This is a genomic window from Micromonospora sp. NPDC047756 (assembly GCF_055587245.1).
Map to the genome: position 1 here is coordinate 1 of NZ_JBVJGQ010000007.1, position 230686 is coordinate 230686.

General features: G+C 70.7%; 194 protein-coding genes, 1 tRNA gene, 1 rRNA gene and 1 pseudogene (1 of these 197 cut by a window edge). 108 read left to right on the forward strand and 89 right to left on the reverse strand.

Going from position 1 to position 230686, the window contains the following annotated elements:
* Positions 1–86 (forward strand): 5S ribosomal RNA (gene rrf / locus ACZ6NZ_RS23250); the annotation flags it as partial.
* Positions 87–176: 90 nt separating this feature from the next.
* Here rrf and ACZ6NZ_RS23255 read toward each other — a convergent pair.
* Complete coding sequence (locus ACZ6NZ_RS23255) at positions 177–2099, reverse strand: hypothetical protein (protein WP_465860135.1); 1923 nt, start codon at positions 2097–2099, stop codon at positions 177–179.
* On the opposite strand from ACZ6NZ_RS23255, the gene ACZ6NZ_RS23260 reads away from it, so the two are divergent.
* The gene (locus ACZ6NZ_RS23260; protein WP_465860136.1) at positions 2088–3056 is read left to right on the forward strand and encodes a tetratricopeptide repeat protein; all 969 of its coding nucleotides are present in this window, start codon (positions 2088–2090) and stop codon (positions 3054–3056) included. The two genes, ACZ6NZ_RS23255 and ACZ6NZ_RS23260, sit on opposite strands and share 12 nt — an antisense overlap.
* Entirely contained in the window at positions 3053–4084 is a 1032-nt protein-coding gene (locus ACZ6NZ_RS23265) for an HAD-IIA family hydrolase (protein WP_465860137.1), read from the forward strand. Before ACZ6NZ_RS23260 ends, ACZ6NZ_RS23265 begins: the two co-directional genes overlap by 4 nt.
* Positions 4085–4096: 12 nt before the next feature.
* Here the strand turns inward: ACZ6NZ_RS23265 and ACZ6NZ_RS23270 are convergent, their stop codons facing one another.
* On the reverse strand, positions 4097–4435 hold the full coding sequence (locus tag ACZ6NZ_RS23270; RefSeq protein ID WP_030334914.1) for an SCP2 sterol-binding domain-containing protein: 339 nt from the start codon (positions 4433–4435) through the stop codon (positions 4097–4099).
* Positions 4436–4546: 111 nt separating this feature from the next.
* Here ACZ6NZ_RS23270 and ACZ6NZ_RS23275 point away from each other — a divergent pair, with 111 nt between their 5' ends.
* The 5 genes from ACZ6NZ_RS23275 (at position 4547) to ACZ6NZ_RS23295 (ending at position 11177) form a co-directional block, all read left to right on the forward strand.
* A complete protein-coding gene (locus ACZ6NZ_RS23275) occupies positions 4547–5137 on the forward strand; it encodes a phasin family protein (RefSeq protein ID WP_465860138.1) in 591 nt (196 codons plus the stop codon).
* Positions 5134–5409 (forward strand): hypothetical protein, encoded by a 276-nt coding sequence (locus tag ACZ6NZ_RS23280; protein ID WP_366609837.1) that lies wholly within the window; start codon positions 5134–5136, stop codon positions 5407–5409. The genes ACZ6NZ_RS23275 and ACZ6NZ_RS23280 overlap by 4 nt, the downstream gene beginning before the upstream one ends.
* Before the next feature lie 38 nt (positions 5410–5447).
* On the forward strand, positions 5448–6308 hold the full coding sequence (locus ACZ6NZ_RS23285; protein ID WP_465860139.1) for a TlyA family RNA methyltransferase: 861 nt from the start codon (positions 5448–5450) through the stop codon (positions 6306–6308).
* A 106-nt stretch (positions 6309–6414) separates the two neighbouring features.
* Positions 6415–7299 (forward strand): NAD kinase, encoded by an 885-nt coding sequence (locus ACZ6NZ_RS23290; RefSeq protein ID WP_357206865.1) that lies wholly within the window; start codon positions 6415–6417, stop codon positions 7297–7299.
* 158 nt (positions 7300–7457) lie between these two features.
* Entirely contained in the window at positions 7458–11177 is a 3720-nt protein-coding gene (locus ACZ6NZ_RS23295) for a S8 family serine peptidase (RefSeq protein ID WP_465860141.1), read from the forward strand.
* 81 nt (positions 11178–11258) lie between these two features.
* Here ACZ6NZ_RS23295 and ACZ6NZ_RS23300 read toward each other — a convergent pair whose 3' ends face one another.
* On the reverse strand, positions 11259–12278 hold the full coding sequence (locus ACZ6NZ_RS23300) for a helix-turn-helix domain-containing protein (protein WP_465860142.1): 1020 nt from the start codon (positions 12276–12278) through the stop codon (positions 11259–11261).
* A gap of 89 nt (positions 12279–12367) precedes the next feature.
* On the opposite strand from ACZ6NZ_RS23300, the gene recN reads away from it, so the two are divergent.
* The 9 genes from recN (at position 12368) to ACZ6NZ_RS23345 (ending at position 25193) form a co-directional block, all read left to right on the forward strand.
* Positions 12368–14125 carry a DNA repair protein RecN gene (gene recN / locus ACZ6NZ_RS23305; protein ID WP_465860486.1) on the forward strand — a complete coding sequence of 586 codons (1758 nt, stop codon included), beginning with the start codon at positions 12368–12370 and terminating at the stop codon, positions 14123–14125.
* A gap of 119 nt (positions 14126–14244) precedes the next feature.
* On the forward strand, positions 14245–15423 hold the full coding sequence (gene steA / locus ACZ6NZ_RS23310) for a putative cytokinetic ring protein SteA (protein ID WP_357235155.1): 1179 nt from the start codon (positions 14245–14247) through the stop codon (positions 15421–15423).
* Between the two features lie 27 nt (positions 15424–15450).
* Positions 15451–16395, forward strand: coding sequence for a copper transporter (locus tag ACZ6NZ_RS23315; protein WP_366609831.1), 945 nt, complete (start codon positions 15451–15453; stop codon positions 16393–16395).
* A 67-nt stretch (positions 16396–16462) separates the two neighbouring features.
* Complete coding sequence (locus ACZ6NZ_RS23320) at positions 16463–17329, forward strand: hypothetical protein (RefSeq protein WP_366609829.1); 867 nt, start codon at positions 16463–16465, stop codon at positions 17327–17329.
* Position 17330: 1 nt separating this feature from the next.
* The gene (gene murJ / locus ACZ6NZ_RS23325) at positions 17331–19019 is read left to right on the forward strand and encodes a murein biosynthesis integral membrane protein MurJ (protein ID WP_465860143.1); all 1689 of its coding nucleotides are present in this window, start codon (positions 17331–17333) and stop codon (positions 19017–19019) included.
* Complete coding sequence (locus ACZ6NZ_RS23330) at positions 19016–20185, forward strand: glycosyltransferase family 4 protein (RefSeq protein WP_465860144.1); 1170 nt, start codon at positions 19016–19018, stop codon at positions 20183–20185. Before murJ ends, ACZ6NZ_RS23330 begins: the two co-directional genes overlap by 4 nt.
* The gene (locus ACZ6NZ_RS23335) at positions 20185–22599 is read left to right on the forward strand and encodes a hypothetical protein (RefSeq protein WP_465860145.1); all 2415 of its coding nucleotides are present in this window, start codon (positions 20185–20187) and stop codon (positions 22597–22599) included. Before ACZ6NZ_RS23330 ends, ACZ6NZ_RS23335 begins: the two co-directional genes overlap by 1 nt.
* Before the next feature lie 163 nt (positions 22600–22762).
* Positions 22763–24514, forward strand: a complete 1752-nt coding sequence (locus ACZ6NZ_RS23340) for a CTP synthase (protein WP_465860146.1) — start codon at positions 22763–22765, stop codon at positions 24512–24514.
* Positions 24515–24587: 73 nt separating this feature from the next.
* Positions 24588–25193, forward strand: a complete 606-nt coding sequence (locus ACZ6NZ_RS23345; RefSeq protein WP_366609824.1) for an NUDIX hydrolase — start codon at positions 24588–24590, stop codon at positions 25191–25193.
* Between the two features lie 84 nt (positions 25194–25277).
* On the opposite strand, the gene ACZ6NZ_RS23350 is transcribed toward ACZ6NZ_RS23345, so the two are convergent.
* Positions 25278–25619, reverse strand: a complete 342-nt coding sequence (locus tag ACZ6NZ_RS23350) for a TM2 domain-containing protein (protein ID WP_465860487.1) — start codon at positions 25617–25619, stop codon at positions 25278–25280.
* 226 nt (positions 25620–25845) lie between these two features.
* Between ACZ6NZ_RS23350 and ald the strand changes: the two genes are divergently transcribed.
* The 9 genes from ald to ACZ6NZ_RS23395 all read left to right on the forward strand — a co-directional run bounded on the left by ald (position 25846) and on the right by ACZ6NZ_RS23395 (position 34673).
* Positions 25846–26961, forward strand: coding sequence for an alanine dehydrogenase (gene ald, locus ACZ6NZ_RS23355; protein WP_465860147.1), 1116 nt, complete (start codon positions 25846–25848; stop codon positions 26959–26961).
* A 38-nt stretch (positions 26962–26999) separates the two neighbouring features.
* On the forward strand, positions 27000–27965 hold the full coding sequence (locus ACZ6NZ_RS23360) for a site-specific tyrosine recombinase XerD (RefSeq protein ID WP_357231163.1): 966 nt from the start codon (positions 27000–27002) through the stop codon (positions 27963–27965).
* A 179-nt stretch (positions 27966–28144) separates the two neighbouring features.
* Positions 28145–29068, forward strand: a complete 924-nt coding sequence (locus ACZ6NZ_RS23365) for a ParA family protein (protein ID WP_124862901.1) — start codon at positions 28145–28147, stop codon at positions 29066–29068.
* A 41-nt stretch (positions 29069–29109) separates the two neighbouring features.
* Complete coding sequence (locus ACZ6NZ_RS23370) at positions 29110–30246, forward strand: segregation and condensation protein A (RefSeq protein WP_465860148.1); 1137 nt, start codon at positions 29110–29112, stop codon at positions 30244–30246.
* Positions 30239–31303 carry an SMC-Scp complex subunit ScpB gene (scpB, locus tag ACZ6NZ_RS23375; RefSeq protein ID WP_465860149.1) on the forward strand — a complete coding sequence of 355 codons (1065 nt, stop codon included), beginning with the start codon at positions 30239–30241 and terminating at the stop codon, positions 31301–31303. The genes ACZ6NZ_RS23370 and scpB overlap by 8 nt, the downstream gene beginning before the upstream one ends.
* Positions 31290–32060 carry a pseudouridine synthase gene (locus ACZ6NZ_RS23380; RefSeq protein ID WP_465860150.1) on the forward strand — a complete coding sequence of 257 codons (771 nt, stop codon included), beginning with the start codon at positions 31290–31292 and terminating at the stop codon, positions 32058–32060. Before scpB ends, ACZ6NZ_RS23380 begins: the two co-directional genes overlap by 14 nt.
* A 195-nt stretch (positions 32061–32255) precedes the next feature.
* Positions 32256–32936, forward strand: coding sequence for a (d)CMP kinase (gene cmk / locus ACZ6NZ_RS23385; protein WP_396796681.1), 681 nt, complete (start codon positions 32256–32258; stop codon positions 32934–32936).
* Between the two features lie 49 nt (positions 32937–32985).
* On the forward strand, positions 32986–34389 hold the full coding sequence (gene der, locus ACZ6NZ_RS23390) for a ribosome biogenesis GTPase Der (RefSeq protein ID WP_366609811.1): 1404 nt from the start codon (positions 32986–32988) through the stop codon (positions 34387–34389).
* 210 nt (positions 34390–34599) lie between these two features.
* Positions 34600–34673 (forward strand) — tRNA-Pro (locus ACZ6NZ_RS23395).
* Between the two features lie 106 nt (positions 34674–34779).
* Here the strand turns inward: ACZ6NZ_RS23395 and ACZ6NZ_RS23400 are convergent.
* The 6 genes from ACZ6NZ_RS23400 to ACZ6NZ_RS23425 form a co-directional block, all read right to left on the reverse strand.
* The gene (locus tag ACZ6NZ_RS23400; protein ID WP_465860152.1) at positions 34780–35988 is read right to left on the reverse strand and encodes a tyrosine-type recombinase/integrase; all 1209 of its coding nucleotides are present in this window, start codon (positions 35986–35988) and stop codon (positions 34780–34782) included.
* Positions 35989–36509: 521 nt separating this feature from the next.
* Positions 36510–37349, reverse strand: coding sequence for a hypothetical protein (locus tag ACZ6NZ_RS23405; protein WP_465860153.1), 840 nt, complete (start codon positions 37347–37349; stop codon positions 36510–36512).
* Positions 37325–39163 carry a hypothetical protein gene (locus ACZ6NZ_RS23410; protein ID WP_465860154.1) on the reverse strand — a complete coding sequence of 613 codons (1839 nt, stop codon included), beginning with the start codon at positions 39161–39163 and terminating at the stop codon, positions 37325–37327. The genes ACZ6NZ_RS23405 and ACZ6NZ_RS23410 overlap by 25 nt, the downstream gene beginning before the upstream one ends.
* A 56-nt stretch (positions 39164–39219) precedes the next feature.
* The gene (locus tag ACZ6NZ_RS23415; protein ID WP_465860155.1) at positions 39220–42705 is read right to left on the reverse strand and encodes a hypothetical protein; all 3486 of its coding nucleotides are present in this window, start codon (positions 42703–42705) and stop codon (positions 39220–39222) included.
* Between the two features lie 222 nt (positions 42706–42927).
* Positions 42928–45090 carry an MBL fold metallo-hydrolase gene (locus ACZ6NZ_RS23420; protein WP_465860156.1) on the reverse strand — a complete coding sequence of 721 codons (2163 nt, stop codon included), beginning with the start codon at positions 45088–45090 and terminating at the stop codon, positions 42928–42930.
* On the reverse strand, positions 45087–51479 hold the full coding sequence (locus ACZ6NZ_RS23425) for a hypothetical protein (protein ID WP_465860157.1): 6393 nt from the start codon (positions 51477–51479) through the stop codon (positions 45087–45089). Before ACZ6NZ_RS23425 ends, ACZ6NZ_RS23420 begins: the two co-directional genes overlap by 4 nt.
* Positions 51480–51640: 161 nt before the next feature.
* On the opposite strand from ACZ6NZ_RS23425, the gene ACZ6NZ_RS23430 reads away from it, so the two are divergent.
* Positions 51641–54004, forward strand: coding sequence for a DISARM anti-phage system protein DrmE domain-containing protein (locus ACZ6NZ_RS23430; protein WP_465860158.1), 2364 nt, complete (start codon positions 51641–51643; stop codon positions 54002–54004).
* A gap of 39 nt (positions 54005–54043) precedes the next feature.
* Here ACZ6NZ_RS23430 and ACZ6NZ_RS23435 read toward each other — a convergent pair whose 3' ends face one another.
* Together ACZ6NZ_RS23435 and ACZ6NZ_RS23440 are read right to left on the reverse strand one after the other, a co-directional pair.
* Positions 54044–54229 carry a hypothetical protein gene (locus tag ACZ6NZ_RS23435; protein ID WP_465860159.1) on the reverse strand — a complete coding sequence of 62 codons (186 nt, stop codon included), beginning with the start codon at positions 54227–54229 and terminating at the stop codon, positions 54044–54046.
* Between the two features lie 158 nt (positions 54230–54387).
* On the reverse strand, positions 54388–54786 hold the full coding sequence (locus ACZ6NZ_RS23440) for a hypothetical protein (RefSeq protein WP_465860160.1): 399 nt from the start codon (positions 54784–54786) through the stop codon (positions 54388–54390).
* A 1263-nt stretch (positions 54787–56049) separates the two neighbouring features.
* Between ACZ6NZ_RS23440 and ACZ6NZ_RS23445 the strand changes: the two genes are divergently transcribed.
* Positions 56050–56427: a hypothetical protein gene (locus ACZ6NZ_RS23445; protein ID WP_465860161.1), complete on the forward strand. Its 378-nt coding sequence runs from the start codon at positions 56050–56052 to the stop codon at positions 56425–56427.
* Here ACZ6NZ_RS23445 and fxsT read toward each other — a convergent pair.
* Positions 56424–58934 (reverse strand): FxSxx-COOH system tetratricopeptide repeat protein, encoded by a 2511-nt coding sequence (gene fxsT, locus ACZ6NZ_RS23450; protein ID WP_465860162.1) that lies wholly within the window; start codon positions 58932–58934, stop codon positions 56424–56426. The two genes, ACZ6NZ_RS23445 and fxsT, sit on opposite strands and share 4 nt — an antisense overlap.
* A 742-nt stretch (positions 58935–59676) precedes the next feature.
* A complete protein-coding gene (locus ACZ6NZ_RS23455; RefSeq protein ID WP_334510015.1) occupies positions 59677–60171 on the reverse strand; it encodes a GNAT family N-acetyltransferase in 495 nt (164 codons plus the stop codon).
* A gap of 574 nt (positions 60172–60745) precedes the next feature.
* On the opposite strand from ACZ6NZ_RS23455, the gene ACZ6NZ_RS23460 reads away from it, so the two are divergent.
* A complete protein-coding gene (locus tag ACZ6NZ_RS23460; RefSeq protein ID WP_465860164.1) occupies positions 60746–60913 on the forward strand; it encodes a hypothetical protein in 168 nt (55 codons plus the stop codon).
* A 421-nt stretch (positions 60914–61334) separates the two neighbouring features.
* Here ACZ6NZ_RS23460 and ACZ6NZ_RS23465 read toward each other — a convergent pair whose 3' ends face one another.
* The 6 genes from ACZ6NZ_RS23465 to ACZ6NZ_RS23490 all read right to left on the reverse strand — a co-directional run bounded on the left by ACZ6NZ_RS23465 (position 61335) and on the right by ACZ6NZ_RS23490 (position 68598).
* Entirely contained in the window at positions 61335–62546 is a 1212-nt protein-coding gene (locus tag ACZ6NZ_RS23465; RefSeq protein ID WP_465860165.1) for a hypothetical protein, read from the reverse strand.
* A 614-nt stretch (positions 62547–63160) separates the two neighbouring features.
* Positions 63161–64843, reverse strand: coding sequence for a hypothetical protein (locus ACZ6NZ_RS23470; protein WP_465860167.1), 1683 nt, complete (start codon positions 64841–64843; stop codon positions 63161–63163).
* 397 nt (positions 64844–65240) lie between these two features.
* Positions 65241–66041 carry an ABC transporter ATP-binding protein gene (locus tag ACZ6NZ_RS23475; RefSeq protein WP_465860168.1) on the reverse strand — a complete coding sequence of 267 codons (801 nt, stop codon included), beginning with the start codon at positions 66039–66041 and terminating at the stop codon, positions 65241–65243.
* A complete protein-coding gene (locus ACZ6NZ_RS23480) occupies positions 66034–66849 on the reverse strand; it encodes an ABC transporter permease (RefSeq protein WP_465860169.1) in 816 nt (271 codons plus the stop codon). Before ACZ6NZ_RS23480 ends, ACZ6NZ_RS23475 begins: the two co-directional genes overlap by 8 nt.
* On the reverse strand, positions 66846–67616 hold the full coding sequence (locus ACZ6NZ_RS23485) for an ABC transporter permease (protein WP_465860170.1): 771 nt from the start codon (positions 67614–67616) through the stop codon (positions 66846–66848). The genes ACZ6NZ_RS23480 and ACZ6NZ_RS23485 overlap by 4 nt, the downstream gene beginning before the upstream one ends.
* Before the next feature lie 7 nt (positions 67617–67623).
* On the reverse strand, positions 67624–68598 hold the full coding sequence (locus ACZ6NZ_RS23490; protein ID WP_465860171.1) for an ABC transporter substrate-binding protein: 975 nt from the start codon (positions 68596–68598) through the stop codon (positions 67624–67626).
* Between the two features lie 236 nt (positions 68599–68834).
* Here ACZ6NZ_RS23490 and ACZ6NZ_RS23495 point away from each other — a divergent pair, with 236 nt between their 5' ends.
* The 5 genes from ACZ6NZ_RS23495 (at position 68835) to ACZ6NZ_RS23515 (ending at position 72236) form a co-directional block, all read left to right on the forward strand.
* Entirely contained in the window at positions 68835–70073 is a 1239-nt protein-coding gene (locus tag ACZ6NZ_RS23495; RefSeq protein ID WP_465860172.1) for a flavin-dependent oxidoreductase, read from the forward strand.
* A complete protein-coding gene (locus tag ACZ6NZ_RS23500) occupies positions 70070–70537 on the forward strand; it encodes a MarR family winged helix-turn-helix transcriptional regulator (protein WP_465860173.1) in 468 nt (155 codons plus the stop codon). Before ACZ6NZ_RS23495 ends, ACZ6NZ_RS23500 begins: the two co-directional genes overlap by 4 nt.
* Positions 70534–71031, forward strand: coding sequence for a DUF3237 family protein (locus tag ACZ6NZ_RS23505; protein WP_465860174.1), 498 nt, complete (start codon positions 70534–70536; stop codon positions 71029–71031). The genes ACZ6NZ_RS23500 and ACZ6NZ_RS23505 overlap by 4 nt, the downstream gene beginning before the upstream one ends.
* A gap of 285 nt (positions 71032–71316) precedes the next feature.
* A complete protein-coding gene (locus ACZ6NZ_RS23510; RefSeq protein ID WP_465860175.1) occupies positions 71317–71595 on the forward strand; it encodes a hypothetical protein in 279 nt (92 codons plus the stop codon).
* Between the two features lie 263 nt (positions 71596–71858).
* Complete coding sequence (locus ACZ6NZ_RS23515) at positions 71859–72236, forward strand: hypothetical protein (protein ID WP_465860176.1); 378 nt, start codon at positions 71859–71861, stop codon at positions 72234–72236.
* A gap of 176 nt (positions 72237–72412) precedes the next feature.
* Here the strand turns inward: ACZ6NZ_RS23515 and ACZ6NZ_RS23520 are convergent, their stop codons facing one another.
* The 9 genes from ACZ6NZ_RS23520 to ACZ6NZ_RS23560 form a co-directional block, all read right to left on the reverse strand.
* Complete coding sequence (locus ACZ6NZ_RS23520; protein ID WP_366609791.1) at positions 72413–72781, reverse strand: hypothetical protein; 369 nt, start codon at positions 72779–72781, stop codon at positions 72413–72415.
* Positions 72782–72870: 89 nt separating this feature from the next.
* Positions 72871–75177, reverse strand: coding sequence for an ATP-binding cassette domain-containing protein (locus ACZ6NZ_RS23525; protein WP_465860177.1), 2307 nt, complete (start codon positions 75175–75177; stop codon positions 72871–72873).
* A gap of 1 nt (position 75178) precedes the next feature.
* Positions 75179–76261 (reverse strand): hypothetical protein, encoded by a 1083-nt coding sequence (locus ACZ6NZ_RS23530; protein WP_465860179.1) that lies wholly within the window; start codon positions 76259–76261, stop codon positions 75179–75181.
* Between the two features lie 19 nt (positions 76262–76280).
* Complete coding sequence (locus tag ACZ6NZ_RS23535; RefSeq protein ID WP_465860180.1) at positions 76281–77435, reverse strand: protein phosphatase 2C domain-containing protein; 1155 nt, start codon at positions 77433–77435, stop codon at positions 76281–76283.
* On the reverse strand, positions 77428–78150 hold the full coding sequence (locus tag ACZ6NZ_RS23540) for a vWA domain-containing protein (protein WP_366609784.1): 723 nt from the start codon (positions 78148–78150) through the stop codon (positions 77428–77430). Before ACZ6NZ_RS23540 ends, ACZ6NZ_RS23535 begins: the two co-directional genes overlap by 8 nt.
* Entirely contained in the window at positions 78147–79514 is a 1368-nt protein-coding gene (locus ACZ6NZ_RS23545; protein WP_465860182.1) for a DUF4407 domain-containing protein, read from the reverse strand. The genes ACZ6NZ_RS23540 and ACZ6NZ_RS23545 overlap by 4 nt, the downstream gene beginning before the upstream one ends.
* The gene (locus tag ACZ6NZ_RS23550; RefSeq protein WP_366609783.1) at positions 79511–80281 is read right to left on the reverse strand and encodes a hypothetical protein; all 771 of its coding nucleotides are present in this window, start codon (positions 80279–80281) and stop codon (positions 79511–79513) included. Before ACZ6NZ_RS23550 ends, ACZ6NZ_RS23545 begins: the two co-directional genes overlap by 4 nt.
* A 41-nt stretch (positions 80282–80322) precedes the next feature.
* Positions 80323–82341 (reverse strand): phosphorylase family protein, encoded by a 2019-nt coding sequence (locus ACZ6NZ_RS23555; protein ID WP_465860183.1) that lies wholly within the window; start codon positions 82339–82341, stop codon positions 80323–80325.
* Positions 82329–83018, reverse strand: a complete 690-nt coding sequence (locus ACZ6NZ_RS23560) for a PASTA domain-containing protein (protein WP_465860184.1) — start codon at positions 83016–83018, stop codon at positions 82329–82331. The genes ACZ6NZ_RS23555 and ACZ6NZ_RS23560 overlap by 13 nt, the downstream gene beginning before the upstream one ends.
* Before the next feature lie 343 nt (positions 83019–83361).
* Here ACZ6NZ_RS23560 and ACZ6NZ_RS23565 point away from each other — a divergent pair, with 343 nt between their 5' ends.
* Entirely contained in the window at positions 83362–84075 is a 714-nt protein-coding gene (locus ACZ6NZ_RS23565) for an NUDIX hydrolase (protein WP_465860185.1), read from the forward strand.
* Positions 84076–84081: 6 nt separating this feature from the next.
* Here the strand turns inward: ACZ6NZ_RS23565 and ACZ6NZ_RS23570 are convergent, their stop codons facing one another.
* Positions 84082–84861: a hypothetical protein gene (locus ACZ6NZ_RS23570; protein WP_465860186.1), complete on the reverse strand. Its 780-nt coding sequence runs from the start codon at positions 84859–84861 to the stop codon at positions 84082–84084.
* 330 nt (positions 84862–85191) lie between these two features.
* On the opposite strand from ACZ6NZ_RS23570, the gene ACZ6NZ_RS23575 reads away from it, so the two are divergent.
* Positions 85192–85722, forward strand: coding sequence for a hypothetical protein (locus ACZ6NZ_RS23575; RefSeq protein ID WP_366609776.1), 531 nt, complete (start codon positions 85192–85194; stop codon positions 85720–85722).
* Between the two features lie 120 nt (positions 85723–85842).
* Here the strand turns inward: ACZ6NZ_RS23575 and ACZ6NZ_RS23580 are convergent, their stop codons facing one another.
* The 5 genes from ACZ6NZ_RS23580 to ACZ6NZ_RS23600 form a co-directional block, all read right to left on the reverse strand.
* Positions 85843–86496 (reverse strand): response regulator, encoded by a 654-nt coding sequence (locus ACZ6NZ_RS23580; protein ID WP_465860187.1) that lies wholly within the window; start codon positions 86494–86496, stop codon positions 85843–85845.
* Positions 86493–87647, reverse strand: a complete 1155-nt coding sequence (locus tag ACZ6NZ_RS23585; protein ID WP_465860189.1) for a sensor histidine kinase — start codon at positions 87645–87647, stop codon at positions 86493–86495. Before ACZ6NZ_RS23585 ends, ACZ6NZ_RS23580 begins: the two co-directional genes overlap by 4 nt.
* Before the next feature lie 14 nt (positions 87648–87661).
* Positions 87662–88411, reverse strand: coding sequence for an ABC transporter permease (locus ACZ6NZ_RS23590; protein ID WP_366609771.1), 750 nt, complete (start codon positions 88409–88411; stop codon positions 87662–87664).
* The gene (locus ACZ6NZ_RS23595; protein ID WP_465860488.1) at positions 88408–89304 is read right to left on the reverse strand and encodes an ABC transporter ATP-binding protein; all 897 of its coding nucleotides are present in this window, start codon (positions 89302–89304) and stop codon (positions 88408–88410) included. Before ACZ6NZ_RS23595 ends, ACZ6NZ_RS23590 begins: the two co-directional genes overlap by 4 nt.
* Before the next feature lie 98 nt (positions 89305–89402).
* Positions 89403–90377 (reverse strand): DUF418 domain-containing protein, encoded by a 975-nt coding sequence (locus tag ACZ6NZ_RS23600; RefSeq protein ID WP_465860190.1) that lies wholly within the window; start codon positions 90375–90377, stop codon positions 89403–89405.
* Positions 90378–90544: 167 nt separating this feature from the next.
* Between ACZ6NZ_RS23600 and ACZ6NZ_RS23605 the strand changes: the two genes are divergently transcribed.
* Entirely contained in the window at positions 90545–91690 is a 1146-nt protein-coding gene (locus ACZ6NZ_RS23605) for a sensor histidine kinase (RefSeq protein WP_465860192.1), read from the forward strand.
* Positions 91687–92325 (forward strand): response regulator, encoded by a 639-nt coding sequence (locus tag ACZ6NZ_RS23610; protein WP_465860193.1) that lies wholly within the window; start codon positions 91687–91689, stop codon positions 92323–92325. The genes ACZ6NZ_RS23605 and ACZ6NZ_RS23610 overlap by 4 nt, the downstream gene beginning before the upstream one ends.
* A 143-nt stretch (positions 92326–92468) precedes the next feature.
* Here ACZ6NZ_RS23610 and ACZ6NZ_RS23615 read toward each other — a convergent pair whose 3' ends face one another.
* From ACZ6NZ_RS23615 to ACZ6NZ_RS23640, 6 genes are all read right to left on the reverse strand, one after another.
* Positions 92469–93176, reverse strand: a complete 708-nt coding sequence (locus ACZ6NZ_RS23615) for an SDR family oxidoreductase (RefSeq protein WP_465860195.1) — start codon at positions 93174–93176, stop codon at positions 92469–92471.
* A 110-nt stretch (positions 93177–93286) separates the two neighbouring features.
* The gene (locus ACZ6NZ_RS23620; protein ID WP_465860196.1) at positions 93287–93622 is read right to left on the reverse strand and encodes a DUF4387 domain-containing protein; all 336 of its coding nucleotides are present in this window, start codon (positions 93620–93622) and stop codon (positions 93287–93289) included.
* Entirely contained in the window at positions 93612–94985 is a 1374-nt protein-coding gene (locus ACZ6NZ_RS23625; protein WP_465860197.1) for an acyclic terpene utilization AtuA family protein, read from the reverse strand. Before ACZ6NZ_RS23625 ends, ACZ6NZ_RS23620 begins: the two co-directional genes overlap by 11 nt.
* Before the next feature lie 29 nt (positions 94986–95014).
* Positions 95015–96679, reverse strand: a complete 1665-nt coding sequence (locus tag ACZ6NZ_RS23630; RefSeq protein WP_465860199.1) for an FAD-binding dehydrogenase — start codon at positions 96677–96679, stop codon at positions 95015–95017.
* Positions 96676–97620 carry a phosphoglycerate dehydrogenase gene (locus tag ACZ6NZ_RS23635; RefSeq protein ID WP_465860200.1) on the reverse strand — a complete coding sequence of 315 codons (945 nt, stop codon included), beginning with the start codon at positions 97618–97620 and terminating at the stop codon, positions 96676–96678. The genes ACZ6NZ_RS23630 and ACZ6NZ_RS23635 overlap by 4 nt, the downstream gene beginning before the upstream one ends.
* Positions 97620–98879 (reverse strand): MFS transporter, encoded by a 1260-nt coding sequence (locus ACZ6NZ_RS23640; RefSeq protein ID WP_465860201.1) that lies wholly within the window; start codon positions 98877–98879, stop codon positions 97620–97622. The genes ACZ6NZ_RS23635 and ACZ6NZ_RS23640 overlap by 1 nt, the downstream gene beginning before the upstream one ends.
* Before the next feature lie 98 nt (positions 98880–98977).
* On the opposite strand from ACZ6NZ_RS23640, the gene ACZ6NZ_RS23645 reads away from it, so the two are divergent.
* Together ACZ6NZ_RS23645 and ACZ6NZ_RS23650 are read left to right on the forward strand one after the other, a co-directional pair.
* Positions 98978–99667, forward strand: a complete 690-nt coding sequence (locus tag ACZ6NZ_RS23645) for a GntR family transcriptional regulator (RefSeq protein ID WP_465860203.1) — start codon at positions 98978–98980, stop codon at positions 99665–99667.
* Entirely contained in the window at positions 99664–100761 is a 1098-nt protein-coding gene (locus ACZ6NZ_RS23650) for a tartrate dehydrogenase (RefSeq protein ID WP_465860204.1), read from the forward strand. The genes ACZ6NZ_RS23645 and ACZ6NZ_RS23650 overlap by 4 nt, the downstream gene beginning before the upstream one ends.
* Positions 100762–100876: 115 nt before the next feature.
* Here ACZ6NZ_RS23650 and ACZ6NZ_RS23655 read toward each other — a convergent pair whose 3' ends face one another.
* The 5 genes and pseudogenes from ACZ6NZ_RS23655 to ACZ6NZ_RS23675 all read right to left on the reverse strand — a co-directional run bounded on the left by ACZ6NZ_RS23655 (position 100877) and on the right by ACZ6NZ_RS23675 (position 104428).
* The gene (locus ACZ6NZ_RS23655; protein WP_465860205.1) at positions 100877–101755 is read right to left on the reverse strand and encodes an LLM class flavin-dependent oxidoreductase; all 879 of its coding nucleotides are present in this window, start codon (positions 101753–101755) and stop codon (positions 100877–100879) included.
* Between the two features lie 118 nt (positions 101756–101873).
* A complete protein-coding gene (locus ACZ6NZ_RS23660) occupies positions 101874–102893 on the reverse strand; it encodes an aldo/keto reductase (protein WP_465860206.1) in 1020 nt (339 codons plus the stop codon).
* Positions 102894–103266: 373 nt separating this feature from the next.
* Positions 103267–103668 carry a DUF4260 family protein gene (locus tag ACZ6NZ_RS23665; RefSeq protein WP_465860207.1) on the reverse strand — a complete coding sequence of 134 codons (402 nt, stop codon included), beginning with the start codon at positions 103666–103668 and terminating at the stop codon, positions 103267–103269.
* 153 nt (positions 103669–103821) lie between these two features.
* Positions 103822–104088, reverse strand: a pseudogene (locus ACZ6NZ_RS23670) ((4Fe-4S)-binding protein).
* A gap of 31 nt (positions 104089–104119) precedes the next feature.
* The gene (locus ACZ6NZ_RS23675) at positions 104120–104428 is read right to left on the reverse strand and encodes a GNAT family N-acetyltransferase (RefSeq protein WP_366609756.1); all 309 of its coding nucleotides are present in this window, start codon (positions 104426–104428) and stop codon (positions 104120–104122) included.
* Between the two features lie 333 nt (positions 104429–104761).
* Between ACZ6NZ_RS23675 and ACZ6NZ_RS23680 the strand changes: the two genes are divergently transcribed.
* Genes ACZ6NZ_RS23680 through ACZ6NZ_RS23690 form a run of 3 tightly spaced genes read left to right on the forward strand, consistent with a single transcriptional unit; the run spans position 104762 to position 105985 of the window.
* Positions 104762–105073, forward strand: a complete 312-nt coding sequence (locus tag ACZ6NZ_RS23680) for a MoaF-related domain-containing protein (protein WP_465860208.1) — start codon at positions 104762–104764, stop codon at positions 105071–105073.
* A 3-nt stretch (positions 105074–105076) separates the two neighbouring features.
* The gene (locus tag ACZ6NZ_RS23685; RefSeq protein WP_465860209.1) at positions 105077–105472 is read left to right on the forward strand and encodes a nuclear transport factor 2 family protein; all 396 of its coding nucleotides are present in this window, start codon (positions 105077–105079) and stop codon (positions 105470–105472) included.
* A gap of 48 nt (positions 105473–105520) precedes the next feature.
* Positions 105521–105985 carry a MarR family winged helix-turn-helix transcriptional regulator gene (locus tag ACZ6NZ_RS23690; RefSeq protein WP_465860210.1) on the forward strand — a complete coding sequence of 155 codons (465 nt, stop codon included), beginning with the start codon at positions 105521–105523 and terminating at the stop codon, positions 105983–105985.
* Between the two features lie 182 nt (positions 105986–106167).
* Here the strand turns inward: ACZ6NZ_RS23690 and ACZ6NZ_RS23695 are convergent, their stop codons facing one another.
* Entirely contained in the window at positions 106168–106470 is a 303-nt protein-coding gene (locus tag ACZ6NZ_RS23695) for an FtsX-like permease family protein (RefSeq protein ID WP_465860211.1), read from the reverse strand.
* Positions 106471–106756: 286 nt separating this feature from the next.
* Here ACZ6NZ_RS23695 and ACZ6NZ_RS23700 point away from each other — a divergent pair, with 286 nt between their 5' ends.
* From ACZ6NZ_RS23700 to ptsP, 8 genes are read left to right on the forward strand one after another with little or no spacing between them, the layout of a single operon-like run.
* Positions 106757–107518: a DeoR/GlpR family DNA-binding transcription regulator gene (locus ACZ6NZ_RS23700; protein ID WP_465860212.1), complete on the forward strand. Its 762-nt coding sequence runs from the start codon at positions 106757–106759 to the stop codon at positions 107516–107518.
* Between the two features lie 13 nt (positions 107519–107531).
* Positions 107532–108440, forward strand: coding sequence for a 1-phosphofructokinase (gene pfkB, locus ACZ6NZ_RS23705; protein WP_465860213.1), 909 nt, complete (start codon positions 107532–107534; stop codon positions 108438–108440).
* Positions 108441–108500: 60 nt separating this feature from the next.
* Positions 108501–109661 carry a mannitol-specific PTS transporter subunit IIC gene (gene mtlA / locus ACZ6NZ_RS23710; RefSeq protein ID WP_465860214.1) on the forward strand — a complete coding sequence of 387 codons (1161 nt, stop codon included), beginning with the start codon at positions 108501–108503 and terminating at the stop codon, positions 109659–109661.
* Positions 109662–109665: 4 nt separating this feature from the next.
* A complete protein-coding gene (locus ACZ6NZ_RS23715) occupies positions 109666–109974 on the forward strand; it encodes a PTS sugar transporter subunit IIBC family protein (protein WP_357203568.1) in 309 nt (102 codons plus the stop codon).
* Positions 109967–110401: a PTS mannitol transporter subunit IIA gene (locus ACZ6NZ_RS23720; RefSeq protein WP_465860215.1), complete on the forward strand. Its 435-nt coding sequence runs from the start codon at positions 109967–109969 to the stop codon at positions 110399–110401. Before ACZ6NZ_RS23715 ends, ACZ6NZ_RS23720 begins: the two co-directional genes overlap by 8 nt.
* A complete protein-coding gene (locus ACZ6NZ_RS23725; RefSeq protein ID WP_465860216.1) occupies positions 110398–111438 on the forward strand; it encodes a zinc-dependent dehydrogenase in 1041 nt (346 codons plus the stop codon). Before ACZ6NZ_RS23720 ends, ACZ6NZ_RS23725 begins: the two co-directional genes overlap by 4 nt.
* Positions 111439–111447: 9 nt before the next feature.
* Complete coding sequence (locus ACZ6NZ_RS23730; protein ID WP_357203559.1) at positions 111448–111714, forward strand: HPr family phosphocarrier protein; 267 nt, start codon at positions 111448–111450, stop codon at positions 111712–111714.
* On the forward strand, positions 111707–113380 hold the full coding sequence (gene ptsP / locus ACZ6NZ_RS23735) for a phosphoenolpyruvate--protein phosphotransferase (RefSeq protein WP_465860217.1): 1674 nt from the start codon (positions 111707–111709) through the stop codon (positions 113378–113380). Before ACZ6NZ_RS23730 ends, ptsP begins: the two co-directional genes overlap by 8 nt.
* A gap of 150 nt (positions 113381–113530) precedes the next feature.
* Here the strand turns inward: ptsP and zwf are convergent, their stop codons facing one another.
* From zwf to ACZ6NZ_RS23785, 10 genes are all read right to left on the reverse strand, one after another.
* On the reverse strand, positions 113531–115024 hold the full coding sequence (gene zwf, locus ACZ6NZ_RS23740; RefSeq protein WP_366609736.1) for a glucose-6-phosphate dehydrogenase: 1494 nt from the start codon (positions 115022–115024) through the stop codon (positions 113531–113533).
* Positions 115025–115354: 330 nt separating this feature from the next.
* Positions 115355–116440 (reverse strand): hypothetical protein, encoded by a 1086-nt coding sequence (locus ACZ6NZ_RS23745; protein WP_465860218.1) that lies wholly within the window; start codon positions 116438–116440, stop codon positions 115355–115357.
* 91 nt (positions 116441–116531) lie between these two features.
* Positions 116532–117767 (reverse strand): iron-containing alcohol dehydrogenase, encoded by a 1236-nt coding sequence (locus tag ACZ6NZ_RS23750; protein WP_465860219.1) that lies wholly within the window; start codon positions 117765–117767, stop codon positions 116532–116534.
* Positions 117760–117909 carry a hypothetical protein gene (locus ACZ6NZ_RS23755; protein WP_465860220.1) on the reverse strand — a complete coding sequence of 50 codons (150 nt, stop codon included), beginning with the start codon at positions 117907–117909 and terminating at the stop codon, positions 117760–117762. The genes ACZ6NZ_RS23750 and ACZ6NZ_RS23755 overlap by 8 nt, the downstream gene beginning before the upstream one ends.
* Complete coding sequence (locus ACZ6NZ_RS23760) at positions 117906–119366, reverse strand: NAD-dependent succinate-semialdehyde dehydrogenase (protein ID WP_465860221.1); 1461 nt, start codon at positions 119364–119366, stop codon at positions 117906–117908. Before ACZ6NZ_RS23760 ends, ACZ6NZ_RS23755 begins: the two co-directional genes overlap by 4 nt.
* A gap of 152 nt (positions 119367–119518) precedes the next feature.
* On the reverse strand, positions 119519–120595 hold the full coding sequence (locus ACZ6NZ_RS23765) for an ABC transporter ATP-binding protein (protein WP_366609727.1): 1077 nt from the start codon (positions 120593–120595) through the stop codon (positions 119519–119521).
* Positions 120595–121662 carry an ABC transporter ATP-binding protein gene (locus tag ACZ6NZ_RS23770; protein ID WP_465860222.1) on the reverse strand — a complete coding sequence of 356 codons (1068 nt, stop codon included), beginning with the start codon at positions 121660–121662 and terminating at the stop codon, positions 120595–120597. Before ACZ6NZ_RS23770 ends, ACZ6NZ_RS23765 begins: the two co-directional genes overlap by 1 nt.
* On the reverse strand, positions 121662–122573 hold the full coding sequence (locus ACZ6NZ_RS23775; protein WP_465860223.1) for a carbohydrate ABC transporter permease: 912 nt from the start codon (positions 122571–122573) through the stop codon (positions 121662–121664). Before ACZ6NZ_RS23775 ends, ACZ6NZ_RS23770 begins: the two co-directional genes overlap by 1 nt.
* Positions 122573–123418: a carbohydrate ABC transporter permease gene (locus ACZ6NZ_RS23780; RefSeq protein WP_465860224.1), complete on the reverse strand. Its 846-nt coding sequence runs from the start codon at positions 123416–123418 to the stop codon at positions 122573–122575. Before ACZ6NZ_RS23780 ends, ACZ6NZ_RS23775 begins: the two co-directional genes overlap by 1 nt.
* A gap of 101 nt (positions 123419–123519) precedes the next feature.
* Complete coding sequence (locus ACZ6NZ_RS23785) at positions 123520–124893, reverse strand: extracellular solute-binding protein (protein WP_465860225.1); 1374 nt, start codon at positions 124891–124893, stop codon at positions 123520–123522.
* Between the two features lie 451 nt (positions 124894–125344).
* On the opposite strand from ACZ6NZ_RS23785, the gene ACZ6NZ_RS23790 reads away from it, so the two are divergent.
* From ACZ6NZ_RS23790 to ACZ6NZ_RS23800, 3 genes are all read left to right on the forward strand, one after another.
* The gene (locus ACZ6NZ_RS23790; RefSeq protein ID WP_366609717.1) at positions 125345–126088 is read left to right on the forward strand and encodes a GntR family transcriptional regulator; all 744 of its coding nucleotides are present in this window, start codon (positions 125345–125347) and stop codon (positions 126086–126088) included.
* Positions 126089–126177: 89 nt separating this feature from the next.
* Complete coding sequence (locus ACZ6NZ_RS23795) at positions 126178–126747, forward strand: DJ-1/PfpI family protein (RefSeq protein WP_366609715.1); 570 nt, start codon at positions 126178–126180, stop codon at positions 126745–126747.
* A gap of 19 nt (positions 126748–126766) precedes the next feature.
* A complete protein-coding gene (locus tag ACZ6NZ_RS23800) occupies positions 126767–127588 on the forward strand; it encodes an alpha/beta fold hydrolase (protein WP_465860226.1) in 822 nt (273 codons plus the stop codon).
* A 129-nt stretch (positions 127589–127717) separates the two neighbouring features.
* On the opposite strand, the gene ACZ6NZ_RS23805 is transcribed toward ACZ6NZ_RS23800, so the two are convergent.
* Positions 127718–129319, reverse strand: coding sequence for an LPXTG cell wall anchor domain-containing protein (locus tag ACZ6NZ_RS23805; protein WP_465860227.1), 1602 nt, complete (start codon positions 129317–129319; stop codon positions 127718–127720).
* Positions 129320–129591: 272 nt separating this feature from the next.
* On the opposite strand from ACZ6NZ_RS23805, the gene ACZ6NZ_RS23810 reads away from it, so the two are divergent.
* On the forward strand, positions 129592–130140 hold the full coding sequence (locus ACZ6NZ_RS23810) for a GNAT family N-acetyltransferase (RefSeq protein WP_465860228.1): 549 nt from the start codon (positions 129592–129594) through the stop codon (positions 130138–130140).
* Between the two features lie 105 nt (positions 130141–130245).
* Here the strand turns inward: ACZ6NZ_RS23810 and ACZ6NZ_RS23815 are convergent, their stop codons facing one another.
* Entirely contained in the window at positions 130246–131490 is a 1245-nt protein-coding gene (locus ACZ6NZ_RS23815; RefSeq protein ID WP_465860229.1) for a PQQ-dependent sugar dehydrogenase, read from the reverse strand.
* Positions 131491–131654: 164 nt separating this feature from the next.
* Between ACZ6NZ_RS23815 and ACZ6NZ_RS23820 the strand changes: the two genes are divergently transcribed.
* The 4 genes from ACZ6NZ_RS23820 (at position 131655) to ACZ6NZ_RS23835 (ending at position 135497) form a co-directional block, all read left to right on the forward strand.
* The gene (locus ACZ6NZ_RS23820; protein ID WP_465860230.1) at positions 131655–132890 is read left to right on the forward strand and encodes a low temperature requirement protein A; all 1236 of its coding nucleotides are present in this window, start codon (positions 131655–131657) and stop codon (positions 132888–132890) included.
* Between the two features lie 231 nt (positions 132891–133121).
* Positions 133122–133421, forward strand: a complete 300-nt coding sequence (locus ACZ6NZ_RS23825) for a hypothetical protein (RefSeq protein ID WP_366609708.1) — start codon at positions 133122–133124, stop codon at positions 133419–133421.
* A gap of 77 nt (positions 133422–133498) precedes the next feature.
* A complete protein-coding gene (locus tag ACZ6NZ_RS23830; protein ID WP_465860231.1) occupies positions 133499–134056 on the forward strand; it encodes a hypothetical protein in 558 nt (185 codons plus the stop codon).
* A gap of 1 nt (position 134057) precedes the next feature.
* Positions 134058–135497 (forward strand): dihydrolipoyl dehydrogenase family protein, encoded by a 1440-nt coding sequence (locus tag ACZ6NZ_RS23835; protein WP_465860232.1) that lies wholly within the window; start codon positions 134058–134060, stop codon positions 135495–135497.
* 84 nt (positions 135498–135581) lie between these two features.
* Here ACZ6NZ_RS23835 and ACZ6NZ_RS23840 read toward each other — a convergent pair whose 3' ends face one another.
* Positions 135582–136190: a TetR/AcrR family transcriptional regulator gene (locus tag ACZ6NZ_RS23840; RefSeq protein WP_465860233.1), complete on the reverse strand. Its 609-nt coding sequence runs from the start codon at positions 136188–136190 to the stop codon at positions 135582–135584.
* 259 nt (positions 136191–136449) lie between these two features.
* Here ACZ6NZ_RS23840 and ACZ6NZ_RS23845 point away from each other — a divergent pair, with 259 nt between their 5' ends.
* On the forward strand, positions 136450–137190 hold the full coding sequence (locus ACZ6NZ_RS23845; RefSeq protein ID WP_465860234.1) for an alpha/beta fold hydrolase: 741 nt from the start codon (positions 136450–136452) through the stop codon (positions 137188–137190).
* A 119-nt stretch (positions 137191–137309) separates the two neighbouring features.
* Here the strand turns inward: ACZ6NZ_RS23845 and ACZ6NZ_RS23850 are convergent, their stop codons facing one another.
* Positions 137310–137633, reverse strand: coding sequence for a nuclear transport factor 2 family protein (locus tag ACZ6NZ_RS23850; RefSeq protein ID WP_465860235.1), 324 nt, complete (start codon positions 137631–137633; stop codon positions 137310–137312).
* Positions 137634–137780: 147 nt separating this feature from the next.
* Complete coding sequence (locus ACZ6NZ_RS23855; RefSeq protein WP_465860236.1) at positions 137781–138611, reverse strand: SDR family NAD(P)-dependent oxidoreductase; 831 nt, start codon at positions 138609–138611, stop codon at positions 137781–137783.
* A gap of 57 nt (positions 138612–138668) precedes the next feature.
* Here ACZ6NZ_RS23855 and ACZ6NZ_RS23860 point away from each other — a divergent pair, with 57 nt between their 5' ends.
* Positions 138669–139319 (forward strand): TetR/AcrR family transcriptional regulator, encoded by a 651-nt coding sequence (locus tag ACZ6NZ_RS23860; protein ID WP_465860237.1) that lies wholly within the window; start codon positions 138669–138671, stop codon positions 139317–139319.
* 195 nt (positions 139320–139514) lie between these two features.
* Here ACZ6NZ_RS23860 and ACZ6NZ_RS23865 read toward each other — a convergent pair whose 3' ends face one another.
* The 4 genes from ACZ6NZ_RS23865 to ACZ6NZ_RS23880 form a co-directional block, all read right to left on the reverse strand.
* A complete protein-coding gene (locus ACZ6NZ_RS23865; protein WP_465860238.1) occupies positions 139515–141728 on the reverse strand; it encodes a HelD family protein in 2214 nt (737 codons plus the stop codon).
* 285 nt (positions 141729–142013) lie between these two features.
* Entirely contained in the window at positions 142014–142568 is a 555-nt protein-coding gene (locus ACZ6NZ_RS23870; protein ID WP_465860239.1) for a hypothetical protein, read from the reverse strand.
* A 120-nt stretch (positions 142569–142688) separates the two neighbouring features.
* Positions 142689–144536, reverse strand: a complete 1848-nt coding sequence (locus ACZ6NZ_RS23875) for a glycoside hydrolase family 15 protein (RefSeq protein WP_366609692.1) — start codon at positions 144534–144536, stop codon at positions 142689–142691.
* A gap of 147 nt (positions 144537–144683) precedes the next feature.
* Positions 144684–145688, reverse strand: a complete 1005-nt coding sequence (locus ACZ6NZ_RS23880; RefSeq protein ID WP_465860240.1) for a LacI family DNA-binding transcriptional regulator — start codon at positions 145686–145688, stop codon at positions 144684–144686.
* Positions 145689–145826: 138 nt separating this feature from the next.
* On the opposite strand from ACZ6NZ_RS23880, the gene ACZ6NZ_RS23885 reads away from it, so the two are divergent.
* From ACZ6NZ_RS23885 to ACZ6NZ_RS23900, 4 genes are read left to right on the forward strand one after another with little or no spacing between them, the layout of a single operon-like run.
* The gene (locus ACZ6NZ_RS23885) at positions 145827–147134 is read left to right on the forward strand and encodes an ABC transporter substrate-binding protein (protein ID WP_465860241.1); all 1308 of its coding nucleotides are present in this window, start codon (positions 145827–145829) and stop codon (positions 147132–147134) included.
* A complete protein-coding gene (locus tag ACZ6NZ_RS23890) occupies positions 147131–148129 on the forward strand; it encodes a carbohydrate ABC transporter permease (RefSeq protein ID WP_366609686.1) in 999 nt (332 codons plus the stop codon). Before ACZ6NZ_RS23885 ends, ACZ6NZ_RS23890 begins: the two co-directional genes overlap by 4 nt.
* The gene (locus ACZ6NZ_RS23895; RefSeq protein ID WP_465860242.1) at positions 148126–148992 is read left to right on the forward strand and encodes a carbohydrate ABC transporter permease; all 867 of its coding nucleotides are present in this window, start codon (positions 148126–148128) and stop codon (positions 148990–148992) included. The genes ACZ6NZ_RS23890 and ACZ6NZ_RS23895 overlap by 4 nt, the downstream gene beginning before the upstream one ends.
* 38 nt (positions 148993–149030) lie before the next feature.
* Positions 149031–151355, forward strand: coding sequence for a beta-xylosidase/alpha-l-arabinosidase (locus tag ACZ6NZ_RS23900; RefSeq protein ID WP_465860243.1), 2325 nt, complete (start codon positions 149031–149033; stop codon positions 151353–151355).
* 114 nt (positions 151356–151469) lie between these two features.
* Here the strand turns inward: ACZ6NZ_RS23900 and ACZ6NZ_RS23905 are convergent, their stop codons facing one another.
* Together ACZ6NZ_RS23905 and ACZ6NZ_RS23910 are read right to left on the reverse strand one after the other, a co-directional pair.
* Complete coding sequence (locus tag ACZ6NZ_RS23905) at positions 151470–152330, reverse strand: oxygenase MpaB family protein (RefSeq protein ID WP_465860489.1); 861 nt, start codon at positions 152328–152330, stop codon at positions 151470–151472.
* 296 nt (positions 152331–152626) lie between these two features.
* Positions 152627–156709: a tetratricopeptide repeat protein gene (locus ACZ6NZ_RS23910; RefSeq protein ID WP_465860245.1), complete on the reverse strand. Its 4083-nt coding sequence runs from the start codon at positions 156707–156709 to the stop codon at positions 152627–152629.
* Positions 156710–156784: 75 nt separating this feature from the next.
* Here ACZ6NZ_RS23910 and ACZ6NZ_RS23915 point away from each other — a divergent pair, with 75 nt between their 5' ends.
* Entirely contained in the window at positions 156785–156946 is a 162-nt protein-coding gene (locus ACZ6NZ_RS23915) for a hypothetical protein (protein WP_465860247.1), read from the forward strand.
* A complete protein-coding gene (locus ACZ6NZ_RS23920) occupies positions 156943–157581 on the forward strand; it encodes a hypothetical protein (protein ID WP_465860248.1) in 639 nt (212 codons plus the stop codon). The genes ACZ6NZ_RS23915 and ACZ6NZ_RS23920 overlap by 4 nt, the downstream gene beginning before the upstream one ends.
* Positions 157582–157632: 51 nt before the next feature.
* Here the strand turns inward: ACZ6NZ_RS23920 and ACZ6NZ_RS23925 are convergent, their stop codons facing one another.
* Complete coding sequence (locus ACZ6NZ_RS23925) at positions 157633–158679, reverse strand: SMP-30/gluconolactonase/LRE family protein (protein WP_366609676.1); 1047 nt, start codon at positions 158677–158679, stop codon at positions 157633–157635.
* Between the two features lie 283 nt (positions 158680–158962).
* On the opposite strand from ACZ6NZ_RS23925, the gene ACZ6NZ_RS23930 reads away from it, so the two are divergent.
* The 4 genes from ACZ6NZ_RS23930 to ACZ6NZ_RS23945 all read left to right on the forward strand — a co-directional run bounded on the left by ACZ6NZ_RS23930 (position 158963) and on the right by ACZ6NZ_RS23945 (position 164532).
* Positions 158963–160141, forward strand: a complete 1179-nt coding sequence (locus ACZ6NZ_RS23930; RefSeq protein ID WP_465860249.1) for a MalY/PatB family protein — start codon at positions 158963–158965, stop codon at positions 160139–160141.
* 40 nt (positions 160142–160181) lie between these two features.
* Positions 160182–161507, forward strand: a complete 1326-nt coding sequence (locus tag ACZ6NZ_RS23935) for an SWIM zinc finger family protein (protein ID WP_366609673.1) — start codon at positions 160182–160184, stop codon at positions 161505–161507.
* The gene (locus tag ACZ6NZ_RS23940; protein ID WP_465860250.1) at positions 161507–164050 is read left to right on the forward strand and encodes a hypothetical protein; all 2544 of its coding nucleotides are present in this window, start codon (positions 161507–161509) and stop codon (positions 164048–164050) included. The genes ACZ6NZ_RS23935 and ACZ6NZ_RS23940 overlap by 1 nt, the downstream gene beginning before the upstream one ends.
* Positions 164051–164148: 98 nt before the next feature.
* Positions 164149–164532, forward strand: a complete 384-nt coding sequence (locus tag ACZ6NZ_RS23945; protein WP_465860490.1) for a hypothetical protein — start codon at positions 164149–164151, stop codon at positions 164530–164532.
* 15 nt (positions 164533–164547) lie between these two features.
* Here the strand turns inward: ACZ6NZ_RS23945 and ACZ6NZ_RS23950 are convergent, their stop codons facing one another.
* Complete coding sequence (locus ACZ6NZ_RS23950; RefSeq protein ID WP_465860251.1) at positions 164548–164943, reverse strand: hypothetical protein; 396 nt, start codon at positions 164941–164943, stop codon at positions 164548–164550.
* 126 nt (positions 164944–165069) lie between these two features.
* Between ACZ6NZ_RS23950 and ACZ6NZ_RS23955 the strand changes: the two genes are divergently transcribed.
* Complete coding sequence (locus ACZ6NZ_RS23955; RefSeq protein ID WP_465860252.1) at positions 165070–165300, forward strand: hypothetical protein; 231 nt, start codon at positions 165070–165072, stop codon at positions 165298–165300.
* Positions 165301–165307: 7 nt separating this feature from the next.
* Here the strand turns inward: ACZ6NZ_RS23955 and ACZ6NZ_RS23960 are convergent, their stop codons facing one another.
* Positions 165308–166183 carry an alpha/beta fold hydrolase gene (locus ACZ6NZ_RS23960; RefSeq protein WP_366609665.1) on the reverse strand — a complete coding sequence of 292 codons (876 nt, stop codon included), beginning with the start codon at positions 166181–166183 and terminating at the stop codon, positions 165308–165310.
* 9 nt (positions 166184–166192) lie between these two features.
* Entirely contained in the window at positions 166193–167245 is a 1053-nt protein-coding gene (locus ACZ6NZ_RS23965) for a DUF3800 domain-containing protein (protein WP_465860253.1), read from the reverse strand.
* A 482-nt stretch (positions 167246–167727) separates the two neighbouring features.
* Here ACZ6NZ_RS23965 and ACZ6NZ_RS23970 point away from each other — a divergent pair, with 482 nt between their 5' ends.
* Positions 167728–170730, forward strand: coding sequence for a glycoside hydrolase family 95 protein (locus ACZ6NZ_RS23970; RefSeq protein WP_465860254.1), 3003 nt, complete (start codon positions 167728–167730; stop codon positions 170728–170730).
* 110 nt (positions 170731–170840) lie between these two features.
* Here ACZ6NZ_RS23970 and ACZ6NZ_RS23975 read toward each other — a convergent pair whose 3' ends face one another.
* Together ACZ6NZ_RS23975 and ACZ6NZ_RS23980 are read right to left on the reverse strand one after the other, a co-directional pair.
* Entirely contained in the window at positions 170841–171371 is a 531-nt protein-coding gene (locus ACZ6NZ_RS23975) for a hypothetical protein (protein WP_465860255.1), read from the reverse strand.
* Between the two features lie 101 nt (positions 171372–171472).
* Positions 171473–174934: an alpha-glucuronidase family glycosyl hydrolase gene (locus tag ACZ6NZ_RS23980; protein WP_465860256.1), complete on the reverse strand. Its 3462-nt coding sequence runs from the start codon at positions 174932–174934 to the stop codon at positions 171473–171475.
* A gap of 255 nt (positions 174935–175189) precedes the next feature.
* On the opposite strand from ACZ6NZ_RS23980, the gene ACZ6NZ_RS23985 reads away from it, so the two are divergent.
* A complete protein-coding gene (locus ACZ6NZ_RS23985; protein WP_465860491.1) occupies positions 175190–175714 on the forward strand; it encodes a YfbM family protein in 525 nt (174 codons plus the stop codon).
* 17 nt (positions 175715–175731) lie between these two features.
* Here the strand turns inward: ACZ6NZ_RS23985 and ACZ6NZ_RS23990 are convergent, their stop codons facing one another.
* A complete protein-coding gene (locus ACZ6NZ_RS23990; protein WP_465860257.1) occupies positions 175732–176820 on the reverse strand; it encodes a LacI family DNA-binding transcriptional regulator in 1089 nt (362 codons plus the stop codon).
* A gap of 185 nt (positions 176821–177005) precedes the next feature.
* Here ACZ6NZ_RS23990 and ACZ6NZ_RS23995 point away from each other — a divergent pair, with 185 nt between their 5' ends.
* Genes ACZ6NZ_RS23995 through ACZ6NZ_RS24010 form a run of 4 tightly spaced genes read left to right on the forward strand, consistent with a single transcriptional unit; the run spans position 177006 to position 181121 of the window.
* Positions 177006–178226, forward strand: a complete 1221-nt coding sequence (locus ACZ6NZ_RS23995) for an ABC transporter substrate-binding protein (RefSeq protein ID WP_465860258.1) — start codon at positions 177006–177008, stop codon at positions 178224–178226.
* The gene (locus ACZ6NZ_RS24000; protein ID WP_465860260.1) at positions 178223–179335 is read left to right on the forward strand and encodes an ABC transporter ATP-binding protein; all 1113 of its coding nucleotides are present in this window, start codon (positions 178223–178225) and stop codon (positions 179333–179335) included. Before ACZ6NZ_RS23995 ends, ACZ6NZ_RS24000 begins: the two co-directional genes overlap by 4 nt.
* A complete protein-coding gene (locus ACZ6NZ_RS24005; protein WP_465860261.1) occupies positions 179332–180231 on the forward strand; it encodes an ABC transporter permease in 900 nt (299 codons plus the stop codon). The genes ACZ6NZ_RS24000 and ACZ6NZ_RS24005 overlap by 4 nt, the downstream gene beginning before the upstream one ends.
* The gene (locus tag ACZ6NZ_RS24010; RefSeq protein WP_465860262.1) at positions 180231–181121 is read left to right on the forward strand and encodes an ABC transporter permease; all 891 of its coding nucleotides are present in this window, start codon (positions 180231–180233) and stop codon (positions 181119–181121) included. Before ACZ6NZ_RS24005 ends, ACZ6NZ_RS24010 begins: the two co-directional genes overlap by 1 nt.
* On the opposite strand, the gene ACZ6NZ_RS24015 is transcribed toward ACZ6NZ_RS24010, so the two are convergent.
* From ACZ6NZ_RS24015 to ACZ6NZ_RS24030, 4 genes are all read right to left on the reverse strand, one after another.
* Entirely contained in the window at positions 181099–182628 is a 1530-nt protein-coding gene (locus ACZ6NZ_RS24015) for a gluconokinase (RefSeq protein ID WP_465860263.1), read from the reverse strand. The two genes, ACZ6NZ_RS24010 and ACZ6NZ_RS24015, sit on opposite strands and share 23 nt — an antisense overlap.
* Before the next feature lie 76 nt (positions 182629–182704).
* Entirely contained in the window at positions 182705–183418 is a 714-nt protein-coding gene (locus tag ACZ6NZ_RS24020) for a hypothetical protein (protein WP_366609644.1), read from the reverse strand.
* A 106-nt stretch (positions 183419–183524) separates the two neighbouring features.
* Positions 183525–184187, reverse strand: a complete 663-nt coding sequence (locus ACZ6NZ_RS24025) for a response regulator (protein WP_465860492.1) — start codon at positions 184185–184187, stop codon at positions 183525–183527.
* A 26-nt stretch (positions 184188–184213) separates the two neighbouring features.
* Positions 184214–185344 (reverse strand): sensor histidine kinase, encoded by a 1131-nt coding sequence (locus tag ACZ6NZ_RS24030; protein ID WP_465860264.1) that lies wholly within the window; start codon positions 185342–185344, stop codon positions 184214–184216.
* Between the two features lie 144 nt (positions 185345–185488).
* Between ACZ6NZ_RS24030 and ACZ6NZ_RS24035 the strand changes: the two genes are divergently transcribed.
* The 10 genes from ACZ6NZ_RS24035 to ACZ6NZ_RS24080 all read left to right on the forward strand — a co-directional run bounded on the left by ACZ6NZ_RS24035 (position 185489) and on the right by ACZ6NZ_RS24080 (position 196094).
* A complete protein-coding gene (locus tag ACZ6NZ_RS24035) occupies positions 185489–186481 on the forward strand; it encodes a carboxymuconolactone decarboxylase family protein (RefSeq protein ID WP_465860265.1) in 993 nt (330 codons plus the stop codon).
* Positions 186482–186491: 10 nt separating this feature from the next.
* Positions 186492–186944 carry a DUF6220 domain-containing protein gene (locus ACZ6NZ_RS24040; RefSeq protein ID WP_366609639.1) on the forward strand — a complete coding sequence of 151 codons (453 nt, stop codon included), beginning with the start codon at positions 186492–186494 and terminating at the stop codon, positions 186942–186944.
* On the forward strand, positions 186941–188680 hold the full coding sequence (locus tag ACZ6NZ_RS24045) for a multicopper oxidase family protein (RefSeq protein WP_465860266.1): 1740 nt from the start codon (positions 186941–186943) through the stop codon (positions 188678–188680). Before ACZ6NZ_RS24040 ends, ACZ6NZ_RS24045 begins: the two co-directional genes overlap by 4 nt.
* 25 nt (positions 188681–188705) lie before the next feature.
* On the forward strand, positions 188706–189158 hold the full coding sequence (locus ACZ6NZ_RS24050; protein WP_366609635.1) for an OsmC family protein: 453 nt from the start codon (positions 188706–188708) through the stop codon (positions 189156–189158).
* A 47-nt stretch (positions 189159–189205) separates the two neighbouring features.
* Entirely contained in the window at positions 189206–190291 is a 1086-nt protein-coding gene (locus tag ACZ6NZ_RS24055) for a hypothetical protein (RefSeq protein WP_465860267.1), read from the forward strand.
* A 186-nt stretch (positions 190292–190477) separates the two neighbouring features.
* Positions 190478–191878, forward strand: a complete 1401-nt coding sequence (locus ACZ6NZ_RS24060) for a glycoside hydrolase family 62 protein (protein WP_465860269.1) — start codon at positions 190478–190480, stop codon at positions 191876–191878.
* A gap of 286 nt (positions 191879–192164) precedes the next feature.
* Positions 192165–192779 (forward strand): dihydrofolate reductase family protein, encoded by a 615-nt coding sequence (locus ACZ6NZ_RS24065; RefSeq protein WP_465860270.1) that lies wholly within the window; start codon positions 192165–192167, stop codon positions 192777–192779.
* Positions 192780–192858: 79 nt separating this feature from the next.
* Positions 192859–193533: a DUF6891 domain-containing protein gene (locus ACZ6NZ_RS24070; RefSeq protein WP_465860271.1), complete on the forward strand. Its 675-nt coding sequence runs from the start codon at positions 192859–192861 to the stop codon at positions 193531–193533.
* A 122-nt stretch (positions 193534–193655) separates the two neighbouring features.
* Positions 193656–194549, forward strand: a complete 894-nt coding sequence (locus tag ACZ6NZ_RS24075) for an SGNH/GDSL hydrolase family protein (protein WP_465860272.1) — start codon at positions 193656–193658, stop codon at positions 194547–194549.
* Between the two features lie 120 nt (positions 194550–194669).
* The gene (locus ACZ6NZ_RS24080; RefSeq protein WP_465860273.1) at positions 194670–196094 is read left to right on the forward strand and encodes a serine/threonine-protein kinase; all 1425 of its coding nucleotides are present in this window, start codon (positions 194670–194672) and stop codon (positions 196092–196094) included.
* 65 nt (positions 196095–196159) lie between these two features.
* Here ACZ6NZ_RS24080 and ACZ6NZ_RS24085 read toward each other — a convergent pair whose 3' ends face one another.
* The 3 genes from ACZ6NZ_RS24085 to ACZ6NZ_RS24095 form a co-directional block, all read right to left on the reverse strand.
* Positions 196160–197182: a glycoside hydrolase family 11 protein gene (locus ACZ6NZ_RS24085; RefSeq protein WP_465860274.1), complete on the reverse strand. Its 1023-nt coding sequence runs from the start codon at positions 197180–197182 to the stop codon at positions 196160–196162.
* A 430-nt stretch (positions 197183–197612) separates the two neighbouring features.
* Positions 197613–198758: an RNA polymerase sigma factor gene (locus ACZ6NZ_RS24090; RefSeq protein ID WP_465860493.1), complete on the reverse strand. Its 1146-nt coding sequence runs from the start codon at positions 198756–198758 to the stop codon at positions 197613–197615.
* 8 nt (positions 198759–198766) lie between these two features.
* On the reverse strand, positions 198767–199174 hold the full coding sequence (locus ACZ6NZ_RS24095) for a YciI family protein (RefSeq protein WP_366609623.1): 408 nt from the start codon (positions 199172–199174) through the stop codon (positions 198767–198769).
* 198 nt (positions 199175–199372) lie between these two features.
* Here ACZ6NZ_RS24095 and ACZ6NZ_RS24100 point away from each other — a divergent pair, with 198 nt between their 5' ends.
* From ACZ6NZ_RS24100 to ACZ6NZ_RS24135, 8 genes are all read left to right on the forward strand, one after another.
* On the forward strand, positions 199373–199828 hold the full coding sequence (locus ACZ6NZ_RS24100; RefSeq protein WP_366609858.1) for a Fur family transcriptional regulator: 456 nt from the start codon (positions 199373–199375) through the stop codon (positions 199826–199828).
* Positions 199825–202101 (forward strand): catalase/peroxidase HPI, encoded by a 2277-nt coding sequence (katG, locus tag ACZ6NZ_RS24105; protein ID WP_465860276.1) that lies wholly within the window; start codon positions 199825–199827, stop codon positions 202099–202101. The genes ACZ6NZ_RS24100 and katG overlap by 4 nt, the downstream gene beginning before the upstream one ends.
* A 247-nt stretch (positions 202102–202348) precedes the next feature.
* The gene (locus ACZ6NZ_RS24110; protein ID WP_465860277.1) at positions 202349–203638 is read left to right on the forward strand and encodes a glycosyltransferase family 4 protein; all 1290 of its coding nucleotides are present in this window, start codon (positions 202349–202351) and stop codon (positions 203636–203638) included.
* Between the two features lie 181 nt (positions 203639–203819).
* Complete coding sequence (locus ACZ6NZ_RS24115; RefSeq protein WP_465860278.1) at positions 203820–205277, forward strand: O-antigen ligase family protein; 1458 nt, start codon at positions 203820–203822, stop codon at positions 205275–205277.
* A 24-nt stretch (positions 205278–205301) separates the two neighbouring features.
* A complete protein-coding gene (locus ACZ6NZ_RS24120; protein ID WP_465860279.1) occupies positions 205302–206315 on the forward strand; it encodes a Wzz/FepE/Etk N-terminal domain-containing protein in 1014 nt (337 codons plus the stop codon).
* Between the two features lie 31 nt (positions 206316–206346).
* Entirely contained in the window at positions 206347–207903 is a 1557-nt protein-coding gene (locus ACZ6NZ_RS24125; RefSeq protein ID WP_465860280.1) for an oligosaccharide flippase family protein, read from the forward strand.
* Entirely contained in the window at positions 207900–208751 is an 852-nt protein-coding gene (locus ACZ6NZ_RS24130) for a sulfotransferase family protein (RefSeq protein ID WP_465860281.1), read from the forward strand. The genes ACZ6NZ_RS24125 and ACZ6NZ_RS24130 overlap by 4 nt, the downstream gene beginning before the upstream one ends.
* Positions 208752–208801: 50 nt before the next feature.
* Positions 208802–209026: a hypothetical protein gene (locus ACZ6NZ_RS24135; RefSeq protein WP_465860282.1), complete on the forward strand. Its 225-nt coding sequence runs from the start codon at positions 208802–208804 to the stop codon at positions 209024–209026.
* A 98-nt stretch (positions 209027–209124) separates the two neighbouring features.
* Here ACZ6NZ_RS24135 and ACZ6NZ_RS24140 read toward each other — a convergent pair whose 3' ends face one another.
* From ACZ6NZ_RS24140 to ACZ6NZ_RS24150, 3 genes are read right to left on the reverse strand one after another with little or no spacing between them, the layout of a single operon-like run.
* Positions 209125–210606 carry a hypothetical protein gene (locus tag ACZ6NZ_RS24140; protein WP_465860283.1) on the reverse strand — a complete coding sequence of 494 codons (1482 nt, stop codon included), beginning with the start codon at positions 210604–210606 and terminating at the stop codon, positions 209125–209127.
* Complete coding sequence (locus ACZ6NZ_RS24145; protein WP_465860285.1) at positions 210603–211382, reverse strand: sulfotransferase family protein; 780 nt, start codon at positions 211380–211382, stop codon at positions 210603–210605. The genes ACZ6NZ_RS24140 and ACZ6NZ_RS24145 overlap by 4 nt, the downstream gene beginning before the upstream one ends.
* Complete coding sequence (locus tag ACZ6NZ_RS24150) at positions 211375–212337, reverse strand: hypothetical protein (RefSeq protein WP_465860286.1); 963 nt, start codon at positions 212335–212337, stop codon at positions 211375–211377. Before ACZ6NZ_RS24150 ends, ACZ6NZ_RS24145 begins: the two co-directional genes overlap by 8 nt.
* A gap of 253 nt (positions 212338–212590) precedes the next feature.
* Here ACZ6NZ_RS24150 and ACZ6NZ_RS24155 point away from each other — a divergent pair, with 253 nt between their 5' ends.
* From ACZ6NZ_RS24155 to ACZ6NZ_RS24165, 3 genes are read left to right on the forward strand one after another with little or no spacing between them, the layout of a single operon-like run.
* Positions 212591–213862: a glycosyltransferase gene (locus ACZ6NZ_RS24155; protein ID WP_465860287.1), complete on the forward strand. Its 1272-nt coding sequence runs from the start codon at positions 212591–212593 to the stop codon at positions 213860–213862.
* A complete protein-coding gene (locus ACZ6NZ_RS24160; RefSeq protein ID WP_465860288.1) occupies positions 213859–214878 on the forward strand; it encodes a sulfotransferase in 1020 nt (339 codons plus the stop codon). Before ACZ6NZ_RS24155 ends, ACZ6NZ_RS24160 begins: the two co-directional genes overlap by 4 nt.
* A 3-nt stretch (positions 214879–214881) precedes the next feature.
* Entirely contained in the window at positions 214882–215811 is a 930-nt protein-coding gene (locus ACZ6NZ_RS24165; RefSeq protein WP_465860289.1) for a sulfotransferase family protein, read from the forward strand.
* Here the strand turns inward: ACZ6NZ_RS24165 and ACZ6NZ_RS24170 are convergent.
* From ACZ6NZ_RS24170 to ACZ6NZ_RS24185, 4 genes are read right to left on the reverse strand one after another with little or no spacing between them, the layout of a single operon-like run.
* On the reverse strand, positions 215790–216278 hold the full coding sequence (locus tag ACZ6NZ_RS24170; protein WP_465860290.1) for a hypothetical protein: 489 nt from the start codon (positions 216276–216278) through the stop codon (positions 215790–215792). The two genes, ACZ6NZ_RS24165 and ACZ6NZ_RS24170, sit on opposite strands and share 22 nt — an antisense overlap.
* Positions 216275–217561: a signal peptidase I gene (locus ACZ6NZ_RS24175; RefSeq protein ID WP_465860291.1), complete on the reverse strand. Its 1287-nt coding sequence runs from the start codon at positions 217559–217561 to the stop codon at positions 216275–216277. The genes ACZ6NZ_RS24170 and ACZ6NZ_RS24175 overlap by 4 nt, the downstream gene beginning before the upstream one ends.
* A gap of 11 nt (positions 217562–217572) precedes the next feature.
* The gene (locus ACZ6NZ_RS24180; protein ID WP_465860292.1) at positions 217573–218205 is read right to left on the reverse strand and encodes a SipW-dependent-type signal peptide-containing protein; all 633 of its coding nucleotides are present in this window, start codon (positions 218203–218205) and stop codon (positions 217573–217575) included.
* 9 nt (positions 218206–218214) lie between these two features.
* The gene (locus ACZ6NZ_RS24185) at positions 218215–218850 is read right to left on the reverse strand and encodes a SipW-dependent-type signal peptide-containing protein (protein ID WP_366609594.1); all 636 of its coding nucleotides are present in this window, start codon (positions 218848–218850) and stop codon (positions 218215–218217) included.
* A gap of 214 nt (positions 218851–219064) precedes the next feature.
* Here ACZ6NZ_RS24185 and ACZ6NZ_RS24190 point away from each other — a divergent pair, with 214 nt between their 5' ends.
* The 9 genes from ACZ6NZ_RS24190 to ACZ6NZ_RS24230 form a co-directional block, all read left to right on the forward strand.
* Entirely contained in the window at positions 219065–219742 is a 678-nt protein-coding gene (locus ACZ6NZ_RS24190; RefSeq protein ID WP_465860294.1) for a hypothetical protein, read from the forward strand.
* 176 nt (positions 219743–219918) lie between these two features.
* Entirely contained in the window at positions 219919–220737 is an 819-nt protein-coding gene (locus ACZ6NZ_RS24195) for a basic amino acid ABC transporter substrate-binding protein (RefSeq protein WP_366609590.1), read from the forward strand.
* Between the two features lie 77 nt (positions 220738–220814).
* A complete protein-coding gene (locus ACZ6NZ_RS24200; RefSeq protein ID WP_366609588.1) occupies positions 220815–221609 on the forward strand; it encodes an amino acid ABC transporter permease in 795 nt (264 codons plus the stop codon).
* 5 nt (positions 221610–221614) lie between these two features.
* The gene (locus ACZ6NZ_RS24205; RefSeq protein ID WP_465860296.1) at positions 221615–222454 is read left to right on the forward strand and encodes an amino acid ABC transporter ATP-binding protein; all 840 of its coding nucleotides are present in this window, start codon (positions 221615–221617) and stop codon (positions 222452–222454) included.
* Positions 222455–222824: 370 nt separating this feature from the next.
* Positions 222825–223829 carry a multicopper oxidase domain-containing protein gene (locus ACZ6NZ_RS24210; RefSeq protein WP_366609584.1) on the forward strand — a complete coding sequence of 335 codons (1005 nt, stop codon included), beginning with the start codon at positions 222825–222827 and terminating at the stop codon, positions 223827–223829.
* A 23-nt stretch (positions 223830–223852) separates the two neighbouring features.
* A complete protein-coding gene (locus ACZ6NZ_RS24215; protein WP_465860297.1) occupies positions 223853–227791 on the forward strand; it encodes a ThuA domain-containing protein in 3939 nt (1312 codons plus the stop codon).
* Between the two features lie 8 nt (positions 227792–227799).
* Complete coding sequence (locus ACZ6NZ_RS24220) at positions 227800–229326, forward strand: OmpL47-type beta-barrel domain-containing protein (protein ID WP_465860298.1); 1527 nt, start codon at positions 227800–227802, stop codon at positions 229324–229326.
* 32 nt (positions 229327–229358) lie between these two features.
* Complete coding sequence (locus tag ACZ6NZ_RS24225; protein ID WP_465860300.1) at positions 229359–230336, forward strand: hypothetical protein; 978 nt, start codon at positions 229359–229361, stop codon at positions 230334–230336.
* Between the two features lie 59 nt (positions 230337–230395).
* On the forward strand, positions 230396–230686 hold the 5' portion of the coding sequence (locus ACZ6NZ_RS24230) for a hypothetical protein (protein WP_465860301.1). It continues 474 nt past the right edge of the window; only the first 291 of its 765 coding nucleotides appear in the window; the start codon lies at positions 230396–230398; its stop codon lies off the right edge, out of view.

Below are 230686 nucleotides of genomic sequence, written 5' to 3' on the forward strand. Positions count from 1 at the left end.
GTTACATTCCGAACCCGGAAGCTAAGCCCTCCAGCGCCGATGGTACTGCACTCGTGAGGGTGTGGGAGAGTAGGACGCCGCCGGACAATCTTCCAGTCGAGGGCCGCCCCATCCGGGTCGGCCCTCGACTGCGTAGCGCCATTGGTGGCGCAATCAGGAAGGATGTACCTGTGAGTTCAGGACCGCAGGGCGGAGATCGTCCCCGTCGTTACGAAGACCGTACTGACGGTGCGGGCGGACGCGACCGCGGCCCACGCCGCGACGACCAGGGCCGGCCCCCGTACCGGGGAGACCGCGACAGCGGAGGCGCCCGCGGCGGATACGCCGGCGGCCGCGACTCCGGCTCCCGTGGTGGTGACCGGGACAGCTCCCGCTCCAGCGCCCCCCGTGAGGGCGGTTACCGCGGCGGCGACCGCCGCGAGGGTGGTTTCCGTGGCGGTGACCGCGAGGGTGGTTTCCGTGGTGGTGACCGGGACGGTTCGCGTTCGGGCGACCGCCGTGAGGGTGGCTTCCGTGGCGGTGACCGGGACGGTTCGCGTTCGGGCGACCGCCGCGAGGGTGGTTTCCGTGGTGGCGACCGGGACGGTTCGCGTTCGGGCGACCGCCGTGAGGGTGGCTTCCGTGGCGGTGACCGCGACGGTTCGCGTTCGGGCGCTCCCCGCGAGGGTGGCTTCCGTGGCGGTGACCGCCGTGAGGGCGGTTACCAGGGTGGTGACCGCACCCGCTCCGGTCCGCCGCGCGAGGGTGGTTTCCGTGGTGGTGACCGGGACGGTTCGCGTTCGGGCGCTCCCCGTGAGGGTGGCTTCCGGGGTGGTGACCGCCGCGAGGGTGGCTTCCGCGGTGGTGACCGCGACGGTGGTTTCCGTGGTGGCGACCGCCGTGAGGGTGGTTTCCGCGGCGGTGACCGCGACGGTTCGCGGTCCAGCGCCCCGCGCGAAGGTGGTTTCCGCGGTGGTGACCGCCGTGAGGGTGGTTTCCGTGGCGGTGACCGCGATGGTTCGCGTTCGGGCGCTCCGCGTGAGGGTGGTTTCCGGGGCGGTGACCGCGACGGTGGTTTCCGTGGTGGCGACCGCGACGGTGGTTTCCGTGGTGGCGACCGCGACGGTGGTTTCCGTGGTGGTGACCGTCGCGAGGGTGGTTTCCGTGGCGGTGACCGCGATGGTTCGCGTTCGGGCGCTCCGCGTGAGGGTGGCTTCCGGGGCGGCGACCGCCGTGAGGGTGGTTTCCGTGGTGGTGACCGTCGCGAGGGTGGTTTCCAGGGTGGTGACCGCACCCGTTCCGGCCCGCCGCGTGAGGGTGGTTTCCGGAGTGGTGACCGTGAGGGCGGCTTCCGCGGTGGTGACCGTGAGGGTGGCTTCCGCGGTGGCGACCGCCGTGAGGGTGGTTTCCAGGGTGGTGACCGCACCCGTTCCGGCCCGCCGCGTGAGGGTGGCTTCCGCAGCGGCGACCGCGACGGCGGCTTCCGCGGTGGCGACCGCCGCGAGGGCGGTTTCCGTGGCGGTGACCGCGACGGTTCGCGTTCGGGCGCTCCGCGTGAGGGTGGTTTCCGCAGTGGTGACCGCGACGGCGGCTTCCGCGGTGGCGACCGCCGCGAGGGTGGTTTCCAGGGTGGCGGCGACCGCCGCGAAGGTGGTTTCCGCGGTGGCGACCGCCGCGAGGGTGGTTTCCAGGGTGGTGACCGCACCCGTTCCGGCCCGCCGCGTGAGGGTGGCTTCCGCAGCGGCGACCGCGACGGAGGCTTCCGCGGCGGCGACCGCCGTGAGGGTGGTTTCCGCGGCGGCGACCGCCGTGAGGGTGGTTTCCAGGGTGGTGACCGCACCCGTTCCGGCCCACCGCGTGAGGGTGGCTTCCGCGGCGGCGACCGCGAGGGCGGCTACCGGGGCGGAGAGCGTACCGGGGGTTTCCGGTCCGACGACCGTCCGCGTCGCGAGGGGGAGTTCCGTCGCGATGACCGCGCGACTGGCTCCGAGTCGGCCGAGGGCGGGCGTAGCTCGGCCCCGGCGCTGCCGGACGACATTCTCGCGACCGACCTCGACAAGGACGTCCGCGCTGAGCTGCTCTCGCTGAACAAGCCGGTCGCCGAGACGGTGGCCCGGCACCTGGTCGCCACTGGGCAGCTGATCGACGAGAACCCGGCCGAGGCGTTGGCGCACGCGCTGGCCGCCCGGCGGCTCGCGTCGCGCATCTCCGCTGTCCGTGAGGCGGTCGGTCTGGCCGCGTACCGGGCGGGAGAGTGGCAGTCGGCGATCGCCGAGCTGCGCACGTACCACCGGATGAGCGGACTGCAGAGCCACCTGGCCGTGCTCGCGGACTGCGAGCGGGCTCTCGGTCGGCCGGAGCGGGCCATTGACCTGTTCCGTGGCGCGGACCGGGAGAAGCTGGACCAGGCCGTGGCGATCGAATTGCTGATCGTCGCCGCGGGCGCGCGGGGAGACCTCGGGCAGAAGGACGCCGCGGTCGCGATGCTCCAGGTTCCGGACCTCACCAACGAGGCCACCGTGCCGTGGACGGCCCGACTGCGGTACGCGTACGCCGACGCGCTGCTCGCGGTGGGTCGGCGCGAGGAGGCCCGCGAGTGGTTCTCCCGGGCTGCCGACGTGGACACCGAGGGCGAGACCGACGCCGCCGAGCGGCTGCTCGAACTCGACGGCGTGGTCATCGAGGGTGACGAAGAGGACGAGGCCGCCGAGGAGATCGCCGCAGGTCCGGGTGCTCCCGGCGCGGTGCCGGCCCGACCCGACGCCGACCTGGCCGGCGACACCGACGAAGACGACGGCGACGGCGACGACGACGACGAAGAAGACGACGCCGATGAAGATGTCGACGACGACGACGACGACGACGAGGACTTCGACGACGACGAGGAGGACGACGCTGTCAGCCGCCCCGCTGACGACGAAGGCTTCGACGACGAGGACGAGGACCGTCACCCCACCGAGAGCGGCAACGCCGACGCGGCCACCACTGGCGACAGCGGCGTGACGGACCGGGACGCGGCGAACGGCGACGGGACCGTGCCGGCCCGCAACGACGAGTCGGGGTCGACGCAGCGGTGAGCGCGGGCGTGGGGGAGCGGCTGGTCGACGGGTACACCCTGGTCGTCTTCGATCTGGACGGCGTGATCTACCTGATCGACCGGCCGATCCCCGGCGCCGTCGACGCGGTGGCCCGGCTGCACGCCGAGGGACGGGCGGTGGCGTACGCCACCAACAACGCGTCGCGCCGGTCCAGCGAGGTCGCGGACCTGCTGACCGGGATGGGCGTGCCGGCCCGACCGGAGGAGGTCCTCACCTCCGCTGCCGCCTCGGCCGAGTTGCTGCGTGACCGGCTGCCCGCCGGCGCGTCGGTGCTGGTGGTCGGCGCGGAGGCGCTGCGCGCGGAGCTGCGCGCGGTCGGTCTGAACCCGGTCACCCAGGCCGATGAGAAGCCGGCGGCGGTGGTGCAGGGGTACGGCCCGCAGGTCGGTTGGGCCGAGCTGGCCGAAGCGTCGCTGGCGGTACGGGCGGGTGCGATCTGGATCGCCACCAACACCGATCGGACCCTGCCCAGTGGGCGGGGACCCTTGCCGGGCAACGGGTCGCTGGTCGCCGTGCTGCGTACCGCACTGGAGCGGGACCCCGACGTGGTGGTCGGCAAGCCGGAGCCGGCGCTGTTCGAGACCGCTGCCCGACGCAGTGGCGGTGGGCGGAGCCTGGTGGTGGGTGACCGGCTGGACACCGACATCGAGGGTGCCCGTCGGGCCGGGCTGGACAGCCTGCTCGTGCTCACCGGCGTGCACGGCGTACCGGAGTTGCTGGCCGCCGAGCCGCGGCGACGTCCCACGTACGTCGCGAACGACCTGGCGGGGCTCTTCGACCCGGCTGCCGCCGTGCGGGTGCCAGGCCCGGCGGACGCCGGCGGCTGGTCGGTGACCGACCGGAACGGCACGTTGGAGCTGGCCGGGGCCGGTCGGCCGTTGGACGCCCTCGCGGCGCTGTGCGCGGTGGCCTGGTCGGCGTCGGTGCCGGCGCTGCCGAAGGTCCGCCCGGTGGGCCCGGACGCGGCCCACGCGGTGGAGAGTTTCGGTCTGACCGCGGCGGCGTGAGCCGGGCGGTCGTCAGAGCAGCTTGCGCAGCTTGAGCAGGTCGAACGGATTGGCCTTGATCGACACCCGGCGGGAGGTCACCGCGTTGGTGACGTCCAGGTCGCCCCGGACCAGGGCGAGCAGGTCGTCGCTGGACGTGCTCAGCGCGATCTTGGCTTTGGGGTCGTCGCCGTCGGTCAGCTCGACCAGTCGGCCGCCGGTGATCCGGCCGTGGAACGCGGTGTCCAGGTCGGTGATCCGGCAGGCCAGCGTCCGGTCCAGGTCGATCCGTTCGCGCACGGTCTCGGCGTTGCGATCCAACCGGGCGGCCAGCTCCTGCAACGCCTGCCGGCACTCGTCCACGCTGGCCACATCTCCCCCTCGGTGATCGCCACGCCGTCCTCGGCACCGTACCGCACGGGTCGGTCGGAGGTGCCCGGTAGCGTGACACCTGCACACCCCGCCCCGTGGAAGGACTCAGGCATGCAGGACGCGTGGCGCGCCTACCTCGAGCTGGCCATGGGCCTTACGGAGGCGCCCCGGAAGAAGGCCCAGGACGTGGCACGCCGCCTCGTCGGCTCCGGCGGCGCGACGGCCGCCCAACTCCAGGCCCTCGGCGAGGAACTGGTCACCACCGGCGCCGCCAACCGGGAGGCGCTGACCAAGCTGGTCCGCTTCGAGGTCGACCGGGCCCTCGGCGCGGTCGGTCTGGCCACCGCCGACGAGGTGGCCGAGTTGACCCGGCGGGTGCACGACCTGGAGCGGCAGCTGCGGGAGGCGCGGTCCACCGAGCCGGCCGAAGCGCCGGCGGCCGGCCCCGCGCCACAACCTGACCCGACCGTCGCCGCGAAGCCCGGCACGGGTCTCGTGCCGTCCGACGCCCCGGCCGGTGCCCCGGTCTCCGCGCCGGTGGCGAAGAAGGCCGTCGCGAAGAAGGCGGTCGCCAAGAAGGCCATCGCCAAGAAGCCGCCGGCGACGATCAGCCGGACGGCCGACGAGGACGTTCCGACGCCGGCGGTGATGCCCGCCAAGAAGGCGGCGATTCGCAGGCAGCGGCCGGACGACGCCGAATGACCCGGCCCGGACCGCCCGCCGGCGGGTCGTTCCCGGCCCGGCCCGGCCCGCCGGCCGGCGGGGGGTTCCCGGCCCGTCCGGGCCCGCCGGTGGGTGCCCGCCCCGGCCCGCCGCCGGATCTCGGGGACGACGAGGCCCGGCATCCGGCGGTGGACGCCGCCGTGCGGGCCATCGCCAACGCGGCGACGCTCGCTCCCGCCGACCAGATCGCCCAGTACGAGGCGGCCTACGAGACGCTGCGGGAAACCCTCGCCACCATCGACCAGACCTGAGCGGGACGACCAGGCCTGAGCAGACCGGAGAACCACCCATGGCACGTCGTAACCGGCTGGACGCCGAACTCGTCCGCCGCGGTCTGGCCCGCTCCCGTGAGCAGGCCGCCGCGTTGGTGGAGGCCGGCCGGGTCCAACTGCGGGGGGTGGTCGCCCGCAAGGCGGCCGCGATGGTCGACCCCGCCGACCCGCTCCTGGTCACCGGTGCGGACCCGGCTGAGGAGTACGTCTCCCGAGGCGGGCACAAGCTCGCCGGCGCGCTGGCCGCGTTCGCCCCCGGTGGGCTGCACGTGGCCGGGCGGCGTTGCCTGGACGCGGGAGCGTCGACCGGTGGGTTCACCGACGTGCTGCTGCGCGCAGACGCGGCCGAGGTGGTGGCCGTGGACGTGGGCTACGGGCAGCTCGCCTGGCCGCTGCGGACGAACGAGCGGGTCCGCGTCCTGGAGCGCACGAATGTCCGTACCCTCGATGCTGACGCGATCGGCGGCCAGGTCGATCTGACGGTGGCGGACCTGTCGTTCATCTCGTTGCGACTGGTGTTGCCGGCGTTGGCCGGCTGCACCCGCGACGACGGTGACCTGGCGCTGATGGTCAAGCCGCAGTTCGAGGTCGGCAAGGAGCGGGTCGGCGCCGGCGGTGTGGTCCGTGATCCGGCGCTGCGCGCCGAGGCGGTGCTGGACGTGGCGGCGGCGGCGGCTCGGCTCGGCCTCGGGCTGGCCGACGTGGCGGCCAGCCCGCTACCGGGACCCAGCGGCAATGTGGAGTTCTTCGTATGGTTGCGCCGGGGCGCAGCGGCGGCCGACCCGGAGCGGGTGCGGGCCGTGGTGGCGGCCGGGCCGGACGGCTCGACGACGGCCGGCGAGGTGCCGGACGTGGCGACGGAGGAGGTCGCAGGGTGAACGCGCGCAGTGAGGGTGCCGCAACGGGCCGGGCGGTGACCCGCGGCCGTGCCGAGGTGTCGGCGCCGGTGCGACGCGGCCCGGTTCGGCGTGGGCGGGCGGCCCGATGAGCCGGACCGCGCTGCTGGTGACGCACACCGGCCGTCGGCGTAGCACGGAGCACGCCCGGTCGGTCGCCGCCGATCTGATCGACGCCGGTTTCGAGGTACGGGTGGTCGCCGACGAGGCCGAGGACCTCGACCTGCCCGGGGTGGTGCCGGTCGGTGGCCCGCAGGCCGCCGAGGGCGCCGAGATCGTCTTCGCGCTCGGTGGGGATGGCACCTTCCTGCGCGCGGCCGAGTTGGCCCGACCCGCGAAGGCGCCGCTGCTCGGCATCAACCTCGGCAAGGTGGGCTTCCTGGCGGAGGCGGAGATCGACGACCTGGACACCGCGGTGCGGGACGTCGTCGGTCGCAACTACACGGTCGACGAGCGGCTGACCCTGGACGTCACGGCCGAGTTCGACGGTGGGCCGACCATCGAGTCCTGGGCGCTCAACGAGATCAGCATCGAGAAGGGCGAGCGGGCCCAGATGCTGGAGTTGCTCGTCGACGTGGACGGCCGGCCGCTGTCGCGCTACGGCTGCGACGGTGTCGTCTGCGCCACCCCCACCGGTTCCACGGCGTACGCGTTCTCCGGTGGCGGTCCGGTGGTCTGGCCGGAGGTGGAGGCGTTGCTGCTGGTGCCGATCAGCGCGCACGCGTTGTTCAGTCGCCCGCTGGTGACGGCCCCGACGTCGACGTTCGTGATCACCGTCGACCCGTTCACGACCCTCGCCGTGCTCTCCTGCGACGGGCGGCGCGTCTACGACCTGCCGCCCGGCGCGCGGGTGACGGTGCGCCGGGGTGCCCTGCCGGTACGCATCGTGCGGCTGCGCCCCCGCCCGTTCACCGACCGGCTGGTGGCGAAGTTCGGTCTGCCCGTGCACGGTTGGCGTGGCAGCCGCCGGTGACGGTGGCGCACACGGTCGGTGGATGTCCGTTGTCCACCTGACGACATGTCGCCGCTGCGGCGGCGGGCGACTAGTGACCTGGTGACACGCTCCGACGCAGACTCCGATCGGCCCTCATCTACGGATGGGGGGCCTGGAGGAGTAGAGGAGCCCATCGCATGCACTGGTCCCCACGCTGGCTCGCCGTCGGCGCGGTCGGCGCGTTGGTGGTCGGCGTCGCCGCACCGGCGTCCGCCGACCCGCCCGCCCGGCCCACCGGCCCGACGTCGGGCACGCCCGCCCAGCACGCACCCGTCCGCATCACTCTGATCACCGGCGACCAGGTCGACCTGGTGCAGGCGGCACCCGGTCGGGTCGCCGCCACCGTCCACCCCGGCCCGGGGCGCGACCGGATCGCCTTCCAGACTGTCGAGGTCGACGGCGGGTTGCGGGTGCTGCCCAGCGACGTCATGCCGTACCTCGCCGCGGGGGTGCTCGACCCCGACCTGTTCGACGTGCAGGAGTTGGCGGCCGACGGGTACGGCGATGCCGCGCAGGGCGCGTTGCCGCTGATCGTCCGCTATCAGGAGCCGGCCGCCGGGCGGGTCCGGCCGCTGGCCGGCGCGACCGACGCGCGTGCGCTGGAGAGCATCAACGGTGCCGCGTTGCGGGTCGGCAAGGGTGACCTGGGTGGCCTGTGGACGTCGCTGCGCGGGGCGCCCGGGCAGCGGGTGACGGCCGGATCGCCGGCCCGGCTCGGGGCCGGTGTCGCGCGGATCTGGCTGGACGGGAAGGTCCGCCCGACGCTGGAGCACAGTGTGCCGCAGATCGGCGCTCCGATCGCCTGGGCCGCCGGCCGCGACGGTGCCGGTGTGAAGGTGGCGGTGCTCGACACCGGCGTCGACGCCACCCACCCGGACCTGGCCGGTCGGGTCGCCGAGGCGCAGGACTTCTCCGGCAGCGGCAGCGCCCGCGACGGGCACGGCCACGGCACCCACGTGGCCGCCACCATCGCCGGCAGCGGGGCGGCGTCCGACGGGTTGCGCAAGGGCGTGGCCCCGGGTGCGCGGTTGCTGGTCGGCAAGGTGCTCGACGACGGTGGGTCCGGCTACAGCTCGTCGATCATCGCGGGCATGGAGTGGGCCGCCCACTCCGGCGCGAAGGTGGTCAGCATGAGCCTCGGTGGGGACCCGACCGACGGCACCGACCCGATGAGCCAGGCGGTGAACGACCTGACCGCCGAGACCGGCGCGCTGTTCGTGGTCGCCGCCGGCAACTCGGGTGCCGCGCGGACCGTCGGTGCGCCCGGCGCGGCGGCGGCGGCGCTGACCGTCGGCGCGGTGGACCGTGCCGACGAGCTGGCGGAGTTCTCCAGCCGGGGTCCGCGCCTCGGTGACAACGGCCTGAAGCCCGAGATCACCGCGCCGGGCGTGGGCATCGTCGCCGCCCGGGCCGCCGGCACCGCCATGGGTACGCCGGTGGACGACGCGTACACGACCGCGTCCGGCACCTCGATGGCCACTCCGCACGTGGCCGGGGCGGCGGCGATCCTCGCCCAGGAACACCCCGACTGGTCCGCTGCGGCGCTCAAGGACGCGCTGGTCAGCACCACGAAGGCGAACCCGGCGTTGACGGTCTTCGAGCAGGGCGCCGGTCGGGTCGACGTGGCCCGCGCGCTCGGCCAGCGGGTGTACTCCTCCGGCACCGCGGACTTCGGCCGGCTGAGCACCGGTGGCGTGGCGGTGGAGCGGGCGGTGACGTACACCAACGGCGGCACGGCCCCGCAGACCCTGCGGTTGGCCCTGGAGCTGCGCAACCTGGACACCCGTGCGGCCGAGACCGACGGGGTCACGGTCGGTGGCGTCGAGGTGACGGTGCCGGCCGGCGGCAGCGTCGCCGTGCCGCTGCGGGCGGACCCGGCGAAGCTGGACCGGGGTGTGCACAGCGGGTGGCTGGTGGCGACCGGCGCGGACGGTGTCGCGGTACGCACCGCTGTGGCGCTCACCCTCAGCGGCCCGCTGCACACCGTGACCGTGCGGGCGCTGGACATGCAGGGTCAGCCGGGTCTCGCCTCGGTGCTCACCCTCTTCGGTGAGCAGCCCGAATCCGACTGGCTCGGGTGGGTCGGCGGCGAGGTGCGACTGCAGGTCGAGGAGGGCCCCTACCTGGTTCAGGCGTTGATCGAGCACGGTGCTCCGCTGGACGAGCAGATGACCCTGGTCACCGACCCGGAGCTGCTCGTCGATCGGGACGTCACGGTGGTGCTCGACCCGCGCAAGGGCACCCCGGTGCGGATCGAGACGCCGAAGCCCTCCGAGCAGCGCTCGACGATCAGTTTTTACGAGCACCGGGTCTTCGGCAACGGCCGGCAGGTCGACCACGGTGTGATGACCTTCAGCACCATCCAGCAGGTCAACGTCACCCCGACCCGTGCGGTACGCGAGGGCGAGTTCGAGTTCGCGTCGCGGTGGCAGTTGGTCGCGCCGATGGTGGACGCGACGATCAGCGGGGTGTCCGGTCCGTTGGACATCAACCTGATGGGCTACTCGCCGGCGACGGCCGAGCGGCGCAAGCTGCCGCTGGTCTGGGCCGGCACCGGCACCCCCGCCGAGTTGACCCGGGTACGCGGCGCGGCGGCGCTGCTCACCAGCTCTCCGGACGCCTCGGAGGAGGAGCAGATCGCCGCGGCGGCTGCCGCCGGCGCGAAGGTAGCGCTGATCGTCCGACCGGCCGACCAGAGCGCGTGGACGTCGTGGACCCCGTTGGGTGACCGGCTGCCGATCCCGTCGATGGCGGTGGCGTACGACGACGGGCAGAAGGTCATCGCGGCGGTCCGGAAGCGTCACACGACGCTGGACCTGACGTTGACGGTGGAGAGTCCGTACCTGTACGACGTGTGGCAGGTCTCGAAGAACCGGGTCCCGGAGCGGATTCTGCACACGGTCACCGACCGCAACACCGCCGAGGTGACCAGCCACTACGGGAACGTCGGCGGGGACTGGGCCAGCGAGCAGCGGTTCGGGTGGCGTCCGTGGCAGGACACCTCCTGGAACGACAACCAGCGGCTGGTCCGTACCGGCACCACCCGACGGGAGTTCGTCAGCTCCGGCGACAACTGGTGGCAGCAACGGGTGCTCCACAAGCTCATGTTCATGCAGGGCGGGCAGCTGACCGGTGGTCTGACCCGGCAGCCGCGGCGTTACGCCGCCGACGACCGGGTGACCGAGACCTGGCACGCGCCGGTGCTCCGCCCGGCCGTGCCGGCCCGCGGTGCGCCGGTGCCCACCCGCACCGGTGACAACCTGGACGTGCGGGTGCCCGAGTTCGTCGACGCCGAGGGGCACTACAGCGTGGCCGGCGAGAGTGAGGAGTCGGACACCGTCACGGCGCGGGTCAGCCGCAACGGGCAGCAGATCGCGGACCTCTCCGAGGGGTGGGCGTCGGTGCCCACGACCGCCGGGGCCGCCCGGTACCGCCTGGACGTGAGCACCCGGCGGTCCTCGGTCGAGTGGCGTTACGGCACGCGGACCGACACGGCCTGGGAGTTCACCTCGGCCCGACCGGCGGGTGATGCCGCCACGCCGTTGTCGCTGCTCCAGGTGGACTACCGGGTGCCGGCGGACCTGCGCGGCACGGTCCGCGGCAACCGGCCGCACCAGCTCGGACTGACCCTGCGGCAGCCGGCCGGGGCGCCGGCGCCGACCGGCGCCAGCGTCCGGGTGCAGGTCTCCTTCGACGGGGGCGTCACCTGGCGCAACGCGCCGACCACGGGGTCGGGCACCCGGTACACCGCTACCGTGCCGGCGGGGCGCGGAACGGTGTCGCTGCGGGTGCGTGCCGCCGACCGGGCCGGCAACACCGTCGACCAGACGGTGCTGCAGGCGTACGGGCTGCGGTGACCGGGCGGGGCGGGGCGGCCCGGCCGTCCCGCCCCCGCTGGTCGAGGGTCCGCCGGCGGTCGACGGCGGGCCCTCAACGCGTCAGAGCCAGCCGCGTCGGGCCACCTGGAATGCCAGCCCGGGTCGGGTGTCCACGCCGGCGGCGGCCATCAGGTCGGCGATGCGCCGTTGCACGGTCCGCCGGCTCACCCCGAGCTGGGAGGCGATGGACTTGTCCGGTACGCCCGCCACGAACAGCGACAGCAGCCGGGCCTCGTCCGCGTCGGGTTGGTAACCGTCGCCCGGCTGGTCCGCGGGCTCCGGTCGCCGCGGCTCGGGGGCCGCGACGGCGAGGGGATCGTCGAGGCGCAGCCGGGTGGCGACCCGCCAGTGGCTCTCGAAGAGGGCGAGCAGCGCGTCGAGCAGCTGACTGCGGCCGATCACGGCGGCGCTCGGTTCGCCGCCGTCGCGGTCGGGCACCAACGGGCAGATGGCGGTGCGGGCGTCCACGATGGCCAGTCGGACCGGCAGCCGGTCCAGGACGCGGGCCTGTTCCCCGGCGGCGACCCCCTTGGCCAGGTCGGCCAACGCGCCCGGTTCCAGCAGCAGGTCACGTTCGTAGATGGCCCGGTAGCTCACCCCACGGGCCAGCGCGTCGAACTCCTCGACGTTCTCCGGGCCGGCCATGGCGAGGGGATTGGCGCGGCAGAACCAGAGCACCTCGGTACGCGCGGAGTTCTGCAGGTCGCGCAGACGGTCCCGAAGGACCCGGGCGCCGGTGATCACCTCGACCAGGTGGTCGACGTGGTGGCGGCGCAGCCCGGAGCGGTACTCCTCGGCCAGTTGGGTGACCAGTCGGCGGGCCGACTCCAGGTCCTCCTGGCGCCGCAGCAGCGTCGCGCCGAGGGCGACGTCCGGGGCGGTGGGTCGCAGCGGGGCGTCCGGGTCGGTGTCGCTGCGCTGCACGAGGCCCTTGGCGCGCAGCGCCTCGACCTGGGCGGCGACCTGTTCCCGGGGTCGGTGCAGGCGGCTGGCCAACTCGTCGATGCGGGCGGTGGTGAGCTGGAGCAGGCAGCGGTAGAGCTCCTCCTCAGCCGAGGTCAGGCCGATCACGTCCAACACGGGGCAGAACTGTACGTCGGCCGGGTGAGGGACCGACCCGGGCCCGTCGGCTGGTCAAGTGTCGGGCCTCGCGTCTACTGTCGGTGGCTGTGCTGGAAGAGCTGCGCATCACCGGGCTGGGCGTCATCGAGGACACCACGCTGCCGTTGACCGGCGGCATGAACGTCATCACCGGCGAGACCGGTGCGGGTAAGACGATGGTGGTCACCGGCCTCGGCCTGCTGTTCGGCGGCCGGGCCGACGCCGGCCGGGTCCGCGCCCAACCCGGTCGTGCGGTGGTGGAGGGGCGGCTGCGGCTGCACGGGCGGGTCGGCGACGCCGTGCACGCGCGGATCGTCGAGGCCGGCGGGGAGCCGGACGAGGACGGCTCGGTGCTGTTGAGCCGCACGGTGACGGTGGAGGGGCGCTCACGGGCCCACGTCGGTGGCCGGAGCATGCCGGTGTCGATGCTCGGTGAGGTCGGCGAGCAGGCGGTGGCCGTGCACGGCCAGTCCGACCAGTTGCGGTTGCTGCGCCCGGCGGAGCAGCGGGCCGCACTCGACCGGTTCGCCGGCCCGGCGCACGAGAAGCTGCTCGACGCGCTGCGCGAGGCGTACACGGGGTGGCGTCGGGTCGTCGACGACCTGGCTGACCGTCGGCGCAACGCCCGCGAGCGCAACCAGGAGGCCGACCTGCTGCGGTTGGGCCTCGACGAGATCACCCGGGTCGATCCGCAGCCCGGTGAGGACGACGAGCTGAAGACCGAGGCGCAGCGGCTGGAACACGCCGAGGGCCTGCGGACGGCCGCGCAGATCGCCCAGCAGTGTGTGGCCGGTGGCGTGGAGGCCGCCGAGGAGGCCCCGGACGCGGCGGCGTTGCTCGGCACCGCCCGGCGGACCCTGGAGGCGCAGTCCGGCACCGATCCGGCGCTCGGTGAGCTGGCGGCCCGCCTGGAGGAGGCGGCCACCCTGGTCACCGACGTGTCCGCGGAGCTGTCGGCGTACCTGGCGACGCTGGACGCGGACCCGGCCCGGTTGCAGCACGTCTACGAGCGGCGGGCGGCGCTGCGCGCGTTGACCCGCAAGTACGCCGACGACGTCGACGGGGTGATCGCCTGGGCTGATCGGGCGCGCGGCCGACTGTCCGACCTGGACATGTCCGACGATGTGCTCGACGAGTTGGAGCGGGAGGGGCAGCGGCTCGCCGTGGAGGTGGCCGACCTGGCCGGGCGGGTGTCGACCTCCCGGCAGGAGGCGGCGGTCCGCTTCGCCGACCAGGTCACTGTCGAGTTGGCCGGGTTGGCCATGCCGCACGCGCGGATCGAGGTGGCGGTGCTGCCCCGCCCGGCCGGGCGTGCCGAGCCGACGCTCGCGGTCAACGGTGTCGAGGTGGGTGTCGGGCCGGACGGCGGTGACGAGGTGGAGCTGCGGTTGCTGGCGCACCCCGGTGCGCCGTCGTTGCCGTTGCAGCGCGGCGCGTCCGGTGGTGAGTTGTCCCGGGTGATGCTGGCCATCGAGGTGGTGTTCGCCGGCTCCGGTGGCCCGCCCACGTTGGTCTTCGACGAGGTCGACGCGGGCGTCGGCGGGCAGGCGGCGGTGGAGATCGGCCGTCGGCTGGCGCGATTGGCCCGCAGTCACCAGGTGCTGGTGGTCACGCACCTGCCACAGGTGGCCGCGTTCGCCGACCGGCACCTGGTGGTGGCGAAGGACACCGGCGGTGCGGTGACGACCAGCGGGGTGCGTGCGGTGGAGGACACCGAGCGGGCGCGGGAGTTGGCGCGCATGCTGGCGGGTTTGCCCGATTCGGATCTGGGTATCGCTCATGCCGAGGAGCTTCTGGCAGTGGCCGCCAAGGAAAGGCGGTTGTGACGCCGCGTATTGTGAGCGCAAGCACACCGGCTTGTGCCGGTGTGTGCTTCCCTGGGTAGGCGGCCCTGCTCAGGCATGTCGCGACAGAAAAGCCTGCCTCACATGCCAGGATGGTCACGATGCGTCTACCCACGTTGCGCCGGAACCGGAACGCCGAACCCGGCAGAGTCCTCGGCACCGCGCGCCTCGATCGCCGGACGAAACGCCTGGTCGGTCGGCTGCGCCCCGGTGACATCGCGGTCATCGACCATGTCGACCTGGACCGGGTGGCGGCGGACTCGCTCGTCGCCGTCGGGGTCGCGGCGGTGCTCAACGCCAAGCCGTCGGTCTCCGGCCGTTATCCGAACCTCGGCCCGGAGGTGCTGATCGCCGCCGGCATTCCGCTCCTGGACGACCTGGGGGAGGGTGTCTTCGAGCGTATCCGCGAGGGCGATCAGGTGCGCATCGAGGGCAACACGGTCTTCGCCGGCGAGGAGCCGGTGGCCCACGGCAGCCTTCAGGACGCCGAGTCGGTCGGTAAGGCGATGGCGGACGCCCGGGAGGGTCTGTCGGTGCAGTTGGAGGCGTTCGCCGCCAACACGATGGACTACCTGCGTCAGGAACGCGACCTGCTGCTCGATGGTGTCGGGGTGCCGGACATCGAGACCCAGATGCAGGGTCGGCACTGCCTGATCGTGGTGCGCGGCTACGACTACAAGGCCGACCTGGACGTGCTGCGCCCGTACATCCGGGAGTTCAAGCCGGTGCTGATCGGCGTCGACGGTGGTGCGGACGCGCTGGTCGAGGCCGGCTACACCCCCGACATGATCATCGGGGACATGGATTCGGTCACCGACGACGTGCTGCGCTGCGGCGCCGAGGTGATCGTGCACGCCTACCCGGACGGGCGCGCGCCGGGCCTGCCCCGGGTCAACGGTCTCGGTGTGCCGGCCATCACATTTCCGGCCGCGGCGACCAGCGAGGACCTGGCCATGCTGCTGGCCGACGAGAAGGGCGCGTCGCTGCTGGTGGCGGTCGGCACCCACGCCACCCTCGTCGAGTTCCTCGACAAGGGTCGCGGCGGGATGGCCTCGACGTTCCTGACCCGGCTGAAGGTGGGCGGCAAGCTGGTCGACGCCAAGGGCGTGAGCCGGCTCTACCGGCAGAGCATCTCCGGCTCGTCGCTGCTGCTGCTGGTGCTGTCGGCGATCGCGGCGATGGCGTCCGCGGTGGCCGTATCGACAGTCGGGAAGGCGTACCTGGGCGTGGTCGCCGAGTGGTGGGACAATTTCGTGTTCCAGCTGTACCGGCTCTTCTAGTTCCCGACCGATCAAGAGGCTGCAAGCGTGATCAACTTCCGCTACCACGTGGTGTCCCTCACCGCGGTCTTCCTGGCTCTGGCGATCGGTCTGGTGGTCGGCACAGCCGCCCTCAACGGCCCGGTCGCCGACTCGCTCGAGGGGCAGGTCACCGGGCTCCGCAAGGACAACCAGCACTGGCGTCAGACGGTCAGCAACATGGAGAAGCAACTCGCGCTGGAAGAGGAATTCGCCGAGGAATCCGCTCAGCTCCTCCTGCCCGGCACCCTCACCGGGCGTCGCGTCGTGGTGCTCAGCCTGCCCAACGGGCGCGACCACACCGAGGGCGTGCTCAAGAAGCTCCAGCTCGGCGGGGCCACCATCACCGGCCAGGTCGACCTGCAGGACAAGTTCATCAACCCGGACAACAACTCCAACCTGTTGGAGTTGGCCGTCACCGCCGCCCGCCCGACCGCGCAGACCACCGGCCTGCCGGGCAACGGGCACGGCGTGGAGACCTCCAGCGCGTTGCTCGCCAGCGTCCTGCTGGACCGGCCGCAGGGCGTCACACCGGTCAGCGACGCCGACCGGCGGGCCGTGCTCGCCGCCTACAACAACGCCGGTTACCTGACCACCGACAGCAACAAGGTCACCGCCTCGGCGGAGGCCGTCGTCGTGATCAGCGGCCAGCCGTACGTCGACAAGGACTCCGACAAGCGGGACGAGTCGGTGGTCAACGTCGCGGAGCAGTTCGACCGCACCGGTTCGATCGTGGTGGCCGGCAACGGTTCCGTCGGCGGCAACCTGGTCGGCGTGGTGCGCGGCGACCCGGTGCTCGCCCAGACCATCTCCACGGTCGACAACGCCAACACCGTGCAGGGCCAGGTGGTCACCAGCCTCGCCCTGGTGCAGCAACTCGTCGAGAAGAAAGCCGGGCAGTACGGCGTCGGCGACAACGCCGCATCCGGCCTGTTGCCTAAACTGCCCCAGTGAGCGAACGACGTACCCCCGTGTCCGGATCCGACCAGGTGACGCGTGACCGCGCCGGTGAGGTGGCGGCGTGAGCGCCCTGGGTCGGCTGTTGATCGCCGGCGCGGGCGCCGCGGCGGCCCGCTACGCGCTGCGTGAGGCGCGCACCTCGCCGGCCGGGCCCGCGTTGGACCGCACCAACTTCCGGGGCCGCACGGTGAGCCTGGCCGCCGGGCCGGCGCTCGCCGCCGGCGCTGCGGCCGCCGGCGCGTTCGGTGCCACCGGCGGCGCCGCCGGTGGGGCCGCCCTGGTCGCCGGTCTCGGCGCGGGCGGTGTCGGCCTGTACGACGACGTGGTCGGCGCGCGGCCGGAGCAGAAGGCGGCCAAGGGTTTCGCCGGGCACCTCGCCGCGCTGCGCGAGGGGCGGGTCACCGCCGGTCTGGTCAAGGTCGTCGGGGTGGGCGCGGCCGGGCTGGGGGCCGCCGCGCTGCTGGCCGCCGACTCCCGGGTGGCCGCGCATCCGCGCCGGCAGCGCCACGGTGCGGTCGGCCGGGGCGTCGACGTGCTGCTCGGCGCGGGTGTGATCGCCGGCACGGCCAACCTGCTCAACCTGCTCGACCTGCGGCCGGGCCGGGCGATCAAGTCCGGTCTGTTGCTGGCCGCGCCGCTGACCGGCGGCCCGCAGGGCGGTATCGCTGCGGGTGCGGCCGGTGCCGCCGCCGGTCTGCTCCGTGACGACCTGGCCGAGGACGTGATGCTGGGCGACAGTGGCGCGAACGCGCTCGGGGCGGTGCTCGGCGTCGCGCTCGCCGCCCGGACCGGCCCGCTCGGCCGGGCCGGTCTGCTCGCCGTCCTGGCCGGGCTAACCGCGGCCAGCGAGAAGGTCAGCTTCACCGCGGTGATCCAGCGGACCCCGGGGCTGCGTGAGCTCGACGCACTGGGCCGACGCGCCGACTGACGTGAGCAGACCGGCACCCCTCGCCGGCGCCGGCCGGCTGGCCGGGGCAGCCGCGCTCATCGCCGTCCTCACCGTGGCCAGCCGTCTCGCCGGCTTCGGTCGTACCGCCGTGTTCACCTGGAGCCTGGCGCCCACCGACCTCGGTGGCACCTACGTGGTGGCCAACGCGGTGCCGAACTTCATCTTCGAGATCGTCGCCGGGGGAGCGTTGGCCAGCCTCGTCGTGCCGCTGCTGGCCGGTGCGGTCGCGGCGGGCGACCGGACGGCCGTGGCCCGGACGACCGGCGCGTTGCTGACCTGGACGCTGGCCCTGCTGGTCCCGCTCGCGCTGCTGGTGGTGCTGCTGGCGGGCCCGGTGGTCGAGTCGTTGGGTCATCACCTGACCACCGCCCAGCAGGACAGCGGTGTGCGGATGCTGCGGGTCTTCGCGCCGCAGCTGCCGCTGTACGGGGTGGGCATCGTGCTCACCGGGGTGCTCCAGGCGCACCGCCGTTTCGCCTGGCCGGTGCTCGCCCCGTTGCTGTCCAGCCTCACCGTCATCCTGGTGTACCTGGGCTTCACCGTCACGCAGGGCCGGTACGCCACGGTCGGCGGGGTGAGCGCCGGCGGTGAGCTGCTGTTGTCCGGCGGTACCACCCTCGGGGTGGTGGTGCTGTCGTTGTCGTTGCTGATCCCGGTCCGCCGGTTGCGTCTCGGGCTGCGGTTCGGCTTCGGGTTTCCCGCCGACGCGCGGGCGAGGGTCGGTGGGTTGGCGGTGGCCGGCGCGGTCACCGTCACCGCCCAGCAGATCGCGCTGATCGTCAGCCTGAACCAGGTCACCGCGGGGGCGCGGAGCAACCCGGGTGTCTACAACCTGGCGCAGACGGTCTACCTGTTGCCGTGGGCGGTGCTGGCGGTGCCGTTGGCCATCGCCGCCTACCCGACGCTGGCGGCGGCGCGGGCCGCCGGGGACGAGCGCACCTACCGCGCGACCCTGGCGCCGGCCGTGCGTGGTGTGCTCCTGTTCTCCTGCCTCGGCACGGCCGCGTTGGTCGGGACCGCCGGGCCGGTGGGGCACTTCTTCTTCCCGGCGGAGACCGCGTCGACGGCTGCCGCCGCGATCATCGGGTACGCCCCCGGTCTGGTCGGGTACGGCCTCTTCGCGGTGCTCACCCGGGCGCTCTACGCGCGGGGTGAGACCCGGGCGGCGACGCTCGCCACGGCGGTCGGTTTCCTGGTGGTGCCGGCCGTGGTGCTGTTGCTCGGCGCGGTGCTGCCGCTGCGGGACCGGGTGCTCGCGGTGACGTCCGCAAATTCGGTGGGGATGCTGGTGCTGGGTGCGCTGCTGCTCGTGGCGGTGCGGCGCAGCGCCGGCCGCGCCGCGCTCGCGGGAGCGGCACGGGCCGCGGCGGGCGGTGGTCTGGCCGGTGTGCTCGCCGGGTTCGCCGGGTTGGGCCTCAGCCGTTGGCTCGATCAGTTGGACGGCGGCACCCCGACGACGGCGGTGGCGTTCGGTCAGGGCATGCTGTCCGGGGTTCTGGTTGGGGTTGTGTTCCTCGCCGTGGTCTGGTTCGTCGACCGGCGGGACGTGCAGCCGCTGCTCGCCGGGGTGCTGCGGCGTCTGGGCCGGCGGGGGCCGTCCGGCGGTGCGCCGACTCCGGGCGCGGGCTCCGCGCAGCGGGGCGACGGGAAGGAGACGGCGACGCGATGACTGAGCCAGCTCTGCCTGCCGGTTGGTCGGGCACCGTCGCGTTGGTGCTCGCGTCCAGCACCGGCGGGGTCGGCCAGCACGTCCGTTCGGTGGCCCGTGGCCTCGTCGCGGGTGGCGCCACCGTGCTGGTCTGCGGGCCCGCCGCGACCGAGGAGCAGTTCGACTTCACCGGTGTCGGTGCCCGGTTCGCGGCGGTGGAGATCCCGGCCAGTCCGACTCCGGCCGACGGGCTGGCGGTGCTCGCGCTGCGTCGGGCGCTCGCCGCGGCGACCGTCGATGTGGTGCACGCGCACGGCCTGCGGGCCGGGTTGGTCGCCGTGCTGGCCCGTCCGGCTGTCCCGTTGATCGTCACCTGGCACAACGCGGTGCTCGCGGGGGGTCTGCGGGGCGGGGTGTCCCGGCTCGTCGAGCGGGTGGTCGCCCGGGGTGTGCGGGTGGCGCTCGGTGCGTCCGAGGACCTGGTGCGGCGGGCCGCCGAGGTGGGTGCCGCCGACGCCCGGCTCGCCCCGGTCGCCGCGCCGACGTTGCCCGCGCCGCGTCGTCGCCCGGCGGCGGTACGCGCCGAGTTCGGCGTCCGCCCGGACCAGCCGTTGATCGTCTCGGTCGGTCGGTTGCACCCGCAGAAGCGCTACGACGTGCTGATCGACGCGGCGGCCCGCTGGCGTACGCGTACCCCGCCGCCGGTCGTGGTGATCGCGGGCAGCGGGCCGGCGTATCTGCCGCTCGCGGCGCGGACCTCCGCCGCCCGTGCCCCGGTGACCCTGCTGGGGCACCGCACCGACGTGGCGGACCTGCTGGCCGGCGCGGACCTGGCGGTGGTGAGCAGCGACTGGGAGGCGCGGCAACTGTTCGCCCAGGAGGCGTTGCGCGCCGGTGTGCCGCTGGTGGCCACCGCTGTCGGCGGGCTCCCGGATCTGGTCGGCGACGCGGCCACGCTGGTTCCCGCCGGTGACGTGGACGCCCTCGACGCGGCGGTACGCGCCTTGCTGGACGACCCGGCGGCGCGGGCGGAGTTGAGCCGGCGCGGCGCCGAACGGGCGGCGACGTGGCCGACCGAGGTGGACACTGTCGCCACGTTGGCCGCCCTCTACGCCGAGGTGACCGGGAACCCGGGCGGTCCGGCGACCGCCCCGGGCTCCGACGCCCCGAGAACGGGACACCGGTGATGGTGCGCCGAATCGCCCCCGCCCTGTTGACAGTGCTCGTGGTGGCGCTGGGTGTCACCGCGCTCGCCGCCCGCCCGCCGCAGGGCGCCCCGCAACGCACCGCCGATTTCGTGGTGCTCGCCGGGATCGCCGGGCTGCGTTGGGACGACGTGGATCCGCAGCGCACCCCGACGCTGTGGCGGATGGCCCAGGACGGCTCGATCGGGTCCCTGTCGGTGCGGTCCGCGCACCGGCCCACCTGCCCGGTCGACGGCTGGCTGACCCTGGGCGCGGGTAGCTTCGCCGCGTGGAACGGCAGCCGGTCGGTCGACGGTTGCCCGTCGGCGGCGGTGACGGTGGAGCAGCCCGACGGCATCGGCGCGAACCTGCCCGACCAGGAGAGCGTGGTCCAGTACAACCAGCAGCGGTTGCCGTGGGGCGCCCTGCCCGGCTCGTTGTCGGAGTCGGTGCGGTGTTCCGTGGCCGTGGGTCCGGGCGCGGCCGTGGCCGCGGCCCGACCGTTCGGCCGCGTCGACCGGTACGCCTCGGGGTTGCCGGCCGACCCGCGGCCGCTGCTCGGCTCGTGTGTGCTGAGCATCGTCGACCTCGGCACGGTGAAGGGGGCCGACCCGGCGACCCGCGCCGAGGAGGCCCGCGCGGCGGACGCCGAGCTGGCCCGGGTGCTGGCGGCGCGACCCCCGCGGTCGTTGGTGCTGGTGGCGGGGATCTCCGACACGGCCCAGCCGGCGCGGCTGCACGTGGCGGTCGCCGACGGGCCGGGCTGGGAGCGGGGGTGGCTCACCTCGGCCAGCACCGGCCGGGACGGGTACCTGCAACTTGTCGACCTCGCGCCGACGGCTCTTGCCGCGTTGGGCCGGCCCATGCCGGAGCGGCTGTTCCTCGGTCGTCCGGCGCTGAGCACCGGCGGGCGTCCCGCCGATCTGACCGAGGCGATCAACGCGCCGGCGAACGCGGACCGGGAGGCGGCCGCGCAGCGTTCCGTCTCCGGGGCGTTCTTCGCGTTGCTGGCCGGGGTGCAGGTGCTGCTGGCCATCGCGATCCTGCCGCTGCTGCGCCGGGCCCGCCCGCACGCCGGTCCGGCCGGTCCGACGCCGGTCTCCGGGCGGATCGTGGCGGTGATGGAGCTGCTGCTGGTCGCCGTGGCGTTGACGGTGCCGGCGGCGCTGCTGGCGGACGCGGTGCCGTGGTGGCGCGGTGAGCACCCGGGGTGGATCTTCGCCGGGGTGACCGCGTTGCTGGTGGCCGCCGGCACCGCGGCGGTGCGGTTCGCACCCGGGTACGCGAAGACCCTCGGGCCGCTGGGAGCGGTGGCCGGCCTCACCACGCTCGTGGTTGGGTTGGACGTGCTGACCGGGGCCCGCCTGCAGCTCAACGGTGTGGTCGGCTATTCCGCGTTGCAGGGCGGCCGGTACGCCGGGCTGAGCATCGTGGGGCTGGGGGTGTTCCTCGCCGGTGCGCTGGTCACCGGCGGCTGGTTCGCCCAGCGGGTGCACCGGAGCTGGCGGCCGGCGGTGATGGTGGCGGTGGGTGGCCTCGCCGTGGTGGTGGTCGGCAGCCCGTATCTGGGCGCCGACCCGGTCGGCGCGATCGCGCTCACCGCCGGGGTGAGCGTCGCCGCCGTGATCAGCGCCGGCGGCTGGTTGACGATCAGCCGGCTGGCCTGGGCCACCATGGCCGCGCTGGCGGTCGGTATCGGGTTCGCGGTGGTGGACCTGCGGCGTCCGGCCGCGGAGCGGGGCAGCCTGGGCCGGTTCCTGTCCGCGCTCGGTGACGGCACCGGCGGGTTCGCCGTGCACCGCTCCAGCACGGAGAATTTCGAGACATTGGTCAACAGCCCGCTGACGGTGCTGGCGCTGACCGCCGGGTTGCTGGTGTGGTTCGCCCTGTTGCAGCCGTGGGGTGGGCTGATGCGGCTGTTCGGCATCTACCCGGCGGTCCGGGCGGCGCTGGCCGGCACCGTGGTCGCGGCGGTGCTCGGTGGTGTGCTCGACGGTGCGGCCCTGGACGTGATGGGTGCTGCCGCCGCCCTGGTGGTGCCGATGGCGGCCCTGGCGTCGCTGCGGGTGCTCGGGCACGCCGCGGACCGGACCCGCCCGGTGGCGGCCCGCTCCCGGGCAAACGGCGCCGACGACGACTCGGGGTCCGGCGGGGTCGGCCCGACCGGTGGCGGTGACGGTCCGACCGGCGGCGGGGGGCCGGTGGGTGCGGTGCATCCCGGTCCGGTCGCCGGCCCGCCGCCGGGCGCACCGGCGACCGTCATCCAACCGGTGTCGGACCCTGCGGGCGAGCGCCGGGGGGACGACGACGAGCCGGCCGAGTCGACGGCGGGCGGGTCGACGCCGGATGCGGCGGCGGCGGCGCCCGTGCCGCCCCGGCAGGTCTCCCGGTCATCGACGGAGGTTGCCGCGTCCTGAGCGCCGGGCCTCGTCCGGATGGCCCGGAGGTGTCGTGGCCGGGGTGCGGCCTGCGGGTACCCGCCCGGGAGGTGTTACCGTCGAATCCCGTGGATCGCGTGATCACTTTGCTGATCAAGCACGGCGGTCTGCATGACCGCGACAGACGACACGGGAGCAGGCCTTGGCCCCATCAGCACGGACGACCAGGCACATTTTCGTCACCGGGGGCGTCGCCTCCTCGCTGGGTAAGGGCCTCACCGCCTCCAGCCTCGGCAACCTGCTGACCGCGCGCGGGTTGCGTGTGGTGATGCAGAAGCTCGACCCCTACCTGAACGTCGACCCGGGGACGATGAACCCGTTCCAGCACGGTGAGGTGTTCGTCACCGAGGACGGCGCCGAGACCGACCTCGACGTCGGGCACTACGAGCGGTTCCTCGACCGGGCGTTGTCGGGTAAGGCGAACGTCACCACCGGTCAGATCTACTCCGACGTGATCGCCAAGGAGCGGCGCGGCGAGTACCTGGGCGACACCGTCCAGGTCATCCCGCACATCACCAACGAGATCAAGTCGCGGATCCTGGCGATGGCCGACCCGGACGAGGACGGCCAGCTGCCCGACGTGGTGATCACCGAGGTCGGTGGCACGGTCGGCGACATCGAGTCGCTGCCGTTTCTGGAGGCGATCCGTCAGGTCCGCCACGACCTGGGCCGCGACAACTGCTTCTACCTGCACGTCTCGCTGGTGCCGTACCTGGCGCCGTCGGGGGAGCTGAAGACCAAGCCGACGCAGCACTCGGTGGCGCAGCTGCGCAACATCGGTATCCAGCCGGACGCGATCGTGCTCCGCTGCGACCGGGAGATCCCGGTGAAGCTCAAGGAGAAGCTGTCGCTCTACTGCGACGTGGACGCCGAGGCGGTCGTCGCCGCCCCGGACGCCCCGAGCATCTACGACATTCCGAAGGTGCTGCACCGGGAGGGGCTCGACGCGTACGTGGTGCGCCGGCTCGGCCTGTCCTTCCGGGACGTGGACTGGGCCAGCTGGGACGACCTGCTGGAGCGGGTGCACCGGCCCCGGCACACCGTCACCGTCGCCGTGGTCGGCAAGTACGTCGACCTGCCCGACGCGTACCTGTCGGTGAGTGAGGCGATCCGGGCGGCGGGCTTCGGCCACCGGGCCCGGGTGCAGCTCACGTGGGTGCCCAGCGACGAGTGCGTCACCCCGGCCGGCGCCGCCGCGGCGTTGGCCGGCGTGGACGGCATCCTCATCCCGGGTGGCTTCGGCGTGCGCGGCATCGAGGGCAAGATCGGCACCGCCCGGTACGCCCGGGAGGCCGGCATCCCGCTGCTCGGCCTCTGCCTCGGCCTGCAGTGCATGACGATCGAGGTGGCCCGGCACCTGGCCGACCTGGACGGCGCGAACTCGTTGGAGTTCGACGAGCAGGCGGCCCACCCGGTCATCGCGACGATGGCCGATCAGGAGGACATCGTCGCCGGTCGGGGTGACCTGGGCGGCACGATGCGGCTGGGCGCGTACCCGGCGACGTTGACCGAGGGCTCGATCGTCGCCGAGGCGTACGGCAGCACCGAGATCAGCGAGCGGCACCGGCACCGCTACGAGGTGAACAACGCCTACCGGGACGCGCTGACCAAGGCGGGTCTGCACTTCTCCGGCACGTCGCCGGACGGCCGGCTGGTCGAGTTCATCGAACTGGACCGGAGCCTGCACCCGTTCTTCGTGGCGACCCAGGCGCACCCCGAGTTGAAGAGCCGCCCGACCCGCCCGCACCCGCTGTTCGCCTCGTTCGTCAAGGCCGCGGTGACGTACTCGCAGGCCGACCAGTTGCCGGTCGACCTGGACGCGACAGCGGAGGCCCCGACGACGCGCAAGGCCGCCCGCAACGGTGCCGCGACGAAGGCGTCGTCGTCCTCGTGAGCGATCGCAGCGAGCGAACCAGCAGACTCAGTGGGGTGCCGCACGCCGTCGTCGGGCGCAGCGGGGCGACGGCGTGAGCAACCTGGAGCACCGCTACGAGGTGCGTTCCCGGCAGGAGCGGTACCGGGGGCGGATCTTCGACGTGGTCACCGAGGAGGTGACCATGCCGGGCGGTGGGACCGGGCTGCGTGACCTCGTCCGGCACGTCGGGGCGGTGGCCGTGGTGGCGCTCGACGACGCCGGCCAGGTGGTGCTGATCCGGCAGTACCGGCACCCGGTCGGGCGGCACCTGTGGGAGCTGCCGGCCGGTCTGATGGATGTCTCCGGCGAGGAGTTGCCGGTGGCCGCGCTGCGGGAGCTGGCCGAGGAGGCCGACCTCACCGCCGGGCGGGTCGACGTGCTGGTGGACCTGCACAGCTCGCCGGGGTTCACCAACGAGATCGTCCGGGTGTTCCTGGCCCGTGACCTCGCCGACGTGCCGGCCGACGAGCGGCACGAGCGCCACGACGAGGAGGCCGACCTTCAGGTCGTGCGGATCGACCTGGACGAGGCGGTCGCCATGGTCGTGGCCGGTGAGATCACCAACGCGTCCGCGGTGGCCGGCCTGCTGGCCGCGGCCCGCGCCCGGGACACCGGTTTCGCGTCTCTGCGTCGGGCGGACGCGCCGCTGCCGCGCTGAGCGTCGCCGCCGGTCCAGCCGGTCAGGGGAGTACGCGCCAAAGGGGCCCCGCGGCCAGCCGCGGGGCCCCTTTCGCTGGCTGATCTAGGAGTCGCGCAGCGGGCGGCCCTGCGCGTCCGTGCCGCCGTTGACCAGGATGAGGATGCCGTCGATGACGCCCCAGAGAGCGCCGACGCCGCAGGTCACCAGGCTCACGACGAGCTGGAGGACGGCGATCTTGGTGTGTCCGGTGTAGAACCGACCGGCACCGAAGGTGCCGAGCAGGATGCCGAGGATACCCGCGACGATCTTGCTCTTGTCGGAGACGCCCTGGGGGTACCCCGGCTCGGGGTAACCGGGCTGGTAAGGAGGAGTGGTCATGGGCGGACACATTAGTGATCCACTCGCCGGCTGTCCGCACCGCCGCCCGGCAGATGGGACGATAATGGTGAAACATTGTCCTGTTGGCTGAGGTGACGCTCGACCGCCGAATCTCGGCGGTGCCCTGACACATCGTCAGGACACCCGGGCACCGGGTGGCACTGTGCTGGCCCGCGGCGGCACCGGGCGCGCCTAGACTGCCGCCGCAGGACCGGTGTACCGCGGTGGCAATGGGGCCGTCGTGGCACCGCGCAGTCGGGGGAGAGCAGCCCCGAAGAGAGGTGTCTGCATCGTGAAGGTCGGAATCCCCCGCGAGGTCAAGAACCACGAGTACCGCGTGGCGATCACGCCAGCGGGTGTCAACGAGTTCACCCGCAGCGGCCACCAGGTCTTCGTCGAGTCCGGCGCCGGGGTTGGCTCCAGCATCACCGACGAGGAGTTCGCCGCCGCCGGCGCGACGATCCTCGCCACCGCCGACGAGGTGTGGGAGACCGCCGAGCTGGTCCTGAAGGTCAAGGAGCCGATCGCCGAGGAGTACCACCGGATGCGTGAGGGGCAGGTGCTCTTCACCTACCTGCACCTGGCCGCCTCCAAGGAGTGCACCGACGCGCTGATCGACCGCCGGGTCACCGGCATCGCGTACGAGACCGTCGAGCTGCCCGACCGGTCGCTGCCGCTGCTCGCCCCGATGTCCGAGGTCGCCGGCCGGCTCGCCCCGCAGGTGGGCGCCTTCTACATGATGCGTACCGGTGGTGGGCGCGGGGTGCTGCCCGGCGGTGTCTCCGGCGTGTACGCGGCCAAGACCGTGGTCATCGGCGCCGGTGTCTCCGGCATGAACGCCGCCGCGATCGCGCTGGGTCTGCAGTCCGAGGTGCTGCTGCTGGACAAGAACGTGGCCCGGCTGCGGCAGGCCGACGCGATCTACCGGGGTCACCTGCAGACCGTCGCGTCCAACGCGTACGAGGTCGAACGCGCCGTGCTCGACGCCGACCTGGTCATCGGCGCGGTGCTGGTGCCCGGCGCGAAGGCCCCGACGCTGATCTCCAACGAGCTGGTCTCCCGGATGAAGCCGGGCAGCGTGCTTGTCGACATCGCCATCGACCAGGGCGGCTGCTTCGAGGACTCGCGCCCGACCACGCACGCCGACCCGGTCTACAAGGTCCACGAGTCGATCTTCTACTGCGTGGCGAACATGCCCGGCGCGGTGCCGAACACCAGCACCTACGCCCTGACCAACGTCACCCTGCCGTACGCCCTGGAGCTGGCCAACCAGGGCTGGCGTGCGGCGCTGCGCAACGACCCGGCGCTCGCGCTGGGCCTCAACACCCACGCCGGTCAGGTCACCTACGGCCCGGTCGCCGAGGCGCACGGCATGGACGTGCTCCCGCTGGCCGAGGTGCTGGCCTGAACGGTGGCGGGCTGACCGGCGGCACGGACTGCGCCGGCGTGGGCACACCACCCACGCCGGCGCTGCGCCGTGCCGTTCGCGGGTACCTCGACCACCTGACCGTCGAACGTGGCCTCTCCGCGAACACGCTCGCCTCGTACCGCCGGGATCTGGACCGCTATCTCGCCACCCTGACCGACGCCGGTGTCACCGACCTCGCGTCGGTCGGCGCCGGCCTCGTCGAGTCGCACCTGGCGCGGCTGCGCGCCGGCGACGACGCGCACCCGCCCCTCGCCGTCTCCTCCGCCGCCCGGGCGGCCAGCGCGGTACGCGGCCTGCACCGCTTCGCGGTGCGCGAGGGCCTGACCGGCGCCGATCCGAGCCGCGACGTCCGCCCGCCCACCCCGCCCCGGCGGCTGCCCCGGGCGCTACCGGTCGACGACGTGGTGCGGCTGCTGGAGACCGCCGGCCCGATCACCGCGACCGGCGACGACGCGCCCCTCGCGCTGCGCGACCGGGCGCTGCTGGAGTTCCTGTACGGCACCGGCGCGCGCATCTCCGAAGCGGTCGGCGCCGCCGTGGACGACCTCGACACCGACGACGGCACGGTGCTGCTGCGCGGCAAGGGCGGCCGGGTGCGGCTGGTGCCCATCGGCGGGTACGCCGTCGACGCGGTCCGCGCCTATCTGGTCCGGGCCCGTCCCGGGCTGGCCGCCGCCGGCCGGGGCACCCCGGCGGTGTTCCTCAACGCGCGCGGTGGCGCGCTGTCCCGCCAGGGCGCGTGGGGCATCCTGCGCCGCGCCGCCGACCGGGCCGGGCTGCCCGTCGACGGGCCGGCCGCGGTCTCCCCGCACACCCTGCGCCACTCCTACGCCACCCACCTGCTCGACGGTGGCGCCGACGTCCGGGTGGTCCAGGAGCTGCTCGGCCACGCGTCGGTGACCACCACCCAGGTCTACACGTTGGTCACCGTGGAGCGGCTGCGCGAGGTGTACGCCACCGCCCATCCCCGCGCCCAGGGCTGAACCGGCAGCGGTCGACGCCGACACGCCGGGCCGGTGCCGAACCCCCTGCTGGTCGGTGGCGTACAGTCGGCATTGGCGCGGACCTCCTGGAGCGACACGACCGGGGTGCGCAGCGGCGCCGCGAAGGACGTCGGACGGCTCCGACGCCGGGTGGGTCGTCGGGAGGGGGCAACGAGCACATGGCTGGCAACGGTGACCGTGCCGAGACCTGGACGTCGGAGCTCCGCGAGCAGCAGGCCACGCTCGGCGCGGACCTGGGTCCTGCGGACCCGGCTGCCTACACGATGCGCAAGCCCATTCCCGAGCCGATGCCCACCGACCGGCACGGCCCCGCGCGCATCATCGCGATGGCCAACCAGAAGGGTGGCGTCGGCAAGACGACCACCACCATCAACCTGGGCGCCGCTCTCGCCGAATACGGCCGCAAGGTGCTGCTCGTCGACTTCGACCCGCAGGGCGCCCTCTCGGTGGGCCTGGGCGTCAACCCGCACAACCTCGACCTGTCCGTCTACAACCTGCTCATGCAGGACGACGTGATCGCCGAGGACGTCCTGATCAAGACCGACGTGGCGGGCCTGCACCTGTTGCCGGCCAACATCGACCTCTCCGCCGCCGAGATCCAGCTCGTCAACGAGGTCGCGCGGGAGATGGCCCTGGCCCGGGTCCTGCGCACGGTCCGCAAGGAGTACGACTACATCCTGATCGACTGCCAGCCGTCCCTCGGCCTGCTGGCGATCAACGCGTTGACCGTCGCGCACGGCGTGCTCATCCCCCTCGAGTGCGAGTTCTTCAGCCTGCGGGGTGTGGCACTGCTGCTGGACACCATCGACAAGGTGCGCGAGCGACTCAACTTCGACCTGGAGCTCGAAGGCATCCTCGCCACCATGTACGACAGCCGCACCACGCACTGCCGCCAGGTCCTGCAGCGGGTGGTGGAGGCGTTCGGCGACAAGGTCTACCAGACGGTCATCACCAAGACGGTGAAGTTCCCCGAGTCGACAGTGGCCGGTGCCCCCATCACGACGATGGACCCGGCCTCCTCCGGGGCACGTAACTACCGTCAGCTGGCCCGCGAGGTGATCGCCGCCCAGTCGGAGCGGTAGCCGGACCGTCCCGTGCCCGAGTCGTGGACTACGGTCGTCCGGTGACCGCGCCACCCCTCGACCCACCCGAGACCGCCGACGCGGCCGTGGTCGACGGTGTGCCGCCGGTCGATCCCGCTGCCACCGGCTTCACGGTGCGGCTGGCCAACTTCACCGGCCCGTTCGACCTGCTGCTGCAACTGATCGGCAAGCACAAACTCGACGTCACCGAGGTGGCCCTGCACACGGTCACCGACGAGTTCATCGCCTACATCAGGGCGATGGGCGACAACTGGGACCTGGACGAGGCCAGCGAGTTCCTGCTCATCGCCGCGACCCTGCTCGACCTGAAGGCGGCCCGGCTGCTGCCCGCCGCCGAGGTGGAGGACGAGGCCGACCTCGCCCTGCTGGAGGCACGGGACCTGCTCTTCGCCCGGCTGTTGCAGTACAAGGCGTACAAGGAGGCGGCGGCGCACATCGCCGAGCTGGAGGCCGTCGGCGGCCGACGCTACCCGCGCGCGGTCAGCCTGGAGGCCCGCTACGCCGAGGCGCTGCCCGACCTGGTGCTCGGCATCGGCCCCCAGCGGCTGCTGAAGCTGGCGGTGAAGGCGATGACCCCGAAGCCGGTGCCGGAGGTCTCCATCGCCCACGTGCACATGGTCCGGGTCAGTGTCCGGGAACACGCCGCGATCCTCGCCGCCCGGCTGCGCCGGGCCGGCACCGCCACGTTCTCACTGCTCTGCGCGGACTGCGAGGCCACCCTGGAGGTGGTGGCCCGGTTCCTCGCGCTGCTGGAGCTGTACCGGGAGGGCCTGGTGTCGTTCGTGCAGGAGCAGGCCCTGGAGGAGCTGACGGTGCGGTGGACCGGCCCGGCCGACGGCGACACCGAGCTGCACGTCGACGAGTACGCCGGCAGCCCGGCCGACCCGGAGTCGGAGCCTGAGCCTGAACTGGCGGGGGCGGGTCCTGAGCCGGCGGGGGCTGGGCGTGGGCCGGCGGGGGCTGAGCTTGCGGGGAATGCGTCTGAGCCGGCGGGGGCAGAGCTTGACCCGGCGAGGGCTGAGCCGGCGGGGGCTGAGCCGGCGGGGCCTGAGCATGGCCCGGCGGAGGCTGAGCTTGAGCCGAGTGGGCCTGTGCCGACGGGGGAGGCCGGCGGGTCGGACGGGACGGGAACGACGGAGGGTGCGCGGGATGAGTGACGAGCAACGTCGGGACTCGCTGGCCGACCAGGCCGCCGCCTGGGTGCCCCCGTGGGAGCGTCCCCGCCCGCCCGCCGCCGGCACCCCCACGGAGCCGGACGGGTCAGCCGCCCCAGCGGAGACCGACGAGTCGGCAGCGGCAGCACCCGGACCCGAGCCGGAAGCCGCCGAGCCGGACGTGGTCGTGCCGGGCTCTGCGCAGGGTGACCCGGATGGGCGGGGCCCAGACGACGTCAGCCCGGGTGGGCCAGGCCCTGTCGAGGTGGCCGCAGGTGGGCCCGATCGCCTTGAGGCGGCCTCCGACGAGGTGGGCCAGGGTGAGCCCGATCGCGGGCCGGGTGAGCCCGGTCGCGTTGAGGCGGCTGCGGACGTCGTGGGCTCGGCGGGCCCGGACCTCGGCGGGGTGACGGACGCCACGGTGGGGGAGTCGGGTGACGCTGTGGGCGTACCCCGGCGGCAGCTGGCGGGACGGCGGCGGGCGACGGTCGTGCCGGAGCCCGCGCCCGAGCTGTCCGACAGCGAGCTGCGCGGCGCGTTGGAGGCGATCCTGCTGGTCGTCGACGAACCGGTCAGCGAGCTGGTGCTGGCCCAGGTGCTGGAGCAGCCCGCCGAGCGGGTCGGGCCGATGCTCGACGAGATCGCCGCTGGTTACACGGCGGCCGGGCACGGGTTCGAGCTGCGGCGGGCGGCCGGCGGGTGGCGGCTGTACACCCGTCCGGAATACGCTACCTACGTTGAGCGGTTCGTGTTGGACGGGCAGTCCGTGCGGCTGACCCAGGCGGCGCTGGAGACGCTCGCCGTGGTTGCGTACAAGCAGCCGGTGACCCGTTCGCGAATCTCAGCCATCCGGGGTGTGAACTGCGACGGGGTCATCCGTACGCTGGTCACCCGTGGCCTCATCGAGGAGTGCGGCACCGAAACGGACAGTGGGGCGTTCCTCTACCGGACCACCACGTTGTTCCTGGAGAAGCTCGGGCTGAACACCGTCGACGAGCTGCCGCCCCTCGCACCCTTCCTGCCCGACGACGTAGAAGAGCTTGCTGATGCGACCCGATAACCGTTCCCCGAAACCCGACGCGCCCGTCTACGAGGGGGCTGAGCGCCTGCAGAAGGTGCTCGCCGCCGCCGGCGTGGGTTCCCGGCGCGCCTGTGAGGACCTGATCTTCCGCCGCCGGGTCACCGTGGACGGGCGGGTCGCCAAGCTCGGCGACAAGGTCGACCCGGCCACCTCCGTGATCCACGTCGACGGGGAGCGCCTCCAGGTCGACATCCGCCTGGTCTACGTGGCGATGAACAAGCCGCGTGGCGTGGTCACCTCCATGGCGGACGACAAGGGGCGCAACGAGCTGGCCGAGTTCATCGGCAACCGGGTGGAGCAGCGGGTCTACCACGTGGGGCGGCTCGACGCGGACAGTGAGGGCCTGCTGCTGCTCACCAACGACGGCAACCTCGCGCACAAGCTCATGCACCCCTCGTACGAGGTGCTGAAGACCTACCTGGCCGAGGTCGTCGGGCCGATCCCGCGCAACCTGAGCAAGCGGCTGCTGGCCGGCGTCGAGCTGGAGGACGGGCCGGTCAAGGTCGACTCGTTCAAGGTGGTGGACACTCTGGGTAAATCCGCCCAGGTGGAGCTGAGCCTGCACGAGGGCCGCAAGCACATCGTCCGACGGCTGATGGAGGAGGTCGGGCACCCGGTGACCCGGCTGGTGCGTACCTCGATCGGCCCTATCCGGCTGGGTGAACTGCGGACCGGACGGATCCGGCGGTTGACGAACGCCGAGGTCGCCGCCCTGTTCGCCGCGGTGGGTGACTGACCCCCGAGTTCGGGGTACGGCAGCCGGTAGGCTCCACCGATGGCCGGGACGCGGCCGCCCGGGTGGCGTGGGTCGCCTCCGGCGGCGGCGCGCGCGGGTTCGACAGCGCACCCGGGCATGATTGATGACGATTGACAACCGCTTGCGGCGCCAGCTCACCGGGCGATCCGTGAGGTACGGGCTGAGGAGGACACGGTGGAGGAAAACGTACGGTTCGGGCGATGTGTGGTCGCTGTGGACGGGCCGTCCGGGTCGGGTAAGTCCACCGTGTCGCGGCGCCTCGCCGCGAGCATCGGTGCGCGCTACCTGGACACCGGGGCGATGTACCGGGCGATCACGTGGGCCGTGCTGCGCTCCGGCGTGGATCTCACCGACGCCGCGTCGGTGGCGAAGGTCGCCGGCGAGGTCGACCTGCGCATCGGCACCGACCCGCAGGGGTACGGCGTGACCGTCGACGGCGTGGGCGTGGACGCCGACATCCGGGGCGCCGAGGTGACCGGCGCGGTTTCCGCCGTGGCCGCCGTGCCGGCTGTCCGTGAGCTGCTCGTCGGCCGGCAGCGCGAGATGATCGCCAACGCTGGTCGGATGGTGGTCGAGGGTCGCGACATCGGCTCGGTCGTGGCGCCGGACGCCGACCTGAAGGTCTTCCTGACCGCCTCCGAGGCGGCCCGCGCGGCACGGCGCAGCGCCGAGGACGCCGCCGACGTGGCGGCCACGGCCGCCGATCTGGCCCGGCGGGACCGTCTCGACTCGACCCGCAAGGTCAACCCGCTGGCCCAGGCGCCCGACGCGGTGGTGCTGGACACCACCGAGCTGGGCATCGACGAGGTCGTGGCGCGGATGCGCGACCTGCTCACCGAGCGGGGCGTGGCATGAGCGGCGCGGTTGTGTCTCGTGGCGGTCCGGAGCGAAGCGGAGGAGCGGCATGAGCGAGGGTGCTGGCTGGGTCGAGTTGCGGGAGCCCGACGTCGCTGTCGAGGAACCGAGCGGCCCGCAGCCGGTGGTGGCCGTGGTCGGTCGCCCCAACGTGGGTAAGTCGACGCTGGTCAACCGGATCATCGGCCGCCGGCAGGCGGTCGTCGAGGACGTCCCCGGCGTGACCCGCGACCGGGTGCCGTACGACGCGCAGTGGAACGGCCGGGCGTTCACCGTGGTGGACACCGGCGGTTGGGAACCGGACGCGAAGGACCGCGCCGCGGCCATCGCGGCGCAGGCCGAGACGGCGGTCGTCACCGCCGACGTGGTGCTCTTCGTGGTCGACGCGATGGTGGGCTCCACCGACGTGGACGAGGCCGCGGTGAAGATGCTGCGCCGCAGCGCCAAGCCGGTGATCCTGGTGGCGAACAAGGCCGACAACAACTCCATCGAGATGGAGGCCACCTCGCTGTGGTCACTCGGCCTCGGTGAGCCGTTCCCGGTGTCCGCCCTGCACGGACGCGGCTCCGGCGACCTGCTGGACGCCATCCTCGCCGCGCTGCCGGAGGCACCGGCCATCGTGGAGAACCGTCCGCGTGGGCCGCGCCGGGTGGCGCTGGTCGGGCGGCCGAACGTCGGCAAGTCCAGCCTGCTCAACCGGTTCTCCGGTGAGGAGCGGGCGGTCGTCGACTCGGTGGCCGGCACCACAGTGGACCCGGTGGACAGCCTGGTCGAGATCGGCGGCCAGACCTGGCAACTGGTCGACACGGCCGGGCTGCGCAAGCGGGTCGGCAAGGCCAGCGGCACCGAGTACTACGCCAGCCTGCGGACCGCCGGCGCGATCGAGGCCGCCGAGGTGGCCGTGGTGCTGCTGGACTCCAGCGAACCGATCAGCGAGCAGGACCAGCGGATCCTGTCGATGGTGACCGAATCGGGTCGGGCGCTGGTCATCGCGTTCAACAAGTGGGACCTGGTCGACGCCGACCGTCGTTACTACCTGGACAAGGAGATCGACCGGGAGTTGCGCCGCATCCCCTGGGCGATCCGGCTGAACCTGTCGGCGATGACCGGCCGTGCCGTGGACAAGCTGGCCCCCGCCCTCAACAAGGCCCTCGCGAGCTGGGAAACCCGCGTTCCCACCGCCCACCTCAACCAGTGGCTCACCGCGCTGGTGCAGGCCACCCCCCACCCGGTACGTGGTGGGCGGGCGCCGCGGATCCTGTTCGCGACGCAGGCCGGTGTGGCGCCGCCACGGTTCGTGCTCTTCACCACCGGCCCGCTCGACGCCGGGTACCAGCGCTTCGTCGAGCGCAAGCTCCGCGAGGAATTCGGGTACGAGGGCAGCCCGATCGAGATCTCCGTCCGCCCGCGTAAGAAGCTCGGCCCCGGCGGCCGAGGCAAGGCGCACGGCTGACCCGTTCTGCCGTTCTGCCGTTTCTGCTCCCCGAATGCCGGATGGGCGCTCCTGCCCATCCGGCATTCGTCCATCCAACCCCACCCTCCTAGGACGCTCTAGGGGTTGTGCGGCGGTTCAGTCAGGTCGCGGTGGCGGTGGGCCTGTGCGAAGGACTCGGAGCTGCTGCGCTAAGCTGTACCGGCTGCCGCGGGGGAAACCACGCGGGGGCGGGACGTGGCGCAGCTTGGTAGCGCACTTGACTGGGGGTCAAGGGGTCGTCGGTTCGAATCCGGCCGTCCCGACGCATCTGACCAGGGGATATGCCGATGAAGGCATATCCCCTGGGATCGTTTCAGGGTGGTTTTGTCGCGTTGCTGTCGCAGCCTCACGCGGATGTTGCAACGGCGGTCAGGCGGCCAGGGCGTCGGCAGCGTCGAGGGCCGCGCAGGTGGCGCTCACGCCGTCGGCGGCGGCGTCACGGGTGAGATGGCCGTAAATGTCGATGGTGGTGGCCACGTTCCTGTGGCGCAACGTTTTGGACACCACGGCGATCGGTACCCCTTGGTTGATCATGATTGTGGCGGCGATGTGTCGCAGGTCGTGCACCCGAATTGCCGGAAGCCCGGCGTCGGCGGTGAGGCGGCGCAGGTGGTCGAGCACGTACTGCGGCCGTAGGGGTTGCCCATCGGGTCTGGCGAACACGAGGTCGAGATTGTCGTGGTGGCGGGTGGTCACCTGCTGCCGGCATTGGCGGCGGCGTTGCCGCTGCAGCGCGTCGACGGCGCGGGTGGACAGGGCGACCCAGGCCCGGCTGCCGCGGGTCTTGGGCGCGTTCAACATGCTGCGGCTGTTGTCGACGCTGACCAACGTCCAGCGCACGAACAGTGCCCGCGCATCGAGGTCCACATCGGCCCAGTGCAGGCCCAGAGTCTCGCCTTTGCGCATTCCGGTGCAGACCATCAACTCGAACAGGTCCGCGAGCGGATCCTCAACGGCGTGGCAGTGCCGCAGGAACGCGCTTGTCTGGCTGGTGCTCCAGCAGGTGAGCTCTGGCTCCGGCGGTCGCGGGATCGTAGCGAAGCGGGCGGCGTTGTGGGGCAACCGGTGGTTGCGGCGGGCGTCGTTGAGCGCGCTCGACAGGGTCGTCACGCAGCGGCGCAGGGTGACCGGGCCGCGGCCGGCGGCGAGCTCACGCCGGATGAACTGAGTGACGTGGTCGTGAGTGAGCCGCTCCAAGGGCACGGCGCCGAGCGCGGGAACGAGGTCGTTGTGGATGTAGGCGGCGTAGCGGTTCACGGTGTTCGTCTTGAGGCTCGGGGATTTGGCCTCAAGCCAGCAGGTGAGGTAGCTGGCAACCGTTTCGCTGTCGTCGAGGCTGACACCGGCGCGCTCGCACTCGAGCACATGGGAGTGGGCCGCCGAGGCCGCCGCCTTGGTGGCGAAACCGGTGCGGCGCATGGTGCTGCGCTTGTTCAGGCTCGGCAGATCGACGGCGAACGCCCAGCCGCCGTGCCGCGCCTTGGACAGCTTGGGGCACCGAGGGCCGAGTAGTCGGCCGGTGCTGTCACGACACGCGCAGCAACGGTAGACGCGGCCCCGGTTCGGGTTCTGCCTCATGACGTCCTCCTCGGTATAGGTGAGCTTCTGCCACCTCAACCGTCGCTCCGTTCGGCTGCGACAGCATCGCGACAACCCCGCATGTCCTGCCTGCATGTGACGGTCCTACTTGTCGATCCGTCAAGGATGCGCACTCCCCCGACGTAGATGGTGGCGTGGGCGGGACGAGGCGACGTGGTGGGCGATGGTCCCGCGGGCCGCCGCCGTATGAGCGGCAGGCGAGGGGCCATGGCCAGCAGGGACGAAGCACCGGAGTTCGACGCGCTTGAAATCCGGTGGGTAGCCCCGTCGTCCCATGCCACTCTTCTCAAGATCGAGTGACACAAGATCCCAACCATCCGCCTCCGTGTAACCCGGGCCAGACCAAACCCTCCGGCAAAGCGGGGGAACCTCACCGTCAGGGCGAGCCATGCAGATGTCACCTGTCGGTGCAGCACACTCACTCCTGCAGCCTGAGAATCGCCGTCCCACGGCCATACGCCCGTCGTGCCCCCTGCATGGCGCGTCCTGGTGGCGGGACGTCACGCTTGCGGCAGCCGCCGCCGGGCGAGCTCGTCACACACCGCGTCCAGCCATCGCTCGAGCGGCACCAGCCGCGGGCCGTGCAGCAGCACCCCTGCTTCCGCGTGCCCGGCCGAACCGGCCAGGGTCGGGTTCGCCGACCCGAGATAGGCTGCGTGCCCGTACGCGATTACGACCTTGAAATGGATGCCGAGGCCAGACTCCTCCCACGACCGGACTGTGAGTGTCCCACCCGCTGCGGCCGCCGCGTCCCGGAGCGCAGTCACCGCGGCGACGTTTGCGCTCGAGCGTCCCGGTGCCGACACCGACAGCGCCCGGGTCACGACGACCACCTGTCCGCCGCCCCTCAGGACCCGCTGCACGTGGGGGGCGAGCAGTCTGACGAACTCCCCGTGCAGGAACGGCGCCCCGATCAGCAGCCGTCGGTCCGCACGCCCGGCGACCTCCAGCACCGCCCGGGTCGTCTCGACCGGGCGGGCGGCGTCGCCATGCACCGCGACCAGCTCGTCCAGCGCCAGACGCAGGAATCCCGGCACGGTCAGCACCAGCTCCCAGCGGTCAGTGTCCGCCGCGTGCGCCTCGGCGAGAACCGCGGCCTGCGCTAGCCGCACCGCGGCGTCAGCCGTGACCGCCCCGGCTGGGTCGAGCACGCCGGCGTGCTGCAGCACCACCCGGGCCAGGCCGGGGTCGGCGATCGCGGCCTGCAGCTGCGCCACCAGCGTGCTGCCCGCCGCGCCGGCGGCGGCGGAGGTGGCCAGGCGATACGCAGCCCCCACCGGGTCGCCCGCCTGTGTAAGCAGCCCAGTCAGCGGGGTCAGGGCTTCCAGAACGCGCGCCACGTGATCTCCTCCGGGCTGGGCGCCGTGCCGCCGGCCGGTGGGAGCGACCCGAACAGTAGATTCCGGTCCAGGACCGTGTTGAAACGCGCACACGCCACCTCCGACACGTAAAGGCACGCCGCGCACGCCCCGCCAAAGGCGCTTCGGCACGGCGGGTCGAACACGCACCGGGACTCTGCGGCCAACTCGGTTAGCGCATCCGGCAGGTCGAACCGGAACACGTGCTCCAGCCCGCCGAGAATGAATTCGCTGCGAGTGTTGGCGTAGATGAGGAACGCGCCGTTGCTCGGGAACAGGAACTCTGCGAGGGAGTCGACGTTCAGCCCGCACCGGGCCGCGAGCGCCTTCATCGCGCGGTGCGCGAACGAGTGCGTCAGGCCGAGCACGGCGCGGGTGATCCTGTTCTCCGGCTCGGCGAACAGGTCGACGACCGGGTCGCACACGGTGAACAGCCAGCGTTGCGCGGCGGCCGCGTCGGTGATGCCGGGGTCGTCGACGACACCGGAGTCAACCAGCCAGGTCACGATCCGCAGCGGGTCGATCCGGAACAGCAACCCTTCGGTTTCAGTCCGCACCCCGTACATGGGGAACTTCCCGTTGCGGGTGCCGGGGAAGAACCTGAACCGGGTGATGACGGTGTCACCGCGTCGGTTCACCGTGCTCGCCCGCGGCGAGACCCGGGTGTATCCCGCGACGAGGTACGCGACCGGCAGCTGCCGCAGCAGTGTTACGTCCGCCAGCCCGTACCGGTCGAACAGTGGCCGGTACGTGCCGTACGCCGCAGCGAGCGGCCCGCCGGCGGCTTCGCCGAGCAGGTCGTCGACGCTCATCGCGTTTGCCGACCGGGCCAGCGACAGCTGCAGGCATTCCTCGCCGAGCAGGTCCAGCCCTTCCGGCTCCAGTCCGAGCGCGTCGACGTCGTCGCGCCACGCCGGCCCGCTGCCGGCTTTGGCCTGCGCATCGGCCAGGCCGGCGTCGTAAAGCGGATTTCCCGGCTTCCACCCCAGGATCGCAGCGAGCGCCTCGAACTGGGCGACCGCGTCGTCGGACTTACCGCCGGCCGCGGTCCGCAGCCCGTCTAGGCCTGGCGGCAGAATGCCGAGTGCCTGGGCGAGCGCGGCGGCGTGGGTGTGCTCGTGCGCGAACGCGGCGTACGTGTCTCGAGTGGGAGGGTTGATCACCGTGATCTGTTGCGGGTAGTACGCGGAGGTCTGCGGAACCCGGGTGACGGTGACCTTGCCGCGCCGGCATTCGCACCAGCGGGCGACCGGCCGGTCGGAGCGGGTGCCGCACCGGGAGCAGGACCAGTACCAGCGGCCGATGTTGAACGACTTGGTGTTGAACAGCCGTATCGAGGCCCGGCAGTTGTTTGCGCAGTGCGGCGGTCGTAGCTCGCCGAGGTGCCCGCACTCGTGGATCTCGACGAATGTGAACTGCTCCATCGGCCCGTGCGCGGCGCAGTCCGGGATCCGCTCGCCGGCGCGGACAGTCCGGAACACGCCGCAGTCGCTGCACAGGTACGTGTTCGGGAACCGGGCGGCGCGCAGGTCGTCGGCGCGGACCAGCTCGTACTTGCGCCGGTCGATGATGTCGAGTTCCGGGCCGCTGTTCGGGATGTTCGACGCGGCCTCGGCGAACGGGCGGATCAGGCGGCGCAGCTGCGCCTCTACCCACGCCTCCGGGATGCCGAGCGGGCTGGTCTGCCGCGGCGGTTCCCCGACGACGGCGGCCTTCGTGCCGAAGTTGTAGGGCTGCCCGGGCATGTACCGCCACAGCGCCTGGATGTTGGTCCGGTTGAGCGTCTCGATCGCCATCGCGGGGCGTCTCCTTGAAGCAGGCCGGGCAGAACGGGGAGGGCGGCTGCCGCTGGTTACAGGTCGGCGTAGATGGTGATGGGTTCCTCGACGTCGCGCAGCGACCGCGGCACCGGCGGGGTGAGCAGGTCCGGAAGCCGTTTGCCGGGCTCGGCCTGCATTGGCAGCCCGGCGAGCCGGTCGTCCACCCATGCCGCGACCGCGTACCGATGCAGGTGGTGGTACACGCTGTTCGGGTGGATCCCGAACCCGCGGGACAGGTTGTCGATGAGCAGGGTCCGGTCGACGAACCCCGCCGTGACCGCGGACGCGAACGCGGTCGAGTCGGCGAGTGTCTTGCGGCGCGGGGCGCCGGTGAGCCACTCGCGGTCATGAACCTGCAGCAACCATGCCATCAGCCCGCCGGACAGAACGCGGCGCAGCACCGGCAGCGACTCTCTGTTCACCGGGACCTTGTGCACCAGCCGGTCGAGGAACCTGATCCAGTCGGCGTAGTACCGGAACACCGACAGGTCCCGGTCCCGGGTCGGATTGATGACATTGACGACCAGACCGGGCCAGCGGCGCCCGACCCGGGCGGACGCCTGGATGACCTCCGCGGCGGACGTTGGGGTGCCCATTACCGTCATCACGCCGAGTCTGCCCACGTCGAAGCCGTGCCCGATCGCCTTGGTCGCGGCGATTATCATGACCCGGTCGTCGGCGGCGGCCGGCGGGTTCGTCAGCCGGGCGACGGCGTGCCGGATCGCGGCCGGTTCGGCGTCGCCGTTGATGACGGCCAGGTTCGGCTGGCTGCCCAACAGAGCCCGGACCTCCGGGTCGCGGGTGAAGCTGGTCAGGTCCTCGTTGCGCAGGCAGTACGCGACGAACACCTCGTACAGGTCGCGGCCGGCGGCGCGGGCTTCGTCGACCAGCAGCGGGTCGGTTGCGTCGAGGCCGGCTTCGGCGAGCACGGTGGCCGGGTCGGTGAGCAGTTCGGCGAGCCAGCCGGCGTGGGTGAGTGCGACCTCGCGGGTCGCGGTGACCATCGTGATCGACCGGGGCTGGACGCCGAGGTAGCGGCGCAGCGGCTCGTCGGCGGCGGTGGTGGACCAGAACGTCTCTCCGACGTCGGGCCCGTTGACCGGGAACCGGCGCGCGTCGCGGCGGTATAGGTGCTGCACCTGATTCTTGTAGCCCTCGATGGTTGCGGTCGCGCCGACAATCTGCATCGGCGCGTTGCCCAGGTCCTCGCTGATGGCCTGGAGCAGCGTCTCGTACATGCCGTCGAGCGCGCCGAGAGATTCATCGAGCAGGTGCAGCTCGTCGGCGATCTCGAGCCGGACCTGTCCGAACCCGGCCGGGATTGGCTGTCGGTTCTGCTTGCATCCGAACACCGCGCACCACGTCGGGTTGCCGGTGTAGCCGTGCTGCGGGCAGCGGGAGTGCGCGCGACCGAGCAGTACCTGGAACTCGCGGGACTGGCCGAGCTGAGCAAGCTTGTCGACGGTGCCGACCAGCACCGCCGGCGCGTGCCGGTATATCTCGTCGTCGATGCCCCACACCGGCAGCACGCCGGTCATCCGGCAGGCGGCGTTGCGGCAGCGGTGCTGCATTGTCCAGGACGGCTCGTCGAAGGCGACCTCAAGCGGCTGCCGGCAAAGCGGGCAGTCGGCGAGGATGCGGCACGCCTCGGCGGTTGCGGCGGAATGCGGGTCCTGGCCGCGGTAGTACGGGTTGGTCGGGTTCGGCGCCTGCAGCCGGTTAGGGGTGTTGGTCCCGCCGACGAAGTACCCGATGCCGAACGGGTCACCGGCGGCGATGTGCGGGTGGTCGCGGCGCAGCAGCTCGGCGTGCAGCACCATCGCGGTGAACCGTTCGGTCTGCTGCAGCGCGAGTAGCCGCAGCGGGAACCGGGCCCACACTTGCGCGCCGGCGGTGACACCGGTGAGTCGCCCGTAGAACAGGGTGGTGAGCATCAGACCCAGGTACGCCTCGGACTTCCCGCCGCCGGTGGAAAACCAGACGATCTCGACGTCCGGGTGCCCGGCCGGGTCGACCATGCCGGGCAGGCAGCCAACCAGCCAAGCGATCTGGAACGGGAACCACGCGTCGTAACTGCCGTTCGCGGCAGCCGCGACGGCCCGGTTAGCGAGCACGAACGCGTCCCGGACCTGCGGGTCAGTCCGCAGCAGCTCCAGCCCGGCGTCGACCCAGGCGACCTCGTCACGAGCGGCCTGGGCGTCGGCGTCGGCGTCGGCGCGGGCTGTAAAGTCCCACCCGCGGGCCGCGGCGCGGACGTCGAGCGCGGCGGTGCTCCATTCGAAATCGACCCAGGCGCGGTGCGCGTCAACCAGCGCGCTCACCGTTGCAACCGGATCGGCGTTCAGGGCCCTGAACGACGTGTCGAGGGTAGACGCGGTCCCGTCCGGGAGCGCGACTCGCCGGCGCGGTTGGACCCGAGTGGTGGCCTGCTCGGCGGCGTACAGAGTCGCCAGCCGGGTGCGGCCGCCGGTGCGGGTGACGTCGACGGGGCAGGCGTGCCCGAGTGCGGGGACGGTCCGGTCGTACCGGTAGGACTGCTGCACCTGTTCGAGCTGATATGGCACGAGCGGCGCGTCCGTGTCGCAGGTCAGCTGCACCTCGTACAAATGCGTGTCTAGGTAGCTCGCCTGATAGGCGTGCGTGCCGTCGACGGTCTGCTGGTCCGGTGCCGGGGTGAGGTTGACGACTGCGGCGAGGATCTCGACGTACCCGTCGCCGGGGGTGATGTCGAGTTCGATGGCGGCGCGAAACTCCGGCGGCGGCACGTCGTCGGAGTCGAGGAGGTGCGCCCCGCAGTATCCGGCCCACGTGGTCGCATCCAGCATGTCGTCTGGGCGCGGCAGGCTGCCGCCGGGCGCGGGGGACAGGCGCCGCGGCCGGTGCAGTTCCGATCCGGCCGGCGGCCGGACCGCGGACCGCAGCGCGGCGGCGAGCTCGTCCTCTCCGGCCCGTACGGTGCCTGTGGTGCCGGCGGCAAGGGGCATGGTGACGGTGACGGAGTCGATCGCGGTCTTCGTCCACACTGCAGCCAGCGGACGACCGCGGCCGGCCGTCGGGGCCCCGGCCGACCCCGCCGCCGGGGCAGCGGCGCTGGCGCCCGGGTCGGAGACGGCAGTTACCGCCGCCTTCTGCTCCTCGAGGGTCGGGTGCAGCGCAACGTACGCGGCCGCGGACACCGTGAACTCGAGCGTGACCGGCAGCGCCGGCACTCGGAACGTGAAGCCCTGCGCGGGCGGGACGAGCCGCTCCCCGTACGTGTAGCCGTTGGCGGCCTCGGCAATGAGCTTCGGAGCGCTGGCGAGCATGCCGAGCCACAACCGCTGCTGCGCGGGCGGGTCGGGCAGCCGGGTCCCGGTCGGGATGAGCGTGCCGGTGGCGATGTGGATGACGCGGCGGGCGAGGCTGCCGAGTAGAGCGTCGTACCGCTGCGCCGCCGTCGCAGCAGGCACCGCGGCGGGGCCGACAGCCGGAACCGGGGCGGGTACGGCACCGGAGATCGGAGCGGGTGAGACCGTCAAGCTGGCTCCTGCAGGTGGCGGCGCGCGGCGCCGGGCCGCGTCCGCCCACCCAAGGGCTCGCGCGGCGGTCATTGGTCGGGACGGGGACGGGGACGGTCAGTATGCAGTTGTCGGCCTGCGGCGCTGGGTGCGGCCGGGGCGGTCAGCGGCTGGCGCGTGGGCTAACCCGGACGGTACCCGCCACCACCTACATTGCGGAAGATCACCGCCAGACGGCCGGGTTCAGCGCTGCCAGTGCCGGGTCGGCGCGACAGCGTAGCCGCGCCGGGTCAGGTTGTCGGCAAAGTCCCGCTGCTTGCGTTCCACGCCGTGCACCAGCATCACCTCGCGCGGCGCGACCTCGTTGATGATCGCGGATAGGCCGCGCCGGTCGGCGTGCGCGGACAGCCCGAACTGCTCCACCCGTGCGTTCACCGCCACGTCGTCGGCGTCGAGGCGGAACGTGCGCGGCCCGCCGCGGCCCCCCGGGGTGCCATTGCCACCGTTGGACAGGTCGAGCAACTCCGCGCCGGGGGAGTCCTCGTCCTGGTAGCCAGCGACCAGCAGCGCCGAGTTCGGGTCCGGCAGGATCTCCCGGGCCCACCGGACCGCGGGTCCTGCGGCGAGCATCCCGGACGTCGTCACGACCACTCCCTTGCGAAAGCTCTTGAGCAGGTAGGGCCGGTTGGTGTCGCGGACTTCCTGCACGCCGTCGCCGTAGATCCGTAGCGGCCGGTCGGTCCCGGCGGTCTCCTGCTCGTAGATCCAGGACACGTGCCGGGCCAGCCCGTCGATGAGGACCGGGACGTCCGGCAGCCGGTCGCGCAGGGTGAGCACAACCTCCTGGGCCCGGCCGAGCGCGAACGCCGGGACGAGCACCCGTCCGCCGGCGGAGACGGTCTCGGCGACCATGTTGATGAACTTCTCCACCTCCAGATCCCGGTTGGTGCCGCGCTGGCCGCAGTACGTCGACTCGATGACGAGCAGGTCCGAGCCGCGGGCCGCGTCCGGCACAATCAGGCCGGGCACGGACAGCTGCGCGAGCGTGGACACGTCCCCGGTCACGGTGACACGGCGATCGCCGGCGGTGACGACGACGCCGGCCGCGCCGAGGATGTGCCCGGCCGGGAACAGCTCGATGGTGACGCCGTCGGCCACCTCGACGGTCCGGGCGAGCGCGATCGGCTCGAGACGCCGCTGCGCGGCGAGAGCCTGCGTCCGCGTGTACGGCGGTTCGGCGGGCGGCTCGCCTGCCTCGACGTAGTCGCTGCGGGTCCGGTCGAACACCTTCACCGAGTCCTGCCACATCGTTGGCAGCAACGCTGCGGTCTCCACGGTGCAGAACACCGGCACGTTCGCGAACTGAGCCGTCAGCGCCGGCACGTACCCGGCGTGGTCGTTGTGCGCGTGCGTGATCACGATCGCGTCCAGGCGGCGGACGACGTCGATGTGCGGCGGGCCAGCGTCGTCGATGCGCCGCTTGGGCCGCATCCCGGCGTCGACGAGGATCCGCACGTCGCCGGCGGAGACGAGCATGGCCGACCCGCCGATCTCGGTGCCGGCACCGAGCGGGGTCAACGCAATCTCCCGCGGTGTCGCCACCGCGGGCACCGGCGCGATCGGCGGGGTGAGCAGGGTGGCCAGCATGGCCCGGAACGCGGCTGGCGCCACCCCGGCGGCGGCGAGCGCGGCGGCGAGCCGCGTGTCGGACGGGACTGCGCTGGCGTCGTTGGCGAGCTCGCGTGTGCGCGGGTCGTCGGTGTCGCCGGTGCCGGACGGGGCGGCGGCCGCAGCGAGGACCGCAGCGGCGGCGAGCAGGTCGGTGGACCGGGCTGCGGCTGCTTCCCGCTCTAAGTCCAGCTCGGCCCGCAGCGCCTCGATGACGGTGCCGGCCTCCTCCAGGTCGCCCTGGGTGGCGGCTAGCTGCCGGGCCAAGTCGCGGGCCTCGGCCTGCGCGGTGTTGCGCTGGCCGCGGGCGACGTCGCGGGCCTCCTGCAGGTCGGCGATCTTGCGGGCGGTCCGCGCGTGCCGGCGCCGGTCCACCGGCGCCGCCCCGTCGGCGGGGCTGGCCTGCACAGGAGCAGGGGTGGCGCTGCCGACCCAGCTGCGGGCGAGGCGGCGGACTCCAGCAGGGTCGGTGAGCGTGTTCGCGGCCGACTCGGCCACGGCCGCGTCCCCGCTGAGTAGGGCCCGCACGGTCGGCTGCTGCAGCGTCGGCTCGTCGGCGTACCGGGCGGTGAGCTCCTCACGCAGCGGCCGGCGGCGAGCGATCAGCTGCAGCATGGCGCGCCGGTTGGCCTCCGCGAGCCGGTGCGGGTCGGTCCCGGCTAGCGCCGGCGCCTGGACAGCGTGTCGGGCCGCGTCGAGGACGAGCTGTTGGACGAGCTGCGGCAGGGTGCGGCTCACGCGGCGCTCCGGGTCGCTGTGGCCAGGATCGGCTCTATCCGATACTCGCCCTTGCCGTCCCCGAGCAGCACGCCGAGCGCGCGCAGAACCTGCACGACGTCCCCGGTGCCGGTGTATCCGTTCGCGGCCAGCCTGGCGGCGGTTAGCTGATCGCTGCCGGGTTCGCCGGTCGCGGCGTGCAGCTCGAGGAACACCGCGAACGTCTCCAGGTCGACGGCCTCGCCGGCCATCTGCCTCACCAGGAACTCCCACGCCTGCTGTAGCGACCCGTCTGCGGTCACGCCGGCGGCGACGACCAGGTCGCCGGCGTGGCCGTGCAGCCAGGTCCGCACGTCGTCGAGCGGGTCGCTGACCGTGCCGCTGTCCCGGCCGGCCAGGTGTTGCGCGAGCCGGTCCAGGAGCTTCGGCCAGCCGCCGGTCGTGGCCAGCAGCTCGGCACGCGACGCGGCGTCTTGGAACGGCAGCGACTCCTGCGCGAACCACAGACGCAGATCGGTGTCGTCGTAGCGGCGCAGCTCCGTCAGGCCGGAGGACGTATCCGACTCCCGTGTCACGACCGGCCACGCGGCGGCCTGCGGGGGGCCGCTGACCAGCACAATCCCGAGGGTGCCGCCGATGTGCGCCGCAATCAGCTCCCGGGCCTGCCGCCACACCTCGAGCGCCGCGTCGGCGGTCGCGTCCTTGAGGTCGACCAGGACTACGGCGTGGTGCCCAGCACTCTGGAGCGGCAAGCTGCGGCACTTGTTCTTCAGCCCGCCCGGCGTAGCCCGGGACAGGACCGCCTTCCGGTGGCCGGATGCAGCGTTTTCGTTCTCCTTTTCCAGCACTGCCAGGCACCGGTCCAAGTCGAGCGCCGCCGAGCCGACCAGCATCCGGACTTGGCGGCGGGCGGCGAGCAGGTCGGCGATCTGCTGCGCGGTCAGCGGCGCCCGCGTCGGCCCGGTGCCGTACACCGGCCGCATCAGCGACCCGTCGAACGACTCCGGCGCCTCGAACGACTCAGCCCGATCGAGGACCTCGTCGATCTCGTCGCGGTTGCCGAGCAGGTCGAGCACGTTCGGGGTCCGAAGCCGGTAGCCGCGCTCGGTTACCGACAGCACCCCGAGGTCGACGCACTCGTCGAGCAGGGCGCGGAACTCACTAGCGCGGATGTCCTCGGCGGCGAAGCCGGCTGGCCACCACTGCTCGCACTCGGTGCGTAGCTCGCCCGGGGACATCGCGGCGTCGACGCCGACTGCGTGCGCGTTCTGCGCGACGCTGTACGCGATCACCTTGTAATGCGGGTCGAGGTCGAGGGTCCAGTCGAACCGCTTGCGGAACTGGCGCCGCAGCGTCGGGTCGGCCCATACCTGCTCGACGTCGTCGGCGACGATGATCTGCGGCGGCGCGTCGCCGAGAACGGGCGCGCCCTGCAAGTTGCGCAGCAGCCGCGCGGCGAACAGCTGGATCAGAGCCGGCTGGTTGTTTGCCAGCGCCAGCACCCGGGCGGCCTGGTCGGTGTCGGCGAACCGGAACCCGAGTGCGTGCAGCGGCCGGGTGAGCAGGTCGTACGCTGCCTGGGGCGCGAGCGGCCCGACGCAGACCGGCTCGCCGAAGTGCGCGAGTGGGTGGTTGGCGAGCCGTTCAAACCGGGCGGTCTGGTGGAGGCCGGCGAAGACGACCTTGACCGCGCGGTGGGTGAGTTCCATCAGCGACTTGAACTGCACGACCTGGGGGAACATTCCGCTGACGGCGTTCGCGTCGGCGTCGAGGAACGAGTCGGACTCGTCCAGCAGGAGCAGCAGCTGCCGGCCCGGGCGGGCAGTCACCCAGTCGGCGACGTGCCGGGTGAGCGCGGCCGCAACGTCGCCGGCCGGGACGGTCTCGGGCAGGATGCCCGTGTTCGCCAGCCGCGGCCACAGCGTCGTCCAGACCGCTTCGGCCGGGGCGGATTTGCCGATGTGGAAGATCGACTCGTAGATCGCGTGCCGGGTGATGCCGTCGTCGAACTCGCGCTCGGCAGCGCGCAGTAGCGCGGACTTGCCCAGCTGCCGGCCGCCGTACACGACGCACGGACCCATCATGTCGACGACCTTGTCGCGTTCCTCGGCCCGGCCGTAGAACATCTCCTGCGGCACGTTGACGCCGGGCACGTCCGGCGTGAACGGGGACGAGAACGTGAACGGCAGCGTGACCGACATCGTCACGTCCCGACCGGGGGCCGGCTGGCAGGCGACGTAGGCGATTACCGCGTCGTCGATGACCGCGGTCGGCGGCAGCTTGCGGCCGCTGCGGAACTGGCGGGCTAGTTCGCGGCGGGCGGTGGCGTCCAGAGTGCCGAAGTACAGTAGGACGATCGACCGGTCGGTCGGTTCGCTGCGCAACATCTCCACCAGCTCGGCCGGCGTCGGGGCCTTCCACACCGCGAGCAGCCGCAGCGTGTCCCCGGACGGGCTCATCGCCGTCCCGAAGGCCGGGATGAGCGCCTTGCCGGCGGTCGCGCGGACGCCGTGCAGGTCCAGCCACGAACCCCGCCCGCCGCCCTGCCCGCGCTTGACCGGCGGGTTGGTTGACTTGTCGAAGATGAACCCGACCTGCTCGAGGACGGCCTTGACGCTTCCAATGCGGGCGTCGAACGAGCGGCTCACCGCGAGCCGGTTCCAGTGCTCGACCCGTTCGGCGACGGTCTTGCCACGGGTCACTTCGGCCAGGTTTAGGTCGGCGTCAGTAAGCAGCGCGGCCAGTGCCGGGTCGTTTGGGAACCGCCCGGCCGGCAGCGCCAGCTGCAGGTCGCGCAGCAGCGGGTGCGTGCCGTTGCTCAGCGCCTGGCGGGCGGCGAACACGTCGCAGAACGCGGGGAAGAATCGGCGCAGGTGGTCGATGTCGTCCCGCGGGCCGGGTAGTTGTCGGCCGGAGGCGAGCGTCTCGACGTACTCGGCGGCGGTGGTGAGGTCCCCGTCGTCGAGGCGGCGCTGGATCCGGTCGGCGTCTTCGGGGTCCATGCCCTTCGTGTCGAGTGCGGCGCGGGCGGCGACGATGGTGCGCCCGACGGCGGCGGCCCGGTCGGCCTCGATGGCGGCGAGGTCGGCGAACATGACGTCGTAGTCGCGGCGGGTGCCGCGCGGTCCGGCCTGGTGGGCGCGGACCCGGGTGGACAGGTCGGTCCACTCCTGAACTGTGATGCGGCCGAAGAGCCGGTCGGAGTCAATCTGGGTGACCAGGGCCGTGATCGCGGTATCGAGTGCGGTCGTGGACGCGGCGATGGCCTGGTCCCGGGCGGTGGCGAGCTCGCCGGCGAGCGGCGGGTCGAGGGTGCGCACGTGCTCGATGAGCAGTTGCGTGCCGACGTGGTCGTGGCGGGCGGCCCGCTGCTCGTACGCCGCGCGCCACCCGGCCGCGCCGGTCAGAGCGGTCCGGTCGGCCGTGACGACGTCGTCCATGGTGATCGGGCGGGTGGGCTCTCCGGTGCCGGTGAGCGGCAGCTCGGCGGCGCCGGAGAGCGGCCCGCCGAGGAGCCGGTCGGCCGGAACTTCTGGCCCGGCGGGGACGGTGGCGGTGCCGGCGAGCAGGTCGAGGGCATCGGTCAGCAGCCGCAGCCCGGCCTCGTGAACGGCGTCGCGCGCCTTGACGCCGGTGTCGCCGCGGCGGCCAAGCTCGGCGATGGCCTGGTTGCGGACGGCGACGACCCGGGTACGTAGGTCAGTAATCGGGTCGCTCATCCACGACTCGGCGTCGGGGCCGGTGAGGTTCTCAACGGCAGTGATCCAGTTCGACAGCAGCTCGGTGACCTCCCCGGTCCAGGCGAGTAGCTTCTCCCGGGCGCGGGACTCGATCCGCTTGCTGCGCTTGCCCGAGCTGCGGGGCGTGTCGCGGTCGATGGTAGCTTCCAGGGTGGCGCGTGAGCGGAGTTCGGCGACCCGGTCGCGGACGAGCGCGACCGAGTCGGGGGCCGTCTGCCCGGCGGCGACGATGCTCAACGGTCGACCGAGGTAGCCGTCAGGCGCCCTCCACGTCTGCCACAGGTCGGTTGCAAGGGCGTAGCGGATGGTGCGGGACGTGGCGAGCAGTTCCTCGGCGCCGGCGGTCAAGGTCTGCAGGACCTGATCTGCTTCGGCGGCTTCGGCGACGGCGTCGACGCTTCGCGGAGTGAGATAGACGCCGCTGTAGATCCCGGTGAGCAGCGCTTCGTGGAGCTCTTCGACCGCCTTGCCGTAGCGAGGGATGCTGGTCGCGATGTCGCGGAGGGGACCGGCGGCACCGGCCGACGGGGAGAGCAGCCCGGCGCGGACGGCGGCGCCGTAGATCAACATCTGAGTGGCGGGCATGTCGCGGACGGCGTCAGCGTCGAGGTCGGTGACGGCGGCGGCGAAGGCGGCCGCGTTTGAGCCGGTGGAGGTCTTGATCGCGGCGGCGTGCGCGGCGAGCCGGTTCGCGGTGCGGAGCGAGGCCGGGGCGCCTTCGGCGGTGGTGAGCCAATACGCGAGCGCGTACTGGTCGTGGTTGAGCAGGTCGGCGTAGATCGTGCACGCGTCGCTGTTGTCCGGTGCATCGGCGGCCAACGGCTCAGCGGTCGACAGCTCGGGCTTGGTGATCTCCTCTGGCAGGGCGTGGCGGGGCTGGGGGGTGGTGGGCGGCGGCGGGACGGTGAGGTTGAGCCCGGCGAGGATGTCATCGAGGTCCGGCTCCGAATGGGTGCTGGCCTCGGCGCCCTCCTCCGTGACCGTTTCCTGCGGGCTCGGCGCGTCCGTGCTGGCGAGGTTGGCGGCCGGGGAAGGGGTCTCGGTGTGCTCGGCCGAGCTCGTGGTCTGCTCGTCAATGGCGGAGGCAGTCAGTTGGGAGGCGCGTTGCTCGTCCGTCGCGCTAGGGGTGCATGCTTCGTCTGCGGCGGGAGGCGTTTCTGCGGCGGGCTCAGCCGGCGCGGCCTCGATTCCAGCGGATTCCGCGCTGGCGCGTTCGGCGGCGGCCGGGGTGTAGGTGAGGATGCCGGCCGTGGTGGCGAACATGAGCAGCGGGATCGCGGCCGGCACCGCCGAGCTGACGAGCCCACCGAGCTCGACGGCGCGCGCCGGATCACGGCCGTCCAGATCAACGATCTCCAGCAGCGCATCGAGGCCGGCGAGGGTCTCCGCCGCAGTCGTGTCGTCGACGCTGCCGGCCAGCTCCGCCACCTGCGCGACGGCTGCGGCGACGTAGTCCGGCGCGCGCAGCGTCGCGAGCTGCCGGACCCGGTCCAGCCGGGCGGTCGCCTGGTCCGCTTCCTGCGCGGCGGCCAACGCATCCTCGACCGTATGCCGGGCGTCTGCGAGCGTCTCTGGCCGCGCATTTCCGGTCAGCCGCGCGACCGCCTCGAACGCCGAGGTGAGTTGGCGGGTGTAGCTCGTGACCGCGACGACGTGGGCTTCCGCCGGGAGTCGTCCGGCAGCGGCGGCGGCAGCGAGGGCGGGAGCCACCTCATCCTCCACGTGGCTGCGGAGCTGCTCGAGGTCGTCGAGCTCGCGCTGCAAGGACGGCATGTCTCGCTCGGCCGCGACGCCGCTTTCGACAGCCGGCGCGCCGACGGCTGCCGGAGGAAAGCCGCCGGGCGTATCGGTCACGGCTGGGAGTGCCGCGGTGGGCTCCTTGAGGCCGGCGGGCTCGTCGATGTCGTCTAACTCGTCGCTCTGCAGCACAGCGTCGGCGTCGACGACGACCTCGACCAGATCCTCGAACCGGATCGGTTTCTCCGGCATGTCGGGCGTCCGAGCCCGCACGCCGTCCCACACGTCGGCCAGCACCTGCCGCTGCGCAGCCGACCACTCCTCTGGCGGGTCGGCGACCAGCCAGGCCAGCGCCGCGACGTCGGCCGAGTGCCCCATGCACACCATCGACGCCCAGGCCGCAACCCGCGCTGTCCGGGTCGTGCCGAACTCCTCGGCATCGAGCAAAGACTGGTAGATCGGCTCGTCACTCAGGCCGTTCATGCCGTCGATGTCACCCGCCAGGACAGCGGCCAACTCGGCGAGTTCTAGCTTGGAGGCGGCGTGAGTGGACACGACTCCATAGTGCAGGCAGTCGTGCAGGATAATTGCAACCCGATTCTCATCCGAGCGGACCAGCATTGTGCGCACCGCCCGGGCTAGCGCCGCGATCGGAGCGTTGGGGCGCATCTTGGTCTGCCGTCGTACCCACGAGGCCTCGCCGCCGCTCAGCCGCGACAGCTCGCTCATCAGGTCGGCCTGGGTGAGGTGCCCGGCCGCTGCGCGGCTGATCTTGGCGCGGCGCAGCGTCTCGCTCTCCTGCTCAGTGAGAGCGGAGCCAGCGGTGTGCGATTTTCCACCCTGGCCGCTGCTCTCGGCGTCCTCGACGGCGGCAGCCGCCATGCCCGGGGTGTTACCGGTGTCATGGTCCGCACTGCGTTCGCTGCTGCGCACTGCCCGCGTCCTTCCTGGTGGCTTGTCGCCGCCTGCGGAGCTGCCATCGTGGCAGCCGCGCCGATGTTTGGGTCACTGTACGACTACGGTACGACCGACGAGAAGGATGATCTCGAGATGGCTGATCGGCCCCAATCGGGGCAGGTCTATCGTTCTGGCTCATGGCAGCTGCCGGGACCCGCGGACTGAGCGACTGCGTCCTGTCTGGACTTCTCATGCGCGGAAGGGGTGGCGGCCGGCCGCTGCCGTTCGCACCCACCCTTCTGGATGCCGAACTGCTGCGGGTCGCGGACGCCGCGATGACCGCCCGCATTCCGCTGGCAGTCGTGGTGCCGGCATCGGTCACCGCGGCGCCGGTGGTGCTGGCCGCGTCCGCGTCCGTCGCGGCCGCGCTCCACCGCGGCAGGCTAAACCCACAGATCGGAGTCGCGTCTGTACGGCTGGCCGACCGTGACCTGTACGACGAGCTGGCGTTCCGGACGCAGCGTCTGGTCGACTTCGTGCCGCGCGCAGTGGTGACCGCGGCAGGGCAGCCGCGAGTGATTGGCCGATCGAAGCTCGACGCGGGCGGCCGGGTGTACCTGACCGGGCGGGTGGCGCGGCTGCTCCCGCTGCTCGAACGGCTCGAGGGCGTTATCGTCGCGGCCGGCGCCACCACGGTCGACGAGCTTGCCGCGGTGCTACAGCAGACCGGGCGTCGGATCCCGGCCGTCTACTTGACCGGCGATCCGTACGACGCCGGCCTAGACGTCGTCCGCAGCAACGGAGGCGTGGTATGGGCATGGGACGCCGCCTGCCTGTCGGCGCTCGCCGGCCCGGCCGTGACGCCTCGCAAGGCCGACGCCGGGGCAGTGTTCGTCCCGGCGCAGCAGCTGCAGGCCACCGGCGGTGCCGTGGTCGACATCGTCGCGCCGCAGCCCGGCACGGCGCTCGACCGGGCCCTCGACAGGTTATGGAAGGCGGGAGGCCAGCTGATAGACGCCGCAGCTGCTGACCCCGTCGGGTCGCGATGGGCGTGGACGGCGTTCCACGCGGTGGCGTCCGTCCCGGTCCGTCCGGACGTGTACGACCGGTTCGCTGCCGCGAACCCGTACCGGATGCGGCTTGGAACGCTGGTCGACACCGCCCAGGGCTATGCCGAGCACGCGACCGGCTCGAGCCGGGACGCGTGGCTACGGTTCGCGGACGCGCTCACCGACGCTCTCCGCGCAGCGACTGAGCATCCACGGACCGGCCAGCTGATTGAATGGGTCACGGCCCGGGTTGAGGCAGGGGAGCGGTGCATCCTGCTGGTGCGTGGCACGTCCGCAGCCGCCGCTGTGACGGTCACGCTCACGGAATCGCCACGGACTCCGCTCGGATGGGAGCAGACGGTATCGGTGCGGACAGTGACCGCCGCCGCACGTGGCATGGTGGAGCCGGGCGTGCCGCTGGCCGTCGTCGGGACGCTTCCGCGCAGCCGGTCCGGGCTGCTTACGTTGCCGCCAGCGCCGGCGGTGCTGCAGTTGACGTGCGGGCCGCTGGAAGGACGGCGCGCGGTGCGGCAGGCGGTTGCGGCCCGGGTGCGGATGGCGCACCTGCGGACGGAGGCCGTCACGGAGTCAGCCGCGGCGCTAGGTGTGACTCCGGGTTGCCTGCCAGTCGAGACCGACCCGGTTGCCGCGATCCGGGTCGTGGATGGAGGCGTCCTGCGGGCCGCCAACGCGAACGAGACGGCTAGCGCGGATGACACCGCGTGGGAGCCGTTTGCCGTTAACGTGATCGGGGTGCTGCGTGCGGTGATGGCTGCCGCCGAGGACGACCTGGGCACCCTGTCCGTCCGCGAGGCAACCGGTGCCAGCAGCGATGTGCCGGCGATCGCAGTGCACCTGGACGACCCGAACGGTCCCCGGGTGTTGTGGCTGCCGCCGAACGAGCTCGTGACCCGTCGGCGAGGCCCAACCCTGTCCCGGGTGGCAGTGAAGGCGCTGCAGAGCGGCGACGTGCTGCTGCTCGTCGACAGAGCCGCCCGCACCTACCTGCGGGTGGCATTGACGGAGAAGCTGTCCGAGCGAACCGAGTACGCGGCACTGCGCATGCTGGTCGACTTCTGGCATGCCCGCGCTGCGGCGGCCCGCGACAGCGGCCTGACTCAGCAGCAGATTCTGGATCGGATGACCGGCACGACGCTCACGACCGCTGGCGCGATCGGGCACTGGATGCGCGGCACCGTCGACGGCCCCGCCGACAGCGCAGACGTAGCCCGCTTCGCCCGCGCCGTCAGCGACGACGCGCTGCTTGCGGAGGCCGAACGGGTCGCATGGGCGCTGCGGACGCTGCACATCGTGCACCGCAAGCTTGGCGCGTGGCTGGCTGGTCAGGTGGAGACGGCCGCCAGCCGGGCTAAGGACGGTATGGTCGATGCCGACCTTGGCGTGCACGTCGCCGACCTGCTCGATGTGATTACCGAGCACCCAGTGGCGGACGTTGACCTGGCCGAACAACTGGTCCCGGCGAGCCTCGTTGGCGTACTGACTTCGGCTTGATCAACCAGCGGATTTGCAGGTGACTCCCGCCGATTCGAATCAAAGAGGCGCTGGTGGGCGAACACCTTGCGCCATCGATCCCAGCAAGCGACGGTCGCAGGTCAACGCGTCGTGGTCGACCACCGCGACGTCGATCCTGGCGGCGCGGGCCGCGTCGGCTTCGGGCGCGAAATGGTCATCGGGCCGGCAGGGCCGTAGGGGGTTCGCGGGCAGCAGCAGGGTCATCCCGGCATCGTGCCGAGTCACGACAACAGGTTCCACCGCATATTCAGATCGGCCGGCTCACCCCGATGATGCCGCGGTGCCTGCAGATTGTCATGAGGGGGTGGGCACCTGCCTTGAACGAAAGCGCCGTCGGGCACGGTGAGCGCGGCAAGGCGAAGCTATCCGCTCAGCGGGCTCTCGCTGTCGGATTGCCAGTCGCTGAACAGTGTGGTGAGCCTGCTCTTGGTCTGGTCGGTGAGGATCTTGTTGACGTCGTCTCCGAGTGGTTTCAGAGCGTGTTGTCGTACTGCGGGGTGTTGAGCTGGTGCGGGGCAGATGAACACGGCGAGGATCCGGAGTGCGCGCAAGGCTTCATCGCTCGAGATGAGGTCGAGTAGCGGCGCGCCCCCGAACACTGCGGCTTGAATGCCATGCCACACCTTGTCGACGATCAAGCCGATGGCGGCTTCGGTGACGTGCGGCCGTTCGGCCTGCAGTGCCGAATCCAGGATTAAGGCTTTGACCTTGTTGGGGATGCTGTCGAAGCCTCGTTGGGTCATCTCGATCGCCTGCACCACCGATGAAGAGGTCGCACCAGAAGTGGTTGGTGAGGTCGCGTTTCACGCTGGTGGCGTCCGGAGTGGCTCGGCCGAGTTGCGTGACGATTTCCCGCCAGGCTCCGCGCGTCATTTGCTCGGCAAGCGTTGTCACCTGCTCGGCTGGCGTCGGGTAGGGCTCGTCGTCTTCGGGCCCCACGGGTGGCGACGGGGCGGCAAGCCAGTCCGCGATGTCGACGCGGGCGAGGTCGGTGGTGATTTCCTGGTTGCCGCGGGTCTGCTCCAACCGCGCCGGACGACGCTCTGTTACCTCGCTCATCCGGTTGACCCGGCTGCGGTGCTAGCGATAGCTGACCAAATGGAATTTTGTCGATGCCTACGTCATCGACTGATCCATGCCAACGCCGGTCGATCGGGCCTGTCGGATTGCGGGCAGAACATCGCCGGTCGGCCATCGGACCGGCCTCGCCGGGTGGCTTGTCCGTAGTCACAACGGCGCGTACGGTCGATCGTAGCAGCTGGCCTCGTCCAGCTGCTATGCCGCCCAGTTGTGCGGAGCCCGATGAGTTGGCCATCGATGCTGACGGGCTAAGACCCGCCTGCGGCGCGCCTTGGATCCCTCCGGTTGCAGTCGTCAACAAACCCGCTGCGTGTCCCTCCACATCGGGCGTCGCCTGACTCACCGCTGCCGCCTCACACCGGTTTAGTGCCACGACGTGCCGCTGTGCCCTTGCCTGCGAAGGAGTGCCCTCATGACCTTGTACGCAATCCGCGGTCGCAGTCAGCCGCCAGCTTCGAGCCGTTAGCTCGCCCAGCAGTTTCCGCACCGGGCCTGGCTCATCGACGACCTGCAGGGTCGTATCAGTCGCGCCCCTGCAGCCATCCGCGCCTGCGCACCTGACCCGGACCGATTCGGCCGTGCGATGGAACGGACACTCGCCCTTGACCTATGCGACACACCGCCATATCCGCACCTGCTCACCAGCCTGCCCGAGGCCGGAATACGGCGCCTGCTCACCACCGCCGGATACGCGCCACCCACCGACACCCCCGACGGGCCGTGGCGTAGAACCACCGACCACATTCCCGGCGCTCGACTCTTCACGGTCGGCAGCCTGCTTCCCGACCTCGACAGGGCTGTGCACACACTTCATCGGTCGAACCCGCATGAGGCGCGGGCGGCGATCCAGGCGGTGCTGCGCGACCGGCGGGCCATCGCCGCTTACGCGACCGCAGCGCACGCCGCTCGCCCTACCTTCGCCGCCTTCTGGGCCAGCTACACCAATGGTTCACAACGCGCTGCGCGGCTACGGACCCGCCATCGCCTCTCTGCGCCTGCTGGACGGACTTCGCATCGCCGATTTCCTCGCCAGCACGACCATCGTCGAATACAAAACGGGCCATTTCGACGGTGCCTATCAGCTGGATGCACTCGCCGAGCAGGTGCTGGCCTATGCCCTTCTCGCACCAGGCTCCGGCCATCCGGTCACCGCAGTCGCCATGTACCTCGCCCGCTACCACGTGCTGGCCCACTACCCCCTGGACAGGTTCCTTGCCCGCCTCGCCGGGCAACCCATCGACGCCTCCGGTGCCGGCCAACGCTTCGCCACTCTCGTTCGAGCAGAGAGCCAGCACGTCAACCAACTGCGCTGTGTCGTCTAGGGGATGGTGGCGGCTTGCGTGCGCCAGTGGTTGAGGCGATCACGGGTGGTAAGTGTCTGCGTGTGGTTAGGGCCGAGGATTCGCATCTGGTCGGTGAGTAGTTCGGCGAGGGCTGTGGCCGCGCCGGCTGGGTCGCCACCTGTGCCCCGGATGTCGATTAGTTCGTGGCGCGTGGCCAGGGTTTCGGGGTGGTCGGGGCCAAGGACGCGCAGCATGTCGTGGAGCAGTGTGTCGAGGTTGCTGAGGGCTTCGGTTGTGTCCCCGGTTCGTGCCTTCCAACAGGCATGTTCGCGGCGGGTGGTCAGGGTGTCCGGGTGGTCGGGTCCGAGTACGCGGCCTTGGTCGCCGAGCAGGTCGGCTAGGGCGGCGGCAGCGCCAACGGGGTTCCCGGCTATGCCTCGGCAGCGCGCGAGGCTGTGCCGGTTGGCGAGAGTGTGCGGGTGGTCCGGTCCGAGAATGCGCAATCGGTCGCTGAGGAGTTCGGCGTATGTGATCGCTGCGCCGGTGGGGTCGCCGGTACTCCCTCGGATGTCGGCGATACGGTGACGGATAGCCATCGTGTCGGGATGATCGGGGCCCAGGATCCGTCGCATGTCCGGCAGCAGCGCTGTGAACTGGTCGAGAGCGCCGTTGCTGTCCCCTGTCATACGGCGAAAGCGGGCGAGATTGCTGCGGGTGATTAGGGTTTCAGGGTCGTCCGGTCCGAGGATTCGCACTTGGTCGGTGAGTAGCTCGGCGAAGGCGCGCGCGGCGCCTGCGGCGTCTCCCGCTTGGCCTCGTTGGTAGGCGAGGTTGTTTCGGGTAGTCAAAGTTTGCCGGTGTTCTGGACCGAGGATCCTCGCCTGGTCGATGAGCAGGGCGGCGAAGGCGGCAGCAGCACCGGTCGCGTCTCCGGCGGCGCCCCGCCATGCGGCGAGGCTGTTTCGGGTGGCGAGGGTTTGCGGATGGTCGCCTCCGAGCAGTTGAAGTCGGTCGGTCAGCAGTTCCGCGTAGGCCTTGGCAGCGCCGAGCGGGTCTCCGGCTCGGCCGCGCCAGCGGGCGAGTTCGTGCCGGGCAGCCAGGGTATCGGAGTGATTCGGTCCGAGGTGACGCTCGGCTATCTGGTGCAGGTTTCGGAAATGATCGACGGCGGTGGCGACATCCCCGGTGCCGCCCAGACTCACGCCCGCTCGGAACAGGACAGGGTGGATGCGGGGAGTGTGAAGCAGACTGCCCAGGTGTTGCCGCAGGGCCGTTGCGTTCGCGCGCAGCAGGGCCGTGGTAGCGGTCTCGCGTTCAGTGTGGGGCCATGTCTCCAGTAGCGCGTTTGCTGCGGCGCGTCCCGTGCTGTCTGATTCTGAGAGGTCGCGGATAGCGCGTTGAACGAGGGCGTGCATCTGGAGTAAGTCGGCATCGATGTCGAGGGTGATGAGGTGGTAGCGGTGCAGGTGATGTAGCGCCTGCCGGACCTGGTTCGGCGTTACGAGTTGAGTGAAACCGGCGGCTCGTGACAGATGGGTTAGGGCTGCGGAGGTGGTGAATAGGCCGGCGGGGAAGGCGTTGGGGTCGAGGAGCCCGGCCATGTGGAGGATCGGTGCGGCCAGGCCGACTGGTTCCATGCGGTCGACGGCGTCGAGGGACATCGACCATGTCGCGTCGAGTCGGATGCCATGTTCGTCCGGTAACACGCTTCGGTCGGGCAGGAGCGTATTGAGGCGGTTACGTCGGTCAGCCAGCTCATGGCGGTACTCAGCGCAGCTGATGCGACGTTCCCGAATGTAGGCGGTGGCCTGCGCCAGCGCGATCGGCAGGTAGCCAAGGTCGGCCGCCAACTCCACGGCGCCGTCGCGGTGTGTCGGATCGGTGACCGCAGAATTCAGGTATGCCGCCGCTTCGTCCGGGGTGAACAACCCGACGGGTATGACAGATCGGGTATCGCTTTCCCAGGTGACGTCCCGCACGCGGCTGGTCACCAATGTACGGCCGGTGAACGACATCGGTGGCCACCAACCTGATGCGTCGGCCGGGCTGTCAAGGTTGTCCAGCACCACCAGCCATCGCCGCTCGGTATGCGCCAACCACGCCAACAGCCGGCTGGCCGCATCAGAGGCGGCGACACTAGCCCCGGAAAGCCCAAGGACGCTCGCCGCTTCGGCGTACCGAGTAACGATCGCGTCCCGGCTCGATGCTGTTACCCACACCAGCAGATCCAACTGTCGGCGCTCGAGCAACTGGCGAGCGAACCGCGCGGCCAACTGGGTCTTGCCGACCCCGCCCATCCCCGTCAAGATCTGTGCGCCCACCACCGTACGATCCGGCCTCGACATCTTTCCTGCGTCGAAGCGCGGACTGCGGTCCTGCAGCCAGGAAGCTGCCGAGGGTACCCGCCCAACCTGCGTGAGACCGCTCGATGTAGGTCCGGGCCGGTCGGCCGGCGGTCCGGTGCGTAACGCCAGGATGGCGGCAACCGTGCCGACCGCAGCCAGCAAAGCACTGACGATGCCCGCGATCCACCCGGCCTGCTCCACCGACGCCCACTCGGGGTGGGGTACTGACCAGCCAAACGCCAACCACCACACCGTCAGCGCCGGTAACACCGTGACAGCCAAAACCAGCGGCCAGACGAGGCGCCTCCGACGCCGCGTCCTCTGACGCCCGAAACCGTGAGTCACTACTCCATCATCGCCCGTAGATGCGACAGATCCACCGTGCACCGGTGGTTGGTGAACCGCGCGTGGATCGAATTCCATCCACCTTGAATGCCGATACCTCAGCCGCCGGCGGAGGCGGCACGCGGGTCAGGTATCAAGGGCGGGCAACAGAGCTACCTGGACCCGATGTCAGGGCGGGCTCTTGACCGGTCGCCGTAACGAGTCAGGTAACCGCTCGAGGCTGACAGCCGAGGAGCGATTGACATAAGGCAGCAGAGGGCGTCACAAAGGGCCGCCAATCTGTCCGCATCTGCGGACGTATCAATCGGTTCTGGCATGCCGTGACAGAATCGTTGCAAAACTGGGGGTCAAGGGGTCGTCGGTTCGAATCCGGCCGTCCCGACGCAGGTCAGAGGGCTGATCCGGAAATCGGGTCGGCCCTTTCGCCGTTCTGGGGACCAAGATCAGTCAAGTTGGAGTGTGTCTAGCGCTGCTTGACCGCTGGTCAAGCCATGTGGCCAGCCCTGTTGCCCGCCGAATTGCTCTCTTCGCATCGTCAAGGCGGCCCCGTCGCGGGCCGCCTTGACGATGCCGGACCTGGGCCGGGCCGATGGCCTCCCTAGACGCGCGGCAGCGCGAGCCAGTCCTGCCAAGTAATGTCGCGGCCCAGATAACGGGGCTGCTGGAAGGGCCAGTCGGCGGCAATCCATTGCGGCACCAGCGCGTCGAGCGCGCGCTCCACCTCGCTGCCTACGAGGTCGTCCACCACCCACCAGGAGACCTCTCCGTCGGAGCCGGTGCGCTCGGGCGGATCGATGTAGACACAGCCGAAGATCGTCGTCTCCTCGTCGTCCAGCAGCGCGTAGTTGAACGACTGGTGCGCGGCTATCTCCTTCTCGTGCCGCAGCAAGTCGATGCGGTCCTCTTCATAGGTCATCGTCTCCTTGGGCCAACCCCAGGCCGGGCCGAAGATCTCCCACAAGCGCTCTCGGGAGCCCATCACGGCGGGGTAGTCGATCGCGGTGTCCGCCTCCCGGATCGGCCGTAGGTGAAGCGCGGTGTTGGGCACGGGTACGTAGACGGGGTGGACGAAGTCCTCAGGCAGCCAACTCATAGGGGTCGAGGCTACAACCGGTCGACGCGGGATGATCTAGGCGCCTGGACGTGGCGGCCAGTGTGGCGAGGCAGGTCAAGCTAGGCCGCCGCCGTGCGACTTCCGGCTGGGTCCGCACTTCCTAAATCGCGTGTTGCAGTCGCCGAGGGTGTCAGCGCTTTGGGGACCAGGTGGGGACCTCACGGTGTGCGCGATGGCGTCCGGCATGCCGTCGACTGCACGGCCTGATCGTGGGATAGCGTGCGTGACGTACGTGGACGTGTGGCGAATCGTCCTGGGGGTCAAGGGGTCGTCGGTTCGAATCCGGCCGTCCCGACGCAGGTGAGGGGCCATCTCGGAAGATCGAGACGGCCCCTTTGTCGTACCTGGGTGACTAACTGAGTGACTACGCCTCAGCGTCGAAGATCCGGTCCCTGACGACTGCGCCGCCTAGGAGCGCCGGCCGTAGTTGGTGCCGGTAGACGGTTTCGGTGACCGTCGTACCGGAGTAGCCGCACAGGTCGGCCGTCAACGAGATGTCCCGGCTACGTCGTGAGGCGTTGGAACCACGGCAGTACTGCGCATCGAGGAGACCATGTTGGAATATGCGGTTCTCGGTGATGTCACGGTGTTGATCGACACTGTCGACGGCATCCAGGTCATCACTGATGACTGGGTGGACAAGACCGCCCGTGCAGAACGCGACGAGCTGACCGGCACCCTTTCGGATCGGCCGAGAAGCAGGCGGCGTTACTGCAGATGAAGCACGCCGAGTTGGCCGTTCGTAACCAGCCCGGCGGGTATTGGGTCGGCAGCGGCCGACCCGTTCGCAGCCCGACACGCGATCACCGGAGAGGTGCCACTCGACAGCGTCGCACGGGTCGCCGTATTGACCGACGGGCCGTCGTACCGCCGCGCCGTAGCGCGAGGTACCGCTGCCCGTGGTGGTGATGCGGCGCGGCGGATGCGGGGTCGTCCCTCCGACCTCAAGGGCGCTTCGCGCCGCTGCGCGACCGGCCATTGGCCGCCCTTGACCCCGCAGCCTCTGCGACCTCTCGAGCCGGCGTTGCCGGCAGGCTGCGGCCTGCCCGTGAGACTCGCGCCGCATCCCCACCACGGCCTCATCACACAACCGAGGGCGCGATGCCTCGGCCAGTGTCAAGGTCTGCTTGACCTTGCGCTGCTCAGGAAGATCCAGCCCGCAGAACTGCTTGCCAGAGTTGCCCGTCGTCCTCGGGGCCCAGCCAGGAAACCACTTCGATCCGGCATCCGAGTCGGGTCCGGACTGATGAGTCGCGTTCCTGGATAGATTTATCCAACAGTGCGTTTGTGACAAAGAGGAGGGAGGTCCTGTCGACAGCAGCCTTGCCCACAAGCTTGTCGATAACGTTCCAACTCAAAGTGTGGCCCGGGAGATACTTGACTTCGACTGCTATTGCAGCCTGGGCAGTGACGACAAGGAAATTTGTTCCACCACCTGTTCGATTTACCTCGAAGCCCATCCCGACCAGTGCGGCAGCTACTTGCGACTCGTAGAGTTCCGACGGATAGAGAAGCGTACGCAGTACATCTCCGAGCGTGTTGAGGTAGAGCAGCGCGTCACCGGGGGTGATTTTCTTGCTGGTGTGAGCGACCGCGTTTCTCAGCTTGCTTAACTCGGCTATTGCGCGGTAGGTTCCATTTCCAATCAGTCCCTTGTCTGCGAGATGCTTCGCTACCTGCCTTGGAGTAGAATCCCGGATATTCTGCGGAAGGCCGGAGGATTCGGCGACGTATGAGAGGGCAGCGTCGAGAGCCTTGAAGCCCATCATTGTGGCGGAGGTTGGATCAGTCTTGGCTACTCGGCGGGCGGCTTCCGCTTGGACCAGAGCGAGCTGAACAGACCGGGGGGGCTCGTAGCCCGGGGGCCCGTACGGCTCTACTTTTACCCAAGCAGGCAAATTCACTTGGAGCGCTGAGTCGTTGACGGTCCCGGTTGGGTCAGAACTCGGACGTGGATCTGGCACAGGTATCGGGTTGGTGGTTGGCCACTGGTGCGGGCTTCCCTCGTTTGGCTCAGGCTGCGGCCTGGGTTCTTCGTGTTCAGATGGGCGCTCGGTTGAAGATGGTGAGGGCTCGCTCTGAGTGGGTTGCACAGCTTCAGCATCAACTTCGGGCTCGGGCGTCGTGGGGTTGGGGAGTTGGTCTCCCTGCCTCGGACGGTCCGACTCGACGGCCTCCTGCGCCAACCCGATGCTCTCTGCCCACTCCGCTTCCACCGGGCCAGCGGTCAGCCGCCGTAGTCTGTCTCCAAGTAGTCCGTTGATCTTCTTCCTGAAGAGAAGAACTACGATGAGAACCGTTAGGGGCCAGGCGACGGTCTGCACCAGCGCCGCGATGAATTGCCGCCAGTTCACGCGAGGAGCATACGGGTCGGTCGGTGGCTGCCTACGAGGTCTGGGACACGCACGGGCATAAGACACCGTCGGCAACCAGCCGGCAGTGACAGCAACCCAAACCAGGGCTCGGCCAGCGTGCTGGCCAGGCCTCCGCAGGTCACCTTGGAGCCGGTCCAAGTACCGCTTCGAGGTCTGACACCCGAGATGGGTGACCAACTGGGTGACGTCAGCGGACGAGCAGGGGACCTTCATGGAAGGTACCAGCAGATCAAGACGGTGGAACGGCAGGTCAGCGACCCGTGTTGGTTGACTGGGGGCAAGGGGTCGTCGGTTTGAATCCGGCCGTTCCGATGCAAATGAGGGGCCATCTCGGAAGATCGAGACGGCCCGTCGTACCTGAGTGACTACGTCTCAGCGTCGAAGATCCGGTCGATGGCGACTGCACCGCCCAGGAGCACCGGCCGCGCGCGCAACTCGGGCCAGCGTGGTCGTGCCGGGTGTACAGGCGGTCGGTCGGGGTGGCAGCAGCTGTGTGACCTCGGCCCAGAGTTAGTCCGAGACGACCCACAGCGGCTGCTCACCCTCTTCCATCCAGACAGGATGATCCCCGAATCCCGAGGACACGCCGACCATCACTTCGTGTTGGCGTCGATGATGTAGACCACGTCTGGCCCGACGTCGTGGCGGGTCATGCCGGGTACGTCGGGGATGTTGAGCAGTGGTTCGTATGGGGTGCCTTGGACCCGGTTGCGTAGCAGGACGACGCTGCGGATGCCGAGCTGGTGCAACCGATCCATGGCCGGCTCGCTGGGGAAGGTCGTCATGACGTCGCGGATTGCTTGACGGTTGGGTGTGGTGTAGCTGGCCGCACCGTTGACCATGGCGGGAAAACCGTCGGTCGACCACAGTAGGACGTTGAGGTCGGCGCCGTCGTCGGACGGTAATACCATGATCGGAGCGTGCGCGGTGGCTAGCGTCATCGCGGCCGGTTTGGCTGGGGTTTGGGGGTGCTGCAGGTCAGGCAGGCCCTCAGCTAGCACGAGGACCAGCAACGGAACGGTCAGTAGCCGTGCCTCTCCCACCGACCATTTCGGCTCGGCGCCCCTGCGAGCCACCTCGGCCAGTTGGGTAACCAGGCCGGCCGCGAGGATGGCCAGGCAGAGGGTGGGCCACAAGATCAACCGGCCTGGTGTACGGGATCCGTCGAACCCGGGCACGTAAAGATAGAGCAGGCGGTAGATCGGGCCGTTCGTGCCCAGCGCGAACAACACTCCGACGACCGCCCCGAACAGCAGCAGAAGCCGTTGCACCGGTGACCAGCGGGATAGGAACAGGCCGGCGAAGGCCAGTAGATACAGTGCGTACCCGCATAGCAGCACTTTCTCAGTCGGTGCGCCACCGAGAGCGGTCCGGGCTTCGTTGTGGAGGGTGCCCCAGGGCAGCGAGGACTGCGGCGCCACGAGAAGTCCGCGCAGTGTCGGGGAGAAAAAGGCGACGTAGTCCCAGTCCCGGGTGACTTGTGGGTTGAGCTCCCGCACGTGTTGGTACGCGTATGCGAGGTATCCGGTCACCGCGGTGAAGACCAGCCCGCCGATCAGATCACTGGCGATCAGCCGGCGGCTAAGGCGTGGGCGGTGGATCAGCCAGGCTGTCAGTGTGATCAGGCAGAGGGCGGCGAGGACGTACACGAATCCCAGCCCCACGCCGAAGCCTAGGCTGACCTGCCAGGACGCGACCAGCCAGCCAGCGAACGCCCAGCCCGGCCGGACCCGTTCGGCGAGGTAGCCGCGGGTGAGCGAGAGTCCGTGGCCGCGCGCCAGCATCGCCAGGGCCAGGGTGATGCCACCGGTGGAGAGAATATTCAAATGGCCGTCGTGGCCGTAGCGCCAGGGTGCGTAGGCGAGGGCGGCCCCGGCTACTGCGGCGGCGACCTTGTTCGCGCCAAGTTGGCGCAGGAGCGCGTAGCCGCCGAGGAAGGCGAGCGCGAAAGCCAGCACGAACAGGATGTTGTAGCGCAGCACGGCGCCGACTACACCGCTGCCTATCAGCCCTGCCGGGGCGTAGCCGAGCAGGGTGTCGTTCAGGGCCAGGCCGTACTTGTCGGGATAGAAGGCGTTGGTGTCCCACAGGCCACCGAGACCGTGGGTGAGAGCGTGGCCACCCCATCCCACCAGCCATGCTTGGGCCGTCGGGTCACCCACGTCACCGACGATGGTGTGGGCCGGGTCGGCGATCGGCACGGTCCTGGCACCGGCACTCATCACGCGAATCGCGTACGGCGGAATCAGCCAGATCATCGCGACAGCGAGGAGCACTGAACCGAGGCTCGCGATGCTCAGTTCCCGCCGATGCCCACGGGACAGCCAATCCCTCGTGCCTGAACTGACACGCGCGAGTCGGCCATTTTGTCCGGGCTCGCTGAGAGCGGCGGCTGGTGTGGGGCCTCCTGCCGGTGGTTCTATCTGCGTCATCACATTGACCCTCACTGTTGAACCGCCGCAGTAAATCATGAGCAGGGCGGCGCATAGAGTCAAGACCGCGATCAATGCCGCGCAGGTAGCAGGGCCTTGCTTTGTTTATCGAGGGCGTCTTGTCGCGCAGGAGTCGCGATCGGTGCAGCAGCGCATCTTGCCGCTGTCGAAACAGGACACGCCAGGGTTGCTGCTGCAGGACCCCTGGACGCTTCGGCCTGGACGCGTCGGCGCAGGCGCGTCACGGTGCCGAGGCCGGCGCACGCTTGGCCCGCTGGATCTGCGCGTAGACGTGGGTCCGCAGTTCGGTGAACCGGGGCAGCGCCCGGGTGGTGAGCTGGTCGCGTTCCCGGGGGAGGTCGATCACGAGGTCTTCCTGCACCCGGGTCGGCGAGTGCGACAGGACGAGCACCCGCTGGCCCAGATACACGGACTCGTCGATGTCGTGCGTCACGAAGACAGTGGAGATGCCGCGGTTCAGGTGCAGGTCGCGTACGAGGTCCTCCAGGTCCGCACGGGTCTGCGCGTCCACCGCCGCGAACGGCTCATCCATGATCAGGACTTCGGGCCGGTACGCGATGGCGCGCGCGATGGCCACCCGTTGCTGCATCCCGCCGGAGAGCTGCCACGGATGGCTGCGTGCCGACTGCGGCAGTCCGACCGCGTCGAGGGCGTCGACGACCCTCCGGTCGCGTTCGGCGCGGGAGAGCTTCTGGTGTCGCAGGGGAAGCTCCACATTGCCCCGGACCGTCAGCCAGGGATAGAGGCTGCGGCCGTACTCCTGGAACACCACTGCCATTGCCGGGCTCGGGCCCGTCACCGGAGATCCCTCCATCTCGACGAGGCCGCTGGTGGGCCGGAGCAGTCCGGCGAGGCATTTCAGGAGGGTGGTCTTTCCGCAGCCCGACGGGCCGACGACGCACAGCAGTTCGCCGGGCATCATGGTGAAACTGAGATCCCCGATCGCCTCGACCTCGCCCCGGCCGGAGGCGTAGACCTTCCGTAGGTGCTCGACCCGCAGCAGCGGACGTGCGTCAGGCACGGGAGACCTCCCTCATTCCGTGGTACCAGCGCAGGACGCGGCGTTCGACGACGCCGAAGGCCACGGCGAGGAGGACGCCGATGAGGCCGAGCAGGAGGATGCCGCTCCACATCTCGGCGATGAGGTAGTTCCGCTGGAAGTAGGCGATCCGGTAGCCGAGGCCGGCCGAGGACGCGAACATCTCCGAGATGACCATGAGGATCAGGGCCACCGAGAGTGCCTGCCGTACGCCGGTCATGATGCGCGGACTCGCCGCCGGGAGGATCAGCAGCCACACTCGTTGCCACCGGGAGATCCGGTACGAGTCGGCGGTCTCCAACATCACGCTGTCGGTCGCCCGGACGCCCTCGATCGTGTTGAGCAGGATCGGCCAGATCGCGCCGGAGGAGATGACGACGACCTTCATGGTGTCGGTGATGCCGAGCAGTAGCGTCGCGACCGGAATCAGCACCGGTGGCGGAATCGCGCGGAAGAACTCCAGCAGTGGTTCGAGGATCTCGCGTAGCGGGCGGAACCGGCCGATGAGGACGCCGGCGGCGACACCGAGGAGGATCGACGCGAACAGGCCGGCCAGCAGCCGGTACACGCTCGGCAGCACGTCGTCGACGAACGCCGGGCCGATCCAGGTCTGCCGGAACGCGTCGAGGAGCGGGCGGGGGCCGACGAGGAACCGGTTGGCCGACCGGGTGGACCAGACGGCCCACAGCCCCACGGCCAGGACGGGAAATCCGACCGCGTACACGACGTTCTCGGCGACCCGGACGCCGAGGCCGCGAGGGGCGGTCCTGCCCGCACCGAGGGCGGTCATCGGGTTGCCTCGTCCGCGAGCACCGACTGGTGCCAGGCCAACGAGCGGCGTTCGGCGAAGCGGAACACGACGTTCACCACGAGGCCGAGGAGCCCGGTGACCACGACGAGGCCGTACAGGCCGACGGCGTCCCCGGCGGAGCGCGACAGCTCGATCATGCGTCCGAGGCCGGGGTTACCGATCACCATCTCCGCGGTGACGGCCAGGATGAGCGCGACCGCCGCGGCGAGGCGCAGGCCGGTCATCAGGTACGGCAGAGCGGTCGGAAGGATGAGATACCGCAGCCGCTCGTAGCGGGTGAGGCCGAAGCTCCGCGCGGTGTCCCGGGCGACCGTGTCGACGTCGGCGACGCCGTAGATCACCTGCACGAACACCTGCCAGAACGCCGCGTAGACGATGATGACGAGTGCGGCGCGCATCTGCAGGCCGAACATCAGCACGGCGAGGGGGATCAGCGCGACCGACGGCACCGGCCGTAGGAACTCGACTGTCGTGTGCGTGGCGCGACGCAGGAACGGCACCATCCCGACCACGGTCCCCAGCGTGACCGCCGCGAGCGTCGCCAGCGTGAGGCCGATCGCCCACGACGTCATGGTGAGCCGGAGCCGCCGCCAGAACGCCAGGTCGCGGACCTCGTGGAACAGCCATCCGAACACGTCGGTGGCGTACGGCAGGTCGTGCGGGTCGACCAGCCCCAGAGCCGGGAGCAGTTGCCAGACGGCGAGGAACCCCAGCAGGCCGACGGCGCCCAGCAGGATCTTGCGCATCGGTCGGCTACTGCTGCTGGACGAGACGGTCGAAGTCGGGCTGCCGGTCGAGTACGCGGTACTTCTGAGCGAGCGTGGCCAGTTGCTCCAGGCCGGCCCGGTCGATCGTCCACCCGAACGCCGGGAGGCGGACGGAGTCCGCTACCGCATCCGGCAGTTCGAGGTTGTCCTTGATGGCCTGCCGCAGGCCGACCTGGTTGGCCGGGTCGTTGGCCCAGGTGAGCGTCTTCTGCATCGCCGACGAGAAGTCCGCCACCAGCGTGGCGTCGGAGTCCTTCAGTTTGCTCGACGTGATCGTGGTCAGGGTGGTGAGTCCGGGAACGGTGGCCTGGTATGGAGCGACCACGAGAACGTCGCCGCGCTGACGCATCTGGGTGATGAACGGCTCGGTCACCCAGGCGGCGTCGATGTTGCCGGCGGCGAGCTGGGCCGGTGCGTCCGGGAAGGCCACCTCGACGAACTTGACCTTGGTGGGATCGCCGCCGTCCTTCTCGACCGCTGCCATGATCGTGACATCGCCGGCGGCGCCCAGGCTGTTCACCGACACCTTGCGTCCGGCGAGCTGGGCCGGCCGGGTGATACCGGACTTCGTGGACGCCAGCACGGCGTTGATGTCGTCGCCGTCGGCGTAGGACGACGCGTAGTTCCCGATGATCACCACGCCGAGGTTCTGCAGATCGGCGCGGAACGGGCCGAACGGTTGGCCGATGGCGAAGTCGATGTCGCCGTTGATCATGGCCGGGATGGCCTGGGCGCCGCCCTGCGCGGGCACCACCTCCACGTCGAGCCCCTGCTCCCGGAAGATGCCCGCCTTGATGCCGCCCCACAGCGCGGCGGTCTCGCTGATCGGCAGCGCCGCCACGCGGACCTTGCGCAGGTCGCCGCTCGCCCCGGGGGACGGGTCGGTGGCATCGGAATCCGTGCAGCCGGTCAGGGTGATCACGACGCCGGCGAGAACAGCGAGGGCAGTGACCTTCTTCATGGACGGGCCCTTCCGTGCGCGGCGCTTGTGCAGCCTGAGGAGTGGGGTCGACGGAGTGCCGAGAGCATCCGATCGCGTCGATCAGCGTCATGCAGGAGCGATTGATTGTCAAGAATTCCAAAGGGCGAATCGCATAGCGGTGGGAGTTGTCCGGTGACGGCGAGAAACGTCTTGACGGACGACGATTTTGTGACCAAACTGTGCGGTTGGTGGCGCGGGGCGGAGAGGGCGACGACGTGGCAATCGTGATCGTGGGCGCTGGTATCGGTGGCCTCACCACCGCGCTCAGCCTGCACCGGGCCGGCTTCCGTGAGATCACCGTCTACGAGCGCGCCGCCGCGCTGCGCCCACTCGGCGTCGGGATCAATCTGCTCCCGCACGCCGTCCGTGAGCTGACCGAATTGGGTCTCGGGGAACGCATCGAAAGGCTGGGTGCCGCACCCCGCACGCTTGCCTACTACAACCGCTACGGTCAGCAGATCTGGAGCGAGCCGCGCGGGCTGGACGCCGGATATCGCTGGCCGCAGCTTTCCGTGCACCGCGGTCGGTTCCAGATGGAACTGCTCGCCGTGGTGCGGGAACGGCTGGGTGCCGACGCGGTGCGCACCGGGCACCGGCTCGTCGGCGTCCGCGACGGCGTCGCGCACTTCGAGACGGCGGCGGGGGAGGTGAGCGTCGCCGGCGACCTGATCGTCGGAGCGGACGGCATTCACTCCGCGCTGCGCCGTCACCATCGGCCCGGCGAGGGGGCGCCACTGTGGAACGGGCTGACACTGTGGCGGGGGACGGCACGGGCACCCGGATTCCTGGACGGGCGAACCATGATCATGGCCGGGGACGCGGAACAGAAGTTCGTGGCGTACCCGATCGGCGCCGGCCTGATCAACGTCGTGGCCGAGCGGCGCGGGCCGGGTTTCGCGGGGCCCAACGCGGACTGGAACCGGACGGTCGACCCCGCGCCGGTCGTCTCGCTCTTCGCGGACTGGCGTTTCGCGTGGCTCAACGTGCCGGAACTGCTGGCCGCCGCCGACGAGATCCTCGAATACCCCATGGTGGACCGCGATCCAATCGACACGTGGACGCACGGCAACAGCACGCTGCTCGGCGACGCCGCCCACCCGATGTATCCGAACGGTTCCAACGGGGCGTCGCAGGCGATCCTGGACGCACGTACCCTCGCCTTCCACCTCGCCACCGCGCCGACGGTCCGGGCGGCGCTCGACGCCTACGAGGCGGACCGGCGGCCCGCGACCACCGCGCTCGTGCTGAGCAACCGGCGGCAAGGCCCGGAACAGGTGATGGTGCTCGCCCACGAGCGCGCGCCGGACGGGTTCACGCACATCCACGACGTCATCCCGCCGGAGGAACTCACCGCTATCGCCACCGGCTACAAGAAGGCGGCCGGTTTCCTACCCGCCGACCTCAACGAACGGGCCTCCCTGACGCCGACGGCCTCCCCGGGCGTCCTGCCGTGACCGGCCCGGAGCCGACCGAACTGGACGCGGCGCGACTGGCGTCGGTGATCTCACCGCTGCGCCGCACGCTGTTGGCCGCAGCCCGGGCCACCGAGCACCTGCCGGAGATCCCGGACGCGCAGATCGAGATCGTGCGGGCCCTGCCCCGGGGCACCGTGGCCGGCCCCGGTGAGCTGGCCGAGCGGCTGCGCCTGAGCCGATCCACGGTCAGCAACCTGCTCACCGCGATGGAGGGCAACGGTCTCGTCGAGCGTCGCCCCCGCCCCGGCAACCACCGCCACGTCGACGTCCTCGCCACCGTGAAGGCCCTCGACCTGTTCGACCGCTTCGACCTCGCGAGCGGAGACCTGGTCGCCCGCGCCGCGGCGACCCTGCCGGCGGCGGACCGCGCGGCCCTCGCCGCCGCGGTGCCCGCGCTGGAACGCCTCCGCGACGCCCTCGCGCACACCAAGGACACCCCATGAGTACGCGCCGAGCCGCCGGTAGGGACGCCGTGACCGCCCCGCCGGTTCCCGGGCTGGAGGCCGCGTTCGAGGTGGAGGCGCGGCTGGGCGCGCTGGAGGACCACGGGATGACCCGTGCCGGTCACCGTCGCGTGGTGCCTGTCGTCGGCGGCCGGGTCACCGGTCTCTTCGAGGCCGACATCCTGCCCGGCGGCGCCGACTGGCAGGTGGTCCGCCCCGACGGCGCGATCGAGATCGACACGCGCTACTCGGCGCGTACCGCCGACGGCGGTCACGTCTACCTGCGGACGTTCGGCGTCCGCAGCGGCCGCCCGGAGGTCCTCGAGGCGTTGCTGCGCGGCGAAGCCGTCGAGGTGTCCGAGTACTACTTCCGGCTGGGCGTACGACTGGAGACGTCGATGCCCGCGCTGGCCGTCCTGGAGCAGTCCATCTTCGTGGCGTCGGCGATCCGCGAGGCCGACCGGGTGCGCTACACCGCCTACCGCGTCACGTAGCTGTTCGCGCCCAGGGCGGCGACAGGCCGCCCCCGCTCGACCCGCGCCGACGTCGCCGACCACTTCCGCACGCTCGATGCCTTCCACGTCCGCCAGCCGATGACCCGAGCAGACCACCGCCCGACCCACCAGCGTCCGTACGTGCGTCAAGGTCCGCTGGACCTGGCGGGCCGGTCGGCGGCCCGCTCTCCAGAAGGGCGGGTCGACGGCACGGGATGGCTCGAGGAGTTCGTCTAGTCTCGCCATGTCAGCGGGGCTGCCCGGGAGCCGTTCGGCGGAGGCATCGTGATGTGGCGGGTTTTGCTCGGGCTTCTGTTGGGAGTGCTCTTCATCGTGATTGGAGCGGCCCTCGCTAGTGACTATCGCGGCTTCGCGACAAAGCACATAGAGCTATCGATGCAGGTCGTGCGTCCGCTCAGTCCCTTCCGGTGGACGGATGACCGACTGGCTCGACGCCGCGCCTTTTTCATTGTGTTCGACAGGCTCTTCGGGGTGTTGATGATTGTCGCGGGCGTCGCGATGCTGGTCGGCGGCGGGCAACTGCTATTCAACGAGCGCTGGTAGCTCCGCAAGGCGTTGCCCCGCATGTATGGCCGGCGACCCCTCAGGATGTTGCGTGGGTGGGCGAGGCAGGCGAGCCTGGGTGACTACCCGAGTGACGATCGATGTGGACGCCAGTGGGCATCGCTCGGACGGTGGCGGACCGTGCCCCGCCGGCCCGGCCCCGGCCGCGCCGCACTTGAGAGTCGCAGGATCAGAAGACCTTGAGACTCCGCCCCGGGCCTCGGCCCTCCTCAGAGATCTGCCAGCAGTGGCACACTCCGGGCATGAGTTACGACATGGCGGTGTGGGAGGGCGACATGCCCGCCGACGACGAAGCGGCCGGTGAGGCATACGAAGCCCTCTACGAGCAGTACTGCGAGAGCGAAGAGGAACTGCCGCCGACGCCGCGCATCCGCGCCTACGTCGATGCTGTGGCAGCCCGGTGGCCTGACCTCTATGGCCACGACGCCCAGCTCTATCCCCTGTCGGAGGGGCTCATGGACGAGGCGTCAGGCCCGATGGTCTACCTCACGATCCCGTTCAACCGGTCCGATGAGGTAGCGGCCGGAGCGGCACAGATGGCCGCCGAGCACGGGCTCGTCTGCTACGACCCACAGTGGGAGCATCTCCGCCCCGCCGCCGGTCACGGCGACCGAGTCTGAAGGTCAGCACGGGCCATCCGCAGGCCAGCAAACCGTGGCCCCCAGCGGCTACGACGGGGCACGAAACGCAGCCCGGCGAACCTCCGGCCGCAGGCGTTTCGAGCATCACACCCCACCTCAAAACGCCCTCGTGACTGACGGTGTGGAACCAGGGAAGGGACGCGCGGAGCGCCGCGTTATGAGCGCCGGTCGCCAAGCCACCACGCGTCATGGGTCGTCCAGGCGCTCGAAGTGCCCGACACCCGCAGAGTGATGCCGCCAACAAAGCGAAGGACCAGGTCGCCGTTGTCCGCCACGGTGACGGCATTGACGGTCAGGTTCAGCACTTCCAGTAGCGACGACAACGCAGATGCCGGCTCCTCCGCCGCCAGGCCGACGACGAACGGCGGGGGCGGGATTACCTCGCACGCCGTGTCGATGTACAGCCGCAACTCGGTCGCCGTCATGGCTCCGCTGTTACTGGTGAAGGTCACGAAGGGCCAAGCCTGACGGACGCCAACCTCAGTGACGAAGAAGCCGACCAGCGCGTGCGGATCATGCTGCATGTCGCCAGGCTAATGACCGCCCGCAGCGTGACCGTTGCATGCCCGGCACGGCCGCCCGCGGCGGGCAACCAGTGCAACGATAAGAGCGGTCAGCGCGTCCACCGGCGGTGTAGGCGCCGGACCGAGCCGACCACGGCGAGTAGAAACAGCACCACAGCCAACGCATTCAGGACCCAGAACCGGGCCGCCCCAGGGTTCCACAGCCAGTCTTCGTAGAGCGCCGGTCGGCGGTGGCGGTTGAGGTCCATGTAGGACGCGATCGCCGCCAGCCCGAGGCGCGCGGGCAGGACGTCGGCCGGCAATCCGTACCACCGGTCGAGACGGAACAGCGTGCCGCTGAGCGCCACCTGCGTCACGGCCAGCAGGGTGCTCCAGGTGACGGCCCGCTCGAGGGTCGGCGCGCCGGCCGAGATGAGCAGACCTATCCCCATCGACGCGAGCATGGTCAACAGCACGACGCCGTAGAGCATGACCAGCGGCGGTACGCCGTACTCCATCGGCGGAAGGTCGCGTGCCGTCGCGAAGGCTACGGTGACCACACCCGCCAGCATCACGCAGACGCCGGCGTAGACGACCGCCTTCGACAGGACGATCGGCAGCGCCTCCACGCCGACCCGGAAGTCACGGTGCAGGGTCCGCTCGTCGGCGACGATGTCCGGGTAGGTCAGGGCCGCCCCGGTTAGTGCCGCGAGGGTGACCAGGATGGCCAGCACGGCACCCGTCTCCGGGCCGGGCCGCAAGCCGTCAGGGGAGGCCACGACAGCGATGACGGTGCAGATGAGCGGTACGGCGAACAGCACGGCCAGGGATGCCCGCCCACGCCGACGGGTGAGCGTGAACTGGCGGTGCAGCAGGGTGCCGAACCCGGCCAGCGCCCACCGGGCGGGCGACGGGTTGCGTGTGAACGCGGCGGTCGTGGGTGGATGCCCGCGGCTCTCCGATGCTGCCGGCTCACGGTCGAGCTCGGTCATCAGGTCGGCCCAGCTGTCGTGACCGAGCGTTTCCAGCACCGTCTCGGGCGGGCCGGCGTCGCGGATCCGTCCGCCCTTCGCCACGACCAGTACCTTGTCGACCATCCCCAGGTGCTCGGTCGCGTGGGTGACGATGACCACCGTGCAGTGGTAGGTGGCGCTGACCGCCCGGAGATCGGCCATGATCGCCCGATCCTTGCCCGGATCTAGTCCACTGGTCGGCTCGTCCAGGAGCAGCAGCTGCGGATCGCCGACGAGTTCCATGCCGATGGACACCCGGCGGCGCTGCCCGCCGGAGAGCTTGTCGATCCGCCGTTCGGCGAGCGCGGCGGGCTGATCGAGGCCGAGCCGTCGCAGGACGTCGTCGACCCGGCCTTGGACCTCCCGGGCGGTGGTGTCCGGTGCCGCCCGCAACCGGGCGGCGTAGGTCAGCGTCTCCCGCGCGGAGAGGGTGGCGAACAGATCCTCGTCACCTTGCGGCACGTACCGGACCTGCCGGCGGCGCAGTTGCGGATCGGTGCGGCCGCCGGTGCCCGGACCGAGGTGGACAATGCCAGCGCTCTCGGTCACCTCTCCCATCAGCACCCTGATGAGCGAGGACTTGCCCGCGCCGGATGGACCGACCACGGCGACGACCTGCCCGGGTGTGATGTCGAGGCTGACGTCGTCGAGCAGTATCTTGCCCCGGTCGCCGATCGCGGTGAGGTGCTCAAGCCGCACCGCGAGCCCGGTCTCGGTGGTGGGCCGCCGCAGCGTCGCAGGACCAACCTTCCGCACGCCGGCCTGGCGCAGCTCGGGCCGCTGGCCACCGGGTAGAAGGTCGGGACTCACCGTCACGGCGGTCTGGCCGATGACGAAGACCTCCCCATCGGCCAGGGTGGCCGACATCTGCTGGACGCCGTCGACGTACAGCTCACCGGAGATCCACCACCGGCCCTTGCCGTCGACGCGAACGGTGGCGTGCCGCGCGCGGACCAGCGGATCGTCGATCGGGATGTCGGCGTTGGTGCCGGCGCGCCCGATGACGTAGCGGACGAGCCCGCGTGATGAGGGCTCGCCGGCGGCGGTGTCGCGCGGCGAGGGCGGCGGCAGCGTCTTCTCGTCGACGAGCCGGCGCGGGTTCACTGGCCCGGTCGGCGTCTCGCTCGCCAACCCGAGCGCGGTGGGACGGTCGGTGGGTAGTTCCTGCCGGGCATTGATGACCGGGGCACCGTCGATCCGCAGCACACGAGCGGCGGGCACGTTGTCGGCGTGGAAGAACCACCGGCCCAAGACCGGTACGAAGAAGCCGAGCTGTCGGGTCGCCCCACCGTCTATGGGTGTCCGGCTGACCGCCAGTCGCTCGCCTTCGCGCACCAGGTAGTGCACCTCCTCCTCGGCCAGCTCGACCTCGCGTCCGTGAAGGCTGACTCGCAGCGTCCCCATGTCAACGACCTCCCGACAGCAGCGCCATGGCCAGGATGGATAGCAGCGACGCCAGCCCTGCGAGGCAACCCACCAGAGCGGTCATCGCGAGGGCGCGCCCGCCGGGCAGGACGGGCCCGCCCCGCAGCCGAGCCGGGAGCACGGGTGGGCCGGGTGCCGGGCGGTAGGACCAGCCGGGTGGGAGCCACCCACGGCCCGGATCCTGTCGCTGCGCAAGCGGTTCGGGCGGCTGGGGCGGCGGGGACGGAGGCGCCGCGTGCCACGCCTCGACCAGGGCGTCCCAGGCCGCCGCGTCAGTGGGGTCTCGAACCAGCGCCGACAGGTGGCCACGGCTGTGGCCCGGTACAGCGGCGAGGAGTTCCGCCTCGTCCCGGGCGCCGAGGCCGGTCACCGACGGATCGTCGAGCACCACCCGGGTGACGAGCCAGAAGAGCTTCGTCAGGTCGGCCTCGACGGTTGGTTCGGTGCCGGCGGGCAGCACCTCGGTCATCAGGTCCGGGGCGGCGGGCGGCGCCACCCGTCCCCAGTGCCGCACCGACACCATCGAGTCGCAGTCGACGATGTACACCGCCGTGTCGCGCCCGTCGACCGAGTAGAGCAGATTCTCGGGTTGCAGGTCGTTGACCACGACTCCGCACCGGTGCAGCCATCGCACGGCGCCGATCAACCGAGCCAGTACGCGGATCCGCTCCGGGACCGGCACGCCGGGGCGTCCCCCGACGCCTAGCAGCACGTACAGGCCGCGCGGGGTCAGCCGACCGTCCCGGGTGGCGCGGAAGAACCGATGGCCTGCGGCCGGGATGAGAACGCCGGCGACCCGCCCGTCACCGTCTCGCACGACGTAGCGGGGCCACGCCGTGAACGTGTCGAGTCGGCTGCGGCGGTCCGGGGGGAGGCTGCGGCGCCAGAGGACCAGCCGGACGAGGGCGGCCTCGTCCACGACGTTGCGGTGTTCCTCGCGGAACCGCTTGAACAGGTAGACGTCCTCGCCGTACCGGCACCAGTCGATGACCGCGTTGCCGCCGTCCTCGATCAGAACGTGCCGGGCCACCTGCGCGCGGAGCCGGCCGTGAGGCACGTGCAACGGATCCGCTCGATCCCCGTCAGTCAAGTGACTCCCCCTCACCGATCCACACGGCGACCGCCGACCGGTCGTCGGCGTAGTACTCGTCAACGAAGCCGACGTGGTTGACGAACTCCACCCAGGACGGCCGGACCCGCCAAGATTTGGCAAGACAACGAGCCAGGGGAGAGGTGCTGGTGTCCAGGGCGCCGGCGAAGCCGTCGGTGCCGAGGAGCAGGACGGACCCCGGTGGCAGCTGGTAACTGCCGCTCCGTGGTTGAACGTGTGCGGGCAGGTCCCGGGTGGCGTTGTCCGCTCCGCCGCGCTCGTGGTGCAGGGGAGTCCAGGTGCCGTTGTAGAGCGCCCACGCCTCGGAGTCGCCGATGCCGTGTACGGTCACGTCGGCGCCGTCGAAGCGCGGCAGCACCTCGGCGATCACCAGGGTGCAGGCCCCGTCGAGCGGAGCATCCTCGGCACCGAGGGACCGACGCATGCCGGCGGCGATGCGCTCGAACAGGCGCGTGCCGTTGTCGACGAAGGAGATCCCTTGCGGGCGGCGCAGGCACAGGTGCAGGGCGGCGTTGATCGCCTCGACCGCCACCCGCCCGGACCGGGGCAGCGATCCAAGCCCGTCGGCGACGGCCAGGTACAGGGCCGTCCGGTTCCCGTCCCAGGCAGCTCCGACGGCGTCCTGCCCCTCGGTGCCGAGCCCGGCGTGCGTGGCACCGCGCAGGGTCGCCCCGCGTACGCCCAGCCGCGCCACCGGGCGGGTTCCGGTGGCGGTCCCGCACCAGCCGTGGAAGAAGGAACCGTGCCATGCGCTGCTGACCGTCACGTGGTCCGGCAGCCGTGGCTCGTGTTCCCACCCGTTGGGCGGCGGTTCGAGCACGAGGCGACGTACTCCTGGATCGGCAGTCTGTGCGGGTGTGGCGACCGCGCCGGACGCCGCATCTTCCTGTGGCTGCTGTGGCGTGGGCTCGGGCGGACGGACCGCCGGGGCGAGACCGCGCGATGCGGCGGGCCCGGTGATGTCCCCGGGCTTGCCGTCGGCGCGGGCTCGGAGGAGGTGCCATAGCGGTCGGCGGGGCCTGACGGGACGGGGCGCGTGCGTCCTCGACCGGGTCAGGTCGACCACCAGATACGCGGCGGTGGCGGCGACGAGTACCACCGCGACGGCCAGGACGAGGTCACCCATCGACACGGTGCATTCCGCGTGGCGTGTCGATGACCATGTCCCCCGCTCGGACGGAGAGCGTGATGCTGCGTTGAATGACATCGATGACGCTGCGGGCCAGGCCGTCCCCGGAGGCATCGTGGTCGGCGACGAACGCGTTGCGCTTCCCGCCGGCCTGGCCGGTCGCCATCGCCCAGAGCGTGGGCGGGTGCGCGCCCACAAGGCCGATCGCGGCGATGCGGGCCTCCACCGGCGGCTCGACGAGACGGTCCCGGTACGGCAGCCACTCGGCCGGGGACTGGTACCGGCGACCGGCGTAGGGCGCCCCGTCGGTGACGAAGAAGACCAGTGGTCTGGCGACCTTCGTCCGGTAGTCCCGCCGCACGCCGTGTGCCTCGATACGCCGTAGGTCCGGGCCGACCTGCTCATGGAGGTAACGCAGCGCGGCCGTGTAGTCCGTCTCGACGGAGTCGGGCGGGCTCTTCACCGTGACCTTCTCGGCGAGGGAGGTCATCGGGCACAGCGGCACGGGTCGGTCACCGAAGGCGATGACTCTGATCCACGCCGTCCCCGTCAGGGCACTGGAGTCGGCCAGCGCCATCATCAGGTCGGGGATCATCTGCCGGAACTCCGTCAGGGGTGCCGGCCTGCCCGGTGCGGCGCGGCGCATCGACTCGGACACGTCGAGCAGGATGTAGATCGGGTACTTCTTGCGCTCGGCGACGGCGACGCTCACCGGTACCTCCCGCCGTCGGGATCGACGTCCTCGGGCTCAGCGCGGGACGGCGCGGGCAGCGGCATCGTCGGCGCGTCATGGAGCAGATAGGCCGCTCGCGAATCGGTGGCCTGCTCACGCAGAAGGTCCACGTCGACATTGCGTATTCGCGCGTCGAACTCAACCTTGCCCACGGCAGAGGCGTGCTCGGCGTTCATCTGGTGCCGGGCCAGTTCCTCCTGGATGACCAGACGCCGGCGTTCTGTCTCGCTGACGACCCGCTGGGCGCGGCGCTGGCCGGCCAGCCGGTCGGCGACGATCCGGTCATAGGAGCTGAAGCCGTTGAGGAACTTGAGCAGCACCGGGAGGGCGTCCACCGCGATGAAGAACAGCCGCAGCCCCCACTCCGATGCGCGTACGTCGGGGTTGTCGCGGACCAGCTTCCGGAGGGCGCCGAGGCGTTCCAACAGGCCGATCTGCTTCTGATCGGCCCGGAACTTCGCGGTAGCCTGTTCGATCCTCGCGTTGATCTTGTCAGCCGTGTCCGCTCGTGCCGCGGCGACGTTGCCGGTGAGCACGGTGACCTCGTTGGTCAAGTCGGTGAGTTTCTTGTGGTTCGCGTCCATCCGCTGGTCACGGCGGTACTGATCCGCCTGCGCGCGCAGCCGCCGACAGTTCGGTCCCTGGCCGATGATTCCGGTGGTCTCCGGACCGTCGGTGCCGTTGCACTCCTGCCGGGCGAGCGACTCCAGCCGGGCGTACTCCTTGTCGTCCGCGTCGGTATCCGTCCGCAGGCTCTCTATCTGGGTCTGGAGGTCGCTCACCTGCCGCTGCTGAGCCTCGGAAGCGGAGGTCAGACCGAACCGGTACTGATCGCAGTCGGGCCGCTTTGCCTCCGGTCCGTCGTACTCCTTGGTGCCGGGAACCGGATTGCACCGCTTCAGCGTGCTCTCGTACTCCAGTGCGTCCTCGTTCCGGTCGTCATTGACCCTGGTCTCGATCGCGGTATGGAAGACGCCGAGCAACAGCGGCTCGGCGATAATCACGCCGAAGACGATCGCGAGCAGCAGCCGTGGCAGCAGCTTGCGGAACCGCGCGCCGACCCGCGGCGCCGCCACGCTGGACATCAGCCACCGGTCGAGGAAGAGGATGAACGCCCCCCACACCGGTACGAAGGCCAGGATGCTCGGCTGGAAGCCGTCGAAGACGCAGTACAGCGCCACGGTCATCGAGAACATCGCCATGAGCGCTGTGCCGACCACCACTCCGCCCATGGCCGTGTAGCGGGGCCGTTCCGTCGGCACCGTGTCGAGGATTGTCTCGTCGACCCCGACGAGGGCGCGCAGCGCGCGTCCGACGCCGCGTTGGGGTACCTGCTCGGTCACGGGTTGCCTCCCCAGGTGTAGTTGTCGGGCATGAAGGCGGGGTTGCCGTCCGCAGTCGGCCCTGCGTCACCGGTCGGGTGGCCGTCGCGTTCGTCGGAGGCGTCAGGGCCGTGGTTCTCGACCACCGGCGGCACCTCCATGGGCCGCGAATCGTCCCGCGGCCGCGGCGGGGTGGCGAGGCGCTGCGGTTCCACCGCGACGTCCACCAGCCTGGTCCGCAACCCGGGCACGATGAGCGGGTGCAGATCGTGGTACGCGAAGATCCGGGCGGTGGCGTTGCGATGGAAGAGCGGCCACCCGGTGTGCGGGTCGGTGGACTGCGCGATGAAGCGCAGTCGCCGATCGGCGACCAAGTGGTCGACGAGGAAGGAGTCGAGGTCCCAGCAGCCGGCGTCGAGCACCAGCTGCGGGTCGGTCACCCAGCAGTGGAACCGTGCCCGCAGCGACACGCACGTACGCGTGTCGGCGCTGGGTAGGTAGGCGACCGCTTCGCGCAGGGTGTGCCGGGTGGAGACCACCGCCACCGCGACCGCGTCGACGACCAGCGGCGCGTCAAGCCGCAGGTCCGGTTCGGCAAGCGTCTCGTACGCGTCGCCGTGCTGGAAGACCAACACGGTCCCTGGCGGCTGCCGGGGGATCTCGTGCAGTTCGCGGCGGGCACGGCGGAACCATCGCCGGGTCACGGGGCTGAGTTCCGCCGAGTCCAGAACCGGGTAGCCGTGCTCCCGGGGTGGTTCGCCGTCACGGGGCTCCGCGTGGTTGCTCATCGATGTGTCGCCTCTCGAAGGACCGGGCGGGGACGGGGGTGCTAGATCGATCCGCGGGGCGGCGCCTTGTCGTACGCGCGCCGTTCGGCGGCTTGGACGATGAAACGGGCGGCGTTGCGGGCGGCTTCCTCGTGGAACTCGTCACCTTTGCCGAAGCCCCAGTCGCAGATGGCCTTGACGACGATCCAGTCGACCTTGGCGTGGGCCGCCGCGGCGTACACACCGGCGCCCTCCATCTCCCCACCGATCGCCTCCGGCTGCTGGCGATGCAGCTCGTCCCGCAGCGAGCGGGAACTCACAAGCGTGCTGGCCGACAGCAGCGGGCCGAAGTGGACTCGGCCGCCGTCGGCCCAATGCCGCGCGACGGTCCGGAGCCGGCTGAGCAGGGTGATCGACGGGGTCACGTGGTCGCCTCGTACCCGCACGGTTCTCGGACCCGGCGGCGCCGGAGTGCCCTTCAGCGCTGCGGCTGCCTCGGCGGCGCTGCGGAACGGCGCCGGCACCGGCTGGCCGGCTGGCTCGGCCTCCTTGCGATGGTCGACCGCCCGTAGCTGGGTACAGACCAGGATGTCACCGAATTCGTGGAGGTCTGGCCGGAGTCCATAGCAGATCCCGGTGAGGATGAGGAAGTCCGGATCAAGCTGGGAGACCAGGGCCGCGGCGGAGATCGCGGCGGCACCCGGTTGGACGGAGCCGGGCTCCACCTGCACCAGCATGATCTTCGTACGGCTGATCTCGCCGAGGTGCGCGACGCTCTGGTGGTGGAGGAACTCGTCCTGTGGGGTCGCCTTGTTGCTCTCCCGTACCGCATCGCGGACGGCCTGGTGCTCCTCGTCCGTGGCAACGATGATCAGGGTCCTGGTGCGTTGGTTCGGCATGTCGATCCTTCTCTGGGCGGCGATGAGCGCGGCGCGGCGGCCGCGGAGGTACTGCTGGGTCGCGGTCACGGCGATGAAGATCCCCATCAGCGACATGAGGCTGGTGAGCAGGCCGAGCACCCACGCCTGATGGGTGACGGGCGTCAGCCCGTAGGGATCGCTGAACAACAACCGGGAACTCAGCCAACGCAGGGCGAGGCCGTAGTCGGCCGGGTGCCCGTCGCAGGCGGCCACGCAGGCCGCCCGCTCGCCGTCGGCGACGAACCGCGCGGTGACGGCGAGCGCGATTGCCTCCCCCGCCAGGTACCAGACGATGAAGCCACCCCGGTCATAGAGGCGGTCCGGCGGACGCGCCGATCTGTGTGCGGCGATCTTCACCGAGACCGCGGCGCCTGCGCCGAAGGTGCGGTCCTGTTCCGTCCAGATGTCCAGCACGTCGCGCATCGCCTGAGTGGTCACTGCCTGCGGAAGGCAGATCAGCGTCTCCGTCAGGTGAATCTGCCCCAGTTCCACGCCCCGGTCCCGGCCGAGCTCCACGACGTCGGCGTGGAGCAGGTCGGCGAGCTGCTGATGGGCGAGTTCCAGCAGCAACGCGGGGCGCCCATCGTCGACGTGGTGGCAGAAGGCCAGCGTCCAGCGGTGACCGGGCAGCAGTTCGGCGGCGATCCGGTCGTCCTCCGGTGCTCGCCGAACGGACTCCCGCAGGAGCCGGCCCAACGCGATGACAACCAGACAGGTGGCCAGGATGCTGACGTGGAGCATCGCGCCCAGGGCGAGTAGCAGGCCGACCGTGCCCGTGCCGGGGGCGCCAGTGCGGAGCAGCGCCAGCGCGGCGAGACCGGACCCGGCGAGCATGAGTGCGGGTGGCACGGCGAACAGGAGGCCGTCCCAGCCGCGCACCAGCAGGCGCAGCAGGCTCAGCCGCAGGCCTCCCGCCGCGGGCTGGGTGACGTCGCCGGGCGGTTGAAGCAACGCCAGCGAGTCCGGGTTGCGCCACACCAGCCGTCCCTCCCGGGCGCTGACATAGAGCAGCAGGGGCAGCGGCCCGCGACGACGGAAGACGCCGAACACTCCACGGGGGCGCACGCTGGCGACTGCCTCGCGGGCGTACTCCGCGGTCCAGACGGAACGCGCGGCGGCGCGGCACTCCGCCCAGGTCGGCAGCGGGCTCAGCTCGGGCATCGCGAGTTCCCGGTGGGCTCACCGAATTTGACCACCGTCAACTCGATCTTCTCGGTACGTTCCGGGCGGCTACCGGCCGTGTGCGACTGTCCGATCACGATCCAGTTGCGGTCGAGCAATGGAAGGCGGCCCTGCCCCAGGCCGTCGTGGGGTACGAGCACGTAGAAGCCGGCCTCGCGCAGCGCGTCCTGGGCGTCCTGCAGGTCGCGGCAGACGACCTTGGGGACGACGCCTTCCCGGACCGCCGGGGCGGGCTGCCGGTCGGTCGGTCGGAGAACGCCGAGGGTGACGGTCAGCCCCTGCGGGAGAGGGGAACCGGCGGCCGGGTCCTGTCGGACGATCAGCCAGTTGTTCTTCTCCAGGATGGTTCGGCCGTCGCCGCTGGCGTCGACTGCCTGCACGGAGAAGAAGCCCATTGCGCGCAGGACGTCCTCGCCCTCGCTGAGCCGCTTGCCGGTGACGTCGGGCAGCGCCGGCGTCGGGGCGGTACCGGTAGAGGCGACGCCAGTGGCGGACGGCTCGGGCAACGGGGAGGCGACCGGCGGAGCAGAGGTGGTAGCCGGTGCGGCGCGGGTAGCGGTGGGCTGGGCAGCATCGTCGGCGCACGCCGTCGTCGACAAGGCGACGCTGAGCCCGGCGACGATCAACAGGCTGAGGCGGGGGGGTCGGGGGTACACGTCTGTCACCTCAATCGTGGTGCAGCGGAGGAGTGCGGCGGAGGACGAGCAGGGTGCCTCGGCGGATTGTCACTGAGGGTGGATCGAACCGTAACGGTGTGAGATCGCTCGGAGCGACAGCCTTTCGTGGCGTTTGACACAGCGGTCCAGCGGCGTCGACGAGGCGAATCGTGTCGGCCGGTCCCGTCAATCGGACCGGAGGTGATCGTCCAATTTGGCCGCCACCCTGTCGCACGGTGGACAGGCCACCGCCCGATAGTGCGGCGGGACGACTATTTACTGTCATGGAGACAATAAATAGTCCGCCGATTGCTGTCAACAGGACATGAAATATCCTGAGGCGGTGACCGGACGTCCACATGAGCAACTGCGGCTTACTGCCGACCTGGCGATCCTCACCGTCCGTGGCGGCCGCTTGGAGGTGCTGACCGTCAATCGGGGCAACGAGCCCTTCCGCGGTCGGCCCGCGCTTCCCGGCGGCTTCGTCCGCCCTCGTGAGACGGTTGACGAGACGGCCGTCCGAGAGCTTGCGGAGGAGACGGGCCTGGCCGGACTACACCTGGAACAACTCCGCGTGTTCAGCGATCCGAAGCGTGATCCGCGCGGCCGGGTGGTCACAGTCGCCTACCTGGCGGTCGCACCGGACCTGCCGGCACCCCGAGCCGGGTCTGACGCCATGGCGGCCGCCTGGGAACCGGTCGACCGGATGCTCGGCCCGCACGGGGACCTCGCATTCGACCATACGGCGATCCTGGCTGCCGCCTTGGAGCGGGCTCGCACCAAGCTGGAGTACACGACCCTGGCTACGGCATTTTGCGACGACACCTTCACCATCGCCGACCTGCGGGGGGTCTACGAGGCGCTGTGGGGAATCGGCCTGGACCACCGCAACTTCAGTCGTAAGGTACTCAACACCAACGGTTTCATCGTCGCCACCGGTCGGCGAACCTCCTCCCGGCTGGGTCGACCGGCGATGCTCTACCAGCGCGGATCGGCGGACAACCTGCATCCGCCGATGCTGCGGCAGTCGCTGCATCCCGCGGCGGCAGGCGACTGACCGTCGCTAGGTGGTCAGCACGATCGGTCGCCCACACTCCCAGAGCGTTTCAAACTGTCCCTGGAACAGCGCGTACCAGTGTCCGTCGCGCCCGGCCTGCAGGGTGAAGCACGGGTCCGAGGCCAGCGTCCGATGTTGATAGATCTCCACGTGGATCCGCCCATGCGGCTCCTTGGGGTCGAGCAGGCACATGCCGAACGTCGGCACGAACGGCAGCAGCCTCAGCTCGAGGCGATTGCCGTCGGGTGATGTGGACGCGACCACCCGCAGCAGATCTTCGGTAGCGGCCACTCGATGGCGGTAGAAGTCCGCGGCGTCGGCCTTGCGGCTGCGTGCCACGGCCTCCACACCCGCGCTGCTCTCCGTGTCGATCAGCAGCACCCGCACCCGTCCGCCAGCCGCCAACCGCCGTTCGAGGACCGGCAGGAGGTCGCGGACCGTACGGGTCAACGTCACCCCCACGAGGCCGATGTCGCTGGCGGTTGCGGCCTCGGCGTCCAGCCCAGGCATCCGCGCGAGCAGGAACCGGCTGGCGGGCAGAGGGCCGTCCGCCTCAATGGCCAGACGGTCCAGCGCCCGGCCGATCGCCTCGGTCTGGTGCCGTCCCGTGAGTACCGACGTGGCGATGACGGCAAGAACGGCAAGTGTCGCCGCGGCAATGACCCCAGCGTCCACCACGCTCAACACACCCAGCACAGCCACGACAGCCGCCACCAGAACCGCGATGTACAGATCGGCGTTGCGGCCCCTGCGGAGGTCGGCAGCGACGGTGCGCAGCGGCGACATCCGATGGGCTCGGGCCGGAGGACCAGGGTGGCTCGTGGTCGGCGGCATACTGAGAATCTGTCACACCGCCGCCAGCCGCCCCAGGAGCTGAGGCTCTGTCGCGCAGGAAAGGGAGAGTGGCCGCGCGTACCGGCGTGTGACCCGCCGGGTCGATGGGTCACCACACCCGACTGTGATGTGCGTTCGTCGGACAACTCGCGTCTGAACGCATGGGCTTGTCACCGGCACAGCCCGAGGCCGCAAACAGGCACAAACCCTCCTGGGTCGGCCGTATGGTTACCGAGGGGCTGGCGTCGGGACGTCTTCCATGCCGAAGGGGAGTCGGTCGCGATGCGGGAAATCAGTGACGAGTTCTTCTTGACGATGGCAGAAGTGTCCGCCGCTCTTGTCGGCACACTTCTCGTCGGAGTCTTCTTCTACCTCGACTCCGACCTGCACAAGAACCGCCAGGGCGCAGCCGCGGCCGACCGCTACATGCGCTCGGGAGTGCGGTGGATCTTCTTGGTGTCGGCCGTTCCGCTCCTCGTGTCCCTCACACTCGCCGGCCTGGAGCCGTTCTGGGGTGCTCTCACCTTCATCGCGCTCTCGGTCGTGCTGGTTGCCCTGACTGCCAACACGACCTACCGCACACTCGCTCGCGGCGCCTCGGCCATATCGACCGCCTTCGTCATCAACGAAGTCGCCACCACGGCCGCTGTCGTCGTCCTTGTCACGCTGCCCTGGGTGCTTGGTGGCTGGGTGCCACCGCCATCTGCCTTCGTACCCTCGCTTCTGCTGGCCCTGGGATCCGGCTTCTTCAGCATCGTGGCGCTCGTCATGACTCTCTTCGGGCCGGCCCGGCAGGACGACACCCCCGGATAGCACCCGCCGTGCGCTCGGGCGCTCCAGGCTCTCGGGCGCCGACCGGTTGTGTGGCGCGGCTCGGGCAGCCCATCGACCACCCGGACGTCGCTTCTCCTCGAGTCACCACCCTTGCGCCGGTCAGCGGGGGTGGACCAGGCCGTTGTCGTACGCGAAGATCACCGCCTGGATCCGGTCTCGGGCGCCGATCTTGAACAGGACCCGTCCGACGTGCTTCTTCACTGTCGACTCGGTCAGCGTGAAGCGTTCGGCGATCTCGGTGTTGGTGGCGCCTTGACCGATCGCCTCGAGCACCTCGCGCTCCCGCTCGCTCAGCGTGCCCAGGCGGGGATCCTCGGACGTGGCCGGCGCCGGTTCCTGCAGGTAGGCGTCCATCAGCTTGCGGGTCAGGCTGGGAGCCACCACCGAGTCGCCGGCAGCCACGGCGCGGATGGCCGCGATGAGCTCTTCGGGCCGGGCGTCCTTGAGCAGGAAACCGCTGGCCCCGGCCCGCAACCCGGCATAGACGTACTCATCCAGTTCGAAGGTGGTCAGGATCAGGACGCGGGTGCGCGAGCCGGCCGCCGTGATGCGCCGGGTCGCCTCGATGCCGTCCATGCCGGGCATGCGTACGTCCATCAGCACCACGTCGGGGCGGCTCTGGTCGACCATCCGGACCGCCTCGGCGCCGCCCGATGCCTCGCCGACGACGGTCATTCCGGGAGTTCCATCGAGCAGCATCTTGAAACCCATACGCTGCAGCGGCTGGTCGTCGGCGATCAGCACGGTTGTCATGCGGGCTCCTTGAGGACGACGTCGACCACCCAGCCGTGCTCGGCCGGGCCGGCGGTCACCACCCCGCCGTACATGGCTCCGCGTTCACGCATGCCGAGCAGACCGTGGCTCGGGGCGGCGGGGGCGCCCCGGCCGTTGTCGCGTACGCGGACCCGTACCTCCCCGTCGGAGACGCTGAGGCTCAGGTCGGCGGTCGCGCCCCGCCCGGCGTGTTTGAGGACGTTGGTGAGCGCTTCCTGGACGATGCGGTAGACCGCGAGCTGCAGCCCTTTGCTGAGGGTGTGCAGCTCGCCCGAGGTGGAGTAGGTGACTGGCAGCCCTGCTGCCCGCACGCTCGGCAGCAGCCGGTCGAGGTCGTCGATGTCGGGCTGCGGCCTCAGTTGCGGGTCGGTGTCCTCCCCGCGTAGCACGCCCAGCACCCGGCGCAGCTCCGCGAGCGCCTGGCGGCCGGTCTCGCCGATCAGCCGGAGCGGTTCGGCGGTCTGCTCCCGCCGCGATGTGGCGAGGGCGGCGCTGCCGTCGGCGAGGCCGACGATCACGGACACGTGGTGGCCGACGATGTCGTGCATCTCCCGGGCCACCCGCGCCCGCTCCTCAGCGACGGCCAGGCGGGCCTGCTGATCCCGTTCGATCTCGAGGCGGGCGGCCCGGTCCTCCAGGGCGATGAGGTACGCCCGGCGGGTGCGCACCGCGACGCCGGACGCGACCGCCGCCACGATCGCCCCGAGAGCCAGCAACGACGTGAGGGTGCGGTCCTGCCTGACCGACCCGAACAGGTAGATCTCGGCGAGCATCTGGGCCACCGTGATCCCGGACGCCCAGGCCAGCGACCGCCAGGTACCTCGGGAGGCCACCCCGAAGAGCATCACCAGCAGGATCACCCCGGCGCCGACGCTGATGCCCATCCTGCTCAGGAGTAGGTCGGTGGCTACGGTGGCCAGGAACGCCGGGAACGGGTACCGCCGCCGCCAGTACAGCGGTGGCAGCAGCACCAGGGTCGCGATGATCGCCGACAGGGGTTTCTCGATGATGTTCGGGATGCTGAAGAGCACGATCGGAACGGCCACCAGGGTGTCCGTCACCCACGGGTGGCGCCGGTCGAACGCCCGCAGCCGTGCCTGCCGGTCCACGAGCCATCCCTGCGTGCTCATCGCCCGAGTCTCCCTTACGCGTCGGTCTTCTTGAGCCGATAAGCGGCGGCGGCGAGCGTCACGACCACGTACCCGGCGAAGACCGCGAGACCGGCCCACGGACCCAGCGTGCCGTCCGTGGGAGTCAGTTCCATCACCGCGCCGCCGGCGTTGCTGGGAAGGTACGGGGTGACGGCATCGGCGATCGAGTCCGGCAGCAGCGGGGCCAGGCCGGGCACGATCAGCAGCAGGCCGGCAAGGATCGTGATGGCGCCGGCGCTGGAGCGGACGAGCATGCCGAGCGCGACGCCGAGCACCGCGACCAGGCCGAGATAGCCGCCGGCGCCGAGCAGGGCCCGCAGCACGCCGTCGTCACCCAGGCCCGAGGCGTCGACATTGTCGTTGAGGACGGCCGATCCTGCGGCGAAGGCGGCGAAAGCGCCGACGGTCATCGTGACGAAGGCGGCCAAGCCAGCCACGAGGCTCTTCGACCACAGCACCGGCAACCGGCGCGGCACCGCGGCGAGGGTCGCCCGGATCATGCCGGTGGTGTATTCGCTCGCGCCCAGCAGCACGCCGAGCACGCCAACGGACAGGGCGGCCAGGGCGCTGCCGGACAGGATCAGGCCCACCGAACTCATGTTGTCGCCCGAGAAGGACGCGGAGGCGATCATGCCGAAGACGATCAGGAGGAAGACGGAGATGCCGGTCGTGATCCAGGTGGAGCGCAGAGAGGAGAACTTGGTCCATTCGGCGGCGACAACGCCACCAGGGGTGATCTTCATCGGGCGGCCTCGTATTCAACAGCGTCGCGGGTCAGGTCCATGAACGCCTCTTCCAGCGAGGCGTTCTGCGGGGTGAGCTCGAACAGCGGGATGCCGCGGGCGGCCGCGGCCAGCCCGATCACGCGGGCGGAGGCGCCGGCGACGAGCAGTTCCTCGGCACCTGTCGAGGTGACCGTGACGCCCGGGCCGGCAATCGTCGTGCGCAGCGCGTCCGGGGCGGGAGTGACGACCCGGACCCCCTCGGCGGTCACGAAGTCGGCCACGGTGGTGTCGGCCAGCAGTTTGCCCCGGCCGATGATGACCAGGTGGTCCGCGATCCGCGAGACCTCGCTCATCAGGTGCGAGGACAGCATCACGGTGCGACCTTCGGCGGCCAGGCCGGTGAGCAGGTTGCGCACCCACAGGACACCCTCGGGGTCGAGGCCGTTGACCGGCTCGTCGAGCATCACCACGGCCGGGTCGCCGAGCAGCGCGGCGGCGATGCCGAGCCGCTGACCCATGCCGAGGGAGAATGCGCCGACCCGCTTGTGGGCGACGGCCGAGAGGCCGACCAGGTCGAGCACCTCATCGACGCGCGAGCGCGCGATGCCGTTCGTCCGGGCCATGGAGAGCAGGTGGCTGACCGCCGTACGCCCCGGGTGCACGGCCTTGGCCTCGAGCAGAACGCCGATCTCGTGCAGCGGTGCCTTGGACGATGTGTAGGGCTTGCCGTTGACCAGGACGTCGCCAGAGGTCGGCGCATCGAGACCGACGATCATCCGCATGGTCGTTGACTTGCCGGCGCCGTTGGGTCCGAGGAAGCCGGTGACCTGTCCGGGCTTCGCGGTGAACGACAGCTGGTCGACGACCGTCTTCGCCCCGTACCGCTTGGTTACCTCGCGTATCTGAATCATGCTGACCACGCTAGGTCTGGGCGCAGCCCTCATCGTGGTACCGCGGTCGGCTCTTCCGACCCGCCAGTGGTACCCAGGTTCTACCGGCCGTCGCCGCGTCAGGCGCGGCGGATAGGCACCCGCTGCCACCAGGTCAGGCACCGCCAGAGCCATTCGAGCGGGCCGTACCGGAACCAGCGCAGCCACAGCACGCTGAAGATCGCCTGTACGACCCCGATCGCGAGGCCCAGTCCGACGACGGCCGAGTAGGAGGACCGGGAGCCGACGTCGAGCAGCGCATCACCGCCCACGATCAGGAACGACGCGCCGACGTAGTTGGTGAGCGCCACCCGACCGAGCGGCGACAGCAGCGCGCCGAGCGGCCGTCGCAGGGCGGTTCGCATCAGCAGCAGGAACCCGACGGTGAAGAGGAAGGCGAAGGCGAGACCGGCCGGCAGGATGCGGTAGTTGGCGGTCGGGCCGACTCCAGCCCGGAACTGCAACCAGCCCATGACCGCGGCGACCGGCACCGCGACGGCGAGGGCGAGGGCGAGTTGCCGGCCCCGCGACGGCAGGGTGTCCGGAATGCCGTATTCCGCGATCGCCAGACCGAGCAGGAAGAGCCCCGGAATGATGAAGACACCGTTGAAGGTCAACGCGGCGGCGAGGGTCAACACGATGCCCAGCCCGAGCGCCCAGCGCCGGGACAGGTACGACGCCGGCAGGAGCACGACCAGCCCGAACGCGGCGTAGAACTTCAGCACCTCACCGGGCTGGATCAGGGTGTGCAGCGCGCCGAAGAGACCCAGCCAGAGCAGCCGGCGCAGCAGCACCAGCCGGGGCCGGTCGGTGCGCCGAGCCGCCGTCCGCAGGAAGAGCGAGAAGCTGATCCCGAAGAGCAGCGAGAAGATCGGAAACGGCCGCTGCACGAAGAGCAGCTCCCAGAGGTACGCGCCGACGTGCTCATCCGCCGGCCCGGAAACCCGGGTCAGGTGCGTCATCTGGACGATGTTGAACATGACGATGCCGAGGAGCGCGAGCCCACGCAGCGCGTCAAGTTCGTCGATGCGGTGGGGCCCGGTCGGTTGCGCCACGGAATCAGTCGAGGGTGCCATCCGTCAATGCCACAGCAGTCGTACCCGGTCGGGACAGGCCCGGAGGTCGCCTGCGCGACCTACCTTCGTCGCGTCCCCCGGTCCCTTCGTCTGCCCCGCTGGTGCTCGCCGCGCCGATCCAGGCCGGCCCGGCTAACCTGCAACGCATGAGCGCGGTGGACCGCCGGAGGGTGCCGCCGCTCGCCGTCGACGTTCTGTTGGTCGTCGTAGCGGCGGCGGCCGGCGTGGCCCGTGAGGTCGCCTTCCCGAGCGCCGGGTCGAGGCATCTCCCGGCCCCCGTCTGGGTCTACGCGGTGGTGCAGGTCGCCGCGGCGGCCACCCTGCTGCTGCGCCGGCGCCGGCCGTACCGGATGGCCCTGGTCATCGCCGGCGTCAGCCTGCTGGTGCCGGCGTCGGCGGTCTTCCTCGTGCCGTACGCGGTGATCGCTTACGGTCGCGACCGCCGGCGGTCCTGGGCGGTGATCGTGGTGCTCGGGGTGTGTTGGCTGCTCGGCGCGCGGCTCTGGGCGGTCGACGACCCGTTCAGCGGGCCCGGAGCGCTGGCCATCTCGGTCCTGCTCGGCCTCTACGTGAGTGCCCGCCGCCGGCTCGTCGCGGAGCTGCTCGACCGCGCCGAACGCGCCGAGCAGGAGCGGCTGCTCCTTGCCGAGCAGGCCCGTAGCGACGAGCGGCTCCGGATCGCCGGCGAGATGCACGACGTGGTGACCCATCGGATCAACCTGATGGTGCTGCACGCCGGGGCGCTGGGCACCAGCACCACGGATCCGGCCGTTCGCAGCGCCGCCGAGGAGCTGCGAACGACGGGTTGCCAGGCGCTGGCCGAGCTGCGCGACCTGGTCGGCGTGCTGCGGCACGGCGACCCGCCGACGACCCGCGTCGCGACGGAGGACCCGGCCGCGGAGGGCGACCTGAACGATCTCGTGACCGACTCGCGCGCGGTCGGTCTGCCGGTCCGTCTCGACGAGGAGGGTGACCCGTCGGCGCTGGCACCGGCCATGCGGCGCACCCTCTTCCGGGTGGTGCAGGAATCGCTGACGAACGTGCACAAGCACGCGCCGGGCTCGCGGGTGACCGTGTCGATCCGCTATCAGCCGGATCTGGTCCGCGCGACAGTGACCAACGACCGGCCCGAGCGTGCCCCCGACCCGGACCTCGCCTCCGCCGGCGGGGGCTGCGGCCTGGCCGGCCTGCGGAGTCGGGTCGACGTGCTGGGCGGCACCCTGGCCGCGGCGGCGACCCCGGAGGGCGGCTTCGTGGTGCGGGCCACCCTTCCCGGGTACGTGCCGCGATGATCCGGATCCTGCTCGTCGACGACGAACGGATGGTCTGCGCCTACCTACGGACGATTCTCGCAGCGGCCCCCGACGTCGAGGTCGTCGGCGAGGCGTACGACGGCGCGGAGGCCGTGGAGGCGGTGACCCGGTTCCGGCCGGACCTGGTCCTGATGGACCTGCGGATGCCGGGCGTCGACGGGCTCACCGCCATCGAGCACCTCACCCGGTCCTCCGCGCCACCGAGGATCGTCGCCCTGACCACGTTCGACCTCGACGAGTACGTGCTGCGGGCCATGCGGGCGGGTGCCGTCGGCTTCCTGCTCAAGTCGACGGCGCCGGAGGATCTCGTCAACCTGGTACGGGTCGCCGCCGCCGGGCACACGGTGCTGTCCCCGACCGCGACACAGCGGCTGGTGTTGAGCCGACACGGCGGAGAGCGGGTCCGCGAACTGGTCGCCACGCTCACCGCCCGGGAGGTCGAGGTCCTCGGCTGTCTGGGCGCCGGCCGCTCCAACCAGCAGATCGCCCGACGACTGCGCCTCTCCGAGGCGACGGTCAAGGGGTACGTCTCCCGACTGTTGGACAAGCTCGGCTGTGACAACCGCACCCAGGCGGGCCTGCTGGCGCACCGGGCCGGCATCCCGGCGAACTGAGAGCACCCGGTCGGGCAACACGAACCACCTCGAGGGCGGTCGCCGACCGGCCGGTGGCCGGCTGCACCGAAAGCCGGCCACCGCGTGGGGCGTGCGCCCTCTTGACCAGGCCGATCACGCCTGAAGGCGTCATGCTGGCGAGATCACCCGAAGAGGTTGCCGGTGATGTCGGCGTAGAAGAGGGCTGGGTCGCCGGAGAGGGAGGCCTTGACGTTGGCGGTGGGCTTGTCGGCGATAACTTCGATCTTGCCCGCCTCCAACCCGTCGAGAGCCTGGCTGACCACCTCGTGGGGCGGGAGCTTGGGGATGTCGATGCCGGCCATCATGTCCGTGTCGGCGATCGCCAGCGCCAGGGCGGTGACCAGAGTCTTCTGGCCGGCCAACTCGAGTCGAATGCCGTTCGTCAGGGACCACTCGGCGGCCTTGGAGGCGGCGTAGCCGTTGCTGCCGGGGGCGAAGGCGTACCAGCTCAGCGCCGAGATGACGTTGAGAATGGCACCGCCGGCCAGCCTCGGTGCGAAGGTGCGGGTGACGTTGAGGGTGCCCCAGAAGTTGGTGTCGAAGTCGCGGCGGACGTTGTCCAGGGAGGGACCGAGCAGCGGGGCTTCGGTGGAGGTGCCGGCGTTGTTGATGAGAATGTTGAGGTCGCCCACCTCGCCTGCCGCGGCCTCGATGGACGCTGGATCCGTGATGTCCATCTGGAGGGCGACGGCACCGGGGATGTCGATGCTCTCCACGCGACGGGCGGTCGCATAGACGGTGGCGCCGCGGGCCAGGAGTGCCTCGGCGAAGGCCTTGCCGAGCCCGCGGTTGGCACCGGTCACGAGAGCTGTCGACCCGTTGATCTGCATGCCAACACGCTAAAACCTAACGCTAACGTGAGAGGCAAGTACTGCGAGGTGGATCACTGCCGGCCGGCAGCGCGATCGGGAGGCTCCCGCTGACCGGGTTGGCACTGGTCTCAGTGCGACTCCGGCAGCGGGAGCATGGCCAGGGGCACGTGGTGCTGCCCGGCGTGGATGTCGCGGTCGCGAAGGCTGCCCTGCGCCACCGGGCGCGGGAACGAGATCTTGACGACGTTCAGCGCCGGTATCCGGAAGATGCGGATGGCGTCAGCCGGTACGCCGTAGAGGCGGGCGATCAGCGGCGCGTCCAGGAAGCCCGGGTCGGCTACCACGGCGTACCCGGCGGTGTCGCGCATGAACAACTCCATCGTCACCCAGAACGGGCCGGCGTTCTTCGACCGCACCTCCAGCGCGAGGTCGGCGACGGTGCGGGGGTGGGCGTTATCGGGCATCGCTGTCCTCCGGGAGGTGGATGCGGAAAAGGCTGGTGGGCGAGTCCACGTCCACGACGTGGTTGAGGACGAACTCGTACGTCGCCCCGCGCTCGGTCTCCGCGGGGGAGTAGGGGAACGCGAGGCTGGGCAGGTAGTCCATGTCGGGCGTGGGCAGGTGCAGCATGAGCGGATTGGCGATCTTCGCGACGGCGGTGGCCGTCTGCTGATCCACGGCATTGACCAGGAGCATCACGCCGACCTCACGGGGCGGCCGGGTGTCCGGGTCCTTTGCCTCCAGCACGGCGTCGTAGCCGTACAGGCGAATGTCGAAGGCGTAGTCGTCGGCGCCGAGCCCGAGCGTCTGGGTGACCCGATCCTCGGTGACCCGGCGTAGCAGCTGCGCCCAGGTGGTGATCTGGCCGAGGATGTGTGGGTCGCGGATGGCGGTGAACGACATCGTCTCGTACCCGGTGATCCGGGCCCCCTCCAGCTTGTTCGTGTACGGGGCCGGCTCGAACCTTGAGCCCTCCACCCGTACCCGCCGCTCGTCCAGGGCCCGGTAGGTGGCATCGGCGACCATCAGCGTGCCGGCCGGTTCTCGCATCGAGAACGGGTCGGCGGTCTCGTAGAGCATGTGCGCCGCGACCGAGGTGGGCGTACACGCGACGGCCGGGTCGAGCGGCTCGATGGTGAAGCCGGTGGCGTCGATGGTGGCGAAGACCCCGCTGGAGCGCGGGTTCGTGGTGCACTGCGCGCCGCACTCGACAATCTTGGCGGCGTGCCAGGTTGGGCCGGCCGGCATGCCGGCCATCAGCGGGAAGGCGGCGGCCACCGCGGTGTCGGTGGCACGCCCGGCCAGTACCACGTCGGCGCCGCCCGCCAGCGCCTGCGCGATCGGCTCGTGGCCCATCATCGCGACGATGTGCTGGCAGCTGTCCAACGTCCCCGGGTCGAGGTCGCCGGCCGGCGGGAGCGGGTGGATCCGGCCCCGGTCGAGATGGTCCTTGAGGTCGGTGGCCCGTTGCTCGCTGTAGATGGTGGCGACCCGCAGGTCCAGCCCTTCCTCGGCCAGGATGCCGCGGGCGATACCGGCGACCCAGTCCACGCCGGAGTCGGTGCCGCTGGTGCCGCACGAGCCGACGATCAGCGGGATGCGCGCCTTCGCCGCCGCCCGGAGCAGCAGGCGCAGGTCGCGGGCCACGGCCGCCGCGGTGGTCTTGGCCGTGCCGGTGCCCAGATAGTACGGGCCGGAGTCGGTGGACCCTCCGTCCAGGGCGATGACGTCGGCACCGAGTTCCAGTCCACGGTCAACGATCTCGGGCGGGAATCCCGAGCCGAGCATGCCGGAGGGCACGAGAATGCGTACGCGGTCGCGGGTCACGGTTTCCTCATTTCGCGGGTACGAGCCGGTCATCCGACGGTGGTGGCCACGGCGCGGCCGGCTTGGCGGCCGGAGAAGAGGCAGCCGCCCAGGAAGGTGCCTTCCAGCGCGCGGTAGCCGTGCATGCCGCCACCGCCGAACCCACTGGCCTCGCCGGCCGCGTAGAGCCCGGGCACCGGCTGGCCGGCGGCGTCCAGCACCCGGCCGTCGAGGTCGGTGTGCAGGCCGCCGAGGGTCTTTCGGGTGAGCACGTGCAGGCGTACGGCGATCAGCGGCCCGGCCTTCGGGTCGAGGATGCGGTGCGGCGCAGCGGTCCGCATGAGCCGGTCGCCCCGGTAGTTGCGGAAGTTGCGGATGGCGGCGATCTGCATGTCCTTGGTGAAGCTGTTGGTCAGTTGCCGGTCGCGCGCCTCGATGGTGCGCTGGATGTCGAGCGGGTCCAGCAGAGGCGCGTTGGTGAGCGCGTTCATGCCCGTCACCAGCTCGTCCAGCCGGTCGGCCACGACGAAGTCGGCGCCCTGCCGCTTGAATGCCTCCACCGGTGCCGGTGCGCCGGCACGGAGGCGGCCGAGTACCTGCTTGACGCTGCGACCGGTCAGGTCCGGGTTCTGCTCGGAGCCGGAGAGCGCGAACTCCTTCTCGATGATCTTCTGGGTGAGAATGAACCAGCTGTGGTCGTGGCCGGTGGTGCGCAGGTGGGCGAGCGTGCCGAGGGTGTCGAAGCCGGGGTAGAGCGGCACCGGCAGCCGTCGCCCGCGGGCGTCGAGCCAGACGGAGGACGGTCCGGGCAGGATTCTGATGCCGTGCTTGTCCCAGATCGGGTTCCAGTTCTGGATGCCCTCGACGTAGTGCCACATCCGGTCGGGGTTGATCACGGCGCCGCCGGCGTCCTGCGTGATGGTCAGCATGCGGCCGTCCACGTGGGCGGGCACGCCGCTGATCATGTGGGTGGGCGGGGTGCCGAGCCGGGTGGGCCAGTTGCGGCGGACCAGGTCGTGGTTGCCGCCGATGCCGCCGGAGGTGACGATGACGGCCTGCGCGGTGTAGGCGAAGTCGGCGATCTCCTCCCGCGAGCTGGCGGTCCCGCGGGCGGCGTCGCTGGGCTCCAGGACGTGACCGGTGGCCCCCACCACCGCGCCGTCGCTGATGGTGAGCGCGTCGACCCGGTGCCGGAAGGCGAACCGGACGAGGCCACGTTCGGCTGCCTCCCGCACGATCGCGATGAAGGGTTCGAGCAGGCCCGGCCCGGTACCCCAGGTGACGTGGAAGCGGGGCACCGAGTTGCCGTGTCCGGTGGCGTCGTAGCCCCCGCGCTCGGCCCAGCCGACGATGGGGAACATCTTGACGCCGAGCCCCCGCAGCCAGCCGCGCTTCTCGCCGGCGGCGAAGTCGACGTACGCCTCGGCCCAGCGCCGTGGCCACGCGTCCTCGGGGCGGTCGAACCCGGCGCTGCCCTGCCAGTCCTGCCAGGCGAGTTCGGTCGAGTCGCGGATGCCCATCCGGCGCTGCTCGGGCGAATCGACCAGGAACAGGCCGCCGAACGACCAGAACGCCTGGCCGCCGAGGCTCTGCTCGGGCTCCTGGTCGAGCAGGAGGACGGATCGGCCGGCGGTGACGAGTTCGGCGGTGGCCACCAGCCCGGCGAGGCCTGCGCCGATCACCATCACGTCCGCGTCCGCTGTCCTGGTGGTCATGCCGGCTCCTTCGGTTCGGTGAGCGAGTGGGCCGGCCGGCCGTCGAGGGCGGCGACGAGTTCCTTGGCGCCCTCCATCCCCGCGGCCAGCCGGGCCTCGGCAGTCTGCCCGGCCATGTGCGAGTAGACAGTGATGCCGGCCACGCCGCGCAGGATGCTGTCGGCGGGCAGCGGCTCCACGTCCACCACGTCGAGGGCTGCGCCCGCCAGCCGGCCGGACCGGACCGCCTCGACCAGGGCGGTCTCGTCGACGAGCGGCCCGCGTGCGGTGTTGATCAGATGTGCGCCCGGCTTCATCCGGGCCAACGCCGCGCTGTCGATGAGGTGGCGCGTGAGGGGGGTCAGTGCGGTGTGGACGGACACGAAGTCGGCGTCGCGCAGCAACTCGTCGAGCGTGACCCGGGTGACCGGCGCGGGCAGGCTGCCGGTGCACAGCACCGTCATGCCGAAGGCGGCGGCCAGCGGCGCCACCCGGTGGGCCACCGCGCCCCGACCGATCAGGCCGAGCGTCTTGCCGCGCAGCTCGCGGCCGTCGGTGCGGGGCCAGCCGCCGGCAGCCACCCCGGCGGCCATCGGCACCAGGTGCCGGGCCTGGGTGAGCAGCAACCCGATGGTGTACTCGGCCACCGCGTTGGCGTTGATGCCGGGCAGGTTGCTCACGCTGATCCCGAGCCGACCGGCGGCGGCCACGTCGACGGAGTCGTACCCGACTCCGGTACGCACGACGGCGCGCAGGGCCGGTGCCTGGCGCAGCACCTTCGCGCTCATCGGCTCGTTGGCGATCAGCGCCCCCTCGACGCCGCTCAGGGCCGCGATCAGCCGCTCCGGCCGGCGTGGTCCCCGCATGGGGTCGTGCCGCGTCGTGAAGCCGAGCCCGGTCAGGTAGGTGTCCACCTCGTCGCCGGGGGCGAGGTAGTCGGTGGTGATGAGGATGGTCGACATCATTCGCCTCCGGTGAGGGTGACGGCCCGGTTGGCCCGGTGCACACGCTGCAGGCGTTCGAGACGGACGACGACGAGCAGGGCGAGGACGGCGAGCACGGCGATGTAGAGCAGCATCCCGCCCCAGCCGACCAGGTCGATCACCGCGCCGATCAGGGCGGGGCCGCCGAAGCCGCCCAGGTACCAGGTGACCGCGTACAGGCCGGTGTAGGCCCCGAACACCCGGCTGGACGGTGCCAGGTTCCACAGCGCCACCGCCGCGTTGATCGTGAAGGCGGCGGCGCCGGCCGAGGCCACGCAGAACGCGACGACCGTACCGGTGGCGGTCTGTACGACGGCGCCCGCCGCCAGGGCAACGGCGAAGACGGTGATGCCCACGGCGATGATCCGCAGTCGTCCGAAGCGCTCGGCCAGCAGCGCGGCCGGATAGGCGGCAGCCACGTAGACGATGCCGCTGGGCAGGGTGAGCCCGCCCGCCTCGCCGCGGCTCAGGCCCAGCGCCTCCATGCCGTACGGGGTGATCAGCGACCGCGAGGCGAACCATGCCCCGCCGAAGAGCAGGACGGTCAGCAGCAGCAGGAGCCGGCGGCGGTCCTGGTCGGTGAAGAGCCCGGCGACGATCTGCCGCAGCGGTTGGCTGATCGCGGCCGGACCGGCGGAGGTCTCCTCGGCCACCGCGGCCTGGTAGGCCGCCGACTGGCTGTCGCGCACATTGGCCAGCAGCACGACCGTGGCGGCCAGCATGATCACCGACGGGATGACGAAGGCTGTCCTCGGATGCTCGTCCACCACCAGCAGGCTGATCAGCGACGCGACGATGATGGTCAGTGCGGTCGCGATCTTCACGACGGCGTTCGCCCGGCTGCGTCGTTGCGGGGGCAGGAAGTCCGGCACCAACGACTCCGCCAGCGGTCGGGTGGTGTTGGCGATCAGCGCGTAACAGAACATCACCACGACCAGCGTGGCCAGCGACGTGGTCCACGGCAGGAGGATGAAGACCAGCGCGGCCAGGGGCATGCCCACCGCGAGGTACGGGATCCGCCGCCCCCACCGGGTCCGGGTGTTGTCGGACCGGTTGCCGATCCAGGGCTGGATGAAGATTCCCAGCAGGTTGTCCATGCCCATCAGCGCGCCCACGAGCGCCGCGCTCGTCACGTGCTCGCGCAGCAGCACGGGCACCTGATTGTCATAGAAGTTCCAGGTCGACTCCTGGGCGAAGAGTGCGAGGGCTATGAAGAACGTGATCCGCCGGTTGGACACACGTCCACCTCCTTGTGTCCCCGGTCACGTTAAATTGCTGTAGCAAACTCGTCAACAGTTGCAAACGAGATTGCTGTGTCATGCGCTAGGGTGCGTCCATGACGACAGCCGGGACGCTCGCCGATCAGGCGTACCGACAAGTCCGCACCGCGATCGCCACCGGCGAACTCGCGCCGGGAGAAAAGGTCACCGAGCGCGGCATGGCCGAGCGCCTCGCGGTCAGCCCGACACCGGTTCGCGAGGCTCTGCGCCGGCTGGAGCTGGACGGGCTGATCGAGCGGATCGGCCCGCGTACCGTGCTGGTCGCCGCCATCCGCGACGCCGCCATCGACGACCTCGCGGAGGTGGAGGTCGGCCTGCGTGGCCTCGTCGCCCGCTTCGCCGCCCGACACGCCACCGCCGAGCAGCTCGACGCGCTGGACACCATTCTCGACCGCGCCGACGACCTGCTGATCCTGCTCAAGGAGCGGTCGGGGCAGGGCGGGCCGGTCGAGCGGCACCTCACCGAACTGCTCGACACCATGCAGCAGTTCAACGACACGGTCAGCGCCTGCGCGCACAACCCGGTGCTGGTCCGGATGCTCGAGCAGAGCCGCGTGTTCTCCCGCCCGCAGCGCCGCGAGCTGCTTCTGCAACGGGTGGCGGAGGACGACACGTTCGGCATGGAGCGATACACCAGCCATCGGGCGCTGGTCCGGGCGCTGCGCGCGGGCGACTCCGCCGCTGCGGAGCGCATCGCGCTTGAGGACTCGCAGGGCGGCCTCGCGGCGCTCCGGGAGGTGCCGTGACCACGCACCGGATCGCCGTCATCCCCGGTGACGGCATCGGCAAGGAGGTCGTCCCGGCCGGCCTCGACGCGCTGCACGCCACGGCGAGCCGTTTCGGCCTGAGGCTCGACTTCGACAGCTTCGACTTCGCCAGCGCCGACTACTGGCAGCGGCACGGCGACATGCTGCCGCCGGATTGGGAACAGACGCTGCGCGGCTACGACGCCATCTACTTCGGTGCGGTGGGCTGGCCGGAAGTCGTACCCGACCATGTCTCGCTCTGGGGCAGCCTCCTGCAGTTCCGGCGAGTCTTCGACCAGTACGTGAACCTGCGCCCCTGTCGGCTGATGCCCGGCGTCCGCAGCCCTCTGGCCGGCCGGCTCCCCGGCGACATCGACTTCGTCGTCGTCCGGGAGAACACCGAGGGCGAGTACTCCAGCGTGGGTGGGCGGATCTTCGAGGGCACCGACCGGGAAACCGTCCTGCAGGAGACGATCATGACGCGCATCGGCGTCGACCGTGTGCTGCGCTTCGCCTTCGAGCTGGCCAACCGTCGCCCGAAACGGCACCTGACGTCCGCCACCAAGAGCAATGGCATCTCCATCTCCATGCCGTACTGGGACGAGCGGGTGGCCGCGATGGGCGAGCGGTTCCCCGACGTTCGCCTGGACAAGTTCCACATCGACGCGCTCGCGGCGCAGTTCGTGCTCCATCCGGAGTGGTTCGACGTGGTCGTGGCCAGCAACCTGTTCGGCGACATCCTCTCCGACCTCGGCCCGGCCTGCACCGGCACACTCGGCATCGCCCCGAGCGCCAACATCAACCCTGAGCGTGAGCACCCGAGCCTGTTCGAGCCCGTGCACGGCTCCGCACCCGACATCGCGGGCGAAGGTGTCGCCAACCCGATCGGCCAGATCTGGTGCGGCTCGATGATGCTGGAGCACCTCGGCCATCCGGAGGCCGCCGCCCACCTGCTCGGTGCGGTCGAGGACGTCCTGGCGTACGGGCCCGGACAGGCGCCGCTAACCCCCGACCTGCAGGGCACCGGCACGACGGCGGAGCTGGGCCGAGCGATCGCCGAGAGGGTCAGCGAACGCCCGTCCGGCACCGCGTGAGGTCGTCGTCCCGCTCACCTGGCTGAACGGAGTGGCCGGCCGCGTCGACCACTCCGCAATCAGGTGACCCAGGCCGTCTGCTCCCGAGATCAACTGAGACCGGCCCGCGATGCGGTCATCCGGTCGACGGGGTGATGAGTTCATCGGCGACCCACCGCGCGACGCCAGCCGGGTAGGGCGCCGGCGGTGTGAGCACGATGTGCCCGATGCCGGCGCCGATCGCCCTGCCGATGGCATCACGCGTGAGCCGGGGCTGGTCGTAGGAGACGGGCAGGTTGATCGAGCGGGTGATCGACGCCGGGTCGCGGCCGATGGCGGCGCAGTAGCGTTCCAGCAGGGCGCCGCGGCTGACAGCGTCGTCGACGTCGCCGCTGGCGATGTTCCAGATGTCCGCGTGCTCGGCCACCACCCGCAACGTGGCGGCGGAGCGGCCACCGATCACGATCGGCGGATGCGGGCGCTGCACGGGTTTGGGGCTGGCAAACGCACCGGTGAGGTCGACGTACGTGCCGTGGAAGTCGAACGGCTCGTTGCCGGTCCAGAGCCGGCGAATGACCGTGAGCGCCTCGGCGAGGCTGCCCACGGCGTCGGCGGTGTCGGCGAAGGGCAGGCCGTGCGCGGCGTACTCCCGCCGGGCGAAGGGATGATCGGGCCGCGACCCGACGCCGATGCCGAAGTCGAGGCGCCCGCCGGAGACGATGTCGACGACCGTGGCGATCTTGGCGAGCATCGCGGGAGGCCGGAAGCGGTTGCTGCTCACCATCACGCCCAGGCGTAGCCGCTCGGTCTGCGCGGCGAGGGCGGAGAGCAAGGTCCAGCCTTCGTACGCCGGTCCGCCCGGATCGCCACCGATGGGCATGAGGTGGTCGAACAGCCACGCGTGCTCGATCTCGGCGATGGCGTCCGCTTCCTGCCACACCCGCAGGACATCGGGGTAGTCGACGTGCATCGGGGCGGTCATGAGCCCGAAGCTGGGCGCGGGCTTGCTCGGCATGGGGTCGGTTCCTCCGTCGGGCGCGAGCCAGGAAGGTCTGGCGGTGCGGCGGCGTCAGCGGCAGGCGGACGCGTAGGCCTACGTCCGCCTGCCGTCTGGTCGCTGGCGTGTCGAGTGATCAGCGGCGGCGCAGCGCCGGCTCGAGCAGAGCGGGCGGGGTGTCGTTCTTCTCGTGGGCGGCGAGGTCGACGCCGGGGGCCACGATCGCGTCGATCGCGTCCAGCACGTCGGCCGGGAGCACCGTGTCCGCGGCGGCGAGCTGCGTGCTGAGGTGGTCCATCGTGCGGGGACCGATGATCGCGCTGGTGACGCCCGGGTGCGCGGTGACGAAGCCGAGCGCGAGCTGGATCATGCTGAGGCCGGCCTCGTCGGCAACCGTGGCGAGCTGCTCGACGGCGTCGAGCTTGGCGCGGTTGGCGGGGATGCTGACGTCGAAGCGTTGCTGCATGAAGCCCGAGCGGTTCGTGCTGATCTCCCGGTCGGCGCGGATCGCCCCGGACAGCCAGCCCGATGCCAGCGGACTCCAGGCCAGCACGCCCATGCCGTACTCCTGCGTCGCGGGCAGCACGTGGGTCTCGATGCCACGCTGCAGGATCGAGTAGTTCGGCTGCTCGGTCACGTAACGGCTCAGACGCCCCTCGCGGGCGGCCCACTGCGCCTGCACGATGCGGTAGGCAGGGAAGGTCGAGGAGCCGAAGTAGCGGATCTTGCCCGCGCGCTGCAGGTCAGTCAGCGCCGACAGCGTCTCGTCGTCGCTGGTGGTCGGGTCCCACCGGTGCATCTGGTAGAGGTCGACGTGGTCGACGCCGAGGCGGCGCAGGCTGTTCTCCAGCGCGGTGACCAACCAGCGGCGCGAGCCACCCCGCTGGTTGCGCTCGTCGCCCATCGGCAGCGTCGCCTTGGTGGCCAGGACGACGTCGTCGCGGCGGCCGGCGATGGCCTTGCCGACCATCTCCTCGGACTGGCCACCGCTGTAGGCGTCGGCGGTGTCGATGAGGTTGATCCCCGCGTCGAGCGCGCCATCGACGATGGCGGCGACGTCCTGCTGGGTGGTGTTGCCGATCCTGCCGAAGTTCATTGCGCCGAGTACGAGGGTGCTGACCTGCACGCCGGTGCGACCCAAGGTGCGGTACTGCATGACTGTTCCTCCTCCGGACGTTCAACGTCCACGGTCTGGTGGCAGCCCGCCCGGTTCAGTATGGGCAGCAACCGGAGCGGCGTTCCGGTAATCAACATACGGAACGATGTTCCGGATGCCAAGTGGAGTGACGGAGGTAACGCGGCGGTGGCGCAGCTTTCGGCGCAGGTGATCTATCAGTCCTTCGGACCGCAGGGTCCGCCGTGGCAGGGGACCGAATTCGAGCGAGCCGTCGGCGCTTTCCCTGGAACGGCCGTGCGCGCGCAGGCAATGGTGAAGATCAGAAGGGCCGGAGGCACCCCGCTCACGGAGGCTCGCGCTATTCCCTACACAGCCGAGGAAGGTCCTGGAAGCGTCGAGGTCTGAAGGTCCGTCACAGCGGGCCACGACTCCTGGCCTTGCCGATCAAGCCGAGGTGGGTGTGCTCGAAGCCTTCGGCCGTCTTGAGGCCGTAGCCGAGGCCGCGATCGACGGCGATGTGGAACACCCAGGCAAGGGCCAGAATTCCGAGCCAGCCGATCTCGCCACCGAACCCTGCCGCGGCCACGGCTACCGCGCCCAGCACAACCGGCACCGTGTAGGAGTGCGCCAGGTTGTAGCAGAAGGCCCCGAGGCGGGGCCCCCGCAGGTAGCCGAGCATGGACACATCGAACACGAGGAAGAGGGCAAGCAGCGACCACCATGGGTACCCGGCGGTGACGGTCACGACGACCGCGAGAGCCGCGACGGCGAGGCCCTCGACGCGTTGCGCTGAGACCGGACTCAGATACGGCATCTCACACCTCGATGTCGGTCACCGGGACACGGGTGGGCTGTCTTCCCGTCGCTGGCCTGACCTCGGGACGAGGATAGACCGGGAATGGTGACCCTCGTGCGCCGTTGCCGGAGGACCAGCTCCTGCGGTCCGAGGCCGAGCGGGGGAGCTGTCCTATGACGTTGCGTGTGATCCGCGTGGGCCGGTCTGGGCAGCCCTGTCCACGAGTTCGTACCGCAGCGCCCCCGAGGGGCAGCGACGCACCACGTCAGCCACGCGCCCGGCCTCGGCGCCGTCGGGTCGGATTCACGGGCGCTGGCCCGTGTCGAACACCTCCGGCAGGCCGCCGACGCACTCGGCGGCATGCAGGCACCGCCCCGCCTCGAAGGTGACGGTGATCTTCTTGCCCTCGTACGTCTTCTTCGCGGTTGCGCTGCTCATCGCGGCCTCCGTCGTCGCCGTGCTCGGCCGTTCAGTCACTGACCCTGCTCTGGGCCTGGTACACCAGGTCCTGGTATTCGGGGTGCCGGGCGATCCACCCCGCGATGAACGGGCAGGTGGCCAGGACCAGCAGGTTCGCGGCGCGGGCCTCGTCGAGGGCGGCGCGGGCCAGTGCTGCCCCGACTCCCTTGCCCTCGTACGCCGGCGAGACCTCGGTGTGGACGAACGCGACGAGTTCCGGGGTGCGGATGTACTGCGCGACGCCCGCGACCGTCGACTCCCCGTCGACGCGAGCCTCATATCGCCTGGCCTCGGGAACGTCGCTCACTCTTACTGCCACGGGTCCTCCCTCTGTCTTTGCTGTCGGGCACAGCCGTCGTCGCGGTGGAGCGCGGTGATCCCACCGTCACCACCCCAGTGTCCGGCGGCGGTCGGCCGCGACCAGTGACACCGCGTCACGTGCGCTGATGACACGGCGTAACTAGCGGATCGGCTGCGGGCGCGCATCACGGGCGCCAATGCGCCGACCAGTCGTCGAAGCCCCGGATCTGCGTTCGGGACGAGCGCTCGCAGCGTTGGGTGACCTGCGTCCCAACCCCTTGCCGAAAGACGTTGATGAGTTGAAGGTTCAACTCAGAACGACTGGTACCCGCCAGCAACGGAAGGGCATGTCATGACCAGCCAACTAACAGGCCGTAGCTACCGCTTCGACCTGGGCGACCTGAAGGTGCGGTTCACCTTTGACTCGCCGACCCAGGGCAGCTTCATCGTGGTGCAGGGCGCGGGGCTCGCGCCCGACGGTCACGCCGAAACGGTGGCTCTGAACCTGCAGAAGATCCGTGAAGGTGTCTATCTGAATTCCTGGACGGAGGCGAGCGGGGCCACCGTTACGCACCTGGAGGACTTCGAGAACGGGACGGTCTATTCGAACGTGACCGTCGGCGGCAAGCTCTACAACTTCGTCGGAACGATCAAGGAGGCCTGACCAATGACCCAGCACCCTGTCACTCAGGACGATCAGGCACAGCGGAACACCGATATCGTGCTCACCGCAATGCGAGAGCTGTTCGCGGAGAAGGACCTCACCGCGATCGACCGATACTGGGCCGAGCCGTACGTCCAGCACAGCCCGCAGATGCCCAACGGGCTCGATACCCTGCGCAATGTCGTCCCGGGGCTGGAGGGCTTCTCCTGGGAACCGCAGCGGGTTGCCGCTCAGGGCGATCTGGTCTTCACCCACAGCATCGTCCACGGCTGGGCCCCGAACCCGGTGGCCATTGTCGACATCTTCCGACTGGAGAACGGACGGATTGTGGAGCACTGGGACGTCGTTCAGGACATTGTCACCCCCGAAGCCTCCGCCAACGGCAACGCCATGGTGTAGGGGCGCGGAAGGTCGACATGCCGTTGCGTCGACGCAAAAATGAACACCGTGACGAAGCGACGTGACGACGACCTCGACCGGGCCACGGTATGGCAGGACTTCGTGCTGGCGGCCCACCTCCTCGAGGTCGCGCTGGAACGACAATCTCAGCGCGACGGCAACATCTCGCACGGACATTTCAAGCTGCTGGTTCTGCTCAACGCTGCGGAGAATCAGACGCTGGGCCTGAAAGCGCTTGCCGGCATGCTGCGCTTTTCGCCCAGCCGCGTCAGCCACACGCTCACCGTCCTGGAACGCCAGGAACTGGTCACCCGGAGTCGTGTCCCAACGGGACGACGCGCCTACGAAGCCACCTTGACCTCGCGAGGCCGGCTGCTCGTGGTGCGTGTGCTACGCGCGCAGCGGGCGGAAATTCGAGACGTCCTCCTCGACAGCCTGGGCTCAGCTGATGCCGCCGCCCTCGGCAGGATCAGCGCGCTGGTTGTTCGAGTGTTCGACGAGGCAGAAGCCTAGAACAGGTGCCACCGGAGGCGTGGTGGCTCTGCGCCGTCCAGTGGATCTCCGGCGACCACGCACTGAGGGCCACACCGTGTCAGGTCCGCCGGCTTCGAGATCCTGTGGGTCTCGAAGCCGGCGGTCCACCCCGTACCCCTGTCGCAGCGCGTCGTCACGCCCGCGTCCGGGCGTCTACGCCTTCACACCGATGATGTCGATCGGAGGGGCGCTGAGCAGCCGTCGAACCGGCCGTACGGTGGTCGCCAGCGCCAGCAACGTCGCGCCGCCGAGCACGGCCACCCCACCGAGCGGCGGGTCCCACCGTGCACCCGGTGGGCGGCCAACAGGCCGGCCGGGCCGCCGATCGCGGAGCCGACCAGGGCGAGCGGCATGGCCTCGGCGATCAGCATGCGGCGGACCTGCCCCGGCGTGGCCGCCACCGCGCGCGGCAACGCCAGGTCACGTCGACGGTGCCGGACGGACAGCCCCATGGTGCCCGCCACCACGAAGACGATCAGCAGGACGACGTACCCCCCCGAAAGTCGACCCGGCCTCGACCAGCAACGTCCGGGCGGCCTGGTTCTCCGACTGCTCGACGTTCCCACGGTCCTTTCCGGCGTACGTCATCGCGCCTGCCGCCGACGCCCGCCGTAACCGGACGCCGAAGTCGTAGGGACACAGACCTCATCACCGTCGCGTCGAGTGTGTGTTTCTGTGGTCGCTCTCTTGACTTCCCTCACAGCCGGGCGTAAACAAAACACAAGCAAAACGAAACGGCGGTGAAACAACATGTACGCCGAGGAACGACAGCAGGAGATCCTTCGCATCGCCCGGGACGTGGGCCGGGTCGAGGTGACCGGCCTGGCTGATGGGCTCAACGTGACCGCGGAGACCATCCGCCGCGATCTCACCATCCTGGAGCGAGCCGGGGTGCTGCGCAGAGTCCACGGTGGGGCGATCCCGGTCGAACGGCTCGGCTTCGAGCCCGCGCTGGCGGCGCGTGACGCGGTGCTCATCGAGGAGAAGGAGCGCATCGCCAAACTCGCCCTGAACGAGGTGCCGGAGGAGGGCGCGATCATCCTCGACGCCGGCACCACGACCGCCCGGCTGGCCCAACTGCTGCCGGTCGACCGAGAGCTGACCGTCGTGGTCAACTCGCCGGTCATCGCCACGACCCTCGGTACCTATGCCAACCTCAACGTCCTGCTGTTGGGTGGACGGGTCCGCGGGAAAACCCTGGCGACCGTCGACGACTGGGCGCTGTCACCGTTGGCGGACCTCTACGTCGATGTCGCGTTCATCGGCACCAACGGCATCTCGGTCGAGCGCGGGCTGACCACCCCGGACCCGTCCGAAGCGGCGGTGAAGCGGGCGATGGTCCGTGCGGCCCGCCGCACGGTGGTGGTCGCCGACCACACCAAGCTCGGCAACGACTATCTGGCCCGGTTCGCTGAGCTGGCCGACGTCGACCTGCTCATCACCGACAACCGTGCCGACCTCGACCTGGTCGGTGACCTGGAGTCCACAGGCGTTCGGGTGGCCCGCGCATGAGAGCGGGCCGGGCATGATCGTCACCGTCACCCTCAACCCCAGCCTCGACCGGGCCGTGGAGGTCGACTCACTCACCCGGGGCGAGGTCATCCGGGCTGCCACCGCTCACCTCGACCCCGGCGGCAAGGGGGTCAACGTGTCTCGTGCCCTGCTGGCCAACGGCGTGCCGTCGGTGGCGGTGCTGCCGTCCGGCGGCGACGAGGGAAACCAGCTCATCCGCCTCCTCAAGGCGGAGGGCGTGGAGGTTCTCGCGGTCTCGATCGCCGGAAGGACCCGTTCCAACATCACCCTGGCCGAGCCCGACGGCACGGTCACCAAGATCAACGAGCCCGGCCCGACCCTGTGCCGCGCCGAGTTCGACGAAGTGATCGACAGTGTGCTCGCCCGTGCCAGCGACGCCGACTGGGTCGTGCTGTGCGGCAGCGTCCCGCCCGGTCTGCCCGCCGACGCCTACGCGCAGGTGTGCCGGAAGCTGCGCGCCGCCGACGTCCGGGTCGCCGTCGACACCAGCGGTCCTGCCCTGCGCGAGGCCGCCCTTGCCGGGGCGACCCTGCTCAAGCCCAACCGCGACGAACTGGCCGACGTGGTCGGCACCCCGCTGAAGGACCTCGGCGATGTGGTCGATGCCGCTCAGCGCCTGCGGGCATGGGGCGCCGGCACCGTCGTTGCCAGCCTCGGCGCCGACGGCGCTGTCCTGGTCGACGCCGACGGGGTCCGCACCGGCACCTGCCCGGTCGCCCGACCCCGTAGCACCGTCGGCGCCGGCGACGCGCTGCTCGCCGGGTTCCTCGCCGCAGGCGCACAGGGTGCCCCCGCGCTCGCCGAAGGCCTTGCCTGGGGCGCCGCCGCGGTGAGCCTGCCCGGCAGCCGGATGCCCGGTCCAGCGGACCTGCTCCGCCACCACGTCACCATCCACCCCTAGCCGGACGAGCTTCTTCCCCCGCAGCCGTCCGGACCGCCCCTCGATGAAGGAGATACCCCCGTGACCTCCTCTTCCTACACACCAGAGGTGAAGGGCCAGGGCCTCAAAGCCACTGTGCAACGCCTCGGCGGCTACCTGGCCGCGATGGTCATGCCCAACATCGGCGCGTTCATCGCCTGGGGCCTGATCACCGCGCTGTTCATCCCGACCGGCTGGATCCCCAACAAGACCCTGGCCGAACTGGTCGGCCCGATGATCAGCATCCTGCTACCGGTGCTCATCGGCTACACCGGCGGCCGGCTGGTCCACGGCCAACGCGGTGCCGTCGTCGGCGCGGTGGCGACCATGGGGCTCGTCGTCGGCGCGGATGTGCCGATGATTCTCGGCGCGATGATCATCGGTCCGCTCACGGCGTATGTCCTCAGGCTCTTCGACGGTCTGATCGAAGACAGGATCCGCCCCGGCTTCGAGATGCTGGTCGACAACTTCAGCGCCGGCATCATCGGTGCCGGAATGGCCATCGGCGGCGTCTACGGCATCGGCCCCGTGGTCGAATGGCTCACCAAGCAAGCCGGCTCGGGCGTCGACTGGCTCGTCGGCAAGGACCTGCTGCCGCTGACCTCGGTACTCGTCGAACCCGCCAAGGTGCTCTTCCTCAACAACGCCATCAACCACGGCGTCTTCGGCCCGCTGGGCATCGCCGAGGCGGCCGACAAGGGCAAGTCGATCCTGTTCATGATCGAGTCGAACCCCGGCCCCGGCCTCGGTCTGCTGCTCGCCTTCATGGTCTTCGGCCCCCGCGCGCTGCGCCCCAGCGCCCCGGCCGCGATCATCGTGCAGTTCCTCGGCGGCATCCACGAGATCTACTTCCCGTACGTGTTGATGAAGCCGAAGCTGATCCTCGCCATGATCGCCGGCGGTGCGGCCGGTGTCGGCACCTTCGTGATCACTGGTGCCGGCCTGGTCGCCACCCCCTCGCCGGGCAGCATCTTCGCCTACCTCGCCGTCACCCCCAAGGGCGGCCACTTCGGGGTCATCCTCGGTGTCGTGATCGCCGCCGCCGTCACCTTCGCGGTCGCCTCGGCTCTGCTCGGTTTCGGCCGCGGCGAGCCTGCCGCAGATGCCGTCGGCCCGGACGAGGAGACGGCTGTCCGCCCAGACGAGGAAGGGGCTGTCGACCCCGACGAGACCCTCCACAAGTCGGCAAAGCAGGAGGTCTGAATCCATGCCCACCATTAACGGCACCGAGATCAAGAAGGTCGTCGTCGCCTGCGACGCCGGCATGGGAAGCAGCGTGATGCTGGCCAGCCAACTTCGGCGGCAACTGGCGAAGAACGCGGTGACCGTCGAGCACACGCCGGTCAACTCGATCCCGGCGGACGCGGACGTGGTCGTCTGCCACCAGGGGCTCGCCGCGCGGGCCCGGGTCAGCGCACCCGACACGGTGATCGTGCCGATCCAGGTGTTCATCGGCGACCCGGCCGTCACCAGGGTCGTGAACGCGGTACAGCGTGGTGGTGAGCTGAGTGGCTGAGCTGCTGGCCCGTGATGCGATCCGGCTCGACGAGCGGGCCGGATCGCGGGACGAGGCGATCAGCCGCTGCGGCGCGGTACTCGTCGAGATCGGCGCGGTCGCCCCGGCGTACGTCGACGCGATGCTCACCCGCGAGCAGAGCGTCTCCACGTACATCGGAGAGGGCGTCGCCATTCCGCACGGCACGCTGAACAGCAAGGAGTCCGTCCAGCGCGACGCCCTCGCGGTGCTGCGCTTCCCCGACGGCGTCGACTGGGACGGCTTCGACGTGCGGGTCTGCGTCGCCATCGCCGCTGCCGGCGACGGGCACGTGGACATCCTCGCCCAGCTCGCCTCGGTGCTGATGGACTCCGCCCAGGCGCAGCAGCTACGCGAGTCGACGAGCGTCGACGACGTCATCACCATCCTCGAAGGGAAGCCCTCGTGAAGGTCGTTCGATTCCACGCGCCCGGTGACGTCCGCATCGAGGACGCGCCCGAGCCCACACCGGGCCCCGCCGAGGTGAAGATTCGCGTCCGCGCCTGCTCCACCTGTGGCACCGACGTGAAGATCTCCCGCTTCGGCCACCACCACATCGCCCCGCCGCGCGTCATGGGCCACGAGATCGCCGGTGAGATCAGCGACGTCGGTGACGACGTCACGGGCTGGCGGCCGGGGGACCGGGTTCAGGTCATCGCCGCCATCCCGTGCGGTACGTGCGCCGAGTGCCGGCGCGGCCGGATGACCGTGTGCCCCAACCAGGTGTCGATGGGATACCACTTCGACGGCGGGTTCGCCGAATACCTGGTCGTGCCGCACAACGTCCTCGCCGTCGACGGGCTCAACCGCATCCCCGAGGGGCTGAGCTTCGCCGAGGCGTCCGTCGCCGAGCCCCTCGCCTGTGTCCTCAACGGCCAGAACCTCGCGGGTGTGGGGGAGGGCGACGACGTGGTCGTCGTCGGCTCCGGGCCGATCGGCTGCCTGCATGTGCGCCTGGCCCGCTCCCGCGGCGCGGCCCGGGTGTTCCTCGTCGACCTCAACCGCGAACGCCTCGACCTGGCCGCCAACCTGGTCCAGCCGGACGCGGCGATCTGCGGCGCCGAGACCGACGTCGTCGACGCGGTGCTCAAGCTCACCGAAGGTCGGGGTGCCGACGTCGTCATCACCGCCACGGCCGCCGGCGTCGCCCAGGAGCAGGCGGTGCAGATGTCCGCCCGCCAGGGCCGGATCAGCTTCTTCGGCGGTCTGCCGAAGGACAAGCCGGTCATCTCCCTGGACTCCAACCTCGTGCACTACCGCGAGCTGACCATCGTCGGCGCCAACGGGTCCAGCCCGGAGCACAACAAGGAAGCGCTCCGACTCATCGCCAGCGGCGCCGTGCCGGTCGCCGACCTCATCACCCACCGCCTGCCGCTCGACCGCACCCTCGACGCCTTCGGCATCGTGGCGCGCGGCGAAGCGATCAAGGTGACGATCGAACCCTAGGGGGATCCGTTGCCCAGCAGAACAGTCCTCGTCGGCTCCGCCAGCGGGCTGCACGCCCGCCCGGCGGCGCTGTTCGTCGCCGAGGCGGCGAAGCAGCCGGTGCTGGTCACCATCCGCACCGGCGACAAGAAACCCGTGCCGGCCCGCAGCATGCTCGGCGTGCTGTCGCTCGGCGCCAAGAAGGGCACCGAGGTCACCCTGGAGGCCGACGGCGACGACGCCCAGGCCGCCGTCGACACTCTGGCCGACCTCCTCGAACGCGATCTCGATGCGTGAACTTCGAGGGATCGGGGCCAGCCCCGGTGGTGCGGCGGGGCCGGTCCACCGGCTGGCCCCACCTCCGGCCCTGCCGCCGTTGGCGGAAACCGTTGATCCCGAAGCCGAGAAGGTCGCCGTCCGGGCCGCGGTCGTCGCCGTCGCCGCCGACCTGACCCGGCGCGCCGACACCGCCCTGGACGCGACCGCCGCCGAGGTCCTGCGCGCGCAGGTCATGATGGCGCAGGACGAGACGCTCATCGACGCGGCCGACATCGCCATCGACGGCGGCGCGGACGCCCCGCACGCGCTCACCGACGTGCTCGCCGAACACCGGGCCGCCTTCGAAGCCGCGGGCGGGTACCTCGCCGAGCGGATCAGCGATCTCGACGACCTGCGGGACCGCCTCGTCGCGGCATGCCTGGGGCAGCCCATGCCGGGCGTGCCGGACCCTGGCCATCCGTACCTGCTCATCGCCCGCGACCTGGCGCCCGCCGACACCGCCGGCCTCGAACCCGGCCTGGTGCTGGGCCTGATCACTGCCGAGGGCGGGCCGACCAGCCACACCGCGATCCTGGCCCGGACACTCGGTATCCCGGCCGTGGTCCGCTGCGCGGGCATCCTGGACGTGACCAACGGCGCGTTGGCCAGTCTCGACGGCACGAGCGGTGTCGTGGTGGCCGGCGTCTCCGCGGACACGGTGACCGCCGTCAACGCGGAGCGGCTCGCCGAGATCGAACGCCGCGCCCGCTCCCAGGGCCCCGGGCGGACCGCGGACGGTCATCCCGTCGCGCTACTGGCCAACATCGGCTCCGCCCGCGACCTCACCGGCGAGGTGGAAGGAGTCGGCCTGTTCCGCACCGAGCTGCTCTACCTCGACCGCAGCGACCCGCCGTCGTACGAGGAACAGGTCGCCGCGTACCGCGACGTGTTCGCCGCGCTGCCCGGCCGCAAGATCGTTGTACGCACCCTGGACGCCGGCGCCGACAAGCCGCTGCCGTTTCTGCGGCTGACCGAGGAACCCAACCCCGCACTGGGCATCCGTGGTCTGCGGGTCGCGCGGCAGGCACCGTCCGTACTCACCGCGCAGTTGGCCGCTATCGCGGCGGCGGCTGCCGCGACCGACGCCGACGTCTGGGTGATGGCGCCGATGGTCGCCACGGCGACGGAGGCGGCAGCGTTCACCGAAACCTGCCGCGAACACGGCCTGCCGACCGCCGGCGTGATGATCGAGGTGCCGGCCGCGGCCCTGCGCGCCAACCAGGTGCTGCGCCACGCGGACTTTCTCAGCGTCGGCACCAACGACCTCAGCCAGTACACGTTCGCCGCGGACCGTATGTGCGGCGACCTCGCCGACCTGCTCGACCCGTGGCAGCCCGCGTTGATCGCGCTCCTCGCCGCCTGCGCGGCAGCGGGCGTCGAGGCGGGCAAACCAGTCGGCGTGTGTGGAGAATCCGCAGCGGATCCGCGGTTCGCCCTGGTGCTGGCCGGTCTGGGCATCACCAGCCTGTCCATGGCGCCCCGCAGCATCCCGGCGGTGCGCGAGTCCCTGGCCGCGCACACCCTGGACGAGTGCCGCCAGATCGCCGAGGCGGCCCTTGCCGCGTCCAGCCCGGAGGCAGCACGGGCGGCGGCGGCCGGCGCCTCGCGTCAGCTCCACCTCGGCGAGGGTGTGTCGGTGCGGTAGGTCGGCCAGGGTTACCGGCGATGCGGCGGTCAGATCCTCCGGCCCTGGAAAAGCACGATGCCCGCCGGGCACCGAGAGGACCGCGCCGCGCGTCGATGGTCAGACCCAGCGATCGGGCCCGGCAGCGCGGTCACACTCGGTGTGGCAGGGTCACGCGGAGTTGCGCCACTTGCGGCCGTTCCGGCCGATGAGCCGATCGGCGTCGGTCGGCCCCCAGGAGGCGGCCTCGTAGGTGGGGATCGGCGAGTTGTCCTTCTTCCAGTGGTCGATGATCGGGTCGACGATCCGCCAGCACTGCTGCACCTCGTCGCTGCGGATGAACAGCGAGGCGTCACCGATCAGCGCGTCCAGGAGCAGACGTTCGTACGCCTCCGGGGACTCCTCGACGAACGTCTGGTCGTAGGAGAACTCCATCGTGGCGGTGCGGACCCGGAAGGAGTGGCCCGGCACCTTGGCGCCGAAGCGCAGCGAGATGCCCTCGTTGGGCTGGATCCGCAGGATCAGCGCGTCAGCATCGAGGCCGGTGAGCTGGTCGGTCGGGATCGGTAGGTGCGGCGGACGCTGGAACTGCAGTGCCACCTCGGTGAGCCGGGCCGGCAGGCGCTTGCCGGTGCGCACGTAGAACGGCACCCCGGCCCAGCGCCAGTTGTCCACGTTGAGTCGCATGGCGGCGTAGGTCTCGGTCCGCGACAGAGGGTCGACGCCGGTCTCCTCGCGGTAGCCGGCCATCAGCTCCTCGCGGGTGCCACCCCGGGTGTACTGTCCCCGGACCGCGGCCTCGGCGATGTCCCGGTCGGTGGGGAGCCGGATCGCCTGCAGCAGTTTCACCTTCTCGTTGCGCAGGCCCTCAGCCTCGAATGACGCCGGTGGCTCCATCAGCGCCAGCGCGAGGACCTGGAGCACGTGGTTCTGCACGATGTCCCGCATCGCGCCGGCATCCTCGTAGAAGCCGCCGCGGCTGCCGACGCCGAGGGTCTCGGCGACGGTGATCTGCACGTGATCGACCCAGGAGCGATCCCAGATCGGCTGGAAGATCGAGTTCGCGAAGCGCAGCGCCAGCACGTTCTGGACGGTGTCCTTGCCCAGATAGTGATCGATACGGAAGACCTGGTGCTCGTCGAACGCACTGTGCACCACACCGTCGAGCTCGCGGGCCGTGGCCAGGTCGCGTCCGTACGGCTTCTCGATGACCAGGCGGGAGAACGAGCCCTCACGTGGCTGGTTGAGCCCGACACCCGCCAGTCCGTTGATCACCGGCTCGAAGGCCCCGGCCGGAGTGGACAGGTAGAAGAGCCGGTTGCCAGCCGTACCCCGCTGTGCGTCCAGCTCGTCGAGGGTCTCCACGAGCCGCTTGTAGGTCTCCGGGTCGTCGTAGCCGCCGGCCACGTACCGCACGCCGCTCTGGAGCTGGCGCTTGCTGGCGAGGGTACGTGCGCCGAGGGCGCTCTCGGCGAACTGCTCGTCGGTCATCGACGTACGCGCGACGCCGACCAGCGCGAACTGGTCCGGGAGCCGCTCGTGCCGAGCCAGGCTCTCGATCGCGGGCAGCAGCTTACGCCGGGTCAGGTCACCGGAGGCACCGAAAATCACCAGCGTGGCCGGCGGGGCACTCCGCTCCTGAATGAGCTGAGAAGCGTGGTCCATGTCTGCGTTCCTCCGGGCACAAGGGGTGTGGGAGTGGGGGGCGGACTGTCCTGCCAGGACGTGTGCGGCGACGGCGGTGGTGTCCGGGGGCTACAACGGCGTGGCCCGTTGGTCGTGGACCTTGAGCGTCGCATGCCGGGCCGACGGGTAGGCCTCTCGGTGTCGGATTGGTTGCGCTCTGCCGGCGTACGGGTGGTACGAATGATCGTCGCCAGGTAGCCCGCAGAGGTCAACGGGCGCGCGCCGTACCCGCCTGTGATGAAGATCCTCGGCGATGTCGCGCCGCAGCGGCAGGCCGACGTCGTCGCGCTGGCGGCATGTCGGGCAACGTCACGAAGAGGTCGACGTACGCTGGCCGTTCGCCTCGTAGTAGGCGGACGCGAGCGCCTCGAGGAGGCTGTCGGAAACGGCGCTGATGCGTTGCCCGTTTCTGATCGGCCCGCCGAGCTCCTGCTCCACCAGCGGTATGGCGTTGGGTGCGAGGCGGTTGAAAACGGACGGCCACAGTTGAAGGTATGCGGCCCCCGGCGCGCAGTAGATCGTCACAAGCCCTGAACCGCTGCGAGTCAGACGCGGCAGCAAGGTGGTGATCTCGTTCTTGCCGCTGTAGCTGAACAGTGAGATCAGGTGCTTCGCGTCAAGGGCTTCCGCCCAGTCGATGAGTCGCGCCAGCATCTGCTGGTGCTCCGTCGGTGCTTTCGCCGCAGCGCTACGGAAGTCAGCCGAGCCTGGTTGCGGCGCGTTGGCCTGCCGGGCGGCGGCCTCGGCTTCGGACAGCTCCGCCGCGCGGCGGCCGGGATCGATGCGCTGGGGTACCAGGACTCGCGACTGCCCGACGTCGTACGCCGTGACGGTGACGAGATCGATAACGACCCTGTCTGTGATCAGCTCCAGGTAGCCCACCAGCTGCACCAGCTCGTCAGGCACACTGTCGAGCACAATCACCAGGCGGAATGCTCCGTCCGCGAGGCTACGGGCGAGCCCGTCGGCGAACGACGCGGGGTCGACTGATCCCTCCTGGTCGTCGTTGCGGACGGCTTCCGCGATGCTCGTGACTCTGCGTCGTGCCAGGTGTGTGACGAGGGTGGCCGACTCAAGGTAGTCAGGGTCGAGTCCTTGCAGGTACGCCGCGTAGGAGAAGACCTGAGCGACCACTGCCCGTCGCGCCTCGGGGTTTCCGGCGAGCTTGACCTCGATGACGACCAGCCGCCCTGAGGACTCCACGGCCACGACGTCAGCGCGGCCGGTACCGAGCTGCACTTCCGTCCCGAGCACTGTCAGGCGCGGAGCTCCGGACAGTGGAAGCATCTGCGGGCCCTCAGCGACCAGGTCGTGCAGGGCCTGCTCCGCCGGGTACCGACTTGCCGCAAGCGGCTGCCAGCTGCCCTGTGCGTCGGTGCCCCAGATGGCGGTCACCCGGGGACGTTAGCACCCACGCCGGTCGATGGCCGCCGAGCATTCCGACACCCCGGATAGAGCGGGGAAGTCGTCGTCTCGGAAGGGCCGGTCACTCTCTGCTCGCAGCCAGCGTCTGCCGGGTCCGGTCTCCGGTCCAGGCCGCTTCGAGGATCGCGGTCAGGCTGGCGGTGTCGCTCGGGCCGGGGTGGTTCTGGATCAGGCGGGTGACCCCGCTGGCCATCTCCGCGAAGCGCGGGAGGTCGGCGCGCGCCACGCCGATGTCCGCCAGAGTGGCAGGGATGCCGATGTCGGCGAGGAGCCCGTCGAGCCAGGCGAGGAACGTGTCCGCGGCCTCGGCGTCGGAGGCGTCGGCGACGTCGAGCCCGCACACCCGGGCGAGGATGGCCAACCGGTCACCGATGGCATCCCTGGCCGCGTCCAGCGCGTAGGGCAGTAGTAGTCCGACGCCCAGGCCGTGCGGCGTGTGCGTGGCTGCGCCGATGGGGTACTGGAGAGCGTGCGGGGCCGCGTTACCCGCGTGGGAGAAAGCGATCCCGGCGAGCATGGATCCGTAGGACATGTCCGCGCGCGCGGCCGTGTCGCTTCCGTCCCTGACCACCCGGCGCAAGCTACGGGCGATCCGTTCGGCGGCGCGGAGCGCGTAGTGGTCGGTGATCGGGTTGCGGCCGAGGAACACCTGCTCCACCGGGTCGCGCGGTCCGTGGGGCCGGGGCCGCGCGGTGTAGCTCTCCACGGCGTGACAGAACGCGTCGATACCGGAGTGGGCGGTGACGGTCGCCGGGCAGGTGTAGGTGAGTTCGGGGTCGATGATGGCGAAGTCGGGGACGATGTGGACGCTGCTGACCCCCACCTTCAGCTCGCGGTCCGGGTCGGTCAACACCGAGACGGGTGTGAGCTCGGAACCGGTGCCGGACGTCGTCGGGACCGCGACGAGAGGAATCGTCGGCCCCGGCACCCTCGACTCGCCGTAGTAGTCACGCGGCGTTCCACCGTGGCGGCGGATGACGCCGACGATTTTGGCGAGGTCGATCACCGTGCCACCCCCGACGGCGAGGATCACGTCGGCGTTCACCTCGGCGGCGGCCGAGACGGCCAGGGCGACATCGGAGAGAGGCACGTCTGAGGTCGCGTCGGAGAACACCTCGACGGCCTCGACCTTCTCCCGCACGGCGGCCACGATCTCGGCCACGCCCGGCTGCCCCAGGAGAACCTGGTCGGTCACGATGAGGACTCGCGAGCCACTCTCGGCCACCACTCGGGGGATGTTCTGGGCGACACCTTCGCCCACTATCAGCTGGCGTGGTCCGCGGACGGTCTCAAGCATGGCGGTGCCTCTCCGGAACGTCGGCGGCGATGTGCTGGGTGGACGTCCAGGTCACCTGCGGGACCGGGACGGCGTCGGCGAGGTTGGCCGCCCGCGCGGCGCGGACACGCGCGGCGGGCGTCCGGGGCAGCAGGCCGGTCACGGGAGATCGATCGCCACGTAGGTGAGGTCGAGGTACTCGAGGACGCCCTCGTGCGACCCCTCCTTGCCGATCCCGGACTGCTTCACCCCGCCGAACGGAGCTGACGGATCGGAGATCAGACCACGGTTGACGCCGAGCATCCCCGTATCCAGCCCTTCGGCGAATCGGAGCGCCCGCTGGAGGTCACGGGTGAAGACGTAACCGGCCAGGCCGTGCTCGGTGTCGTTGGCCTTCGCCATCACCTCGTCGTCAGAGGTGAACGAGATGATCGGCGCCACCGGGCCGAAGATCTCCTCCTGGAGCATCCGGGCATCCTCGGGCACGTCGACGAGGACCGTGGGCGGGTAGAAGTGGCCCGGCCCATCGGGACGCTCGCCGCCCACCAGGACCCGGGCGCCGCGATCGACCGCATCGGCGACGAGCCCGTCGATCGTGGTGACCGAGGCCTCGTCGATCAACGCCCCGACGTTCACGCCGTCGTCGAGACCATGGCCCACCGAGAGAGCAGCCATCCGCTCGGCGAAGCGCGCCGTGAACTCCTCGCGCACCGGCTCCTCGACGTAGATCCGGTTGGCCGCGATGCAGGACTCCCCGATGTTGCGCATCTTGGCCACCATGGCGCCGTCGACCGCCACGTCCAGGTCAGCGTCGGCACACACGATCAGGGCGGCGTTGCCGCCCAGTTCCATCGACGTGCGCAGCACATTCTCCGAGGCCTGTCGCAGCAGAACGCGCCCGACCTGGGTCGACCCGGTGAAGGACAGCTTGCGGGTCCGGCTGTCGGCCAGCAGCGCGGAGACCACCTTGCCGGAACGCTTGGTGGTCACCACGTTGACGACGCCCGGAGGAACGCCGACCTCCTCCATGATGCGGGCCAGGAGCAGCATGGTGAGCGGCGTCTGACCTGCTGGCTTGGTGATCGTCGTGCAGCCGGCCGCCAGCGCAGGAGCGATCTTGCGGGCACCCATGGCCAACGGAAAGTTCCACGGCGTCACGAAGACGCACGGCCCGACCGGCTTCGGCACGGTGAGGATGCGATATCCGCCCGCGGGAGCGATGCTGTAGCGCCCCTCGACGCGCACCGCCTCCTCCGCGAACCAACGGAAGAACTCGGCACCGTAGGCCACCTCTCCCCGAGCCTCGGGGAGAGGCTTGCCCATCTCCAGCGTGATCAGCCGGGCGATCTCCTCGGATCGCTCGGTCAGGGCCCGGTACGTCGCGGTCAACAACTCTGACCGTTTCCGTGGCGGGGTAGCCGCCCACTGCGCCATCGCCCCGCTCGCCGCGTCCAGGGCGGCGAGCCCGTCACCGACGTCAGCGTCCGCCACCTCGGCGATGGTCTTGCCGGTGGCCGGGTCCTCCACGGCAAAGGTGGCTCCGCTTGCGGCGTCGCGCCAGGCGTCGCCGATCCGGAGCCGCCGGTGCTCGGGGGCCAGCACGTTCATCGGGTCACTCATCGCGTCGCCTCCTGTGATCTTCCTCGTGATGTCCGGCGTGCCGCAGCGATCGCGCTGTGCGCGTAGACGGACGGGTGACCCGCCTCATTGCGAGGCGAGGCGGGCCACGACTGCCATGTACGGGCGCATCTCGCCGTCGCCGCCCGGCGGGGTTACCGCCCGGCCTCGGACAGCGACACCCCGGTGCCCGCATCGAACAGGTGCGCACGGTCCAGGTCGACGGTGACGACCACCCGCTCGCCCGGCGTACCCGTGACGGTGGGGCGGGCCTTGACCTTGATGATCTCCGTCCCGATCCGGACGTCGACCACCGTCCGGTCACCGAGCGGCTCAAGCCCGTAGAGCTCACCCGACAACGACGCGTCGCCACGCTGCTCGACCGACAGGTCCTCCGACCGCAGGCCCAGCATCAGCTCACGACCGTCCTCGGCCGTGGTCCAGCGGGGGCGCGGCAGCGTCCAGCCTTCGGCACCGACCAGCCGATCTCCCTCGGCGCGGCAGGCCAGCAGGCTGATCGGCGGGCTCCCGACGAATCCCGCGACCCACTGGTTGGCTGGGCGCTCGTACACCTCGGTCGGTGTTCCGACCTGTTGCACAGTCCCCTCCTTCAGGACCGCGACCTGGTCGGCCATGGACAGGGCCTCGACCTGGTCGTTGGTCACGTACACGAACGTCGCTCCGAGGCTGCGGTGGATGCGGGTGAGCTCGGTGCGCATCTCGACGCGGAGCTTGAGGTCGAGATTCGTCAGCGGCTCGTCCATCAGGAACGCGCGCGGACGACGGACCAGCGCCCGGGCCAGGGCGACGCGCTGCATCTCACCACCGGACAACTGCGCCGGACGACGTTGCAGCAACCGCTCGATGTGCAGCAGGTTCGACATCTGCTCGACGGCGGCGGCGATCTCGCTCGACGAACAGCGACGGGCCCGCAGCGGCGAAGCGATGTTCTCGTACACCGTGTGTCGCGGGTAGAGGGCGTAGCTCTGGAAGACCATGGCCAGGTCGCGTGCGGCCGGGGTGTCACCGGTCGCGTCCCTGCCGTCCAGATGCACCGACCCGGCGTCAAGCTTGTCAAGGCCGGCGATCGCTCGCAGCGTCGTCGTCTTGCCCGCGCCGGAGGGCCCGAGCACGACGAAGAACGAACCGTCCGGCACGTCCAGCGTCACCCCGTCGAGGGCCTGGACTTTTCCGAAGGACTTGCGCAGCCCGTGCGCTGCCACGGTTCCCATCAGGCCACCAGCTCTTCCGTGCTCACGTCGTAGACCGCCGGGGTCCCGCCGGTGTGCCGCAACCCGACGGTTGCGTCAGCGGCGAAACGGACCGTCGGTGGCATCCGCACCCGTACGTCGCGCTGGCCGCCGTGGTCGACCACGTAGATGATTTCGTCGCCCAGCCACTCCGCCGAGACCACGCGGGCCGGGATCGAGCGTTCCGCCCCTGGTTCGGTGACTTCCAGCGCCTCCGGCCGGACGCCCGCGACCAGGGGACGGTCGCGCGGCAGACCCGGCGGTGGCGTGAGGGTCAGTCCGCCCTGACCGCGCAGTTTCCCGTCGGCCACCTCCACCTCGATGAGGTTCATCGGCGGGGAGCCGATGAATGCGGCGCAGAAGAGACTCGCCGGACGGTCGTAGACCTCCAACGGTGTGCCGATCTGCTCGACGCGACCCTTGTTGAGGATGGCGATCCGGTGACCGAGCGACATCGCCTCGACCTGGTCGTGGGTGACGTAGACCATCGTGGCGCCCAGTTCGCCCTGCAGGTGCTTGATCTCCGTGCGCATGTCCGCCCGCAGCTCCGCGTCCAGGTTGGTGAGAGGCTCGTCCATGAGGAAGGCGCGCGGTCGCCGCACCAGGGCGCGGGCGAGCGCGACGCGCTGCTGCTCGCCGCCGGAGAGCTGGCGGGGTCGCCGGTCCAGGAGCGGACCGAGCTGCATCAGCCGGGCTGCCTCGTTGACCCGCTCGTGCACCTCCTGCTTGGGCAGTCCCTCGGCCCGCAGTGGGAACGCCAGGTTGTCGCGGGTCTTCAGGTGCGGGTAGAGGGCGTAGAACTGGAACACCATGGCGATGTCGCGCTCGGCGGGGGGCAGGTCGTTGACCAGCGTGTCGCCGATGCGGATGTCGCCCGTCGTCTGCCGCTCCAGGCCGGCGATGGCCCGCAGGGTGGTCGTCTTGCCGCACCCCGAAGGACCGAGCATCACGAACAGCTCGCCGTGGCCGATGGACAGGTCCACGTGTTCGACTGCGACCGTCCCGTCCGGGTAGCGCTTGTGCAGCGCGGTCACCTCGATGCCCGCCATCAGCGTCGCACCGCCCCGAGCGTCACGCCGGCGATGAGGTGCTTGCGCACCAGGTACGCGAAGACGAGCACCGGTAGGGCGAACACCACGGAGGCGGCGGCCACGAGACCCCAGTCCGTGGTGGTGCCGCCGATCAGGCCGGCGATAGCGGGTGGGGCCGTCCGGACGTCGTCGCTGGAGGTGAGGAAGGTGGCGAACACGAACTCGTTCCACGAGAAGATGAGGGCGAAGACCGCCGTCGCGGCGATGCCGGGCACGAGCAGGGGAAGGGTGAAGCGCCGGAACGCCTGCAGACGGGTGTAGCCGTCGAGCATGGCGGCATCCTCGTACTCCGCGGGCACCTCGTCGACGAACCCCTTCATCATCCAGATCGTGAACGGGACGTTGAACGCGGTGTAGATGAGGATCAGGCCGATCTTGTTGTCGATGAGTCCGACCTGGCGGTACATGAGGAAGATCGGGATCACGACCACCACGGGCGGCATGAAGCGCGTGGACAGGATGAAGAACAGTTGGTCCTTCTTGGCCTTCACCGCGAAGCGGGAGTAGGCCCAGGCAGCCGGGACCCCCAGCACGGTGGCCAGCACCGTGGAGGCGCCGGCCACCACGACGGAGTTGAGGAACGCGACGGACAGGGCCGAGCGACCGCCGCCGGGGGAAACGAACACGTCTTTGTAATGGATCAGAGTGATCTTGAAGTCGAAGAACTTGGCCGGGATGGCGTAGACGTCCCGGTTCTCCTTGATGGACGTCTCGATCATCCACAGCACCGGAAAGAGCATCACGACGGCCAGCGCGGTCAGCAGCGCGACCTCCAGCACGGAGCGGCCTCGGCTGCCGAAGCGGCGCGCGGGGGGCATGTGATCCCGGGCAGGACCCGTGGCCACTGCATCGTCGACGGAGACGGCCATCAGCCCTCCTTGAGCTTGTTCAAATAGCGCAGGTAGAACTGCGTGAGGACGATGACGACGAGGACCATGAGGATTCCGTACGCCGAAGCGGTTCCGGTGTTGAAGCCCAGGAACGCGACCTTGTAGATGTGGAACGACAACGTCTCGGTAGAGACGCCGGGGCCTCCGTTGGTGAGGATGTAGACGAGGTCGAACAGCCGGAACGCCTCGATGGCCCTGAACATCACGGCGATGAGGAGCAGCGGCCACACCAGTGGAAGCGTGATGGTGCGGAACCGGAACCATTCGGACGCCCGGTCGATCGAGGCGGCCTCGTAGAGGTACTTGGGAACCGCGGTGAGGCCCGCGAGTGCGATGAGCATGATGAACGGCGTCCACTGCCAGGTGTCCACCACGATCAGGGACAGCAGTGCCGTCCGCTGGCGGGTGAGCCACTCCACCTGCCCCAGGCCGATCGAGCCGAGCATGCTGTTGACCACGCCGAACTGCGCGTCGAGCATGAATCGCCAGAACAACCCGACCACGACCGGCGACAGCATCATCGGCACCAGGAACAGGGTGGTCAGCACCCCGCGCCCGTGCGTGCGCCGTGAGATCAGGTAGGCGATACCGAATCCGAGCACGGTCTGCAGGCCGACCGCGCCGACCACGTAGATCAACGTTGTCAGGGCCCTCGTGTGGACCTGCGCCGACGTCAGGATGGCGGTGTAGTTCCCGAATCCGATGAAATCGGCGGGCCCCCCGCGGGTGGCGGAGTAGTCGGTGAACGACAGGTACAACGCCCACAGCAACGGGAACACCGACATGGCCAGCAGCAGCAGCATCGCGGGGGAGATGAAGGCCACGGCGAGCCCGCGGTCACTCAGCCGAGGGGACCGACCCCGGGCAGGCGGCCTCGCGGACGCCACCTGCCCGGGATCGTCGGTCGTCAGAGGGGCGGGGTCACTCACAGTCCGCCGCCACCCTTGCGGTTGCCGGAGTCGAGCACGCCCTGCTGCTCCTTGGCGATGTCGTCGAGCGCGTCCTTGGGCTTCTTCGCGCCGTTGAGGGCCGCGTTCACGTTGGTGTTCTCGATGTCGACGAGGCGCGCGTACTCGGGCACGTTCCACATGTCCCGCATCCGCGGCACCGAGTCGGCGTACACCTTGTTGAACGGCCCGGCATTGAGGAACTCGGGTGACTGGATTGCGTCCGTACGCGACGGCACGCCACCAGCCGCGGCCCACTTCTTCTGGATGTCAGCCCGTTCGAACCACTCCATGAAGTTCAGGGCCTCGGCCTGGTTGTCCTTGGCGGAGTAGGCCGACACGTGCATCCCCATGCCGCCGAGGGGGACCAGGTTCGTCTTCTGGCTCGGCAGGGTGGCAAAGCCCAGCTTGTCGAGAATCTGCTCCCGGCTGGTGCCCAGCGTCGACTGCTTCGGGTCGAGCAGGCCGCCGCTCGCGGCGATCCAGTTGAACGCGATGCACGCCTTGCCCTGGGCGACCGCCGCGTTCACCTCGTCGATGAACCAGTTGCCGGAGCCCTTGGCGGTCAGCGGCTTCATCTTGTTGACCAGGACGTCCATCGCCTCCTGGCCTGCGGCGTCGTTGAGGATGCCCTCGATCTTGCGCGTCTTGGCGTCCCAGAGGTTGCCGCCGTAGACGCCGTTCACCGTGTTGTAGGTGACGGCCGCGGCGTCCGAGCCGTTGGCCTGGTGGAAAGCCAGCCCACTGACGCCAGGGTTGTCCGCCTGGCACTTCGCGGCGGCTGCGATCATCTCGTCCCAGGTCTGCGGCGGCTTGTCACCGATCAGGTCCTTGCGGTAGATCATCGTCCAGGTGTCGCCGAGCAGCGGTAGTCCGTACAGGCTGGCGTTCTCGTCGCGCTTGCCGGTCTCCGCCTGGGGGTACTGGCCGTAGGCCGCCAGGAGGTACGGGTCGTAGGCGGTGACGTCGATGTTCTTCTTGACGAAGTCGGTGATGTCGAGGATGTTGCCGTTCGTCACGGCCTCGCCGATGTGCTGCGAGTCCAGGATCGCGATGTCGAAGTCGGTCTTTCGCGCCGCGAACTGGGTGAACATGGCGTCGTGCCAGTTCGCGTTCGGCACGGTGTTGACCTTGATGGTCGCGTTCGGCCGTTCCTTCTTGTACTCCGCGTTCGCGAAGGCTTCCAGCGCCTTCGCGGGCGGCCAGTCGAACCAGATGAAGCTGAGGGTCAGCGGATCCTTGGTGAGCTCCGGGATGGTCGCCGGCGCCTTGGGCGCGCTCGCCTTCTCGCCCTCGTCCTTGCCGTCGCCGCCGCACGCCGTCGCGGTCGTTGCCACCAGCAGCATGGCCATCGTCGCCAGCTGTGCCTTTCGGCCGGGACCGGACAATCGTCCTATTCGCTTCAGGTACCGCATCTTATGCCTGCTTTCCGGGTCGGGACTCTCAAGGCCTCGCTATGTGCTTCGCCGAGCAGTTGCTGGGTTCTTCAGGCGCGTTGCCGGGCTGCCGCGGGGACCGACCCGCGGACCGGCGTCACGAGTACGCCGCGATGTGCCGGGTCTGCCTGCCGTCGAGAGGTCCTTCGGTTCAGCTGCGACCCGGTGACGACCCGAGCGGGACGTCGAGCATGCTCGTGGGAGTTTCAGGTGATCGAAGTGGAGCGGTGGCGGTGGTGCCGCGATGTGCGGGATGGCGGATGTGCGCCGCTTTTCCTATACGATCGCGTGGGGGCGTCAGCATGCCGGAGCGTTGTGACTGATGTCAATAGTTTCGCGAAGGCGCAGGAAGGGACCTCACCTCACGATGGACGACGAAGCGATGATCGCGCGGGGCCGCAGGGCCGTGAGGGGCGGATCGCCGGCGGGAAGATCTGGCGGCCGGCTTGCCGACGAGGTGTACGACACGCTGCTCGGACAGCTGATGTCGCTACGGATCGAGCCTGGCTCCCGCGTCACGATCGACGTCCTGGCCCGGGAGTTGGGGGTCTCGCAGACGCCGATCCGGGACGCTCTGAACCGGATGGAGGCCGAGGGCCTGGTCGTGCGGGTGCCCCATGCCGGCTACCGCATTCCTCCCCAGATAACCCGTCACCGGTTCGAGGACATGCTCGAGGTCCGCCTGCTCCTCGAGCCGGCGGCGGCGCGCCGATCCGCCGAACGCGCATCCTCGGAGCAGGTGGCGGGTCTGCGGCGAATGCTGGAGGAGATGGCGGAGCTGGAGGGGGGCAGCGGGCCCCTGGCCTACGGCGCCTTCGGGCTACGCGACGCGGCCTTCCACGATCTCGTCGCCCTGAGCGCGGAGAACCTGGTCATCCGTGAAACGCTCGCTCGCCTGCACAGCCACGTGCACCTCTTCCGGCTGCACCACGACACCCAGGTCACTCACCTGGCCATGGCCGAGCACGAGGACGTCGTGGCCGCGATCGCCGCGCGTGACCCCGACGCGGCCGCCTACGCGATGCGGCGGCACATCCTTCGATCCGGTGAGCGTTTCCGACGATTGTTCAACGAGATCGAGCACGCGGACGGAATGACGGTGGAGGCTTGACGGGCGCGCTGGGCCCAGGAATGCTGGCTCAATCCTGATCGGATCGGATTGGATCCACCTCACCCGTCCCCATATGCGAGGAGAAGCAGGTGCCCAGAGCGCTGCTCCTGACCGGCGACGCCGCCGAGGAGCTCGACACCATGTATCCCTACTACCGCGTGCAGGAGGGGGGTTGGGACGTCGACGTCACGTCACGGACGATGCGCGACGTGCAACTGGTCATCCACGAGTTCGACCCGAACTCCGACGCCTACGTGGAGAAGAACGGCCGCAAGCTGCCGGTCGACGTGCCCTGGGCCGACGTCGACGTCGAGCGCTATGACGCCCTCATCATCCCCGGGGGACGCGCCCCCGAGTGGATCCGGGTCGACGCCGACGTCAGGCGCATCACCGAGCACTTCTTCGCCCGCAACCTCCCCATCGCGCTGGTGTGCCACGGCGCGCAGGTGCCGGCGGTGTACGGGCTGCTGAAGGGCCGGAAGACGGCGTGTTTTCCTCCCATCACCGGTGACATGGAGAACGCGGGCGCGACGGTCATCGACGCTCCCGACGTCGTGGACGGCAACCTCGTCTCCTGCCGGGGGTGGCCCGACATGCCGCAGTTCGGCCGGGCGATGATGGAGCTCTTCTCGAAGTCCGTCGACTCCGCGTCGGCATGAGCTCATCCGGTCTGCCCTGGTGACCGCACTTCGGACCGTCACAGTGGACGGTTCCCCCGTCCACGTCCTGGACGGCGGCACGGGGCCCGCGGTGCTGATGCTGCACGGCTCCGGACCCGGCACGACCGGGTCCGGCGCCTGGGCAGCGACGGCGCAGGCGCTGGGCACGTCCTGGCACGTGATAGCTCCTGACCAGGCGGGGTTCGGCCGCACACCCCTCCCGGCAGGCTCCAGGGGTGGGCTCCGGCTGTGGACGGAGCAGGCCGCGAGCCTGATGGATGCGCTCGGTGTCGAGCACTACGCCGTGGTGGGCCACTCCATGGGCGGTGCGGTGGCGCTGGCGTTGGCGGCCGCGCGCCCCCAGCAGGTCACCCGTGTCGTGGCGGTCTCGACGATGGGCGCACCCGGGGCGCCGCTCTCCGCCGACCTCGACGCGGTCTGGGCCGCCCCCGCCAGCCCGTCCGGGGCACGAGACATGCTCAGTCGCCTCGTCCTCGACCAGGCGCTCGTGACCGATGCGGCCGTCGACGCCCGCGCATCCGCGATGCGGGCGGGGGCGGGGGCCTTCGCGTCGTTGTTCCCTCCACCACGGGCACGATGGGCCACCGATCTCACCCTCTCGGCGCAGACGCTGGCGGCGGTGCGCGCGCCCGTGCTGCTCGTGCACGGCGTCGAGGACCGGGTCACCCCGCTCGCGACGGCAGCCCAGCCCCTGCTCCAACACTTGGCCGACGTCCGTCTGCACGTGTTCGGTCGATGCGGGCACGTGCCGGCGATCGAGCACCCGCGGGAGTTCAGACAACTACTCTCGTGCTTCCTCGACCCGGACCGAGGTCACTGATCGCTGCGGCGCTCCGTACGACGTCGGGGCCAGATGCTGGTGAGCGCCCGGACTCACCGCAGTTCACGCGGGTGAAACCGTGCCCCGCCGACCTGGGGTCGACGGGGCACGGTTGGCGTGGGGAACGGATCAGGCGACGAATCGGGTCCTGCGGCGGCGGGCCACCACGAAGCCCGCAGCGCCGGCGGCCAGCAGTACGCCACCAATGCCGGCAATCAGGCCGGCCTTGGCACCGGTGATCGGCAGCGAGCCATCGGTGTCCCCGCCTCCCTGGCCGTCATCCCCACCGGGGCTCTCGCTCCCGCCGTCATCCCCACCAGGGCTTTCGCTCCCGCCGTCAGCGCTCGCGATGATGGTGATCTTCGCGCTGTCGTTGGCTGGGTTGGGATCGACGCCTGCGTCGAAGGTCAGCCGCACCTCTGCGGCCCGGGTGCCGGCCTCGTCGAGGCGCAACCCGAACTCGTACTCCATCTTCTCGCCCTGCGTCAGGCGTCTTTGCTCGCGGCAGTGGTACTCCTTCGCGCCGGGTTTTCCGGGCACCCAGAAGCCGGCGCTCAAGCAGGCCATCGGAACGCGCACGGCCGTGACGCCATCCGGCAGCGAGAGCACGGTACGGGCCCGTAGGTCCTTGGCTCCGTCAACGTTCACAGCCGCCGGGCCGTTGTTGACGTAGCCGACCTTCAACGGCACCGTGTCGCCGACCCTTCCGGTGGCGGTCGCCGGCGTACCGAGTGCTGCCACCTCAGCCCCCTGGTCACCGCTGACATGGAGTCTCATCACCGTGCTGTCGTTCTGGTAGTTGACGTCTGTCTGCCGCGACGTGCTTCGCGGGCCGACCGGCTCAAGCCTGAGCTCTCCCTCGGTGCCCTGCTGCCCGAGTCGCGTCTGGTAGAAGGACTGCCGCTCCTCCCAGTCTGCCGGCGTGTGCCAGTGCACGACGCCGGTGTGACCGTTCGGGGCCGAACCGTCGGTTGGCACGGTGAAACCGAAGCTGGAGTCCAGCCGTGCGGCGCCGCCCGGCTCGATGGTGGTGGGGAACCGGCAGGCGAAGGCGTGGCGGAAGGCGTCGCCCGGGCTGTACTCGCAGTTCCGGTACCGCTTCGACGGGCCGAAACCGTAGCCGCCTTCGAAGTACAGCACCACGCTTTCGACGGCCTTCTCGCCGCGGTTCGCCACTGTGAGCGGGAGGTCGAGCGTGTCGCCGAGGGCGGCGTTCAGCTCGAGCCTCTGCTCGACGCCGGCGAGATCCACGCCCTCACCGATGCTGACGGTCGAGCGGTAGGTGGCCGAACCGCCGTCGCTATCGGTGATGGTGAAGGTGACGTCGCCCTGCTGGTCGGGCGTGGCGCTCTTCTTCGCCCGCACGACCAGGTCGACCATGGTGATGTACGTGTAGTAGTCGTTCTCCTCTTCCACCACCTTGCAGGTGAGGATCGGACCAGACTCGGTGCAGGAGTTGGCATCGCCGCCGTTCCGCACGTCGGCGAAGTCGGCGACCTTGCTCCGGTCCACCTTGACGGTGTATTCGCCCCACTCCATGGTGCTGACGCGGGTGCGGGCAGCGAGGCTCGATCCTTTTGCCGGGCCGCCGGGGGCGACAACCACGTCCTTGACGAAGAAGTCGAGGTCCTCGACGGCAGGGGAGGCGAAGGCGGGGACGGCGGAGGCGGCGAGGAGCGCGCCTACGATCCCGACCCCGGCAAGCCAGCGCCGGGCGAATTGCTTGGGCATTACCGCTTCCTCCGTGGGATTGATCAGTGGAACCCGCGGAGCTTATGAGGGCGTTAGCGCTGGTGCCGCCCCACTCGGGCGCCAGCGGCGGATATGGGCCGAACGGATGGTCAGCATCGCCGTAAGGTCGAGTGCCGGCATCAGGTGTTTGCCATTATGTGCGGTGTACGCGAGGAAACGATGGTCGTGGTGATGATTGCTCGACTGTTCTTTGAGGAGACCTCGACTGGCTGGGTGGGGTTCGGAAGACCCAGGTGTGGCAGCCTCGACCGATGACGCGCGTGGCTGACCTGGGGGCCGTGGCTTGGCCGCCTGCTCCGATCAGGACCGACAGGCTCGTCCTCCGGGAGCCCGAGGCCCGGGACCGCGACGCGTTCATCGAACTGTTGGCGTCGCCAGAGGTGAACAGGTACCTCGGCGGTCCCCGCCTGCCTGGGGAGCTTGAGCGCGAGATGCCCGTGGTGCCCGAGCGGTGGCCCGGGAGCTTCGTCGTTGATCTCGCCGGGGCGATGATCGGCCAGATCCTGCTCAGGAGAGCAGCGGTGCACCACCGCCCGGCTGCCATCGGGAAGGTCGACCTCGGTTACCTGTTCCTGCCACGGGCGTGGGGATTCGGGTACGCCGCCGAGGCGTGCGCGGCGGCACTCGACTGGCTCGACGGCGTCCTTCCCGGCGAGCCGGTGGTGCTCACCACCCAGACCGCCAACGTCGGCTCGATGCGCCTTGCGGCAAAGCTGGGGTTCACCGAGGTGGAGCGGTTCCATGCCTGGGCCGCCGAGCAGTGGCTCGGCCTGCGGTCCCCGGTCACGCCGTCTGCTTGAGCTGGTGCTGGACAACACCACCGCCCGCGTCGGAGTGAGCCTGGGGACGGCCGCCGAGCGGCCGTCCCCAGAGGTAGCGCGGGTGTCACGGGCATGTGCTGAGGTTCAGCGGATCGTCGCCCCGCCGGTGGGGGTCGGCTGGACCCGCTCGAACCGCACCTTGCTCAGCCATCCCGGGAGGTCGCTGAGCACGTACAGCTCGCCGTTCACGTCGGCGCCGAACGCCGTCGGCTGGGTGGGGAAGGTGCCGATCTCAGCGGACTCGTAGCCACCGGTGGACTTCGGACGCACGGCGAAAGCGCGGGTCGAGCAGTAGTCGCTGGCGATGTAGGTGCCCCGCGCCTCCGGGGTGACGGAGCCCCGGTACACCAGGCCGCCGATGATGGAACAGTTCTCCGTCATGTAGTGGTCGTACTCGACGATCGGGTCGGTGAGCCGCACGCCCGGCCGGCACTGCGTCTCGTCGAAGACGGGCGTGCCCTCTCGACAGGACCAGCCGAGGTTCGCGCCACGCTGCGACGGGCGGATGTGGTTGATCTCCTCGATCAGGCCCTGGCCGACGTCGCCGATCCACAGTGAGTTGTCGGCCGGGTCGATGGAGAACTTCCACGGGTTGCGCAGCCCGTACACCCAGATTTCCGGCCGGGCGCCCGACGTGCGGACGAACGGGTTGTCGGAGGGCACGCAGTAGGGCTTCGCCCCGCAGCTGCGGTTGACGTCGATCCGCAGGATCTTGCCGAGCAGGGTGCCGAGGTTCTGGCCGCTCTTGTAGGGGTCGTTCGCGTAACCACCGTCGCCGAGGGACCAGTACAGGTAGCCGTCGCGGCCGAAGGCCACCTGTCCGCCGTTGTGGTTGCCGTACTCGGCGTGCTCCTGGGTGAGCAGCACCTGCACCCGATCGGGGGCATTGATGGGCACTCGCGCCAGGGTCAGCGCGCCGGCCGGCAGACTCGTGTAGGCCACGTAGAGCATCCCGGTCCGCGCGAAGTTCGGCGCCGGAGTGATGCCGAGCAGGCCGCGCTCGTTGTCCGACGTGTCGATCCGGGCGGTCAGGTCGATCACCGGGTCGGGTGCCAGGCCGGTGTCGGGGTGGTAGGCGCGGACAGTGCCGTTCTTCTCAGCGATCAGCATCCGGCCGTCCGGGAGGCCGGTGATCGCAATGGGACGCTGCAGGCCGAAAGCCACCCGTTCGGATACCACGGTCAACTCAGCGAGTGGCACAGCGCGGGTTCTGGATGGGCCGGCCGCAGCAGTGCCGGCAATCGGCGTCGGTGGCGACAGGGTCGCAGCCAGGGCCAGAGCGAGCAACCCGGCCAGCATGGCGGCCGGGCGACGACGTCGTCGTGACATGTTCAGCTCCTCGATCAGGTGGGTGATGGACGCGGTCTGGGAGCGTTCCCACCGTACAGTGACTGCAATCAATATCCAACCGCATGATCCGTGGGCCCGCGGGCAGCGACGCAACTCCACTGGCGGTCGGCTCGTTGGTAGCGGGGGGCGGACGGAGGCGGGCGATGGCGGCGGGGCGGGGTGGCGAGCTGCTGCGCCCTCCGATGAGTTCGGGTCGGGCGACGTTCCTGGAGCTCTTCTTCGACCTGGCCTTCGTGGTGGCCCTCACCCGGGTCTCGCAACGTTTCGCCGGCGCCGCCGATGACACCGGCTGGGCGCTCGTCACGGGCTTCGGGCGTACCCTGCTGCTGTTTCTGGCGCTCTGGTTGATCTGGTCGCACACCGCCTGGATCACCAGCCGGTACGAACCGGAGCAGCCGGTCATTCAGGCCGTCGTGGTCGGCACCATGTTCGCCGGCCTGATCATGGCGGTGGCGCTGCCCCGTGCCATGGAGGAGCGCGCGCTGCCGTTCGCGGTCGCGTACCTGATGGTGATGGTGGTGCGGCCGCTGGTGGTCGCAGTCGCTTTGCGCGGGCATCCGCGACGGCTGGTGCCCGTCCGGCTTGTCGTGTGGGCCCTGGCGAGCGCCCCGCTGTGGCTGGTCGGCGCGTTGGGTCCGGATCACCTCCGCCTGCCGCTGTGGCTTGTCGCTCTCGCTGTCGACTACCTCGCCTGGCTCCTGGGCTGGCCGTTGCCGTGGCTCGGGGTTTCGAAAATAGGTCGGTGGCGGATCGCGGGGACCCATCTCGCGGACCGATATCAGCAGATGGTCCTCATCGCGCTCGGTGAATCGATTCTGGTTATCGGCGTGGTCTTCAGCGGCGCGGACTACTCCGGGGATCGGGCAGCCGCCTTCGCGGTCGCGTTCGCCATCAGCGCGTTGCTCTGGCGGATCTACTTCTACCGCGCCGGTCTGCTGTTGTCGGAGGCGTTCGGCCGGGCGGGTGAGCCCGCCCGGCTGGGCGCGACGTCGGAGCGGACGCACCTGTTGATCGTGCTCAGCGTGCTCATCACCTCGGTCGGGTACGAGTTGGTGATCGATCATCCGTTCGGACAGCCGCGGCCCGGTTGGCTGCTGTTCGTGGTGGGCGGACCGATGCTCTTCCTCGTGGCCCGCCTGCGGCTGGAGTACGAGATCTTCGGTCAGATCTCCCGACCCCAGGTGGTCGGTCTGGGCGCCCTGTTGCTGGCCACACCGGTGCTGGCGCACTGGCCGCCGATGGTCGGGTTGAGCGTGGTGGCCTGTGTGCTGGTCCTGGTTGCGCTACTCGGAGCGCTGAGCAGGCGAGGCGAGTCGCTGGAGGTTTCCGCCTCGCCGATCGGACGGGAGACGTCCGGAGACCGCGACTCCGAGGCGTGACGCGGCACCCGGTCGCCGCGATGACCTGTTTCGTCCCGTAATCGCCCTGCTGGCCACGCACCTCGTGTTCACGTCGAACCGGTGTTCCCTCACCCCGGGCAGTGGCGACCACCACAGCACCCATCAGATAGAACGGTCTGTCTTGACGACGGGGGGCCGAGTGGGTACCGTTCTTGCAGACAGAACGTTCGGTCTACCTGACGTTCATGGCTGCGCCCGAAGGAGAGCCCCGTGCCCACCAAGATCACCCTTGTCATCGGTAATCCCGCCGACCCCGACGAGTTCGAGAAGGTCTACGCCGACGTACGCCGCGCCGCGGAGACGTTCCCGAAGCTTCAGCGGGTCGAGTCGGCCAAGGTGTGGCCGAAGGAGGACGGCACGCCCACGCCCGCGTACCGGACGCTCGACCTGTACTTCGCCAGCTACGAGGACGCCTCTGCCGCAGTCGCGACGCCCGCTGCCGGTGCCGTCTTCGGTGGGCTCCAGGGGGCTCAGGTGGAGATCACCGGGCTGTTCTCGGACATCGAGTAGCACCGCCCTTCCCCTCCCGGCGGCGGCCCTCACCCCGCTGGATGTCCCCTCGCTCCGCAATCACCGAGAGGTTGACCATGACCACCGTTGCCGTTCCCGGCATCTCGACGACGGCCGCTGCCCTGCGGCGGTTGTACTTCGGTCGCTTCGCCTTCGCGATCGTCTGGGCCGCCGTGACGTTCCCCCTCGCCAAGCACCTCAACCCCCTCACCGCCGCGCTGCTCGTGCTCTATCCGCTGTTCGACGTGGCCGCCGCCATTGTCGACGTCCGCGCATCGCGGGCCACCGGATCGCCAACCCTGTTGTACGTGAACGTCGCGATCAGCCTGCTCGCCGCGGTGGGCCTGGGCATCGCCGGCGCGTCCGGCATCCCGGCGGTCCTGCGCGTCTGGGGCGCCTGGGCGGTCGTGGCCGGACTGGTTCAGCTGATCGTGGCCGTCACCCGCCGCACCATGGGTGGCCAATGGCCAATGATCATCAGCGGTGGCATCTCCGTCATCGCCGGCGCGTCGTTCTTCGCGGCGGCCGCTGCGGACAACCCGGCGCTGACCAACGCGATCGGCTACGCCATCCCCGGCGCCATCTTCTTCCTCATCGCGGCCATCCGCCTCGGCCGCGCCGCGAAGGGAAACTGACGTGGAAAAGGCCACGTACGACGTGATTGTCATCGGCGCGGGACCGGTGGGGGAGAACGTCGCCGACCGCGTCGTGCGGGGCGGCCTGACCGCCGCGATCGTCGAGCGGGAACTGGTGGGCGGCGAGTGCTCGTACTGGGCCTGCATGCCGACCAAGGCGCTGCTGCGCAGCCAGACCGCGCTCCGGGCGGCTCGCCAGCTGCCCGGTGCGCGCGAGGCGGTGACCGGCGAGCTGGACGCGCAGGCCGTGCTGCGTCGCCGGGACACCTTCACCTCGCACTGGAAGGACGATGGGCAGGTGTCCTGGCTGAGCTCGGCGGGGATCGCGCTGTACCGGGGCCAGGGACGCATCGGCGCCGACCGGCTCGTCGAGGTGACCGGCGCGGACGGCGTCACCACCTCGCTCACCGCCCGACACGCCGTCGTCGTCGCGACCGGCAGTCGCGCCCTGGTGCCGGAGATTGCCGGCCTGCGCGGGTCGACACCGTGGACCAGCCGTGAGGCGGCCGCCGCGAGCGAGGTTCCCGGCCGCCTCGCCATCATCGGTGGTGGCGTGGTGGCCACGGAGATGGCGACCGCGTACGCCGGCCTCGGATCGACCGTGACGGTGCTCGCCCGCGACGGTGTGCTCACCGCGGCGGAGCCGTTCGTCGGCGAGCGGGTCACGCAGTCTCTGCGGGAAGCCGGCGTGTCGGTCCAACTCGGTGCCGAGGCCAGATCGGTGAGCCGCGACGGCGACGGCACGGTGCACGTCACGCTCACCGACGGCCAGCAGGTCGAGGCCGACGAGATCCTCGTCGCGATCGGCCGTACGCCGAACACGCACGACCTGGGCCTCGACCGGATCGGCCTGAAGCCGGGCGCCTGGCTCACGGTCGACGACACCCTGCGGGTGGTCGACGGTGCCGGCGCGCTGATCGGCGACGGCTGGCTGTACGCGGCCGGAGACGTCAACCGGCGCGTGCTCCTGACCCACCAGGGCAAGTACCAGGCGCGCGCGGTGGGCGACGTGATCGTGGCGCGGGCTACTGGAGACGCGACAGACGACCGCCCGTGGGGTCGGCACGTCGCCACCGCCGACGAGCGCGCCGTGCCGCAGGTCGTCTTCACCGACCCGGAGGTCGCGTCGGTGGGGCTGACCGCAGCCGCCGCCGAGGCCGCTGGACTGCGGATCCGGGTCGTCGACTACGACCTGGCCGCCGTCGCCGGAGCCGCTTTGCACGCCGACGGCTACCAGGGGCATGCCCGGATGGTCGTGGACGAGGACCGGCGGGTGATCGTCGGCCTCACCCTCGTCGGCCCGGACGTCGCGGAACTGATCCACGCCGCGACGATCGCCATCGTCGGTGAGGTCCCACTGGAGCGGCTGTGGCACGCCGTGCCCGCGTACCCGACCGTCAGCGAGGTCTGGCTGCGCCTGCTGGAGGCGTACGGCCGCTGACCTGCGCCGTACGGCCGGCGGCGTCACACAGGAGCTGGGTCATCCTCCTACCGGAGGGTGGCCCAGCTCGCGGTCGTACGGGGGCTACCGGGCCGACTCTGCCGACCGAAGCTCCGAGTTGATCCTGAGCAGTCCTTCGACACCGCGCAGGAAGGTCTCGGACACCTTCGTGGGGTCGGCGAGGCATCCCGCCGCCATGGCGCCGTCCCGGAGCATGACGAAGTGACGCGCTGCGGGATCCGCCGTTCCTTCGTGGACCTGCGCCATGAGCCCGGTGATGGTGTCCAGGAACCATTGCCGGTGGGCCATGAGTTCCTGGTGCACGGGATGGTTCGTGTCGGGATATTCCGCCGCGGCGTTCAGGAACGCGCACCCACGGAACCCGGGGGACTGGATGTTCCGAGCGATGGAATTGGCGATGGCCAGGAGCGGGTCGACCGGCGATCGATCGGCGGCGAGCGCCTCGTCGACCATGCCGCGCTCCAGCTGATGCACCTCCCGCAGGTAGGCCAGGATGAGATCATCCTTGCTGGGGAAGTGGCGGTAGAAGGTAGCCCTGGTCACCTTCGCCTCGGCGATGATCCGGTCGACACCGACGGCGTGAATGCCCTCCGCGTAGAAGATCCTGGTCGCCGTTCGGAGAAGCTTGAGGCGCGCCTCGGAGGGCCGGTTGGTGGGTTCGTCGCTCGCCATCCAACCATCTTAGCGACAGAACGTTCGGTCTTATCCTTGTCCGCTGTTCTCCGATCTCGCTGACAGTGGCCCGATCAGTGCGGGATTCTGGATGCTGCAACCCCACCGGAGCAGGGATCGCGCGCGCTGATACGCGGTGCCCGGGAAATGCTCCGTCGACCGTACTCGTCGGTCCGGCCGGCAACCGCGGGCAACGGGTGACGAGCCCTCTCGAAAGGACCTCCAGATGAGCGCTGCTTCTGACATGTCTGCCCAGGAGATGCCGACGATCGTGCTGGTCCACGGGGCATTCGCCGGCTCGTCGAGTTGGAACGGGGTGATTGCCAACCTCAAACATCGGGGCTATCCGGTCATTGCCGTCGCCAACCCGCTGCGCGGTGTGCAGAAGGACGCCGCATACGTTCGCGCCCTTCTGGACAGCCTGCCCGGACCGGTCGTGATGGCTGCCCATTCCTACGGCGGGCTGGTCATGACCGAGGCGGCGGCCGACGCCCCCAACGTCAAGGCCCTTGTGTACGTCGCCAGCGTGAGCCCGGACGTGGGCGAAAGTGTGATCGAGTTGGTCTCCAAATACCCCGGAAGTCAGCTCACCTCAAGCATCAAGATGATCCCGGTGCCCTCCGACGACGGCGGCATGACCATGGATCAGTACATCTTGCAGGAAAAGTTCCACGAGGTGTTCGCCGCCGACGTCGATGCCGGCACCGCCGAACTCATGGCGGCAACGCAGCGACCCGCCTCCGCGAACGCCCAGGAGGAGGGCGTGACCAAGGCCGCCTGGAAGACGATCCCCTCCTGGACCCTGATCAGTGCCCAGGACCAGGGCATCCCGCCAGACCTGCAACGCTTCCTGGCGGACCGGGCGGGCTCCACGACAATGGAGATCGCCGCCTCCCACGCTGTGGCGGTCTCGCAACCCGGCCCGGTCGCCGACTTCATCGACAGCGCCGCCCGCGCCACCGCACCCTCGATGCAGATGTCCAAGAGCCGTCGAGGTTAACGCGCGAGTCTGTCGAACCTGGCTACGACCGCACGGTGGCGTTTGAGCCGACTGATGCTGTGCTCCACTGTCGCGCTCACCGGCCGGAGCAGCCCTCGGGCAGCCCGGCCGGTGACGCATCAGACGGGCTCGATCGCGAGGTCGATGACCTGGTCGTCCTTGATGTCGAACACGAACGCGAAGGACAGGGGCCCGCCGGGGAAATCGCCGTCCCCGGAGGCCACCAGCCGGTCGGCCGCGAACGAGGTCGGCGTGAGCACGACCTTGGGGTTGATCAGGTGCCCCTGGATCCACTCGCGGATCTCGGCCTCGCCGGTCCAGGTCTTCCCGTCATCGTGCACGGTGGCGCCGTCGCCGAAGACCGCGGCCAGCGCGTTCGCGTCGTGCGCGTTCGTGGCCGTGATGAGGTTGTCGACGGCCTTGGGTAGGGTGATCTCGTTCATCTCTGCCTCCAATTTCTCCGGTGCCAGAACGCGGGCGCGTGCTGGTATGTCCTGCGACACCGCTGCCGCAGGACGGCGATGTCGGCGAACCGTCACGGGCCGTGCGGCGCGGTGTTCAGCTCGCGCGGTGCCGACCAGGGTCAAGGCTCAGAAGTCCGCTCCGCGGGAGAGCTTCTCGTTCGCGCGCAGCTCCGCGAGTGCGTCCTCGTGCATCGCGACAACGACGTCGTAGCCGGAGTTGCCGAGCACGATTCGTTTCGGTGGAACGGGTGCGTTCATCGCGCTGATCACGGCCTGCACTCCACGGACAGGGTCTCCTGCCTGCTTGCCGTTGTGGTCCACGAACGCCGCCTTGACGCCCTCGACCATCGGCACGTAGGCGTCGACGATCTCGTCGACGTCCTCGTTCTCGAAGTAGGTGAAGGCCTTGGTGCGAAATGCTCCCGGCTCCACGACGAGCACGCGCACACCGAATGGCTCAACTTCCTGGCGCAGGGTCTCCGACAGTCCTTCGATCGCGAACTTCGCCGCCGCGTAGTAGCCGAAACCCAGTGCGCCGACGAGGCCCGCCACCGACGACATGTTCACGATCCAGCCGTCGCCGCGTGCCCGCATACCGGGCAGGACCGCGCGCACCACCTCGACCACGGCGAACAGGTTGAGGTCGAACGTGCGGCGGATCGCCTCCTGAGGGGCGCCCTCGATCGAGCCGTACCAGCCACGGCCCGCGCTGTTGACGAGCACGTCGATCCCGCCGAACCGCTCCTCGGCCGCCTTGACCGCCGCACGCACCTGGTCGGCATCGGTGACGTCGAGCTGAAGAACCAGCACCCGGTCGCCGTGTGGTTCAGCCCACTCTCGCAGTTCAGCGGGCCGACGCGCGGTCACCACCACCTGATCGCCCTGCTCCAGGGCGGCCTCGGCGTAGACCAGGCCGAACCCTCCGGGGGTCCCGCCAGTGATGAACCAGGTCTTCATGACTTCTCCTCTCGCTATAGAAAGCAATGTAGCGCTACATGAGGTAATGTAGCAAGCATGCAGAACGCACGGGATCGACTCCTGCTCGCGGCAGCGGAACTGCTGGAGAGCGGCGGCACGGTGTCCACGAGGGCGGTGTGCGATCGCGCCGGAGTGCAGGCCCCGACGCTGTACCACCACTTCGGCAGCAAACAGGGCCTGATCGACGCCGTGGCGAGCCACGGCTTCACCCAGTACACGGCCGTGGAGAGCTCTGGCGACCCGCTGGACGACCTGCGCGAGGGCTGGAACAGGCACGTGCAGTTCGGGCTGGAGCACCCGTCGTTCTACGGGCTGCTGTACGGCCGCGCCCAGCCGGGAAAGCCGTGCGCCGTCACCGCCCCCGCGCACGCCGCGCTGCGCGATCGGTTAACCGCCGCCCAGGGTTTGCTCAAGGTGCCGGCGGCCGACGCCGCCGAACAGGTGTTGGCCGCAAACGTCGGCATCACGCTCACCTTGATCAGCCAGCCGGAGCCGGATCTCGGGCTCTCCGGACGCGTCCGCGAGGCCGCGCTGGCCGGAGTCCTGCGCATGCCCCCCGCCGAAGCCCCCGAGACTCGTGCGAGCGCCGCACTGACGCTACGTGCGCTGGTCGGCGACGACCCGGGCGACCTCACCCCGGGCGAGCACGCGCTGCTCGGCGAGTTGCTGGACCGCCTGGCCCGCTAGGGTCTGTCCCGAAGTCGGTCAGAGCCACAGTTTGATCGGCTGGCGTCCTGGTCTGCCGTCGTCAACGTGACGGTACAGGTCGTTCGCCGGTAGCCCTTCGGGATCGACGAACGAGACGGCCATGGTGCGCTGCCTTCCGGCAGAGCCGCCGATCGGCGACTCCGACCGCCCGGCGGGAGCGCTTTCGAACGCTCGTCAGGAGGTGGGCGGCCGCTCCTGGTCGAGGTGTGGCGACTGCTGCGTGAGGATCAGCTGGCCGAGTTCCTGGGTGCACCGGGTGAGCGCGACGTAGAGGCCGTTCCAACCGCGCGGTTCGGCGGCGATGCCCTGAGGGTCGATGAGGAGTGTCGCGTCCCATTCCAGCCCCTTGGACTGGGTCACGGTGAGCACCGGCACGTCACTCAGTACGGCGTGGAGGGTGGCGATGCGCTCCACGGGGGCGATGACGCCGACCGTGCCGCCGTGCCACCGTTGCTGCAACTGCCGCACGGCGTCCACGGCGGCGTCGGCAAGCTCAGCCGGTGTGCTCGTCCGCTCCCAGGGGGCGATGCCGGAGGAGCGCACCGCTCGTGGCGGAGTGTTGTGGCTGCCAGCCCTCTTCAAGACCGGTTCGGTGAGGTCCATGACCTCGCGCGGGGTCCGGTAGCAGATGGTCAGTTCCGCTGCGGTCCAGCGGTCTCCGAAGGCAGCTCGTACCGCTTGCGCCCAACTGGTGTGCCGGTGGGCCGCCTCGGCCTGGTCGATGTCACCGACGGCGGTGATGGAACGACTGGGACACCGGCGGAGAACCATCTGCCACTGCATCTCGGACAGTTCCTGCGCCTCGTCGATGACGACATGGCCGTACACCCAGGCGCGCTGGCGGTGAGCACGTTCGGCGAGGAATTCGCCCTGTGGTTGCGGGGTGTCGACGTCCCCGAGCAGGTCGGCGAGGGCGTCGATCAGGGGGATGTCGCTTGACGCCCAGGGGGTCGGCTCGGCTGCGACGGCCGTGATCTCCTCGGGGGACAACTGCGGGGCGAACCGGGCCAGCAGGGTGCGGTCGGTCAGGAGGCCACCCAGCAGGGTTTCGGGATCGAGGGTGGGCCACCACGCTTCGATGAACCGGGCGATGGTGGCGTTCTCGGCGATGCGACCACGAAGCTCTTCGATCTCCTCCTCGGAGAGCAACCCGTTGATGTCGCTCCTGGTGGACGCTTCAGTGGAGAAGTGATCCTGCGCCATGCCCTTGTCGACGCGAGCGAGGATGTCCTCGAAGCCTTCCTCCATCTCCGCCATCAGCGTCTCGCGCTGTTCGGCGACGACATCGGCCAGACGGTGGTGCAACTGATCGGCGAACGCCGCGCGGGCGCGGTGGTACGGACGCCCCTGCACCGCCGAGGCGAGCGCCTGCGCCACGGCCGCGGCCGGAATGACGTAGAACTCGCCCTCCCAGCGCAGCTTCAGCTCGCGCGGACGGGGGAGCAGCGACGTGACGTAGCTTTCGAGGGCGGGCTGCCAGAGGGCGCGGCCCTTGATCTCGGCGAGTCGCCGGCTCTCGTCGCGGCCCACGTGGACGTCGGCCAGCAGCGTGTCGCAGGTCGCCGAGACGACGGCGGTCTCACCGAGCGCGGGTAGCACCTGGGCGATGTACTCGAGGAACCGCGGCGAGGGACCCAGGACCAGGACCGCCTGGTCGGCCATCTTCCGGTGGGTGAACAGCAGGTACGCGACGCGGTGCAGGGCAACCACGGTCTTGCCCGTGCCGGGACCGCCCTGGACGATCAGTGGGCCGGTCGCCTCAGCCCGGATGATGTCGTCCTGTTCGCGTTGCAGGGTGGAGATCGCCGTCGACATGCGGCCGGTGCGCCGCTGGTCGAGCGCGGCCAGTAGGGCGCCTTCGCCGACGAGTTCCGCAGTCGTGCTTCCGTCGAGAGGCTCGTCGTCCACGCCGACGACGGCCGATCCCGTCGTACGGATGTGCCGGCGCCGTGCCTGACCCTGTGGGTCGACAGCCGTAGCGGTGTAGAACGGCCGAGCCGCGGGAGCACGCCAGTCCACCAGCAGTGGCTCAGTGCCCTCCCCGTCGTCACGGAGACCGACACGGCCCACGTGGCGCACCGTGCCGTCAAGACCGTCGAGGCGGCCGAAGACCAGCCCTTCCTCTGCCCGCCGTAGCTCGTCGTACTGCTGGCGGAGCAGGCGCTGTCGGGCCAGTTCCAACGCGTTCAGGGCCTCCGCCGAAAGCTCGACCTGTAGGTGATCGATCAGCCTGTCCCGCCGGGCCGTGGCCACATCCAGGAACGCCTGTTCCTCGGCGACAGCGGATCGTCGCGCAACGCCCTCCGCTGTTGAGGCCGGCAGTTGGCCGTCAGGTGCTGATTCGGCGACGCCGGTGGTGCCGATGCTCAGGGCAGACTTCCGGTGCATACACAAATCCTTGGATCGGGTAAACCTCGGCCCGGACGAGCCGCAGCGCATTCGGCGGCAAGCATAGAGTCCGTTTTCCTCACCGACCAGGCAATCCGCCAGCAGAGATCGGAATCTCAATGCCTTGCAGTTCCGGGGTTGTCCGTGGCCTCACCAATCCCATTTTCTTATTGACAGCCAAGTCTTTATCTGTTCTGCGGATGCATTCTGAGTGGTGACGTGGCCCGCTCTACGGCAGGCGTCGGCCGAGGCCGCATGGTGGCGCCGGGGGTCGTCCCGCGCAGGTCAGCTCAAGCTGAAGGACACGTCGTCGACGTCGAAGGCGGTGACCCCGTTGCCGGCCGTCTCGCTGGCGAGGAAGCTGGCTGTCGCGGTGCGTTCGGTCGTGGCGGTTCCGCTCGACATGACGTACTGCCGCCACTGCGCTCCGCCGTCGAAGGCCAGCGAGAACCTCGTCTTCGGGGGTATCCCGGTGACCGCCAGTCCGACGTTCAGGTAGTCGCCGCGGCTGGTCTCCGTGGTGGTGGTCCGCACCCAGAAACTGACCGTCAGGTTGCAGTTGGCCGGCACTGTGACAGTGGTGCGCAGCAGGTCGGTGCGCGTCACGTCCAGCCCGGCGAAGGCGGCGTAGGCGTGGCCGGTGTGTGCCGCTCGGGTCGCGTCGCCGACCACGACGATGCGGGGCCCGGCCGTCCAGCCGGTGGTCCCGTGCTCGAACCCCGGGTTCGGGTGGATCTGCCCGGTGCAGGGCGGGTCGGCAGCTGGCTGGCCGTGGGATGCGCCGCCGGTGGCCAGGAGCAGCAGTGCCGCAACCGAGATGGTGGTGACGAAGGCCTTCATCGGTTCTCCCCGCGTCCATACATTCGAGATGGTCGATATATATCGACGATGCGCGATGGACTCGGGCGCGTCAAGTCCTTCCCGCGGCGGGCCCCACCGGGGCGGCGGGACGAGCTGGCGCTACCGCCTGCGGCGGGCGTCGGCCTCGGTGTCGAGCAGATCGTTGAGTGTCAGCGCCGAGTTGATCAGTGAGAGATGGCTGAACGCCTGGGGATAGTTGCCGATCTGCTCCCCGGTCGCGGCGATCTCCTCGGCATAGAGGCCGAGGTGGTTGCTGAAGGTGAACATCTTCTCGAACGTGAGTCGGGCGTCGTCGAGGCGGCCGGAGCGGGCCAGCGCCTCGACGTACCAGAAGGTGCACATGTTGAAGGTGCCCTCGTGGCCCGGGAGGCCGTCGGGGGAGTGGACCGGGTCGTACCGGTGGACCAGGCTGTCGGAGACCAGTTCACGCTCGATCGCCAGCAGAGTGGACTGCCACAGCGGGTCGCTCGGCGTGACGAAACCGACCGCCGGCATGGCGAGCAGTGCCGCGTCCAGGACGTTCTCGTCGTACGCCTGCACGAAGGTGCCGCGGGCCCGGTCGTATCCGCGCTCCATGACCTGGTTGTAGATGCGGTTGCGCTGCTCCGTCCAGCAGGTCATGTCTCCGGGGCGACCGGTCCGGGTGGCCAGCCGGATGGCCCGGTCCAGCGCGACCCAGGACATCACCCGACCGAAGGTGTAGTTGCGGGGGTGGTGGCGGCTCTCCCAGATGCCGGCGTCGGGTTGGTCCCAGTTGTGGCAGAGCCAGTCGACCAGCCGCACGGTGCTCTTCCATACCTGGTGCGAGACGCGGATGCCCTGCTCGTCGGCGAGGTGCATGGCGTAGAGGGCCTCGCCGTGGATGTCGAGCTGGAGCTGGTCGGCGGCGCCGTTGCCGATCCGTACCGGCCGGGAGCCTCGGTAGCCCTCCAGATGCTCCAGCACCTCCTCGTGCAGGTCGGAGGAGCCGTCCACCCGGTACATGATCTTCAACGGATCCTGATGGTCGCCGGCTTCGCGGATCCGCTCGTCCAGCCAGTTCATGTACCGGCTGACCTCCTCGGTGAAGCCGAGGCCGAGCAGTGCGTGCACCGAGAACGACGTGTCGCGGACCCAGGTGTAGCGGTAGTCCCAGTTGCGGGTGCCGCCGACCAGTTCGGGCAGCGCGGTGGTGGGCGCGGCGATCATCGCGCCGGTCGGCGCGTACGTCATGAGTTTGAGCGTGATGGCCGAGCGCTCGACCATCTCCCGCCACCGGCCGGTGTAGCGGGAACGTTCGAGCCAGCGTCGCCAGTAGTCCCGGGTCCACTCGAACATGCCCTGGATCTCTTCCGGCGAGAAGATGCGTGGTTCGGCCCCACCCGTCTCCAGGACCACCCCGCCGGTGTCGCCCTCGTTCAGCGTGCCGTACGCGACCAGGTCGCCGCCCTCAAGGTGGACGTCACCCTGTTCGGAGATCAACCGCCGAACCGGGTCGACCGGGTTGAACGTCAGCGTCGCCGACCGGCTGCGGAAGACGTAGCCGTTGTGGTGACGCTCGAGCTGATGCGCTTCGCGCGCGTAGTCGAACCGCGGGCGGCACTCGACCCGGAAGCGCATGCTGCCGCGGACCATGGTGACGGTCCGGACGAGCCGGTGCGCGTCGGTGGCCCGCTCGCCGGTGACCGGCATGAAGTCCATCACCTCGGCCACCCCGTCGGCGCTGATGAACCGGGTGATCAGGATGGGTGTGCCGGGGAGGTAGAGCTGCTTGGTCACGTACCGCACGTCGTGCGGCGCGATCTGGAAGTAGCCGCCCTTCTCCTTGTCGAGCAGGGCGGCGAAGATGCTCGGTGAGTCGAACCGCGGCGCGCAGAACCAGTCGACGGTCCCGTCGCACGTCACCAGCGCGGCGGTCTGCAGGTCGCCGATGAGCCCGTGATCCTCGATCGCCGGATAGCTGTCCACGTCTCTCCCCGGTTCGGCGGCGTCCTGCGCACCGAACTTAGGGGAGGAATTGTCGGCTTAGGTGAGATTCACGTTCCGCCACCCTGTCGCGTTCCCCAGGTAACGCCGCGAGGGCCGGGTCCTGCGCCGACCCGGCCAGCCTCACCGTCAGCGCAGCGGGCGGCAGGAGGAGCGAATGACCAGCTCGGTGGGGAGCCGGATGTGGGTGTCGCGGTCGACGCCGGCGATCAGGTCGACGAGCAGGCGCAACGCTTCGGCGCCCATCCGTTGCAGCGGCTGCATGATGGTCGTCAGCGGCGGGTTGACCAGCGCCGACTCCGGGACGTTGTCGAAGCCGATCACCGACAGGTCGTCGGGCACCGACAGGCCCATGTCGCGGGCCACGGTCATCGTGGAGATCGCGGACAGGTCGTTACCCGCGAAGATCGCGCTCGGTCGGTCGCTGAGGGCGAGCAGTTCCGCGGCCGTGCCGGCGGCGCTCTCGATCCGGAACCCACCGACGCGGACGAGCCGCTCGTCCACCGGCACGCCGGCTTCGGTCATCGCACTGCGGAAGCCGGCCTCGCGCAGCTGGGCAGACTTCAGGTCGGTGCGTCCACTGATGTGCCCGATGCGCGTGTGGCCGAGGGACAGCAGGTAGTTGGTCGCCAGCACGGCGCCGGCGAAGTTGTCCGAGTCGACGGTGGGCAGGTCGGACGGCCCGGTGTGGGGGTCGACCGCCACGACGTGGAAGCTGTGTTCGGTCTCGACCACCGTCGGCGTGACGATGACGGCGCCGTCGATGAGTGTGCCGGAAAGCCGGGCGAGGGAGCGCCGCTCCCACCCCACCGCGGCCCCTTCGCCGTCGCCGCTGGAGTAGGCCAGTAGCTGGTACCCGCTGCCGGCGACCTCCTGCGAGGCCCCCTTGAGCAGCTCGGTCGAGAACGGCTCGAACTCGGCGACCAGGATGCCGAGCACGTTGGTGCGGTGGCTGCGCAGGCTCTGCGCCCCCAGGCTCGCCTCGTAGCCGAGCTCGTGGATGACCTGCTGGACTCGTTCCACGGTTGCCTGGGCCACGCCGTAGCGGCCGTTGACCACCTTCGACACGGTCGCGACCGAGACGCCGGCAGTACGTGCCACATCCGACATCTTGACGCGCTGCTGAAACACCACGTCGATGATGATAGGGCCCTGTTGCCGCCGCGGCGTCACCGACTCGAAAACGTTATCGATACCGATTGACATCAAGTTACGTGACTGTAAAACTTCGCCGCAGGCCGAGTACCGCGACTGACTAGTCGAGGAGAGTCGATGGCAACGAAGCGGCGTGCAAGTGCCGTCCTGGCACTGTTGATGACAAGTGTTCTCGTTACCGCCGGATGCAGCGGCGGCGGCGAAGAGGCGGCCCCTCAGAACGAGCTGTACAAGGACCCGGTGACCCTGACCTGGTGGCACAACGCCTCACAGGACGGGCCCGGCAAGACCTACTGGGAGAAGGTCGCCAAGGACTTCTCCGCACTCCACCCCACCGTCAAGATCGAGATTGAGGCGATCGAGACGAATCAGCTCCAGCGCACCCGGCTCCCTGCCGCGCTGCTGAGCAGCGACCCGCCGGACATCTTCCAGGCCTGGGGCGGCGGCGAGATGGCCGAACAGGTCGAGGCCGACTACCTCAAGGAGATCACCGACCAGGTCAAGACCGAGGTCGGCGACATCGGCAGTGCCGCGGAGATCTGGCAGGTCAAGGGCAAGCAGTACGGCCTGCCGTTCCGGATGGGCATCGAGGGCATCTGGTACAACAAGGAGATGTTCGCGCAAGCGGGCATCGCGGCTCCGCCGACCACCTTCGAGGAGCTCAACGCCGCGGTCACCAAGCTCAAGGCGATCAACGTGACCCCGATCGCCGTGGGTGCCGGTGACAAGTGGCCGGCCGCGCACTGGTGGTACAACATGGCGCTGCGCGCCTGCTCGGTCGAGACCCTCAAGAAGGCGTCCACGGAGAAGACCTTCGACGATCCGTGCTTCGTCAAGGCCGGCCAGGACCTGAAGGCGTTCATCGACACCAAGCCGTTCCAGCCCAACTTCATCGCCACGCCGGGCCAGAACGATCCGACCAGCGCCAACGGCATGCTCGCCAACGGCAAGGCCGCGATGGAGCTGATGGGTGACTGGAACCGCGGCACGCTGGACACCGTCGCCACGGACAAGACGAAGCTCGCGTCGTTCCTCGGCTGGTTCCCGGTGCCGGCGATCAGCGGTTCCCCGGGTGACCCGAAGGCGGCCCTCGGCGGTGGTGACGGGTTCTCCTGCTCCAAGAACGCCCCGTCCGAGTGCGTCGAGTTCCTCAAGTACATCGTGAGCCCCGAGGTGCAGAAGGGCTACGCCGAGACCGGCACCGGCCTGCCGGTGGCCAAGGGTGCGGCGGACGCCGTCAAGGACCCGGCGCTGAAGTCCATCCTGGAGGCCACCTCCGGGGCGAGCTACGTCCAGCTCTGGCTGGACACGGCCTACGGCAGCACCATCGGTAACGCGATGAACGACGCGATCGTCACCATCTTCGCCGGCAACGGGACGCCTGAGAAGGTCGTCTCGGCAATGAAGGCGGCCGCAAGCAAGTGACCTCCGCCAACCAGATCCGTATGCCCGCCGGCGGCGCTTCCGCGTCGCCGGCGGGCCCCCGCCGGGCCGAGCGTGATTCCGCCCGCCGAGCCGACAACCGCCGCAAGTGGTACGAGATCATCGGGCTCACCGCGCCGGCCGTCGCCGTCTACGTGATGTTCGTGCTGGTGCCGATGGGCTTCGCGGTCTACTACAGCCTGTTCCGGTGGCGCGGGGTCGGGCCGCCCACCGAGTTCGTCGGTCTGCGGAACTACACCCTCGCCTTCCAGGACCCGATCTTCCTCGACGCGTTGCGCAACAACGCCATCATCGTGTTCGGGTCGCTGCTGATCCAGGGGCCGATCGCCCTGGGCGTCGCCCTGCTGCTCAACCGTCGCTTCCGCGGGCGGTCCGTGTTCCGCCTCCTGGTGTTCGTGCCGTACGTGCTGGCCGAGGTCACGGTCGGCATCATGTGGAAGTTGCTCCTCACCGGCGACGGCACTGTCGACGCGCTGCTGCGGTCCCTGGGAATGGGCGGCCTGGTGCAGGCATGGCTAGCCGACCTGGACGTGGTCATCTGGACCCTGTTGGCCGTTCTCACCTGGAAATACGTCGGCTTCGCCATCATCCTGCTCCTCGCCGGGTTGTCCAACGTGCCCGACGAGCTGACCGAGGCTGCCGCCATCGACGGCGCGAGCTGGTGGCAGATCCAACGGCACGTCACGATTCCGCTGCTCGGCCCGACGATCCGGATCTGGATGTTCCTGTCCATGATCGGCTCGCTGCAGATCTTCGACATGATCTGGGTGACCTCGGTGCCCGCGGTCCGATCCCTCGGCGCGTCGGCCACCATGGCGACGTACATGGTGGACAACGGGTTCTTCGCCCGGCTGTGGGGCTACGGCAACGCCGTGGCGGTAATCCTCTTCGTCATCTCCTTCGTGGCGGCGCTGCTGTTCCAGCGGTTCCTGCTCCGCCGCGACATCGAGGGCGCCATCACCGGAAGGGCGAAGTGACGATGGCCGTGAACTCGGTTCTCCCCCCGTCCACCGGACGCCGCCAGGTCTCCTGGGGCACGCCGCTCACCTACGCGCTCGCCCTCGCGATCGCGGCGGTGTCGATCGCCCCGGTCATCTACGTGGTCATCGGCGGTTTCCGCACCACCCCGCAGATCGTCGCCGACCCGGCCGGCCTGCCCGACCCGTTCGTCTGGGACAACTACTCCCGGGTGCTGACCCAGAGCAACTTCTGGCAACAGGCGTTCAACAGCGCGGTCATCGCCCTGGGCACCACGCTCGCCGTCGTCGCGCTCGGCCTGGCCGCCGCGTTCGTGCTGGCCCGCTACCGGTTCCGCGGCCGAGAAGGGCTCTACACCTTCTTCACCCTCGGCCTGCTGTTTCCGGCCGGGGCGGCGATCCTGCCGCTCTACCTCATGCTGCGTGACCTGAACCTGATCAACTCCTACTACGCGGTGATCCTGCCGCAGGTCGCCTTCTCACTGCCGCTGACGATCGTGATCCTACGTCCCTTCCTCTCCGCCATCCCGCGAGAGTTGGAGGACGCCGCCGCCATCGATGGCGCGAGTCGGCTCGGCTTCCTCTGGCGCGTCGCGATGCCGCTGTCGCGGCCCGCGCTCGTCACCGTCGGCGTCCTGGCGTTCGTGGCGAGCTGGAACTCGTTCCTGCTGCCGCTGCTCGTCCTCAGCGACGTCAACCTGCACACCCTGCCGCTGGGTGTGCAGAACTTCTCCAGCCAGTACACGACCGACACGGCAGGCGTACTCGCCTTCACCTCGCTGGCAATGCTGCCGGCGCTGCTCTTCTTCACGCTCGCGGAGAAGCAGATCGTCGGTGGCCTGCAGGGTGCGGTCAAGGGCTGACCGGCAGCGGTACGAGCACAACCACAGGAAGGCACAGCATGACTGAGGTCCACGCGGTGGTGGGCGGGCCGTTGCCGGCCCAGACCGGTCCGGAGCACGGACGACCGGACGGGCACGACGGCGAGGCCCGCGTACGCGAACTCCTCGGCCGGATGACGATCGAGGAGAAGATCGCCCAGCTCGTCGGCTTCTGGGAGAAGGAGGACGGCGAGGCGGTCGCGCCGTTGCAGGGCGAGTTCGGCGACTCCTCCAAGCTCGAGGACTTTTCCCGGCACGGGCTCGGTCACCTCACCCGCGCCTACGGGACCCGCCCGTTGGACCCGGCGCAACGCGCGTCCTGGTTGTGGAAGTTTCAGCGCGACCTGGTCACCGGCACCCGGCTCGGCATCCCGGCGATCGTGCACGAGGAGTGCCTCACCGGGCTGTCCGCGTGGAAGGCGGCCACGTTCCCGACCCCGCTGGCCTGGGGTGCCGCGTTCAACCCCGAACTGGTCACCGAGATGGCCGCGGCGATCGGCGCGTCGATGCGGGCCCTGGGCGTGCACCAGGGGCTCTCTCCGGTGCTCGACGTGATCCGTGACCCCCGCTGGGGTCGGGTCGACGAGTGCGTCGCCGAAGATCCGTACCTGGTCGGCACCATCGGCACGTCGTACGTGCGCGGCCTGCAGTCGCAGGGGGTGCACGCCACCCTCAAGCACTTCGCCGGGTACTCCGCCTCGCGGGCCGGGCGCAACTTCGCCCCGGTGCACGTCGGCCGCCGGGAACTGGCCGACGTGCTGCTCCTTCCGTTCGAGATGGCGATCCTCGACGGCGACGCGCGCAGCGTCATGCACTCGTACACCGAGATCGACGGGGTGCCGGTCGCCGCCGACCCGACGATGCTGACCGGCATCCTGCGCGATCAGTGGGGCTTCGACGGCACCGTGGTGGCCGACTACTACGGGGTCGCGTTCCTGAACCTGCTGCACCACGTGGCCAGCGATCACGCGGACGCGGCCGGGCAGGCGTTGACCGCCGGTCTCGACGTCGAGCTGCCCACCGGCGACGCCTACCTGACCCTGGGGGAGTCGGTGCGGGCGGGCAAACTCGACGAGGCGCTGATCGACCGCGCGGTGCTTCGGGTGCTGCGCCAGAAGCGGGACCTGGGCCTGCTCGACGCCACCTTCGACGACGAGCCGCCCCAGACGATCGACCTCGACTCGCCCGAGCACCGGTCGATCGCCCGCCGGCTCGCCGAGGAATCGATCGTGCTGGTCGCCAACCGGGACGCGCTGCCGCTGCCCGCGGGGCGCCGGGTGGCCCTCATCGGCCCGAACGCCGACCGGCAGAGCGCGCTCTTCGGGTGCTACTCGTTCCTCAACCACGTCCTCGTCCAGCACCCGGGCGTGGAGACCGGCATCGACGTGCCGACCGTGCTCGACGCCGTGCGGGCCGAGTTCGGCGGCGATCTCGTCACCTGGGCACGCGGCTGCGACGTGGACGACGACGACCGGTCCGGCTTCGACGAGGCCGTCGCCACGGCCTCCGGCGCGGACGTGGCCGTCCTGGTCGTCGGCGACCACGCCGGCCTCTTCGGACGCGGCACGGTCGGCGAGGGCTGCGACCGGGAGGACCTGGAGCTGCCCGGCGTCCAGCGCCAACTGGTCGAGGCGGTGTTGGCGACCGGCACACCGGTCGTCCTCGTGCTGGTCACCGGCCGGCCGTACGCGGTCGGCTGGGCGCTCACGCGCTGCGCGGCGGTGGTGCAGGCGTTCTTCCCCGGCGAGGAGGGCGCCGGGGCGATCGCGGGGGTGCTCTCCGGGCGGGTCAACCCGTCGGGCCGGCTCCCGGTCAGCCTGCCCCGGTCGGCCGGCGCACAGCCGTACTCCTACCTGCACCCCACCCTGGGCACGGGCAACGAGGTGACCAACCTGCCGGCGACACCGGTGGCACCGTTCGGCCACGGCCTGTCCTACACGACCTTCGGGTACGACGAGCTCACCGTGCCCAGCACGGCACCCACCAGCGGGGCGGTAGCGGTGACCGTGCGGGTGACGAACACCGGCGCGGTCGCCGGCGACGACGTGGTCCAGCTCTACGGTCGCGATGTGGTCGCCTCGGTGACCCGGCCGGTGGCGCAGTTGCTCGGCTACCGGCGGGTCCACCTCGAACCGGGACAGTCCGTCACCGTCGAGCTGACGGTCCCCACCACCCGTCTGGCCTTCTCCGACCGCACGTACACCCGGGTGGTGGAGCCTGGCGACGTCGAGCTGTGGGTCGGCACCAGTGAACGGCGGGACGCCGAGGCGCTGACGACGCTGGTCGGCGACACCGTTCCGGTCACCAACGCCTCCCCACGGTGGACCACCACAGAGATCCACTGAGAGTCGGTCCGCCGACTGTCCCCGATGGACAGTCGGCGGACCGACCCCGCTCCCGCGCCGGTCGTCGCGGTGACCCCGCGCCGGTGGCGTCGGGCCCGGCGGCACGTCGACGTGCTACTCGCGTACGCGGTCCTGGTGGGGGCCGAGCCGGCTGATCTCGTACCCGTCGGGGTAGCTCCTGGTCTTGATCCCGTCGGCGAACAACGCGGTCGTCGGTGGCGCCCCGAACCATCGCTGCGACAGCGAGCGCGTCCGCAGGGCCAGGCGCACACCCGCCCGGACCGGCCAGGTCGGGGTGTCGACCCGCGTCGCGCGCCGCAGCGGCGCGTCATACAGGGCGCTGACCAGCGCGTTTCCCAGTGGGGTGAGCATCCGGGGGATCCGGGTGAGCATCAGCATCCGGGTGGCGCGCTCGATGGCCGCCGCGTCGTCGTTGGGTTGCAGGTGAGCCGCGTCGTACGCGTCGAACCAGGTCTCGAACTCGCCGTACGACCCCGGGACGTCGGTGATGCCCATCCGTCGGCCGAGTTCCCGGTAGAACAGGTACGTGGCGTGACGTTCGTGGCAGCAGGGTGGACGCCAGCCGTACTCCTGCAACCAGCGGGTGGGGATCACGACCAGGCAGCCGAGGACGTAGCGGAAGTCGTCGTTGCTGATGTCGTACGGGCGGTGGATCTGGTTGACGCGCCGCAACGCCTCGCGACCCCGGGGCTGGTCGAAGCCGTTGAGCACCATCTCGTACATCAGCAGACCGGTGTCGTCGATCCGCTTCTGGGTGCGTTCGGTCAGCTCTCCGGTGGCGGTGTGCACGGCGGCGATGGCGGGGATGGAGAACGACCGGTTGAAGGCGAGGTTGAGCCCGAGCTTCATGTCCCACGGAAACTCGTAACGCAGCATGGTCTGGTAGATGACCAGGTGGTCGCGCTCCGGATCGAGAGCACGGATGCGGGTCAGGTTGTCGTAGCGGCCTCTCATCGGCGGTCGTCTCCAGCGGTGTGAGGTGGGTGCCCCGGGCCCTGGCCACGCCGCCCACGGACGCAGGGCGGGAACGGGGGCGACGGGCGCGAGGAGAACGAGCGCGGCGACGGCGAGCGGCAGCCGGGCACCCGCGAAGGCAGTGCGTCGCAGGAACAACCCGAATGCGTCCCCGCGCAGCAGCACACCATCGAAATCGAAGATCACGGTGTCCGCGGTCGACGCCCCCATCGGTCTATCGACCTCGCTGCCGCGGGCGGTACGCCATCAGCCGAGTGTACGGGTGCCCGGGTGGGTCAGGTCGGCTCGTCCGCTGTCGGTAGCACCGCGATCAGGTCGAGCACCTCGGCCGCGCCGGCCGCGCCGAAGGCGTCGGTGAGGATGGCCGTGAACACCTCGTCGCCGAGCCTGGCCCGCAGATCGCGCAGCGCGTTGAGGTCGAGCGCCGCGTTCGCCGACCCGATCTGCCGGTCGATGCTCAGCGCCTCGACGATCAGCGGGACACCCTCCGCCGGGTGGCCCTGCTCGACGCGCAGCTGACCGAGCGCCACCTGGTCCAGTGCCACCGCCTCCCACTTGCCCTGCTCGCGGTCGATCCGCAGGCAGGTCCGGTAGCACCGCTCGGCCAGGGCCCGGTCGCCGCGCAGGCCGGCCACCCGGCCGAGGTGAAAGGTGCTGTTGGAGACGCCTGACATGTTTTCGAGCCGTTTCTTGATCGCGATGGAGCGACGGTAGAACCCGTCCGCGCCGGCGAGATCCTCCTGCTCCTCGCAGACCCGGCCGAGCTGGTGCAGGACGATGGCCTGGTTGGGCTCGTGGCGCAGCACGCGGTAGACCTGCGACGCCTGCTCGTAGCGGGACCGCGCCTCGGTCAGCCGGCGGGTCTCCAGGGCTGCCCGGCCGAGGTCCTCGTGGCACTTGGCGACCCCCGCCTGGTAGCCGGCGGCGGCGCAGATCGGCAACGCCCGCAGCAGGCACATCCGGGCGGTACCGAACTCACCGGCCTGGGCGGCGGCAATGGCGCGATGGACGTAGCCACTGCCGAGCGGCGTCGGGTGGGAAGCGTCGAACCGCAACCGCAGGTACGCCTCGACCCATTCGGCCCGCTGCGCTGCCTGCCGCCGGTCGAGGTGCGTGGACAACAGGGCGGTGAAGGCGTGCGCGCCCAGTTCCAGGCGCTGCACGGCCAGCCATTCCAGGGCCGCCTGGAGCGGAGGCTGGTCGTCACCGCCGATCGCGTTCAGGGTGTGGGGTACCGCCTCGGCAGCCCGGCCGAGGACGGTGCGGACGCCGCCGAGCAGCTCGTCGCAGCGGCGCAGCAGCGGGTCCTCGCCGAGGGCCGCGACGATCGTCCGGGCGCGGGCGTAGCAGCTCTCGGCGAACTCGAGGTCGTCGAGGTCGCGGGAGAGGTGACCGAGCAACAGCGCGCACTCCGCGATGTGACCGTTGCTGCCGACCTCCTCGAAGATCTTCAGGGCGGCGCGGACCCGCTCCTCGGCGGTGTCGTACGCGAACTGGGCGAGGGCGATGCGTCCGAGCATCACCAGCCCGCTGCCCTGCTGGACCCGGACGCCCAACCGTCCGTAGGTGGTGATCGCCACCTGCACGCACCGCTCCGCCTTGACGAAGTCCCGGGCCTCGAAGGCGAGCACGCCGATCTGGTGGTGGCTCGCCGCGATCCCCTCCAGGTCGTCGAGGTCCCGGGCGATCGCCAGCTCCTCCCGGTAACGCGACATGGCCAGCTCGGCGTCGCCGTTGCCGCGGGCGATCCCGGCGAGCTGGTGCAGGGTCCGGGAGACCGCCGAGCGGTCGTCGAGCCGATTCAAAATCGTCAACGCCTCCTGGAACAGCCGGTCCGCGCCCGCCCGGTCGCCCCGGTTGTCGGCGACCAGGCCCAACTGGTGCAGGAGCTTGCCGACCCCGCTGTCGTCGCCGAGATCCCGGTAGACGGCGAGCGCCGCCTCGTAACGCCGCGTCGCCTGCGAGTACTCACCCCGGCTGAGGTGCACGTCGCCGAGTCCCTTGAGGAAGCTCGCCGAACGCGCCGAACCGCGGGGGGCCAGCGGCAGTAGTTCCCGCCAGATCTTCTCCTCCCAGGCCCAGTGCCCGGCCGCGTGCAACTCCTGGCAGGCCAGCTCCGAGTAAGTGACGACCTCGTCGGTGTCACCCGCCGCCAGGTGGTGGTACCGCGCCTCGACGGCCCGGCGGATGAAGTCGTGCTGGTCGCTGCTGGACCGGGCCCGCCAGCCCCAGTACCGGCCCGCCCGGCGGTGCGCGTCGACCACCGCGTCGCGGCCGGCGATCCGTTGTAGGCTCGCCGCCGTCCACCGGTGCACCAGGTGGCCCCCGGTGACCGGGGCGAGCAGCCCCAGCTGCGACAGCGTCTCGATCGCCTCGTCCAACCCCGCCGGTTCCGGTGGTGGGTCGTCGCCGTCGGCCGGGTCGGCGAGCTGCCAGGCGAGCCCGGTCCGGTCGGCCGGAGTGCGGTACACCGCCGCGCCGAGCAGCAACCGACGGGCCACCGGAACGGCTTCCAGGCGGGCCAGCAGCCGGGGCAGCAGCACGTCCTCGGCGGCCAGCGCGCCGGCCTCGGCCAGCGGCGTGCCGACCTCGGCCGGCACGGCGTCCCGGCCACCGCCGGCCGCGGCCAGTCGGCCGGCGACCTCGTCGGATCGGGCGTTGCCGCCGCGCAGCAGGCCGTCGAGGTATTCCAGCGCGCGCGGGTGGCCACCCAGCCGGTGCCACATCCGTTGCTGCTCCGCCGACGCCAGTTGGCCCACGCCCGGCAGTCGCCAGAGCAGTTTGCGGGTTTCCTGCCAGGAGAGCGGACCGAGGTGACAGGCGTCCAGACCGGCGACCGGGAACGGGTGCCGGCTGGTCACGACCAGCTCGTGGTGGGCCGCCCAGGCGGCGAGGAACGCGGCCAGGTCCGCGTCGGCCAACCGGTGCTCGGCGTCCAGGGCGTCCTCGGCGTTGTCGAGGACGAGCAGCAGCGGCGGACCGCCGGTGCCGATCGCGTCCAACCGTCGCCGCCAGTCCTGGCCCGGCTGGGCGAGGGCGACGAGCCATCGCCGCAGCGGGTCGTCCGGGGCCGCCCCAGCGCAGCGGCTCTCCACCTGGCGGCGCAGCTCGTCGAGGATCGCGTCGACGGTGGCGTCGCCGTGGGTCGCCACGACGACGCCACCCGCGTCGCGGAACCGCCGCGCGAGTTCCGCGGCGAGACTCGTCTTGCCGATCCCACCGATGCCGTGGACGAGCACCCGAAGCTTTCCCCGGGACAGCCGACGCAGGATCTCCCGGCGACCCACGAAGTCCGCGGGCGCCCGCACCACGCCGTCCCCCACGATCGACGGGGCGGGCGGCGCGGCAACGGCGGGACCGTCCCGCCCGCCGGCCAGCCGCAACCCGGCGTCGGCCAGGAACAGCGTCGGCATCCACCACTCGGCGGCGGTCGGGGCCAGCTCGCGGCGTACGGCGGAGACCTCCGCCAGCAGCTCCGGCTCGCTGCCGGCGGCCAACCGCTCGTAGAGCCGAGCGCAGAAGTCGATGGTGTACCCGTCGCTGACCGTCCCGTTCATCGCCAACACCGCCGGTGCGCCGTGGGTCAGCAGCGCGCCGGCCAGCCCGGGCAGTTCCCGTTGATCCTGGCGGGCGGTCGAGCAACCGGCCAGCACGATCAGCGGCACGGTCCGGCCGGGCGGCAGCACCTCGGCCAGGAACCGCGCGGCGTCGACGCGGTCCTCCGTGCCGGTGGGGGTTTCCAGCAGCAGCGCTCCGGGGCGTGCGTGACTGGAGACGTGCAGGACGTGGAACGGCTCCTCGGCGAGGGCGGCCCGGATCGCGGCGGCGCTGCCCCACTCCAGCACGCGGACCCGCGCCCCGTGGCGATGCCCGGGTTCCACAGCGCCGAGGATCCGCCCGAGTTCCCGCTCGTGGTCCAGCAGCGGCTGGGTCGAGTCGTCCGGGCTCGCGATCGCCGCGAGCATCCGTAGGGGGCCGTCCACCCGGAGGTTGGGTGCCGGTGTGTCAGCGCCGGCCCGGCAGACGTCGACGTCGGGTCGCAGCGCCAACGGCAGTTCCTCCCCGGGCAGCACCAGGGTCTCCCAGGGCAGGTCGGCCAGGGCCGGGTCGACGACCTCGATGCCGAGCCGGTGCCGGCCGGGGCGGGCCAGTTCGGCGCGCAGGGCCGGGCCGGCGGCGTCCAGGAAGCGGCGGCCGAGCGCGACGCCGACCTCGTACGACAGCTCCACCGAGGGGCCGCCGCGCAGCCGCCAGAGCAGGTCGGCCGTGCGTTGGTCGCCGGGGCCCACCGGGTGCCGACTTCGGTCGCCCTGAACGCCCAGGACCACGTCGGTCGCGCTGACTGTCAACCGGATCACGAAGGCCCCCCCTGCGCTCGCCCGGCGGACGACCCGATGCCGGGATGGATTGCCGGGCTGACCGATACTGTATCCATGGCTGACGATCCTGAGGAGCTTGCCCACGTCAACGCGGTGCGGATCAACGACAGCGGCGAGTTGGAGTTCTTCGACGGGCAGCGCTGGGTGCCGTACACCGATCTGCCCGACGACGAGAACGGCCCGTTGGGTGTCGTCTTCCGCGACGACAGTCGATGACCGGGGAGTCGCCGACCAGCGGCGCGGGGTTGGACGTGCTGCCGTCGCCGTTGGACTCGGTCGCGGACAGTCGGGCGGCGGCGCGGTGGATCATCTCCTCGGCCGGCGCGGTGGGTGCGCTGCTGCTCGGCGGCGGCCCGCTGATCGCCGCCGGCAGGGTCACCGACTGGGCTCACGCGGCGTGGGCGGGCGGCGGCCTGCTGGTGACGCTGCTCGGCGTGGCCTGGGCGATCTGGCGGACCAGCGAGGTGCTCGTCCCGCCGATGACCACGCCGGCCACGCTCACCGGCCCGGAGCTGCGCGGCCTGCGCGAGCGGTTGGAGGCCGAGCCCTGGTACCACTTCGGCGGGTACGCGGACGACGTCGACGCTCTGCTGCGTCATCGCCGGATCGCCGCGGAGATCACCCGCCGCCTGTCGACGGCTGCGCCGCAGGAGCGGGCCGCCCTCCGGGCCGGGCTCGCCACCGCCCGCCGTAACATCGCCCGGACCGACCCGTACCTGCGCTGGCTGCTCGCCACGGCGCACGCCTGGCAGGTCAGGGAGGCGTTGCGCCGGGCCCGCCGGCAGACCTTCCTGGCCGCCGCGCTGGTGGTGGCCGGGGCGGTGGTGTTCATCGCCGCGACCGCCGGCTAGCGCGCCGCTCTCGTCGGCTCCGACGAGAGCGGCGCGCTCTTCGACCGTTGGTCAGTACGGATATCCGGGGACGTTGAGCCGCACGCTGTAGAGCCCGGAGTCACCCCAGCGGCCCGACGTGACGAAGAGGGTCTGCCGGTCGGGGCCACCGAACGCCACATTGGTCGTGCCGGAATTGCCGGACCGGATCGTGCCGAGCTCGGTGCCGGCGGGGGAGTAGACGTGGACCAGGGAGTCCCCACCCGAGGTCCAGTACACGTTGCCGGCACAGTCGATCGTGCCGCCGTCCGGGCCGCCGATGTAGTTCACGAAGACGCTGCGGGCCCCGATGCTGCCGTCGGGCTGGACCGCGTACTTGTAGATCTTGTTCTCCGAGTAGGCGCCCACGTACAACGTCGTCCCGTCCGGTGAGAGCGAGATGCCGTTGGGTTGGCGCAACCGGTCGTCGACCAGCGACACCTGACCGTTGGAGACGCGGAAGACACCGGTGCGCCCGCTCATCTGGTCGGGGCGGTTGCCGCGCTGGAAGTTGGGGTCGGTGAAGTAGACGACGCCGTCGGAACGGACCGCGACGTCGTTCGGCGAGTTGAACGCCCGGCCCTGGTAGTTGGGCGCGACGGTGCTGCGGGCCCGGTCGCTCAGCCGGTACGCCGACACGCTCCGCTGGTCGTGGGTGGCCGCGACGAGCTGCTGGGCGTCGGCGCTGAGCGCCAGGCCGTTGCTGCCGGCGTTGGTGATGAACGTGTCGAAGGTGGCGGGCGCGGTGAACCGGCGGATCGTCGACGGCTGGACGTTGTACGGGCCGGTGCCGGCGGTCATGTCGGAGAACAGCAGGTAGCCGCCGTCGGCGACCCAGACCGGCCCTTCGAGGAAGGTGAACCCGCCCTGGATTCGCGGGGCCGTCACGGTGCTGGCCGGCAGCGGTGGCCCGTAGGTGGCCCCCGTCGGGCAGGCCCCGGGCGGTGCGCCGGGCGGACCGGCGAGCGCGGCGTGAGCGCTGACGTGGGCGGCGGCGACGGCCGCACCGGCGGGCAGGGGGGTGGCGCTGACCGCCAGGCACAGGCCGGCCAGTGCGGCAATGGTGGGACGCCAGGTCATCGGACACTCCAATCGGCGTCGAGGGTTGCGATGGCCGGCGTGCGAGGTCGGTGGCTGGCACGGCGTGAGGGCGGGCCGTCGATGTGGGCATTCGGGAGCCTAGGTGATGAACTGACGACCCGCAGCAATCTTTCGGCGTTGATTCCGAGCGGCACGCGGATTGCAAACACAAAGACACTGGTCAATGCAAAAACGGCCCCCGGAAATCCTTCCGAAACAACCACAGTGGACGCGTCAACGGCGACCCCGGGCGTCGGTCGGAGGCAAGGAATAGAGTGGGGACATGAGTGGCCTGCTCAGTGGTGCCCGAACCGCGGTCAATCCCCTCCGCCAGCTCACGATCGAGCAGCTTCGGCAGCGGACGAGCCTCAAGTGGCGGGAGCACCCCGACGACGTGCTGCCGCTCTGGGTGGCCGAGATGGACGTGCCCCTGGCCGAGCCGGTCGCACGGGCGATCACCGACGCCGTCGCCCGCGGCGACACCGGCTACCCCGCCGGAACGGCGTACCCGCAGGCAGTGGCCGAGTTCGCCGCGCGACGGTGGGGTTGGGACGGGCTGGCCGTGGAGCGCACCGCGCTGGTGCCCGACGTCATGCACGGCGTCGTCGAGGCGCTGCGACTGGTCACCGAGCCCGGGGACGCGGTGATCGTCAACTGCCCGGTCTACCCGCCGTTCTACGAGTCCGTGGCGCACGCCGGCCGCCGGATCGTGGAGGCACCGCTCGGCGAGGACCTGCGGATCGACCTCGGAGCCCTGGAGGACGCGTTCCAGCGGGCTCGCGCCGGCGGACGGCCGGCCGCGTACCTGCTCTGCAGCCCGCACAACCCGACCGGAGTCGTGCACAGCGCGGCCGAGTTGACCGCCGTCGCCGGACTGGCCCAAAGCCACGGGGTGCGGGTCGTCGCCGACGAGATCCACGCTCCGGTGGTGGCCGGGGGAGCGCGGTTCGTGCCGTACCTTTCGGTGCGGGGCGCGGAGAACGGCCTGTCGCTGGTGTCCGCCTCCAAGGGTTGGAACCTCTCCGGCCTGCGCGGCGGGCTCCTGGTCGCCGGCCCGGCCGCAGCCGCCGACCTCGCTCGCGTCCCGTTCGGGGTCAGCGTCAGCACCAGCCACCTCGGCGTGATCGCCCACACCGCTGCCTTCCGCGACGGTGGCGAGTGGCTCGACGCCCTGTTGACCGGCCTGGACGACAATCGCCGGCTCCTGGCCGCGCAGCTCGCGGAGCATCTGCCCGCCGTCCGCTACCAGCCCGGTCAGGCCACCTATCTGGCCTGGCTGGACTGCCGCGCCCTGGGCCTCGGCGACGACCCGGCCGCCGTGTTCCTCGACCGTGGCCGGGTGGCGCTGAATTCCGGACTGGCGTTCGGCACCGGCGGTGTGGGGCATGTCCGACTGAACCTGGCCACCGCACCGGAACTCATCATCGAGGCGGTACGCCGGATGACCAGCGCCGTCGGCTGAGACCGGCACCGATGTCGGTCGGTGGTTCTACGGTGTGCCCGTGAACGCCGTCCAGACGTACCGCTATCTTCAGCCGTCCTCGCTGCGCGCCGCCGGTCTCGACCTCCAGACCAGCGGCGGCCCGGCGGCCAACCCGCGCTTCTTCTCCGGGTTTCTCACCACCCCGGCGGCCGCGGCGGCCGGGCTGCTGGCCGTGGCCGAGGTGGCCCGCACCCGGTACCACCAGCCGGTCAGCCCGGCGAGCCTCGATCCGGTGGTGACCGGCAGCCGGGAACGGCTGCGTTTCGAGTCCTTCTCCGGCTGTTGCGGGGTGTACGCCCGGATGGACGTGGTCCCGGCCGGCTTCGACGGGGAGATCGCCGGGCACGGCACCACGAACGTCGACGTCAACCCGCCGCTGCGCGAAGCCCTGGCCCGGGTGGGTGGGATCGAGCCGCTGCACCTGGCCGTCGGCCCGGACGACCTCACCGTCTCCACCATGGACGGTGCGGTGGTGGAACGGAAGGTGCCGCTGCCGGGGCGCTGGATGCGCGGCTTCGCCGAGGTGCACGTGCTCACCGCCGGGTTCGAGCCGCGCGCCGAGATCCCCGCCGCGGAGGCCACGGCGTTCCTGCGCCGGCTGCCCGGGGCCAGCGACCGCTCGGTGCTCTGGGCGGTGCCGGCCGGGCGTACCCTCCGGCTGACCTCCCGCCCGACGCCGGGGGCGGTCTGTCTGGCCGGCGCGGGGCGGCTCGCGGCGCTGCGCGGGCTGCTCCGGCACGCCCGCACCCTGCGGGTGTACGGGCCAGCGGTGCGCGCCGGCTCACCGCCCGTGCCGAGCACGTGGGAGCTGGACACCGGCTCGCTGCGGCTGTCGCTGACCCTCTCACCCGAGCCGTACCGGGGCTTCTCCGGCGAAGGGGCGGCGTTGCTGGCGCTCGCCGGTGACGAGGTGATCGACGACGCCGAGCTGGTCGGTGCCCTGCTCTCCTGGGATCCGACCATCGACGTCGCCGCACTCGCCGACGCCGCCGGCCTGTCCGACGACCGGGTCCGCGCAGCCCTGGCCCAGCTCGGCACCGCCGGGCGGGTCGGCTACGACGTCGCCGACGCCGGCTACTTCCACCGGGTGATGCCGCACGACGCCGGCCGGGCCGAGCGGGACAACCCCCGGTTGGTCGGCGCGCGCACGCTTGTCGAGCAGGGCGCGGTCCGCCGCGACGGCGACCATGCCACGGTACGCAGCGGCGACGACGAGTACCGCGTCCGCCGGCTCCCGGACGGCAACCTCACCTGCACCTGCCGATGGTGGGGGAAATACCGGGGCCAGCGCGGCCCGTGCCGGCATGCCCTCGCGGTGTCCATCGTCACCCAGGCGACGGCGTGATGGATCTCTTCGAGGCACTCGAACGCGGTGAGGTGACGACCGTCGGGTCGGCACTGCACGCCCTCGACGAGCCGGCACGACGAGCGCTCGCGGACGACCTGGTCGTCCACGTCCGGCAGCAGGACGACATCTGCTACGGCCACAGAGCGACCGCGCTTGCGGTGGCCGCCGTGGGCACACTGAGCACCGCGACGAAGGTCGCCGCCCTGCTCGGCCGGAGGTCGATCCTGTTGACCGACACCGATCCCGAGCCGGTGGTTGCCGCGGCGCGGCAGCGGGGCGTGCCCTGGCTCGCCGATGTGGCGTACCGGCTGGCCGAGCGGTTGTCCCGCCGCCGCCCCTGGGATGGTTGGCACTTCATCGCCGCGCTCCTGCTCGCGGAGAAGGTGCCGCCGCCGACCGGGGACGCGTTCGTCGCCGGCTGGGCGCAGTCACTGTGGTGGCAGCGGTCGTCCGACGGGCCCCGCCGCGCGCCGCTGCTCGACGAGTTACGCGCCGACCCGTTCCTGGACGTGCTGTTGCCGCGCCTGTTCGAGGTCGACGGGATCGGCATCGACCTGGGGTTCAGCGGCGCCGGGCAGCCGGTGCCCACGGCGTTGGCCGCACTGGCGACGGAGGGACGGCTCGACCGGGCCGCACTCGTGGACGGGGTGCTGGGCCGGCTGCTGCGCGGCGACCGGCCGGGCGCGCTGCGTCCGTTCCTGGCCCTGCACGAAGAGCTACGTCCCGGCCCGGACGAGGTGGCCGCGCGGGCCAGCGGGTACCTACGGCTGCTCGCCGACGCGCCCGGGCCGGTGGCCGGCGTCGCGCAGCGGGCGCTGCGCGACGCGGGCGGACAGGTGGGCTTCGACGCGTTGCTGGACACCTCCCGGGTCGTGCTGAGTCGGCCGGAGAAGGCGCTGGTGCGGGCACAGCTGTCCTGGTTGGACCGACTGGCCCGGGACCGCCCCGAGCACCGGGTCGGCATCGCCGAGGTCCTCGCGTCGGGCACCGCACACCCGGCCGCCGACCTGCGGGACCGCGCGGCGGCGTTGGCGCAGCGCCACGGTCACCGGCCGGTGGCCACGGTCACCGTGGCGGTGGCGGGCGACGAGCTGCCCCCGCCGGTGTCGCCCGCGCCCGCGGCGCCGCCGATCACCGAGATGGACGAGCTGGTCGAGGAGATCTTCGGGCTCCTCACTCCGCGCCCGCCCGCGGCAACCCTGGAGCGGGTCCTCGACGGGCTGGTCCGGCTGGCCACCACCGACCGGGCCCGGCTGGCCACCGCCCTGCTGCCGGTGCTGCGCCGGGGCGAGGTCGGCGCCTGGGACCACATGTGGTCGCAGTTCAACGTGCCGGTCCAACTGAACGGCGTCCTGCTGGCCGCCGCCGCGCAGCCCGAGGCGGCCAGCCGCCGCGACCAGTGGTCGAGCATCCTCAGCCAGCTACTGACCCGGACGTTGCGGCCGTTCCGGGGTCGGTCGGCCCTCAAGCCGCCGCATCAGTCCGCGCTCACACTTGTGTACTGCGGCCGGCTCGCGGAGATCGGTCAGCGCCTCGACGGCCGGGACGACCCCGGGCTGCTGGCCGCACCGACCTGCGCCACCGGAGCCCTCGACCCGACCGCCCTCTACGAGAGGCTGGCTGCGCTCGGCGACCGTCCGGTGTGGCGCTGGGACCTGACCCAGGCCCTGCTGCGCCTGCCCGTCGTCGTGGACGAGGCGCTTGCCGATCGCGCCGCCGCGCTGGGCAGCATGGCCGGTGACGAACTGGCTCAATGGCTGCGCGGCGACGCCCTACCGGCAACGGTCCAGCAGGTGGTCACCGTCGGCCGGCGCGAGCGCAAGCACACGTACGACTTCGCCTACGAGGAGCTACCTGCTCGGCGCACCCTCGTCACCGGTACCCCTCCCGACGGTGTGGCGGACCCGCTCGGGTTGCTCACCGTGCCGGCGCACCCGATCGGGCGAGTGCTGGGTGACTCGAGCAACCTGTGGCCCGCGCTGCTGCCGGGGCACCGAGGCCTGGTCGCCGCCCACCTGTTGTCCGAGTTCGCAAGCGCGGCGCAGGAGAACGCCCAGGACGCCGCCACGATTCTGCCGGTGCTCGCCGAGTGTGCCGGCCCCGGCGGCCCGGCGCTCGACCTCGCGCTGGCGTACGGGCTGTGCGCCCGGCACGAGGTGGACCGGGTGGCCGCCCTCGACGCCCTGTTGATGCTGGCGGCCGCGGGGGACCTCGATCCGCCGGGCGTCGGTGGCCAGCTGGGCGCGCTGGCGGCCGACGGGCAGGTGACGCCGACCCGGGTGGTCACCCCACTGCGCGACGCGATCGCCGCCGGTGCCCGGCTGACCGTCTGGCGGTTGCTCGCCGCCGCGCTGCCACCGATGTTGGCCGCGTCGAACCCGCCTCGCGGCACGCCTGACCTGCTGGCTCTGGGCGCCGAGACGGCCCGGGCCACCGGGGTGCGCATCGAGGTGCCGGGGTTGGCCGACGTGGTGGCCCGCGGCGGCACGAGCCGGTTGGTGACCGAAGCGCGTCGACTCGCCACCGCACTGACCACCTGACCCGCCGGGAGTGTGCCGTCCGGACCGTTTCAACCGACCGGGTCCGTGGGTACGCTCCCACCGGCTGATCACTCGATCGACGGAGATGTCCCGTGCTCATGGCTCTGCTGCTCGACCTCGCCAATATCGTCGGTGGCTTCCTGCTCGCCGTGGCGGTGCTGCGGCTGCTGCCGCGGGTCGGCGACGACCTGGGCCGCCTCGCCGGTCGGGCCGCCCCGATCGCGTGGGTGGTCGGCCTCGTGGCGTTGGTGACCGGCGGCTACTACCTCATCGTCCACCTGACCTCCGGTCCTCGGGTGTTCCACTTCGAGGTGGTGGGGATCGGTGTGGGGCTCGCCCTGCTGTGGGGCCGGTTGACCGGGCGGTCGACGCCCCGCGACGAGCGGTCGGACGGTGCCACCGGCGTCCGGCTGTTGCTCGCGATCTTCGGCCTCATCGCGATCGTCGTCGGCGTTCAGGGGCTGTTCACCTCGGACGGCTGACAGCGGGTCACCGGGTCACGTGGTGGACGGGCGTGGCGTCCAGGTGCCCGCGGCGCTGGCGATCAGGAGTATCACCGCAGGTAGGAACGCCACACCGATGCCGAGCCCGAGGAGAAGGCCCCATCCGGTGAGCACGAGCGCGGCCACCAGGTCGGCGATGATGGCCAGCCGACCGGCCTGCTGCGTGAGGACGGGCAGCAACGCCGCGACAACGGGAACGCCGAGCAGGTAGCCGGCCGCCGCGCCCGAGTCGTCCACGGTGTAGGGAATCAGCACGGCGGCCACCAACACCGTGATCGCCAGGGCCGACCATCTGAGCACCGACCGGGTGTTGGCCGGCTTACGGACCAGGACCACGAGACCGACGAGCAGGACACCCACGAGCGCGCCGACGGCCGCCAGACCAGTCATAAATGCCCTCCTCGATCGCAGCGGGTGGCGTTTAATCGAAGACGGCGGATCGTCACCGCCCGCGTCCCACGATACGGCTGCTCGGCCAGCCGCACGAGATCCCGCGTCGAGCAAGGAGGTGCTGACATGCCACTCCTGCGAATCCACCTCGGCACCGACCGGGGCACCGCACGCCGGGTGCTGCACCTGCATCAGCAGGGCAGGGCCCATCACGAGTCGCGGGAGGCGGCCCGGGAGCAGGTCTGGCGTCAGGGCCGCACCCCGTGCGGCGATCCGGTCTTCGTCGGCGTCACCAACGGCCGCCGCGATGTGCAACTTCTCTACGACGTCGAGGTCTACGCCGAGGTGACTGGCTGAGCGGAGGTCACCCGGCGTCCAGCACCTCCCGCAGACGCTCGGCGAACTCCTCCGGCTTGCCCGCGTAGCCGAACTCGCCGCCGAGGAACCCGCCGTGGTGGCTCGGGAACACCACGGCCTCCTGGCCGAGCAGCGCCGCGAGGCCGAGAGCGGTGCGAGCGGTGTACGTTCCGGCCGACTCCTCGCCGACCGCGACCACGATCCGGGTGGGCGCGGAGGTGAGCACAGTCGCGTCGGGACGGTAGTCGGTGACCGCCCACGAGTTCTGCGACAGCAGCGGATCGTCGCGGCTGCCGTCGTCGTCGGCGGGAATGCCGAACATCGCCGGGTCGGGAGCGGGCTGGGCGAAGTAGGCATCGGTGAACTCGCCCTGCCAGGACGTCATGGCGATGAACGCGGCCATCCCCGCACCCGAGCCCTTCGCCTGGTACGCCTCGTAGAAGTCGGCTCGGGCGCGCTCGGCGGCCGTGACGTCGGGGAGCACGGCGTTGATCGGCGGTTCGTGCGCGACCAGGGTGGCGACGTCCTCGGGGTGGGTGGCGACCAGTTCGAGTGCGCTCACCGCGCCGCCGCTGCTGGCGAACACGTCGACCGGACCGACACCGAGCGCCTCAACGAGCGCGTGCAGGTCGGCGGCCTGCTGCTGCGGCGTGTGCTCGGAGCGACCGTCCGTGCGGACGCTGCGGCCCAGACCACGGGGGTCGTAGGTGAGGACCGTTCGGTCCGTGAAGTGCGGAGCGAGCTGTACGAAGCCCTCCGCCGCCATCGGCTGGCCGATCATGAGCAGCGCACGATGGGCGCCGGTGGGAGGTAGCGGGCCGCGGACGTCGTAGACCAGGTCGACGCCGGGAATGGCCAGGGTGTGCGTCTGGATGTCCTGCATCCGATGAGACTACGGACGGCTGACCCGTGTCGGAGTGCCTTGCGGGCGGCGAGCCGCCGGGTTTGTCAGGGACGGCGGCGGCTGACGGAGCGCGTCATCGATGATGCCGGGCATCCGTCGGGCCACTCCAGCGAGGAGATCGGCTACCTGCACGCGCGGATCGTCGCGGGAGTCGACCATCACCAGCCCTGCCAGGGGTGACACCCCGTTGGGCAGCGCCCCGGCCCGATCAGCGCCGCCCGCCGGGGCGTCGCCGTCGGCCAACACCCGCTGGAGGCGGGTCAGCCGGTCGGCGGTCAGGGCGCTCTGCTCGTCGTGGGTCACCAGCACCTGCCGCCGGCCTCCGCTCCAGGACAGGACGGTCTCGGCAAGCGCCGGAAGCAGCGGTTCCAGCGGGGGAGGGACCGTGCGGTCGTCGGCGTCGAGCCTGGCCACCACGGCCCGCACGTGGTTCGGGCCGAGCCCGTCGAGGACGGCGTCGGCCACCGTGCCGAGGCCGTGCCGCCGCAGCGCGTCCCGGGCCTGGAAGAACCTCCGCAGGGTCTGGTCGACCGGAAGTCGCCGCTTCATCCGGACCAGATCGACGAACGCCGACAGGAAGGCGGCCCACTCGGCTGCGGCCCGGCGTCCGGCCTCGTGCAGGGCGAGAGCCGCCGGATGGTGCTCGCGGGCGAGGCGGGTGCCCGCCGCGTACGACGGCTCGGTCAGCAGGAAGTCCACGATCCGGGTGACGAGGAAGAACTCCTTGTCGATGAGGTGGACGTGCGCGCGGCCGGCCAGCGCCGCCAGAAACCACTCCAGTGCCTCCTGCGCACCCGAGCCGCGCAGGAACCGGCCGGACTTGAGTTCGTGCGGCGAGAACCGGAACCCGGACCGCAGGGCGGTGATGAGCGCGACCGCCTCGTCGACGGCCAGGTCGACGCTCGCGTGCGTGATCACCGGGGCGGTCGAGTGCAGCAGGTTCGTGCCCGAGAACCCCGACTCGTCGCAGGCGATCTCCACGACGGCCCCGAGCACCACCGTGCCACTCGGCGGCAGCCCACCCTGAAGAGGTGACCTCACCGCCGGGTTCCCGCCATGCCGCCCATGGTCACCCGTGTGCCGGCAGAGGACAACCCGATTGCGTACGGGAGCGGTGCACGGTCTGCCCAGACCCCGGCTGGCCGTGGGGCACACGCGGAGCTGGTGCACGGCGGGACGGCTGCCCGCCTCCGTACATCTGATGTATGTCCGCCCGGACGGGTCGCCGTCGGCGTCGTTCTGCCGAATCGCCCTGCGGCGGCGTGGGAGCTTGCTGCTGCGCGACCGCTCGTCTGTCTTTCTGACCGGCCACAGGGGCGTGACGTGGGCTCATCGATCGACCGTTGCCTATTCTGTGGCCCCGGAGTAACCTTCCCGAAACACATCAGATGTCTGGCGCGCCACGGCCCGGCGTCGGCCTGCTCAGGCAGGGTCCCGGTTGGCCCCACCAAGCGGATCCCCATGTCGAGTCCCATAGTTGTCACGCTTCGGGGTGGCCGGACTGGTCACCGTTTGGAGGATCGATGTCAGACCTGACCCGACGGCAAGCCCTCAAGGTCGGCGCAGCCGGCGCGGGCGGTGCTCTCCTGCCGGTGCCCTGGACCGCGGTGGCCAAGGCCGACTCGGTGGCCCCGCCGCAGGTGATGGCCGCCGGGGACATGGCGCTCTGGTACGACGAGGGCGCCGGAACCGACTGGTTGCGGGCGCTCCCGATCGGCAACGGCCGGCTCGGCGCCATGGTCTTCGGCAACGTCGACACCGAGCGGCTCCAGCTCAACGAGGACACCGTCTGGGCCGGTGGGCCGCACGATCCCAGCAACACCCGAGGCGCGGCGGCGCTGCCGGAGATCCGGCGGCTGGTCAACGCGAACCAGTGGACCCAGGCCCAGGATCTCATCAACCAGACCATGATGGGCAACCCCGGCGGTCAGCTCGCCTACCAGACCGTCGGCAACCTTCGGCTCGCGTTCGGTTCCGCCAGCGGAGCGTCGCAGTACGACCGGACGCTCGACCTCACCACCGCCACCGTGACCACGTCGTACGTGCTCAACGGCGTGCGCCACCAGCGGGAGGTGTTCGCCAGCGCGCCGGACCAGGTCATCGCGATGCGACTGACCGCCGACCGCACCGGCTCGATCAGCTTCACCGCCACCTTCGACAGCCCACAGCGCACGTCGGTGTCCAGCCCGGACGGCACCACGATCGGCCTCGACGGTGTGTCGGGCAACCAGGAGGGCGTCAACGGCCAGGTCCGTTTCCTCGCCCTGGCCAACGCCACGATCAGCGGCGGCAGCGTGTCCAGTTCCGGCGGCACCCTGCGGGTCACGAACGCCAACAGCGTGGTCCTGCTGATCTCCATTGGCTCCAGCTACGTCAACTACCGCAACGTCGGCGGCGACTACCAGGGCATCGCCCGGCAGCGGCTCAGCAGCGCGCGGGCCAGCAGCTTCGACCAGTTGCGCAGCCGGCACGTGGCCGACTACCAGGCGCTGTTCAACCGGGTCACCCTGGATCTGGGTCGCACGTCCGCGGCCAACCAGACGACGGACGTCCGGATCGCCCAGCACAACAGCGTCAACGACCCGCAGTTCTCGGCGCTGCTGTTCCAGTTCGGCCGCTACCTGCTGATCTCGTCCTCCCGGCCGGGCACCCAGCCGGCCAACCTCCAGGGCATCTGGAACGACTCGCTGACCCCGTCCTGGGACTCGAAGTACACGATCAACGCGAACCTGCCGATGAACTACTGGCCGGCCAACACCACGAACCTGGCCGAGTGCCACAACCCGGTCTTCGACATGGTCAGAGACCTCGCCGTCGCCGGGGCACGGACCGCCCAGGTGCAGTACGGCTCCGCCAGTGGCTGGGTCACCCACCACAACACCGACGCGTGGCGGGCCACCGCAGTGGTCGACGGCGCGTTCTGGGGTATGTGGCAGACCGGCGGCGCGTGGCTGTCCACGTTGATCTGGGACCACTACCTGTTCAACGGTGACATCGAGTTCCTGCGGACGAACTACCCGGCCATGAAGGGCGCCGCGCAGTTCTTCCTCAACACCCTGGTGACCGAGCCGACCCTCGGTTACCTGGTGACGAACCCGTCGAACTCACCGGAGCTCAGTCACCACTCGAACGCCAGCGTCTGCGCCGGCCCCACCATGGACAACCAGATCCTGCGCGACCTGTTCGACGGCGTCGCCCGGGCGAGCGAGATCCTCGACGTGGACAGCACCTTCCGGGCCCAGGTGCGTGCCACCCGGGACCGGCTCCCCCCGATGAAGGTCGGCTCGCGCGGCAACATCATGGAGTGGCTCTACGACTGGGTGGAGACCGAGCCCAACCACCGGCACATCTCGCACCTGTACGGGCTGGCCCCCAGCAACCAGATCACCAAGCGCGGCACGCCACAGCTGTTCGAGGCGGCCCGGCGGACCCTGGCGCTGCGCGGCGACGACGGCACGGGCTGGTCGCTCGCCTGGAAAATCAACTTCTGGGCGCGGATGGAGGAGGGCAAGCGGGCTCACGACCTGATCCGCTACCTCGCCACCACCGCGCGACTCGCGCCCAACATGTTCGACCTGCACCCGCCGTTCCAGATCGACGGCAACTTCGGCGCCACCGCCGGCATCGCCGAGATGCTGTTGCAGAGCCACATCGGTGAGCTGCACGTCCTGCCCGCGCTGCCGCCGGCCTGGCCGAGCGGGCGGGTGACCGGCCTACGCGGTCGGGGTGGGCACACGGTCGGCATCACCTGGGCGAGCGGCGTGGCCACCGAGATCCTCGTCCGACCGGACCGGGCCGGCACCGTCCGCCTGCGCTCCCGGATCCTGACCGGCACCGTCACCGTGGTCGACACCGCCGACGGTACGGCGGCCCGGGTCACCCGGATCGAGTCCGACCTGATCGAGGTCACCGTGCAGGCCGGGCGCACCTACCGGGTCACCAGTTCCGGGGTCGCCACGCCGACGCTGGAGCAGAGCTTCACCAACGTCGGCATCACCAGCGACAGCAACACCAACGTCGGGAACTTCGACGGCGGCGGGGCCTCGCTCTCCGCGCAGGCCCTGGCGGCGGCCGGTGCCAGCCCGGGCGGCACGATCAGCCGCAACGGGGTGAACTTCCGCTGGCCCAACGTCAGCTCCGGGGTCGCCGACAACGCCGTCGCCTCGGGCCAGACCATCGGCGTCACCGGCACCGGCAGCACCCTCGGCTTCCTGCTGACCGGCACGTACGGCGCAGTGTCCGGCACCGGCACCGTGGTCTACGCCGACGGCACCCGCCAGACGTTCACGTTGAGCTCGCCGGACTGGTACGGCGGGCCGCACTCCGGGGGCACCGCGGCGGTCGTGTCCGCGTACCAGAACCGGCCCAACAACGGCCGCCAGGCCACCGCGGCCTGCATCTACTACGTGGGTGTCGGGTTGCAGAGCGGCAAGGCGGTGGCGTCGGTCGTGCTGCCCAACATCAGCGCCCGTCCCGCGACGAACGTGCCGACCATGCACATCTTCGCCATCGCGATCGGGGGCTGACGGCACCTGATCCCGCTCGGGGGAGCGTGACCGGGCCCGTCCCAACTGGGACGGGCCCGGTCACGGCTTTCGGTGGTGCGGTGGCTCCCGGGCAGATGAAAGGCGCGGTGTCAGGGCACGATCGCGTACAGCCGGTCGGTCGGATCGACGACGACGTTGAGTCGTGTCCCGACTGTCAGGGCGGGGTGGTCCTTGCATCGCGAGGTGGACTCGAACGGCTCGAACCCGGGTCCGCCGATCAGCAGGTCCAGCTCGACCCCGCTCTCCTCTCCCAGCGAGGTGGGCCGTGCGGCGATGATCTCGGCGGTCCCAGTCACCCCGGCTGCCTCCAGCCGGTGCAGGTCCCGCCGGGCCCGTTCCTGCAACCGCGACTCGTGCCGGGCCAGCTTGACGCAGGAGATTGTGACCCCGACCCCGGCGACCCCCAGGACCCAACGGTTCAGGGTGGGCTCGCTGGTCGCGAGGAGAGTCGCCGCGAACACCATGGACGGGCCGACCAGCAGTAGCGGCAGGCCCAGGAGCCGGAGCACCAGTCGCAGGAATCCACCGGGAGGAAGATCCAACTGACGCGGCCCGGTGTTGTCGCCTGTCCCGGTCAGCGCGCTCCGTCCGGGTGTGTGTTCCCTTGGCACCGTCGGCATGGCGCCACCCTAACCAGGGCCGTCGGCAACCGCGAGGTTCGCACCCGTCGATCCGCACGCCAGGCCGGGTCCAGCGTGTCACCGGACCCGGCCACCGTTCGTCAGCGGGTGCGCTCCCCGCGGCTCTCGATCCGGAAGTGGTCGAAGGCGACGTCGAGGTCGGTGGAGTTGCCGGCTCGGTTGAAGGCCAGCAGCCCGGCCTTCGTCGCCTCGACGGTCAGCGTGTGGGTGCCGATGTAGCGGTAGACGCTTCCGTCGGTGGAGTAGTAGGCGCGGTAGCTGGCCCCGACCTTGGTCAGTCGCAGCCAGAGGGCGCCGTCGGCCCCGACGATGCGCTGGGCGTCCGCTCCGGTGATCTCCAGGGTGGACGCCGTGCCGTTCTGTTCACGCAGGAAGACGATCCGGGTCTTGTTGACGGCGGCGGTCGCGTTGCCCATCTCCCAGGCGAGCTTCACGTAGTTGTTGTCGTCGGCGTACCCGAGAACACCGCCCTGCTCGTTGTTGGCGGCGAGTGGGCGGGAGAAGACGACCCTGGACTCGGCCGTCCAGTCACCGTCGACGTCCTGGAGGGCCAGGTTCCTCGCGGTGTTCACGGTGCCCTGGAGGTCGCCCTGCCGAGCGGTGATGACCAGGGACCCGTCGGCCAGACGCCGGCTGCTCTCGTCCGGCCGGACCCACTGCCACTGCGGGCCGAGTTGGGCCGAGTCGAACTCGTCGCTGCCGGTGATCGTGGTGTTCAGGTCCACCGTGTAGACCGACGAGGCTGCGCCGTTGGTGACGGTGACCCGGGCCTGCCCGGTGGGGCTGGTCGCCTGCTCGACCGTGACCGTGGCGGCGGGGTCGGCGGCGCTGGCGGTGACCGTCGGCACGGTGGTGGTGCCGGCCGGCGTGAGGGCGTTGTAGCGCAGCACCGTCGGCGCGAACGACGCCAGGCGCTTGCCGTCGACGCGCAGGGCCTTCAGCGTCGTGTCGGGCACCAGGTTGAACACGTAGTTCTTCACCAGGGGGCCGAAGAAGCTCTCCGTCGTGACCTTGACGACCGCCTGACCGGGCACGTCGGCCGCCTGGGAGATGATCTCGTAGCGGGCCTTCCGGTCGGCAGTCCGCACCTTCGTGATGGTCGGCGACGCCCCGGCCGGCAGCGGGATGGTGTACGAGGTGTCCGACAGGTTGAAGCCGCCGAACCTCTTGCCGTTGACGACGATCGTCGCCGACAGCGGCGCGTCGTCCACCGGGACGTCCCGCCCGCTGAACTCCTTCCAGTAGTTCACCGAGGTGTCCCGCCAGTCGGCGGCGTCCGCCTCGTGCACCGCCAGCTTGGCGCGTACCTCGGCGAACCGGCGTGCGTCGATGTCGGGTTGCAGCGCGTCCCAGGTCTCCCGCATCCAGGTCACGTACTGCACGCCCATCTGGTAGCGGTAGACCAACTCGTCCCAGAACGTCCGGCCGCTGTCCATCCGATGGCCCCACGGCACGTGGTGGAACCACATCAGCAGGTTCTCCGGGACCGATTTGATGTTCCCGTAGCGCTGCTGCAACCGGGGGAAGTACTGGGCGGCCAGGTTACTGCCGGTGGGGGAGCGGTCGAAGCCCAGACCGACGCTGTCGGCCTTGTTGTAGTAGATCGGGCTCCAGTCGTCGCGGCCGGCCCAGTCGGCGGGGTCGGGGCGGTAGTGGGCGCCCTCGGCGAACTGGTGGCCGATGCCCAGCGGCGTCTGATAGCTGACCAGCGACTCCCACGAGCCCATCATCATCCGGTTGATGGTGTCGACGACGCGCCGGTCGTTGCTCCAGGTCATCCGCGTCCAGTCGGTCGCGATGTCCGCCGAGTCGAGCGTCCAGTCCCACGCCTGACGTCCGAAGGCGAAGAGGTTCGCCTGGGCGAAGTGGTGCCCGGTCAGGTTGTCCGCGTTGCCGAGGTTGGCGACACCCACGATGGCGGTGTCCGGGTGGTGCTGGGCGGTCCCATCGACGATGTTGCCGACGAGGCGCTTCGTGAGCAGCTTCCCGTTCGCGTCGGTCGCGTGCGTGTCGGTCTTGAGGATCTCCTCGTACATCGGGCCGAGGTAGGCCAGCATCCAGTTCTGGCCGGTGTACTCCTGCGTGATCTGGAGTTCGAGGGCCTGGTTGGTGTTCTCCATCCGGCCGAACATGGGGTGCACGGGCTCCCGGGCCTGGAAGTCCAGTGGCCCGTTCTTGGTCTGGAGGAACACGTTGTCGGCGAAGCGTCCCCGGCTGCCGTCCGGCTGGACCTCGTCGTCGATCGGCCCGAACTCCAGGTAGGCCCGCTTGAGCCGGTCGTTGTCGACCTCGGCGTTGTAGACGAACGTCCGCCAGTGCACTGTCATCCCGAGCGGCGCGACCGCGGCGGCGATGGCGTTGGCGCCGTCACCGTGGTCGTACCCGAAGTCCTGTGGCCCCGGCTGGCCCTCGGAGTTGGCCTTGACGGTGAGGCCCATGAAGTCCGGGATCGCGGCCTGGATCTGCTGGGCCCGCCGGTGCCACCAGCCCCGGAAGTCCGCGCCGTACGGATCGAGTTGGCTGTTGGTCAGGGTGTCCGGCGCGAACCGGCTGTCGGTCGGTGCGGTGTAGCGGATCGACAGGCCCAACCTGATGCCGTACGGACGCAGCGCGTCGGCGAGGGCCGCCTCCTGCGCGATGCGGGTGCTCGTCAGGTACGCGTTGTCGGCGTTGACGTTGTTGATGGTGATGCCGTTGATGCCCAGGGACGCCAACGCGCGGGCCATGACGAGGTAGCGGTCCAGAATGACGGGCAGGTTCCGGCCGGCGCTGGCACCGGTCGCGGCGAAGTTGAAGATCGCCCCGCTCTCCCCGTTTAGCCCGCCCAGCCCGGAGGCGTTGTTGCCCGCGTAGAGACGCTCGGTCTCCCAGTTGTTCAGCAACCGATGCTTGATCTTCGGCGACTCCGCGACGCGGAGGTGGTCGACGGGTTGGTGGGTCTGCAGCAGCCGGAGGAAGGCGAAGGTGCCGTACAGCGCACCGAGGTCGGTCGTGCCGGCGATGACGGTGAAGCGTGCCCCGCCCCTCGTCACCGTGCGGACGAGGTAGCCCTCGTCGCCGACCTTGGCCAGGTCGCGGGTAGCGATGGTGCGGCCCACCAGCGGCGAACTCGTCGGCGTGCCCACCACGACCGCGCCGTCCGGGACCGTGCCGCCGTCGACCGTCGCCACGGGGATCGGCTGACCGAGCAGCCCGCCCAGACCGCGGACCAGTTCGTCCCGGGCGGCGCCCAGCGTGGTCTCGACGAGCTTCTCGCGCGAATCGGGGGCCATGGCGAGGTCCGTCGTGTTCCGGTGGACCTTCGTGGCGTCGGCGTTCTCGACCACGATCGCCGTGGCCGCGCGGAGGTAGTCACCGCGCAGCTTCGCGTCGTCGACCGGTACGTACCGCAGCCACAGGTCGGAGCCGTTGTAGTCGTCCGGCGACGGAGCCGCGGCGACCGGCGTGGTGGTGGCGACCGTGAGGGTGGCCGCGACGGTGGCCAGTGCCGTGCCCAGCACGATGAGGGTCCGTCGTAGCCTGGGCGTCGAGCCTCGGATCATCGCCGTCTCCTCGTTCGTCCACTCGTCGTCGTGCGCCCGGCGCGGGAGGACGACGACGTCGACAGATGGGTGCGCGTCGATGTTGCTCGATGGGGCCGTGCCTCGGCAACGAGTTGTCGTTTCTTGTCGCGGCCGGTGTGGCCCAATCCCCGACACGTTCCGCGAGAGCCGCCGTCGACTCGGCGGACCATGGCTGCGGGAATCTCGGTGCTGTCCGGAACTGTCGTAGCCGGTACCTAGGCTGCCGCGGTGAGTATGAACGGTAACTGGCTGCGCGTTTCGCCCGACGAACTGGAGCGGGCGAGGACAGACCTCGGCTGGGCCTACGACCTCGCGATGACGCAACGGAACGACAACTCGGAACGCTGGGAGGCCATCGGCAAGGCCTGGGACGGGTTCGAGTTCCTCCTCGATCGGCGGGGCTTCGAGATTCCGCTGGTCTCCGGCGCGGAGCGGTTCGTGGAGCTGCCCGACGTCGAGCCCGACAGCGAGGAGATGTTCGACTTCCTGGAGAACCTCGAAGACGACTGGGGCTACGGGCCGCCCACCTATCTGACACCGGTCGACGTCGCGACGGCGGCCGCGCGCCTGGCCGAGCTCACCCAGGACGACTTCATCCGGGGCGTCGACCCACAGGAGTTGATCCGGGCCGACATCTACCCCGGAACCTGGGACCGACCCGGCCAACTTGGGTGGGTGGCCCATTACCTACCCGACGTTCAACGCTTCTTCGGTGCGGCCGCCAGGGATGGCGCCGCGGTGATCTGCTGGCTCGACTGAGCGGCGGGTCAGCCACCTCACTGCTCCGAGAGAGGTGGCAGGCTCGCGGCGAGCGCCGGCCGCTGGCGTACCCACGGTCGGGGGCGACCCGCTTTCCGGTCGCGGGCGGCCGTCGAGTGGCGGACAACGAGGCGTACCGGCAGGACCATCGGCCGTCCGGTGTGCCCGGGGGCGCCCTCGATCATCGTGAGCAGGTGCCGGGCCGCCGCGGAACCCTCCGCGTAGAACGGTGCCGCGACCGTGGTGAGCCCGGGTGTGACGATGTCGGCGGCGAGAGTGTTGTCGAAACCCACGATGCTGACGTCGCCCGGAACGTCGACGCCTATCCGGGTGAGGCCCCGGATGAGCCCGATCGCCATCTGGTCGTTGAAGGCGAGGATGGCGGTCGCGGGACGAGCGCGAAGCTCCTCGGCGGCCCGTTCGCCACCCTCGATGGTGGGGCTGAACGGGCCGATCTGGCGTACCTTGATTTCGAGTTCTATGCCGGCTTCGAGCAACGACCGCCAGCGGATGCCGTTCGGCCAGGACGCCTGCGGCCCCGCGACGTAGGTGATGTGGTCGTGCCCCAGTTCCCCAAGGTGCTCGGCGGCCCGCCGGACCCCGCGGGGGTTGTCCGTCACGACGCAGGGCACGTCGGCGACGGAACGGTTGAGGACCACCACCGGCCGCTGCTTGGCGAACATCCGGATTGCCGAGTCCGACATCCGGCTGCTGGCGAGCACGATGCCGTCGACCGTCGACATCGTGCGTTCGATCGCCGCCCGCTCCACCCGGTCGGACTCCTGGGCGTCGATGAGCACCGTGGTGTACTCGTCGTGCATCGCCGTCTCCTGCGCCCCGCGCACGATCCCGGCGTACACCGGGTTGGTGATGTCGGCGATGACGAGCGCGATCACGCGCGTGCGGGACGTGGTGAGGGCGCGGGGAAGCGGGTTGGTCCGGTAGCCCAGCCGCTCGGCGACCCGCCGAATCCGTTCGGCGGTCTCGGAGTTGACGCGACTCGGCCGGGAGAAGGCGCGGGACACCGTGGACGGTGAGACGTCGGCCTCGACCGCGACGTCGTAGATCGTGACTCTCTTCTCCGGCGGCCTGGTGTGGTCGGGCATTGTCATGCTCCTCCCAGCTGGGGCGCAGTGATCATGCTATGACGGCCGTGAATACTCGGCAATGCCCCCGCAACAATCCAACGGTCGAACACATTCGCGCGAGGCAATACATGGCAACCCGTTGCCGCCACGGCGCGCCGGCTGCCTCAATCAGCACCGACGACACCTGGCGGAGGGAACAGCTCATGGGTATCTCACGGCGCGGCGCTCTCCTGGTCACGGCATCGTCGCTCCTGGTGGGCACGGTCGGGTGTGGGGCACCCGAGGCCCCCGGCGACAACAAGGGCGACAGCACCGGTGAGGTGCCGCAGCGGCCCGGCAAGGCCGTCACGCTCAACGTCCTCGACGTGGCGGGCAACCTCCAGTTGACCCAGGCGATGATCGACGAGTTCGTCGAGAAGAACCCCGACGTGATCTCCCGGGTGACCTATTCGAAGGCGCCGGCGCCCGAGCTGGCCGGGAAGATCAAGGCCCAGCAGGGGGCGGACCGGGTGGACATCGGCCTCGTGCTGACCGGCGTCGACGGCCTGGCCGCCGGGATCGAGCAGGGGCTCTGGATCGACGTGTTGCCGACCTTCCAGGACCGCCTCGGCGGCATGAGCAACTACCTGGCGCCGGCCGCCGCGATGCAGAAGCTCGCCGGCAACGCGGGCGTCACCGTCACCTACTACCCGTCCGGTCCGCTGCTCGAATATCTGCCGTCCCGCCTGCCGACGCCACCCACCAGCGCGGACGCGCTGCTCGCCTGGGCCAAGGCCAACCCGAAGCGGTTCCAGTACGCCCGGCCGGCCAACTCCGGCCCGGGGCGGACGTTCCTGATGGGACTGCCCTACATCCTGGGGGACACGAACCCCAAGGACCCCACCGCGGGCTGGGACAAGACGTGGGCGTTCCTCAAGGAGCTGGGCCAGTACGTCGACTACTACCCGTCCGGCACCACCGAGACGATGAAGAACCTCGCCAACGGCACCGCCCACCTGATCGTCAGCACCACCGGTTGGGACATCAACCCGCGGGTGCTCGGCACGGTGCCCAAGGAGGCCAGGATCACCCCGATCGACGGCTTCCACTGGGTTACCGACGCGCACTACGCCGTCCTGCCCAAGGGCGTGTCGACCGACACCCAGGCCGCGGTGCTGGCCCTGCTGGCGTTCATGCTCACCCCTGAGCAGCAGGCCAAGGCGTACGACGAGGGCTACTTCTACCCGGGCCCGGCGATCAAGGACGTCCAGCTCTCGTCGGCGCCGCAGAAGAGCCAGGACGCGATCCGGGAGTTCGGCCGCCCCGAGTACGACGCGCTGATCGCCGGAAACCCGACCGAGGTCCCGCTCGACGCCAAGAGCCTGGTGGCGGCGTTCAGCCGCTGGGACCGCGAGATCGGCGGCGGGAAGGTCAAGCAGGGATGAGCGCGTTCACCCGGCTGCGGCTGGACGGGGTGTCCCGCCGGTTCGGTGGCCAGGCCGCCCTCACCGACCTGAACCTGACGATCGAGGCGGGGGAGTTCATCGCCCTGCTCGGCCCGTCCGGCTGCGGCAAGTCGACGGCGCTGAACTGCCTGGCCGGGCTGCTGCCGTTGACGGCGGGAAGCATCTGGCAGGACGAGCGCCGCATCGACACGCTCCCGCCGGAGCGGCGCGGCTTCGGCATGGTGTTCCAGAGCTACGCCCTCTTTCCGCACCTGACGGTCCGGGCGAACATCGCCTTCGGGCTGCGGATGCGGCGGCTGCCCAAGGAGGAGACGCGCCGGCGTACGGCCGAGGCGGTGCGGCTCGTGCGATTGGAGGACCACGTCGACAAGCTGCCCGGTCAGCTCTCGGGTGGCCAGCAGCAACGGGTCGCGATCGCCCGCGCCGTCGTGTTCGAGCCGTCCCTGGTGTTGATGGACGAGCCGCTGAGCAACCTGGACGCCAAACTGCGCCTGGAGATGCGGACCGAGATCCGCCGGCTGCACCAGTCGTTGGGGCTCACCACCGTCTACGTGACCCACGACCAGGAGGAGGCGCTGTCCCTGGCCGACCGGCTGGTGGTGCTGCGGGAGGGGCGGGTGCAGCAGATCGGCTCGCCGCGGGAGCTGCACACCCGACCGGCGAACTGGCACGTCGCCGACTTCATGGGCTACCGCAACCTGTGGCGGGGGCGGGTGGAGCAGTCCGACGGCGGCCGGGCCAGCGTCGAGTCGTCCGGCCATCGCCTGCTCGGCGAGGTGGTGGGGGGCCTCCAGCCCGGCGCGGACGTCATGGTCGCGGTACGCCCCGAGGACATCCGCGTCGACGGGCCCGGCGAGACCCGCAACGCCATGTCGGCGACCGTCGAGGTGGTGGAGTATCAGGGCCGCGAGTTGGCGGCCGAGGCCCGTACCGACACCGGGCTGCTGCTGCACCTGCGCACCGAGCAGCGGATCGCGCCGGGCGACCAGGTCAAGCTCACCGTCGACCCGCAGCGGCTGCTCGTCTATCCCGCCGACGCGTCGGCGCAGCCCGACCGACTCGCGGACGCCTCGGGGGCGACGCGGTGAGCGGCGCCGGGCCCGGGAGACCGCTGGCGCACTGGCAGCACCGCCTCGCCGAGCGGGGCGTCGATCGTCAGCTCTGGTTGCTGCTCCCGGCCCTGGTCTTCGTCATCGCCCTGTTCCTCTACCCGTTCTTCTACGGGCTGACGCTCTCGTTCCAGCCGACCAGAGGCGGGCCGTTCAGCGACTACGCCCGGTTCTTCTCCGACTCCTACGAACGGGGCACCATCTGGATCACGCTGCGGATCGCGTTGCCCGCCGCGCTCCTGAACGTCCTCGCCGCGGTGCCGATCGCCTACCGGATGCGTGGCCGGTTCCGGGGCAAGCGGCTGGTCACCACGTTGCTGGTCGTGCCGATCACGCTCGGCACGGTCCTCACCGCCCAGGGGTTGCTGAACTTCCTGGGCCCGACCGGCTGGTTCAACCGGATTCTGTTGGCCAGCAACCTCGTCGACGAGCCGGTGCGACTGACCCACAACTACTGGGGTGTCTTCTTCTCGCTGGTGATCACGGGCTTTCCGTTCGCGTTCCTGCTGGTGCTGTCGTACCTGTCCGGCATCGACCCGACCCTTGAACGGGCGGCCGCGACGCTGGGCGCGGACTGGCGCCGGCGGTTCACCCGGATCACCCTGCCGCTGCTGATGCCCGGCCTGGCCACGACGTTCTGCCTGACCTTCGTCCTGGCGTTCAGCGTGTTCCCGTCGGCCGTTCTGGTCGGCAACCCGGCCGGGGAGACCCGGGTCATCTCCCTCGCCGCCTACCAGGCGGCGTACGAGCAGTACGACTACCCGTACGCGTCGGCGATCGCCATGATCATGGGCTTCGTCGAGCTGGTCATCATCGCTGTGGTGCTGGCCGCCCGTAGCCGCTTCTACACCGGCTCCACCGGAGGCAAGGGCTGATGGCAACGAGCACCCAGGCCCCACCAGCGCGGCCCCCCGCCACCAGCACCGACCGGCGGCGGCGCATCGCCGCGCGCCCGGCCGCCTGGATCGTGTGGGGCGTCGTCATCTTCTTCTTCCTCAACCTGCTGGGCGTCGTGGCGTCCGTGCTGGTCAGCTCGTTCGGCCGGCGCTGGTTCGACACCTGGCTCCCGGACGGCTACACCACCGACTGGTACGCCCGGGCCTGGGACGAGTTCGCGCTGCTCCAGGTCATCGTCGTGACGCTGGAGGTCTCCGTCCTCGTCGTGGGCCTGTCGCTGGTGATCGGCGTGCCGGCCGCGTACGCGCTCGCCCGGCGCTCGTTCCCGGGCAAACGGTTGATCTTCCTGGTGTTCCTGCTGCCCATCCTGATGCCCCCGATCACCTACGGCATCCCGCTGGCGACCGTCCTCTACAAGTTCGGCCTGGCCGGGCACATGTCCGGGGTGGTGCTCGCCAACCTGGTGCCGTCGGTGCCCTTCGTCATCCTGACCATGACGCCGTTCATCGAGCAGATCGACCCGAGGATCGAGAGCGCCGCGCGCATGTGCGGCGCGGGCCTGCGGACGGTGTTCCTGCGGGTCCTCACGCCGCTGCTCGTCCCGGGCATCCTCGCATCGGCGATCCTCGTGCTGGTCCGCACCGTGGGCATGTTCGAGCTCACCTTCCTGACCGCGGGGCCGGACTCGCAGACCCTGGTGGTGGCGCTCTACTACTCGATGTCCGCGTCCGGGATCAGGGCTCAGCAGTCGGTCGACGCCATGGCGGTCATCTACACCTCGATGATGCTGGTCCTGCTCGTCGTCGCGCTGCGCTACGTCAACCCGACCCAGCTCGTGGCGCAGGTCAAGGACGACCCGGAGCACTGAGGGCGTCGGCCGCCTCGTCGAGGATCTCGCCCAGGCGACCCGCGACGGTGAGGAGCGCCGGCATCGTCGTCCGCAGACCGCGATAGGCCGCGGCGAGCGTCGGGTCCACCGCGACGGGCTCGCCGCGGGCGACCCCGGGATCGAGCTGGCTGACCGCCTCCGTGAGATCGTTGCTGTGACCAATCGCGAAGAGCCCGAGGGCCGCCGCGCCGAGGGTGACGTGCTCGCCCACACCCGCGACGCGCACCGGACAGTCCAGCACCGCCGCCATCACCTCGCGCCACAGCGGAGACCCGAAGGCGCCGCCGGTCAGGCGGACGCTGCGGATCGGCGTCAGCGCGGCCAGCCGGTCACGGACCCCAGCGAGTTGCAGGCAGACGCCCTCCACGGCAGCCCGCACCAGGTGGCCGCGCGAGTGCTCACTGCGCAGGCCCAGGAACGCGCCCGGCGGAGCTCCATCCTGCGGCGGGGCCTCGTCGGCCCGCAGGTAGGGCAGCATCACGAGACCGTCGCTGCCCGGTGCGATCCGCTCGGCGAGATCCAGGAGCGCTGGCGCGGCCCGGTCGTCACCGAGGACACGTCCCGCCCACCGTACGACGTTGCCGCCGTTGCTGAGCGCGCCGCCGACAACCCACGCGTCGTCGGTCAACGCACCGCAGCAGAAGGTCTCCGCCGGGTCGGTGAGGGGAGCCTCGACCACCGTCCGCAGGGCGCCCGTGGCCCCGAGCGTCAGGCCACCGACGGCGGGGTCGGTCGCCGCCCCGCCCAGACTCCGCAACGGACCGTCTCCCGCGCCGACGACGACCGGTGTGCCGGAGGGCAGGCCCACCGCGTGCCCGGCCGTCGCCGACATCCGCAAGACCGCCGTCGTGGGCAGCACCGGGGGCAGCTGACTCTCGGACACTCCGGCGAGATCGAGTACGGCGGAACTCCACCCTCGACGGTGCACGTCGAACATCCCGGTGCCCGATGCCGAGGACAACTCGGTCACCAGCATCCCGGTGAGCCGATGAACCACGTAGTCCTTGAGGCCGATCCACCACCGCGTCGCCGTGCACAGCCGCGGCTCGTGGCGGGCGAACCACAGCAGCTTGCAGAGCGGGTTCATCGGGTGCACGGGGGTGCCCGTCAACCGGTGCAGTTCCCGGCTCTGGCCGGACAACCGCAACTCGCGGGCCGCCTCCGACGACCGCCTGTCACACTGGGTCAGCAGCGGCGTCACCGGCGTCATGGCCGCGTCCAGCCCGATCAGGCCGTACCGGGCGGAGCTGAGCGCGACGGCGACCACCTCGGCCCCGCAGGTGCCGGCCACGCACGCGGACATCGCCGCCACTGTGGCCGCCATCAGTACGTCCGGGTCCTGTACCTGCCAGCCGGGCATCGGCTCACGCAGTGGGTACTCCCGCGTCGCGACGTGCCGGGCGGTGCCGTCCAGTGCGAACGCGACAGCCCGCACGGCTCTGGCGCCCACGTCGACCCCGACGATCACCCGACGCTCCGGCCCCATCCGCCCATGGTCGGGCGGTGTTCGCCGGACCGGCAAGCGGTTGCGCGCAGTTGTCGTCAGTAGCGCCGACGGGCGCTCAGACCAGGAACTCCTCCCGCATCCGCGCGCCCAGGTTGATCCCGCCGACCGCCCGGGGGCCGGCCGGATCGTGCACGGCGACGGTGTTGTTGCGACGCATCAGCTCCCGAACCGCGGGTGGCAGTCGCGGCGGGTCGTCCATGGCCGCGAGGACCCGCCCGGCGCTGACGATCAGCCGATCGGCCAGGGTGGCCGCGTCGGTGTCCACCCGCACCCGGCCGTACTCCCAGCCGGAGGTGGTCAGGTCGAGCACCTCGAACACGCGGGTGACCAGCGGGTTCGGGTCGGTCACCCGGTCGAGCCGGGGCGCCCTGTTGCCGACCACGGTGACGGCGGCGGCCACCTGCGCGTACGGGTGGAAGCCGCACGGCAACGCGAACAGCGGCCAGCGCAGGGCCGGGCCCGCCTCCTTCCACAGCGGCCGGTAGTTACGGCGGTGCACCAGCAGCCGTCGGCCCGTCCGGCGGTGGATCTCCTGCGCCTGGGCCTGAAGGTCCACGTGGGCCTCGTCGGCGACCTGACTCACGATCCGGGTCGCCACCACCAGGCCGTCGTCGCTGTCGAGCGAACCGGCGAGCGCGTCGACCTGCTCGTTGAACCGGACCCGCGCGTGGGGGCCGTACCGGGACTGGACGTCGTGCAGCAGCGCCTGCTGGCGTCCCGGGTCGAGCTGGACTCGCCTACCGCCCAGCAATCGACGGAGCCAACGCATGTCGCCTCGATTCAGCAGAGCCGTCGCGGACGGCGGCAATGCTAGTGCGTCGACCCTGCCTCGTGTTCCCAAGGGGGGTTGATCGACTCGGCTTCGGAGACGGCGATCACCGCCGACGCGGCGTGATCAGCCCCGACTCGTACGCCCACACGACCACCTGGGCCCGGTCGCGGCAGTGCAGCTTCGTCATCGCCCGGTTGACGTGTGTCTTGGCGGTCAGCGGACTGATCACCATGCGCGCGGCGATCTCGTCGTTGGTCAGCCCACGGGCGACCAGCTCGACGACCTCCTGCTCCCGGGCGGTCAGCACGTCACGTCCGGCGGTCGGCACGACCGGCGGGGGCCCGGCCACGAACTCACTGATCAGTGTGCGGGTGACGGTCGGCGCGAGCAGCGCGTCACCGCGCGCCACGACGGTGACGGCGTGCAGCAGGTCGGCGGGGTCGGCGTCCTTGAGGAGGAATCCGCTGGCGCCCGCACGGAGCGCGGCGAACACATAGGAGTCGAGCCCGTAGTTGGTGAGGATGAGGACGCGGATCGCCGTCAGGTCGGGATCGGCGGCGATGCGCCGGGTGGCCTCGATGCCGTCGAGGCCCGGCATCTGCACGTCCATCAGGACGACGTCCGGGCGCAGACACCGGGACAGGTGGACGGCCGAGGTGCCGTCGGTCGCCTCGCCGACGACCTCCAGGTGGTCCTCGGCGTCGAGCAGCGCCCGGAAGCCGGCCCGCATCAGCGCCTGGTCGTCGGCGAGCAGCACCCGGATCATCCCGGCTTCCGCGGGAGGCGGGACGGTCATCGTGGTCCGTCCAGCGGGAAGGTGGCCCGTACGGTGAACCCGTGGTCGTCGTGCGCGGCGGTCCGCAGTGTGCCGCCCAGGGCGCTGACCCGCTCCCGCATGCCGCGCAGGCCCACGCCCGGGGTCAGCGGCTCGGTCGGCGACGCCCGGCCGTCGTCGGTGACCGCGACGGTCAGCCCCGCCGGGGCGTACTCCACCTGGATGTGCGCGGTCGCGGGCCCGGCGTGGCGGGCCACGTTGGTGAGCGCCTCCTGGATGACCCGGTACCCGGCCTGGTCGACCTCGTCGGGCAGGTCCCCGCGCTGGCCGGTGACGGTCACCTGCACCGGTACGCCGACCGCCCTGGTCCGCTCGGCCAGCTCGTCCACCCGGGCCAGACCGACCCGATCGCCGTCGGTCGGCGCGCGGAGGACGTCGAGGGTCGTGCGGAGTTCCCGCATCGCGGCGCCGCTGGCCTCCTGGATCGCCAGCAGCGTGGCCGACGGCTCCTCGCCGTGTTTGCGGGCCAGGTGCACGGCGATCCCCGCCTGCACCTTGATCACCGAGATGCTGTGGGTCAAAGAGTCGTGCAGGTCGCGGGCGATGCGCAGGCGCTCCTCCCCGGCGCGGCGCAACGCCATCTCCTCGCGGGTGCGCTCGGCCTCGACGGCCCGCTGCTCGACCTGCTCCAGGTACGCCCGGCGCTGCCGCGCGACAAGGCCGGCGACGTTGGCCGCCACGAACCAGCCGAGCAGCAGGGCCGTCCGTTCGGCGACCAGTTGCCCCGGTCGGCCGGCCGGGGCCATCGAGATGTCGCTGGCCAGGAAGCTACCGAGGAAGGCGAGGCTGGCCACGGCGGCGGCCGACCGGTGTCCCTGCCAGGCGGTGACGTAGACCGCGCAGAGGACGGGGAACGCGGCGGACACCCCGGGATGCACCCGGACGTGAACGGCCAACATGGCGACGGTGACCACGCCCAGCGCCATCACCGGGTGTCGCCGGCACGCCGCCAGGGCCACCACAGTGGCGAGGACCAGGGCGACGTCGAGCACCTCGACCGGCGCGGCGTCCGGGGTGAGCACGGCGTTGCCGAGCAGGAGGACGCCGAGGGCGAGACCGCCGAGGGCGTACGGGAGGTCGCGGCGCATGGTCGCACTGTAGAACGGCCGTCGCCGGTGGAGCATCCCGCGCGCGTGGTAGTTGCGGTGTACCACGGACGCGGTATGAGCGGCGCGGCAAGTGTCTGCGACGGCACGACGTTTTCCCGGCCCGCCGCAACAAGCATCGAGCCCATGACATACCGCTTCTTCGCCCCCACACCGACGAGGGCGGCCACCGGCCGCACCGCAGCCGTCTACGAACAGATGCGCGAGGACTTTCTCGGGCCGTTGCCGACCTTCCAGGCGCTCTCGGCCCTGCCGGAGGTGCTGGCCGCGACCTGGGCGCTGATGCGGGAGGCGCTGCTCGCCGGGGACGCGCCCCGGGTCGACCGCGAACTGGTCGCGGCTTCGGTCTCCCGGGCCAACCGCTGTCAGTTCTGCGTCGACGCCCACGTGCTGCTGCTGCACGCGCTGGGCGTACCGAAGCTGGCCGAGGCCGTCGCCCGTGGCGAGACGCCCGCCGAGCCGAGGCACGCCGCGCTCGTCGCCTGGGCGCAGGCGAGCCGCAACCCCAGATCCGCCGACTGGACCAGCACCCACGGCCCGGAGATCACCGGCACCCTGCTCGCCTTCCACTTCATCAACCGGGTCGTCTCCGCGTTGCTCGACCCCGATCTGCTCCCCGGCGGCCTGCAACGCTCACCGCTGGTGCGCTCGGTCGGGGGCCGGCTCTACGCCAGGGCGGCCCGGGAGTCGAAGGAGCCCGGCCGGAGCCTGGCGCTGCTCGACGTCGACCCGACGGCATCACCTCCCTCCTGGGCGGGGGACAGCCCGGTGGGTGTCGCCTTCGCGTCGCTGCGGAACGCCGCCACCCGGGGTGGGGACCTGCTGGGCGCGGTGGCCCGCCAGACCGTCACGGCCACGGTGCGCTGGGAGGACGGGCAGGTCCCGGCGCGGCCCGCGGACTGGGCCGTCGACCTCGTCCGGGACGTGCCGGGCACGGACCGCGTCGGGACGCGGATCGCGTTGCTGGCGGCGTTCGCGCCCGGCGCGATCAGCCCGGGTGACGTCGCTCTCTGGCGGCTCTCCCACCCCGCCGACGCCGACCTCGTGCGGTTGGTCGCGTACGGGGCGATCACGGCCACCGATCACGTCGCCCAGGCCCTCGCCTCGGCGCACCGCTAGGAGGTAACCCATGCGCAAGGCACTCGTCATCATCAGCGCACTGCTGCTCGTCGCGTTCGCCGTGCAGTTCGTCCTCGCCGCCGTGGGTGGATTCACCAGACCTGCCAGCGACGACGCGTACGCGCTGCACAGCGTCAACGGCATGGCGGTGATCCCGCTTCTCACGCTGCTCACCGCCCTGTTCGCAGCGCTGGCGAAAGCACCCGGAAAGGTCATCGGACTGGCGGTCCTCCCGATCGGCCTCGTCGCCCTCCAGCCACTCATCGCCATGGTGGCGGAGGCGTCCACCGACGCGTCGGGCGTCAGTACCCCGCTCGGCCTGATCATCGGTGGGTTGCACGCGCTCAACGGGATCATCGCGGTGCACGTCGTGGTCGGCGTCCATCGGGCAGCGCGACAGCTCGCCGTCCCGGTTCCCGCCGGCGCGGCCCGTCTGGTCACCCGGGAAGGAGAGCCGGCGTGACCACCGGGTCGCTGCTCGCGGCCGACCTCGTGATCGCGGTCCTCGCGGTCGCCGCCTGGCTGGGGGCCGGCACCGCGTCCGCCGCCCGTCGGCGTCCGCTCGCACTCGGGCTGGCGGCCGTCGCGCTGCTGGCCACGCTCGCCCGCGCGCTCACGATCACCGCCCTCGCCCGGGCCGGCTGGTGGTTCGCGGCGGAGAAGGTCCTCATCGCCGCCCCGCTGTCGCTGGCGGCGGTGGGCGTCGCCGGTCCGCGGTTGCTGCGGGCCTGGGGCGACATCCGGGCCGCCGCGGTCCCGCTCCTCTTCGCCGGGTACGCCACGAGCAGCGCCCTGCTCGTGACGATTCTGCACGGCTACCCGGCGTCGGCCGGGGCGGGGCTGCTGGCGGTCGCCGGGGTCACGGCGGCCACGGTGATCTCGGCGCGGGCGCTCGGCGCGCGCCCGTCCCGGGCGGTGTCCCGGGTGGCCCTCGTGGTGGCGGTCGCGGCCCTGCTGACCGGAACCGGGCTGACCGTCAGCCCGAGCGCCGCGCCCGCCGTACCGCACGAGCACGGTTCCCCGGCGGTCCGCATCGCCGACGAACCCACCCGGCGGTTCACCCTGACCGCCGCCACCGCCACTGTGGACGCCGCCGGGCGGAACGTCGCGGCGTGGGCGTTCAACGGGCAGGTCCCCGGACCGGAGTTGACCGCCACCGTCGGCGACGTCCTGGAGGTGACTCTGCGCAACCGGAACATCGAGCGCGGCGTCACCCTGCACTGGCACGGGTACGACGTGCCCAACGATCAGGACGGGGTACCCGGTGTGACCCAGGCGGCGGTGCGGCCCGGGCAGGAGTTCGTCTACCGGTTCCGCGCCGACCAGGCCGGAACGTACTGGTACCACACGCACTCAACCTCCGATGTCGGCGTACGGATGGGCCTCTACGGGGTGCTGGTGGTGCGACCGGGCCCGGTGACCGGCCTCGACGTCACAGTGCCGGTGCACACCCTGTCGGGCCGTCCGTTGCCCGCGCCGAGGGTGGAGAAGGTCGAGGCCGGCGTGCCGGTGCGATTGCGGCTGATCAACACCGACAGCACGACGCACCGGTACGCCCTGGCCGGGACCGCGTTCCGGGTGGCCGCGGTCGACGGCGTCGACCTGCGCGGCCCGACGCCGCTGGTGGACACCGCCGTGCTGATCCCGGCCGGGGGCCGCTACGACCTGGTCTTCGACGCGCCGGCGACCCCGGTGGCACTGGTCGTCGACGGACGGACCGTCTTCTCGACCGGCCCGGTGTCGACGGCGACCGGCGCCTGGCCGGTGCTGGATCCGCTCGACTACGGCGCGACCACCCCGGCGCAGTGGTCCCGGTTCGACAAGACGTTCACCCTCGTCCTCGATCGCGGCCTCGACCTGCGCGGACTGCTACCGCGGTACGCCCACACCGTCAACGGCGCGGCCGATCCGGACATCCCACCGCAGGTCGTACGCCTGGGTGACGTCGTGCGGTTCACGATCGTCAACCGGTCGCAGATCGTGCACCCGTGGCACCTGCACGGCCACCACGTCCTGGTGCTGGCCCGCGATGGTGAACCGGCGACCGGGAGCCCGCTGTGGCTGGACTCGTTCGACGTCCGTCCGGGCGAGGTGTGGGAGGTGGCGTTCCGGGCCGACAACCCGGGGATGTGGGCCAACCACTGCCACAACCTGGCGCACGCCGATGCCGGGATGACGCTGCATCTCATGTACTCGTGATCGTCGAGGCGGGTAGTTTTCTGTCATGACTGAGGACACCTTCCGTTCGGTGGCGATCGAGCGCACCAGCCTGGGCAACTACGTCGTGCGAAACTCCCGTGGTGGGTCGGTGTCGTTGGGCACGGGCGAGGACGGCAGTTTCACGCCGGTGGAGTTGCTGCTGGCCGCCCTCGGCGGTTGCGCCGCGGTGGACGTGGACCACATCACCAGTCGTCGTGCCGAGCCGACCGGGTTCGCCGTCGCCGTGACCGGGGACAAGATCCGGGACGAGGCCGGCGGAAACCGGATGCGTAACCTGCGGGTCGAGTTCACGGTGACGTTCCCGGAGGGCGCGGAGGGCGACGCGGCCCGTGCGGCGCTGCCCCGGTCGTTGCAGCAGTCGCACGATCGGTTGTGCACGGTCTCCCGTACCGTCGAGCTGGGCACTCCGGTCGCGATCGCCGAGGGCCCGGGGCCATCGGAGACTGACCGGCGCTGAGCACGGCTACTCAGGCCCGTGCGGCTCGTTCGTGTGAGGGTGGCGGGATGCGTCGACTACTGGTGCCACTGCTGATCGTCCTCACCGTGGTGGTGGCGTGTGCCGACCCGAACGCCCAGCCGGGTCGCTCGGACCCGACGGTCGCGCTGCCGGCGCCCACCGAGCTGCTCGCCGACGGCAGCGTGCCCTGGGCCGACCTGAAGATCACCGACGAGGACTTCAACGGTCACCCTCCCGCGCCGAGAACGCCGGCCGCCGGCAGCGAACCGTGCCGGGCGGAGCAGCTGACCGGTCGGCTCACCACCTGGACGCGGCCCGGGACCGGCGGTGAGACGCCTCGGGGCTTCGACGCCGCCATCGGCAAGCTCATCGGCGAAGTGGACGTGCGGAACTCGTCGACGGTCGAGTGCACCCTGCAGGGCGAGGTGCCCACGACCATGCGCGCCGGCGGTCGCGAGATCCCGATGCTCTACACCCACGGCATCGACGAGGAGGGCCGCACCCGGGTGGTCGTCGTGCCGGCGGGCGGCAGCGCCAGCCTGCGTCTGGACTGGTCCGGACCGTTTTGCCAACCGGTGAAGGGGCCGTTGGAGCTGGCGATCGAGCTGCCGCACGACGGCGGCAGGCTGCGTGCACCGGTCACCGCCGACGAGCGCCCGGGCTGTCCGCGGGGGGAGGGGGTCAACCCGCGTGCGCGGGGGACGCTGTCCGCGAGCGGGTTCACCGAGCCGGTGGCGGTGTCGAAGCCCCCGTCCTCGCCGCTCGACAAGCTCACCGTCGCTGTGCGGGGGCCGACGACCGCCGCCGCCGGGTCGCGGCTCACCTTCCGGGTGACGCTGGGCAACCCGACCGACGGTCCCCTCGCGTTGGACCCGTGCCCGGCCTATCTGATGGAACGGTTCTCTCTCGGCGACGCGACGAACGACGCGGTGAACTCCGCCCAGCTGTACCGGCTGAACTGCCGCGCGCTGCCGCAGCTCTCCGCCGGCGGCAGCGCGACGTTCGAAATGGTCGCCGAGGTGCCGGCCTCGATGCGGGCCGGACGGGAGCTGACCGTGACGTGGAAGCTCTATCTGCCGCACTACGTGCAGCGGGGCAACCAGTTCGGTGTCGTGACCCTCACCATCGTCTGAGGACGGTCACCGCCGGGCCGGCAGCATCGGCATCGCCGGCATCCGGGAGAACAAAAGATAGATGCTGTTGAGGGTATGGGAGCGCTCCCGTAGCATGCTTGACGCGGCCTGTTAACGTTCACAACCGGTCACCACACAATGACCACCACCAATGCATGGGCCGCCGTCCCGCGAGGAGGGTGCTACATGGTCAGATCCAGAGTCACCAATGCCGGTCTGGTTGCGGCCGGCGTCGGCTTGGTGCTGTCGTCGACAGTTGTCGCGGCGCTGCCGGCCGGTGCCGCGGCTGAGGGTTGTTCGGTGAACTACGCCGTCTCGTCGCAGTGGCAGGGCGGCTTCGGCGCCAACGTGGCGATCACGAACCTGGGTGACCCGTTGAGCAGTTGGACGCTGACCTGGTCGTACGGTGCCGGGCAGACGGTGACGCAGGCCTGGAACACGTCGCTGACGCAGAGCGGGTCGGCGGTGACCGCGAAGAACGTGAGCTACAACGGGGCGATCCCGGCCAACGGCACTGTGTCGTTCGGGTTCAACGGCTCCTGGACGGGCAGCAACCCCGTCCCGACGAGCTTCGCCCTGAACGGTGTCACCTGCACCGGCGGCACGACGCCGACGACTCCGCCCCCGACGACTCCGCCGCCGACCGACCCGCCCCCGACCACGCCGCCGCCCACCCAGACCTGTGACCTTCCGTCGACGTACCGGTGGTCGTCGACGGGTGCGCTGGCGCAGCCGAGGTCCGGTTGGGTGTCGCTGAAGGACTTCACCGTCGCGCCGTACAACGGCCAGCAACTCGTCTACGCCACCACCCACGACACCGGGACCAGGTGGGGTTCGATGAACTTCGGTCTGTTCTCGAATTACTCGCAGATGGGTTCGGCGAGCCAGAACGCGATGAACAACGCGACCGTCGCGCCGTCGTTGTTCTACTTCGCGCCGCGCAACATCTGGGTGCTGGCCTACCAGTGGGGTGGGCCGGCGTTCTCGTACCGGACCTCGACCGACCCGACCAACCCGAACGGGTGGTCGGCGGCGCAGACGCTGTTCAGCGGCAGCATCACCGGCTCCGGCACCGGCCCGATCGACCAGGCGGTCATCGGTGACGGCACGAACATGTACCTGTTCTTCGCCGGTGACAACGGCAAGATCTACCGGGCCAGCATGCCGATCGGGAACTTCCCGGGCAGCTTCGGCTCGAACTACACGACCATCATGAGCGACACCACGAACAACCTGTTTGAGGCGGTTCAGGTCTACAAGCTCCAGGGTTTGAACAAGTACCTCATGATCGTCGAGGCGATCGGTTCGCAGGGTCGCTACTTCCGCTCGTTCACGGCCACCAGCCTGGGTGGTTCGTGGACGCCGCAGGCCACCAGCGAGAGCAACCCGTTCGCGGGTAAGGCCAACAGCGGTGCCACCTGGACCAACGACATCAGCCACGGCGAGCTGCTGCGCACCAACGCCGACCAGACGATGACCGTCAACGCCTGCAACCTGCAACTGCTCTACCAGGGTCGTTCTCCCAGCTCCGGCGGCGACTACGGCCTCCTGCCGTACCGGCCGGGTCTGCTGACCCTGCAGCGCTGACCCGCTTCGATCGCGCTCGACCGACCCGGAACGGGGCGGGCTCGGCGTCACACCGAGCCCGCCCCGCACCACGCCGGGCGCGATCGATCCTGTGACGTCCCGGTCTCCGGTTGGGCCTGCCCGGCCCGGTCCGGCGCTTGATTGACTCGGGTTCACGGAAGTCGCGGTATCCGGGCTGACAAAGACGGGGCACGACACGCGCCAGCGGGGCGGGCTGCGGCTGACGAGTTTGGGACGATGCGCCGGTCGACGTACCGACATCACCCGACTCGAAGGGACCTCCGCGATGGCAAAGGTCATCTCCACGTTGTTCATCTCGGCCGACGGTGTGGCCGAGATCGACCCTGACTGGCACTTCCCGTACTTCGACGAGAACATGGGCCGCGCCGTCACCGAGGACTACGACGCCGCCAACGTGCTGCTCATCGGCCGCGAGACGTACGACAGCTTCGCCGGCGCCTGGCCGGACCGTGAGGCCGCCGGTGGCGAGGACGCACCGTTCGCCAAGCAACTCGGTGACATGCGGAAGGTCGTCGCCTCGCGGCAGTCGCCGGAGTTCTCCTGGCGCAATTCCGAGCTGATCGACGGGGACCTCCTCGATGCCGTCACCGCGCTCAAGGCCGAGGCCGGCGTGCGGGGGGTTCTCATCCCCGGGTCGATCTCCGTCGTGCAGCAACTGCTCGCCGCCGGCCTGGTCGACGAGCTGCGTCTGCTGGTGCATCCGGTGGCCGCGCGCAAGGGCCGCAGGCTGTTCGACGAGGGTAACGCGGCGTACCACCTGCGACTGCTGGCAACGGAGGCGTTCCCGACGGGTGTCCTTCGCGTGATCTACGCGCCGGGCCCGGCGCCGACCCCGGTCGGATACGACGAGGTGAAGGACCAGGTGCCGGCCGGGAACTAGGCGTTCTGCTGGCGGGGACGGCCGTCGCGCCGGCAGTTCCCGAGCGGAGGTCGTCGTAGTCTCATGTGAAGATCTCGGCGTGACTGAGTGGACGTACAACGATCGCCCCGCGGGTGCCAGGTTCCTCACCGACCGGATCCCGGAGCCGGGCCGCGCCGCCATCGAGGACGAGCTGTGGGCCTGGGCGGTGCGTGGCGAGAGCGACGCGGACGAGTTCGTCGACTTCTTCGACGACGCCGACGAGCGCTGCGGCGCGACGGACGACGAGCTCAGGGCGGCGCACGAGACGGCGCTGGCGGTTCGGCGGGAGCAGCAGCGCGAGTGGAGTGGGGTGAGCGGCAACCTCACCCGTGCCTTCGTCGAGCTCAACGGGCTGGGGGTGTTGGCCCGGGAAAACTTCAGCTGTTGTGGCACCTGCGCGAGCGCCGAGATCGACGACGAGCGGGACGACTCACGGCACTGGCGCGGGTTTCTCTGGTACCACCAGCAGGACACCGAGTCGCTGCTCGCCAGCGAGGACGGCGAGGTCTATCTCGGCTACGGCGTCTATCCGCCGGCCGACTTCGACGAGGCCGCCTACGCGGGCCTGTCGGAGGCCGAGCAGCAGGCCAGCTACCAGGCCGACCTGGAGCGACTGTTGGACGAGGTCGCGTTCCCGGTGCTGCGCAAGCACGGCATGCGGGTGGAGTGGAACCGCAAGCAGTCCCGGCGGATCAAGGTCACCGGCGCCCAGTGGTATGCGCCGCTGGATTGACCGCCATCGGTCCATCCCACACTCCGGGCAGATGTTTAGTGAGGTTCATCGATATTGACGGGGTGGCCTCGGCGGCGACAGGATCTCGGGCACCACCACCCTGATCCCTCCTGGGAGGCGCCATGACCCGTCCCCGCCTGCCCCTCCTGCGGGCAGCCACCCGGTTGGCCGCACTCGCCCTCGCCACCGCCGGCGTGCTGCTCACCGTCGCCACCCCCGCCAGCGCCGCCGTGCCCACCGGCCGTTACGTAGCGCTGGGCGACTCGTACACCGCAGGCCCGCTGATCCCCACCCAGGTCGACCTCAACTGCCTGCGGTCCAACCGCAACTACCCGTCGCTGGTGGCGGCGTCCGCCGGCTCGTCGTCGCTCGCCGACGTGAGCTGCTCCGGCGCCACCACTGACGACATCCTCTACGGCGGCAGCGGCCAACTGGGCATCACGACGCCACCGCAGCTCAACGCGGTCACCTCGAACACCTCCCTGGTGACGGTGCAGATCGGCGGCAACGACATCGGCTTCTCCGGCATCATCGGCGACTGCGCGGAGGCGAGCGTCAGCAGCCCGCTCGGATCGCCGTGCAAGAACCGGTACACCGCCGGAGGCGTCGACCAGTTGCAGGCGCGGATCGTCGCCGCCACACCGAAGGTCACCGCCGTGCTCCAGGCGGTCCGGCAGGCCGCACCGGGCGCGCGGGTCGTGGTGCTCGGCTATCCGGCGATCCTGCCGGACAGCGGGTACGGCTGCTGGCCGGTCGTTCCGATCGCCTACCAGGACGTGCCCTACCTGCGGGGGGTGGAGAAGTCGCTCAACGCGATGCTGGCCAGCGTCGCGAGCGCCAACGGCGCCACCTACGCCGACGTCTACACCCCGTCGATCGGCCGTGACGCGTGCAAGAGCAGCGGCACCCGGTGGATCGAGGGTCTGGTGCCGCAGAACTCGGCCGCGCCGTTCCACCCCAACGCCCGAGGTGAGCAGGGCATGGCCACCGCCCTGATCGCCCGGCTGAACAGCTGATCAGACCCCCGAACGGTCGGACCGGCCCCGTCGGCAACGACGGGGCCGGTTTGCGGTGACACCGGGCTCGGCCGACGTCGCGGTGCTTGGGATCGGGCAGTCCGGGGTACCGACGGTGTCATGCCGATTGTGGGGGAAGTCGTCGGGGACCGTTACCGTCTGCTCGAAAGCATCGCCAGCGGTGGAATGGGCGACGTCTGGCGGGCGGTCGACGAAACCCTGGACCGCTGCGTCGCGATCAAGATGCTGCGACCTCGGCTGGTCACCGATCCCGGCTTCGGCGAACGGTTCCGGCGCGAGGCCCGGGCGATGGCGGCCCTGCGTCACCCGGGTGTCGCGCAGGTCTACGACTACGGTGAGGTGTCCGAGCCCGACGCGCCGGTGCTCGCGTACATCGTCATGGAGTGCGTGCAGGGGCAGCCCCTGTCGGAGCGGATCGCCGAGACCGGCCGGCTGGATGTGGCCGAGACGATGTCGATCGCCGCGCAGACCGCCCGCGCGCTCCAGGCCGCGCACGACGCCGGCGTCGTGCACCGGGACGTCAAGCCCGGCAACCTGATCATCGAGCCGGACGGGCACGTCGTACTCGTCGACTTCGGCGTCGCGGTGACCCAGGAGGCGGCGAGCCTCACCGGGACGAACCAGGTCGTCGGCACCGCCCTCTACATGGCACCCGAGCAGGTCACCAGGAGCGAGACGACGTCGGCGATCGACATCTACGCGCTGGGAGCGGTCGTCTACCACTGTCTTGCCGGCAGACCCCCGCACGAGGGCGAGAACGCGGTGGCGGTGGCGTTGCGTCATCTCGAAGAGGAGCCGGCGCCGCTGCCCGAGGACGTTCCGGAGGCGGTCGGGCGGTTGGTCACCACCGCGATGGCCAAGGACCCGACCCGTCGCTTCCCGACGGCGGCGACAATGGCCGCGGCGGCCCAGGTGCTCGCGGATCCGGCCGACCAGCTGCGCACTGCCGTCGGAGCGCCGGTCGGGGCGGCGGTCGAACGCACCGAGATTCAGCGGCCCGTCCTCGGCGGTGCGGCCAAGCGGTCGGGCGGCCCCGGGCCCAAGGTGCTCGCGGTGGCCCTCGGATCGGTGGCCGCCGCGGCCGCCGTCCTGGTGCTCGCCGATCCCACCGGGATGATGACGGGCCCGACCGACGGGCCGTCGACGCCGCCGGCGGTCTCGACGACGGGCCCGTCGCAGCGCGAGCCCGACCTGGGCGTGGGTGGCGGCGAACCAGCAACCCGCGGTTCCGGGGGTCTGCCGGTCCGCGCGCCTGGCTCCCCGACCCCGACGGCAGGCGTTTCGGCGGGTGCGGAGCCGGTCGGCAAGCCAACGCCCTCCGGGGGGAGCACCGGGAGCGCGCCCGAGCCCACCTCGTCCGAGAGCCCGCCAGCCGAGCCGACGGCAGCCCCGACCGGGGAGACGACGGCGGCGCCGACCGCGACAGCGTCCGAGGAGACCGAGGAGGAGCCGGCCACGGAGCCGACGAAGAAGCCGTCCCCGGGGGCGCCGGCAGCGGACGAGAACGCGGCACCGGAGGTCTAGCGACGCAGTGCTGGCGTGACGGCCGAGGCCGCCACGCCAGCAGCGCGGGTCAGGAGTCGGTCGGGTCAGCCGGTGCTGCAGCTGATCGTCGGCCAGGTCCAGTTGCCGTTGGCCATGACCGTGATCCCGAAGTTGTTGCCGTTGCCGTTCGGTCGCGCGGTGACGGTGCCGCTGCTGCCGCTGACGGAGGCGTTCCAACTGTTCTGGATGCTCTGGCCGCCACCGAGGCCGAGGCTGACCACCCAGTTGTTGGTGCCACTGACGGCGACGTTGAGGTTGAACCGGTCACCCCACTGCTGGCCGGCGGAGATCGTCGCGTTGCAGTTGCCGGTCCCCGGGTTGCCGGTGGTGGGCGGGGAGGTCGGGTTGCCGCCGCTGCCCTCCCGCACGGTGATGTCGGAGCTTCCCTGGCTCTGGTAGCCCTCGGTGGCCATCACCTGGTAGCTGTGGTTGGTGCCGAGATTCAGGCCGGCGCGGGCCCAGGCGTCGAAGTGGTTGGCGGTGGTGATGGTGCCACTCGAGCGCTTCTGCTGGCGGACGCTCCAGAACTGGTAGAACGTCTGGTTGCCGTCGATCGACGGGGCGTTGACCCGCTGGCTGCGGAGGATGTCGTAGGTGCCGCCGTCGGTGGTGACGGTGCCCATCCGGGTGGCGCCGCTGCTCGGGTTGTAGGTGCCGAAGTTCTCCACGACGTAGTACTCGATGAGCGGGTTGCGCGTCCATCCGTACAGGGCGAGGTAGGTGTTGTTGTTGCCCGGGTTGTAGGTGCCCGAGTAGGTGACCGTCCGTCGGTTGCCGGTGGCCCAACCCTTGCCGCCGACCCAGTTGTTGGTGCTCCTGTCCCAGCTGCTGGTGTATCGGCCATCGGCGCGCAGCGTCATGCTGGCGTTGCCGCTGTCCTTCCAGAACGAGAAGTAGTACCCGTTGTGCGTGCCGGTGAGGTTCGACGTGAGGGTCCGGTCGGCCTCGGCGTACGCGTTGGTGGCCGTCATCGTGCCGGCGACGGCCACGACGGCCGCGCACGCGGCGCCCAGGAGCAGCCGCATGCGGCCGCGGCCTCTCGGTTTGGTGTGGCTGGTGTCGGTCATGGAACTGTTGCCTCCTCTGACGGCTGGCGGGGGCCAGCGGCGCGGTACGCCTCGGCAGGCTGCCGGTGGTCGGGTAACGGCCACGGCGTCGTACCGCTCGGTGGTGGTGGGGCCGGTCGTCCTGCACGACGATCGGAGAAGTGGGGCGTGGTGGCTGGTGCTGACGACAATCGAGCGCCGTCGATGGCGACCGTATTAACCCGGCCGTCGCCTTGTCAACAATTTCCGGAAACGGAGCAGCAACACCGCCGCCATCGCCGGAGCGGCATCCAACCAGGTCAGTAGTGGATCAGAGGTCAGGGCAGTAGTCACGGCGTTCCAGTAGCCGAACACCGGCCGGGATGAGGCCGCCGAAAGTTCCGGAGACTTTCCGGACCAGGTGCCCGGCCTTGGCCAACCGCACGGGCGGATGCTCCCGTTGCCCGAGGGGTCAGCGACGCCGTAGGTCGTTGAGCCGGGCGGCCTGGCGGGTCAGATGGTCGCGTTCGGCGAGGTTGGAGGCCTGCTGGGCGGCCTCGGCGTACAGCCGCGCCGCCGTTGCCAGGTCGCCGTCCCGCTCGTTCAGGTAGGCCGCCACCGCCGTGTACCGGGGCAGCGAGTCGTCCAGCGCCGCGAGCGCCGCCAGGCCGGCCCGGGGGCCGTCGGCCTCACCGACCGCCACCGCACGGTTGAGCCGGACGACCGGGTTTTCGGTCAGGAGCGCCAGTTCGTCGTACCACTGCACGATCTGCACCCAGTCGGTCTCCGCGGCGGTGGGCGCGTCCGCGTGCAGCGCCGCGATGGCCGCCTGGGCCTGGAACTCACCCAGGTGGTCGCGGGCCAGGGCCGCCCGCAGGATCGCGACGCCCTCGGCGATCGACCGGGTGTCCCAACGGCTGCGGTCCTGCTCGGCGAGCGGCACCAGGCTGCCGTCGGGGGCGGTCCGGGCGGCGCGCCGGGCGTGGTGCAACAGCATGAGGGCGAGCAGCCCCGCCACCTCGGGGTGGCCGATCGCGGCCGCGAGCTGCCGGGTGAGCCGGATTGCCTCGGCGGCGAGGTCCACGTCACCGGAGTAGCCCTCGTTGAAGACCAGGTAGAGGACGCGCAGGATGGTGCCGACGTCACCGGGTCGGTCGAACCGCAGCCCGGAGACGGTGCGCTTGGCCCGGCTGATGCGTTGCGCCATGGTCGCCTCGGGCACCAGGTAGGCGTGCGCGATCTGCCGGGTGGTCAGCCCGCCGACGGCGCGCAGCGTGAGCGCGACAGCGGACGACGGCGTCAGCGACGGGTGGGCGCACAGGAAATAGAGCTGGAGCGTGTCGTCCGCGGTGCGGGTCGGCCCCGGGGCCGGTTCCTCCTCGACGAGATCCTCGCGTCGACGGCGGGCGGTGTCGGCGCGGGCCGCGTCGAGGAACCGTCGCCACGCCACAGTGGTCAGCCAACCCAACGGGTCGCGCGGCGGGTCGGCCGGCCAGACCCGGACCGCTTCGACCAGGGCGTCCTGCACGGCATCCTCGGCCGCCGCGAAGTCGATTCCGCGGCGGACGAGGATCCCGAGGACGCGCGGCGTGAGGTTACGCAGCAGCGTCTCGTCCATCGGAGTCGTCACTCCGTGATGGTGGGGGGCTCGCTCAGGAACGGGCGCAGCTCCAGCCACTCGTGGATCGGCTTCCCGCCCGCCCCGGGCGCGGCCGACAGCTCCCCGGCCAGCTCGACAGCCCGGTCGTGGCTGTCGACGTCGATCACCATCCAGCCGGCGATCAGGTCCTTGGTCTCGGCGAACGGGCCGTCGGTGACCGGCGGGCGGCCCTCGCCGTCGTACCGGACGAACGTCCCTTCCGGGGCGAGTGCCTGACCGTCGACGAACTCGCCGGTCTCCTCGAGTCGGGCCGCGAAGTCGCGCATGTACTGCATGTGGGCCGAGATCTCCGCCGGCGTCCACTGGTCCATGGGCACGTCGTTGACCGCGGCTGGGGCGCCGCGGTAGTGCTTGAGCAGCAGGTACTTGGCCATCGTGGTGCTCCTCGGTGTTGGCGGCGACCCGTCGTGGTCGCGTTCACGTGGGGGACGGAGCCGCTCGGCACTTCTCGACATGGCTGTCCGATTTTCCTCCTCCCGCAGGTTAACCTCGGGTGAATCGTCCGCCGTTGGGGTAGCTCAGGCGGCACAAAACTTGATTCGTTCCAAATTAGTGAGCTAATGTTCGTACCCGTGATGTCCGACTTCGAGGCGCAGCTACGGGCTGTCTCGTTGCGCGTGACCCGGCCCCGGTTGGCGGTGCTCGCGGCGCTGCGCGACCACCCGCACGTCGGCACCGATGCGGTGATCGCGCTGGTCCGCGCGGACCACCCCACGGTCTCCCACCAGGCGGTGTACGACGTGCTGCGGGTGCTCACCGACGCCGGGCTGGTGCGGCGCATCCAGCCGGCCGGGGCGACCGCCCGATACGAGTCCCGCATCTCGGACAATCACCACCATGTCGTGTGCCGCTCCTGCGGCGCCATCGCCGACGTCGACTGTGCCGTCGGCCACGCTCCCTGTCTCACCGCCTCGGGCGACCACGGTTTCGTGGTCGACGAGGCGGAGGTCGTCTACTGGGGCACCTGTCCCGACTGCGCGACCGACCGCACGCCCCAGAGATCCGCAAGCTCGGAAGGAAGTACATGAGCGACACCCAGGACAACGGCCCCGTCAGTGCGCAGGGCGTGGACCAGAAGGCAGCGGCCGGCTGCCCGGTCGCGCACGACTCGGTGACCGCGCACGGCAGCGAGAGTGAGAACCCGGCGATCGACTCGCCGACCCCGAAGACCGGTGGTCGTCCGCGCACCAACCGGGACTGGTGGCCCAACCAGCTCGACCTCTCGGTGCTGCACGCCCACTCGTCCAAGGGCAACCCGCTGGGCGAGGACTTCAGCTACGCCAGGGAGTTCGCCAAGCTCGACGTCGAGGCCCTCAAGCGCGACATCGTCGAGGTGCTCACCACCTCGCAGGACTGGTGGCCGGCCGACTTCGGCCACTACGGCGGCCTGATGATCCGGATGAGCTGGCACGCCGCCGGCACGTACCGCATCGAGGACGGCCGGGGCGGTGCCGGCGACGGTGGGCAGCGGTTCGCGCCGCTCAACAGCTGGCCGGACAACGCCAACCTGGACAAGGCCCGTCGGCTGCTCTGGCCGGTCAAGCAGAAGTACGGCCAGCAGATCTCCTGGGCCGACCTGCTCGTGCTCGCCGGCAACGTCGCGCTGGAGTCGATGGGCTTCAAGACCTTCGGCTTCGGCTTCGGTCGTGAGGACGTCTGGGAGCCCGAGGAGATCTTCTGGGGTCCGGAGGACACCTGGCTGGGAGACGAGCGCTACGCCTCCGAGAAGGAGATGGCGGCGGGCGTCGGCTCGACCGAGATGGGGCTCATCTACGTCAACCCGGAGGGCCCGCGCGGTAACGCGGACCCGGCCGCGGCGGCGCACTTCATCCGCGAGACCTTCGGCCGGATGGCGATGAACGACGAGGAGACCGTCGCCCTCATCGCCGGCGGTCACACCTTCGGCAAGACCCACGGTGCCGGCACCGCCGACAACCACGTGGGTCCGGAGCCCGAGGGCGCCCCGCTGGAGGCGCAGGGCCTGGGTTGGCTCAGCACCCACGGCAGCGGCAAGGGCGCCGACACGATCACCAGTGGTCTCGAGGTGACGTGGACCGACGTGCCGACGCAGTGGAGCAACCGCTTCTTCGAGATCCTCTTCGGTTACGAGTGGGAGCTCACCACCAGCCCCGGTGGCGCGAAGCAGTGGGTCGCCAAGGACGCCGAGGCGATCATCCCGGACCCCTTCGACCCGGCGAAGAAGCACCGGCCCACGATGCTCACGACCGACCTGTCGCTGCGCGTCGACCCGGCGTACGAGAAGATCTCCCGCCGCTTCCTGGAGAACCCCGACCAATTCGCGCTGGCCTTCGCCAAGGCGTGGTACAAGCTGCTGCACCGCGACATGGGCCCGATCGAGCGCTTCCTCGGGCCGTGGGTGGCCGAGCCGCAGCTCTGGCAGGACCCGGTGCCGGCCGTCGACCACGAGCTGGTGAGCGACGCCGACGTCACCGCGCTCAAGGCGAAGGTCCTCGAGTCCGGTCTCACCATCGACCAGCTGGTCTCCACCGCCTGGGCGTCTGCCGCCAGCTTCCGGCACACCGACAAGCGTGGCGGTGCCAACGGGGCGCGCATTCGCCTCGAGCCGCAGCGCAGCTGGGAGGTCAACCAGCCGGAGCAGCTCGCGAGCGTCCTGACCACCCTTGAGGGCATCCAGCGGGAGTTCAACGACGCCGGCGGCGCGAAGATCTCGATCGCCGACCTGATCGTGCTGGCCGGTTCGGCCGCCGTCGAGAAGGCGGCGCGGGACGCCGGCGTCGAGGTGACCGTGCCGTTCCGGGCGGGCCGCACCGACGCGACCCAGGAGCAGACCGACACCGACTCCTTCCGGGTCATGGAGCCGCGCGCCGACGGTTTCCGCAACTACCTGCGCGCCGGCGAGAAGACCCAGCCGGAGGTGCTGCTCGTCGACCGTGCGTACATGCTCAACCTGACCGCGCCCGAGATGACCGTCCTCATCGGCGGCCTGCGCTCCCTCGGCGCCAACGTCGGCGGCAGCCAGCACGGTGTGCTGACCGACAAGCCGGGCGTGCTCACCAATGACTTCTTCGCCAACCTGCTCTCCCCGGGCACCCGGTGGAGCGCGTCGAAGTCCGAGGAGCACGTGTACGAGATCCGCGACCTGGCCACCGATGAGGTGAAGTGGACCGCCACCGCGGTCGACCTCATCTTCGGGTCCAACTCGCAGCTGCGCGCCCTCGCCGAGGTCTACGCCAGCCACGACGCCCGCGACAAGTTCGTCGCCGACTTCGTGGCCGCCTGGACCAAGGTCATGGAGCTCGACCGGTTCGATCTCGCCTGACAGGTACCACCGACGAGCCCCGGCCGATCCGCCCGTGATCGACCGGGGCTCGTCGCCGTTCGCGTGCCGATCGACGCGGCACCGGCGTCGGTCACCTCGATGTCACCCCCGGTGCCATTCCCTTCTCGGCTAATCCCATGGATGATTTTCCTGTCTCATTGATCAGGTGGCGGACGGGCCCATCCATGGCAAGGTGTTGACCCTGCCCCGGGCGGCGGGCGCGGACCTAGTCACGCAGGGAGTCAACGTGGCCCATCCCGACCTGCAGGCCGAGGACGTGGACCAGCACGCCGGAAGCCCTGCGATACCCCGGCAACGGGTGGCCGTCGCCGGGCGGTCCCGAGCGGGCGTCGCCGAGACAGCCGTCGCCTGGCGTCCGCTGCGGATCGCGATGATCGGCCAGAAGGGGATACCGGCGACCTACGGCGGGATCGAACGGCACGTGGAGGAGATGGCCAGCCGGCTCGCCAGCTACGGCCACGAGGTCACTGTCTACTGCCGCCGGAGCTACGGCGAGACGCCCGCCGACCGCTACCGGGGCGTACGGCTGCGCCAGACCCACACGATAGCGAGCAAGCACCTCGACGCGATCGTGCACGCGGCCACCTCGACCATGGCGGCGGTGGCCGCGCGGCCCGACATCGTGCACTACCACGGGCTCGGGCCGGCCCTGGTCGCCCCACTTCCGCGTGCCCTGTCCCGGGCCCGCGTGGTGCTGACGGTGCACGGGCTGGACAACCAGCGGGGCAAGTGGGGGCTCGCCGCGCGGACCGTGCTGGGCAGCGCCCACTGGTTCAGCGGGTACGTCCCGCACCAGCGGGTGGCGGTCTCCCAGGGGCTCGCCGCCCACTACGACGCCCGGTTCGGCCGCCCGACGACCTACATCCCGAACGGCGTGAACCCGGCCCGACCGGCACGGAGCCGTCAGATCCAGGACCGGTTCGGGCTGATCCCCGGCGGCTACCTGCTGCTGGTCGGTCGGCTGGTGCCGGAGAAGGCGGCCGACCTGCTGATCCGGGCCTTCCGCCGGACCGAGACCCCGATGCGTCTGGCGATCGTCGGCGGGTCGTCCTTCACCGACGACTTCGTGGACCGGCTGCGCCGGGAAGCCGGGACGGACGACCGGATCGTCTTCACCGGGTTCGCCTACGACGACCTGCTGGCCGAGCTGTACGCCGGTGCCGCCGGCTTCCTCCAACCGTCCCGGTTGGAGGGACTGCCGTTGACGTTGCTGGAGGCGGCCGCGTACGGGCTGCCGGTGGTCGCCAGCGACATCGCGCCGCACGTCGAGGTGCTCACGTCCGACACCGCCGGCGGGCGGTTGTTCCGCGACGGCGACGAGGACGACCTGGTCCGGGTGTTGACCTCGCTGCTGGCCAACCTGCCGGCTGAACGGGCCGGCGCGGTGGCGCTGGGCGAGCGGATCACCAGTAGGTACAGCTGGGACACCGCCGGCCGCGAGTTGGAGCAGCTCTATCTCCGGCTGGCCCCGGAGCCGGGCCGCCGGGCCAGGGCACGACCCACTCCGACCGACTGACCGGGACGGGGTCAGCCGGGGCAGTGTCGGATCAGCCCACCGGGGGACGGGGCAGTCGGTGCAACGGCCCCTTCTGCCGTCGAGGTGACAGGACTAGATTGAACCGATCTTGTGCCGGGAGGACATCGGTTGGCCGCGCCCGGCAGCGGCCGGGCAGCGCCGATTCAGTTCAGTGGGATCAGTGGAACAACACACGCAGCAGGTCACTCCGCTCATGAGCAGGCGGCTCGACCCGACCCGCCTGCTCACCGGCGCGGCGGCGCTTGCCGCCGCGGTCGTGGCGATGGTCGCGGGTGTCTCCATGGCGGCCGGTGACCGCAGGGGGATGGTGCTGCCGCTCGCGGCGGTCGCGGGGATCGCGGTGGCCGTCCTCGCGCTGACCCGATTCGCCGGGTACGTGCTGCTGATGCTCGCGATGCGCTCCTGCGTCGACCTGTTCAAGCTGACCGGCCCGAGCGCCGGCCAGGCCGAATCCGGCGGCACGGCCCGGGCCATGGACCCCTCCACCCTGCTCGCGGTGCTGTTCCTCCTCGCCGCCGGGCTCTGGCTGGCCGCGCAGCTCAGCCGGCACGGGCGGCTACGCGGCTCCCCGCTCAGCTGGGCCATGCTGCTCGTCGGTGCCAGCAGCCTGGTCAGCGCCCTCGGTGCCAGCCGGCCGGCGAACAGCCTGTTGGAGGCGCTGCGGATCCTCACCGTGGTGGTGATGTTCGTGGTGCTGGAACAGCTCATGCCGGACACCGCGGCGATCCGTCGGGTCCTGCTCGCCTGCTACGCCTCGCTGGTGCTGGCGCTGGGCTACACAGTGGTGATGTCGCTGCTCGGCAACCCGCCGGCCGAGGTGAAGGGCGACTTCACCCGCATCAGCGGCACGTTCAGCCAGTCGACCACGTTCGGCCGCTACCTGATGTTCATGGTGATCTTCGGGTTCGCGGTCTACCGCTTCCTGGGTCGTCGCCTGCGGGCGTTGCTCGGGGTGCTGCTGGCGCTCTCGCTGCTGTTCCTGCTGCTCACCAACACGCGCAGCGCCCTGCTCGGTGCGGCGATCGGCCTGGTGGTGGTCGCGGCACTGCATCGCAGCAAGCGGATGCTGGTCACCCTCTGCGTGGTCGCGGTCGCCGGGGTGGCCCTGGTGCCCGCCGTCGGCGAACGCTTCGCCCAACTCGGCGCGTCCCGCGTCGTCGGCGGGGACCCGACCGGAAACACCCTGGCCTGGCGGATCGGCTACTGGACCGAGATCGTCACACTCGCCGACCGGAACCCGGTGACCGGCATCGGGCCGAACATGACCCAGCGGGAGACCGACGAGGCCAAGAAGCCGCACAACGACTTCCTGCGGGCGTACGTCGAGACCGGGCTGCTCGGCCTCGGGGCGTACCTGCTGATGCTGTTCGCTCTTCTGCACACGGCCCGGACGGCGCTGCGGCGCGCGCCGCCGGGCAGCTTCGAGCGTGGCGTCGCGGTCGGGTTCACCGGCTGTGCCGCCGCGTTCGTGGCGGTCAGCGCCGCCTCCAACGTCATTTCCAACGTGGTCACCCTCTGGTACTTCGTCGCGTTCGCCGCGGCGGCCAGCGTGATCGCCCGCCAACCGGCTCCGAACCTGACCGGCGAGCAGCCACGAGGCACGTCCGTCCCGGTTTGACTGAACGACAGCATTGGGGAAAAAGTGGAGATCGTCGACTACCTGCGGGTCGCCCGGCGGCGCCTCTGGGTACTCGTGGGGGTGCCGGTGCTCGCCACCGGCGCCGCGGCCGCCATCGTCCTGTCAGCGCCACAGCAGTTCAGCGGGACCGCGTACGTGGCGGCGCCGGCCCTGGTGGGTGGCGTGGCCGGAACGCAGTACACCGGTACGCAGGCGGCGAACCAGTTCGTCGCGGCGTTCGGCGCGGCGGTCACCTCGCCCCGCGTCCTCGCCGACGTGGCCGCCGACACCGGGGTGCCGTCGGAGCGGTTGCGCGACGGGCTCGCCATCACCCAGGTCGGCGCGAGCAGCCAGTTGGAGGTGACCTACACCGCCGGCGACCGGGCGAGGGTCGCGCCGGTGCTGACCGCGACCACCACCCGGGCGCTGGCCTTCCTCTTCTCCTCCCAGGTCGGCATCGCCACCGGTGAGGTCGAGGCGGCCAACGCCGACGTCACCGCGGCGACCAAGGCGATCGGTGAGTGGGAGAAGACGAACAAGGTCTCCCAGCCGGACCGGATCTACCAGGCCACGCTGGGCGAGCTGACCAGCCTGCGCCAGCAGCAGCTCTCCATGCAGGCGGTCGGCAACGGCCGAGGTGTCGACGCGGCGACCGCCGCGATCACCGCCGCCCAGAAGAAGCTCGACGAACTGGGGCCGAAGCTCCCCGACTACCAGGCCCTGCTCGCCCAGCGCGACGCGGCGACCAGCGCCCTGTCCCAGGCTCGGGAAGGGTTGCAGGCGGCGCGGGCGCAGGCCCAGGCCGCCGACCCGAAGCAGGTGACCAGCATCGGCGAGGCACACGAGGTGAGCCGGATGACCGAGCTGGTGCGCACCGCCCTGCCGGTCGGCGGTGCGGGTCTGCTGCTCGGGGTGCTGCTGGTGGGCGTCCTCGAACTGCTCTCCCGGGGTCGTGCCGCCGCCCGGCCGGCGGCCCCGGCGGCGACCACGCCGGCCCCCGCTGCGTCGGCGGAGACCGTGGGCGCGGCACGGCCGTGACCGGGGGAGAGCGGCCCGGCGGGTGCGCGAGGTGACCGGCCGGTCACCGGCCGCGCCGGAGACCGGCGACCAGCAGGTACGCGGCATGGCCCGCGGCGGTGTGCTGAACCTGGGCGGCGCCGTGCTCAGCCAGGTGGCGCTCTTCCTGGTCATGCTGTTGCTGGCCCGGGTCCTGGGCGTACGCGAACTCGGCCGGTACGCCCAGGTCTACGCCGTGCTGTCGCTGCTGGGGCTGCTCTCGCTCTCCGGTTTCCGAGCCGGGCTGACCCGGTTCGTGGCGGTGCACCTCGCCGACGACGAGCCGGCCGCTCTGCGGGGCGCGATCCGGCTCGGGATCGGCATCTCGGCCGTGGCGTCCACAGTGATCGCCCTCGGTCTGGTGGTCGGCGCGCCGTGGCTCGCCGACGCCCTGCACGACCCGCAGCTCACCACCGGGCTGCGGTTGGCGGCGCTCTGCCTGCCCGCCGCCACCGTCTGCGAGGCCGCCCTGGCCGCCACCCGGGGGTGGCGTACGCAGCGGGCGTACGCGCTCATCGGCCAGGTCTACGAGCCGGCCGCCCGGCTGGTGCTCACCGCCCTGGCGCTCGCCCTCGGGGCCGGCCTGACCGGCGCGTTCTGGGCGCTGGTGGCGGCGAGCTGGAGCGCGGCCGGGCTCGCCCTCGTGGCGCTCGCCCGGATGCTGCGCCGGGTGCCCGCCGCCCGGCCCGCGTACCGGCCCGGTGAGCTGTTCCGCTTCTCCACCGTCAGCTGGGTCTCGTCGCTGTCGTCCACCGGGCTGATCTGGGTGGACGCGCTGCTGCTCGGCTTCTTCGACTACGGTCCCGACGCGATCGGCGTCTACCACGTGGCGACCCGCCTGGTCACGATCGCGGTGTTCGTGCTGGCACCGGTGAACGCCTCGTTCGGTCCGCACCTGGCGCACCTCTACCACCAGGGTCGACTGGACGAGGTACGCCGCATCTACCGGGTCGCCACCGGTTGGGTGCTCCGGCTGTCGCTGCCGGCCTTCGTGGCGTTGCTGGTCTTTCCGGAGCAGCTGCTGCGCCTGGTCGGCGGGCCGGGTCTGGCCGGCGGTGCGGCGGTGACCGTGGTGCTGGCGCTCGGGCAACTCGTGAACGCCGCCACCGGGCCCTGCGGGACGCTGCTGAACATGTCCGGCCGGGTCTCGGTCAACATGGTGGACAACCTCGCGGCCCTGCTGCTCAACGTCCTGCTCAACCTCTGGCTCATCCCGGCGTACGGCATTCTCGGCGCGGCGGTGGCCTGGGCGGTGTCGTTGGCGGCGGTGAACGTCGCCCGGGTCTGGCAGGTGCGCGCGCAGGTGCACACCGTGCCGGTGACGGCGGGCATGGTCAAGGGCCTGATCGCCGCGCTGGTGGCGATGGGCGCCGGGGTCGGTGTGCGGTTGCTGGTCGGCGGCGGGGCCGTTCAGCTCGTGGTGGGTCTGGCCGCGATCGTGGCGGTCTACCTCGCCGTGGTGCTCGCCCTCGGGCTCAGTCGGGAGGACGTCATGGTGTTGCGCTCGGTGACCCGCCGAGGCGCTCGCCGTCGCGCCACCAACCCCACCCCCGCCGAGGTCGGCTCGTGACCGGCGTGGTGCGGCGTCAGGTCACCGACCGGCTGCGTCGGGGGGTGCGCGCGGCGCGGGCGTGGGGGCGCGCGGCGAGGCCGGGAGAGCCCGGTCCGTTGCCCGATTTCCTGGTGATCGGCGGGCAGCGCTGCGGCACCACGTCGCTGTACCACCACCTTGCCGCGCATCCGCAGGTCCGGGTGGCCAGCGGCAAGGAGTTGCAGTACTTCAGCATCCACCACGGTCGGGGCCCGCTGTGGTACCGGGGGCATTTCCCTCGTCTCGCCCCGGGCGAGCGCACGTTCGAGGCGAGCCCGTACTACCTGTTCCATCCGAGCGTGCCGGCCCGGGTCGCGGCGACCCTGCCGCAGGCGCGCTTCGTCGCCCTGCTGCGCGACCCGGTGCAACGTGCCTACTCGCACTACCTGCACACCCGCTCGTACGGGGTCGAGCCGCTGTCCTTCGCCGACGCCCTCGACGCGGAGGAGGAGCGGCTGGCCCGGGCGACGCGCGGTGGCCCGGACAGCGCCGCCGCGCACCGGGCGTTGCGCAACTACTCGTATGCCGCCCGGGGCCGCTACGCCGAGCAGTTGGACCGCTGGTTCGCCCAGGTCCCGCGGGAGCGGGTCCACGTCACCCGGACCGAGGACCTGCACACCGACCCGGCCGGCACGTACGCCGAGATGCTGCGCTTCCTCGGCCTGCCGGCCTTCACCCCGGAGGCGTTCACCCGGCACACGCGTCGCGTGGACCTGGGTGTCTCCGAGCTGACGCCGGCCCTGCGCGACCGGCTGGCCGAGCACTTCGCGCCGCACAACACCCGCCTGGCCACCCTGCTCGACTGGCCCGAAACCTGGCCCGGCTAGGCGGTGTCACCGTCGTTTGTGGAATGCATGGGTTGGGCACAAGACACGCCATGGCGAATAGACGAGGCACGTTGGTCGGCCACTACCTCATGCGACTCATCGGTGGCGTGGCAGTCATCTTCGGCATCTTGATGCTGTTCAGTGCGCTGTCCCGGAGCGACCTCATCGGGCTGGCGCTCGGCGTCGTCCTCGTTGGCGGTGGCGCGTACCTCCTCAAGCGTTCGGGCAAGACCGGCCGGGTGAAAGAGGTGGCCGCTACGCGCGGCACGAACTGAGGGTCCACGCTCCTGCACCTGGACGATGTTCCGCCGCGCTGCCGCGCCCTCGTCGGCTGTCCGGTGGTGTGGCGGTGCCTGACTGAGGAGCTACCTGTCTAGCGGACGGTGGCGAGGATCCGGTCCACCGGCTGGTCGGCGCGGAGCAGGACGGGGACGTCGGTCACTGTGGTGCCGCCGCCGGCCGCGCCCAGCGGGGAACCCACCGCCCCGGTCCGTCCGCCCGGTGTCGCCGGCACGGTCACCGGCGTGTTCGACGCCGACCAGAGCACCAGCGTGCTCGACCCGCCCCGGACGAACGCGACCCCGTGCAGCCTGTCGGCCACCGGGGCGGGCAGCGGGGTGACTGTGGCGTCCCGCGCCGCGTCGGCCAGGGCGGCCAGCATCCGGCCCGCTTCCCGTTCGGCGCCGTCCGGGTCGAGCAGGCCGTAGCGGACCTCGCTGCCGGCGGCGTTGTTCGGGTTGTACGCCAACGGCAGCCAGCTGATCTCACCGATCCCGCCGGCGACCAGCAGGGTGACCGTCTTGACCATCTCCGCCGCCCGGCTGGCCGCGTCACCGTCGCCGTCGCGCCAGAACTGCCCGACCTCCCACGCCTGGATCGGCATACCCGGTGGTGTGGTCGCGCGCAGGTAGTCCAGCAGCGGAGCAACCCCGCTGAAGTGTTCGTAGAAGTGCAGCTGGCGGACGTCGACGGTGCGGTCGGTCAACAGCGACTCGGTCACCGCCAGGAAGCGCAGGCTGCGGCTGTTGGTCTCGGTGCCGAGCGCCCGGCGCAGTTGCGCCTCCCCGGTCACCGCCGGGATCTGCTGCCCCCGGGTGCCGACCCGACGGTGGAAGTACGCCTGGTAGGCGGCGACGGCCTCGGGCATCCGACCGGCGCGCACCAGCCGGTCGGCGACACCCATGCCGTACGCGACGCTGCTGATGCCGGAGTCGACCACCAGCGCCTTCGGGTCGGTCGCGCGGATGGTCTCGGCGGCGGCGCGGACCAGCCGCGCGTACTCCTCCGGGCTGCCGGCCCAGTAGCTCGGCGCGTTGACCTCGTTCTCGACGGCGTACTCCCGCACCCCGTACGGGCCGTAGCGCTGCACCACCGAACGGACGAACCGCTGGTACGCGCCGAGGTCGGTGGGCATCGCCGACTCGGTTTTGTTCGCCGCGCCCCGGGTGTAGCGGGCGGTGCCACCGGTCGCCCAGCACACGCCGGTGCGGATCTTCAGGTGCAGCGTGACGCCCAGGTCCCGGCTGCGCGAGGCGATTTCGTCCAGTCCAGCCCAGTCGACCTGCCCGGAGGTCCGTTCGATGTCGCACCAGGAGATCTCCTCGTACGTCGCCGAACCGGCGAGCCGGCGCAGGTACGGCTCGAACTGCTGGTACCGCGACCAGTCCCAGTGCGCGCCGAACGGGTTGCTCACCGGGTCGCCGGCGCGCCCCGGCGGGGCGGCTGCGGGGGTCGCCGTCGCGGAGGGGGTGGCGGTCGGTGGCGGATCGTCGTCACCGGCGGTGCACCCGGCGGTGAGCAGCAGCGTGACGGCGACGGCGGTCGCGACCGCGCGCAGCCGGCCCGGGCGGGTCACCGGTAGCCCAGCGCGCGCAGGGTCGGACCGGAGAAGACCCAGACCAGCAGGCGCAGGAACGGGTCGAGTTCGCGGCGGTAGCTGCCCACCCGGGAGCCGTAGATGGGCGTGGTCTCGCCCACCGCCGCCCGTCGTCGCTCCGCCTCGGTGGTGTACTTCTGCGCCACGTCGTGCTGCTGGCTCTCGTAGTCGAGGATGCCGTCCTCCCAGGGCTCGCCGAGGAATTCGAAGAGGCCGCGCATCGTCTTCTCCGGCTCGCTGACCGCCTGCTCGTACCGCAGCTCGTAGTAGCGGTCCGCCGGCAGGGTGGCGCCGACGGCCCGCGCGGCGCGGATGTAGCGCGGCCACTTCACCACGCACTTCACCGCGGACCAGTAGCCGAACCGTTTGCGGTGCGAGACCACCACGTCGCGCCCGTCCCGGATGAGGTGCACGATCTGGGCGTCCGGGAAGACCTCGGTGACGAAGTCGAGCGACATGGCGTACAGCGGGGTCTTGTCGGCCCACCGGGCCTTGCCCCGGGTGGCGGCGTAGTCGGCGTGCACGCCGCCGAAGAAGTCCCGGATCCGGCGCAACCAGTCCTCGCGGGGAAAACCGAAGCGGGCCAGTCGCTCCCAGTCCCGGCCGACGATCCGTCGCAGGTCCGGCAGGAACCGGGTCTCCGGACCGCAACTGATCCGCGAGTGCGAGTCCAAAACGAGACGCACCATCGTGGTGCCCGACCGCTGGCAGCCGACCAGGAAGATCGGTGCGGTACGGGTTCCGGTCTCAGCCACTGTCGACCGCCTTCGTCGTCTCGGATCGGGCGTCGGCCGCGGCGCGATCGAGCCGGTCGGTCAGCTCGTCGCAGCGGGCCCGGACGCGCCTGTCGATCGGTAGCCGTCGGTGGTGCGCCGGGCCGTGCGACGCGCGTGGGGCGATGTGCGCGTGCAGCCGGGGATGGTAGGTGAAGTCGAGGAAGGCGCAGAGTCGCCGGAGCTGCGCGGCGGGCTCCGCGACCAGGCTGTCGTAGCGGCAGAGCAGCACGTCGGCCCGCTGGTCCAGGCCGAGCTGGAAGAACAGCGAGTTGCGGACGTACCAGAACAGCGCGGCGCCGCTGTGCGGATCCATCCGCTGCGGGTCGTGGGCCCGGATCAGCTCGACGGTGCCGGCGTCGAGGCGTTGCCCCTGCCACCGACGGCCGATGCTGCCGTCGGCGATCGCCCGCAGGGCCCGCAGGTTGGCGTCACCGAACTTGGCGACCTCGGAGCGGGCCCGGTCGTCGACGTCGCGGTAGACCCAGAGCGCCCGCCCGGGGGTCAGCCCCGGCAGGGCCAGCAACTCGTCCACGCGGTGGCTCTCACAGAGCGGCTTGACCAGCACGTACGCGTGCCGGCTGCGCTGGATGGCGGCGGTCAGCACCGCGTCGGGGCGCAGTTGGAACCGGTGGAAGAGGGTGCTGTCGTTCTCGTTGCGGACCTCGACCTCGCCGGCGGCGTCCAGGCCCCGGACCAGCATGTTCGTGCCGGAGCGTTGCAGACCGACCAGGTAGACCGGCATCGCCGAGCCGGGCGTCCGGACGGCCCGCCGCCGCCAGCGTCGCTTCGCCAGGGCGGTGCCGATCCGGTCGACCGGGTTGAGGCGGTCCTCCTCGATCAGCCGTCCGATCCCCTCGGTACGAGCCCAGCGCAGATGCCGCCGGATCCGGCGCGCGGTGTACGCGAGCGCGGAGACCTCGTCGTCGGCTGCCACGGTCCTCCTCGTCGGACACCGGCCCTGCACCAGAGCGGGTGTGACCGGCGGCAGCCAGGCTATCGGGAGATCATGGCGGGAGGCCAGGGCGCGGACCGCACGGGCAGACGAAGATCACCCGTTCAGCCACATGCCAAACGTGAGCTGGACTCGCCGACCCGCCCTGCATACCGTGGGCCCTGGTCGGGGCGGGCAGACCCCGGTCATCACCTCCGGGCCCGGATCGCCCGATCGATGTGAGCAGGGCGAGTCGATGCGCGTGCTGCACGTGAACAAGTTCCTCTACCGCCGTGGCGGCGCGGAGGGGTATCTGCTCGATCTCGCCGACCTGCAACGGGTCGCCGGCGACACGGTCGCCTACTTCGGCATGAGCCACCCGGAGAACGAGTCACCGCTGCCGTACGCGGCGCGGTTTCCGTCCGAAGTGGAGTTGGAGCCGGCGCCGAGCGGGGTGCGGCCCCGTGCCGTGGCCGTCGGCCGGATGCTGTGGTCACCGACGAGCCGCCGCGGGCTGGCCCGGGTGATCGACGACTTTCGGCCGGACGTGCTGCACCTGCACAACATCTACCACCAGCTCTCCCCGTCGGTGCTCGCCGCCGCCCGTGCCGCCGGTGTGCCGTGCGTGCTGACCATGCACGACTACAAGCTCGCCTGCCCGAGCTACCAGTTGCTGGACCGGGGCCGCCCCTGCCAGGCGTGCGTCACCGGCGGCCCGTTGCAGGCGGCCCGTCGCCGCTGCAAGGACGGATCGCTGTCGCGCAGCGGCCTGCTCGCCGTCGAGTCGTGGTTGCACCGGCAGTTCGACGCGTACGACCCGGTGCAGCTCTTCGTGAGCCCGAGCGGGTTCCTGGCCGACGTGATGCGCCGCGCGGGCGTCTACCCGGACCGGCTGCGGGTGGTCAACCACTTCGTCGACCTGACCGGCGTCGCGGCCAAGCAGACACCCGGCGGCGGTGTCGTCTTCGCCGGGCGGCTGGCGCGGGAGAAGGGTGTCGACGTGCTGATCGAGGCGGCCGCCGCGCTGCCGGACGGGGTCGTCGTGGACATCGCCGGTGACGGCCCGGCCCGCCCGGAGTTGGAAGCGCTCGCCGCGCGGCGGGTGCCCGGCCGGGTCCGGTTCCACGGCCGTCTCGACAAGCCGCGCCTGCACGAGCTGATCCGGTCGGCGGCAGTGGTCGCCGTACCGTCGCGATGGCACGAGAACCAACCGATGGCGGTGCTGGAGGCGTTCGCCTGCGGGGTCCCGGTGGTCGCCACCGACCTGGGCGGGCTTCCCGAACTGGTCGAGCCCGAGGTGGACGGCCACGTCGTCGCCGCCGACGCGCCGACGGCCCTCGGCGACGCGCTCAACGACCTCCTGGCCGACCCGGACCGGGCGTACCGGATGGGCCGGGCGGGCCGGTCGAAGATCGCCGCCCAGTTCGCCCCGGACCGGCACCTGGACCGGATCCGTGGGCTGTACGCGGAGGCCGCCGGGGCGCTGCCGTCGCGCCGGGCCGCCGCCGGTGGGGGAGCGGCCCGGTGAGCCCGGTACGGGTGCTCTACCTCGCCGGCAGTGGTCGCAGTGGCAGCACGCTGGTGACCACGGTCCTGGGACAGTTGCCGGGCTTCTTCGCGGCCGGCGAGCTGCGGTACCTGTGGCGGCGCGGCATCCTGGAGAACCGACCCTGCGGCTGCGGCGCCCCGGTCGCCGACTGCCCGCTCTGGACCCGGGTGCGCGCCGACCTGACCGACGCCGACCCGGCCGGCATCGCCGCCCGGTTGGCCCAGCGGCTGCGGCTGCGCGGACTGCCCGCACTGCTGCGCCGCCAGCGTCGGGGGCAGCCGCCGGTCGCGGGCCACCCCGACGACACCCACCTGGCCCGGCTCTACGCCTCGATCGCCGAGCACGCCCTGCCCCCCGGGTCGAACGGCGTCATCGTCGACTCCTCCAAGCTGCCGCCGTACGGGGCCCTGCTTGGCGGCCTGCCCGGCATCGACCTGTACGTCCTGCACGTGGTGCGCGACCCGCGCGCCACCGCGTACTCGTGGCGTCGCCGACGCCGGCTGGACGGGCGGCCCGACGACCAGCTGATGAGCCGCCCACCGGTCGGCAAGGCCGCGCTGCTCTGGCTGGTCTGGAACACCGCGACCGTACGGCTGTGGGGCGGCCGTCGCCGTGCGCCGGGCCGCTACCTGCGGGTGCGCTACGAGGACTTCGTGGCCGACCCGGCCGGCGTCACCGCCCGGATCGCCGGCTTCGTCGGCGCGATCCCCGACGAGCTTCCGTTTCCGACCCCGACCACGGTACGGCTCGCGCCCACCCACTCGGTGGCCGGCAACCCGTCGCGGCACCGCACCGGACTGGTCGAGGTGGTCGCCGACAGCGAGTGGCTGACCGGGCTGCCCACCCGCGCGTACGCGGTGGTGACCGGGCTGACCGCCGTGGCGCTGACCCGCTTCGGCTACCCGTTGCGCCGCCCGGCGGCCACCTCTCCCGCCGCCCGCTTCGCCGCGGACCCGGCCGTCTCCCCGTCACCCGCCACCCGGCAGGAAGGCTGAACGATGCTCTCACTGGTGGTGGGCACCGGTCGCTGCGGTTCGACCCTGGTCCAGGAGTTGCTCTCCCGGCATCCCGCGGTCGGCTTCGTCTCCGGTCTGGACGACAAACTGTCCCGGCTCAACCCGAAGGGCAGGTTCAACGGCCCGCTCTACCGGCGTTCGGCACCGCGCCCGGCGGGGATGACCTCGCTGCGGCACAGTCGACGGTTGCTGGAGCGGGGCCGGCTCCGGGTCGCGCCGTCGGAGGCGTACCACCTGCTCGACCGGCAGGTCCTGGCCGGCTTCTCCCGACCGTGTCGGGACCTGGTCGCCGAGGACCTGACCCCGTTCGTGGCCCGGCGGCTGCGGGCCTTCTTCGACGAGCGGATCGCGCGGCAGGGCTGTCAGCAGTTGGTGCAGCACGTCACCGGGTGGCCGCGGACCGGCCTGCTGCACGCCGCGTACCCGGAGCTGCGGGTGGTCAACGTGGTGCGCGACGGCCGGGCGGTGGCCAACTCGTGGCTCCAGATGGGTTGGTGGGACGGCTGGCGCGGGCCGGACAACTGGATCTACGGCCCACTCCCGTCCGACCTTCGGGAGGAGTGGGCCGAGTCCGGTCGCTCCTTCCAGGTACTCGCCGCGCTGGGCTGGAAGATGCTGATGGACGCCTTCGCGCAGGCGCGGCTGCGTCACCCGGCCGACCAGTGGCTGGACGTGCGCTACGAGGACCTGGTCGAGCAACCGCGCGAGCAGGTGGGCCGGATGCTCGACTTCCTCGGTCTGGGCTGGTCGACGGCCTTCGAGAAGGGCTTCTCCCGGTACGACTTCACGGTGGGCCGGGCGGAGGCGTACCGGGACGAACTCAGCCCGGCGCAGCTCGCCGCGATCGAGCGGGTGCTGGAGAAGCCGCTGGCCGAGTGGGGCTACCCGGTCTACGGCACGCTGCACGAGTAGAGCAGAGCGGTCAGCATGCCGACCGTTCCGGTGACCGGTGTCGACGTCCAGCCGCCGGGGCCGTTCGCCACCAGGCGGAAGGTTCCGGTTCCGATGCTCAGCAACCCGCCGGGGACGGTGACCGAGGTGGCGCTGGCGCCGAGAGTCCCGCCCCCGGTGAAGCCGCCCGACAACGACCAGGTGAAGCCGCTGCGGGTCAGGCCGCCGACCGGCAGGGTCCAGGTGAAGGTCGGCGGGGTGGACAGGCCCGCCGTGCATTGCAGGTTCGTCGGTGGGCTGACCGTGCCGGCCTGCAGGGAGCCGGTCGCGTACTCCGTGTCGGTCCAGGCGGCCAGCGTCGACTGCGGCGGTGCCAGCACGACGGCGGTGCCGGCGAGCAGCAGGGCGGCGGCACCCGCCAGCCAGCGCCGCTGGGCGTGGCCAGCTCGCTCCCGAGCCGGCAGAGACCGCGCACAGAAGCGCCTCACGGCCGCCTCACCCTGATCCGGCGCGTGGCGCGCATGAGCAGCAGGCCGGTGACGAGCGCACCACCACCGGCCAGCACAGGTGTCCACAGGTTGGTCCCAGTACGAGGAAGCGGGCCGACAGTGCCGCCCGCCGACGCCTTGTCGCCGAACCCGGTCGCTGTGACGACCAGGTCCGCCGACCCCGAGGCCACCGCGTTGGCGAGCAGACTCGCCGTGACGAGCACCCAACGCTGCTGATCGGCGCGCATCGAGCTGACGGTGACCGGGTGTGCGGCCAGCCTGGTGGCGGGACCGTCGGCGAGGACCTGCTCACCCTGGCCGGTGGGGCAGGCGCCCTTCACCCAGCGGATGGCACAGACGGCGACCATCACCTGGAGTCCGTCCGGACGGACGGCGAGAGGGCCCAGCGCGGACAGCGAGATGGTCACCTCGCCGGGCTGCTCCGCGTGCGCCGAGACACCCACCTGCCAGGGCACGGGCTGCTCCGGCGCCAGGTTCGTCATGCGATCGTCGTCACCGATCGAGACCAGCGTGAGGTACCTGCTCCGAATGACCTCCTCGGTGGTGTCCGCGCGGGCCTGACCGGGCGTCGCCAGTACCGCGGCGGCAACGCCCGGCAGCACCGCCAGCACGACCCACATGCGTCCCACTGTCGAGTCGCCGCGCGTTCGCGTGCCGCTCGGCTCGGTGCCGACCTCCGGCGCTGCGCCCGCCTCGTCGGGCACCGCCGAATCCGGTCGCCGACGGTGCCACGCCCGCTGTCGTCGGGCCCCCGGCTCGCCCCCACGCGGCCAGAACGCCCAGGTGACGATCGCGGCGGCCCCGATCGTGATGAGACTCGTGGCGTACACGTTCGACACGGCTCGCACCCCGTACCCGAGCCGGGGCACCGACCACTGCACGAGCCGCACGTGGCTCACCGCGTACGGCGCGGCGTCGTTCGACTGGTTGGCGTCCCCTCGCAGGGTGAGCAGGCGGGTGGGCCCACCGCCGTTGGCGATGTCGACCACCCGGTGGGTGATCGGTGGCAGTGGCGTGCGGTCGACGGTGACGACGTCTCCCACGTGGACCTCGGACGCGGGGATCTCCCGCACCACGGCCAGTGACCCGGCCGGGATGGTCGGGCTCATCGACCCGGTCTTGAACAGGATGAGCGAGATGTCGAAGAAGAACGCCAGCGGGACGAGGACGACGCAGGCCGTCCCACCGACGGCGAGCACTGTCAGCACCAGGTCGCCGACCCGGGCGAGGGTGCTGTGCCGTCGACGTTCGCGTCCCACCATCTGCAGATCCTTCACGTAGATGTGGCGGTGAATTCCCAGGTGACGACCCCGGTCGTGCCCTGGTACGCGTTGCTGGCGCCGGACTGGACCCGGACTTCGAAGCAGAACCTCAGCTGCGGCGTCGCGCCGGCCGGCACGGTGATGGGGGACGACACCGGTGAGCCGGGCACCGCGGTGACGGCGGAGTAGCCGGGCCCGACGATCCAGGTGGGTGAACCGGAGAAGGCGGCGGCGGCGCACGTGGTGCTGGTCGTGGGGGTGCGCACCGCCCGGTACTCGAGCGCGGGCAGCAGGGCGCCGGAGTTGTTCGACGAACTCGTCAGCGCGACCGCGCCGCCGACAGTCGTCGTCGAGGTCGTCCGGATGTCGAGGAAGGCGTAGAACGACACCGAGGGCGACATCGCCGTCGCGTTGAACGCCAGCGTCGCGGCGTTCGCGACCGGGGTGTGGCTGGCCCAACTACTGGAGGCGGTCTGCGATTCGGTGCCGAAGACGCTGGCCCCGAACGACCCGGTGCCGTACTCGCTGTCGGTCCACGCGGCGAGCGTGGACGTCGTTCCCAGGCCGAGAACGAGGGCGCCAGCGAGTACGGCACGGGTCCGGCGAAGCCGTGGTGTTCCGGCCGGCGTCCGACGGTTGACCACGGCCACCACCTAGACGGACTCGGCCAACAGTTGCCAGGTCTCCGTGACCGAGGTGCCCTGCACCAGGGTGCCCCCCGCGGTGACGACGAAGCAGAGGTTCACCGGAGCGCCGGGCGTCGTGGGCGGAGTGCCCTGCGTCAGGTTGAACGGCACCGCGCCGGCCACCGAGTTGAGCGGGGTGCCCTGCGCCACGATCCAGGTCGGGGTGGTGGGCGTCGCGCTGCAGTCGGCGAAGGCCGGGACGGTCGCGATGCCGTAGGTGAGGCCGACGAACCCGGCCGGGGCGGGGGTCGCCGATGCCACGGTGACTGTCGCGTCGTACGTCGTGGCCGCGGTCAGTCGGACGGCGAACGGCGCCGCGACCACGTCACCGGGGCTGATGTCGTCGAAGCCGGTGCTGAAGGTCAACGCGGCCGCGGTGCCGGCGGTGGGGTGCTCGGCGTAGGTGGTGCCGTTGGTGCTGCCCTCCATGCTGAAGGTGCCCGCCGTGAACGTGCCCGTGGCGTACTCCGAGTCGTTCCAGGCGGCGAGGGTGATCGTCGCACCGAGGCCGAGGACGATTCCTCCGGCCAGGATGGCCTTCAGCTTGCGACGGCGGCTTCGACCGCTCGGCTTCTCCACTGCCGTCCCTGTCGGTTCAGTCAATTTGTCCTCCTCGGTGCAACGCGGTTGGTTGACGTGGGCCGGTGCCAGCGGCGCAAGCGCCACGATAAGCACCGAAACAAGGGCAAAAGGCCTAAAACGGTCAATAAGCCCCGGCAGGGTGTAAAAGGGCGGCGAGCGCCCCGATCGGCACTATCGACGGATGTCACGGGGGCGGTTAATCTTTGGCCCCACACCATCGATGTGAGGAGATGCGATGGCGCGCCGCACCGGCCGACCCTCCTACCAGCTGGACAAGGCCGATGTGCGGCACCGTCGCACAGTGCGCTTCGTGGCCGTCGCGGGTGTGATCGCACTGGTCACCGCACTGCTGGGTGGGTTGATCGGCTACCAGTTGGGTCGTCCGGACGCGACCGAGGCGACCATCGCGAGCATCAAGCAGGACGAGGCGAAGCGGGACGCTCAGCAGATCGTGGAGCTGATCGAGACGGCCCGACGCGTCCGCGACCAGGTCGCCCCGGTGCTGGCCGCCATCAAGACGGAGACGACCGCCGGACGTGCGCCGGACCCGGCCCAGGCGCGTCAGTGGCAGGGGGTCATGCGCCAGGCGGCGGAGCCGTTCGCCGAGCCACCGTCGGGGACCACCGCCACCAACGTGGCGCGCGGAGGCCTGCGCGGAGCGGTCCAGCAGGCGTCGCTGGCCGTCGACGCCTACGCGCTGGCGGCCAGTGTTCCGGCTGCGCAACGGGCGGCCCTGCTGGACGTCACCGCGCGACAGGCGGCCGAGGCCGCGACGATCTGGTCGGTCGCGGCGACCCAGCTCGATCAGATCAGCGTCGATTCCGGCCAGGGCCACCAGCATGTGTTCCTGGACACAGACCCCCACGAAGGGGCCCTCACCCCGGACGGGGCGGCCGAGGGAACCGGTGGCTGACGCACCTTCCGGGGCAAGTGTCGGGTTTGTCGACTGAGGGCACCTCGCCGGGTCCGCCGAGCGGTCCCGGCGCGATCTGGGGGCGATGCGCCGGATCGGGTACGGTCGCTAATCGCAAAGTCTATGAACCAGATTGGCTTTCTGCGCATGGGAAGCCGAATCGGAGGGGCACAGCCGTGAGGTTCCCAAGCGTTGTCCGTCAGGCCGGCCTCGTCGTGGCCGTCACCGCCCTCGCGCTGACCGCGGGTTGCGCGAAGAAGGACGACAGCGAGGTCCAGGCCAGCGGGGTCAAGCTGGTCGCGGCCGGCAAGCTGACCGTCTGCACCCACCTGCCCTACCCGCCGTTCCAGTCCAAGGACGCCAGCGGCAAGGTGACCGGCTTCGACGTCGAGATCATGGACCTGGTCGCCAAGGAGCTGGGCGTCGAGCAGACGATCGTCGACACCCCGTTCGAGGGGATCAAGTCCGGTCAGGACCTCAACACCGGCAAGTGCGACGCGGCCGCCGCCGGCATGACCATCACCGAGGAGCGGAAGAAGGTCATCGACTTCTCCGACCCGTACTTCGACGCCACCCAGGCGATGCTGGTGAAGACCGGCAAGACGTACAAGTCGCTCGACGACCTCACGGGCAAGAAGCTCGGCGTCCAGGCGGCCACCACGGGTCGTGACTACGCCAAGAAGCTCGAGGCGGAGAAGGGCCTGAAGCTCGTCGAGTTCGAGGACCTCGCCGCCCTCCAGCAGGCCGTCGCCAACGGTCAGGTCGAGGCCGCCATCAACGACCTGCCGGTCTGGACCGAGTACCTGAAGAAGAACCCGGGCGGGTTCGAGGTGGCCGCCGAGTTCGACACCGGCGAGCAGTACGGCTTCCCCGTGAAGAAGGACGCCAACCCGGAGTTGCTCAAGAAGATCAACGAGGTGCTGGCCAAGGCCAGGCAGGACGGCACGTACAACACGATCTACGAGAAGTGGATCGGCAAGCAGCCGAGCGCCTGAGCGCCACGCACCACCGGAGGGCGCGCGTCCCGCGCGCCCTCCGACGTCGGTAACCTCCGGGAAGGCAACGAGCGAACGTGAAGCTGCGACGCCGCCAGCGGGAGCGGCTGTCCCTCGGGCTCCAGTACCTGGTCTTCATCGCCATCATCGCCACGGTGCTCGTCGCCGCGGACTGGAACAGGTTGGCCGACGCGTTCTTCCGCGTCGACATCATCAAGTCCATGTTCCCGACGATCATCACCGTCGCGCTGCGCAACACCATTCTCTACACGCTGGGCGCGTTCGCCTTCGGCCTCGTGTTCGGGACGATCCTGGCGCTGATGCGCCTGTCCCGGGTGGCGCCCTACCGCTGGGTGGCGACGGCGTACATCGAGCTGTTCCGGGGTCTGCCCGCGCTGCTGGTGCTCTTCCTCGTCGGGTACGGCATCCCGATCGCCTTCCCGGAGCGCGAGATTCCCGGTGGGGTGTTCGGCTCGATAGCGATCGGCCTCGGGTTGACCGCCGCGGCGTACATGGCGGAGACGATCCGGGCGGGCATCCAGGCCGTGCCGAAGGGGCAGATGGAGGCGGCGCGGACCCTCGGCATGTCGCACTTCACCGCCATGCGCACGATCGTCATCCCGCAGGCGTTCCGGATCGTGATCCCGCCGCTGACGAACGAGCTCATCCTGCTCACCAAGGACTCGTCGCTGGCCTACGTGCTCGGGGTGACGGCGCAGACGATCGAGATCACCAAGTTCGGTCGGGACATGCTCAACGACCGGGTGAACGCCACGCCGCTGCTGGTGGCCGGCCTCGCCTACCTGGTGATCACCCTGCCGCTGTCGCAGGTGGTACGACGCCTCGAACTCCGCTACGCCAAGGCCCGGTGACCCCGATGACGACCACCCCATCCCGCCCCGCTGTGGAGATCCGGGACCTGCACAAGTCCTTCGGGCCGCTCCAGGTGCTCAAGGGCATCGACTTCGAGGTCGGCCAGGGCGAGGTGGTCTGCGTGATCGGGCCGTCCGGTTCCGGCAAGTCGACCCTGCTGCGCTGCGTCGATCTGCTGGAGGAACCGACCGCCGGCACGATCTGGGTGAACGGGGTCGAGATGACCGACCCGGACGTCGAGATCGACGCGGTCCGTCGCGGCATCGGCATGGTGTTCCAGTCGTTCAACCTGTTTCCGCACCTGACCGTCCTGAACAACCTCACCATCGCCCAGCGCCGGGTGCTCCGGCGGGGTCGGGCCGAGGCCGAGCGGATCGCACGGGCCAACCTGGAGCGCGTCGGGCTGACCGACAAGGCTGACGCCTTCCCGGCGCAGCTCTCCGGTGGGCAGCAGCAGCGGGCAGCGATCGCCCGGTCGCTGTCGATGGAGCCGAAGCTGATGCTCTTCGACGAGCCGACCTCCGCACTCGACCCGGAACTCGTCGGCGACGTGCTCGCCGTCATGCGCAAGCTGGCCGAGGACGGTATGACGATGATGGTGGTCACCCACGAGATGGCGTTCGCCCGCGACGTCGCCGACCGGGTCGTCTTCATGGACGGTGGCGTGGTGGTCGAGCAGGGGCCGCCGCAGGAGGTGCTGGGCGCGCCGAAGCACGAACGGACCCGCGCGTTCCTCTCCCGGGTCCTCGACCCGACCCACGTCGCGCAGCTCGGCCAGCCGGACCAGTCGCCCGCGCCGCCGCAGACCCCCGACGTGCCGGCGGATGACCGCCACCAGCTCTGACCGCAGCTGCCGTACGTCCTTCCCGCCGGGTTGCCTCATCGAGGGCAGCCCGGCGTCGTGCTGTGCGGCCCCCGCGTTGCGGGCGGCGGCGTTCGCCCGCCACTGAGCGGGCCGAGGACCTGACGGTCGACCGCCCGCGTGTCAGCTTCATGTCAATCGACGACCTTCGTGATGTCAAGGTAATCTTTTTGCAATCAGAGCTGTACTTTCGTCGATGGATTACATAAGTTGCTGTCATCCATCGAAAGTTCTGAGTCTTCCGAGCAAAGCCCGCGACGAGCCTCACCCTCAGTCGTGCCACCGCCCCGTGCTCGGCGGTCGATGCACCCTGCCCCTCGTCGCGTCTTCGCCCGGTCGGGAACGGAGACCCATGGACGATCACGCTGGTGGCCCTCACCGCCACCTGTCCCGTAGATCGCTCATCGCCACCGGCGCGCTCGCCGCCGGGGCGTTGGGCGCGTCCGCCCCAACGATCGGCACCGCACTGGGCGGCAGCCCCGCCCAGGCCGCCGCCGGCGTCACCAAGAAGATCACCATCTACGCCGAGCAGTTGCCCGGCAACCTGTTCGGGTACGGCCTGGCACCCGGTCAGGCCACCGTTCCAGGTCCGATCCTGGAGATGTACGAGGGTGACACGCTGGAGATCACCCTGGTCAACACCACCAACCAGCGGCTGTCCATCCATCCGCACGGGGTGGACTACAGCACCGATTCCGACGGCAGTCCGTTCAACGCCTCGTTCAACAACCCGGGTGAGACGCGGACGTACGTCTGGCGCTCCCACGAGATGGTGGCCGCGGCGGGTCGGCGGTACATGCCGGGCAGCGCCGGCTACTGGCACTACCACGACCACGCGATGGGCACCGACCACGGCACCGGCGGTGTCGCGAAGGGACTGTACGGGGCACTGATCGTCCGACGGCGTGGCGACATCCTGCCGTCGAAGCAGTTCACGGCGGTGTTCCACGACATGATGATCAACAACAAGATGGCTCCGGCGACCCCGATGTTCGAGGCGAACCTGGGCGAGCGCGTCGAGTGGATCGCCATCGGCCACGGCAACCTGTTCCACACCTTCCACCTGCACGCGCACCGCTGGGCGGACAACCGCACCGGGATGTTGGAGGGGCCGAGCGATCCGAGCCTGGTGGTCGACAACAAGGACCTCAACCCCGGCAGCTCGTTCGGTTTCCAGGTGCTGGCCGGGGAGGGCGTCGGACCCGGCGCGTGGATGTACCACTGCCACGTGCAGACGCACTCCGACGGCGGCATGGCCGGGATCTTCCTGGTGCGCAACGCCGACGGCAGCATGCCGCCGGGCGCCGAGGAGGCGATCCACCGGTTCCAGGGCCACACCCACACGCACGGAAGCTGACCGAACCGAAAGTGGGGACGGGCATGACCAGAAAACTACGACGAACCCTCGCCGCGGTAGCGGCCTTGGCGACACTGCTCCCGGCAACGACGGCCGCCGCGGCGGCACCACGAACGGTCGCCGCCGGGCAGGCGGCACCGCCGCAGAAGACCGCCGTCCTGGTGTTCCACGGCCCGGTGGCCGAGCAACAGGACCCGGTGTCGCGCGCGGTGGACACCATCAAACAGCTTGCTGCCGGTCATGACATCGATGTCACCGCCACCACGGACCCGGGCACCTTCACCTCGGCCGGGCTGTCCGCGTACCGCAGCGTGGTCTTCCTCTCCGCGACGGGCGCCGCGCTGAACCGCGACCAGGAGTCGGCGCTGCAGAGCTACGTCAAGGCCGGCGGCGGTTTCGTCGGCATCGCCGACGCCGCCCGCGCCCAGGTCGACTCCACCTGGTTCACCGGTCTGATCGGCACCCGCCCGGCCGGCGCCATTCCGGTCGCCGAGCCGGTGACCCGGGTGACCGCCAGCGGCGAGAACCCGCCCAACGAGACCAAGGAGAAGCTGACCGACGGCGACGCCAACACGAAGTGGCTGGTCCGCACCCCGACCGCCTGGGTGGCGTACGAGTTGGGCGCACCGAAGAAGATCACCGGGTACGCGCTCACGTCGGCGAACGACTCCTCCGGCCGCGACCCGAAGGACTGGACCCTGCAGGGCTCCACCGACGGTCAGAGCTGGACCGACCTGGACCGCCGCACCGGGCAGACCTTCCCGGACCGCTTCCAGACCCGCCGGTTCGACATCGCCACGCCGCAGGAGTTCACGCGCTACCGGCTCAACGTCACCGCGAACAGCGGTGAACCGCTGGTCCAACTCGCCGACCTGCGCCTGTTCACCGGCAGCACCACCGCTCCGGAACCGCCCGCGGTCAACCGCGCGGTGGTGAACATCCTCGACCGCAAGCACCCGGCCACCGCGTCGCTGCCGCTGACCATCACCCGGTCGGACCGCTGGGAGAACTGGGACCCGAACCCGATCGGCACCGTGCACACCCTCGCCCAGGTCGAGGAACGGCACTACAACCCGGGCGCGGCCGCCAACGGCGCCTTCCACCCGGTTTCCTGGTGCCGGGACTACGACGGCGGCCGGTCGTTCTACACCGGCATGGGCCACACCGAGGGCAGCTACGGCGAGGAGGCGTTCCGCGCGCACCTCGCCGGGGCCCTCAACTGGACCACCGGTCGGGTCCGCGGCGACTGCCAGGCCACCATCGCCGCGAACTACAAGGTGGAGCGACTCACCGCGGCGAACCAGACCGGGCAGCTGGACCAGATCGGCGAGCCGCACGGGCTCACCATCGCGCCGGACGGCACGGTCTTCTACGTCGGCAAGGCGGCCTGCCCGAGCGGCCCCATCGCGGACTGGACCAACCCGAAGGTCGGCCTGGGCTGCGGCACCATCCACTCCTGGGACCCGCGCACCAAGCAGGTCAAGCTGCTCACCACCCTGGAGGTGATGGGCAACCGGGGCAGCGGCTCCGAGCTGGTCAAGAACGAGGAGGGGCTGCTCGGCATCGTGCCCGACCCCGCGTTCGCCGAGAACGGCTGGCTCTACGTCTACTGGATGCCGCACGACTCGGTCGACCGGGTGAAGCGGGTCGGTCAGCGGACGGTCTCCCGGTTCACCTACGACCGGCAGGCGCAGACCGTCGACCAGGCCACCCGTAAGGACCTGTTGCAGTTCCCGGTCCAGATCCACAGCTGCTGCCACGCCGGCGGCGGCATGGCGTTCGACGCCAAGGGCAACCTCTACGTCGGCTCCGGCGACAACAACTCCTCGGAGGGGTCGCAGGGTTACGCCGGCAACAACTGGACCCAGGAGTACCAGGGCATCTCGTTCCAGGACGCCCGTCGCACGTCGGGTAACACCAACGACCTCGCCGGCAAAATCATCCGGATCCACCCGGAGCCGGACGGCACGTACACCATCCCGGAGGGCAACCTGTTCCCACCGGGCACCGAGAAGACCCGGCCGGAGATCTACGTGATGGGCGTCCGCAACATCGCCCGCCTCCAGATCGACCCGAAACACCAGTGGCTGACCGCCGGCTGGGTCGGCCCGGACGCCTCGTCACCCAGCCCGACGCTGGGCCCGGCGAAGTACGAGACCGCCACCATCATCACCTCCGCCGGTAACCAGGGCTGGCCGTACTGCATGGGCAACCGGCAGCCGTACCGCGACCGCAGCAACACCGACGCGACAGTGCTCACCGGCTGGTACGACTGCGACAACCTCAAGAACACCTCGCCGCGCAACACCGGACTGGAGGACATCCCGGCGGCCCGGGACAACATGATCTGGTACTCGCCGGACGGTGGCGGCCCGGTGTTCCCGAAGCGGACCGACGGCAGCGGCCTACCGACCTACGTGGCGGCCGACGCCACCTACACCCAGCCGTACCTGCGCGGCGGCGGGCAGGCCATCATGTCCGGCCCGACGTACCACCGCAGCCTCGTCGACACCGCCAGCGGCGTGGCGTGGCCGGAGCACTGGGACGGCAAGTGGTTCATCGGCGACCAGTCGAACGCCGCCAACCGGGTCGCGGTCACCGTCGACCCGGCCGGCGTGCCGCAGGCCGCCCCACCGGTGTACGCCGAGTCGCTGCGGGCCATCATCCCCGGTGGCAACGGCGACACCCGGTTGCAGAGCTGGATGGACGCGAAGTTCGGCCCGGACGGCGCGCTCTACCTGCTCGACTACGGCGGCGGCTTCTTCAGCCTGCACGCGAACCAGAAGCTGATCCGGGTCACCTACACCGGCGGGGCGCCCACCCCGGCACCGGCGGCGACCTCGGTCGCGGTGCAGAACAAGCCGCTGACCATCGCCTTCACCGGTTCCCGCTCCGGCGGCGTGAGCCACCGCTGGGAGTTCGGCGACGGCGCCACGTCGACCGAGGCGGACCCCCGGCACACGTACGCCACGGTCGGCACCTACACCGCGAAGCTCACCGTCACGTACGCCGACGGTCAGACGGCGACGGTGCAGACCACTGTGACGGTGGGCTGCGCGGTGCCGGACGACCGGCAGAACGTCTGGCTCGGCGACACCGACACCGGGGTGCCCAGTCGCACGGTCGGGCAGGGCTGCACGGCCAACGACCTGATCGACGACGAGAGCACCTGGGCCGACCACGACGGTTTCGTCCGGCACGTCAAGACGGTGACCCAGGCGTTGCAGGGCGACGACCTGCTCACCGCCCGCGAGTCGGGCACCCTGACCCGGCTGGCCGCCGCGTCGGAGATCGGCCGCACCGGGCACACCGGGTACGAGCCGCTCTTCGACGGCACCGCCGAGTCGTTGCGCGGGTGGCAACAGGCACCCACCGGGTCGTTTGCGATCCAGCCCGACGGCTCGCTGCGGCCCAGCGGTGGCCTGGGCATGCTCTGGCACACCAGGGAGCTGGGCGACTTCTCACTGCGGCTCCAGTTCAAGGACATCGCACCGGGCACCGGCCGGGCCAACACCGGCGTCTTCATCCGCTTCCCGGACCTGCGAACCCCCCTGGAACAGCGCCCACCGGGCAGTTGCGGCACCGTCGGCTCGGCCCGGACCTCGACCGCGTGGATGGCGATCTACTGCGGACACGAGATCCAGATCTACGACGGCGACACCGGTGAGCCGCAGAAGACCGGCTCGGTCTACAACTTCGACCCGGTGCCGCTGGCCCAGGCCGGCGTGACGCCGAAGAACGAGTGGAACGACTACGAGATCCGCGCCGTCGGGCAGCACTACACGATGATCCGCAACGGCGTGGTGATCAACGAATTCGACAACACGCCGGGCAAGCAGTCGTCGCGTGCCGGCGACCCGCCGACCGACCTGCGGCAGTTCCTGCGCGGCTTCATCGGCCTGCAGAACCACGGTGACAACGACCTGGCCGAGTTCCGCAACGTCCGCGTACGGGAACTCTAGGAGAGACGATGCCCCGACGAATAACGGCAGTGCTGGCGGCGCTCCTGCTCACGGTGACCCCGTGGGCGGCGACGCCGGCCTCCGCCGCCCCCCGAGCCGCGGCACAGGTGCTGACCTGGACCGCCGACGGCGACATCACCCGCTACAAGTCCGCGCCCGCCCAGGCGGTGGCCGGCGAGACCACGATCATCTGGGAGAACAGCGAGGCCACCGGCAACACCATCGGGATGCCACACACGCTGACCTTCGACACCAGCGCCGAGGGCTACAACCACGACGTGACCCTCAACATCCTGGCCAGTCCGTTCGACGCCAACAATGGCCGCCACCAGGCGACCGTGACCCTCACCCCGGGCCGGTACCGCTACTTCTGCTCGATCCCCGGCCACAGCCAGATGGTCGGCGAACTGGTCGTCACCGAGGGCGGCGGGGGTGGCGACACCACACCGCCGACGGTGGCCGCCACCGTGGCGGGTGACCAGGACCCGGACGGCAACTACCTCGGCGCGGCCACCGTGACAGTGACGGCCACCGACGCCGACTCGGGGGTCGAGACCGTCGAGTACCAGGTCGACGACACCAGCTTCCTGCCGTACACCGAGCCGGTGCGGGTGACCGCGATCGGCGACCACGCGGTGCAGTTCCGCGCCACCGACCAGTCCGGCAACACCAGCGCCGTCGGCTCGGTGGCGTTCCGGATCGTCGAGCCGGGGGAGGAGGACACCACCCCGCCGGAGGTGAAGGCCGCGCTGGCCGGCGACCGCGACGACGACGGCAACTACATCGGTACGGCCACCGCCACACTGACCGCCACCGACAGCGGATCCGGTGTCGCCACCATCGAGTACGCCCTGGACGGGGCGGCCTTCACCGCCTACGCGAACCCGATCGTGGTGAACACCGCCGGGATGCACATGTTGCACTACCGGGCCACCGACGTCGCCGGGAACACCTCGGCGGAGCAGATGTCCCACTTCACCGTCGTCGAGCCGCAGGCCGAGGACACGACTCCACCCACCGTCGCCGCCACGGTGACCGGTGACCGCAACGACGACGGCGGGTACGTCGGCGGCGCGACCGTCACCGTCACGGCCACCGACACCGAGTCGGGCGTGGCGACGATCGAGTACGCGCTCGATGCCGGAGGCTGGACGGCGTACGCCGCTCCGGTCGCCGTCCGGGCACCCGGCGAGCACACCGTCCGTTACCGGGCGACCGACACGGCGGGGAACACCTCCACCGAGCAGTCGACGTCGTTCACCGTGGTGGCCGACAGCACCGACCGCTGCCCCGACTCGGACACCCGGGCCACGGTGGTCATCGACGGTGGCGACACCGGCGTGCCCAACGTGGACACCGGCGACGGCTGCACCATCAACGACCTGATCGACGAACACGCCGAATACCCCGGCCACGCCGAGTTCGTCCGACACGTCGAAGCGGTCACCGCCGCGCTCGTGACCGGCGGCACGCTCGATCGGCGGCAGCAGGGCGCCATCGTCCGGGCCGCGGCCCGATCGGACGTCGGCGCATGAGTCCTCGAACCTCACCGACAGGGAGTACCACGATGCCCGGACGTACCGTCGCCAAGCTCGCCACCGTGAGCGCCGTCATCGCGGCCTCGGTGCTGGCCGTGGCGCCCAGCGCACACGCCGACCTGGTCACCCACTGCATCGGCACCGGCGGCGCGGTGACCGTGCCCAACGACCTGCTCGTGCCCGCCGGCGAGTCCTGCGCGCTCACCGGCACCACGATCACCGGCAACGTCACCGTCGCGGCCGGCGGCAACCTGGTGGTGACCGGTGGCCGGGTCAGCGGTGAGGTACGCGTCGCCGCCGACGGCTACCTCGACGCGACCGAGACGACAGTCGACGGCCAGGTGGTGCTCGCCGCCGGGGGGTACGGCGTCTTCCTGAAAGACGCCCGCACCGGCACCGTCACCGTACGGCCGAAGGGCTCCACGACCATCGACAGCTTCCTGTTCGCCGAGGCGTCGACGGTCACCGGGCACGTCACCGTCGGTGCCGGCGAGGTCCGGCTGGACCGGGGCACCCAGGTGCAGCGCAACCTCAGCAGCACCGGCACCTACTACACCGACCTGCACGACTCGTTCGTCGACGGCACGCTGTCGGTGCTCAACAGCGCCACCGGCAGCGTGGTGTGCGGCAGCGCCGTCCAGGGCCGGGCGACCTTCGCCGGCAACCTGGGCGGTGTGCAGCTCGGCCCGAACGGCGGGCTCGACAGCTGCGCCTCCGGTGGCTACTGGGGCGGGGACGTGAGCATCACCAGCACCACCGGCGGCGTCACCGTCGACGACAACATCATCAACGGCCAGTTGACTGTCACCGGCAACGACCCGGTCGCCCAGGTGGCGGCGAACAACCGGATCCGTGGTGGCGTGAGCGGTGACCAGGCGGCGTCGACCACCAACCGGGCGGCCCGAGTGTCCGGGCCGGACCGGGAGGAAGCCGGCGACCAGCGGGCCGAGACCCGTCGTACCTCGGCGGTGCAGGAGGCCACCGAGGCGGGCGCCGCCCGGCTCTGACCGATCGACACGACGGCGGCCGGTCACCTCTCGGGGTGACCGGCCACCGTTCGGATGGCATGCTCGACGCCATGGCCCTGAGCCGCCGGATCAGCGTGGTGCCCCTGGTGCTGTGTCTGCTGCTGAACGGGTGCGCGGAACAGCGCGACGGCGACACGATGGCGCGGGACCTCGCGGCGGCAGAGGCGAAACGCCTCGATGACGATCTCACCCGCGACCGGGTCCGAGACGCCGAGTGGCTCGCCGCGACCCACGTCCCGGAGACGGTGGAGGGCACCAATTCGACCATCCGGCGGGAACCACTCGCATGGTCGGGGCGCACCGGCATCAACGAGCAGGCCGTCATCGAC

Bases quoted from the DNA above. Each gene is read 5' to 3' on its own strand.
- ACZ6NZ_RS23275 (WP_465860138.1), top strand. From the start codon at position 4,547: ATGCAGGACGCGTGGCGCGCCTACCTCGAGCTGGCCATGGGCCTTACG.
- ACZ6NZ_RS23280 (WP_366609837.1), top strand. From the start codon at position 5,134: ATGACCCGGCCCGGACCGCCCGCCGGCGGGTCGTTCCCGGCCCGGCCC.
- ACZ6NZ_RS23285 (WP_465860139.1), top strand. From the start codon at position 5,448: ATGGCACGTCGTAACCGGCTGGACGCCGAACTCGTCCGCCGCGGTCTG.
- ACZ6NZ_RS23290 (WP_357206865.1), top strand. From the start codon at position 6,415: ATGAGCCGGACCGCGCTGCTGGTGACGCACACCGGCCGTCGGCGTAGC.
- ACZ6NZ_RS23295 (WP_465860141.1), top strand. From the start codon at position 7,458: ATGCACTGGTCCCCACGCTGGCTCGCCGTCGGCGCGGTCGGCGCGTTG.
- steA (WP_357235155.1), top strand. From the start codon at position 14,245: ATGCGTCTACCCACGTTGCGCCGGAACCGGAACGCCGAACCCGGCAGA.
- ACZ6NZ_RS23330 (WP_465860144.1), top strand. From the start codon at position 19,016: ATGACTGAGCCAGCTCTGCCTGCCGGTTGGTCGGGCACCGTCGCGTTG.
- ACZ6NZ_RS23335 (WP_465860145.1), top strand. From the start codon at position 20,185: ATGGTGCGCCGAATCGCCCCCGCCCTGTTGACAGTGCTCGTGGTGGCG.
- ACZ6NZ_RS23365 (WP_124862901.1), top strand. From the start codon at position 28,145: ATGGCTGGCAACGGTGACCGTGCCGAGACCTGGACGTCGGAGCTCCGC.
- scpB (WP_465860149.1), top strand. From the start codon at position 30,239: ATGAGTGACGAGCAACGTCGGGACTCGCTGGCCGACCAGGCCGCCGCC.
- ACZ6NZ_RS23380 (WP_465860150.1), top strand. From the start codon at position 31,290: ATGCGACCCGATAACCGTTCCCCGAAACCCGACGCGCCCGTCTACGAG.
- der (WP_366609811.1), top strand. From the start codon at position 32,986: ATGAGCGAGGGTGCTGGCTGGGTCGAGTTGCGGGAGCCCGACGTCGCT.
- ACZ6NZ_RS23400 (WP_465860152.1), bottom strand. From the start codon at position 35,988: ATGAGGCAGAACCCGAACCGGGGCCGCGTCTACCGTTGCTGCGCGTGT.
- ACZ6NZ_RS23410 (WP_465860154.1), bottom strand. From the start codon at position 39,163: ATGGCGATCGAGACGCTCAACCGGACCAACATCCAGGCGCTGTGGCGG.
- ACZ6NZ_RS23430 (WP_465860158.1), top strand. From the start codon at position 51,641: ATGGCAGCTGCCGGGACCCGCGGACTGAGCGACTGCGTCCTGTCTGGA.
- ACZ6NZ_RS23435 (WP_465860159.1), bottom strand. From the start codon at position 54,229: ATGACCCTGCTGCTGCCCGCGAACCCCCTACGGCCCTGCCGGCCCGAT.
- ACZ6NZ_RS23445 (WP_465860161.1), top strand. From the start codon at position 56,050: ATGGTTCACAACGCGCTGCGCGGCTACGGACCCGCCATCGCCTCTCTG.
- ACZ6NZ_RS23455 (WP_334510015.1), bottom strand. From the start codon at position 60,171: ATGAGTTGGCTGCCTGAGGACTTCGTCCACCCCGTCTACGTACCCGTG.
- ACZ6NZ_RS23460 (WP_465860164.1), top strand. From the start codon at position 60,746: ATGTTGGAATATGCGGTTCTCGGTGATGTCACGGTGTTGATCGACACT.
- ACZ6NZ_RS23480 (WP_465860169.1), bottom strand. From the start codon at position 66,849: ATGACCGCCCTCGGTGCGGGCAGGACCGCCCCTCGCGGCCTCGGCGTC.
- ACZ6NZ_RS23485 (WP_465860170.1), bottom strand. From the start codon at position 67,616: ATGCGCAAGATCCTGCTGGGCGCCGTCGGCCTGCTGGGGTTCCTCGCC.
- ACZ6NZ_RS23490 (WP_465860171.1), bottom strand. From the start codon at position 68,598: ATGAAGAAGGTCACTGCCCTCGCTGTTCTCGCCGGCGTCGTGATCACC.
- ACZ6NZ_RS23505 (WP_465860174.1), top strand. From the start codon at position 70,534: ATGAGTACGCGCCGAGCCGCCGGTAGGGACGCCGTGACCGCCCCGCCG.
- ACZ6NZ_RS23515 (WP_465860176.1), top strand. From the start codon at position 71,859: ATGAGTTACGACATGGCGGTGTGGGAGGGCGACATGCCCGCCGACGAC.
- ACZ6NZ_RS23520 (WP_366609791.1), bottom strand. From the start codon at position 72,781: ATGCAGCATGATCCGCACGCGCTGGTCGGCTTCTTCGTCACTGAGGTT.
- ACZ6NZ_RS23525 (WP_465860177.1), bottom strand. From the start codon at position 75,177: ATGGGGACGCTGCGAGTCAGCCTTCACGGACGCGAGGTCGAGCTGGCC.
- ACZ6NZ_RS23535 (WP_465860180.1), bottom strand. From the start codon at position 77,435: ATGGGTGACCTCGTCCTGGCCGTCGCGGTGGTACTCGTCGCCGCCACC.
- ACZ6NZ_RS23550 (WP_366609783.1), bottom strand. From the start codon at position 80,281: ATGAGCAACCACGCGGAGCCCCGTGACGGCGAACCACCCCGGGAGCAC.
- ACZ6NZ_RS23555 (WP_465860183.1), bottom strand. From the start codon at position 82,341: ATGCCCGAGCTGAGCCCGCTGCCGACCTGGGCGGAGTGCCGCGCCGCC.
- ACZ6NZ_RS23570 (WP_465860186.1), bottom strand. From the start codon at position 84,861: ATGTCGCCGCTGCGCACCGTCGCTGCCGACCTCCGCAGGGGCCGCAAC.
- ACZ6NZ_RS23575 (WP_366609776.1), top strand. From the start codon at position 85,192: ATGCGGGAAATCAGTGACGAGTTCTTCTTGACGATGGCAGAAGTGTCC.
- ACZ6NZ_RS23580 (WP_465860187.1), bottom strand. From the start codon at position 86,496: ATGACAACCGTGCTGATCGCCGACGACCAGCCGCTGCAGCGTATGGGT.
- ACZ6NZ_RS23585 (WP_465860189.1), bottom strand. From the start codon at position 87,647: ATGAGCACGCAGGGATGGCTCGTGGACCGGCAGGCACGGCTGCGGGCG.
- ACZ6NZ_RS23590 (WP_366609771.1), bottom strand. From the start codon at position 88,411: ATGAAGATCACCCCTGGTGGCGTTGTCGCCGCCGAATGGACCAAGTTC.
- ACZ6NZ_RS23595 (WP_465860488.1), bottom strand. From the start codon at position 89,304: ATGATTCAGATACGCGAGGTAACCAAGCGGTACGGGGCGAAGACGGTC.
- ACZ6NZ_RS23605 (WP_465860192.1), top strand. From the start codon at position 90,545: ATGAGCGCGGTGGACCGCCGGAGGGTGCCGCCGCTCGCCGTCGACGTT.
- ACZ6NZ_RS23610 (WP_465860193.1), top strand. From the start codon at position 91,687: ATGATCCGGATCCTGCTCGTCGACGACGAACGGATGGTCTGCGCCTAC.
- ACZ6NZ_RS23615 (WP_465860195.1), bottom strand. From the start codon at position 93,176: ATGCAGATCAACGGGTCGACAGCTCTCGTGACCGGTGCCAACCGCGGG.
- ACZ6NZ_RS23620 (WP_465860196.1), bottom strand. From the start codon at position 93,622: ATGCCCGATAACGCCCACCCCCGCACCGTCGCCGACCTCGCGCTGGAG.
- ACZ6NZ_RS23630 (WP_465860199.1), bottom strand. From the start codon at position 96,679: ATGACCACCAGGACAGCGGACGCGGACGTGATGGTGATCGGCGCAGGC.
- ACZ6NZ_RS23635 (WP_465860200.1), bottom strand. From the start codon at position 97,620: ATGTCGACCATCCTCATCACCACCGACTACCTCGCCCCCGGCGACGAG.
- ACZ6NZ_RS23645 (WP_465860203.1), top strand. From the start codon at position 98,978: ATGACGACAGCCGGGACGCTCGCCGATCAGGCGTACCGACAAGTCCGC.
- ACZ6NZ_RS23655 (WP_465860205.1), bottom strand. From the start codon at position 101,755: ATGCCGAGCAAGCCCGCGCCCAGCTTCGGGCTCATGACCGCCCCGATG.
- ACZ6NZ_RS23660 (WP_465860206.1), bottom strand. From the start codon at position 102,893: ATGCAGTACCGCACCTTGGGTCGCACCGGCGTGCAGGTCAGCACCCTC.
- ACZ6NZ_RS23665 (WP_465860207.1), bottom strand. From the start codon at position 103,668: ATGCCGTATCTGAGTCCGGTCTCAGCGCAACGCGTCGAGGGCCTCGCC.
- ACZ6NZ_RS23680 (WP_465860208.1), top strand. From the start codon at position 104,762: ATGACCAGCCAACTAACAGGCCGTAGCTACCGCTTCGACCTGGGCGAC.
- ACZ6NZ_RS23685 (WP_465860209.1), top strand. From the start codon at position 105,077: ATGACCCAGCACCCTGTCACTCAGGACGATCAGGCACAGCGGAACACC.
- ACZ6NZ_RS23700 (WP_465860212.1), top strand. From the start codon at position 106,757: ATGTACGCCGAGGAACGACAGCAGGAGATCCTTCGCATCGCCCGGGAC.
- pfkB (WP_465860213.1), top strand. From the start codon at position 107,532: ATGATCGTCACCGTCACCCTCAACCCCAGCCTCGACCGGGCCGTGGAG.
- ACZ6NZ_RS23715 (WP_357203568.1), top strand. From the start codon at position 109,666: ATGCCCACCATTAACGGCACCGAGATCAAGAAGGTCGTCGTCGCCTGC.
- ptsP (WP_465860217.1), top strand. From the start codon at position 111,707: ATGCGTGAACTTCGAGGGATCGGGGCCAGCCCCGGTGGTGCGGCGGGG.
- zwf (WP_366609736.1), bottom strand. From the start codon at position 115,024: ATGGACCACGCTTCTCAGCTCATTCAGGAGCGGAGTGCCCCGCCGGCC.
- ACZ6NZ_RS23750 (WP_465860219.1), bottom strand. From the start codon at position 117,767: ATGCTTGAGACCGTCCGCGGACCACGCCAGCTGATAGTGGGCGAAGGT.
- ACZ6NZ_RS23760 (WP_465860221.1), bottom strand. From the start codon at position 119,366: ATGAGTGACCCGATGAACGTGCTGGCCCCCGAGCACCGGCGGCTCCGG.
- ACZ6NZ_RS23765 (WP_366609727.1), bottom strand. From the start codon at position 120,595: ATGGGAACCGTGGCAGCGCACGGGCTGCGCAAGTCCTTCGGAAAAGTC.
- ACZ6NZ_RS23770 (WP_465860222.1), bottom strand. From the start codon at position 121,662: ATGGCGGGCATCGAGGTGACCGCGCTGCACAAGCGCTACCCGGACGGG.
- ACZ6NZ_RS23775 (WP_465860223.1), bottom strand. From the start codon at position 122,573: ATGGCCGTCTCCGTCGACGATGCAGTGGCCACGGGTCCTGCCCGGGAT.
- ACZ6NZ_RS23785 (WP_465860225.1), bottom strand. From the start codon at position 124,893: ATGGCCATGCTGCTGGTGGCAACGACCGCGACGGCGTGCGGCGGCGAC.
- ACZ6NZ_RS23790 (WP_366609717.1), top strand. From the start codon at position 125,345: ATGGACGACGAAGCGATGATCGCGCGGGGCCGCAGGGCCGTGAGGGGC.
- ACZ6NZ_RS23805 (WP_465860227.1), bottom strand. From the start codon at position 129,319: ATGCCCAAGCAATTCGCCCGGCGCTGGCTTGCCGGGGTCGGGATCGTA.
- ACZ6NZ_RS23810 (WP_465860228.1), top strand. From the start codon at position 129,592: ATGACGCGCGTGGCTGACCTGGGGGCCGTGGCTTGGCCGCCTGCTCCG.
- ACZ6NZ_RS23815 (WP_465860229.1), bottom strand. From the start codon at position 131,490: ATGTCACGACGACGTCGTCGCCCGGCCGCCATGCTGGCCGGGTTGCTC.
- ACZ6NZ_RS23820 (WP_465860230.1), top strand. From the start codon at position 131,655: ATGGCGGCGGGGCGGGGTGGCGAGCTGCTGCGCCCTCCGATGAGTTCG.
- ACZ6NZ_RS23830 (WP_465860231.1), top strand. From the start codon at position 133,499: ATGACCACCGTTGCCGTTCCCGGCATCTCGACGACGGCCGCTGCCCTG.
- ACZ6NZ_RS23840 (WP_465860233.1), bottom strand. From the start codon at position 136,190: ATGGCGAGCGACGAACCCACCAACCGGCCCTCCGAGGCGCGCCTCAAG.
- ACZ6NZ_RS23845 (WP_465860234.1), top strand. From the start codon at position 136,450: ATGCCGACGATCGTGCTGGTCCACGGGGCATTCGCCGGCTCGTCGAGT.
- ACZ6NZ_RS23850 (WP_465860235.1), bottom strand. From the start codon at position 137,633: ATGAACGAGATCACCCTACCCAAGGCCGTCGACAACCTCATCACGGCC.
- ACZ6NZ_RS23855 (WP_465860236.1), bottom strand. From the start codon at position 138,611: ATGAAGACCTGGTTCATCACTGGCGGGACCCCCGGAGGGTTCGGCCTG.
- ACZ6NZ_RS23860 (WP_465860237.1), top strand. From the start codon at position 138,669: ATGCAGAACGCACGGGATCGACTCCTGCTCGCGGCAGCGGAACTGCTG.
- ACZ6NZ_RS23865 (WP_465860238.1), bottom strand. From the start codon at position 141,728: ATGCACCGGAAGTCTGCCCTGAGCATCGGCACCACCGGCGTCGCCGAA.
- ACZ6NZ_RS23870 (WP_465860239.1), bottom strand. From the start codon at position 142,568: ATGAAGGCCTTCGTCACCACCATCTCGGTTGCGGCACTGCTGCTCCTG.
- ACZ6NZ_RS23885 (WP_465860241.1), top strand. From the start codon at position 145,827: ATGGCAACGAAGCGGCGTGCAAGTGCCGTCCTGGCACTGTTGATGACA.
- ACZ6NZ_RS23900 (WP_465860243.1), top strand. From the start codon at position 149,031: ATGACTGAGGTCCACGCGGTGGTGGGCGGGCCGTTGCCGGCCCAGACC.
- ACZ6NZ_RS23905 (WP_465860489.1), bottom strand. From the start codon at position 152,330: ATGAGAGGCCGCTACGACAACCTGACCCGCATCCGTGCTCTCGATCCG.
- ACZ6NZ_RS23915 (WP_465860247.1), top strand. From the start codon at position 156,785: ATGGCTGACGATCCTGAGGAGCTTGCCCACGTCAACGCGGTGCGGATC.
- ACZ6NZ_RS23920 (WP_465860248.1), top strand. From the start codon at position 156,943: ATGACCGGGGAGTCGCCGACCAGCGGCGCGGGGTTGGACGTGCTGCCG.
- ACZ6NZ_RS23925 (WP_366609676.1), bottom strand. From the start codon at position 158,679: ATGACCTGGCGTCCCACCATTGCCGCACTGGCCGGCCTGTGCCTGGCG.
- ACZ6NZ_RS23930 (WP_465860249.1), top strand. From the start codon at position 158,963: ATGAGTGGCCTGCTCAGTGGTGCCCGAACCGCGGTCAATCCCCTCCGC.
- ACZ6NZ_RS23940 (WP_465860250.1), top strand. From the start codon at position 161,507: ATGGATCTCTTCGAGGCACTCGAACGCGGTGAGGTGACGACCGTCGGG.
- ACZ6NZ_RS23945 (WP_465860490.1), top strand. From the start codon at position 164,149: ATGGCTCTGCTGCTCGACCTCGCCAATATCGTCGGTGGCTTCCTGCTC.
- ACZ6NZ_RS23950 (WP_465860251.1), bottom strand. From the start codon at position 164,943: ATGACTGGTCTGGCGGCCGTCGGCGCGCTCGTGGGTGTCCTGCTCGTC.
- ACZ6NZ_RS23955 (WP_465860252.1), top strand. From the start codon at position 165,070: ATGCCACTCCTGCGAATCCACCTCGGCACCGACCGGGGCACCGCACGC.
- ACZ6NZ_RS23960 (WP_366609665.1), bottom strand. From the start codon at position 166,183: ATGCAGGACATCCAGACGCACACCCTGGCCATTCCCGGCGTCGACCTG.
- ACZ6NZ_RS23970 (WP_465860254.1), top strand. From the start codon at position 167,728: ATGTCAGACCTGACCCGACGGCAAGCCCTCAAGGTCGGCGCAGCCGGC.
- ACZ6NZ_RS23975 (WP_465860255.1), bottom strand. From the start codon at position 171,371: ATGCCGACGGTGCCAAGGGAACACACACCCGGACGGAGCGCGCTGACC.
- ACZ6NZ_RS23980 (WP_465860256.1), bottom strand. From the start codon at position 174,934: ATGATCCGAGGCTCGACGCCCAGGCTACGACGGACCCTCATCGTGCTG.
- ACZ6NZ_RS23985 (WP_465860491.1), top strand. From the start codon at position 175,190: ATGAACGGTAACTGGCTGCGCGTTTCGCCCGACGAACTGGAGCGGGCG.
- ACZ6NZ_RS23990 (WP_465860257.1), bottom strand. From the start codon at position 176,820: ATGCCCGACCACACCAGGCCGCCGGAGAAGAGAGTCACGATCTACGAC.
- ACZ6NZ_RS23995 (WP_465860258.1), top strand. From the start codon at position 177,006: ATGGGTATCTCACGGCGCGGCGCTCTCCTGGTCACGGCATCGTCGCTC.
- ACZ6NZ_RS24000 (WP_465860260.1), top strand. From the start codon at position 178,223: ATGAGCGCGTTCACCCGGCTGCGGCTGGACGGGGTGTCCCGCCGGTTC.
- ACZ6NZ_RS24010 (WP_465860262.1), top strand. From the start codon at position 180,231: ATGGCAACGAGCACCCAGGCCCCACCAGCGCGGCCCCCCGCCACCAGC.
- ACZ6NZ_RS24015 (WP_465860263.1), bottom strand. From the start codon at position 182,628: ATGGGGCCGGAGCGTCGGGTGATCGTCGGGGTCGACGTGGGCGCCAGA.
- ACZ6NZ_RS24020 (WP_366609644.1), bottom strand. From the start codon at position 183,418: ATGCGTTGGCTCCGTCGATTGCTGGGCGGTAGGCGAGTCCAGCTCGAC.
- ACZ6NZ_RS24025 (WP_465860492.1), bottom strand. From the start codon at position 184,187: ATGATCCGGGTGCTGCTCGCCGACGACCAGGCGCTGATGCGGGCCGGC.
- ACZ6NZ_RS24030 (WP_465860264.1), bottom strand. From the start codon at position 185,344: ATGCGCCGCGACCTCCCGTACGCCCTCGGCGGTCTCGCCCTCGGCGTC.
- ACZ6NZ_RS24035 (WP_465860265.1), top strand. From the start codon at position 185,489: ATGACATACCGCTTCTTCGCCCCCACACCGACGAGGGCGGCCACCGGC.
- ACZ6NZ_RS24040 (WP_366609639.1), top strand. From the start codon at position 186,492: ATGCGCAAGGCACTCGTCATCATCAGCGCACTGCTGCTCGTCGCGTTC.
- ACZ6NZ_RS24050 (WP_366609635.1), top strand. From the start codon at position 188,706: ATGACTGAGGACACCTTCCGTTCGGTGGCGATCGAGCGCACCAGCCTG.
- ACZ6NZ_RS24055 (WP_465860267.1), top strand. From the start codon at position 189,206: ATGCGTCGACTACTGGTGCCACTGCTGATCGTCCTCACCGTGGTGGTG.
- ACZ6NZ_RS24060 (WP_465860269.1), top strand. From the start codon at position 190,478: ATGGTCAGATCCAGAGTCACCAATGCCGGTCTGGTTGCGGCCGGCGTC.
- ACZ6NZ_RS24065 (WP_465860270.1), top strand. From the start codon at position 192,165: ATGGCAAAGGTCATCTCCACGTTGTTCATCTCGGCCGACGGTGTGGCC.
- ACZ6NZ_RS24075 (WP_465860272.1), top strand. From the start codon at position 193,656: ATGACCCGTCCCCGCCTGCCCCTCCTGCGGGCAGCCACCCGGTTGGCC.
- ACZ6NZ_RS24080 (WP_465860273.1), top strand. From the start codon at position 194,670: ATGCCGATTGTGGGGGAAGTCGTCGGGGACCGTTACCGTCTGCTCGAA.
- ACZ6NZ_RS24085 (WP_465860274.1), bottom strand. From the start codon at position 197,182: ATGACCGACACCAGCCACACCAAACCGAGAGGCCGCGGCCGCATGCGG.
- ACZ6NZ_RS24090 (WP_465860493.1), bottom strand. From the start codon at position 198,758: ATGGACGAGACGCTGCTGCGTAACCTCACGCCGCGCGTCCTCGGGATC.
- ACZ6NZ_RS24095 (WP_366609623.1), bottom strand. From the start codon at position 199,174: ATGGCCAAGTACCTGCTGCTCAAGCACTACCGCGGCGCCCCAGCCGCG.
- katG (WP_465860276.1), top strand. From the start codon at position 199,825: ATGAGCGACACCCAGGACAACGGCCCCGTCAGTGCGCAGGGCGTGGAC.
- ACZ6NZ_RS24135 (WP_465860282.1), top strand. From the start codon at position 208,802: ATGGCGAATAGACGAGGCACGTTGGTCGGCCACTACCTCATGCGACTC.
- ACZ6NZ_RS24155 (WP_465860287.1), top strand. From the start codon at position 212,591: ATGCGCGTGCTGCACGTGAACAAGTTCCTCTACCGCCGTGGCGGCGCG.
- ACZ6NZ_RS24165 (WP_465860289.1), top strand. From the start codon at position 214,882: ATGCTCTCACTGGTGGTGGGCACCGGTCGCTGCGGTTCGACCCTGGTC.
- ACZ6NZ_RS24175 (WP_465860291.1), bottom strand. From the start codon at position 217,561: ATGGTGGGACGCGAACGTCGACGGCACAGCACCCTCGCCCGGGTCGGC.
- ACZ6NZ_RS24190 (WP_465860294.1), top strand. From the start codon at position 219,065: ATGGCGCGCCGCACCGGCCGACCCTCCTACCAGCTGGACAAGGCCGAT.
- ACZ6NZ_RS24205 (WP_465860296.1), top strand. From the start codon at position 221,615: ATGACGACCACCCCATCCCGCCCCGCTGTGGAGATCCGGGACCTGCAC.
- ACZ6NZ_RS24210 (WP_366609584.1), top strand. From the start codon at position 222,825: ATGGACGATCACGCTGGTGGCCCTCACCGCCACCTGTCCCGTAGATCG.
- ACZ6NZ_RS24215 (WP_465860297.1), top strand. From the start codon at position 223,853: ATGACCAGAAAACTACGACGAACCCTCGCCGCGGTAGCGGCCTTGGCG.
- ACZ6NZ_RS24220 (WP_465860298.1), top strand. From the start codon at position 227,800: ATGCCCCGACGAATAACGGCAGTGCTGGCGGCGCTCCTGCTCACGGTG.
- ACZ6NZ_RS24225 (WP_465860300.1), top strand. From the start codon at position 229,359: ATGCCCGGACGTACCGTCGCCAAGCTCGCCACCGTGAGCGCCGTCATC.